The 230,686-nt window shown below is 40.1% G+C and carries 259 protein-coding genes, 3 tRNA genes and 6 pseudogenes (2 of these 268 running past the window's edge); 133 read left to right on the forward strand and 135 right to left on the reverse strand.

The genetic code is table 11. From position 1 onward, the window contains the following. Both cfbE and cfbA read right to left on the reverse strand, forming a co-directional pair. On the reverse strand, positions 1-132 hold the 5' end (the start) of the coding sequence (cfbE, locus tag L6E24_RS12150; RefSeq protein ID WP_257742240.1) for a coenzyme F430 synthase. Its footprint begins 1,083 nt before the window's first position; 132 of the gene's 1,215 nt are visible here — the first part of the coding sequence; its start codon is at positions 130-132; its stop codon lies off the left edge, out of view. A 5-nt stretch (positions 133-137) separates the two neighbouring features. Then, the gene (gene cfbA, locus L6E24_RS12155; protein WP_257742241.1) at positions 138-542 is read right to left on the reverse strand and encodes a sirohydrochlorin nickelochelatase; all 405 of its coding nucleotides are present in this window, start codon (positions 540-542) and stop codon (positions 138-140) included. A 326-nt stretch (positions 543-868) separates the two neighbouring features. Here cfbA and L6E24_RS12160 point away from each other — a divergent pair, with 326 nt between their 5' ends. From L6E24_RS12160 to L6E24_RS12170, 3 genes are read left to right on the forward strand one after another with little or no spacing between them, the layout of a single operon-like run. Next, positions 869-2,023 carry a methanogenesis marker 9 domain-containing protein gene (locus L6E24_RS12160; protein ID WP_257742242.1) on the forward strand — a complete coding sequence of 385 codons (1,155 nt, stop codon included), beginning with the start codon at positions 869-871 and terminating at the stop codon, positions 2,021-2,023. After that, positions 1,995-2,921 (forward strand): triphosphoribosyl-dephospho-CoA synthase, encoded by a 927-nt coding sequence (locus L6E24_RS12165; protein WP_257742243.1) that lies wholly within the window; start codon positions 1,995-1,997, stop codon positions 2,919-2,921. The genes L6E24_RS12160 and L6E24_RS12165 overlap by 29 nt, the downstream gene beginning before the upstream one ends. After that, positions 2,897-3,559: a DUF447 domain-containing protein gene (locus L6E24_RS12170; protein ID WP_257742244.1), complete on the forward strand. Its 663-nt coding sequence runs from the start codon at positions 2,897-2,899 to the stop codon at positions 3,557-3,559. Before L6E24_RS12165 ends, L6E24_RS12170 begins: the two co-directional genes overlap by 25 nt. 16 nt (positions 3,560-3,575) lie before the next feature. Here the strand turns inward: L6E24_RS12170 and L6E24_RS12175 are convergent, their stop codons facing one another. From L6E24_RS12175 to thiD, 5 genes are all read right to left on the reverse strand, one after another. Then, positions 3,576-3,965, reverse strand: a complete 390-nt coding sequence (locus L6E24_RS12175; protein WP_257742245.1) for a type IV pilin domain-containing protein — start codon at positions 3,963-3,965, stop codon at positions 3,576-3,578. 360 nt (positions 3,966-4,325) lie between these two features. Then, positions 4,326-4,766 (reverse strand): hypothetical protein, encoded by a 441-nt coding sequence (locus L6E24_RS12180; protein ID WP_257742246.1) that lies wholly within the window; start codon positions 4,764-4,766, stop codon positions 4,326-4,328. A 4-nt stretch (positions 4,767-4,770) separates the two neighbouring features. Continuing rightward, positions 4,771-5,049 (reverse strand): hypothetical protein, encoded by a 279-nt coding sequence (locus tag L6E24_RS12185; RefSeq protein WP_257742247.1) that lies wholly within the window; start codon positions 5,047-5,049, stop codon positions 4,771-4,773. Further along, a complete protein-coding gene (locus L6E24_RS12190) occupies positions 5,039-5,506 on the reverse strand; it encodes an Lrp/AsnC family transcriptional regulator (RefSeq protein WP_257742248.1) in 468 nt (155 codons plus the stop codon). The genes L6E24_RS12185 and L6E24_RS12190 overlap by 11 nt, the downstream gene beginning before the upstream one ends. 55 nt (positions 5,507-5,561) lie before the next feature. Then, complete coding sequence (gene thiD / locus L6E24_RS12195) at positions 5,562-6,371, reverse strand: bifunctional hydroxymethylpyrimidine kinase/phosphomethylpyrimidine kinase (RefSeq protein WP_257742249.1); 810 nt, start codon at positions 6,369-6,371, stop codon at positions 5,562-5,564. A gap of 64 nt (positions 6,372-6,435) precedes the next feature. Here thiD and L6E24_RS12200 point away from each other — a divergent pair, with 64 nt between their 5' ends. Continuing rightward, positions 6,436-7,761 carry an AIR synthase-related protein gene (locus L6E24_RS12200; RefSeq protein ID WP_257742250.1) on the forward strand — a complete coding sequence of 442 codons (1,326 nt, stop codon included), beginning with the start codon at positions 6,436-6,438 and terminating at the stop codon, positions 7,759-7,761. A 114-nt stretch (positions 7,762-7,875) separates the two neighbouring features. On the opposite strand, the gene L6E24_RS12205 is transcribed toward L6E24_RS12200, so the two are convergent. The 15 genes from L6E24_RS12205 to L6E24_RS12275 all read right to left on the reverse strand — a co-directional run bounded on the left by L6E24_RS12205 (position 7,876) and on the right by L6E24_RS12275 (position 21,933). Next, positions 7,876-8,565 carry a hypothetical protein gene (locus L6E24_RS12205; RefSeq protein ID WP_257742251.1) on the reverse strand — a complete coding sequence of 230 codons (690 nt, stop codon included), beginning with the start codon at positions 8,563-8,565 and terminating at the stop codon, positions 7,876-7,878. A gap of 111 nt (positions 8,566-8,676) precedes the next feature. Then, positions 8,677-9,375: a class I SAM-dependent methyltransferase gene (locus tag L6E24_RS12210; RefSeq protein WP_308219157.1), complete on the reverse strand. Its 699-nt coding sequence runs from the start codon at positions 9,373-9,375 to the stop codon at positions 8,677-8,679. Between the two features lie 5 nt (positions 9,376-9,380). Next, positions 9,381-10,379, reverse strand: coding sequence for a DNA polymerase III delta subunit-related protein (locus tag L6E24_RS12215; RefSeq protein WP_257742253.1), 999 nt, complete (start codon positions 10,377-10,379; stop codon positions 9,381-9,383). Then, a complete protein-coding gene (locus L6E24_RS12220; RefSeq protein WP_257742254.1) occupies positions 10,366-11,097 on the reverse strand; it encodes a 4-phosphopantoate--beta-alanine ligase in 732 nt (243 codons plus the stop codon). The genes L6E24_RS12215 and L6E24_RS12220 overlap by 14 nt, the downstream gene beginning before the upstream one ends. 33 nt (positions 11,098-11,130) lie before the next feature. Then, a complete protein-coding gene (locus L6E24_RS12225; protein ID WP_257742255.1) occupies positions 11,131-11,988 on the reverse strand; it encodes a pantoate kinase in 858 nt (285 codons plus the stop codon). A gap of 11 nt (positions 11,989-11,999) precedes the next feature. Continuing rightward, a complete protein-coding gene (gene coaBC / locus L6E24_RS12230) occupies positions 12,000-13,148 on the reverse strand; it encodes a bifunctional phosphopantothenoylcysteine decarboxylase/phosphopantothenate--cysteine ligase CoaBC (protein ID WP_257742256.1) in 1,149 nt (382 codons plus the stop codon). A gap of 115 nt (positions 13,149-13,263) precedes the next feature. Then, positions 13,264-14,142, reverse strand: coding sequence for a class I SAM-dependent methyltransferase (locus L6E24_RS12235; RefSeq protein WP_257742257.1), 879 nt, complete (start codon positions 14,140-14,142; stop codon positions 13,264-13,266). Between the two features lie 71 nt (positions 14,143-14,213). After that, the gene (locus tag L6E24_RS12240) at positions 14,214-15,269 is read right to left on the reverse strand and encodes a 60S ribosomal export protein NMD3 (protein WP_257742258.1); all 1,056 of its coding nucleotides are present in this window, start codon (positions 15,267-15,269) and stop codon (positions 14,214-14,216) included. Next, a complete protein-coding gene (locus tag L6E24_RS12245; RefSeq protein WP_257742259.1) occupies positions 15,266-15,547 on the reverse strand; it encodes a DUF424 domain-containing protein in 282 nt (93 codons plus the stop codon). The genes L6E24_RS12240 and L6E24_RS12245 overlap by 4 nt, the downstream gene beginning before the upstream one ends. Before the next feature lie 229 nt (positions 15,548-15,776). Then, a complete protein-coding gene (locus L6E24_RS12250; protein WP_257742260.1) occupies positions 15,777-16,610 on the reverse strand; it encodes a TatD family hydrolase in 834 nt (277 codons plus the stop codon). Between the two features lie 218 nt (positions 16,611-16,828). After that, entirely contained in the window at positions 16,829-17,155 is a 327-nt protein-coding gene (locus L6E24_RS12255) for a dihydroneopterin aldolase family protein (protein ID WP_257742261.1), read from the reverse strand. A gap of 212 nt (positions 17,156-17,367) precedes the next feature. Further along, complete coding sequence (locus L6E24_RS12260) at positions 17,368-17,979, reverse strand: ATP-binding protein (protein ID WP_257742262.1); 612 nt, start codon at positions 17,977-17,979, stop codon at positions 17,368-17,370. A gap of 133 nt (positions 17,980-18,112) precedes the next feature. Beyond that, positions 18,113-18,661 (reverse strand): hypothetical protein, encoded by a 549-nt coding sequence (locus tag L6E24_RS12265; protein ID WP_257742263.1) that lies wholly within the window; start codon positions 18,659-18,661, stop codon positions 18,113-18,115. Positions 18,662-18,786: 125 nt separating this feature from the next. Then, entirely contained in the window at positions 18,787-20,907 is a 2,121-nt protein-coding gene (locus tag L6E24_RS12270) for a minichromosome maintenance protein MCM (RefSeq protein WP_257742264.1), read from the reverse strand. Between the two features lie 48 nt (positions 20,908-20,955). Next, positions 20,956-21,933: a replication factor C small subunit gene (locus L6E24_RS12275; protein ID WP_257742265.1), complete on the reverse strand. Its 978-nt coding sequence runs from the start codon at positions 21,931-21,933 to the stop codon at positions 20,956-20,958. 208 nt (positions 21,934-22,141) lie between these two features. Between L6E24_RS12275 and L6E24_RS12280 the strand changes: the two genes are divergently transcribed. Further along, positions 22,142-22,900, forward strand: a complete 759-nt coding sequence (locus L6E24_RS12280) for a hypothetical protein (protein ID WP_257742266.1) — start codon at positions 22,142-22,144, stop codon at positions 22,898-22,900. A 279-nt stretch (positions 22,901-23,179) separates the two neighbouring features. Here the strand turns inward: L6E24_RS12280 and L6E24_RS12285 are convergent, their stop codons facing one another. Next, a complete protein-coding gene (locus L6E24_RS12285) occupies positions 23,180-23,734 on the reverse strand; it encodes a TATA-box-binding protein (RefSeq protein WP_257742267.1) in 555 nt (184 codons plus the stop codon). A 399-nt stretch (positions 23,735-24,133) separates the two neighbouring features. Here L6E24_RS12285 and L6E24_RS12290 point away from each other — a divergent pair, with 399 nt between their 5' ends. Beyond that, complete coding sequence (locus tag L6E24_RS12290) at positions 24,134-26,011, forward strand: AMP-binding protein (protein WP_257744025.1); 1,878 nt, start codon at positions 24,134-24,136, stop codon at positions 26,009-26,011. A gap of 31 nt (positions 26,012-26,042) precedes the next feature. On the opposite strand, the gene L6E24_RS12295 is transcribed toward L6E24_RS12290, so the two are convergent. After that, entirely contained in the window at positions 26,043-27,443 is a 1,401-nt protein-coding gene (locus tag L6E24_RS12295; RefSeq protein ID WP_257742268.1) for a response regulator, read from the reverse strand. Positions 27,444-27,701: 258 nt separating this feature from the next. Here L6E24_RS12295 and L6E24_RS12300 point away from each other — a divergent pair, with 258 nt between their 5' ends. The 3 genes from L6E24_RS12300 (at position 27,702) to L6E24_RS12310 (ending at position 30,001) form a co-directional block, all read left to right on the forward strand. Beyond that, entirely contained in the window at positions 27,702-29,573 is a 1,872-nt protein-coding gene (locus tag L6E24_RS12300) for an AMP-binding protein (protein ID WP_257742269.1), read from the forward strand. A 184-nt stretch (positions 29,574-29,757) separates the two neighbouring features. Next, positions 29,758-29,842, forward strand: a tRNA-Leu gene (locus tag L6E24_RS12305). 74 nt (positions 29,843-29,916) lie between these two features. Then, positions 29,917-30,001: transfer RNA gene (locus tag L6E24_RS12310), tRNA-Leu, on the forward strand. A 192-nt stretch (positions 30,002-30,193) separates the two neighbouring features. Here L6E24_RS12310 and L6E24_RS12315 read toward each other — a convergent pair. Beyond that, on the reverse strand, positions 30,194-30,439 hold the full coding sequence (locus L6E24_RS12315) for a hypothetical protein (RefSeq protein WP_257742270.1): 246 nt from the start codon (positions 30,437-30,439) through the stop codon (positions 30,194-30,196). A 667-nt stretch (positions 30,440-31,106) separates the two neighbouring features. Here L6E24_RS12315 and L6E24_RS12320 point away from each other — a divergent pair. The 5 genes from L6E24_RS12320 to L6E24_RS12340 all read left to right on the forward strand — a co-directional run bounded on the left by L6E24_RS12320 (position 31,107) and on the right by L6E24_RS12340 (position 35,207). Further along, positions 31,107-31,559, forward strand: a complete 453-nt coding sequence (locus L6E24_RS12320; protein WP_257742271.1) for a cache domain-containing protein — start codon at positions 31,107-31,109, stop codon at positions 31,557-31,559. Positions 31,560-31,844: 285 nt separating this feature from the next. Continuing rightward, entirely contained in the window at positions 31,845-32,315 is a 471-nt protein-coding gene (locus tag L6E24_RS12325; protein ID WP_257742272.1) for a hypothetical protein, read from the forward strand. Positions 32,316-32,722: 407 nt separating this feature from the next. Then, positions 32,723-33,469 carry a hypothetical protein gene (locus tag L6E24_RS12330; RefSeq protein ID WP_257742273.1) on the forward strand — a complete coding sequence of 249 codons (747 nt, stop codon included), beginning with the start codon at positions 32,723-32,725 and terminating at the stop codon, positions 33,467-33,469. A gap of 140 nt (positions 33,470-33,609) precedes the next feature. Beyond that, positions 33,610-34,221 (forward strand): HD domain-containing protein, encoded by a 612-nt coding sequence (locus tag L6E24_RS12335; RefSeq protein ID WP_257742274.1) that lies wholly within the window; start codon positions 33,610-33,612, stop codon positions 34,219-34,221. 164 nt (positions 34,222-34,385) lie between these two features. Continuing rightward, on the forward strand, positions 34,386-35,207 hold the full coding sequence (locus tag L6E24_RS12340; protein ID WP_257742275.1) for a DUF4097 family beta strand repeat-containing protein: 822 nt from the start codon (positions 34,386-34,388) through the stop codon (positions 35,205-35,207). A gap of 1,056 nt (positions 35,208-36,263) precedes the next feature. Here the strand turns inward: L6E24_RS12340 and L6E24_RS12345 are convergent. Next, positions 36,264-36,416: a hypothetical protein gene (locus L6E24_RS12345; RefSeq protein WP_257742276.1), complete on the reverse strand. Its 153-nt coding sequence runs from the start codon at positions 36,414-36,416 to the stop codon at positions 36,264-36,266. 395 nt (positions 36,417-36,811) lie between these two features. Then, a complete protein-coding gene (gene hcp / locus L6E24_RS12350) occupies positions 36,812-38,434 on the reverse strand; it encodes a hydroxylamine reductase (RefSeq protein WP_257742277.1) in 1,623 nt (540 codons plus the stop codon). A gap of 87 nt (positions 38,435-38,521) precedes the next feature. On the opposite strand from hcp, the gene L6E24_RS12355 reads away from it, so the two are divergent. The 4 genes from L6E24_RS12355 to L6E24_RS12370 all read left to right on the forward strand — a co-directional run bounded on the left by L6E24_RS12355 (position 38,522) and on the right by L6E24_RS12370 (position 41,666). Beyond that, on the forward strand, positions 38,522-38,881 hold the full coding sequence (locus tag L6E24_RS12355) for a winged helix-turn-helix transcriptional regulator (protein WP_257742278.1): 360 nt from the start codon (positions 38,522-38,524) through the stop codon (positions 38,879-38,881). Positions 38,882-38,936: 55 nt separating this feature from the next. Beyond that, positions 38,937-39,524, forward strand: coding sequence for a 5-formyltetrahydrofolate cyclo-ligase (locus tag L6E24_RS12360; RefSeq protein WP_257742279.1), 588 nt, complete (start codon positions 38,937-38,939; stop codon positions 39,522-39,524). Positions 39,525-39,536: 12 nt separating this feature from the next. Next, the gene (gene fhcD, locus L6E24_RS12365; RefSeq protein WP_257742280.1) at positions 39,537-40,436 is read left to right on the forward strand and encodes a formylmethanofuran--tetrahydromethanopterin N-formyltransferase; all 900 of its coding nucleotides are present in this window, start codon (positions 39,537-39,539) and stop codon (positions 40,434-40,436) included. A 177-nt stretch (positions 40,437-40,613) separates the two neighbouring features. Then, positions 40,614-41,666, forward strand: a complete 1,053-nt coding sequence (locus L6E24_RS12370; RefSeq protein WP_257742281.1) for a tetratricopeptide repeat protein — start codon at positions 40,614-40,616, stop codon at positions 41,664-41,666. Between the two features lie 61 nt (positions 41,667-41,727). Here L6E24_RS12370 and L6E24_RS12375 read toward each other — a convergent pair whose 3' ends face one another. Continuing rightward, positions 41,728-42,246, reverse strand: a complete 519-nt coding sequence (locus tag L6E24_RS12375) for a hypothetical protein (protein WP_257742282.1) — start codon at positions 42,244-42,246, stop codon at positions 41,728-41,730. 104 nt (positions 42,247-42,350) lie between these two features. Beyond that, positions 42,351-43,388: an AI-2E family transporter gene (locus tag L6E24_RS12380; RefSeq protein WP_257742283.1), complete on the reverse strand. Its 1,038-nt coding sequence runs from the start codon at positions 43,386-43,388 to the stop codon at positions 42,351-42,353. Between the two features lie 453 nt (positions 43,389-43,841). Here L6E24_RS12380 and ehaB point away from each other — a divergent pair, with 453 nt between their 5' ends. The 15 genes from ehaB to L6E24_RS12455 all read left to right on the forward strand — a co-directional run bounded on the left by ehaB (position 43,842) and on the right by L6E24_RS12455 (position 50,797). After that, a complete protein-coding gene (gene ehaB / locus L6E24_RS12385; protein WP_257744026.1) occupies positions 43,842-44,327 on the forward strand; it encodes a [NiFe]-hydrogenase-3-type subunit EhaB in 486 nt (161 codons plus the stop codon). After that, entirely contained in the window at positions 44,324-44,563 is a 240-nt protein-coding gene (locus L6E24_RS12390) for an EhaC family protein (protein WP_004076157.1), read from the forward strand. Before ehaB ends, L6E24_RS12390 begins: the two co-directional genes overlap by 4 nt. Beyond that, positions 44,560-44,802, forward strand: coding sequence for an EhaD family protein (locus tag L6E24_RS12395; protein WP_257742284.1), 243 nt, complete (start codon positions 44,560-44,562; stop codon positions 44,800-44,802). Before L6E24_RS12390 ends, L6E24_RS12395 begins: the two co-directional genes overlap by 4 nt. Next, positions 44,789-45,031: an EhaE family protein gene (locus tag L6E24_RS12400; RefSeq protein WP_257742285.1), complete on the forward strand. Its 243-nt coding sequence runs from the start codon at positions 44,789-44,791 to the stop codon at positions 45,029-45,031. Before L6E24_RS12395 ends, L6E24_RS12400 begins: the two co-directional genes overlap by 14 nt. Then, a complete protein-coding gene (locus tag L6E24_RS12405) occupies positions 45,025-45,480 on the forward strand; it encodes an EhaF family protein (RefSeq protein ID WP_257742286.1) in 456 nt (151 codons plus the stop codon). The genes L6E24_RS12400 and L6E24_RS12405 overlap by 7 nt, the downstream gene beginning before the upstream one ends. Continuing rightward, the gene (locus L6E24_RS12410; protein WP_257744027.1) at positions 45,480-46,079 is read left to right on the forward strand and encodes an EhaG family protein; all 600 of its coding nucleotides are present in this window, start codon (positions 45,480-45,482) and stop codon (positions 46,077-46,079) included. The genes L6E24_RS12405 and L6E24_RS12410 overlap by 1 nt, the downstream gene beginning before the upstream one ends. Continuing rightward, positions 46,072-46,740 (forward strand): hypothetical protein, encoded by a 669-nt coding sequence (locus L6E24_RS12415; RefSeq protein ID WP_257742287.1) that lies wholly within the window; start codon positions 46,072-46,074, stop codon positions 46,738-46,740. Before L6E24_RS12410 ends, L6E24_RS12415 begins: the two co-directional genes overlap by 8 nt. Positions 46,741-46,746: 6 nt before the next feature. Beyond that, positions 46,747-46,950, forward strand: a complete 204-nt coding sequence (locus tag L6E24_RS12420; RefSeq protein WP_257742288.1) for a hypothetical protein — start codon at positions 46,747-46,749, stop codon at positions 46,948-46,950. Positions 46,951-46,953: 3 nt separating this feature from the next. Continuing rightward, positions 46,954-47,796: a respiratory chain complex I subunit 1 family protein gene (locus L6E24_RS12425; RefSeq protein WP_257742289.1), complete on the forward strand. Its 843-nt coding sequence runs from the start codon at positions 46,954-46,956 to the stop codon at positions 47,794-47,796. Continuing rightward, positions 47,793-48,041 (forward strand): hypothetical protein, encoded by a 249-nt coding sequence (locus L6E24_RS12430; protein WP_257742290.1) that lies wholly within the window; start codon positions 47,793-47,795, stop codon positions 48,039-48,041. The genes L6E24_RS12425 and L6E24_RS12430 overlap by 4 nt, the downstream gene beginning before the upstream one ends. Then, complete coding sequence (locus L6E24_RS12435; RefSeq protein ID WP_257742291.1) at positions 48,038-48,424, forward strand: EhaM family protein; 387 nt, start codon at positions 48,038-48,040, stop codon at positions 48,422-48,424. Before L6E24_RS12430 ends, L6E24_RS12435 begins: the two co-directional genes overlap by 4 nt. After that, positions 48,421-48,879: an NADH-quinone oxidoreductase subunit B family protein gene (locus L6E24_RS12440; RefSeq protein WP_257742292.1), complete on the forward strand. Its 459-nt coding sequence runs from the start codon at positions 48,421-48,423 to the stop codon at positions 48,877-48,879. The genes L6E24_RS12435 and L6E24_RS12440 overlap by 4 nt, the downstream gene beginning before the upstream one ends. Continuing rightward, a complete protein-coding gene (locus L6E24_RS12445) occupies positions 48,876-49,961 on the forward strand; it encodes a hydrogenase large subunit (RefSeq protein WP_257742293.1) in 1,086 nt (361 codons plus the stop codon). Before L6E24_RS12440 ends, L6E24_RS12445 begins: the two co-directional genes overlap by 4 nt. A gap of 5 nt (positions 49,962-49,966) precedes the next feature. Continuing rightward, a complete protein-coding gene (locus L6E24_RS12450) occupies positions 49,967-50,566 on the forward strand; it encodes a 4Fe-4S binding protein (RefSeq protein ID WP_257742294.1) in 600 nt (199 codons plus the stop codon). A gap of 78 nt (positions 50,567-50,644) precedes the next feature. Further along, a complete protein-coding gene (locus L6E24_RS12455) occupies positions 50,645-50,797 on the forward strand; it encodes a DNA helicase PriA (protein WP_257742295.1) in 153 nt (50 codons plus the stop codon). Between the two features lie 84 nt (positions 50,798-50,881). On the opposite strand, the gene L6E24_RS12460 is transcribed toward L6E24_RS12455, so the two are convergent. Next, positions 50,882-51,271, reverse strand: coding sequence for a DUF1922 domain-containing protein (locus L6E24_RS12460; RefSeq protein ID WP_257742296.1), 390 nt, complete (start codon positions 51,269-51,271; stop codon positions 50,882-50,884). A gap of 101 nt (positions 51,272-51,372) precedes the next feature. On the opposite strand from L6E24_RS12460, the gene L6E24_RS12465 reads away from it, so the two are divergent. Continuing rightward, positions 51,373-52,149, forward strand: a complete 777-nt coding sequence (locus tag L6E24_RS12465; protein ID WP_257742297.1) for a coenzyme F420-0:L-glutamate ligase — start codon at positions 51,373-51,375, stop codon at positions 52,147-52,149. 264 nt (positions 52,150-52,413) lie between these two features. Here L6E24_RS12465 and L6E24_RS12470 read toward each other — a convergent pair whose 3' ends face one another. Beyond that, positions 52,414-52,575, reverse strand: a complete 162-nt coding sequence (locus L6E24_RS12470; RefSeq protein WP_257742298.1) for a preprotein translocase subunit Sec61beta — start codon at positions 52,573-52,575, stop codon at positions 52,414-52,416. Between the two features lie 53 nt (positions 52,576-52,628). On the opposite strand from L6E24_RS12470, the gene L6E24_RS12475 reads away from it, so the two are divergent. The 6 genes from L6E24_RS12475 (at position 52,629) to L6E24_RS12500 (ending at position 59,076) form a co-directional block, all read left to right on the forward strand. Continuing rightward, positions 52,629-53,657 (forward strand): amidohydrolase family protein, encoded by a 1,029-nt coding sequence (locus L6E24_RS12475; RefSeq protein ID WP_257742299.1) that lies wholly within the window; start codon positions 52,629-52,631, stop codon positions 53,655-53,657. Between the two features lie 37 nt (positions 53,658-53,694). Next, positions 53,695-54,123 carry a universal stress protein gene (locus L6E24_RS12480; protein ID WP_257742300.1) on the forward strand — a complete coding sequence of 143 codons (429 nt, stop codon included), beginning with the start codon at positions 53,695-53,697 and terminating at the stop codon, positions 54,121-54,123. 23 nt (positions 54,124-54,146) lie between these two features. Further along, positions 54,147-54,968 carry a CBS domain-containing protein gene (locus L6E24_RS12485; RefSeq protein ID WP_257742301.1) on the forward strand — a complete coding sequence of 274 codons (822 nt, stop codon included), beginning with the start codon at positions 54,147-54,149 and terminating at the stop codon, positions 54,966-54,968. A gap of 203 nt (positions 54,969-55,171) precedes the next feature. Continuing rightward, the gene (gene psmB / locus L6E24_RS12490) at positions 55,172-55,768 is read left to right on the forward strand and encodes an archaeal proteasome endopeptidase complex subunit beta (RefSeq protein WP_373021043.1); all 597 of its coding nucleotides are present in this window, start codon (positions 55,172-55,174) and stop codon (positions 55,766-55,768) included. A 46-nt stretch (positions 55,769-55,814) separates the two neighbouring features. Continuing rightward, entirely contained in the window at positions 55,815-57,707 is a 1,893-nt protein-coding gene (locus L6E24_RS12495; RefSeq protein ID WP_257742303.1) for a beta-CASP ribonuclease aCPSF1, read from the forward strand. Between the two features lie 274 nt (positions 57,708-57,981). Beyond that, positions 57,982-59,076 (forward strand): MFS transporter, encoded by a 1,095-nt coding sequence (locus L6E24_RS12500; RefSeq protein WP_257742304.1) that lies wholly within the window; start codon positions 57,982-57,984, stop codon positions 59,074-59,076. Positions 59,077-59,086: 10 nt separating this feature from the next. Here L6E24_RS12500 and L6E24_RS12505 read toward each other — a convergent pair whose 3' ends face one another. From L6E24_RS12505 to L6E24_RS12540, 8 genes are all read right to left on the reverse strand, one after another. Further along, on the reverse strand, positions 59,087-59,320 hold the full coding sequence (locus L6E24_RS12505) for a Fic family protein (RefSeq protein ID WP_257742305.1): 234 nt from the start codon (positions 59,318-59,320) through the stop codon (positions 59,087-59,089). Then, on the reverse strand, positions 59,289-59,732 hold the full coding sequence (locus L6E24_RS12510; protein WP_308219158.1) for an ATP-binding protein: 444 nt from the start codon (positions 59,730-59,732) through the stop codon (positions 59,289-59,291). The genes L6E24_RS12505 and L6E24_RS12510 overlap by 32 nt, the downstream gene beginning before the upstream one ends. Beyond that, complete coding sequence (locus L6E24_RS12515) at positions 59,728-60,372, reverse strand: PKD domain-containing protein (protein WP_257742306.1); 645 nt, start codon at positions 60,370-60,372, stop codon at positions 59,728-59,730. The genes L6E24_RS12510 and L6E24_RS12515 overlap by 5 nt, the downstream gene beginning before the upstream one ends. Continuing rightward, positions 60,369-61,400 (reverse strand): YIP1 family protein, encoded by a 1,032-nt coding sequence (locus L6E24_RS12520; RefSeq protein WP_257742307.1) that lies wholly within the window; start codon positions 61,398-61,400, stop codon positions 60,369-60,371. Before L6E24_RS12520 ends, L6E24_RS12515 begins: the two co-directional genes overlap by 4 nt. Positions 61,401-61,559: 159 nt before the next feature. Next, positions 61,560-63,791, reverse strand: coding sequence for an efflux RND transporter permease subunit (locus L6E24_RS12525; RefSeq protein WP_257742308.1), 2,232 nt, complete (start codon positions 63,789-63,791; stop codon positions 61,560-61,562). A 176-nt stretch (positions 63,792-63,967) separates the two neighbouring features. Then, positions 63,968-64,780, reverse strand: a complete 813-nt coding sequence (locus tag L6E24_RS12530) for a pyrroline-5-carboxylate reductase family protein (RefSeq protein ID WP_257742309.1) — start codon at positions 64,778-64,780, stop codon at positions 63,968-63,970. A gap of 102 nt (positions 64,781-64,882) precedes the next feature. Further along, positions 64,883-64,990, reverse strand: a complete 108-nt coding sequence (locus tag L6E24_RS12535) for a DUF1294 domain-containing protein (RefSeq protein ID WP_257742310.1) — start codon at positions 64,988-64,990, stop codon at positions 64,883-64,885. A 614-nt stretch (positions 64,991-65,604) separates the two neighbouring features. Beyond that, positions 65,605-67,422 carry a PAS domain-containing sensor histidine kinase gene (locus L6E24_RS12540; RefSeq protein WP_257742311.1) on the reverse strand — a complete coding sequence of 606 codons (1,818 nt, stop codon included), beginning with the start codon at positions 67,420-67,422 and terminating at the stop codon, positions 65,605-65,607. Positions 67,423-67,829: 407 nt separating this feature from the next. On the opposite strand from L6E24_RS12540, the gene L6E24_RS12545 reads away from it, so the two are divergent. Then, entirely contained in the window at positions 67,830-68,465 is a 636-nt protein-coding gene (locus L6E24_RS12545; RefSeq protein WP_257742312.1) for a zinc ribbon domain-containing protein, read from the forward strand. 14 nt (positions 68,466-68,479) lie between these two features. After that, a complete protein-coding gene (locus tag L6E24_RS12550; protein ID WP_257742313.1) occupies positions 68,480-69,472 on the forward strand; it encodes a hypothetical protein in 993 nt (330 codons plus the stop codon). Between the two features lie 95 nt (positions 69,473-69,567). Here the strand turns inward: L6E24_RS12550 and L6E24_RS12555 are convergent, their stop codons facing one another. From L6E24_RS12555 to L6E24_RS12565, 3 genes are all read right to left on the reverse strand, one after another. After that, positions 69,568-70,086 carry a hypothetical protein gene (locus L6E24_RS12555; RefSeq protein ID WP_257742314.1) on the reverse strand — a complete coding sequence of 173 codons (519 nt, stop codon included), beginning with the start codon at positions 70,084-70,086 and terminating at the stop codon, positions 69,568-69,570. Between the two features lie 171 nt (positions 70,087-70,257). Further along, positions 70,258-70,947 (reverse strand): metal-dependent hydrolase, encoded by a 690-nt coding sequence (locus L6E24_RS12560; protein ID WP_257742315.1) that lies wholly within the window; start codon positions 70,945-70,947, stop codon positions 70,258-70,260. 83 nt (positions 70,948-71,030) lie between these two features. Further along, the gene (locus L6E24_RS12565; protein WP_257742316.1) at positions 71,031-71,645 is read right to left on the reverse strand and encodes a class I SAM-dependent methyltransferase; all 615 of its coding nucleotides are present in this window, start codon (positions 71,643-71,645) and stop codon (positions 71,031-71,033) included. Positions 71,646-71,919: 274 nt separating this feature from the next. On the opposite strand from L6E24_RS12565, the gene L6E24_RS12570 reads away from it, so the two are divergent. Together L6E24_RS12570 and L6E24_RS12575 are read left to right on the forward strand one after the other, a co-directional pair. Continuing rightward, positions 71,920-72,960, forward strand: coding sequence for an AI-2E family transporter (locus L6E24_RS12570; RefSeq protein WP_257742317.1), 1,041 nt, complete (start codon positions 71,920-71,922; stop codon positions 72,958-72,960). 147 nt (positions 72,961-73,107) lie between these two features. Then, entirely contained in the window at positions 73,108-73,755 is a 648-nt protein-coding gene (locus tag L6E24_RS12575; RefSeq protein WP_257742318.1) for a hypothetical protein, read from the forward strand. A gap of 95 nt (positions 73,756-73,850) precedes the next feature. Here L6E24_RS12575 and L6E24_RS12580 read toward each other — a convergent pair. Continuing rightward, positions 73,851-73,932, reverse strand: a tRNA-Leu gene (locus L6E24_RS12580). Positions 73,933-74,224: 292 nt separating this feature from the next. On the opposite strand from L6E24_RS12580, the gene L6E24_RS12585 reads away from it, so the two are divergent. From L6E24_RS12585 to L6E24_RS12600, 4 genes are read left to right on the forward strand one after another with little or no spacing between them, the layout of a single operon-like run. Next, complete coding sequence (locus L6E24_RS12585; protein ID WP_257742319.1) at positions 74,225-75,211, forward strand: AAA family ATPase; 987 nt, start codon at positions 74,225-74,227, stop codon at positions 75,209-75,211. A 42-nt stretch (positions 75,212-75,253) separates the two neighbouring features. Next, positions 75,254-76,189, forward strand: a complete 936-nt coding sequence (locus L6E24_RS12590) for a DUF58 domain-containing protein (RefSeq protein WP_257742320.1) — start codon at positions 75,254-75,256, stop codon at positions 76,187-76,189. Between the two features lie 3 nt (positions 76,190-76,192). Next, positions 76,193-77,143 (forward strand): vWA domain-containing protein, encoded by a 951-nt coding sequence (locus L6E24_RS12595; RefSeq protein WP_257742321.1) that lies wholly within the window; start codon positions 76,193-76,195, stop codon positions 77,141-77,143. Next, entirely contained in the window at positions 77,140-78,900 is a 1,761-nt protein-coding gene (locus L6E24_RS12600) for a hypothetical protein (protein WP_257742322.1), read from the forward strand. The genes L6E24_RS12595 and L6E24_RS12600 overlap by 4 nt, the downstream gene beginning before the upstream one ends. A 93-nt stretch (positions 78,901-78,993) precedes the next feature. On the opposite strand, the gene L6E24_RS12605 is transcribed toward L6E24_RS12600, so the two are convergent. The 5 genes from L6E24_RS12605 to encB form a co-directional block, all read right to left on the reverse strand. Further along, a complete protein-coding gene (locus L6E24_RS12605; protein ID WP_257742323.1) occupies positions 78,994-79,491 on the reverse strand; it encodes a hypothetical protein in 498 nt (165 codons plus the stop codon). A 187-nt stretch (positions 79,492-79,678) separates the two neighbouring features. Then, on the reverse strand, positions 79,679-80,725 hold the full coding sequence (locus L6E24_RS12610; RefSeq protein ID WP_257742324.1) for a M42 family metallopeptidase: 1,047 nt from the start codon (positions 80,723-80,725) through the stop codon (positions 79,679-79,681). Positions 80,726-80,869: 144 nt separating this feature from the next. Beyond that, complete coding sequence (locus L6E24_RS12615) at positions 80,870-81,970, reverse strand: pyridoxal phosphate-dependent aminotransferase (RefSeq protein ID WP_257742325.1); 1,101 nt, start codon at positions 81,968-81,970, stop codon at positions 80,870-80,872. Between the two features lie 165 nt (positions 81,971-82,135). After that, on the reverse strand, positions 82,136-82,738 hold the full coding sequence (gene hxlB / locus L6E24_RS12620; protein ID WP_257742326.1) for a 6-phospho-3-hexuloisomerase: 603 nt from the start codon (positions 82,736-82,738) through the stop codon (positions 82,136-82,138). Positions 82,739-82,885: 147 nt separating this feature from the next. Next, positions 82,886-83,191, reverse strand: coding sequence for an encapsulin nanocompartment ferritin-likeEncB family encapsulin nanocompartment ferritin-like cargo protein cargo protein (gene encB, locus L6E24_RS12625; protein WP_257742327.1), 306 nt, complete (start codon positions 83,189-83,191; stop codon positions 82,886-82,888). Positions 83,192-83,427: 236 nt separating this feature from the next. Between encB and L6E24_RS12630 the strand changes: the two genes are divergently transcribed. Further along, on the forward strand, positions 83,428-83,865 hold the full coding sequence (locus L6E24_RS12630) for a hypothetical protein (RefSeq protein WP_257742328.1): 438 nt from the start codon (positions 83,428-83,430) through the stop codon (positions 83,863-83,865). A 95-nt stretch (positions 83,866-83,960) separates the two neighbouring features. Here L6E24_RS12630 and L6E24_RS12635 read toward each other — a convergent pair whose 3' ends face one another. Continuing rightward, positions 83,961-84,569, reverse strand: a complete 609-nt coding sequence (locus L6E24_RS12635; protein WP_257742329.1) for a phosphoribosylanthranilate isomerase — start codon at positions 84,567-84,569, stop codon at positions 83,961-83,963. A gap of 87 nt (positions 84,570-84,656) precedes the next feature. Here L6E24_RS12635 and L6E24_RS12640 point away from each other — a divergent pair, with 87 nt between their 5' ends. Further along, complete coding sequence (locus L6E24_RS12640) at positions 84,657-85,427, forward strand: exodeoxyribonuclease III (protein WP_257742330.1); 771 nt, start codon at positions 84,657-84,659, stop codon at positions 85,425-85,427. 61 nt (positions 85,428-85,488) lie between these two features. Here the strand turns inward: L6E24_RS12640 and L6E24_RS12645 are convergent, their stop codons facing one another. Beyond that, positions 85,489-86,406, reverse strand: coding sequence for a beta/alpha barrel domain-containing protein (locus L6E24_RS12645; protein WP_257742331.1), 918 nt, complete (start codon positions 86,404-86,406; stop codon positions 85,489-85,491). Between the two features lie 326 nt (positions 86,407-86,732). Here L6E24_RS12645 and L6E24_RS12650 point away from each other — a divergent pair, with 326 nt between their 5' ends. Both L6E24_RS12650 and L6E24_RS12655 read left to right on the forward strand, forming a co-directional pair. After that, on the forward strand, positions 86,733-87,794 hold the full coding sequence (locus tag L6E24_RS12650; protein ID WP_257744029.1) for an RNA-guided endonuclease TnpB family protein: 1,062 nt from the start codon (positions 86,733-86,735) through the stop codon (positions 87,792-87,794). A gap of 219 nt (positions 87,795-88,013) precedes the next feature. Continuing rightward, on the forward strand, positions 88,014-88,532 hold the full coding sequence (locus L6E24_RS12655) for a hypothetical protein (RefSeq protein WP_257742332.1): 519 nt from the start codon (positions 88,014-88,016) through the stop codon (positions 88,530-88,532). Positions 88,533-88,569: 37 nt separating this feature from the next. On the opposite strand, the gene L6E24_RS12660 is transcribed toward L6E24_RS12655, so the two are convergent. Next, positions 88,570-89,220, reverse strand: coding sequence for a hypothetical protein (locus L6E24_RS12660; RefSeq protein ID WP_257742333.1), 651 nt, complete (start codon positions 89,218-89,220; stop codon positions 88,570-88,572). A gap of 253 nt (positions 89,221-89,473) precedes the next feature. Between L6E24_RS12660 and L6E24_RS12665 the strand changes: the two genes are divergently transcribed. The 8 genes from L6E24_RS12665 to L6E24_RS12700 are packed head-to-tail and all read left to right on the forward strand — an operon-like array spanning position 89,474 to position 96,546. After that, a complete protein-coding gene (locus L6E24_RS12665; RefSeq protein WP_257742334.1) occupies positions 89,474-89,740 on the forward strand; it encodes a DUF8044 family membrane protein in 267 nt (88 codons plus the stop codon). After that, a complete protein-coding gene (locus L6E24_RS12670; RefSeq protein WP_257744067.1) occupies positions 89,737-91,929 on the forward strand; it encodes a hypothetical protein in 2,193 nt (730 codons plus the stop codon). Before L6E24_RS12665 ends, L6E24_RS12670 begins: the two co-directional genes overlap by 4 nt. Continuing rightward, positions 91,926-92,786 (forward strand): DUF4350 domain-containing protein, encoded by an 861-nt coding sequence (locus L6E24_RS12675; RefSeq protein ID WP_257742335.1) that lies wholly within the window; start codon positions 91,926-91,928, stop codon positions 92,784-92,786. Before L6E24_RS12670 ends, L6E24_RS12675 begins: the two co-directional genes overlap by 4 nt. Then, positions 92,783-93,757 carry an AAA family ATPase gene (locus tag L6E24_RS12680; RefSeq protein ID WP_257742336.1) on the forward strand — a complete coding sequence of 325 codons (975 nt, stop codon included), beginning with the start codon at positions 92,783-92,785 and terminating at the stop codon, positions 93,755-93,757. Before L6E24_RS12675 ends, L6E24_RS12680 begins: the two co-directional genes overlap by 4 nt. A 2-nt stretch (positions 93,758-93,759) precedes the next feature. Next, the gene (locus tag L6E24_RS12685) at positions 93,760-94,980 is read left to right on the forward strand and encodes a DUF58 domain-containing protein (protein ID WP_257742337.1); all 1,221 of its coding nucleotides are present in this window, start codon (positions 93,760-93,762) and stop codon (positions 94,978-94,980) included. Next, the gene (locus tag L6E24_RS12690; RefSeq protein WP_257742338.1) at positions 94,977-95,456 is read left to right on the forward strand and encodes a hypothetical protein; all 480 of its coding nucleotides are present in this window, start codon (positions 94,977-94,979) and stop codon (positions 95,454-95,456) included. The genes L6E24_RS12685 and L6E24_RS12690 overlap by 4 nt, the downstream gene beginning before the upstream one ends. Before the next feature lie 2 nt (positions 95,457-95,458). Next, a complete protein-coding gene (locus L6E24_RS12695) occupies positions 95,459-96,346 on the forward strand; it encodes a DUF7982 domain-containing protein (protein WP_257742339.1) in 888 nt (295 codons plus the stop codon). Positions 96,347-96,372: 26 nt separating this feature from the next. Further along, entirely contained in the window at positions 96,373-96,546 is a 174-nt protein-coding gene (locus tag L6E24_RS12700) for a type II toxin-antitoxin system HicB family antitoxin (RefSeq protein WP_257742340.1), read from the forward strand. Between the two features lie 8 nt (positions 96,547-96,554). Here the strand turns inward: L6E24_RS12700 and L6E24_RS12705 are convergent, their stop codons facing one another. Next, entirely contained in the window at positions 96,555-97,547 is a 993-nt protein-coding gene (locus L6E24_RS12705) for a DUF1616 domain-containing protein (RefSeq protein WP_257742341.1), read from the reverse strand. A 368-nt stretch (positions 97,548-97,915) separates the two neighbouring features. Between L6E24_RS12705 and wecB (L6E24_RS12710) the strand changes: the two genes are divergently transcribed. The 5 genes from wecB (L6E24_RS12710) (at position 97,916) to L6E24_RS12730 (ending at position 101,782) form a co-directional block, all read left to right on the forward strand. Then, a complete protein-coding gene (wecB, locus tag L6E24_RS12710) occupies positions 97,916-99,034 on the forward strand; it encodes a non-hydrolyzing UDP-N-acetylglucosamine 2-epimerase (protein ID WP_257742342.1) in 1,119 nt (372 codons plus the stop codon). Between the two features lie 111 nt (positions 99,035-99,145). Beyond that, positions 99,146-99,394: a type II toxin-antitoxin system HicB family antitoxin gene (locus tag L6E24_RS12715; protein ID WP_257742343.1), complete on the forward strand. Its 249-nt coding sequence runs from the start codon at positions 99,146-99,148 to the stop codon at positions 99,392-99,394. Further along, complete coding sequence (locus L6E24_RS12720; RefSeq protein ID WP_257742344.1) at positions 99,387-99,623, forward strand: type II toxin-antitoxin system HicA family toxin; 237 nt, start codon at positions 99,387-99,389, stop codon at positions 99,621-99,623. The genes L6E24_RS12715 and L6E24_RS12720 overlap by 8 nt, the downstream gene beginning before the upstream one ends. A 132-nt stretch (positions 99,624-99,755) precedes the next feature. Next, complete coding sequence (locus L6E24_RS12725; RefSeq protein WP_257742345.1) at positions 99,756-101,288, forward strand: ATP-binding protein; 1,533 nt, start codon at positions 99,756-99,758, stop codon at positions 101,286-101,288. A 110-nt stretch (positions 101,289-101,398) separates the two neighbouring features. After that, complete coding sequence (locus L6E24_RS12730; RefSeq protein ID WP_257742346.1) at positions 101,399-101,782, forward strand: hypothetical protein; 384 nt, start codon at positions 101,399-101,401, stop codon at positions 101,780-101,782. A gap of 47 nt (positions 101,783-101,829) precedes the next feature. Here L6E24_RS12730 and L6E24_RS12735 read toward each other — a convergent pair whose 3' ends face one another. From L6E24_RS12735 to L6E24_RS12750, 4 genes are all read right to left on the reverse strand, one after another. Further along, on the reverse strand, positions 101,830-103,056 hold the full coding sequence (locus tag L6E24_RS12735; protein ID WP_257742347.1) for an RNA-binding domain-containing protein: 1,227 nt from the start codon (positions 103,054-103,056) through the stop codon (positions 101,830-101,832). Positions 103,057-103,132: 76 nt separating this feature from the next. Further along, positions 103,133-103,693, reverse strand: a complete 561-nt coding sequence (locus L6E24_RS12740; protein ID WP_257742348.1) for an acylphosphatase — start codon at positions 103,691-103,693, stop codon at positions 103,133-103,135. Between the two features lie 174 nt (positions 103,694-103,867). Then, positions 103,868-104,704: a nucleotidyltransferase domain-containing protein gene (locus L6E24_RS12745; RefSeq protein WP_257742349.1), complete on the reverse strand. Its 837-nt coding sequence runs from the start codon at positions 104,702-104,704 to the stop codon at positions 103,868-103,870. Between the two features lie 76 nt (positions 104,705-104,780). Further along, positions 104,781-105,950: an RNA/DNA-binding domain-containing protein gene (locus tag L6E24_RS12750; protein WP_257742350.1), complete on the reverse strand. Its 1,170-nt coding sequence runs from the start codon at positions 105,948-105,950 to the stop codon at positions 104,781-104,783. A gap of 312 nt (positions 105,951-106,262) precedes the next feature. Between L6E24_RS12750 and L6E24_RS12755 the strand changes: the two genes are divergently transcribed. Next, positions 106,263-106,499, forward strand: coding sequence for a type II toxin-antitoxin system HicB family antitoxin (locus L6E24_RS12755; protein WP_257742351.1), 237 nt, complete (start codon positions 106,263-106,265; stop codon positions 106,497-106,499). After that, positions 106,496-106,729: a type II toxin-antitoxin system HicA family toxin gene (locus tag L6E24_RS12760; protein WP_257742352.1), complete on the forward strand. Its 234-nt coding sequence runs from the start codon at positions 106,496-106,498 to the stop codon at positions 106,727-106,729. The genes L6E24_RS12755 and L6E24_RS12760 overlap by 4 nt, the downstream gene beginning before the upstream one ends. 189 nt (positions 106,730-106,918) lie before the next feature. On the opposite strand, the gene L6E24_RS14855 is transcribed toward L6E24_RS12760, so the two are convergent. Both L6E24_RS14855 and L6E24_RS14860 read right to left on the reverse strand, forming a co-directional pair. Then, positions 106,919-107,320: a DUF4143 domain-containing protein gene (locus tag L6E24_RS14855; protein ID WP_505481590.1), complete on the reverse strand. Its 402-nt coding sequence runs from the start codon at positions 107,318-107,320 to the stop codon at positions 106,919-106,921. Next, positions 107,321-107,572, reverse strand: a pseudogene (locus L6E24_RS14860) (DUF8612 domain-containing protein); the annotation flags it as partial. Between the two features lie 311 nt (positions 107,573-107,883). On the opposite strand from L6E24_RS14860, the gene L6E24_RS12770 reads away from it, so the two are divergent. Then, a complete protein-coding gene (locus L6E24_RS12770; RefSeq protein ID WP_257742354.1) occupies positions 107,884-108,945 on the forward strand; it encodes an RNA-guided endonuclease TnpB family protein in 1,062 nt (353 codons plus the stop codon). 85 nt (positions 108,946-109,030) lie between these two features. Here L6E24_RS12770 and L6E24_RS12775 read toward each other — a convergent pair whose 3' ends face one another. Further along, entirely contained in the window at positions 109,031-109,279 is a 249-nt protein-coding gene (locus L6E24_RS12775) for an AAA family ATPase (RefSeq protein WP_257742355.1), read from the reverse strand. An 82-nt stretch (positions 109,280-109,361) separates the two neighbouring features. Here L6E24_RS12775 and L6E24_RS12780 point away from each other — a divergent pair, with 82 nt between their 5' ends. Continuing rightward, positions 109,362-111,095, forward strand: coding sequence for an IS1634 family transposase (locus L6E24_RS12780; protein WP_257742356.1), 1,734 nt, complete (start codon positions 109,362-109,364; stop codon positions 111,093-111,095). A gap of 166 nt (positions 111,096-111,261) precedes the next feature. Here L6E24_RS12780 and L6E24_RS12785 read toward each other — a convergent pair whose 3' ends face one another. Then, positions 111,262-111,531 carry an AAA family ATPase gene (locus tag L6E24_RS12785; protein ID WP_257742357.1) on the reverse strand — a complete coding sequence of 90 codons (270 nt, stop codon included), beginning with the start codon at positions 111,529-111,531 and terminating at the stop codon, positions 111,262-111,264. A gap of 220 nt (positions 111,532-111,751) precedes the next feature. Between L6E24_RS12785 and L6E24_RS12790 the strand changes: the two genes are divergently transcribed. The 7 genes from L6E24_RS12790 to L6E24_RS12820 all read left to right on the forward strand — a co-directional run bounded on the left by L6E24_RS12790 (position 111,752) and on the right by L6E24_RS12820 (position 116,051). After that, the gene (locus L6E24_RS12790) at positions 111,752-113,533 is read left to right on the forward strand and encodes an IS66 family transposase (RefSeq protein WP_257741680.1); all 1,782 of its coding nucleotides are present in this window, start codon (positions 111,752-111,754) and stop codon (positions 113,531-113,533) included. A gap of 148 nt (positions 113,534-113,681) precedes the next feature. Further along, the gene (locus L6E24_RS12795; RefSeq protein WP_257742358.1) at positions 113,682-114,167 is read left to right on the forward strand and encodes a DUF6398 domain-containing protein; all 486 of its coding nucleotides are present in this window, start codon (positions 113,682-113,684) and stop codon (positions 114,165-114,167) included. Position 114,168: 1 nt separating this feature from the next. Beyond that, the gene (locus L6E24_RS12800) at positions 114,169-114,576 is read left to right on the forward strand and encodes a HEPN domain-containing protein (protein ID WP_257742359.1); all 408 of its coding nucleotides are present in this window, start codon (positions 114,169-114,171) and stop codon (positions 114,574-114,576) included. Further along, the gene (locus L6E24_RS12805) at positions 114,528-114,863 is read left to right on the forward strand and encodes a nucleotidyltransferase domain-containing protein (protein ID WP_257742360.1); all 336 of its coding nucleotides are present in this window, start codon (positions 114,528-114,530) and stop codon (positions 114,861-114,863) included. Before L6E24_RS12800 ends, L6E24_RS12805 begins: the two co-directional genes overlap by 49 nt. A gap of 221 nt (positions 114,864-115,084) precedes the next feature. Next, on the forward strand, positions 115,085-115,306 hold the full coding sequence (locus L6E24_RS12810) for a hypothetical protein (protein WP_257742361.1): 222 nt from the start codon (positions 115,085-115,087) through the stop codon (positions 115,304-115,306). 164 nt (positions 115,307-115,470) lie between these two features. Next, positions 115,471-115,746 (forward strand): hypothetical protein, encoded by a 276-nt coding sequence (locus L6E24_RS12815; RefSeq protein ID WP_257742362.1) that lies wholly within the window; start codon positions 115,471-115,473, stop codon positions 115,744-115,746. 101 nt (positions 115,747-115,847) lie between these two features. Beyond that, positions 115,848-116,051: a type II toxin-antitoxin system HicB family antitoxin gene (locus tag L6E24_RS12820; RefSeq protein ID WP_257742363.1), complete on the forward strand. Its 204-nt coding sequence runs from the start codon at positions 115,848-115,850 to the stop codon at positions 116,049-116,051. A 168-nt stretch (positions 116,052-116,219) separates the two neighbouring features. Here the strand turns inward: L6E24_RS12820 and L6E24_RS12830 are convergent, their stop codons facing one another. After that, positions 116,220-116,495: a hypothetical protein gene (locus tag L6E24_RS12830; RefSeq protein ID WP_257744068.1), complete on the reverse strand. Its 276-nt coding sequence runs from the start codon at positions 116,493-116,495 to the stop codon at positions 116,220-116,222. Between the two features lie 384 nt (positions 116,496-116,879). Here L6E24_RS12830 and L6E24_RS12835 point away from each other — a divergent pair, with 384 nt between their 5' ends. Further along, the gene (locus L6E24_RS12835; RefSeq protein WP_257742364.1) at positions 116,880-117,137 is read left to right on the forward strand and encodes a hypothetical protein; all 258 of its coding nucleotides are present in this window, start codon (positions 116,880-116,882) and stop codon (positions 117,135-117,137) included. A 50-nt stretch (positions 117,138-117,187) separates the two neighbouring features. On the opposite strand, the gene L6E24_RS12840 is transcribed toward L6E24_RS12835, so the two are convergent. Both L6E24_RS12840 and L6E24_RS12845 read right to left on the reverse strand, forming a co-directional pair. Then, positions 117,188-117,598: a type II toxin-antitoxin system VapC family toxin gene (locus L6E24_RS12840; protein ID WP_257742365.1), complete on the reverse strand. Its 411-nt coding sequence runs from the start codon at positions 117,596-117,598 to the stop codon at positions 117,188-117,190. After that, positions 117,599-117,895: an antitoxin VapB family protein gene (locus tag L6E24_RS12845; protein ID WP_308219123.1), complete on the reverse strand. Its 297-nt coding sequence runs from the start codon at positions 117,893-117,895 to the stop codon at positions 117,599-117,601. Positions 117,896-118,271: 376 nt separating this feature from the next. Here L6E24_RS12845 and L6E24_RS12850 point away from each other — a divergent pair, with 376 nt between their 5' ends. The 3 genes from L6E24_RS12850 to L6E24_RS12860 all read left to right on the forward strand — a co-directional run bounded on the left by L6E24_RS12850 (position 118,272) and on the right by L6E24_RS12860 (position 121,091). Next, positions 118,272-119,267: an RNA-guided endonuclease TnpB family protein gene (locus tag L6E24_RS12850; RefSeq protein ID WP_257742366.1), complete on the forward strand. Its 996-nt coding sequence runs from the start codon at positions 118,272-118,274 to the stop codon at positions 119,265-119,267. Between the two features lie 202 nt (positions 119,268-119,469). Next, complete coding sequence (locus L6E24_RS12855) at positions 119,470-120,729, forward strand: IS110 family RNA-guided transposase (RefSeq protein WP_257742367.1); 1,260 nt, start codon at positions 119,470-119,472, stop codon at positions 120,727-120,729. A gap of 239 nt (positions 120,730-120,968) precedes the next feature. Further along, positions 120,969-121,091, forward strand: coding sequence for a zinc ribbon domain-containing protein (locus L6E24_RS12860; protein ID WP_257742368.1), 123 nt, complete (start codon positions 120,969-120,971; stop codon positions 121,089-121,091). A 1,149-nt stretch (positions 121,092-122,240) separates the two neighbouring features. Here the strand turns inward: L6E24_RS12860 and L6E24_RS12865 are convergent. Next, positions 122,241-122,441, reverse strand: a complete 201-nt coding sequence (locus L6E24_RS12865) for a hypothetical protein (protein ID WP_257742369.1) — start codon at positions 122,439-122,441, stop codon at positions 122,241-122,243. Positions 122,442-122,961: 520 nt separating this feature from the next. Here L6E24_RS12865 and L6E24_RS12870 point away from each other — a divergent pair. Continuing rightward, positions 122,962-123,114 carry a hypothetical protein gene (locus L6E24_RS12870; protein WP_257742370.1) on the forward strand — a complete coding sequence of 51 codons (153 nt, stop codon included), beginning with the start codon at positions 122,962-122,964 and terminating at the stop codon, positions 123,112-123,114. Here the strand turns inward: L6E24_RS12870 and L6E24_RS12875 are convergent. From L6E24_RS12875 to L6E24_RS12890, 4 genes are all read right to left on the reverse strand, one after another. Next, a complete protein-coding gene (locus tag L6E24_RS12875) occupies positions 123,111-123,527 on the reverse strand; it encodes a type II toxin-antitoxin system death-on-curing family toxin (protein ID WP_257742371.1) in 417 nt (138 codons plus the stop codon). The two genes, L6E24_RS12870 and L6E24_RS12875, sit on opposite strands and share 4 nt — an antisense overlap. A 205-nt stretch (positions 123,528-123,732) precedes the next feature. Next, the gene (locus L6E24_RS12880; RefSeq protein ID WP_257744031.1) at positions 123,733-123,942 is read right to left on the reverse strand and encodes an antitoxin VapB family protein; all 210 of its coding nucleotides are present in this window, start codon (positions 123,940-123,942) and stop codon (positions 123,733-123,735) included. A gap of 159 nt (positions 123,943-124,101) precedes the next feature. Beyond that, positions 124,102-124,272 carry an antitoxin VapB family protein gene (locus L6E24_RS12885; RefSeq protein WP_257742372.1) on the reverse strand — a complete coding sequence of 57 codons (171 nt, stop codon included), beginning with the start codon at positions 124,270-124,272 and terminating at the stop codon, positions 124,102-124,104. Between the two features lie 206 nt (positions 124,273-124,478). After that, on the reverse strand, positions 124,479-125,108 hold the full coding sequence (locus L6E24_RS12890; RefSeq protein WP_257742373.1) for a hypothetical protein: 630 nt from the start codon (positions 125,106-125,108) through the stop codon (positions 124,479-124,481). A 416-nt stretch (positions 125,109-125,524) separates the two neighbouring features. Here L6E24_RS12890 and L6E24_RS12895 point away from each other — a divergent pair, with 416 nt between their 5' ends. The 3 genes from L6E24_RS12895 to L6E24_RS12905 all read left to right on the forward strand — a co-directional run bounded on the left by L6E24_RS12895 (position 125,525) and on the right by L6E24_RS12905 (position 129,534). Next, positions 125,525-127,306: an IS66 family transposase gene (locus tag L6E24_RS12895; protein WP_257741680.1), complete on the forward strand. Its 1,782-nt coding sequence runs from the start codon at positions 125,525-125,527 to the stop codon at positions 127,304-127,306. Positions 127,307-127,395: 89 nt separating this feature from the next. Beyond that, the gene (locus L6E24_RS12900) at positions 127,396-127,518 is read left to right on the forward strand and encodes a zinc ribbon domain-containing protein (protein WP_257742374.1); all 123 of its coding nucleotides are present in this window, start codon (positions 127,396-127,398) and stop codon (positions 127,516-127,518) included. Positions 127,519-128,298: 780 nt separating this feature from the next. Further along, on the forward strand, positions 128,299-129,534 hold the full coding sequence (locus L6E24_RS12905; protein WP_257742375.1) for an ISL3 family transposase: 1,236 nt from the start codon (positions 128,299-128,301) through the stop codon (positions 129,532-129,534). A 281-nt stretch (positions 129,535-129,815) separates the two neighbouring features. On the opposite strand, the gene L6E24_RS12910 is transcribed toward L6E24_RS12905, so the two are convergent. Continuing rightward, the gene (locus tag L6E24_RS12910; RefSeq protein ID WP_257742376.1) at positions 129,816-129,965 is read right to left on the reverse strand and encodes a hypothetical protein; all 150 of its coding nucleotides are present in this window, start codon (positions 129,963-129,965) and stop codon (positions 129,816-129,818) included. Between the two features lie 173 nt (positions 129,966-130,138). On the opposite strand from L6E24_RS12910, the gene L6E24_RS12915 reads away from it, so the two are divergent. The 7 genes from L6E24_RS12915 to L6E24_RS12945 all read left to right on the forward strand — a co-directional run bounded on the left by L6E24_RS12915 (position 130,139) and on the right by L6E24_RS12945 (position 138,266). After that, positions 130,139-131,065, forward strand: coding sequence for a glycosyltransferase family 2 protein (locus tag L6E24_RS12915; protein ID WP_257742377.1), 927 nt, complete (start codon positions 130,139-130,141; stop codon positions 131,063-131,065). A gap of 51 nt (positions 131,066-131,116) precedes the next feature. Next, the gene (locus L6E24_RS12920; RefSeq protein WP_257742378.1) at positions 131,117-132,001 is read left to right on the forward strand and encodes a dTDP-4-dehydrorhamnose reductase family protein; all 885 of its coding nucleotides are present in this window, start codon (positions 131,117-131,119) and stop codon (positions 131,999-132,001) included. A gap of 9 nt (positions 132,002-132,010) precedes the next feature. Beyond that, entirely contained in the window at positions 132,011-133,069 is a 1,059-nt protein-coding gene (locus L6E24_RS12925) for a polysaccharide biosynthesis protein (RefSeq protein ID WP_257742379.1), read from the forward strand. Continuing rightward, a complete protein-coding gene (gene wecB, locus L6E24_RS12930; RefSeq protein WP_257742380.1) occupies positions 133,066-134,157 on the forward strand; it encodes a non-hydrolyzing UDP-N-acetylglucosamine 2-epimerase in 1,092 nt (363 codons plus the stop codon). Before L6E24_RS12925 ends, wecB (L6E24_RS12930) begins: the two co-directional genes overlap by 4 nt. Positions 134,158-134,176: 19 nt before the next feature. Then, a complete protein-coding gene (locus L6E24_RS12935) occupies positions 134,177-135,367 on the forward strand; it encodes a glycosyltransferase family 4 protein (RefSeq protein WP_257742381.1) in 1,191 nt (396 codons plus the stop codon). Positions 135,368-135,380: 13 nt separating this feature from the next. Beyond that, entirely contained in the window at positions 135,381-136,526 is a 1,146-nt protein-coding gene (locus tag L6E24_RS12940; protein WP_257742382.1) for a glycosyltransferase family 4 protein, read from the forward strand. 168 nt (positions 136,527-136,694) lie between these two features. Next, positions 136,695-138,266 (forward strand): hypothetical protein, encoded by a 1,572-nt coding sequence (locus L6E24_RS12945; protein WP_257742383.1) that lies wholly within the window; start codon positions 136,695-136,697, stop codon positions 138,264-138,266. Here L6E24_RS12945 and L6E24_RS12950 read toward each other — a convergent pair. From L6E24_RS12950 to L6E24_RS12960, 3 genes are all read right to left on the reverse strand, one after another. Continuing rightward, positions 138,237-139,166 carry a glycosyltransferase family 2 protein gene (locus tag L6E24_RS12950; protein WP_257742384.1) on the reverse strand — a complete coding sequence of 310 codons (930 nt, stop codon included), beginning with the start codon at positions 139,164-139,166 and terminating at the stop codon, positions 138,237-138,239. The two genes, L6E24_RS12945 and L6E24_RS12950, sit on opposite strands and share 30 nt — an antisense overlap. A gap of 307 nt (positions 139,167-139,473) precedes the next feature. Beyond that, positions 139,474-139,599: a hypothetical protein gene (locus tag L6E24_RS12955; RefSeq protein WP_257742385.1), complete on the reverse strand. Its 126-nt coding sequence runs from the start codon at positions 139,597-139,599 to the stop codon at positions 139,474-139,476. Positions 139,600-139,891: 292 nt separating this feature from the next. Continuing rightward, positions 139,892-140,140: an ATP-binding protein gene (locus L6E24_RS12960; protein ID WP_308219124.1), complete on the reverse strand. Its 249-nt coding sequence runs from the start codon at positions 140,138-140,140 to the stop codon at positions 139,892-139,894. A gap of 36 nt (positions 140,141-140,176) precedes the next feature. On the opposite strand from L6E24_RS12960, the gene L6E24_RS12965 reads away from it, so the two are divergent. Further along, entirely contained in the window at positions 140,177-141,622 is a 1,446-nt protein-coding gene (locus L6E24_RS12965; protein ID WP_257742386.1) for an IS701 family transposase, read from the forward strand. A 185-nt stretch (positions 141,623-141,807) separates the two neighbouring features. On the opposite strand, the gene L6E24_RS12970 is transcribed toward L6E24_RS12965, so the two are convergent. The 10 genes and pseudogenes from L6E24_RS12970 to L6E24_RS13010 all read right to left on the reverse strand — a co-directional run. After that, positions 141,808-142,179, reverse strand: coding sequence for an ATP-binding protein (locus L6E24_RS12970; protein ID WP_257742387.1), 372 nt, complete (start codon positions 142,177-142,179; stop codon positions 141,808-141,810). Then, positions 142,133-142,432: an ATP-binding protein gene (locus tag L6E24_RS12975; RefSeq protein WP_257742388.1), complete on the reverse strand. Its 300-nt coding sequence runs from the start codon at positions 142,430-142,432 to the stop codon at positions 142,133-142,135. The genes L6E24_RS12970 and L6E24_RS12975 overlap by 47 nt, the downstream gene beginning before the upstream one ends. A 398-nt stretch (positions 142,433-142,830) precedes the next feature. Further along, the gene (locus L6E24_RS12980) at positions 142,831-143,364 is read right to left on the reverse strand and encodes an acyltransferase (protein WP_257742389.1); all 534 of its coding nucleotides are present in this window, start codon (positions 143,362-143,364) and stop codon (positions 142,831-142,833) included. A 30-nt stretch (positions 143,365-143,394) separates the two neighbouring features. Next, a complete protein-coding gene (locus L6E24_RS14865) occupies positions 143,395-143,550 on the reverse strand; it encodes a helix-turn-helix domain-containing protein (protein ID WP_505481581.1) in 156 nt (51 codons plus the stop codon). Between the two features lie 70 nt (positions 143,551-143,620). Then, a pseudogene (locus tag L6E24_RS12985) lies at positions 143,621-143,788 on the reverse strand (ISAzo13-like element transposase-related protein); the annotation flags it as partial. Positions 143,789-143,824: 36 nt separating this feature from the next. Then, positions 143,825-145,000, reverse strand: a pseudogene (locus L6E24_RS12990) (IS1634 family transposase); the annotation flags it as partial. A 186-nt stretch (positions 145,001-145,186) separates the two neighbouring features. Then, complete coding sequence (locus L6E24_RS12995) at positions 145,187-146,110, reverse strand: hypothetical protein (RefSeq protein WP_257742390.1); 924 nt, start codon at positions 146,108-146,110, stop codon at positions 145,187-145,189. 389 nt (positions 146,111-146,499) lie between these two features. Continuing rightward, the gene (locus L6E24_RS13000) at positions 146,500-147,666 is read right to left on the reverse strand and encodes a transposase (RefSeq protein ID WP_257741974.1); all 1,167 of its coding nucleotides are present in this window, start codon (positions 147,664-147,666) and stop codon (positions 146,500-146,502) included. A 173-nt stretch (positions 147,667-147,839) separates the two neighbouring features. Beyond that, on the reverse strand, positions 147,840-148,367 hold the full coding sequence (locus tag L6E24_RS13005; protein WP_257742391.1) for a hypothetical protein: 528 nt from the start codon (positions 148,365-148,367) through the stop codon (positions 147,840-147,842). A gap of 100 nt (positions 148,368-148,467) precedes the next feature. After that, a pseudogene (locus L6E24_RS13010) lies at positions 148,468-149,001 on the reverse strand (DUF4277 domain-containing protein); the annotation flags it as partial. Between the two features lie 96 nt (positions 149,002-149,097). On the opposite strand from L6E24_RS13010, the pseudogene L6E24_RS13015 reads away from it, so the two are divergent. After that, positions 149,098-150,375 (forward strand): annotated as a pseudogene (locus L6E24_RS13015) (IS1634 family transposase); the annotation flags it as partial. Here L6E24_RS13015 and L6E24_RS13020 read toward each other — a convergent pair. Further along, positions 150,370-150,675 (reverse strand): hypothetical protein, encoded by a 306-nt coding sequence (locus L6E24_RS13020; RefSeq protein ID WP_257742392.1) that lies wholly within the window; start codon positions 150,673-150,675, stop codon positions 150,370-150,372. The pseudogene L6E24_RS13015 and the gene L6E24_RS13020 overlap by 6 nt on opposite strands. A 167-nt stretch (positions 150,676-150,842) precedes the next feature. Here L6E24_RS13020 and L6E24_RS13025 point away from each other — a divergent pair, with 167 nt between their 5' ends. After that, positions 150,843-152,072 (forward strand): glycosyltransferase family 4 protein, encoded by a 1,230-nt coding sequence (locus tag L6E24_RS13025; RefSeq protein WP_257742393.1) that lies wholly within the window; start codon positions 150,843-150,845, stop codon positions 152,070-152,072. 76 nt (positions 152,073-152,148) lie between these two features. Here L6E24_RS13025 and L6E24_RS13030 read toward each other — a convergent pair whose 3' ends face one another. From L6E24_RS13030 to L6E24_RS13055, 8 genes are all read right to left on the reverse strand, one after another. Beyond that, entirely contained in the window at positions 152,149-153,618 is a 1,470-nt protein-coding gene (locus L6E24_RS13030) for a hypothetical protein (RefSeq protein WP_257742394.1), read from the reverse strand. Positions 153,619-153,720: 102 nt separating this feature from the next. Next, positions 153,721-153,915 (reverse strand): ISAzo13-like element transposase-related protein, encoded by a 195-nt coding sequence (locus L6E24_RS14780; RefSeq protein ID WP_373021271.1) that lies wholly within the window; start codon positions 153,913-153,915, stop codon positions 153,721-153,723. Between the two features lie 861 nt (positions 153,916-154,776). Beyond that, positions 154,777-156,177 (reverse strand): glycosyltransferase family 2 protein, encoded by a 1,401-nt coding sequence (locus L6E24_RS13035; protein ID WP_257742395.1) that lies wholly within the window; start codon positions 156,175-156,177, stop codon positions 154,777-154,779. A 93-nt stretch (positions 156,178-156,270) separates the two neighbouring features. Further along, positions 156,271-157,275, reverse strand: coding sequence for an N-acetylneuraminate synthase family protein (locus tag L6E24_RS13040; protein WP_257742396.1), 1,005 nt, complete (start codon positions 157,273-157,275; stop codon positions 156,271-156,273). A gap of 4 nt (positions 157,276-157,279) precedes the next feature. After that, positions 157,280-157,987, reverse strand: coding sequence for a cytidylyltransferase domain-containing protein (locus L6E24_RS13045; RefSeq protein WP_257742397.1), 708 nt, complete (start codon positions 157,985-157,987; stop codon positions 157,280-157,282). An 85-nt stretch (positions 157,988-158,072) separates the two neighbouring features. Further along, the gene (locus L6E24_RS13050) at positions 158,073-159,494 is read right to left on the reverse strand and encodes a surface carbohydrate biosynthesis protein (protein WP_257742398.1); all 1,422 of its coding nucleotides are present in this window, start codon (positions 159,492-159,494) and stop codon (positions 158,073-158,075) included. After that, complete coding sequence (locus L6E24_RS14785) at positions 159,488-159,712, reverse strand: hypothetical protein (RefSeq protein WP_373021059.1); 225 nt, start codon at positions 159,710-159,712, stop codon at positions 159,488-159,490. The genes L6E24_RS13050 and L6E24_RS14785 overlap by 7 nt, the downstream gene beginning before the upstream one ends. Positions 159,713-159,765: 53 nt before the next feature. Further along, entirely contained in the window at positions 159,766-160,050 is a 285-nt protein-coding gene (locus tag L6E24_RS13055; protein WP_257742399.1) for a hypothetical protein, read from the reverse strand. Positions 160,051-160,459: 409 nt separating this feature from the next. Between L6E24_RS13055 and istA the strand changes: the two genes are divergently transcribed. The 5 genes from istA to ltrA (L6E24_RS13080) all read left to right on the forward strand — a co-directional run bounded on the left by istA (position 160,460) and on the right by ltrA (L6E24_RS13080) (position 168,783). Next, positions 160,460-162,022, forward strand: coding sequence for an IS21 family transposase (gene istA, locus L6E24_RS13060; protein WP_257742400.1), 1,563 nt, complete (start codon positions 160,460-160,462; stop codon positions 162,020-162,022). Further along, on the forward strand, positions 162,022-162,786 hold the full coding sequence (gene istB / locus L6E24_RS13065; protein ID WP_257742401.1) for an IS21-like element helper ATPase IstB: 765 nt from the start codon (positions 162,022-162,024) through the stop codon (positions 162,784-162,786). The genes istA and istB overlap by 1 nt, the downstream gene beginning before the upstream one ends. 600 nt (positions 162,787-163,386) lie before the next feature. Continuing rightward, the gene (ltrA, locus tag L6E24_RS13070) at positions 163,387-164,886 is read left to right on the forward strand and encodes a group II intron reverse transcriptase/maturase (protein WP_257741984.1); all 1,500 of its coding nucleotides are present in this window, start codon (positions 163,387-163,389) and stop codon (positions 164,884-164,886) included. A 957-nt stretch (positions 164,887-165,843) separates the two neighbouring features. Continuing rightward, positions 165,844-167,136: an IS701 family transposase gene (locus L6E24_RS13075; RefSeq protein WP_257744035.1), complete on the forward strand. Its 1,293-nt coding sequence runs from the start codon at positions 165,844-165,846 to the stop codon at positions 167,134-167,136. Between the two features lie 195 nt (positions 167,137-167,331). Next, positions 167,332-168,783: a group II intron reverse transcriptase/maturase gene (ltrA, locus tag L6E24_RS13080; RefSeq protein WP_257742402.1), complete on the forward strand. Its 1,452-nt coding sequence runs from the start codon at positions 167,332-167,334 to the stop codon at positions 168,781-168,783. Positions 168,784-169,134: 351 nt separating this feature from the next. Here ltrA (L6E24_RS13080) and L6E24_RS13085 read toward each other — a convergent pair whose 3' ends face one another. The 22 genes from L6E24_RS13085 to gmd all read right to left on the reverse strand — a co-directional run bounded on the left by L6E24_RS13085 (position 169,135) and on the right by gmd (position 192,945). After that, a complete protein-coding gene (locus L6E24_RS13085; RefSeq protein WP_257742403.1) occupies positions 169,135-170,172 on the reverse strand; it encodes a UDP-N-acetylglucosamine 4,6-dehydratase family protein in 1,038 nt (345 codons plus the stop codon). 5 nt (positions 170,173-170,177) lie between these two features. Beyond that, positions 170,178-171,302, reverse strand: a complete 1,125-nt coding sequence (locus L6E24_RS13090; RefSeq protein ID WP_257742404.1) for a DegT/DnrJ/EryC1/StrS family aminotransferase — start codon at positions 171,300-171,302, stop codon at positions 170,178-170,180. Continuing rightward, complete coding sequence (locus L6E24_RS13095) at positions 171,299-171,727, reverse strand: acyltransferase (protein WP_257742405.1); 429 nt, start codon at positions 171,725-171,727, stop codon at positions 171,299-171,301. Before L6E24_RS13095 ends, L6E24_RS13090 begins: the two co-directional genes overlap by 4 nt. 49 nt (positions 171,728-171,776) lie before the next feature. Continuing rightward, positions 171,777-172,940, reverse strand: coding sequence for a UDP-N-acetylglucosamine 2-epimerase (gene neuC, locus L6E24_RS13100; RefSeq protein WP_257742406.1), 1,164 nt, complete (start codon positions 172,938-172,940; stop codon positions 171,777-171,779). A 130-nt stretch (positions 172,941-173,070) separates the two neighbouring features. Further along, entirely contained in the window at positions 173,071-174,180 is a 1,110-nt protein-coding gene (locus tag L6E24_RS13105) for an N-acetyl sugar amidotransferase (protein ID WP_257742407.1), read from the reverse strand. A 64-nt stretch (positions 174,181-174,244) separates the two neighbouring features. Further along, on the reverse strand, positions 174,245-175,282 hold the full coding sequence (neuB, locus tag L6E24_RS13110; RefSeq protein ID WP_257742408.1) for an N-acetylneuraminate synthase: 1,038 nt from the start codon (positions 175,280-175,282) through the stop codon (positions 174,245-174,247). Between the two features lie 72 nt (positions 175,283-175,354). Further along, positions 175,355-176,053: an acylneuraminate cytidylyltransferase family protein gene (locus L6E24_RS13115; protein ID WP_257742409.1), complete on the reverse strand. Its 699-nt coding sequence runs from the start codon at positions 176,051-176,053 to the stop codon at positions 175,355-175,357. Positions 176,054-176,112: 59 nt separating this feature from the next. Beyond that, positions 176,113-176,403, reverse strand: a complete 291-nt coding sequence (locus L6E24_RS13120) for a P-loop NTPase family protein (protein ID WP_257742410.1) — start codon at positions 176,401-176,403, stop codon at positions 176,113-176,115. Positions 176,404-176,687: 284 nt separating this feature from the next. Continuing rightward, a complete protein-coding gene (locus L6E24_RS13125) occupies positions 176,688-178,124 on the reverse strand; it encodes a hypothetical protein (RefSeq protein ID WP_257742411.1) in 1,437 nt (478 codons plus the stop codon). A 186-nt stretch (positions 178,125-178,310) separates the two neighbouring features. Then, complete coding sequence (locus L6E24_RS13130) at positions 178,311-179,666, reverse strand: radical SAM/SPASM domain-containing protein (protein ID WP_257742412.1); 1,356 nt, start codon at positions 179,664-179,666, stop codon at positions 178,311-178,313. A gap of 58 nt (positions 179,667-179,724) precedes the next feature. Next, positions 179,725-180,522 carry a 3-deoxy-8-phosphooctulonate synthase gene (gene kdsA, locus L6E24_RS13135; protein WP_257742413.1) on the reverse strand — a complete coding sequence of 266 codons (798 nt, stop codon included), beginning with the start codon at positions 180,520-180,522 and terminating at the stop codon, positions 179,725-179,727. Next, on the reverse strand, positions 180,515-181,561 hold the full coding sequence (locus L6E24_RS13140) for an HAD hydrolase family protein (protein ID WP_257742414.1): 1,047 nt from the start codon (positions 181,559-181,561) through the stop codon (positions 180,515-180,517). Before L6E24_RS13140 ends, kdsA begins: the two co-directional genes overlap by 8 nt. A 34-nt stretch (positions 181,562-181,595) precedes the next feature. Beyond that, on the reverse strand, positions 181,596-182,330 hold the full coding sequence (gene kdsB, locus L6E24_RS13145) for a 3-deoxy-manno-octulosonate cytidylyltransferase (RefSeq protein WP_257742415.1): 735 nt from the start codon (positions 182,328-182,330) through the stop codon (positions 181,596-181,598). Next, the gene (locus L6E24_RS13150; RefSeq protein WP_257742416.1) at positions 182,327-183,316 is read right to left on the reverse strand and encodes a KpsF/GutQ family sugar-phosphate isomerase; all 990 of its coding nucleotides are present in this window, start codon (positions 183,314-183,316) and stop codon (positions 182,327-182,329) included. Before L6E24_RS13150 ends, kdsB begins: the two co-directional genes overlap by 4 nt. Before the next feature lie 5 nt (positions 183,317-183,321). After that, positions 183,322-184,722, reverse strand: coding sequence for a hypothetical protein (locus L6E24_RS13155; protein WP_257742417.1), 1,401 nt, complete (start codon positions 184,720-184,722; stop codon positions 183,322-183,324). 185 nt (positions 184,723-184,907) lie between these two features. Further along, positions 184,908-186,689, reverse strand: a complete 1,782-nt coding sequence (locus L6E24_RS13160; RefSeq protein WP_308219160.1) for an ABC transporter ATP-binding protein — start codon at positions 186,687-186,689, stop codon at positions 184,908-184,910. 221 nt (positions 186,690-186,910) lie between these two features. Continuing rightward, entirely contained in the window at positions 186,911-187,291 is a 381-nt protein-coding gene (locus L6E24_RS14825; protein ID WP_308219126.1) for a sugar phosphate nucleotidyltransferase, read from the reverse strand. An 82-nt stretch (positions 187,292-187,373) separates the two neighbouring features. Further along, positions 187,374-188,657 (reverse strand): nucleotide sugar dehydrogenase, encoded by a 1,284-nt coding sequence (locus tag L6E24_RS13170; RefSeq protein ID WP_257744037.1) that lies wholly within the window; start codon positions 188,655-188,657, stop codon positions 187,374-187,376. Positions 188,658-188,770: 113 nt separating this feature from the next. Beyond that, on the reverse strand, positions 188,771-189,733 hold the full coding sequence (locus L6E24_RS13175) for an SDR family oxidoreductase (RefSeq protein WP_257742418.1): 963 nt from the start codon (positions 189,731-189,733) through the stop codon (positions 188,771-188,773). A gap of 15 nt (positions 189,734-189,748) precedes the next feature. Continuing rightward, positions 189,749-190,684: a GDP-L-fucose synthase family protein gene (locus L6E24_RS13180; RefSeq protein WP_257742419.1), complete on the reverse strand. Its 936-nt coding sequence runs from the start codon at positions 190,682-190,684 to the stop codon at positions 189,749-189,751. A gap of 96 nt (positions 190,685-190,780) precedes the next feature. Continuing rightward, entirely contained in the window at positions 190,781-191,917 is a 1,137-nt protein-coding gene (locus L6E24_RS13185) for a glycosyltransferase family protein (protein WP_257742420.1), read from the reverse strand. Further along, positions 191,899-192,945, reverse strand: a complete 1,047-nt coding sequence (gmd, locus tag L6E24_RS13190) for a GDP-mannose 4,6-dehydratase (RefSeq protein ID WP_257742421.1) — start codon at positions 192,943-192,945, stop codon at positions 191,899-191,901. The genes L6E24_RS13185 and gmd overlap by 19 nt, the downstream gene beginning before the upstream one ends. Before the next feature lie 467 nt (positions 192,946-193,412). On the opposite strand from gmd, the gene L6E24_RS13195 reads away from it, so the two are divergent. The 5 genes from L6E24_RS13195 to L6E24_RS13215 all read left to right on the forward strand — a co-directional run bounded on the left by L6E24_RS13195 (position 193,413) and on the right by L6E24_RS13215 (position 196,596). Beyond that, positions 193,413-193,781 (forward strand): acylphosphatase, encoded by a 369-nt coding sequence (locus L6E24_RS13195; RefSeq protein WP_257742422.1) that lies wholly within the window; start codon positions 193,413-193,415, stop codon positions 193,779-193,781. 260 nt (positions 193,782-194,041) lie between these two features. Next, positions 194,042-194,545, forward strand: a complete 504-nt coding sequence (locus L6E24_RS13200; protein ID WP_257742423.1) for a hypothetical protein — start codon at positions 194,042-194,044, stop codon at positions 194,543-194,545. Positions 194,546-194,715: 170 nt separating this feature from the next. Further along, positions 194,716-194,853, forward strand: a complete 138-nt coding sequence (locus tag L6E24_RS13205; protein WP_257742424.1) for a hypothetical protein — start codon at positions 194,716-194,718, stop codon at positions 194,851-194,853. A gap of 12 nt (positions 194,854-194,865) precedes the next feature. Continuing rightward, positions 194,866-195,096 (forward strand): hypothetical protein, encoded by a 231-nt coding sequence (locus tag L6E24_RS13210; protein WP_257742425.1) that lies wholly within the window; start codon positions 194,866-194,868, stop codon positions 195,094-195,096. Between the two features lie 3 nt (positions 195,097-195,099). Continuing rightward, on the forward strand, positions 195,100-196,596 hold the full coding sequence (locus L6E24_RS13215; RefSeq protein WP_257742426.1) for a cysteine peptidase family C39 domain-containing protein: 1,497 nt from the start codon (positions 195,100-195,102) through the stop codon (positions 196,594-196,596). A 13-nt stretch (positions 196,597-196,609) separates the two neighbouring features. On the opposite strand, the pseudogene L6E24_RS14715 reads toward L6E24_RS13215, so the two are convergent. Continuing rightward, positions 196,610-197,179, reverse strand: a pseudogene (locus L6E24_RS14715) (acyltransferase). Between the two features lie 320 nt (positions 197,180-197,499). On the opposite strand from L6E24_RS14715, the gene L6E24_RS13230 reads away from it, so the two are divergent. The 3 genes from L6E24_RS13230 to L6E24_RS13240 all read left to right on the forward strand — a co-directional run bounded on the left by L6E24_RS13230 (position 197,500) and on the right by L6E24_RS13240 (position 199,941). Beyond that, a complete protein-coding gene (locus tag L6E24_RS13230; protein ID WP_257744035.1) occupies positions 197,500-198,792 on the forward strand; it encodes an IS701 family transposase in 1,293 nt (430 codons plus the stop codon). A 433-nt stretch (positions 198,793-199,225) separates the two neighbouring features. Further along, positions 199,226-199,588 (forward strand): hypothetical protein, encoded by a 363-nt coding sequence (locus L6E24_RS13235; RefSeq protein WP_257742428.1) that lies wholly within the window; start codon positions 199,226-199,228, stop codon positions 199,586-199,588. A gap of 2 nt (positions 199,589-199,590) precedes the next feature. Then, positions 199,591-199,941, forward strand: a complete 351-nt coding sequence (locus tag L6E24_RS13240) for a type II toxin-antitoxin system PemK/MazF family toxin (RefSeq protein ID WP_257742429.1) — start codon at positions 199,591-199,593, stop codon at positions 199,939-199,941. A gap of 79 nt (positions 199,942-200,020) precedes the next feature. On the opposite strand, the gene L6E24_RS13245 is transcribed toward L6E24_RS13240, so the two are convergent. Both L6E24_RS13245 and L6E24_RS13250 read right to left on the reverse strand, forming a co-directional pair. Then, a complete protein-coding gene (locus L6E24_RS13245; RefSeq protein WP_308219128.1) occupies positions 200,021-200,149 on the reverse strand; it encodes an LbetaH domain-containing protein in 129 nt (42 codons plus the stop codon). 80 nt (positions 200,150-200,229) lie between these two features. Next, a complete protein-coding gene (locus L6E24_RS13250) occupies positions 200,230-200,472 on the reverse strand; it encodes an LbetaH domain-containing protein (protein ID WP_257742430.1) in 243 nt (80 codons plus the stop codon). 355 nt (positions 200,473-200,827) lie between these two features. On the opposite strand from L6E24_RS13250, the gene L6E24_RS13255 reads away from it, so the two are divergent. From L6E24_RS13255 to L6E24_RS13295, 9 genes are all read left to right on the forward strand, one after another. Beyond that, positions 200,828-201,013, forward strand: a complete 186-nt coding sequence (locus tag L6E24_RS13255) for a hypothetical protein (RefSeq protein ID WP_257742431.1) — start codon at positions 200,828-200,830, stop codon at positions 201,011-201,013. 61 nt (positions 201,014-201,074) lie between these two features. Beyond that, complete coding sequence (locus tag L6E24_RS13260) at positions 201,075-201,230, forward strand: hypothetical protein (RefSeq protein ID WP_257742432.1); 156 nt, start codon at positions 201,075-201,077, stop codon at positions 201,228-201,230. A gap of 62 nt (positions 201,231-201,292) precedes the next feature. Further along, positions 201,293-201,454, forward strand: a complete 162-nt coding sequence (locus tag L6E24_RS13265) for a hypothetical protein (protein WP_257742433.1) — start codon at positions 201,293-201,295, stop codon at positions 201,452-201,454. Positions 201,455-201,533: 79 nt separating this feature from the next. Next, positions 201,534-202,199: an AlbA family DNA-binding domain-containing protein gene (locus L6E24_RS13270; RefSeq protein WP_257742434.1), complete on the forward strand. Its 666-nt coding sequence runs from the start codon at positions 201,534-201,536 to the stop codon at positions 202,197-202,199. Further along, positions 202,196-202,429, forward strand: a complete 234-nt coding sequence (locus L6E24_RS13275) for a hypothetical protein (RefSeq protein WP_257742435.1) — start codon at positions 202,196-202,198, stop codon at positions 202,427-202,429. Before L6E24_RS13270 ends, L6E24_RS13275 begins: the two co-directional genes overlap by 4 nt. Further along, a complete protein-coding gene (locus L6E24_RS13280; RefSeq protein WP_257742436.1) occupies positions 202,407-202,925 on the forward strand; it encodes an ATP-binding protein in 519 nt (172 codons plus the stop codon). The genes L6E24_RS13275 and L6E24_RS13280 overlap by 23 nt, the downstream gene beginning before the upstream one ends. Positions 202,926-203,036: 111 nt before the next feature. After that, complete coding sequence (locus L6E24_RS13285) at positions 203,037-203,240, forward strand: antitoxin VapB family protein (protein WP_257742437.1); 204 nt, start codon at positions 203,037-203,039, stop codon at positions 203,238-203,240. Beyond that, entirely contained in the window at positions 203,241-203,636 is a 396-nt protein-coding gene (locus L6E24_RS13290; protein WP_257742438.1) for a type II toxin-antitoxin system VapC family toxin, read from the forward strand. Positions 203,637-204,032: 396 nt separating this feature from the next. Further along, complete coding sequence (locus L6E24_RS13295; RefSeq protein WP_257742439.1) at positions 204,033-204,374, forward strand: transcriptional regulator; 342 nt, start codon at positions 204,033-204,035, stop codon at positions 204,372-204,374. Between the two features lie 132 nt (positions 204,375-204,506). Here the strand turns inward: L6E24_RS13295 and L6E24_RS13300 are convergent, their stop codons facing one another. Further along, entirely contained in the window at positions 204,507-204,710 is a 204-nt protein-coding gene (locus L6E24_RS13300) for a type II toxin-antitoxin system HicA family toxin (RefSeq protein WP_308219161.1), read from the reverse strand. A 67-nt stretch (positions 204,711-204,777) separates the two neighbouring features. Further along, a complete protein-coding gene (locus L6E24_RS13310) occupies positions 204,778-205,827 on the reverse strand; it encodes a Fic family protein (RefSeq protein ID WP_257742441.1) in 1,050 nt (349 codons plus the stop codon). Positions 205,828-205,967: 140 nt separating this feature from the next. Between L6E24_RS13310 and tnpA the strand changes: the two genes are divergently transcribed. Then, the gene (gene tnpA / locus L6E24_RS13315) at positions 205,968-206,324 is read left to right on the forward strand and encodes an IS200/IS605 family transposase (RefSeq protein WP_257744039.1); all 357 of its coding nucleotides are present in this window, start codon (positions 205,968-205,970) and stop codon (positions 206,322-206,324) included. Positions 206,325-206,784: 460 nt separating this feature from the next. Here tnpA and L6E24_RS13320 read toward each other — a convergent pair whose 3' ends face one another. After that, positions 206,785-207,942: a transposase gene (locus L6E24_RS13320; protein WP_257742442.1), complete on the reverse strand. Its 1,158-nt coding sequence runs from the start codon at positions 207,940-207,942 to the stop codon at positions 206,785-206,787. Between the two features lie 260 nt (positions 207,943-208,202). On the opposite strand from L6E24_RS13320, the gene L6E24_RS13325 reads away from it, so the two are divergent. Further along, positions 208,203-209,090, forward strand: coding sequence for an RNA-guided endonuclease InsQ/TnpB family protein (locus L6E24_RS13325; protein WP_257742443.1), 888 nt, complete (start codon positions 208,203-208,205; stop codon positions 209,088-209,090). Here the strand turns inward: L6E24_RS13325 and L6E24_RS13330 are convergent. The 6 genes from L6E24_RS13330 to L6E24_RS13355 form a co-directional block, all read right to left on the reverse strand. Beyond that, complete coding sequence (locus tag L6E24_RS13330; RefSeq protein WP_257742444.1) at positions 209,087-209,566, reverse strand: DUF4062 domain-containing protein; 480 nt, start codon at positions 209,564-209,566, stop codon at positions 209,087-209,089. The two genes, L6E24_RS13325 and L6E24_RS13330, sit on opposite strands and share 4 nt — an antisense overlap. A 295-nt stretch (positions 209,567-209,861) precedes the next feature. Then, positions 209,862-210,071: a hypothetical protein gene (locus L6E24_RS13335; protein ID WP_257742445.1), complete on the reverse strand. Its 210-nt coding sequence runs from the start codon at positions 210,069-210,071 to the stop codon at positions 209,862-209,864. 207 nt (positions 210,072-210,278) lie between these two features. After that, positions 210,279-210,497, reverse strand: coding sequence for a hypothetical protein (locus tag L6E24_RS13340; protein WP_257742446.1), 219 nt, complete (start codon positions 210,495-210,497; stop codon positions 210,279-210,281). A 287-nt stretch (positions 210,498-210,784) separates the two neighbouring features. Next, a complete protein-coding gene (locus tag L6E24_RS13345) occupies positions 210,785-210,910 on the reverse strand; it encodes a type II toxin-antitoxin system HicA family toxin (RefSeq protein ID WP_257742447.1) in 126 nt (41 codons plus the stop codon). Between the two features lie 17 nt (positions 210,911-210,927). Continuing rightward, positions 210,928-211,131, reverse strand: a complete 204-nt coding sequence (locus L6E24_RS13350) for a type II toxin-antitoxin system HicB family antitoxin (RefSeq protein ID WP_257744040.1) — start codon at positions 211,129-211,131, stop codon at positions 210,928-210,930. 304 nt (positions 211,132-211,435) lie between these two features. Beyond that, the gene (locus L6E24_RS13355) at positions 211,436-211,963 is read right to left on the reverse strand and encodes a DapH/DapD/GlmU-related protein (RefSeq protein WP_308219129.1); all 528 of its coding nucleotides are present in this window, start codon (positions 211,961-211,963) and stop codon (positions 211,436-211,438) included. Positions 211,964-212,019: 56 nt separating this feature from the next. Between L6E24_RS13355 and L6E24_RS13360 the strand changes: the two genes are divergently transcribed. Then, positions 212,020-213,348: an acylphosphatase gene (locus L6E24_RS13360; protein ID WP_257742448.1), complete on the forward strand. Its 1,329-nt coding sequence runs from the start codon at positions 212,020-212,022 to the stop codon at positions 213,346-213,348. A 157-nt stretch (positions 213,349-213,505) separates the two neighbouring features. Continuing rightward, a complete protein-coding gene (locus L6E24_RS13365; protein ID WP_257742449.1) occupies positions 213,506-213,643 on the forward strand; it encodes a hypothetical protein in 138 nt (45 codons plus the stop codon). Positions 213,644-213,721: 78 nt separating this feature from the next. Here L6E24_RS13365 and L6E24_RS13370 read toward each other — a convergent pair whose 3' ends face one another. Further along, the gene (locus L6E24_RS13370; protein WP_308219130.1) at positions 213,722-213,898 is read right to left on the reverse strand and encodes a type II toxin-antitoxin system HicA family toxin; all 177 of its coding nucleotides are present in this window, start codon (positions 213,896-213,898) and stop codon (positions 213,722-213,724) included. 380 nt (positions 213,899-214,278) lie between these two features. Here L6E24_RS13370 and L6E24_RS13375 point away from each other — a divergent pair, with 380 nt between their 5' ends. The 3 genes from L6E24_RS13375 (at position 214,279) to L6E24_RS13385 (ending at position 216,976) form a co-directional block, all read left to right on the forward strand. Continuing rightward, complete coding sequence (locus L6E24_RS13375) at positions 214,279-215,454, forward strand: ATP-binding protein (protein ID WP_257742450.1); 1,176 nt, start codon at positions 214,279-214,281, stop codon at positions 215,452-215,454. Between the two features lie 1,013 nt (positions 215,455-216,467). After that, positions 216,468-216,734, forward strand: coding sequence for an AbrB/MazE/SpoVT family DNA-binding domain-containing protein (locus tag L6E24_RS13380; RefSeq protein ID WP_257742451.1), 267 nt, complete (start codon positions 216,468-216,470; stop codon positions 216,732-216,734). Next, positions 216,728-216,976 carry a type II toxin-antitoxin system RelE family toxin gene (locus tag L6E24_RS13385; protein WP_257742452.1) on the forward strand — a complete coding sequence of 83 codons (249 nt, stop codon included), beginning with the start codon at positions 216,728-216,730 and terminating at the stop codon, positions 216,974-216,976. The genes L6E24_RS13380 and L6E24_RS13385 overlap by 7 nt, the downstream gene beginning before the upstream one ends. A 344-nt stretch (positions 216,977-217,320) precedes the next feature. Here L6E24_RS13385 and L6E24_RS13390 read toward each other — a convergent pair whose 3' ends face one another. Then, complete coding sequence (locus L6E24_RS13390) at positions 217,321-217,530, reverse strand: hypothetical protein (protein ID WP_257742453.1); 210 nt, start codon at positions 217,528-217,530, stop codon at positions 217,321-217,323. A gap of 49 nt (positions 217,531-217,579) precedes the next feature. Next, complete coding sequence (locus tag L6E24_RS13395; RefSeq protein ID WP_257742454.1) at positions 217,580-217,861, reverse strand: hypothetical protein; 282 nt, start codon at positions 217,859-217,861, stop codon at positions 217,580-217,582. A gap of 492 nt (positions 217,862-218,353) precedes the next feature. Between L6E24_RS13395 and L6E24_RS13400 the strand changes: the two genes are divergently transcribed. From L6E24_RS13400 to L6E24_RS14795, 4 genes are read left to right on the forward strand one after another with little or no spacing between them, the layout of a single operon-like run. Next, on the forward strand, positions 218,354-218,695 hold the full coding sequence (locus L6E24_RS13400) for a transcriptional regulator (RefSeq protein WP_048145428.1): 342 nt from the start codon (positions 218,354-218,356) through the stop codon (positions 218,693-218,695). 11 nt (positions 218,696-218,706) lie between these two features. Further along, positions 218,707-219,216, forward strand: a complete 510-nt coding sequence (locus L6E24_RS13405; RefSeq protein WP_257742455.1) for a hypothetical protein — start codon at positions 218,707-218,709, stop codon at positions 219,214-219,216. 10 nt (positions 219,217-219,226) lie between these two features. Next, positions 219,227-219,391: a type II toxin-antitoxin system PemK/MazF family toxin gene (locus L6E24_RS13410; RefSeq protein WP_257742456.1), complete on the forward strand. Its 165-nt coding sequence runs from the start codon at positions 219,227-219,229 to the stop codon at positions 219,389-219,391. A gap of 41 nt (positions 219,392-219,432) precedes the next feature. Then, positions 219,433-219,552: a hypothetical protein gene (locus L6E24_RS14795; protein ID WP_373021272.1), complete on the forward strand. Its 120-nt coding sequence runs from the start codon at positions 219,433-219,435 to the stop codon at positions 219,550-219,552. A 166-nt stretch (positions 219,553-219,718) separates the two neighbouring features. Here L6E24_RS14795 and L6E24_RS13420 read toward each other — a convergent pair whose 3' ends face one another. The 3 genes from L6E24_RS13420 to L6E24_RS14800 are packed head-to-tail and all read right to left on the reverse strand — an operon-like array spanning position 219,719 to position 220,096. Continuing rightward, entirely contained in the window at positions 219,719-219,865 is a 147-nt protein-coding gene (locus L6E24_RS13420) for a type II toxin-antitoxin system HicA family toxin (RefSeq protein ID WP_257742458.1), read from the reverse strand. Continuing rightward, the gene (locus tag L6E24_RS13425; protein ID WP_257742459.1) at positions 219,862-220,002 is read right to left on the reverse strand and encodes a type II toxin-antitoxin system HicB family antitoxin; all 141 of its coding nucleotides are present in this window, start codon (positions 220,000-220,002) and stop codon (positions 219,862-219,864) included. Before L6E24_RS13425 ends, L6E24_RS13420 begins: the two co-directional genes overlap by 4 nt. Then, positions 219,938-220,096, reverse strand: a complete 159-nt coding sequence (locus L6E24_RS14800) for a type II toxin-antitoxin system HicB family antitoxin (protein WP_373021066.1) — start codon at positions 220,094-220,096, stop codon at positions 219,938-219,940. The genes L6E24_RS13425 and L6E24_RS14800 overlap by 65 nt, the downstream gene beginning before the upstream one ends. A gap of 348 nt (positions 220,097-220,444) precedes the next feature. On the opposite strand from L6E24_RS14800, the gene L6E24_RS13430 reads away from it, so the two are divergent. The 3 genes from L6E24_RS13430 (at position 220,445) to L6E24_RS13440 (ending at position 221,621) form a co-directional block, all read left to right on the forward strand. Continuing rightward, positions 220,445-220,840, forward strand: coding sequence for an acylphosphatase (locus tag L6E24_RS13430; protein WP_257742460.1), 396 nt, complete (start codon positions 220,445-220,447; stop codon positions 220,838-220,840). A gap of 397 nt (positions 220,841-221,237) precedes the next feature. Beyond that, positions 221,238-221,432 (forward strand): hypothetical protein, encoded by a 195-nt coding sequence (locus tag L6E24_RS13435; protein WP_257742461.1) that lies wholly within the window; start codon positions 221,238-221,240, stop codon positions 221,430-221,432. A gap of 51 nt (positions 221,433-221,483) precedes the next feature. Further along, positions 221,484-221,621 carry a HepT-like ribonuclease domain-containing protein gene (locus L6E24_RS13440; RefSeq protein WP_257744042.1) on the forward strand — a complete coding sequence of 46 codons (138 nt, stop codon included), beginning with the start codon at positions 221,484-221,486 and terminating at the stop codon, positions 221,619-221,621. Here L6E24_RS13440 and L6E24_RS13445 read toward each other — a convergent pair whose 3' ends face one another. From L6E24_RS13445 to L6E24_RS13455, 3 genes are all read right to left on the reverse strand, one after another. Beyond that, positions 221,622-223,253: a nucleotide sugar dehydrogenase gene (locus tag L6E24_RS13445; protein ID WP_257742462.1), complete on the reverse strand. Its 1,632-nt coding sequence runs from the start codon at positions 223,251-223,253 to the stop codon at positions 221,622-221,624. Positions 223,254-223,345: 92 nt separating this feature from the next. After that, complete coding sequence (locus tag L6E24_RS13450; protein ID WP_257742463.1) at positions 223,346-224,434, reverse strand: DegT/DnrJ/EryC1/StrS family aminotransferase; 1,089 nt, start codon at positions 224,432-224,434, stop codon at positions 223,346-223,348. Further along, on the reverse strand, positions 224,431-225,027 hold the full coding sequence (locus L6E24_RS13455) for a DapH/DapD/GlmU-related protein (RefSeq protein WP_257742464.1): 597 nt from the start codon (positions 225,025-225,027) through the stop codon (positions 224,431-224,433). The genes L6E24_RS13450 and L6E24_RS13455 overlap by 4 nt, the downstream gene beginning before the upstream one ends. Positions 225,028-225,517: 490 nt before the next feature. Between L6E24_RS13455 and L6E24_RS13460 the strand changes: the two genes are divergently transcribed. Both L6E24_RS13460 and L6E24_RS13465 read left to right on the forward strand, forming a co-directional pair. Continuing rightward, on the forward strand, positions 225,518-228,559 hold the full coding sequence (locus L6E24_RS13460) for a DEAD/DEAH box helicase (RefSeq protein ID WP_257742465.1): 3,042 nt from the start codon (positions 225,518-225,520) through the stop codon (positions 228,557-228,559). After that, entirely contained in the window at positions 228,556-229,470 is a 915-nt protein-coding gene (locus tag L6E24_RS13465; protein WP_257742466.1) for an SWIM zinc finger family protein, read from the forward strand. The genes L6E24_RS13460 and L6E24_RS13465 overlap by 4 nt, the downstream gene beginning before the upstream one ends. 27 nt (positions 229,471-229,497) lie before the next feature. Here L6E24_RS13465 and L6E24_RS13470 read toward each other — a convergent pair whose 3' ends face one another. Then, positions 229,498-230,481: an NAD-dependent epimerase/dehydratase family protein gene (locus tag L6E24_RS13470; protein WP_257742467.1), complete on the reverse strand. Its 984-nt coding sequence runs from the start codon at positions 230,479-230,481 to the stop codon at positions 229,498-229,500. Between the two features lie 140 nt (positions 230,482-230,621). Between L6E24_RS13470 and L6E24_RS13475 the strand changes: the two genes are divergently transcribed. Beyond that, a protein-coding gene (locus L6E24_RS13475) for a hypothetical protein (protein WP_257742468.1) crosses the window boundary here: on the forward strand, positions 230,622-230,686 show its start. The gene runs 736 nt beyond the window's last position; 65 of the gene's 801 nt are visible here — the first part of the coding sequence; it begins with the start codon at positions 230,622-230,624; the stop codon falls past the right edge of the window.

Here is a 230,686-nt window from a genome sequence, read left to right on the forward strand (position 1 = left end):
AAGTGCATCATCCTCTGATATTCCGGATTTATGCCTGTATACATCGACTGCATCAGTTTTGTGGCCCGAAGAAATGAGATGGCGGGAGATCTCCTCTCCGCCGTGAATGGTGTCGAGCACCAGTATATTCATGTTAATTACAGGTAATTGTCCAGTGCGAGGTTTGCACTCTCGATCATGAGATCTGCAAGCATTGGGTTGTCTCCGATAGGCTGGGCAAAGACAAGCGGAACGTCTCCTGCATCTGTTGTGAAAGTGCCCTTGTGGCCTCCTTCCTCAAGTCCGAGAATGCCTGGTATATCTTTGTCAATGTGAATGCCTCTTGCAAGGAAGAGCGGTACAACAATGAGTGTGTCGATCTCTTCTTTCTTAAATTCGTCAAGCATCTCCTGAATTGTAGGGGAGCTGTTCTCCATAAATGCGGATTTTACGATATATCCGTCTTCTTTGCCGGAGATTATTGCTGCTGTGCTCTCAATTAACTGTTTATTGTATGGCTTTTTGCTGCCATGGCCAACTAGTAAGAAACCTTTCTTAACCATATGCTACTATGTACCACGATTTTATTAAAAATAATTACCGATTCTGTTTTGAAGGTCTGTTCTGAAGAACGAAACTGCGGATCATTTTGAAGTTGTTGTTACAGAAATTATTCCGTAATCTCTTTTTATGGCTGTTGTTCTGGTGTTTCAATGGATTATCCGGGATTTATGATCTGAGATTATATGTCATATCTGCTGCTCCAAATGCTCAACTGCTGCTTAACTTTTTTCAGTTCATGTTGTTTCTGTTTATGTGATCTTTTTTCTGTTGTTTTTTGTTATCTATACAAAGAGATTAGAAATACTATGACAAAAGTTAAAGGATAATGATGGATCCATATGACCGGTATGAGCTGATGGTAAATGAGAGGGTTGTGAAGACACCTGTCGCACTCTCCTCCATGGCCGGCATAGTCGATGCAGATTACTGCATTGAGAGAAAAGAGCATGTTGGCATGGCATTCATCGGCGGATATTCAATTGATGAACCGACAATAAATGCAGGTGCAGTTCTTCTGAAGGAAGGCAGGAAGGAGTTTATATATGACGATCCTGTTGCAGAACTTAAGGCGCAGACTGATAAACTAAAAGGTTCCGGCATAATTCCGGGTGTAAACCTACGCGGTTCTGCACCGGAATCTTTTGTACATATTGCTTCTGCACTGGGTACGGATGTAATATATGAGATAGATGCACACTGCCGGCAGGAAGCCATGATCAGTGCCTCTTCCGGTGAATACCTTCTGAATCATACAGATCAGTTATGCGATACAATACGGGCGCTGAAAAGTCTCGGAGTTACGGTGTCTGTAAAGATGAGAGCCGGGGTGAATCCTGATGATTCAGAGCTTGCAAAGCTTATCTGGAAGGCTGGTGCTGATATTATCCATGTGGATCTGATGGACTTCGGCATTGCAAAGCTGAAGCAGATAAGGAACAGCTGCCCGTTAATGATAATTGCCAATAATTCAGTCAATGACTTTTCAGTGGCAAAGGATCTCTTCCAGCATGGTGCTGATCTCATCTCACTTGCGAGGCATGCGGATACTGAGACGTTGAAAAATCTGGATAATGCCATTGCAAAGTATGCTGATGAGACCGGCTGGTACAATGCACCCAAGCAGCTGTGCCGCGGCGGGGATATCAGAAGTCTGACATTCTGCTGTATGCCGGTAAAACAGTGTCCGCTTATCCCGGCACTGAAGAGGATTGGTATGACTCCCAAGGAGTATCACGACCTCAAACTTTCGCTTGTGAAAAACACTCCTCTTGAGGATGGGGATACTACATGCTTTGGCAGCCTTGCATGGTGCTGTAAGAGTTCAACGCCCTGTATGTTCAGGGATATCTCACTTAAAAAAGCGGGCATAAATCTATTTGAGTATATGGGCTACAAACACAGACTCTCTGAGAAGATTATGAAGGAGATTTTCAGTGAGGGGGAATCTGAGGATGACAGTAAGACGGACGGGAAGCTCTGACCGGAGCAGTACACTTGCCGGCATGGCGCAGACTGCAATGATGCTTGAGGTCTGTGCCGAGGTTAAGCCGGGGAATGTTGACCGGAAACATGACTATGATGATACCTGGCTTGAGCATTTTTTAGCATCTGCTATATTTGCCGGGCCGGTATTTGATGAGGCTGAGGACTGTGAGTCGGAGAAGGGCATTGGTGAGCTGATCTATGATGCTGTAAAGGCCACCAGTTCACATTCCGGCGGCAATACCCATTTTGGTGCATTTATACTCTTAATTCCGATGATAAATGGAAGAGGTATTGCAGGCGCAGCTGAATGTGTTCAGGAGACAACGGTTGATGATGCAGTCTTCTTCTATAAGGCGTTCGGGCTTACATCTGTCCGGATGAATGAGTCGGATGATGAGATCGATGTCAATGATCCTGAATCCCTCCGGCAGCTTCGTGAGAAGGGCATGACGCTCTATGATGTCATGGAGTACTCTTCTGCCTGTGATATGGTTGCCGGTGAGTGGACATCCGGGTTTAAACTTACGAGGAAGGCGGCAGACCTGATTAAGGAGTTTGGTCATGGACGTGCTGCAATCGGGCCGGCATTTCTTGAGCTGCTGGCAACCGAAAATGACACCTTTGTTGCCAAGAAGCATGGGGACGGGGTTGCCGATCAGACAAGGGAGATGGCGGCTAAGGTGCTGTCGGGCATCAGAGCCGGAACTGTATCCGGAGGCTGTGGCAGTGCGGGTGAAGATACATCCGAAAATGATCTGTTAAGTCCTGAGGACTTTGATATATACTGCCTTGATAAAGGTATCAATCCGGGTTCTATTGCTGATATAACCATTGCCGGAATTTTTGTGGCTCTTATGGAGGGGTGGAGATGGGACTGCTCTGCGGCGGAATAAACGAGATAATTGCAACGACAGTTTCACGCAGGGGGCCATCTGCACAGAAGTCCGGTGCTGACCTGCCGGAGCGTGAGTTCAATGCTGCGCCCATAGGGATTATCAACCGCGATAATCCGGAAAAACCTGAAAAACCTGAAAGTCTGAAGATGGTGCTCTTTCATGGCACGCATACGTCTGAGAACATCGCCCGTGAAGGTGTTGTCGTGGCAAACTTCATCTATGACCCGGTCATCTATGTAAAAACCGCTTTTGGGGATATTGATGACTCTTTTTTTACGGGAGGTAAATGCAGATATAGATCTCTTCACAGCGTTGAAGAGAAAGATACAGATTTCTGCTATCTCAAAAATGCCGAGGCCTGGATACTCTTCTCAGCAGAGGTTGAGCGTGACACCGGTGAGGCACTGATTGTAAACCTTACACCAATAAGGGAACAGAGAGGAAGCATCCGGATACATCCTGTAAACCGCGGTTTTTCCGGCATAATTGAGGCAACGGTTCATGCAACGAGATACATTATGAACAGGGACCCACATCTCTTAGACCTCATAAACCACCATGCATCACTTGTCAGGAAATGCGGCGGCAGAAGAGAACTTGAAGCTCTTGAGTATTTGATGGGTTATATTGATTGAGTTCAAAAAAAAAGTTTTAGGTTGATTTTCCAACAATTTGAGATGTTCCATCTTCAAATGTCCCTACTACGTTTATTTCTCCCCAAGACTTAGGTATTCCTGAATCTTTGCTGAAACCAATTGTTATTCCACCACCCTCTTTTAGGAGTGAAGAACTTGTGGATGTACTAGCTATTAAACTTTGAAGTTTGCTAACATCACTACCTGAAAATACTGTAAATACTACTGTTCCGTCAGAATCAGTACTTGATGTAATCTGCACATCCTTCTGTGCACCGCTCTCTAAATCTCCGGCGAGGCCGAAGACGAATACTGCAATTACTGCCGCCAGAATGACGGTAATTGCGACCATGAGGATAACACCGATAACCGGTGATACTGCCTCTTCATCTTTAATAAATCTCATAATGTTCACCTCACATCCCGCCACGGAAAAATCCGGGCAGAACAATTTCTGAAAATGCCTGATATAACTGCCCGGACATAACTCCGGACAAAAATGTCAGACATCTCCAGCAAACCTGCATGAATCACCGACCCAATGCCTGTTTTAACAAGTAGTTATCATGTTACTTAACATATATATGTTTTGTCAGATTTGCGCCATTATATGAAGAATGGAAATATCCTTTCCTTTGGTAAAAGATCTTGGTAATATTGTGTGATTATGAAATAATATTTCAATTTATTTTATAAATAATTATAATTTTTAATATATTTTTTGTGTGTTTGTATTGGATTATGTCAGATACTGCATTAGATCCTGTCATTTTTGGTTAGGATATATCCTGATAGATCCATCCCCGCTCTCAATTCTGCCCGGAGCAAGAGCCGTTGCAAAACCGGTGATATATGCAATATTCAGTTTGGGATTTTTGATGGAGGATGACATAATATTTTTCTCATTCAGGCTTATCTCAATCACAAGATCCCTTCCATTACCCCTTGCCTCATACATAATTCCGGATGCGATGAGCAGACCCTCAATAACAGTCTCAGGGTTCATACTTGCACTCATGCGTTCATGAACACTTTTCCCGTCCCTCTCTCCAATATCAACAACTATCTCCTCAATCTTCTGAGCAACATCCTCGTCTGAATCCTCAATCAGCCGGTTTAAAACCTCTCCTGAGATATCATGCGGCTTTAAATCCCTTGATAACTTGATCAACTGCCAGTCCCGTGCAAATGAACCGGTTTTAACCATCTATCTAACCTCTCAGGATGGAATAGATCATTGTACAGATTCCTATGATCACAAGCAGGCGTGAGAATATCTCCGACCAGAAAATCCAGAATACGTCCTGTGTCAGAAGGGTTGTAATATCAGTCAGGATAATTCCTATCACAAGCATAAACAGGCCGTACATCAGAAGCAGAATGCTCTGCTGTTTGACAGCCTTATACGCATCATAGAGATAAATTATCAGCACTGCGCCCAGAATCAGAGTTATAAGGGCAAGTAGTTGGTTTAAAATTTCAATTTCCATGCAGATCATACTCCTCAATATTCCAGAACTGTTCTTTCACCTTCTTAACCGTTAAAATGGGTTTGACATCCCTTACACCCGGAAGTTCACTCAGCGGAATTAAAACATCTGCCTTAAGCTGTGCAATCTCATGCACCCTCACCTTTGCGAGAAAATCACTTGGTTCAAGCGTCTCATAAACTTCAAGCACATGGTCCATCCTGACCAGGAAATGCTCAACCTCCGGTTTGTCTATAGGGTTTACTGATATTGACAGAAATACAATTATGGAATGCCTGAAAAATTCCGGATTCACAACTATTGTAAATCTCTGAATTATTCCATTTGATTTTAATTTCTCTATTCTTTTAAAGACCGTTGACGGGGCAATACTGAGTTTTTTGCCGAGTTCAGCCATGGAGGTTCTTCCGTCCTTTGCAAGTTCACTCAGAATTGCATTATCTACTTTATCCAGCATTTAAATCCTTTTGTTTTAATTATTCTTTCAGAGTTTAAATATTATTGTTATCTATTCAGTATTCATCCACATTGGTGTGCAATGCTGGATTCACCACAAATCTCCCGGAATCTGACCTGAAAGGTTCAGATATAGCAGAATTTATAAAATTCTTGGCTGACCTGCATGCAGCGGGCAGCACCATGCCTTTAGCCATGTACGCCGCAATTGCAGAAGAGAGGCAGCAGCCTGTCCCGTGAAAGTCACCGGCCAGCCTTCCGGATGAGAACTCAGTAACTCTCTCCTTTTCCACCAGAATATCAGCTGACACATCTCCTTTCAGATGCCCGCCTTTAATCAGCACTGCCCCTGCGCCCATATCAAGGATCACCCTTCCGGCATGGACCATATCTTCCCTCCCTGCAATATCACCAATGCCTGAAAGAACGGCTGCCTCAGGAATATTTGGGGTTACAAGCGCAGATTTCGGAATGAGTACTTCCATAAGCGCCGCCACCGCATCTTCATCAATGAGCCGTGAACCGCTAGTTGATACCATAACCGGATCAATAATGAGAGGCACGCCTCCGGGAATATTCTCGGAGACAGCCTCTATAATTCTGCCATCGGGCAGCATTCCGGTTTTATACACCTTTATCCCGAAATCATCCCTCACAGCCTGTATCTGCATCCCGACAGCCTCTGCTGATAGATTCCATATGCCTCTGACCTCCCGGCTGTTCTGTGCCGTCACTGCTGTTACAACTGTGCAGCCCCACACCCCAAGTGATGAAAATGTTTTAAGGTCTGCCTGAATGCCTGCGCCTCCGCCGGAGTCCGACCCGGCAATAGAGCATGCGGCAGGAATTTTGCTATAATTTATCATATCCGGATACTCTCTGCTGTATTATCTGTGACTATTTATTATGTTATGCTGAAAAAACACTACTATGGACGTTGAGCATTTCGCCCGGAAAGAACTCGCAGAAGGGGCGGACGAGAATACAATAATAAACAATCTTTCAGCACATATTCTGAAATTCAAGTCATGCTCAGATGAATATGCCCGTAATTTTGCAAAAGCAGTAATTACCGAGGCAAAGAATTCTTCCGGACTAACAGGCGATCTCTTTGAATATTACCATTCAGGTGTCGGAATGGGTGAGTTCGGAGTCGGATCAAGGGGCGAAGGAGATTTCTTTGCCCACCGTCAATTGCCCAAAATTATCGGGAAATCGGGCGCGGAGGTCGGCGTTGATGAGATGGATGATGCAGGAGTTGTAACCGCCGGCGGAAAATATATTATCAATACAGTTGACGGTATGCACTCAAGGCTCTCCGATTTTCCATTCCTTGCGGGATTTCACGTAACAAGGGCAACACTGCGTGATGTTTATGTGATGGGCGCAAAGCCGGTTGCGATGATCTCTGACATCCATGTTGCAGATGACGGCGATGTTGCAAAGGTCTTTGACTACACAGCCGGAATTTCGGTTGTCAGTGATATGATGAATATCCCGCTCGTAAGCGGCTCAACACTCAGAATCGGCGGTGATATGGTGCTCGGTGACAGAATGACCGGGTGTGTCGGCGCTGTCGGCGTATCTGAGCATCTCACTGCCAGATCATCAACTGTTCCCGGTGACATTCTTCTCATGACTGAGGGCGCAGGGGGAGGCACAATTGCAACCGCTGCAATCTACTCCGGATTTCCGGAAGTCGTTGAGAAGACCATCAATCTCTCCTTCTTAAAGGCATGTGAGGCCCTTCTTAACAGTGAAGTATTGTCCCGCATCCATTCAATGACAGATGTCACAAACGGCGGCCTGAGGGGTGATGTATATGAGATGGCAGAGACCGCCCGGTGCAGAATTGTAATCGAGGAGAGCAATCTCAGGGACCTTGTCGATCCGACTGTCCTTAAGATGCTTGATGCCCTTGATATCGACTATCTCGGCGTATCCCTCGATGCTCTTTTGGTGGTTGCACCACCTGAGGCTGCCGATGAGATCATATCGGTTGTGCAGGCATCCGGGGTAAAGATGAGAAAGATCGGCTATGCGACTGAAGGCCCGTCAGACTCAAAGATAATTCTCAATGGTGAGATGAAGGATTTCGTGCCGGAGTTCCGGGAATCTGCATACACTCCCCTCAAGAAAGCCGTGGACAAAATTCCGGGTGATATAAACGATATGAAGAGGCGTGTTGAAAAGGCGGCAGATGAAGCCGTAGAGAAGAAGATGAGAATAATTGCAAAATTAAAAGAGCGTTACTGATTATAGTAATCTCTTTTAAAAAATTTAGTGTAAATCCTCCTGGTCTTTAGCCCGGAGGTAGTTCACTCTGCCGGCGGCACCTGTATTGATATTCCGTGATGACTTCTGTGCCTTTCAGCACATATCATCATCAAGCCCGCCTTCATAGGCACATACTCCGCAGCGTGGTGAGTTCACAACCGGAAGCTGCATGCCCTCATCGCACTCGTGTTCTTCATAGCATTCGTCACAGAAGAGATAACTGTCTGAACCCTCATACAGGCATTCAAGGCAGATTATTGTGGCCTCTTTGCCGCAGACTGAACATAATGCCTCAGGCATCTTATTCCTGGCAACAATTTCCACGTCATATCCTTTTTTTGTTCTGTAAGGCAGTTTTGAGATCACCTTAAAGTCCAGGTATGTCGTACTTCCGTAGTCGTAGATATGCTCTCCGGTCAGGCCATCACAGAATATCCCATCAACTCCTGTCTCCATGCTCTCTACAACATCTAAGAATGCCCCCTCAGGAAATGACTCGTAATCCCGACCTGCTATCTTAAATGAGGAGAGATGCCCGCAACATTCAAGCCAGACGGCCCTCAGTTTTTTATCTATATCTTTTAGGGTTGCTTTTCTGTCCACAAGAAGATATATCCAGTACTCCGGCATGCCTTCTCCTGTAAAGAGTACAAGCCAGGACTGAGGTTTTTTCTCCTCTGCCCTGTCAGCTTTCAGTGCTTTGATTATCTCAGTTTTTGCCTTTCTCTTAGTGGTATCGTTCTTTGAGACGAGACATCTTCCGGGGTAAGTCCGTGAAGCCATTGAAAAAAGTTAGAACTTTGGGATATATTATTTTATTGATGACCGTAATGAGATGGAGATTATTTCTAAGTGTGCAACTGTGAGGGGGCTATATAGAGGGGGACTGAAATGTTACTCTTTCACACCGGAGGCGCATATATTAAATGCCAGGTAGGGCATCTTCTCCTCAACAAAAGGTTCAAGTTTCTTTGTGAAGGAGTACATTTTTGGTTTTAAATCGACATGGGCAAAGGACTTTCTCTCAACTCTCACATCAGAAAATCCAATTTTGTCAAAGAGTGCTGTCAGTTCATCCTCGCGGTAGTAATGCTCACCGAAGTACGCCATACCAACCCTCTTAATCTTCAGTTTCTCACCGATTCTGTATGCAACCGGCACCATGGTGGTAAAGACATTCTTTCCAAGTGTGCATATAGAGATTGAACCTCCGGGCTTCAGGATTCGGAATGACTCCTCAAGCATATCCTCCGGATTCTGAAGATATGAAAAAGCAAGCAGGCTTGTAACTGCATCAAAACTTTCATCCTTAAATGGCAGAACTTCTGCATTTCCGGTCATGAAATCAGCACTGCATTTCTCAATTCCCTTAATGACCATTCCCCTGCTGATGTCAAGCCCTACTGCCTCACCGCCAAGGGCAATATACCTCCTCATAAACAGTCCCGTTCCGCAGCCGAGGTCCAGGAGTTTTTTCCCTTTTGGGATATTGGGCATTACATTCTCGCATATATGGTTGTAATATATCTGGCCCTGTGACTGGTCGTAGTGTTTGTCATAGACAGTTGCCACGCTGTCGTAATGTTCGGACACCTTCTTCAATTGAAAACCTCTGATATGATATTTGATATGAGTGCGTTTATCTGGAGATATTCATTACCGGCTTCTGTCAGTCTGTAATCTGCATCTCCAAGCATCAGCGCAATTCGCGGGTCATTATATTCTCTTCTGGCAGTTGCCGATATCTCGTTTATGACCTCTCTGGCTGAGAGGCCGTATTCGATCATTATCATCTCTGCTGTCTCTTTTGATTTTGCAAAATCTGCTGCCTGTATTGATTTAAAAAGTGCGGCTGAAACCGATGAAATCTCGGATTTTGAGAGATCTATGATGTCTGCTTCATCTTTTTTTGTTGCCATTATCTGAAGGTATGTCACTGCTTTGCGGCAGTCTCCCTTTGAGAACTCTGCAATAAGGTCAAGGTCGTCATCCGGAATTTCATCCCCTGAGATCTCTTCTTTCTTCATTATATCCTTCATTATCCCAATAATTGTTTCATTGGGGAGGGGTTTGAAGAATAGCGGCAGGCAGCGGGAGTATATTGCCGGAATTATTGTGGATGAGCGTCTTGTCAGCAGAATGAATCTGCATGTGCGGCTGTACTTCTCCATAATTCTTCTGAGTGCCGCCTGTGCGGCAAAGGGGAGCATGTCGGCCTCTTCAAATGCAAGTATCTTAAAATCAGCTTCAAAAGGTCTCATGGAGGCATACCACTTGACGATATGCTTGAAATTATTTATCAGACTCTCTTCCTTCTTATACAGGTGTGAAAATCTCTCTTCATTTTCAAGCCAGGTTTTTCCCTGCGTGAAGAGAATTCCAGCCTGGATTATGCTCAGGTTCTCGTCCGCATAGTCTCCGTAGATCTCCTTTGCAAGGGACTGCACTGCGCATGTCTTGCCTGTGCCGTGCGGGCCGAAGAGCAGCATATGGGGTATGTTTTTACTCCTGCCAAATCCTCCGATGTGGCTGATTATCTCTTCCTGGCCGTATATATCTTCAAATTTTTCGGGCCGGTATTTCTCAATCCAGAGCATTGGACAGATTCTCCACTATATCTTTTACCGCAGACTCCAAAAAAGATCTGCTGTTATAGTCTGATATGAGCTGTTCAGCCTCATCTTTCTTCAGGTTTGTGCAGAATTCTGTCATATTTGCAAGTGCCCTTGACAGTTCATCAACTATTGGCAGGGAAGAGGTCTTTGCAGTCCTTGAGAGTGGGTTTAAGTCAATTGCTATAACCGTCTTTCCCATATTCACGAGTGCTTCACATCTGTCCCCGTCTTCAAGGGGAACCAGTATGAGATCACAGCTGTAAATTCCGTCCCTGAGGCATAATGCCCTGTCATGTGAGAGGGGCAAAAGCCTCTCAGACTCTCCTTTTAATACATCAGCTCCGGCATCTTCGAGAAGTTCTGTTATCATCCGGACTCTCTTTTCAGTTCTGTGAAAGAGGTTTACCTCGACTGCTGCACCGGATGCTCTCTGAAGTTTTGCTATCTCTTCTGCTGCAAGGGCAGCTGTGTTGCCGTTGACCGATATCACCGGATTTTTGGCATTGAGAAAGAGTGCAGCAGCTGTTTTTTCCGCAAGCAGTGCTGACTGTGTTGTTCTTTCACCGATGAGGTAGTCAAAAGCCTCCCCTCTTCCGTGTGCGCCGACACCTTCCATTGCAACTATGCCCTTAAGTGCGGCATCTGCTATTCTTTCCCTTCTAATTAGTGACTTATATCTCGGATGATCTTTGGGTATCATTACTAATCTCTTCCGTATTTTAAGTTCCGTTAATTATTTGGACTGCAAAAGGGAATAACCTGATTCTGATATCTTCATGACATAGACACTGCCGAACCGGGAGAGGATCTTCTTTGCCGGATTTCCGTATGCGAACACCCCGTTGCCAAGCATGGTCATCGATGCCGGCACTGATTCTTCTTCACATGCCCTGATAATTTTCTCTGCATCCTCTGTCATAAGTCCGGATTCAAAGGCAAATTTTTTGGACATCCGGAAAAATTCCTCAATTCCTCCCGGACATCCGGACGGGAACGCCTTCCTGGTATCTTCAAGGATCTTCGTGTTTTTTACAATCTCTTCTGTTGGAATGGGGCTTAAGCTCACAGCGGCGATCTCTTCATCTGCATCAAACTTCCTGATGATCTCACCGTTTAGTCCGGGCGTTTTCCTGCATATGTATCCCCCGCCCGTTGCTGCCGGAACATCACCGAGGCCGGATGATGAGTACACCTCTGCCTCATAGGCGAGGGCTTCTCTCTTTTCTGTTGAATATCCGCATTCAAAGCAGTCGTCTGCTGCTGTAACCGCTGACAGCAGGGCAGCTGCACTAAGGCCGAATCCTGAACCCAGCGGCAGCCTGCATTCTGTCTGAACGCGGGCTGTGACATTCATCCTTCTGAGGGCATATGCTATCGGTGGGGACCCGCTTATTTTCGTGAGGATTTTATTGTCATCTCCTCTTCTGATGATCTCAACAGCTGTCTTATCAGAGTATGAGACAGTAGTGGTTACGCCTTCGGTGATGACTATGCCCCCTCCGATACTGCCTTTATCGCCGTTTGTGCAGGTTTTCGGGCAGAAATAGCCAGATATGTGCCCCGGAGAGAAGGCTTTTGAGATCTTTGTCATATCTGTTCTCCTTAAGGCTGCAGGGCTGCCTTCCACAACTCCTTTGCTATCTCTTCTTTTTGCCCTTCAGTTTCTGTTATGCCGCTTTCTGTTACGAATCTGTACCTGCCGGATAAACTTCCCATCACATCCGGAGTATTGACTGCTACCATGAAGATGCCTTTTTTAACCATCTCCTTTGCCTTATCTTCTTCGTCCCTGCCGAGTTTGAAGGCGATAATCTTCGCATCCGGATTTTTGCCCTTAAGTGCCAGCATTCCGTCAAGAAGCTTTGGTTTTGGGAGCAGTGTTATGGTTACTCCTTCACCTGAAGGGATTTTTCCACTGTAAATTTCCGGTGCGAAATCCGAGATGGCAGCGGCGCTTATGTAGTAGTCCGGAAATTCATCGTCTGCATAATTCAGGACTGCCTCTCTCATGGAGTCGGAGTCTGATGTCTTGATGTTATTGATGAGCGGGATTGCAGTGTTTTTATGGACAATAGTCACATCTGCGCCAAGCCTGTATGCCTCAAGGGCTATCTCCCTTCCCATTGCACCGCTTGAACCCGTTGTTAAGACTCTGACATCATCGAGTGGTTCTGTACATGCACCTGAGGTTATGAGCACTCTCTTTCCGGCTAAGGGCTTTTCTCCGCATGCCCTCTCAGACTCCAGGACAATGTCATCGTTTGATGCCTGCTTGGCCTTGTTCTCTTCCAGTTTTGGTTCTACAAAGGATATGCCCCAGCTCTTCAGTTTCTCTATTGACTCCTTCACTGCCGGATGCCTGTACATGCTCTCATGCATTGCCGGGACAATCACAACCGGCATGCCTCTGCCAATGGCTGTTGTTGCAAATGTCGTAACCGGAGTGTCGTCTATACCGCCGGCTATCTTGCAGATCGTATTGGCGGTTGCAGGTGCTATGAGCAGAATATCTCCGCTTCCGCCGATGCCGCAGTATTTCACATGCTCTATCAGTCCGGTGATCTCAGTTATTGCCGGATGATCACATGCGTATGTCACTGCATCGGGGTGGATTATTCCGCATGCGGCCCTGCTCATTACAGCCCTGACTTCTGCACCTTTTCGTCTCAGTGCCCTTGCAAGTTTTATATCCTCAACCGCAGCAATGCTTCCGGTGATTCCAAGAATTACTGTTTTTCCCTTCAGTGTCATTATGTCTCATCTCTTCTGGGGTTTTTCAGCCGTTTTTCTGGTATTTATGGAGTTTTTACCCTGCCGGCAGTTTTGGTAGTAAAGCAGATTTAACTGTTGTATTATTGTCCGGTTATTATATTATCGTTACGTCCTGAACTATATGCCATCGTCCGGGGGAATACTTCTTAACCTTTATTTCCTTTATTTCGCATTCATATCCGGCATTGTTCAGAACTTCCCTTATTCTGTCCCCGACAGAATCTATGCTGTGCAGGTGCAGTATGCTGCCTCTTTTAATGTGTGGTATAAGGTCTTTGAGCATATTTACTGAGTCAAAATGACCCATCAGTACCCTGTCGTAGGTTCCCCTGAGAAGGTCCCTGCAATCGCCCAAATCTGCGGTTATGTTATTTTTAAGGCCGTTTGCTGTTATATTTTTATTCAGGAATTGGTATGAGTCCGGGTTTAGCTCCATTGCGTGAACCATACCGCCGGCTTTTCCGGCAGGGATGGTAAAATAGCCGATTCCGGCGAACATATCGGCGATACGCTCTTCTCTTCCGGAATTTTTAACGAGGGTTTCGATTCTCATCTTCTCATCCCGGTTGCCCATTGCAAACATCACCTTTGAAGGGTCAATAAAAAATATATGCCCGGCTTCCCTGTGGCAGGTTTCACTGCACTCACCATATAAAACTTCGGTATCCGGGATTCTCTTCTCACTGTTAAATCCCTTCAGGAGGAGGATGCCTTTTGGATTTTTCCAACCTATGATCTCAGAGATCTCAGATTCTGTGGGCCTGCTTCCATGGATTACCGCAATGTCACCAATCATCTGGTATCCGGGGCCGCTGTACCTCTTACGCTCTTTTATCTCTGTATCTGAGGAATATCCGTCCTTAACAGGCACATATGCAGTATCACCTCTGACATAGGGCCGTCTGCTCCTGTCTGCCCATTCCCAGCCGGAAATCCGGGTCAGTTCTGAGGTCTTAACGGTTCTGCATCTCATATCTGATCTTCTGTTATCTCCTGCTTCATTGCCGGAATATTTCCGGGCGGCACACCATTTTCTTCACTATCTTATCCGACTGGGACAAGGTTGTCGTTTTCAGGGTCTCGGAGAACTCTGATCTCTGAACCTTCTCTTATATACAGCCACTTTGGTATCAGCACCTCGCGGCTTTCATAATTTTTCGGGTCTAAAATTCCGGCTGTGTTGCCTTCGGTATATGTAACAAGGGCGTTTTCAATTACCCTGATATTTCCGACTGATCTCTCTACGTCATCCTCCCGCAGGGATTTTAACATGCCGTCCTCAAAATCAAAGACTTTCAGAAGTCCGGACTCGATATACCTTACTTCGAGGTATTTTCCTTTGGAGTAGAGTATCTCACCCTTCTGGTATCTTGGAAGCTTTATTAAGTAGGTTATCCTGTACAGCGGCCTTCCGTCCTTCTCGCCTATCAGTTTCGGGTGTTTTGTTATTTTTCCGCCAAGCCTTTTTTTGATCTCTCTTGATATGCTCTCGCCGAGATTGTGGCTGCTTATGACAATATCGATCCCGTCTTTTGTATTCTTGGTCTCAGTGATGAATGAGAGCCTTTCTCCGGCATTCTGGACACTGTCCTCAATTTCGGTTGCTATCTCTTCTGAAACTGCACGTTCATGATCATCGGGCCTTCTGCCTTCTGCCCTTACCTGAATGACTCCGGCATAGTATCCGCCGGATAATCTGCTGCACCTGTCGCACTGCTCTTTGATCCATACGATGAGTGTTCTGCATTCATCTTCCACATGCCTGCCGTAGAGTTCTCCTGATATCATTATCTTTACTGAGGTTCTGTTCGGGCTTGGTTCAAAGTGGGAGAGCTGTATGTTGTAGTCATACATATCCTCATGCAGGTGAACTGCGGAGAGGGCGATCTCTGCAATGAGGTCTTCCATTTCCACCTTGCAGTCTGTCCATATTGCTCCGTTTTTCATTGAACCGCATGTGGGGCATTGTGTGCACTGCACTCTTGGGTCACAGACTAACCATTCTGTTTCGGCGATTCTGCATTCCGGACAAAGGCCCTTTTTTGTAGGTTTTCCGCATTTTGGGCAGATGTTCTGTTTGATGTCAATATTTTCGGTCATAGGATCTGTGCGTGTGGTATGTCTTGTATGTATATGCAGTAGTCTTCGTCAGCCAGTCCGCATCTGACTGCAACTGCTATTACTCTCTTTCCGATGAGGTTGGCATTTGTTGCCTTCTTTAGTGCCTCTTCAAACTCTTCTTCAGTGACTTTTTCATTCCCGTAAAAATTTTCACTGACCTCAATCTCTATTTTCTCATCTGATAATGTTGTATTCAATAATTCACAGTCGCATGCAGCAAGGATCTCTTCGCATCCCGGCGATCTGTGTATCTTCATGTACATATCATTAGTATCTGTCTGTAGTATTGAATAAAGGAAATGATGGTGCAGTCCGGGATGTCCTGTTATTGTTTTTTTTCGGATTGAAGTTCCGGTACTGTATGCTTGTGGTGTATTGTCTCTCTGTTGTCAGTGCATTTTTGTAGATTACTGCTGCAAATGCTCTGTTTTTCCGGAAAAATAGGTTTTAATGTTATTTTATTTGTTATATGTCTGGTTTGGTATTTCAGCCTAAGTTAATCTCAACGCCGTAGATCTTCTCTGGATTGTCTTTATGAATTTTATATGCCTGTTCTTCTGTTATTTTTCCGGATTCGATGAGCTTTCGTGTAAAACGCGGGACTGACTTAGGACCGATTACAGAGCCGGGCCGGCTGTTTTCGTCCATGTAGTCGCTCTCCATGGTAAAGAGCCGCCCCTGCCGGGCAAGGTCGGGTATTGCCTCATGTTTTGCGATTAGTGAGGGTGTGAGAGGTGTCTCCGGGATTCCGAAATGCTTTACAATTCTGTGGATGTCCATCCCGGATTTTTGTGCCATTGTTACGACATCTTCACACGGGCCGGTCTCGGCATGGATCTGAAGCGCGCAGTCTGCATCATGCGCAAGGGCTATTGCATGTGCAAGCACTCTGTTGGAGGCATCCCATACATCCGGAGTTACTTCGTAGTGCGGCCTTCCGCTCTTTAAGGCCACTGCTTCACCGTTTCTTACATATTCTGCCGCAACAGTAAGTCCGGCAGACATCACATCTGCTGCTTCTTCAACGGTCATTCCGGCGGCCGTTAGTTTGCCTATCTCTGCCGGGTGGACTCCGAGAATCGGGAATGTCTTCACTCCGTTCTCTGTTATCTCATCTGCAAGTTGTATTGTCTTTTCAAATACAGGTCTGAAGTCCTCTCCTGACTGCGGGGTAATTCCAAAAGACCAGGATGGCTTTGTAACAAGGAATATGTGCGTGCCGCCTGATCTCTTGAATTCCAGTGCTGCTTTTATTCCTTTTCCATTGACCGGATCTATGTGCATGTGGTCATCGGTTATGGGTATATCTTTCAGAATCATTGTGGTGGAAAAATTATGCTGGATGGTTGTCTGCCGGTGTAATGGTCTGTTCTGTCAGCCGGCAGTCTCTTCTGTTGTTTCTGGTAAATCCGGATGTATGAGTCCGGATCTGTTAATGCCTGTTCAGATGAATCCTTTTCAGATCAGTTCAATTCAGTTCAGATCAGTTTAATTCAGTTTAATTCAGTTTAATTCAGTTTAATTCAGTTTAATTCAGTTCAGATCAGTTCAATGATTGTCATCATCGGGTAGTCTTCCTCTACCTTTAGCTGTGCATGGCATGTTGCATTCCCTACTTTTGTCCTGATTTTTACATCAAACATCTTTCCGGATAGTTCACTGTAGCCGAATGCGTTTAAGACCATCTGTGAGGTGTCTATTTTTACTGTGATCTCATCAACATAGGGCTGAAGTCCTACTGCACCTTCAATTGCCTTCTCAACGCTTCCGGCAGTCTGCGGGGAGATTGGTGTGCCTACCCACTGGTGGTAGAGTGCTCCGAGTTTGATTCCGGCTTCAAATGCTGCTTTTGCTTTTTTCTCCATAATCATATTTTGCAGTTTATCAGCATTAAATAGTAACGGGATAATCGGGTTGTTGCGGATCGTCATGGATCATAATCAGACCATAATTGGATCATATCTGACCCTAATCGGATCATTTTTGCAATGATCTAATCCTAATTGGATCATTTTTGCAATGATCTAATCCTAATCGGATCATTTTTGCAATGATTAGGTTAGAATATAATTTCACTTCAGGAATTGAGTCTGTAGGTTGTTGTTCTCCCTTTTCCGGCCTGTTTTAGAATTTTCATTGATTCAAGTTCGATGAGTTCTCTCTTTGTTGTTCCGCTTGAAACAGAATTCAGTTCCCGATATATCTTATTTGAGATCTCCCCGTTGTTGATAACATACTCAACTGCTCTTATCTGGCGTTCATTGAGATTTTTCTCCATTATAATGTCTTGAATTGAAAGTCTAGTGTTTATTAGGGGTTTGACATTGTCTGTAACTTCAGCATCGCCGGTTTCAACTGTTTCTGTTGTTTTGGCATTCTTCCGGAAATAGACCGAAAAACCATCCATCTCCTCTTTAAATTCCGGCTCAGGCAGTCCTGCCTCCAGAAATTCTTTTGATATTCTTTCTATGCCGCTACCCCAGAATTCTATGAAATTTGCCCTGCACATCATATTTACAATGAGTGGGTTACAGGGGACAGACGAATGTGGGCTGTGCAAATCCTTGATTGTGATCCTCTTTGGCGGTCCCATCGGATTGTAAAACCAGATGTGATCATCAAAGATCTTGATCTGTGTCTGCCTGTTGGACTTAAAATAATCCTGGTGAACAACAGCATTCAGCAGCACCTTACGTATAGAATTAAGCGGATAGTTTCAGACATCCTTTCTTCTGAATGAGTCTCCCGGAAATTCGTACCTGACCTCTATATAATTCCGGATTGCTTCTTCTGATTCTTCAATCTGTCTGAAGAGATTTCCATCAATGAATCAGGTCTGATGCCTTAACAGGCCGGTCCTCATACGTCATGCAGTAGTACCTAAGATCCATATCCCTCGCTACAGTTTCCCATAAGAAATCCGGAGCTGAAAGCCTCAGGTTCAGCGGCAGCCTGCATGAGCGTATCTTAAAGCATTTTGATATGTCCCTATATATAGTCCCTGAAAAGTATTCCTCACCCTCCGGAGGCATCATGATATAGACATGACTGCTGGTTACAACAATCATTCCCCTCATTGAACATGCACAGGCCGTATATATGTCATTTATGGAAAATGACCCGCCACGGGGGTGATTGTGCATAAAGACAGTGCCAAAGAGCCTCATAATCTCCCTGTGGCTGAACTGTATCTTCCACCGGCTTCCCTTCAGGCTGAATAAATGCTCAGAATTCCGATCAAATACAAAAGCATGCTCAAGATAATTGTCCCGGATTTTTACTGCATAGTTCATAACTGTGGCAGCATTCTTTTTTTCCGGGTCAGTTGTGTTGATAACGGCTGTGGTACCTCCGGCTTTGTTCTCACACATTAAAAATAATTTTTTCTATTACAAATTAAATTTAATTGGTGTGGTGGAGGCTATAAATAATAAACATCGTTTTGGAAAAGTATGTGTATAAAAAAGAAAATTCCGGGTTTAACCCTTCTTGTTTCTCAGATCAGCTTAATGATGCCATGCCTCGGCTCCATCGCCTCTCCGCTTCTTAAGAGGTCATCAATCCTCTTTCTTATATCATCCTTATTGTGGCCCTTCTGCTGAAGTATCTCCTGCACCTCTTCAATGCGGGTATATCCATTGTCATCCGCATTGTTTCTGATAGTCTCCTTGATCTCCCGGATAATATCACGACGCTGTTTTGGAATGCCTGTGACAAGCTTGTCAATATCAAAACTTCCGGTATCGGGGTCATATGCAACATCCCTTAAGCAGCGGTCAACAATCCTGATAACCCTCTCAGCATCCTCCGTCTCAATCTTTTTGGAGAGCCTTATCCTTGCACTGGCTTCAGAAAGCCTCACAAGCGCTTCAAGCTGCCTTGCAGTGACAGGCACAGGCTTGTTGTCATCCGCAAATCCTCTCAGGTTGAGATAGTAATCAATCAGCTTCTCCTTGGCTTCCTTTGAGAGCAGAGGGAAGCAGTTTCTCTTGGAATACGCGATATATTTCCTGAAGAGGATTGGATCAATATCCGGAGTTACAGGTGCAAGTGCCCTTTCGATATACTCCGCATCTATACCCTCAATCGCCTCTTTTTTGGTATGCTCAATAAGCTCTCCAACTTCGTGGGCTTTGAGTATATGCTCACCGATTGCACGGTCAAGCGTGTTGTTCGGCTTATCCTTCATAACAAATATGAGATCAAAACGTGATAGCAGGGATGGCGGCATATTGATCTGCTCTGCCATAGGTGCAAATTCATCAAACCGTCCCATCTTCGGGTTTGCCGCACCAAGCAGTGCACACCGGGATCTTAAGGTCGCCGTAATTCCTGCCTTGGCTATGGAGATGGACTGCTGTTCCATCGCCTCGTGCAGAGCGCTTCTGTCCTCCTTCGCCATCTTATCCATCTCATCCACTGCGGCTATACCCATATCCGCAAGGACGAGTGCACCTGCTTCAAGTGTCCACCTGCCGTCACCAAATTCGTCCTTAACCGCTGTTGCAGTAAGTCCGGCAGAGGTGGAGGACTTTCCGCTCGTATAAATCCCCCTTGGCGAGAGCCTTATCACATAACGGAGCATCTGGGACTTGGCAATACCCGGATCTCCGACAAGGAGCATATGAATATCGCCACGAAGATGGCTCCCGTCCGGAAGTTCCTTCATGATTCCACCAAAGAGAATGAGTGATATTGCCTCCTTCACCTCATCATTGCCGTAAATTGATGGCGCAATTGAATGTGAAAACTTATAATAGAGATCCGGGTCACGGCTCAGCTCCATTATATGCTCTTCGTCCTCCTCAGAGATTGCCACCTCCTCAAATTCCTTCTCACTCATCTCAAGGGAATTTGCCTCAAGGTAGATGTCAAAGAGAGAACTCTTGTTTCCGTGTGTTACACGCTGAATTGACCTTAATATCCCGTTGATGACTATACGGTCACCCGGCGCTGCTATTGCAACGAGATCATCTGTGATGTCAACATCAATCGTCTCAGGCTGCTCACCGCCCCTGAGGCCCTCAGGCGACTCCTGCATCCTGACCTTCTGAACATCCAGAAATTTGGAGAGGGACGGGACAAGCTCCATCTTTGTCGCCCGCTCGCACTGTTCACACGGCCTGTACGGCTCCTGAAACTTTCCATAGCCCTGCCTGTAGGGGGGTGTCATAGTTCCGCAGGTAAGGCACCTGAACACCGCAGATGTCAGCCTAGGTCTGACCTCGGTTACCTTTCTGACAATTCCCTCAATTGAGATGAATGTGTTGATGTGGTGCGCCCTTATTTCCCTGGCTGCTATTTTTTTAGGCAGGCCGATAAACCGGATATTAACCTCGTCTGCCTTCTCTTCCTCGTCCTTTGTAAAGATCAGATTGTTATTCTTTATCGCGTCCCTGACATCGCCTATTACCTTGCCTGGGTTTTTCAGGATCTCATCTGCAAGTGAAAGACCCTTCTTGCCCCACTTCTCAAGCTTCCGGTAGTCAATTACAACCGATCTCTTATGCGGGAATTCTCTGGCAATCTCACTCAGTTCTGCCTTATAGTGCTTCTTTAAAAATCGGGTCCAGTCTCCCACCCTGTCAGTAACATTTGCACTATTCTCTTCTGCCAAAAATCTCCTCCCTTACTATTATTATGCTGTATTATCTCTGTTTAAAGTTCAGTTTCCGGCGCATTTTCGTGCACTTATTACCGACCTTGCAATGAGGGCTTCCATCTGAATACCAGGATCTGATCCCTCACTTATTCTGAAATCAGTCTCACCAAGATGTGAGATCATCTCAAGCTTAAGTTCACGGCCTATTGATTTGTGGCCGACAATGGTTCTGTATAACTGATTTATCAGTTCGTTTGGTGCAATGCCCCTCTTTATTGTGAGTTCATCCAGCTTATGCTCTGCACCATCAAAGTCGGCTTCGATGATAATCTCTAAAAGCTCCAGAATCTCATCCGGTTTTGCAGTCGAGGTGATCTCAAAGATCATCTCCTCTTTTATCTCCGGATCTATTATCGCTGCACCCTGAAGCGCATTTATGGCCTTTCTCATATCTCCGGCTGACACATAAATTATCGCGCTTATCGCATCTTCTGAGAGTGTCAGACCCTCATGCTCGGCGATCTTCATCAGTTCTTCGGTTATTGCTTCCCGGTCGAGCGGCCTGAAACGGTATATTGCACACCGGGACTGTATCGGGTCAATTATCTTGGATGAATAGTTACATGAGAGAATAAAGCGGCATGTCCTCGCATAATTCTCCATTGTCCTTCTGAGGGCCGCCTGTGCATCGTTTGTCAGTGCGTCCGCCTCGTCAAGGAAGAGTATCTTAAACTCCGCGCCTCCCATCGGTGCTGTCCTTGCAAACTGCTTGATCTGATTTCTGACAACATCAATCCCCCTCTCATCCGAAGCATTCATCTCCCTGAAATTGACATTCCAGTGCTCCCCGTAGAACTCCTTTGCAAGTGCCACAGCAGATGTGGTCTTGCCTATCCCTGCTGTCCCGGTAAAGAGGAGGTGGGGCAGGCTTTTTGTTTTCACGTAGGATTTCAGGCGTGATATTATCTCTTTCTGGCCAACGACATCGTCAAGTTTTTTGGGCCTGTATTTCTCTATCCAGATTGTATTTGAATCATCCATGCGTCAGACTTCCGTATTTGGTTTATATTATCTTCGACTGTGTGCCGTGCTCTGAATTTCTGCTCTGTTGTAAGAATTATTTGTCCCCGGAGAACTAATTATTATTCAGTAAATATTTTGTCAGTATGTGACTTTAAGTAATTCACCCGGAATGATGAGCCGGAATATTGCGTGCATACTGACTAAAACTTATAATGGATGCCTGATTATGCCAAAACCGCCAGAATATATGTTTGCATGCGAATTTGAACGGATATCTCCGGGCAAGAAAGATCTGCATCTCCCTTCCGGAAAAATTTTGTCAGAGGATGTATTCATATCCGGCGCACTGACAGAGCGGTCTCTGAATAAGATGCAGAAGAGGGTTTTTATGAGGGTTGCGGATGCAACCGGCGTTTTCATTGTGAGCGCACCGGAAAAATCCCCGGTGGCGGAGAGTCTGCTCTCCCTGAAGGTTCCGTCATTCGTATCAGTCTATGGCAGGCTCTCATCCGGATATTATGAGGGCCGTCTGCACCCGCTCATCATACCATATGCTGCTAAGGAGATATCTTCTGAAGTCAGGGACAGTCTGGTGACAGAGACCGCAAAGAGAACGGTGCAGAGAATTAAGGGGTCAGGGCGGCCGGCATCAGATATAATTCCGGTTTTAAATTCTGCAAAACTGATGCTTGGCACTGTCAGGGAGAGGGCCGGTTCTGATACTGTATTACCTTTTGTCAGCAGTGCTGATGGTGCATCCACGCAGGCGCAGGCTATTGGCGCAGATGATGCCTCACTGAGGGATGAGGTGATAATTCCGATAATAAAGGCCGGAAGCGGGAAGAAGGGAATTATAATGGATGAACTCTTTAATAAGTGCAGAGCGGCAAATATTCCGGATGACAGGGCCAGATCCATTCTTAAAGAGATGCTTACAGAGGGTGACTGCTATATGCCGCCCGGCGGTTATCTGAAATTACTCTGATATTTATGAGGGGGCAGATGTGACACTGATTATGCAGAATAATTTCAGAAGGATGTATCTCTCCTGTCAATGAAATGGTGGCGATTTGCCCCTTTATGATTATAAATTGTGCAATGTGCAGTTAAATATTGCACTGTGCAGTTTTTTACTGTTTTCCCGGTGTTTGTCTGCCGGAATTCTGATAATAAGTACAATTCCCGGAATTGTGATAAAATGTACAATTGTCCTGCTCCTGCGCAGGCAGTTGTTATAAGAAAATTATTGGTTTGATCTTCTTCATTACATTATACTGTCAAGTTTTGATTCAAGAACATCAAGGCCGCTTTTTATATCCTCCATATTCTTTCCGCCGGTCAGGATTATCTTTCCGGATGAGAAGATAAGCGCGACAATCTTTGGTTTTTCTATTCTGTAAACCAGTCCCGGGAACTGTTCAGGTTCATACTCAATATTTTCAAGATTAAGCGTAACAACGATTCTGTTGAGGTTTACCGGCTTTCCCATGTCATATGAGCACACAATGTTTGTAACCTTGACATTGGGCACGTCAAATGTATCCACTCCGTTCTCTTTCAGCGATTTTATGATGATGTCAAGCCCTTTTCCAAGGTCTTCATTATTCCTTATCCCTGTCAGAACAACTTTTCCGGAGGAGAACAAAAGAGCCGCAATCTTAGGCACAGTTATCCTTAATACAGCCCCTGGAAATCTCTTTGTATTAAGCTCACAATTTTCAATGTTTTCTGAAATTGACTGCAAATCCATCTCTTTTGCGATTTCTCCGGATGCAACAATATTTTCAATCTTAAGTGAGTCGTAACTCTTCTCAGCCATTGCTTACTCAATTGCAGGCATCAGACCATAATATTAATTGTTTTGACCCGGAAGAAGATGGCAGGTCCTGCCTCCCGGAAAGTATGCTATGTGTGGTTATGTTCTGCCTGTAATTGTCTGTTGATAGTATTTTTGGCTCATATATGCCTCTGAAATTCCAAAGCTTCATATTGGCCCGTCCTTACGGTTCAAACTGGAGATTATGTGGTTTTATGTATGTTTTGTGGTTATGTACATCTGTTGTGATGTTGTTATGTGTGCCCGGTCAGTTTTTCCGGTTGTTGCTGCGGCAGACTTTTTCCTGTATTTCTGGTATCTGTCACCCGGAATTTTACCTTGGAATGGTGGATGTACATACATAAACAAACATTAAATTACATTGTTGCAGACATTTATGGTATGGATTACAATGACGAGAAGTTTTATACTCCGCAGGAGGTTGCGGACCGTTTAAAGGTTGAGGCGCGGACTGTTCATGCCTGGCTGAGGGATGGCACTATGAAAGGTATGAAGGTCGGACGGCTCTGGAGAATATCGGAGAGTGAGGTTGTCAGGGCAAAGTCCGGCGAAAAAGCTCCGGAATCACAGAGCTACTCCCGCAAAAACAGAAAAATTTCCGGCATCCACAATATGATGGATTATGATGAAACAAAGAAGAATTATAACATTGAAGTTCCTGAATATTTCAATTTTGGATATGATGTCGTTGATCACTGGGCTGAGACTGACAGAAACAAACTTGCAATGATCTGGGTGGATCAGGACGGTCATGAGAAGAAATATTCTTTCAGAGATATGAAGAACCTCTCTAACCAGGCTGCAAATATCTTTCTTAAATATAATGTCAATAAAGGGGACCGCGTTCTTATCATGCTTCCGAGGATTCCGGAATGGTGGATATTTGTCACAGCAATCATCAAACTTGGTGCTGTTGTATGCCCATGCCCTGTTCTTCTTACACCAAAGGATCTGAAGTACAGGATAAATGCCGGAAAGTTCAGTATGGTCATAACTGACCTTGAGAATGCGCCTAAGGTGAATGAGATCTGCGACAAATGCCCGACACTCAGGTCAAGATTTCTGGCAGACGGTGAACTTGAGGGCTGGGCAAGCTTTCCGTTTGAACTCTTATATCCTGCACCGGTCTCTCATAAATCCGTCAGCATGCCTGCTGATTTCAGAACCAGATCTGACGATCCAATGCTTATCTATTTCACATCCGGAACTACTGGTGAACCTAAGATGGTTCTTCATGACAATGGTTATCCGCTTGGTCATAAGGTTACGGCAGAGCTGTGGCATGACCTTACACCAAATGATGTTCATTTTACATCTTCAGACACCGGATGGGCAAAATGTGCCTGGGGTAAGATATTCGGGCAGTGGATCGCCGGAGCATGCCTGCTGATCATTGATGTTAGGGGTAAGTTTGAGGCGACAAAGCTGCTCCCGGTTATTGAGAAGTATGAAGTTACGAGTTTCTGCTGCCCGCCAACGATATACAGAATGCTCATACTTGCAGATCTATCCAAATTCGATCTCTCAGAACTCCGCCACTGCACCAGTGCAGGTGAACCGTTAAATCCGGAAGTCATCAGGGTCTGGCAGGAGGGAACGGGTCTCACTATACATGAAGGATACGGGCAGACCGAGACATGCTGCGCCATTGCATCTTTTGCATGTATGGAGAATAAGCCGGGATCTATGGGAAAACCCTCTCCGGGGTGGAATATTGAGCTGCATGATGACGATGGAAAGCTGGTTGGAAATTATGAGGAGGGCAGGATTGCCATATCGTTAAATCCAAAGCCGGTGGGGCTTTTGGTTGAGTATCTTGACAATGATGAGGCAAATGCCGAGTCTTTTGTTGACGGGTTTTATTATACCGGAGATAAGGCATACCGGGATGATGACGGCTATCTCTGGTTTGTCGGGAGAAATGATGATGTCATTAAGAGTTCCGGCTACAGGATCGGGCCGTTTGAGGTCGAGTCGGCCCTCCTTGAACATCCGGCAGTGAAGGAGTCTGCTGTTGTCGGTTCTCCTGACCGTATCAGAGGTCTGGTTGTCAAGGCCTTTGTTGTGTTAAATGAAGGTTTTGAACCCGGAGATGAACTTGTAAGGGATATTCAGAAGTTTGTCAAGAGGATAACTGCGCCGTATAAATATCCGCGTCTGATTGATTTTGTTGAGGAGCTTCCAAAGACTCTCTCCGGTAAGATTAAGAGAAATGAACTGAGAGACGGTGAAGTTAAGAAATTCAGAAAAGCGGAGTAGCTGACAATTCTGTTAACCCCTGCAAATTTTTTTATTTCTTTCTTTTTTCGTCCCATTCCCGCGTTTTATTGCCCATATGTCTCATTGTATTCATTGCGTCCTCATATCTGACGGTCTGGAGCTGAATTGCAGAGAGTGTCTCTGATGCCTCTGATGCACTGTCCATAATCTGTGATATTTTAAGGCCGGTTTCACCCCTGGCAATATTGATGATATTTAATATCGGGTTGTTTATCTGATCGAGAAGAGCTGTTATCTTTGATATGCTCTCTTCTATCTCTGTAATATTCCTGTCAATCTCTTCAGAATAGGTCAGTATTGCATTACTTTTTGTTGCGTCCCGGAGATATACTATGAGGTTTGTTACCGTGCCGGATTTTACAACCGGATATATGATGATCTCTATAAGGAGGAATCCTGTTCTGGTATTTATCCGTCGTCTTCCGGAGTAGGTATTGCCTGTCCTGATGGTTTCTATGTATTCGTCCGGATTTATTATTGATTTTATTCCTGAAATTTCATATACCTGCATTCCCTGCTGGATTTTGCCTGTATTTAAATAATCGGCAAATTCATCGAATTTCCGGTTGGTGTACAGTACTTTCAGGTTTCTTGTCAGTACAAATACGTTCTCGTCTATTGTGTTTAGTATTTCAGGGATTATCTCTGTTCTGCTCTCTTTTTCCGGCAGATATTTTTTTCTGTCTGAGATCTCTATGAACTGGTGGATCTTATCGTTTCTCCGGTCATAATAAAATCCTGTAAGCAGGAGTGCTTTTTTTATCCCTCTTGAGGTTTTTATTCTGATCTCCTGTGGATATGTCAGGTCTTTTTCAATTCCGGAATTTTCATCTCTGCTGTTTTCCTGTATGAATATCTCCTGTGCCGGAGTTCCTTTCAGGTCTTCAGGTTTTGTTCCGATTATCAGCGCTGCTTTTTTGCTGATTTCTGAGATTCTGCCTTCACTGTCCAGAAAGATTACAGGTGATGTGAAATATCTTATTATCTCTGTTATTCCTTCTGTTCTGATTTTTTTTGGTGTTTCTACTGAATTTTTTATCTTGTTCTTGTATATTGCCATCTCGATATTGCTGAATAGTTCCTTTTCCCTGTATGGCTTTATTAAAAATCCTGCGGGGTTTATTGCGATGGCTCTGTTTACGATCTCTTCGTCTGAATTTCCGGTGAGGAATATTACCGGTATGTCATAAAGGCCCATGATCTTTTCTGCGGCTTCTATTCCATCCATATCTCCTTTCAGCCTTATATCCATCAGGATGAGATCAGGTTCTGTCTTTCTGGAGAGGTCTATTGCATCAATTCCGTTTGTTGCAATTCCCGGCACTTCATATCCCATTTTTTTCAGGGTTGCCTTTATCTCCATTGCAATTATTATTTCGTCTTCAACAACCAGTATTTTATTTTTTCCCAATTAATTTATCCTCCGGCGTATTTTACTGGTTTTCCCCTTTTGTTTATTACATGTCCTGTTATGCTGGTGCAGATAATAGAAAATTGTTTTTTATTGTTTTTATTTTGGTTTGTCTGGTTTATATGATATTGCACTGATTTATTTTTTCCCGCTGCCGCCCGTATCTATACTCGGACGTACTTGTGTTGGCCATTTGTATCTGTCGTGGTGTTTGTTGGAGAGAATATCTTTATATTTTGCACCACCATATATTCAGGAATGGTGCGTTTTTCTGTGACTATGGATGATGATCTGGTGAAGAAGATCGATGATGTCTCAGATCTCCAGAGTGTCTCGCGTTCTGAATGGATTGCTCAGGCGTGCGGCAGGGAGGCTGACATGTCGGTTATTCCCGGCGGCGGTCAGAGTCTGTATGATCTTTTACATCTCCGTTCCCAGATTCCGGTTGAAGAGCCGAATATGACTGATTATGAGGAGTTATGCAGTAATTTCTCTATTGATGTTCCGGAGTTTTTCAATTTTGGTTTTGATGTTATTGATGCCTGGGCAAAGATTGACAGGAACAAGAAAGCGATGATCTGGGTCAATCAGAGCGGTTATGAGAAGATTTTCACATTCCGGGATCTTATGAGCCGTTCCAATGAGGCGGCGAATATGCTTCTTAAGTATGGCATTAAGAAGGGTGATCGGGTTGCGATAATGCTTCCTCGTGTGCCTGAATGGTGGTTCTTTGCTGTTGCATGTATTAAACTGGGTGCTGTATTTGTGCCGTGCCCGACTATGCTCACAACAAAGGATCTTGTCTATCGGATCAATGCAGCCGGCATCAGGATGATGATCACAGATATGGAGAATGTTCCAAAGATTGATGATATCTGCCGTGAGTGTCCGTGCCTTCATTCAAGGCTTGTTGTTGACGGGAGAAAGGAAGGCTGGGTGAGTTATCTTGTTGAGCTTGATTATCCTGCGCCTGTTTCCGGTAAGCTTGTTGTGACCGGTCTTGAGAAGACGAGGTCGTCTGATCCGATGGTGATTTATTTTACATCCGGAACTACGGGTGAGGCCAAGATGGTGCTGCATGATCAGGCTCTTCCGCTGGGTCATATAACAACCGGTGCATACTGGCTTGATCTGAAGAAGAATGATGTTCATCTGACACTTTCTGATACCGGATGGGCGAAGTCTTCCTGGGGCAAGTTCTTCGGGCCGTGGATTCAGGGGGCATGCAGTGTTGTCTATGATATCCGTGGTAAGTTTAACGCAACCGAAATTCTGCCTATTCTGGAGAAGTATGAGGTTTCAACATTCTGCTGCCCGCCGACTATTTACCGTATGCTGATTATGGCTGATCTCGATAAGTTTGATCTGACACCGCTGCGCCATTGTGTCAGTGCGGGTGAGCCTCTCAATCCTGAGGTTATAAGGGTCTGGAAGGAAGGAACCGGCCTTGATATCTATGAGGGCTACGGGCAGACTGAACTTACGCTCTGTATCGGGACATTCCCTTGTATGAAGACCAAGCCTGGTTCAATGGGCAGGCCGTCTCCGGGATGGAATATCGTGCTTCATGATGAGAATGGTAAGGCTGTTAAAACCGGAGATGTCGGAAGAATTGCTGTACATATCAATCCGAAGCCTGTTGGTATGTTTATGGAGTACTTTGGCAATACTGAAGCCAATGAGGTATCTTTTTCAGGTGATTATTATTATACCGGTGATAAGGCCTGTATGGATGCGGACGGTTATTTCTGGTTTGTCGGCCGGGATGATGACGTAATTAAGAGTTCAGGTTACAGGATCGGGCCTTTTGAAGTTGAATCTGCTATTATGGAGCATCCGTCTGTGAAGGAGGTTGCTGTTGTGGGTTCACCTGATCCTATCAGGGGTCTGGTTGTCAAGGCTTTTGTTATACTGAAGGATGGTTATGAACCAACTGAGGTGCTTATTAAAGAGATTCAGAAGCATGTCAAGATGACGACTGCACCATATAAGTATCCGCGTATGATTGAGTTTGTTGAGGACCTTCCAAAGACGATCTCAGGCAAGATTAAGAGGAATGAACTCCGTGATATGGAGTATAAAAGGCATGTTCAGGAGAGTAGTTTCCGGAAACCTGCCGGAAAGGACTAACTTCTCTTTTATTATTTTTGTATTTTTACGCTCTTTGCGCCCTTTATATCTGTTGTAATTTTCACTTCCTTTATGCCTTTTATTTTATGGTTTTTTGTGATATTTTCGGGCGAATTAGGGTTTTACATAAAATTCAAAAACCAAGGTTTAATTAACTTAAGCTACAACTTATGTAGGTAATTGTGCGAGAGTTGCCAAGCCTGGTCAAAGGCGCCAGGTTCAGGGCCTGGTCTTGTAGAAGTTCGCAGGTTCGAATCCTGCCTCTCGCACTGGTGTCCAAATATTAATTATTAGTCCCTCAGGCTCAGAGACACTTTAATTATTGAGTCTTAGTTATTTGTTTGCGAGGATTGCCAAGCCTGGTCAAAGGCGCAAGGTTGAGGGCCTTGTCTCGTAGGAGTTCGCAGGTTCGAATCCTGCTCCTCGCACTTTTCATTCAGGTTTAAATCAAATAATCTGTTTTAATAACACTAAAATTAACTCCATATTATGCTTAAACTGGTCCCCATTTTGGAAAAACAGTATTTTTCACTTAATCAAAACTGAATACTCCGGAATGTCTATTCAGAGAGGATTATTCTCAGACATTTTATGAATTATCCTTTTGAAGAAGAATTCCCTCAGCTAATCAAAGCGGCGGTGGCGGTTCTTAAAGCTCCGGATATCAATAAAGTGCTGGTAACAATAAAGGTAGTTGGCATGTAGCATCCCGGATAGCAGACATAGGCATTGGTAAACCCTTCAAAATCCGGGAGGGTTACAGGTTTGGGATTGGAGACAAAAATATATGCCATACCAGACCCCTGAAGTACCGCCATACCCTCCACCCTTCCCTGAATCTGTCTGCCTTCTGGATCACAGGCCATATCTATAATGACCTGTTCACTGATCCGATTGAGTTTTTCTTAAGGAGCTTCATCTCCCTGATTCAGGGAAGAATTACTTCCATCTCTTTGATCCACACCTAAGCTGCCTCCTGAAGATTGACAGGGTCAGGGCTTCTGTCAGACTCTATCACTCCACACGGGGTGGCATCCTCCATAAGCCGGATAGAATCAGTAAAAAGGTTACGGGACGAGGCCTCACAGGTGTACATGCTCAGAAGTGAAATTTTCAGATTAATAAATTACCTCATAAAACCCTCTGTATTTTGGGAAAACCTGTGCATCTCCCCTGATTGTGCCTCCACCCGGATCGGTGTGAGGGGATCGGGAATCACCGGATCCCTGCCGGCAGTCTTTGCTTTGGTAATGTCATGCATCCGGTAAGAAGATTCGATACTGAACCGATGAACCCGATATACTGCTGAGAAACATTGCAATGATAGCGCGGGGATGGCCGATACAGGAGGAAATGGTTCCTGAGAGAACGGAATTGTCGCTACAATCCTCCGTTGCACTCATAAATAAACATCTTTATCGGGGGGAAAACGCAACCAAAAATATGCGCAAAGCGTCAATTTCATTTATTTTTATGCTTGTTCTTGGTCTGTTTCTTTTAACAGCTGGCTGTACACAGGAACAGCCTGATATCGTGACTCCACCGCAGGAAAATACCAATAACATTCCGCAGGACACCTACACCTCCAATGAAACACTTGTCGCCTTCGTTGACAGTGCAGCTGCCTATGTGAAAACAAACGGCAAAGAGAAAGCACTTGCAGAATTTAACAACCCAAATGGTTCGTTTATAGATGGCGAACTCTATATCTACGCCTATACCTTCAACGGTACAACCCTTGCCCATCCGGTCAGTCCGGAGAAGGTCGGATTATACCGTCTGGATGAGGGAGACACAGGTACGTTCCTCAGGGGATACATCGAATCGGTGAAAAACGGAAGCGGTTTTTACCAGCTCAATTATGTCAATCCCACACACGACAATACGCTCGAATCAAAACTGGTGTATGGTGTGAAAATTGATGATGACTGGTGGCTGGGTTCCGGAATATACACCGGCCCGGCAGAACCGTCACCAGTGAAGTAACTTTTTCTTCCCGCAGATCATACCGGCACCCGCCCCGGACGCATTGTCTGATTCCGGGACGGAATACCAACCGGGACATCCAATTTTTACTTTGGTGGGAGGCTGCGTTCTGATAATAACACGGACTATTCTCATACACCACGCAAATTCCGGGTGGCCGGCCGCAACGGAAGAAATTGTTTATTTCCTTCCGGAATATACCCGGATGCTATGAAACTGAAAATCATCCTGTGTGCGGGTATACTTTACTGATCTGCGGGTGTACAACCACCCCTCAGGAGAACAATGGAACCTGCCGCACGGTTCAGCCTCTCCCCCGGGGACATTCTTTCTCATCTTCTCATTACGGTTTGGGGGCGGCTGGAGCTATGCCTCAGAATCATAGATATATTAGTGTCAGTGAGAAGAAGACATCGGTGTACGACGAGGAGACAAAGCCGGTTTCCTCTCTGGAGGAAATCAATCTCCTTCTGTACCGGCGGGAAAACTATAAACGGGCAGGTTAATTTCACAGCAATGAACCCGGGTTTCTCCTTCTACGCGGTCTCCGGAGTAGCGAAAACTCAGGCAGAACCGACAACCGTTTCGACCCCGGCGGAGACGGCCCCACCTGCAACACCGTTACCAACTTCAGGGCAGACCACGGCCGTACCGACCTCTCAACCGGCACCCGGCATCCCGCTTTCGACGATCGCGATTGGTGGCGTGTTCGTTCTGGCACTGATAGGCATCGGGTATCTGGTCGGGCGCTGGTAGATTCAGTGATAACGGCACTGTTTGGGGACGGTGATTAGAAGAGACACCAGACACCTCACCCTTTTTTGATGAGATGCCCCACCAATGAAACGCATAGGAGGGGCGTAAGGGGTGGCGGATGTGAAAAACCTCCAACGGATTTTGTCCGGCAATCAAACTCTTTTCCGGGTTACCTTCTGCATGGACATATACCTATGTCCGGAAATAATTGCAAAGATTTAGGTATTTAAACTCCAATATTTAGATACTCTCTGGGTTTCCTACAGACAATCCAAAAAACGGGCACTTTTTGAACGCCGTCTCCGGCACGTTTACGGCTGGTGTCATAAATGGCATAATTCGATGATACGCTCCCTACACAGTACTTTTGAATACTCAGCGACAATCCCCAACAAAGAACGTGCATCATGGAAATAGATACTTTATTCTACTTCAATCAGGTTGTTCTCTTATCAATCCTTTTTAGCATATACTATGTAAGCGGCCAACTGGTCCGCCGGAAAGGAATTAAGGTAAATTACACACGAAAGATCAATCATTTTGCGATATTCTTCCTGCCGATTATTCTGGCCCTGCTGGTTGTCTATGATCAGTCACCAGTAACACGGGCGCTTGGACTGGTCATTGCCATCTGCGTATTATTTATCTTTATTCAGCCGATAAGGGAGCGGAGCGAAATTATCCGGATCATGTTCCTGTCCTTTGACCGGCCTGAGGACCGGCCCCACACGCTGCGCTGGCTGATAACACAATATCTCGCGGCTGCCATTGTAATCATCCTCCTGTTTATATATTTCACTTCGGTGAATCTGGGTGCGCTCGTTCTTATTCCTCTCCTTATAAACGGGCTGGGAGACGGGCTTGCCGAACCCGTCGGTGTGCGGTTTGGCCGGATAAAATATCATGCCCGTGCCCTCTTTTCCGATAAAATATATCAGCGTTCAATTGAGGGGAGCCTGTGTGTTTTTGTCGCAGGTATCCTGAGTATCATCGCATTGGGTTACGAGTTTACTCCTCCGCAATTCATCGCTGCACTCGTGACAATTCCGCTTGCCACAACACTTGCCGAGGCTTTTTCACCACATACGTGGGACTCACCATTTATCTTTGGAGTTGCCGGTGTACTGCTCATCGGTATCGTGAATCTGGTATAAGAATCAACAAGTATACACCCGTGCAGGAGATTTCAGATTATTTGCTCTTTTCAGGCCCGGATGGATCATTTTCCTGTGAGGTGGTGCCCTGCATATGGCCCGACCTCTTAATCTCCACCCGGCACCAACTTTTCTGCATCATGGACAGCACCGAGAATGAGACAATACTCGCCTATGTCGAGACGTTTTTTACCCAGTCAGGATCACACGGCCTTGACCACATCCTCCGCGTCACCCGCCTCTGTGAAGAGATCGGCCGGGCCGAAGGTGCGGATATGCAGATCCTCATACCGGCAGCACTCTTTCACGATGTCGCACGTCCGCTGGAGAAGAAAACCGGCATTCCGCACGAAGAGGAGGGAGCAAGAATAGCAGAGGAATACCTCCGGAAAAATAGCTTTGATTCAGAGCGTATTCCTGCAATCGTTCACGCGATACGCACTCACCGCTACAGCACCGGCCCAAAACCCGAAACTCCGGAGGCGAAGATCCTCTCTGATGCCGACAAACTCGATGCTATGGGAGCAGTCGGAATTGCACGGACTTTTATGCAGGCAGGCGAACACGGAGAGGGCATAGAAAGTGCCAATGACCACATACATGAAAAACTGCTGAAACTTAAGGATCTTATGTACACAGACAAAGCAGCAGAGATCGCAAAGCAAAGGCATGCCCTCCTGAAGCAGTTTACCGATGCCCTTGAGGACGAGACCACAAATGCCGCGATTATAGCGCGGGGAAATAAAGAATGAACTATAAGAAAAACAGCTCAGCCCCGGTATTATCCTGAGCTTTTGCAGTAATTATACACCTGTCCGGTATTAGCTATAGATAAAGAAAAGGCAGTTGCTGCTTTTCCGATGCCAAAATGTTTATGCATTTATATCACTGTCGATTGTACTAACGGAGAATCAGCATGAGAAAAATTATTACTTTATTACTGCTATTGGCAGTAGTGCTTACAACTGCCTTTTCCGGTTGTACAGCCACAGTACCGGAAAATGAAGTAACTGCACAGTTTAATGACGAATATGAGGCAGACAGCAATACAGTACTAAACGTTGATAATACAGACGGTGATATTTCAGTAAATAGTGGAGAAGTGGATAAAATTACACTGAAAGCTATTAAACGGACATATTACGGTGAAGATGAACTGAATAAAGTTAAAATTACTGCTACAGGAAGTGGCAATGAGATAACTGTCCGGACGACATATCCGGAAATGACTTCACCAATGGTTTCTGTAGATATGGAGATCACCGTACCTTCTGGTGTTACTGTAAACTCTGTTGAAGTGGTTAATGGAGATATCCGGATTTCCAACACAAAAGGAGATACATCGGCATCATGTTCCAACGGAGAGATAACAATGAACAATATCAATGGTTATGTATCGGCACAGGCAGATAATGGCGGGATTAATATCAGGAAAACAACGGGGATTAATGATCTGGAGATTGTAAATGGGGATATTGTCACTGACATTTTTGACATAAAGGACGATGTGACAATAAAAGGCGTCAATGGAGACATCACCGCATTCATAAATCCATCACTCAACGCTGCAATTGATATAGAAACGGCATATGGTATTGTTTCAGCAAATGACATCCAGTTAACACTCACCGGTTCTGAAGAAACGCATATAACTGGAGTGTTAGGTAACGGAGGGAATAAACTGACGATAGGAAATACAAACGGAGATGTGAATCTCAAGAAACTTTCGGTGAATTGATAATTCCTATTTCTTTTACTTCTTTTTTATAAATTAAAAGTCACAGACTTATCTCCGGTATGAACTAATGCCCCACCAGACATACAGACTTTTAATATGTGATACTCTTTTAGACTTAATTATCTACCTGCTTTGAATCATGCTTTGTCAATCCACCGCGTATAAGGTATTTTTTCAAAGCCGAAGAGAACTAAACCCATAGAGATTACACTGCAAAAAAGCCAGACCATCCTGCATTCATATCATCCCACCAGCAATTCCGCCATTCCACCTGAACATACCAAAATTCCGGACATCAGAAACAGCACAAAAAAACTCATTGTTAAGCAGGACATATATACCGGCCATAACGCATTATTACATGAATTATAAGATTAGCGTAAAACCCCTTGGTCTTTAGCCAAGGGGATGTAAGCGATACATTCAAATAATAATCGGGATAATGACCATGGATATCATTACGATAACCAAGTATCTGATATATTACACCCTTGGGACAAGGGGAAGGGCCTGTGGACTTGTGGAGGTTACTCCGAGGTATGAAGCAGGAAGCATCCGGGTCTTTAGCCCGGAGGTAGTTCACGTGTATATGTCCTGATTCTGATGGAAAGAACAGCTACAGATGCAAAAGCAGATCTCTGTTATACGGCCTTAGCCATCCATCTGCACTTAGCCCCGCAGCCAGGACAGGACATCTCAGCAGTGAAGACAATAAAACTGCTGCACTCACAGAAATCAACAAAATCACTACAGTTTCCAAAAATAACGGCAACAAAACCCGCGGCACGGACCATGTTAGCGGCATCACAGCAGTTTTGCAGCAGAATTCTGCAAAGAGGAAAAACACCTATGATTGGGAATTTTCCGGAAAAATCCAATTTCCGGCAGCAAAAAACCCTGAAAATACCTGTTTGCACCAAATGCCGGATAACGCAGAAGGCACAGATGATAAATCAGGTCGGAATACAGAGAAGAATGAAAAAAATGTGCTTATATGTTTTCTTATTCTGCTGCTAACTAACATAAATATCAATTTGTACACGTTTTTTATGGAATTCAAATGATTATTACAGAGATAACATTTGCAAAAATCTTTGCACAACACGCTGCTAACGTGCTGTATGCTGCAAACAGTAAAGCAAGAAGTCTCTCTTGTGAAAGTGGAGGATTTTTTTGCTGCTGCATTGGTTGCGTATCTAAAATCTCCATATTTCATTTTATCCGGTTAATTCCTCAACTGCCAGCAATGGCGGTTGCAGTCCGGTCAATGTGATAGCTTTTCAAAGTAGCAAAATCCGGGAGTTTCGCAACTATGCATATGACTATGCTTTGTCATTTTTCACTCTGATTAAATTATCACGGGTGATGAATCAAAAATACAACAAAAAGAGGCTAAAATAATGTGTTGGTATATTATATTCTCAGATAAGTCCAGTTCTGGGTTGGGGGATTTAGTATTATTTTTCCTGAAATTACCTGTTAGATTATAATATTGTTTATTATAGCTTATATATTTCTATTTATCTATGTCTCAAATCAAGTTGAATTGTGTAATTCCAAATTATTTTCCTGGGGCAGTTCTTCACAATATCCATACGCGAATTTCAGGGCATCATGATCTTCATATCTTCCTCAACCGTGGTGTTCGCCCGGATGCCGAAGTTTTCAACAAGCACATTCAGGACTGCCGGAGACACAAATGCCGGAAGTTTTGGCCCAAGTGTGATGTCCTTTACACCGAGGTGCAGGAGTGAGAGCAGAACAAGCACAGCTTTCTGTTCATACCAGGCAATATTGTATGATACCGGAAGTCCGTTTAAGTCAGTTCCAAAGGCATCAGCAAGAGCCTTTGCAATTACCACAAGTGAGTAGCAGTCATTGCACTGTCCTGCATCAATGACCCTCGGAATTCCGCCTATGTCACCGAGATCAAGGTTATTATACCTGTACTTCGCACATCCGGCAGTGAGAATTACTGCATCCTGTGGCAGTGCTTTTGCAAATTCAGTATAATATTCCCTCTCTTTCTGCCTGCCGTCACAGCCGGCCATAACAATAAATCTCTTAATCTGCCCCTGCTTAACGGCATCAATCACTGCATCAGCAATTGAAAGGACTGCATGGTGTGCACATCCGGTAATGAGTTCATCAGTGTAACCTTCACCCTTAACGGTGATGTCATCCGGAGAACTGCACTTCTTTGCATGCTCAATCAGGTCAGAAAAGTCCTTGTTGCCTTCAGAGTCCTCAGTGATGTGTTTCACGCCGGAAAAACCGGTTGGGCCTGTGGTGTAAACCCTGTTAATATAAGATTCAGCCGGTGGCACAAGGCAGTTTGTTGTAACAAGCACAGGGCCGTTGAAACTCTCAAACTCCTGTCTCTGGTGCGGCCATGATCCGCCGTAATTTCCAATGAGGTTGCTGTACTTCTTCAGGCCTGGATATGCATGTGCGGGAAGCATCTCCCCGTGGGTATAGACATCAACACCTGAATTTTCGGTCTGGACTAACAGCTGCTCAAGGTCTTTTAGGTCATGTCCTGTAATAAGAATGCCCGGTTTGCTTCCGGAAGATGTTGAAACGGTTGTTATCTCCGGGTTTCCATATGCTGTGGTGTTTGCCCTGTCAAGACCCTCTAACACCTTAACTCCAATCTCACCGCATTTAAGCACCCATCCGACCATCTCATCAATACTGAGATCAGCAGCTGTTGACGCAAGTGCATCCTCCATGAAGTCTGTTACTTCCTTATCCTCAGATCCAAGGGCAACAACGTGGTAGTAATAGGCACCAACACCCTTTAAGCCGTAGATGAGAAGTTCGCGAAGTGATCTTACATCCTCGTTTTCCGTTGCTAAAACTCCGTTCTCAGAGCCCTTCTTTATTGCATCTTCGATATTTTCTGGTTTCCATACAGATATTTCATCGCTGCATCCCGTTTCCGGCAGAGAATCCCTGATCTCAACTGCCTTTGTTATAAGTGAATAGAGCCTCTCATTGTCAAAGTTGACATTCGTAAGTGCGGCAAAGAGTGACTCTGCAATCAGATTGCCTGCCTCTCTGCTCTCCTTACCGTCTTTCCGGGCCTCAATATTTCTGAGTGACAGCCCTTTTATGGCATATATCAGGCAGTCCTGGAGCGCTGCGGTTGACTCATCCTTGCCACATACTCCCTTAACTGTACATCCGCATCCTTTTGCGGCCTCTTCACACTGGTAACAGAACATAGTTTTGTCTCTCCTTTGTATATTTATGATACAAAATATCATTTTGATACTAAATTATAAATACCAATGAGTTTCTGAAACTATACTATGCATAAGGACTGCACAGTGTACAAAACTGCCCTGTACCTGACGAAGAAATGGGCTTTACTGATAATATTTGAACTCTACAAAGGGGAGAACTATACCCGGAGGTTTTCAGAGCTGAAAAGTTCACTTAACGGAATAACCTCAAAAGTCCTCTCACAGCGACTTAAAGAACTTGAAGAGGAAGGTCTTGTCGGCAGAAGGGTCGATGCCGGAAGTTTCCCTGTTAAGAGTGAATACTATCTTACAGAGAGTGGTGTCGGGCTTATAGATGTGATAAAACATCTCAAAGTGTGGGCGCTTAAGTACAAAATTGACAACATAGACTGTGGCAACCAGAACTGCAAAGACTGTATCCTGTAAAAAATTCCGGCAATCAACTATACCAATAAATAATAATACTCAAAAATTAATCCCTATGCCTCAGGAATATTCTGACCTACGCGAAGCTAAGAACAAAGTCCGCGACATTATGCGAAACAGGCGCGATTCACTCACGCCTGAGGAAAAAAAGGTTAAAGGTGAAGCAATATGCAGCCATTTCTTTACACTTGTAAAACCGGGCCAGACCGTCATGGGCTTCTCATCAAAGGACATTGAGGTTGATACAACCCCGCTTCTTCAGAGACTTCTTGATGAGGGATATGACCTTGTTGTCCCTATCATTGTAAAGGAAGATTACAGCCTCAGGCTCTCATACTTAAAGGATCTCTCACACCTCGTGCCAAGCACATTCAATGTCCCTGAACCAATAGGAAACGAGATCCCTGTACCTGAGGGAGCAGTTGATGTGGTAATCCTCCCAATGCTTGGGTTTGACAGGCGTGGCGGCAGGCTTGGATACGGCTCAGGCTACTATGACAGATTCCTTGAGAAAAATCCGGATGTCACAAAGATTGCACTTGCATTTGCCTGCCAGGAAGCAGAAGAACTGCCGCTTGAAGATAATGATGTCTTTATGGACTATATCGTAACCGAAGACGGCGTAATCAAAACCGGAAACTGAGGAGGAAATACCATGCAGATAGAAGGCACTGAAATTGTTGATACCTATGCGGAGGCATTTCCTATATGGCTCTCACGGATTATCATAACAGCAGATTCACTGAAGCTTGCAATGGTGGCTGCAACTGAGGCCACCGGATTTGCAACCTCAACGATAATGTGCCCGTGTGAGGCAGGAATTGAGAGATACTATTCACCATCTGAAACACCGGACGGGAGGCCCGGTGTATCTATATTCATCTGTACTGCCAGAAAGAGTATGAAGGAGAATGTCTCTGCCAGAATCTCACAGTGTGTGCTTACAGCCGCAACCGCATCCGCATTTGACGGATTTCCGGATGCCAGAACAAGGTACCACATTAAGATGCACTACTTCGGCGACTCATATGAGAGCCGCTGCATAGTCGGAGGCAGAAAATGCTGGAAGATTCCGGTGATGGAAGGCGATTACATCGGAGAGGAGTCATTCGGTGCAGTAAAAGGTATTGCAGGCGGAAATTTCCTGATAATGGGTCGTGATAAGCAGTCTGCACTCTCGGCCGCACAGGCTGCAATTGAGGCAATTAAAAACCGTGAAGGTATTATAACCGGATTTCCGGGCGGGATTGTTGCAAGCGGGTCAAAGGTTGCAAGCAAAAATTACAGATTCCCTATGTCTGCAAGTACAAACCACAGGTTCTGCCCGACTCTGAAGGATAAAATAGAAGATTCCCTCGTCCCTGACGGTGTGAATTCAATATATGAGATTGTGATAAACGGCACTGATGCCAAAGTTATCGAAGATGCCACAAGGGACGGCATTTTGGCGGCAGTGAAGGAAGATGGGGTTCTCTTCATAGATGCCGGCAATTATGACGGCAAACTCGGCACTCATAACTTTTACCTCCATGAGATCCTGAAGGATTCAGTCTGAAGATATAACTGTATCATATCCGGAAATATCCTCTAAAGAAGTCATTCCGGAATCATTATTGATTTATGGGGTATGCCCTGTCAGTCCTTACAGGATCATGACCGACACCGGATACCCTGAAAGCTGAAATTATCATCACTGTTTGGTATAAATACAAACAGATGAATAAATAATTCTGTGAATATTACAATTAACCAGGCTCTCTTTTGCCTTCTGATAATTTTTATGCTGTCTGCAACTCCTGTTTCAGCTTCTCCGTCATCTGAGAATTTAATTGATGCCGGATATATTGCACTGGAGAGTGGAGACAACAGAATGGCAGAGGATCTGTTTACACGTGCCCTTGCCCTTAGCTCAGGAGATAACTCCCCGACTGCATGGGCAGGTCTTGGAAAAGCATTATGGAATGATTCGTCAGCTTCAAATGAAGCCTCCTATACTGCCTTTAACAGATCACTGGAGTGTGTTAATGTCAGTTCAGAAGACTGGAATGCTGTAGTCATGGTATTTTTTAATGATCCGGTTGAGGATTTTGAACTATCATATTCTGCCGGACTGAAGGCTGTAGAGGCAGACCCGGAAGATGATGTCGCATGGAACTATTTTGGTTGTGTTATTGACAGACTTGCCCATAACAACAGTGATGCAGATTTAAATGAACCGTTTGATGCGTTTAAAAAGGCCATGACTTTAAATCCGACACCACTGTACTCCTGCAATACAGCTTATTATGCAATTATTACCGGAAATTACAGTTATGCTGTTGAAGTAACAGACCAGGCCGTTAAATATTACAATCCGGATAACTGGTGGGAGGGAGACCTTCTCTTTTTTAAAGCCTTTGCACTTGCAGAGATGGGAGAATCAGAAGAGGCCCTTAAAAATATTGAACTTAGCAGAAAATTCTATAGTTCAGATGAATCATTTGAATGGAATGAATATTACAATACAACTGACGGAATGGTCAGTGCAGTTGCCTTAAACAACCTTGGAAGATTTGATGAATCAGCAGAGATACTCAGCCGTATTGACACTGACAAATTAGACGATAACTTAGAGGGTCTGTTATTCACTCCGGAGCGTTATATGGACTTATATGGTGTTGCATTGTCCGGCCTTGGAAGGACAGATGACGCTGCCATTGCATTTGAAAAATCACTGGAATACAATAGTGATTATATTCCTGCAATGGAGCACCTGAATACTCAGAATCAGAATAGATCTCCATGAGATCCTGATGGATTATTTTTATATTAATCATCCGGATTTATTAATTTTTCCGGATAAAAACTCACTTTTTTCTCATAGCTTCAAGAAGCATACCTGTTTTCTGTGACCCAAGAAGAATTTGCTTTCCGTCTGCAAATGTAAGCATAACGCCCTCATTGCCCTTCATGATGTATGCCTTTATGCCTCTCCTGAACCGTATCCCCCAGCCGCCGTATTCCATTATTGGCCGGAATTTTACCTCTTCTGCGGCAGAAATTTCAGAGAGGGCAATCTCCTTCCATTTTATATGGATTGGATAAAACCTGAATCTGAGACAGTTGTCATTCACATTTATCTCTAACTTCAGGACAATGAAAAATGCCGGAAATAAAATTCCGAATATTACGGCAATCAGTATAACAATATAATCCGGCGCAGGATTGTTCCCAAACGGAATTTTGGCAATAATCTGTATGTAAAAGGAATACCATGATGTGAGCAGCAGGATGCCAACAATAAATATATTCAGAGTCCGGTTAAATCTCTGCACTTCATAGTATTCTCCATTCCATTCTGTTTTCAGGCATTTATCCATCATCATATCATAGTTTTCCTGGTTTTTGTTAACCTGTCCGGTTCTTTTATTCAGTATCAGAAAATCCGGCTCTCATATATGGGACCCCTGCAACCATCCGGAAGAATCAGTCAGCTTCTCCTGAATATCTCCGGGATAAATCTGTTTTTCTTTATCTTCTCACTCTCCACCAGAATTTTTGCAGCTGTCATCATAAGCGCCAGCAGCAGGGGGCCAAGCACAAGCCCGGACATGCCAAAGACATAAATCCCTCCGAAAAAGCCAATCCACATCACAGCAGGATGGACAAGAGCCCGCCTCCCCATCAGAACGGGCCTTAACACCAGATCCGGAAAAGCGCATACAACCGGATAGCCAATTCCTGCAATAAGCAGTGCCCCGACATAATCCCCCACTGAAACTGAATAAAATGCAAATACTGCCATCATAAGAGACGGGCCTATGACCGGAATCAGCTGAAATATTGCGGCAATGACGGAGAGTTCAAGGACATTGTCAAACCCAAGCAGGTAAAAGAAAGGAAGCGCAAGGGCAAAGGTCACCACTGATGTGACAAACTGGACAATATATACAGCGTACAGTGTTTCTTTACCCTTTTTTTCAAGAATATTAACAATCTCAAGTGATTTTTCCGGAATTATACTCTTCAGTCCTTTCCAGACCGTTTTTCCGTTAAGAAAAAATAAATAGAGGAGAACAGAAAAGAGCATCAGTTTTATTCCGGAAATTATTGCAGTGCCTGCCATCGAGTCAATGATTTCACCTGCTATGCCATCCTCCCCAAAGAGCAGATCGGTCAGAATATTGTTGGTTGCCGGGACAGACTGTATAGAATCATGATTGTCAAACCAGAGTATAATTCCGTTAAAAATTTCACCGGCATAATCTGATATCCCGTATATTATCAGGAACAGGATGCCTGTAAGACCGGTAAACAGAAATATGACTGATAATGCCATTACAAGCGATGCAAATCTCTCAGAAATCCGGCGGCACAGAATCTCCTTTCCGGGCATTAATACTATGGCAATTGTTGCGGCAAATATGAATGCATCTATGACAGGTGAGAATGCAATAATTGCAGATATGAGAATTATGCAGGAGAAGATCAGGACTGCTGATGCAGATCTGTCATGATAGAGATCCATAATCACTCTGGAAAAATAATTGTCTGCATTGGTATTAACTGATCTGATCAAAAAAAGCGCAAAAGAATAATTATTTCTCTTATGTGCAATAATACTTCAAATCAGTATAAATGAATTTACAAACCGGATAAATAAAAATTAAATCGTTAATTTGTGTCTGACCCTTCAGAAAATATTGACTTTAATGTTTTATATCAGAAAAATAAGAAAAACTATTAATGATCTTTATTATTAATTCTAAGTAGAGGGCAGGTGGCAGAGTATAAATGCCGGTTATTCTCCGGAAATTCCGGATTATAACTCATACGCTGCTCTTATCCGGATAAATAAGCGCTAAACTTTTCATTTCATGTGGCTTTTGCCGTTTATTACGGTGAAGATATGTCCATAATGTCAGGTCAAAAGATTTATCGTGCAAACAACATCAAAGAATATCAGAGAGTCTGGTTTGACATGCTAAACGGAATAACTAATATTATTGCTGCGGCAGTTGTGGCATGGCTTATTTTTGTCACAACCGATGTTATATTCGGCCTTCCGAAGAAAGGCGGAGTTAGCGGTGCTGAGGCAATAGGCAGGTCAGTTGAGGAGGAAGGGGGGAATTTAAACGGAGGCTATATGATTGGAAATATAGTCTGCTCTCCTGATGCATCTGCCGGAACACTTCTTGCTGCGTGTGGTGTCTATGTCTATGGCATATATGGCGGACTGGCGGCAGTTGTGCTGGTTTTTATTGGCAACAGAATATGCCATGATAAAGGCTATGCAGGAACCACAGGAGCCATAATTGCATCCTTTGTGATCTGGGGATTTTCCTTTTATGGTATATCTCCGGAGGAGTTCATTGCAGGCATGGTGCTTGCCATTGTAACAATTCAGGGCCTTTCACATAAATATTCAAGCCGGCTTCTTGGAAAACTCTGGAGGTTTAAAAGTTGATTGAACTGTGGATCTGTGGTCTGGTTGCAGTTTATGCGGCGATACGTATCGCTTTTGTAAAAAATAACCTCTTAAAACTGCCGTTCCTGAATGTCATAGGTTTTGCTGTTGCAGGTTCGCTTGTGCTGATCTTAAAGGATCCGCTCTCGCTTGCTGCCGCCGCTGCCTTTTTCATAGGAACAACGCTTGAGTCAAACGCAATAGCCAGCAGGATTGCCGGAGGAAAAAAAGAATGATTGACGATATATCCATTCTATTATTCGGTTTTCTGGCGATTGCCGGCACTGTAATGGCAGCATTTTCAAGGGAGCAGTTTGAGAAGCTGATCTCAGTTGGCATCATAGCCGCCGGAATTATGCCCTTCATAATTGCAGGTGGTTATACTGACGTTGCGATTGCAGTCTCGCTTATTGCTCCGATAACAACGATATTTATTCTTATGGTCTGCAGGAGTGATGCTGATGATAGCGCCTGAATTTGCACTTGGCTGCATTATTCTGGTAATTGGTGTTATTGCTGCGGCTGATCCAAAGCCGAAGACACCACTTATCCGGCTGATAAATGTTGAAATTCCCGCATGGGGTCTTCTGCTGATAATGCTCTCATTTAACGAGACTCTCGCGCTGATGACCTTTATCGCTGTAACGGCAATAGCCACATTTGTTCTTGTGAGGGTGCTTGAGAGGAGTGATGGAAGATGGTAGTCCGTAAGATCTCAGATTATCTCCAGAAGGTAGAGAATATTGCGAATATCTACGGGCTTATCGTTGCGGTTGTATTCATAGCTGCATTATGCCTTCAGGTAACTTCTCCCCTGCAATATGAGTCAGAACAGCTCTATCCAAAGGATATTGTGGCTGACAGCCCGTTAAATCCGTATGAGAGGGGCGGAATTCCTTTCGGAGATACCGTAGTCAAAGCCCAGTATCCCTCAAATGCACCATATCTTGGTTATGTGACTGCATACTTAACTCCGCTTTCGGCTTTTATGGCAGCCTCAAGTTTCTATCTCGGAACGACTATAGTCTCGCATCCGGGAGGAATAATTGATGAGATCCTCTATAATACCAGAGGGCTTGATACGGTTGTTGAGACATCCATTCTCTTTGTTGCATTTGCAATAGCGGCATTTCTGTACAGGAGGAAGGAATGATGGATCAGACCTATTTCCTCGGAATAACTGTCATATTTGCTGCATCAGCGATAGTTTTTATTGCGCTATTTAAAGAGAAGAATGATCTCCACCGTCTTATATTAACAGATCTTGCCGAGATTGTTGCCCTTGCACTTATCGCAATGGTTGCAACAGATCTTGCCGAGGCACTGATTCTTCCCGGTCTTGTAGTCGGCATATCTGAACTGCTGGCCATCTCTGAGATCTATCTTGTGAGGGAAGGACTGACAAAGCCGGTGAAACGGAAGTTCCGGCTCGAAATAATGGATTCTGCACCTGCAATAATGGCACTTGTGCTTGTTGCCTATGGAATAGTCCTCTCCGGATTTTCAGGTGGTGCGGTTGCTGCAACCGGTGCGGTCTTCTTCTTTATGTGTAAGGGAAGTATGGAGCGGTTTGAGATACTTGAGATTGTGAGCGGTTATGCCTGGGCATTCTGGATTGTAGCTTTCTTCATATTCATGATTCTGCCGCAGTACTGGTTCTTTGCAGTCATGCTTGCCGGAGGTGCAATTCTTGTGAAGGTTATGGCAAAGATGTCGCTTATTGGAACGATGGGAGGTGAGGAGAATGTTTGATCTTCAGTCAGGAGCTGTCGGCGGTGAAGAACTGTTTTATCTGCCGTTTGGCGATATTGTGAATTACTTCACTCCATATACAGCCGTTCTCTTCATACTGGCACTGATATTCACGCTCTTCTGCATATTCAGCAGACCTGAGAAACAGCTTGATGTGGTCTTTGGTGATGATGCTGTATATGCAAAGGAGGTTGGGCCTGCCGAACTGAAGTTCCGGAGATTTATGGCAGTTGCCTGTGGTGTTGCCACCATGGGGGCTGTCCTGAGCGGTGACATCTTCAACTACACTCTCTTTGTCTCAATGATTGGTATCTGCATAATAGGCATAGTTGCGGCAGTCAAGAACAGGCATGTTTTAAATGCCGCCTTTAATTACGGCATTGTTGCGATGGTTGCAACAGTTCCGTTATTCGGAAGTGCGGCAATTACGCTTGCGTCAGCAGGAACACTCAGCATATGGGAGCTTTCAGGTGCAATGGTATCTATGCCCCTGATTGCAAAGGTGATGCTTCTGGTCGGAGTTACAGGCGAGGGTATAGCACCGTTTTACGCTGCAAAGGCTGAGCTTTTCAGGGCACCGGGTGCTCCCTATGTAATAATGATTCATGTGAGTTCGCTCCTGATATTCCTCAGGGTGGTTGAGATTTTGTTAACGGTGTGATGGAATATGAAAAAAAGTACAGTCAAACTGGTAGCCGTCCTCTCTCTTCTGGTCTGCATTGGAGCAGAAGTTATGTTAAGGGCTGGTATTGCAGATTTCCTGACGGCAGCAGTGCTTATGACTATTGCCTTTCCGCCATTCGTGCTCTTTACAGGACTCTGGTGGAAAGCAGGAGAAGGAGAGAGGGATATTCCTTTTATCGGGTACTGAAATATGATAGAATATCTGATATTAGCAACAATACTGGGGCTTTTGTTTCTTGGAATACACCGGAAGGTTATTGCAAGGGTGCAGGGCAGGCCCGGCCCTCCGATATGGCAGGAGATACTGCACACTCTCAAATTTTCATTTAAGAAGACCTGGATTCCAAAGACAGGCAGTGAACTGTTGTTCACCGGAATTGTGCTTGTGGCAATCGGTATATGGACGGCAGCACTGTTTATAGTGATTGCGGGGCAGAGCATTCTGCTCTTATTCGGCATATATATGGTTCACAAGATGGTTGAGCATGGTGTAGGACTGTCTCCGGGATCGCCGTACTCCAAGTTCGGCGGTGTCAGGTCAGTCATATCCGCATCATCTGAGATTCCGCTCTTTGGTGCGGTTGCGATGATCTATTTCTTCACCGGATCTCTGATGATCTCAGATCTCATTGCATTTCAGGCGGAACACGGGCCTCTTCTTCTGATAGTGCCTCCGGCAGCACTTGGTCTGTATGTGGTCATACTCTCCAAGATGCCGTACGGGCCGTTTTCTATAGTGCAGGGAAAGGAGATTGTGAGCGGATATAAGACTGAGCACTTCGGTGTATGGAGGGCAGCTCTTGATGTCGGTGAGGGCCTTAAGACGTTTGTCCTTTTATTCGCATTTGTTGTAATCTTCTTCGGGCAGCTGCCCATACTGCTGACACTGCTCGTGATGCTTATTGTCCTTGTGTCACTATCATTTGTCTCTGCGACAACACCGCTTTTGTCACCCTATGACTGTGTAACTGTTCAGATACTGATAATCGTCTTTATGATTGTATTTGCTGCGGTGCTGGGGGTATTGTTATGACTCTTATAAAAGCCGGAATTACATCCGGATGTATAGTCTTTGCACTTATTGCGGCATATCAGGCATACCTGAATCCGTCAGTTGCGGTTCAGGCCGGAGTTCTGATCGTAATGCTGATTGTAATTCCGGTTCTTGTAATTTTCGGAAGTAAGGATCTCCTGAAGAGAGGTGAGATGGCGGCTTTGTGGCTGCTCATATTTGTCTTTGCAGGATATGGTGTCTTAAAGGCAGGAGGTCTTATATGACCGGATATGTATATGAGAAGAGCCTTCGCAATATGAAATTACGGATTGTGAGAGCGCCTTTGCAGAACCTGGCTATTAAGGAGATCTCAGACGGTCTTGATATGAATATCCAGAAATTCAGGGCCATGCTTATCGAGAATTTTGATATGTCATACCTTGAAAACATGCCGGCAAGGTACGATGTCTGGAAAGGTGATGAGGTGCCGGAGTTTCCGGATCGTCTGCTCTTTACAGGATTTCTGACAAAATATATGCCAATAATTACGGAAGATGAGATGGACCTTTTATTGACTGATATATCCGGTAAAATGTCAGGCGGAATGAGTGAGAAAGAGGCGGTAATATACGGCCGTGAGAAGATCAGGGAGCTGATCCTTAAATGAGTATTATTCAGAATTTAAAGAATAATGTACGGTCGAGATCCATTCATGTCAGTTTTGTGAATGTCGGGTCATGCAATGGCTGTGATATTGAAATTTTAGCCTGCCTTGCACCGCGTTATGATATTGAGCAGTATGGTATCTATGTCCACAACAATCCAAGGGAAGCAGATGTACTGCTGATTACAGGAGCATTTGTTGAGCAGTGGGATGACAAGCTCTTAAATCTCTGGAATAAGATCCCTGACCCCAAGGTTGCTGTAACGATTGGAAACTGCCCTGTATCGGGCTGTGTCTTTAACAGAAGGGGCAGTTATGTCAATCCTCCGGTATCAAAGCACATCCCTGTAGCAGCAGAGATTCCGGGGTGCCCGCCAAGGCCCACTGAGATAATCAGCACGATTCTGAGCGTGGCCCCGCTTATTTTTAAGGATTATGAGGAGATGGATAAAAAATGAGAAAGAAGGTTGATGTATCACTCCCCATAGGGCCTGTTCATCCTATATTTAAAGAGCCGGCAAGAATCCGGTGCGAAACCGCCGGAGAGAAGGTTATCTCTGCCGAAATTGATCTCGGCTATGTCAAGAAGGGTATTGAAAATATCATGAAGGGCAGGCCCTGGCAGGAGGTTATGTTTTTAGCCGAGAGAATCTGCGGCATCTGCTCGGTTATTCATAACATGGTATTCATAGAGACGGTTGAGAAGATCAGTGAGATTGATGTGCCGCAGAGGGCTTTGTACCTCAGGGTCATTGTGAATGAACTGGACAGAATTCAGTCGCATATGCTTGCCAACTATTCATACTGCTACACCATTGAGCATGAGACCCTTGCCATGTATCTCTTAAACCTGAGGGAGACTGCAATGGATCTCATCGAGCTTATCACCGGGGCAAGGATCACCTGTGCCTATATGATTCCGGGTGGTGTCAGGTATGATCTCGATGATGAAAAGATGGCTGTTCTAAGAGCTGGTCTTGATAAGCTTGAGAAGGATCTGACACGGTTTGATGGGATGTTTGAGGGTGGCAGCCTTATAGGACTCAGGAGCCGGCAGATTGGGCTGATGTCTGAAGAGGAGGGCAGAATCTCACATGCAGTCGGCCCGACTGCACGTGCAAGCGGCATTGTCCTTGATGAGAGGATGAATCATCCGACTTATCAGAAACTTGGTTTTGAACCGGTAATCCGGTATGAATGCGACAATTATGCACGGATAAAGGTTCGTTTTCAGGAGATCTTTCAGAGCATTGGTCTTGTCCGGAAATGCCTGGATGATATGCCTGAAGGAAAGATACGCGGCGGAGGGATTGTTAAGGCCGGAAAGGGTTCATGGGCTGGTGAGGCTCCGAGGGGTGAGCTTACGTATAACATAGAGACCGATGAATACGGCAGGATTGTTGATATTGGCATACGGACTCCTTCTATTATGAATATTGAGGCATGTATTCATTATATGCTCAAAGGTGTCAATTCAGCGGCTGATGTGACCTCGACCTATATCAGTTCAGATCCCTGTATAGCCTGCAATGAGAGGTAGCATAGATGTCATCATCTGTCATATGGTACATAAAAGAGTTTTTAAGGGCTGAGTGGATTAAAAATTTCTTTACTGTAAAGACTGCACCACTGGTTACTCCTGAACATTTCAGGGATTATCCAACCCTTACCGGCAATGAATGCACGCACTGTTTAAGATGCATGATGATCTGCCCGTCTCCGGGTGCAATTGAGGTGCTGAAGAACAGTGAGGATAAGTGGGAGCCGGTAATATACAAAGGACACTGCCTCAGATGCGGATTGTGTGTGGAGGTCTGCCCTGACAAAGTAATCACATCCGGAGATATACTTGAGAGACAGGAGAGGGAGAAGACGATGTTTCTTGCAGATTATCACCTCACCGTTGACCATGCAAAGTGTATGCGCTGCGGAAACTGCTCAGTCGCCTGTCCGATTAACAAGGAGATTGATCCTTCACTTGCATTCGGCGCAAGCCTTGGATCAGATGAGGTTATTATGAGGGTTAAAGACGGAAAACTTACGATTCTTCACCCGGAGAAATGCACCGGTTGCAAGACCTGTGAGAAGACCTGCCCGAATGATTCCATCAAAGTTGCAAGGGTTGTGGAAGGATTCCAGGATTAAAGATCTGTTGACGGTGGGATTGTTTCCCGGAAAAATTCTGCCAATATATTTAATTATTTTGGTGTTCAACAGTCTCTTATGCCAAAGCATAAGTGCGGGTTTGATGAAAAGATTCGCTGTAAAAAGTGCGGCAGGAATCTGGAGGACAATGGCAAAGGGGGCCTTTACTGTCCTTATTGCGGAAGAACTGTTACCATCATATGCCCCGGATGCGGAAGGCCGTGGCTTTAAATTGAATTTTCTCTGATAATCTGTATCCGGCAATATCAAAGATTGTTTCTGGCTGGTTTAAGGAATGACAGGAGTTCTGGCTGTTCACGGTGGGTTGGCTCTTATCCATTCTGTATAATCTTCTCTCAGAATTTTCACCTCATCCTGAGATAACTCCTTTTTATTTCTGCTGTGCAGGTAAGCCTCAAGCTCTTTTACTATAGCCTCGGCCTGCGGGAATGTCTTAACGTCAAGATAGACCGGGCAGGTTCTGATATCCATGGTATATCCGCACTCCGTGCATAGCTTCCACTTCTGGTAGCGATCTGCGTACGAAAAAGCCTGGCATCCGGGGCACCTGACAATCAGGTACATTGTACCTGAATATTCCCTGATAACTGATATAAGTTGTCCTCCGGAGGTTGCACTTTGTTGTCCTCCGGTTATTATGGTCATAATCCGGTTATCATCCGGTATTGCTGCCTGTCCGGGCATATACCTAATTCATGAAATTCTGTGTGGGTTATGCCGCAGTGCCCTGCTGATTTGGCAAAAATTATCTTATAAGAGCTTAAATTAGATATTGCTGATATAACATGAGTGTAGAAGTAATTCCGGTTGAAAAACTCCCGATATTTCATAACGGTGATGATCTCGCTGAAAGTATTGCGTCAGGGTTTGAGTTTTCAGATGGTGATATCATCTGTATAGCATCATCTGTATATTCAAAGACGAAAGGGTATATCCGCCAGCTTGATGAGATAATTCCGGGTGAGAAGGCAGCAGAGATAGCCGGCGTATGCGGCGAGGACCCACGCTTTATTCAGGCAGTTTTAGACACCACAGAAGATCTCATACTTGACCGGCCTTTTGTTCTCTCACAGGTCAGATGCGGGCATGTCGGTGTCAGGGCCGGTGTTGACAACAGCAATGTTGAGGACGGAACTATTATTTACCTTCCGCCTGAGCCGATGGAGTCAGCAGAGGAGATGAGGGTGAGGTTTAAGGAGATTACTGGTAAGGATGTCAGGGTAATTATCACTGATACCTGTGGGCGGTCTTTCAGGCGTGGGCAGACCGGCGTTGCAATCGGATGGGCAGGGATGACTGCTATTCATGACTTCAGAGGCGACTGCGATCTCTTTGGCAGGGTTTTAGAGATAACAGAAGAGGCTGTTGTTGATGAGATTGCTGCCTTTGCAAACTTCATAATGGGAGAGTCTGACAGGGGGGTTCCTGCTGTTGTGTTCCGGAACTGTGGGTCATGGAAGGGTCATGATGAACTGTACTTCAGACCTGAAGAGGACATCACCAGAAGGGCACTGAAGAGATCTTATATGACTAAAGAGGATAGCCACAACGGGAAGGCGTAAATAGATCCAATTGTCAACTACCCCTGAGCTAAAGACACAGGGGTTTCCTGCTATGTTCTTATGAAAGAGAAATCGTTCAGACAGATAATAATGAATCAGACATATAAAGATAGATCTGAATCTGTAATTAAAATATATTATTTTTGATTTTCCTGACAGTTTTTGCCGGGAAAATTATTTTTTTCTGCCTTATAATCCGGCTGAAAAATTATTCCGCTGTTTAAGATCTCCGGTTCTGAATTCCGGAGTTAAACATTTTGCTCCTTAAAACAGGTGATTCAGCACTGCGATAATTATTCCGGCTGCTGCTGCTGTGATAAGAACTGCTTTTGGAGGAATGTGGACTGCCCTTCTGTCCTCACTGTCATAATATGTGACAAGACCTGCGGATGAGATCAGGTTGCCGCCTTTTTTCTTTGCTGCCATATTATTATTATATCTGTCATTCAGGATATATAAAGTAAGGCAGGTCGGCATTTATGGAAGATGAATATACAGTTTCCGGAATTGTCTTTGCAGGCAGGGATCTTGAGGCAGTAAAGGCAGAAATAGTAGTTAAATCCGGAATTATAACCTCGGTTGAGGAGAGGGAGAATGTCGATGAGAGATGGATACTGCCGTCATTCTTCAATGCCCATACACATATCGCCGACACAGTCGCGATGGACTACCCGGTATCAGGCAGCCTCTCAGAGCTTGTTGCACCTCCAAACGGTATTAAGCACAGGCTTCTTTCAGAATCAGACCCTGAATATATCATCTCTGCCATGAGGGCAACTATAGGATATATGAAATCTTCGGCAACGGCCGGATTTCTTGACTTTCGGGAAGGGGGTATTTCCGGTGTGAAACTCCTTAAATCCGCCCTTGCCGGGGGGAATATTGACGGCAGAATCCTGGGGCGGAATGGTGGTGAGGATATAGCTGACGGTATTGGTGTGTCCAGTATAAAGGAGGGGGTTTTGGCTGTTGAGGCTGCAAAGAGGTCTAAAAATTCCGGTAAATTTGTGGCATTCCATGCCGGGGAGAAGGATGCCCGTGATGTTGACGGTGCTATTGATCTAAATCCTGACCTCCTTGTCCACTGCACCCATGCAACCGATTCCCAGCTTAAACGTTGTGCTGATGAAGGCATACCCATTGCAGTCTGTCCACGATCAAACTGGTGCCTTGGTGTCGCATCCGGAAAAAACAACCCGCCCATACATAAAATGCTGGATTTCGGCTGCAAAGTTCTCTTGGGGACGGATAATGTGATGTTTGTTCAGCCTGATATATTCTCTGAGATGTCGTTTTTATCCTTTGTATATGGGGTGAATGCCGCTGATATTTACAGAATGGCAGTTGATGGATCATCCCTCTTTGGCGGGCCGTATTACATCCGGAAAAGTGCTCCGGCGAGGTTTTATGTGGTTAATTCTGCGCGTTTTAACACCGGATTTTCAAAAAATCCTCTAAAAACCGTTGTTACAAGGATAAATTCATCTCATCTGGATAAAGACTATTAATCTGGTTTTTTAAAGATCAATTATCAGAGGCCAGAATATGTTTAAGACTATTCTTACTGCCGTTGATGGCTCTGAGGTGGGTAACAAATCCCTTCAGGCGGCTATTGATGAGGCAAAATTAAGAAAGGCCGGATTACATGCTATTTATGTAGTTGAGACCGGGGGGTTTTCATCCATTCCGACAGACAGCACAATGGAGATTATCTACAGCCGTATGGAATCCGAGGGTCAGAAAGCGCTGAAAGATGGAGCAAAACTGGCTGAAGAGCACGGAATAGAGTTGACTACCAAAACTTCCCAGGGTCATGCCGGAGAAGAGATATTGAAGTACGCTGCTGAGATCGGTGCAGATCTTATTGTCATGGGTTCTCATGGCAAGAGTGAGGTTGAGCGCCTGCTTCTTGGAAGTGTAACAGATTATGTGATTAAACACAGCAATGTCTCTACTATGGTGGTGAGATTATAGAACAGAGGTATGTAAAAGACTACATGACTGAGGATGTAGTCTCAGTTGAAACACCGGGTAACAGGGATGATGTCTTAAGGATTCTGAAGAGAACCGGAATAAGCGGCGTTCCTGTAACTAAGGAAGGCAAACTTGTCGGGATTATCACAAGAAAGGATCTCCTCAGAAAGGCTGACGAGACACAGTTAAGCCTTCTGATGACATCAGATCCACTGACAGTTCCGCCGGATACCACCATTGAAGAGGCAGCTGAAATTATGATAAAACGTAATTTCAGAAGGCTTCCTGTTGTTGAAGATGGCAGACTTCTTGGAATTTTGAGTGTGGCTGACCTTGTCAGTGCTGTTTCACAGACAAAGAATTCCGAAGAGATCCGCCTGAAATATACAAGGCCGACATTTGCACTATGGGAGGATACACCTCTGCCACTTGTCGGAAGAATCATGGAGATATCCGGTTACGATGCTGTACCTATCCTTAATCAGGATTCTATGCTCACCGGAATTATATCGGAGAGGGATCTCATCAAGCAGGCTCTCATTGAAGACAGTGTTGAGGTCTCAGATCTCTCAAACGGCACTGATGACGATGAGTGGACATGGGAAAGTATAAGAGATATGCATACCATTTCTTTTGGCATATCCAAAGTGCAGCTCCCGTTAAAGCCTGTTAAAGAGGCAATGATTAAGGATGTTGTGGCAGTTCCTCAGAATGCTGAGATCAGTGACTGTGCTTTAAAGATGAAGCGGTCAAGGGTTGATCAGCTTCCTGTGACAAACGGAGACAAGAAGATGGTCTCCATGCTCTTTGACAGGGATGTCATCAGGGCACTGCTTGAAAAATAGATTTTTGAAGTTGTATCTGCCGGAAATCCGGAATAATTCCGGCAAAATAAATTTCCGGCTAATCTCATTATAAGGGATATTACAACAACATTTAAGGATAATAAAGACGTTTCTATATCTGAAGCGTTTTTGTTTAGGTTTCAAACCCTTCAATATTATAAATTACGGAGCGGGTTCTAGTGCAAGAGGTCTCCAAAGAAATTATGAAAGGAACTACCACTGTCGGGTTATTATTCGATGGCGGTATAGTTTTGGCAACGGAGAGAAGAGCCACGATGGGCAATATGATCGCGAGCAAGAAGGCCAAGAAGGTCTATCAGATCTCTGATCGTATTGGTATGACTATAGCCGGCGGTGTAGGCGATGCCCAGCAGCTTGCACGTCTTATGCAGGTTGAGTGCAGCCTCTTCAATATCAGAAGAGGCAGGCCTATAGCCGTTGGTGCGGCTGCCACACTCCTCAGCAATGTCTTAAACCAGAACAGGATGTACCCATATTATGTCCAGCTGCTCGTTGGCGGCATTGACAGAAATGGTCCGTCCATCTATTCGGTTGACGCTCTTGGTGGAGCATCTCCTGAAGACAGGATTGTGGCTACAGGGTCAGGCTCACCGTTTGCCTATGGTGTCCTTGAGGACAGGTTTGAAGACGGTATGTCAGAGAAGGAATGCCTTGATCTGGCCATCCGTGCCCTTAGATCAGCAATGAGAAGGGATTCAGCCTCAGGAGAGGACATCAGTATAGTTGTTATTACCGAAGACAAATATGAAGAATTAATGGAATCGGGTATTAAAGGCTAATATTTGAAAAATAACCAGATTTCTTCTTTTTTTTAGGACGTTTTTAATGTTAATAGAGGACAGATTAAAGGATCTAAAGGCTAAAATAGATGCAAAGGTTCCTGCCGGAATTAAGGTTTCGGAGGTAGAGTTTGAGGGGCCTGAACTTGTTATCTACACTGATGATCCAAAAAAGTTCGCTGATGAAGCGGATCTCATAAAAATACTGGCGCGTGAACTCAGAAAGAGGATCGTTGTCAGGCCGAATATTCTGGAAGATCCTGAAATTGCGGCGGATAAAGTAAATAAAGTTGTGCCTGATGGTGCCGGAATAACTGACCTCTTTTTTGATCCGGATACCGGAGAGGTTTTAATAGAGGCTGAAAAGCCGGGGGTAGTGATTGGTAAGAACGGCGCTACCTTAAGGGATATTACAAAGGAGATTGGCTGGACACCTAAAGTAGTCAGGACTCCGCCGATTGAAAGTATAACAGTAAAACAGACGAGACAGTACTTACGTGCTGTAAAGGATGAGAGAAAGGAGTTTTTAAGGACAATTGGCCGCAGAATCCACAGGGATATCACAAGCAAGGACAAATGGCTCCGTGTGACCACGCTTGGGTGCTGCCGTGAGGTAGGAAGAGCGGCATTTCTGCTGTCAACTCCGGAGAGCAAGATTTTAATCGACTGCGGTGAAAAACCGGGTAACAGTGACGGTTATCCTTATCTCTATGTCCCGGAGATTTACCCGCTCAATTCACTTGATGCGGTTGTAATTACACATGCCCATCTTGACCACTGTGCACTTGTCCCCCTTCTGTATAAATATGGATATGAAGGGCCTGTGTACAGCACTCCTGCGACAAGGGATCTGGCGGTTATGCTTCAGCTAGATTACCTTGATGTGGTATCCAATGAGACGAACAAGGCTCCCTACACCTCAAAAGAGGTTCAGCAGTACCTGAAGCATTCGATTACGCTCAATTACGGCAGTGTGACTGATATCGCACCTGATGTAAAGCTGACCTATCATAATGCAGGGCACATTCTCGGATCTGCTATTGCGCATTTCCATGTCGGTGACGGGCTGTACAATATTGCCTTTACCGGTGACTTCAACTATGCAAAAAGCAGGCTTTTCGGGCCGGCAACCTCGCAGTTCCCACGTCTTGAAGCTGTTTTCATGGAGAGCACATATGGCGGTTCAAATGATATGCAGCCGTCAAGAAAGGATGCTGAGGAGAAGCTCTATGAGGCCGTCAATGATACTGTCAACCGCGGCGGAAAGGTTATCATTCCGGCTTTTGCAGTGGGCAGATCTCAGGAGGTCATGCTCGCCCTTGAGGAGGGTATGAGGCTTGAGAAGATTCCGAAGGTGAAGGTCTATCTTGACGGAATGATCAAGGAGGCTACCGCTATTCATACGACATATCCGGAATATCTTAATCCTGACCTGAGAAAGCTGATCTTCCAGGACGGTATGAATCCATTCCTGGCAGACTGCTTTGAACAGGTGGATTCGTCCTCAAAACGTGGAGATATAATCGGAAGCAGTGACCCCTGTGTTATCATAACGACAAGTGGTATGCTAAACGGCGGCCCTGTTATGGAGTATCTCCACGGTCTTGCGCAGTATGATAAGAATATGCTCATCTTTGTCGGATATCAGGCAGACGGTACGGTTGGCCGCAGAATCCAGAAGGGCTGGAAGGAGATACCTATGGGCAGGCGTGAATCGATAAATATAGCTCTGGAGATAAGGACGGTTGACGGTTTCTCCGGTCATTCGGACAGAAAGCAGCTGATGGCTTATGTGAACCACTTAAACCCGCGGCCTGAGAAAATATTTACTATTCACGGTGATGAGAAGAGTGCAATTGATCTTGCAAGCTCTATTTACAAGCGGTATAAGATCGAGACCCACGCACCGAGAAATCTTGAGACCTACAGGATGGTCTGAGATAATAATATTTATATTATAATTTTTTGTTTGATTTCTGGTGTTCTCACCCGGAATTTTTTATTTTTTATTTTCATGTTTTTTTGTTCTCTTTTATCCGGTGTTGTTATGATGTTGTGGGGTCTGGTAAGATATAATATTCTCATACTTCAGCAGTCTGTAAAATTAGTATGGGTGGATTTAATTAATTGTCCGGCAATAATTAACTGTTAAATCCTGTCCGGAGTTTTCATATCCCTGACTTTTCCGGAAACCGGATTTTGGTGCTCTGTTTATGAAGGAGAGAATATCAATACTTCTGGGAATGGTTGCCGTAATGGCACTTTCAAACGCTGTTGTTCCTGTTCTGCCGTTTTTTGCAGATGAATCCCCCGGGATTCAGGGCGCAATATTTTCTGCCTATTTCTTCGGGGCATTTCTGACAGTTTTTCCTGCCGGAACTTTATCTGACCGTATTGGCAAAATTCCGCTGATAAGGGCCGGTCTGATTATGACGATAATTTCAGGTCTCCTTATTTATTTTGTCCCTGTGGCTCTTCCTGTGGTTATATTCCGGTTTATTGAGGGTATTGGTGCAGGGATGTTTGTCGTATGTGCCATGTCATGGGTCAATGAACAGGAGGATCACAAGAAGCTTGCCGGATATATCATTGCGGCTCTTAATCTTGGTCTTCTGAGTGGCCTCGTCTTTGCCGGTGCGCTTGATCCATACTTTGGTGCAACAGGCGGTGTGGCGGTTTTTACGGTTTTAACTGTTATTCCACTGCTTATTCATCTGTATGCAAGGGAGGATGTCACTGAGAGCACTGCCCCGCCTGCGGATATCATGGCCATTCTTGCGGATTACAAATGGCTGTATCTGTCGGCTCTCATTCTTGTTGGTGCAACGGGTGTTGTTACAGCCCTTTATCCGGAGTTTACCGATGAAGCACCCCTTATGCTCAGCTTTCAGATCGGGATTATGAACTTCTCAACTATTGTTTCATCGGTGATTGCACCAAAGCTTGATCTAAAGCCTGTGCCTGTGATCAGAGCCGGCTCGGTTATGATGGGTTTTCTGGTTATAGCCGGATATTTCGTACCGGAAGTCTCTCTTATTGCGATATTTTCTGTATTTTCAATGATTGGTCTGATTGCAGGGTTTATTATGGTTGGACAGATGGAGTTTCTTGCAGAGACCGGATACAGGCAGGGGACGGTTATTGGTCTGCTTACGGTCTCATCATATGCAGGAATGACTTTTCTGCCGTTCTTCGCCGGAATTATAGCTGAGTACAGTTATCTTGTATCGTTTGTGATTGTAGGACTTCTGGCTTTTATGATGTCACTGTTAATCGGGCGGTGCAGGTGCACACTGACGGTAAAATAGATCTCTTTAGCTATTTTTCCGGAGTTTGTCTGTCCAGTTTCTCTTTTCCCTCTTTTGTGAGCCTGTACTGCTGAATTCTGCTTTTGGGTTTTTCCGGCACTGTATATTCGATATATTTATCGGCCAGCATCTGGCGGATAACTCTGTTGATCTGGCCTGTTACAGTTTTCTTTCCCAGTCTTTTTGATATCAGTGATTTTGACATTGGACCATCATAAAGCATTCTGAGTATATGATCTTCCATTAATTCCGGTTGCGGCTCTGTTTTGACTCTGCCCCGACTCTGCCCTGACTCTGCCCTGACTCTGCCCCGACTCAGATTTTTGTTCACCTGAGAGAACCGGACGTCTGAATGTAACTGTAACCCACGACCCGGATACTTCAATATCAGGTTCTGCAACTCCATAATCTCTGCACATCCAGCGTATTCTTCGGATTCCGCTCCCTATCTGCTCTACAAGGTTCATCCGCTGGAATATTCCAAACAGAAGCGGATTTCGGGGTACACTTTTGACACCAAGATCTTCCTCACGCATTCCGGCGGGAAGACCTCCGGGTGTGACGATCTCAACTCTGTCCTGGAAAATATATATCTGGATATTTTTATGTGAGTCTGTCTGTGGAAGTTCCTTAAACAGACGGTGTCCGGGATTAATCCTTCACAATCCCTATTTTTCTGAAGATCTCTTTTATGAGCCCTATATAATCTGTAGATAATGTCTGAAGCTTATTCAGTTCACCTGAAATTCCGGGAAGCTCAATCACGTGGGACGCTGCTGGTGTAGGTTCAGGTGTCGGTGTTGGAATTTGTGTTGGCACCGGCGTTGGTGCGGCAGTGGGTAATGGTGTTGGCGCTGCTGTTGGTTCCGGAGTCAGTTCATATATCTTCTTTAAGTTAAATCCGCCCTCTTCCAGATAAACCTGCTTGGTGATAAAATAAGGAATGCCAGAACTGTCTGTTACAGTGAGTTTGACCTCTATTGAATAAGCCTCGTCTTCTGCCTCGTCTTCTGTGAATACTTTTATGGGATTTTCCTCAGTTGATCCCCACCAGTCATCCTCGCCAAATTCCCAGTTGTAGCCCTTAATCGCTCCTGAACTCATATCATAGAAACGGACCTCATAGACAATCCCGCTGTACTTTGCATAATCAGGATAGCTCAGCCACTCTGAGGTATCAACTCTGTATATGTCCCAGTCAAAATTTGGATCAGCATCTGCACTTGCGGGAACCACAAGGAATAAAAGCATCAGTGCTGCCAGAAGGCAGACTGATAATATTCTGTTTATTTTCATATGAATGCCACCTCTCCGGAGAATATAATATAATAAATTACCAGGGCCATTATCACCGCAGGAATGATGGCACAGACTGCCGATTTTGCAGAGTCGCATCCATGCCCTTCACTGTATCCTGTAAACTGCAGAAAAATCATCCATATCGGCGCTATCAGCAGACCAAATACCGGTATTAAACCGACTGTTCCAAAGGGCGTTGCTGAATAAAATGTCGTCACATATGACTCATCGGCCAGTAAGTCAGTGCCGAGTATTTTAGAGAATACAAATACAAGCAGGCCGTATATCAGCAGCAGGATCAGCATCAGAACAAAAAATTCGATGATTAGCAGGAGATTATCTCCGGCAGGCATGCTCTTCAGTGCAGCATAAACTGATCCATCGGGAGCAATACTTCCTCCGATAAATATAAGCACAATAATGTTAATTACAGCAGAGAGTCCAAGCATTACAAGTGCAAATATAAAGGCATCGCTGAATGAATCTGTCGAGGCCCTGTAAAATGTGTCAGCAGGATGCAGAAGAAATCCTTTAATCTTCTCCGGAAATGAGACTCCTGTATCATGCCTGTATTTTGAATCTATATCTTCAGGTCTGGCATTTCCATAAGTCTCATCTGAATATTTTCCTGTGGCTGCCTTCTTACTCTCCTTCTTCTCTGCCATCTTCTGTGCATTGTGCATAACCTCCACAAATTTCTCCGGCATTCCCTCAAGTGTGGCTTTGACTGCGTAGAATATCTCATCTCTCTCTTTCTTCTCCATAAATGAGATATGTACTATATCAGATATGCCGTTAGAGAAGAGAATTTCAAGTTCAACTCCCGGATGGCCGTAGGGATCTTCATATAACTTATAGCCCAGAATATTGTCCGGATAATATGAAAAGGGCGAAATTCCGGTTGAATCCTGTGGCACAAAAGCTATTCTCATATTTGTGACGCTGACCTGGTACAGCCTTGAGTTCAGTGCACCTGTCGCCTGGATAAGGGTTTCCTCACGCCTGCCATAGTCCTTATAGTCCAAAATATCACCTATGTTATAAATTTATACTTTAAAGGAGAAAAATTTATCATTAATTTTTTGGATGAATTTTCTTATGTAACTGAATTTATCTTTATGAACTGAAAATTATTCTGTTATGATCTTCCGGAAAAAAAGTATCTGATATTGGATGTAATAATCTTATAGTATTTCATCGTCTGTATATGGCTTCTCAAATCTGCCCATTATTGAAAGAACGGCAGGCATAACCACAATTGCTCCTATCAGGGAGAATCCAACCGTAATTACAGTGACCATCCCGAAATTTTTGATGATATTAAAGCCTGAGAGCAGGAGGGCTGAAAATCCAAATACTGTTGTCATTCCGGAGACTGTAATTGCACTGCCAATCTTTTGTACACCTATGCGTATAGCCTCAAGTTTTTCCTTTCCGTTCTTTCTCTCTTCCGTATATCTCTCCATTATCAGTATGGTATATTCCGAGGCGATTCCTATCGTCATTGAGCCTAACACTGCCGTCATCGGGGTGTAGTCGATGCCAAGTCCGTACATGATTGCACCATTCCACCCGACAATCATAATGATTGGAATTATCGGGGTGATGGCTGTTACTCTGCGGTATATGAATATAAGCCAGACAAATATCAGGAAGAATCCGAGATATGTCATCTGTGCCTTGCCGTCATTTATTGATTTTATGAGGGATACACTCATCTCCGTAGATCCGGTAAGTACCGCATCAATGCCCGGCGGAGGGTAATTCCATGTTAGATCCCGTTTGACATTGTTGATGAGGGACTCTGCTATGTCAGGTTCGAGATCCAGCATACTGAACTGGAGTACTGTCGTCATATGACCGTTGATATACGGCTCTTTCTCAGATTCAGGAATTGAGCTGACAATTTCAATGATCTCAGCCTCACTTTCCGGAATTGTGCCGCCATTGTACTTCTTCACCAGGGTTGCAATACTTGTAACCCCTGTTATCTCATTTCTTGAACTGATCTCATACTCCCCAAAATCATCAATCCATTCTATCACATCGGGATTTAATACATCATCACCTCTCACCATGGCGGTGAGTGTATCTGTTGATCCCATCGTCCTTGTGACCTTCTTCATATCAACAACAGCCGGCATATCCGGAGGGACAAAGGTCTGTTCATCAAAACTTATCGGCACTTCATTATCAAGCTGAATGCCGAGAATTGCGATAAATCCAAGTATCAGGAGAATATATAACGGGCTTTTTGCAATATTATGGGACAGGTTTCCGAGGAAACTGTCATACTGCTCCATTTTTTTATCTGATGAACTTTTCTTCTTCTCTTTTGGTTTGTATCCTATCAGAATTCCAAATGTCGGAACCATTACGAGGGCAGCCAGATAACAGCATATAACTCCGATAAGGCAGGTCAGGCCAAAGTCAACGACCATCGGAATTGGGGATACATACATCGCAATAAATCCAAGTGACGTTGCAATCATTGCGTACAGAATAGACGGACCTGAATTCTCTATGGTTGTTCTGACACCCTTCTCCACCGGAGCACCATGTTTGATCTCGTCATCAAGCCGGGAATGGAACTGGATTGCGTAATCTATACCAATTCCTATCAGCACCGGAAATGCGGCTATCACCACCATACTGATTGGAATGTCTGCAAGTCCCATCACACCAAAAGTGCTTATCAGTCCTGTGAATACCACACCTACCGGCAAAAACCTGTAGCTTACATGAGCAAAGAGGATTCCCACAGCAACAACCATCAGCAGCATGGCCGCAAATATCAGGGTCCCGGTTGACTTGCCCATCTCTTCGCCCATCTGCTGGCTGAATGCCGGGCTGCCGCTGACTGTAACTGTCATGTCAGGTGGCATATCAGATATTGTTATCAGGGTTTTGAGATTATTGAGGAGTGCTTCTTCTTTATCATCCGAAATTCCGGTGTCGAGATTTACAACGGCTATTGTCATTGTATTTGACGGAAGGTACTTCTCAAGAAGCTCTGCCGGAAGCATATTCTTTATCCGGTCAGTTTCTGCTGTTGAAGAGGGCAGTTCTCCATTATTTACTGCCTTAATCATATCGGTTATTCCGGCGACAGTTCTCGCCCCGTCTTCATTTGCCGTCTGATCCTGAAGACTTTCCATGTATTGCAGGTTTTTGGGGTCAAGGACATCATCTGATTCATAGATCAGCATTATTGCCGATGAGCTGAACATCTCCTTGTAATTTTCAAGGGTTACACCTCTTGGCGTATCCTTATCAATATATGTGTCATCTCCGGTTTTCATATAAATAAGCGACATGCCGTATGCCGCTATTAAAAACCAGATTATGACTGCAACTGCCACTATTTTTGGCCGTGCTGTTATGAAGTCTGCTAATATTTTAAAGGGTGATTTCAAATGTATTTCACCTGTAATTTATCATCTAAATATCTTATTTTAATGACTGATATATAATTTGTTGCGAAAAAAACAACATACTTCATCTCTGTGGGGGCTGTTATCCGGATTTTCTTTTCAGCTGTAAAACAGGATGTGGTTAATCCTGTCAGCCGGAAGATGGACTGATAATTTTTTCACCGGAATTTATCTGAGACAAGTTTATGTTTTCTGTCTGTCTCTTTTAACATGGCAGTGAATAATTCTCCGGCATTCTCCCTGATAACTCTCATGCCCTCCCCGGTAATGCCGCCTTCTGTTGCAACGTCAGCAATCAGACTTTCAAATGTGCTGTAGTCATGCTCAATGAGTTTTGCAGTCCCGATAAATGTTTCTCTTACGACCATATCCGCAGTATTCTGATCGATCCCGTAATGTCTTACAGCAGCACCGGAAAATTCCTTCATAATTCCGGCAATGAACGCAGGTGATGAACTTGCAATGTCTGAGTAGGCAGATATCTCTGCTTCCGGTACGGTTACCGGCTTTGAGATTGCTTCAAAAAGTCTGATTATCTTCTGTCTGTCCTTATCATCAGGCAGTGCGTCAAATGAGAGCACTGATATGCCGCATAATCTGTGTGATGTGACTGACGGAATAACCCTCACTATCGGAGCTGTCTTACCGGTCCATTCAGTTATCTTTCCGGTTGTGACATCTGAGATTACTGATACGAGAATTTTTTCGTCTGTTATAAGATCTTTTATCTCCGTAATTACTTCTTCTGTGTCATCCGGAAGTACGCACAGAAATATTATCCCTGATTTTTCTGCTGTTATCCGGTTTGATGCTGCTCTGTTTATGCCGGTCTCTTCTGCGAGCCTCAGCAGTTTTTCTTCACTTCTGTTTGATGCGGTTATCTCTTCTGGTTTCAGAATGCCGCTCCTGATAAAACTCCGGATGAGCATGCTACCCATGCTTCCGGTTCCGATTATTCCGATCTCTGCCATTGCATATTATTTGGGATTAATCTGTAAAAACTGGTCTGAAATTTCGGTTGCGCAGACTGCATTATATCTCTGCATCAAATTTGTGCATTATATCTGTGCCTGTCAGGCACATCCGGCAATAATTACTGCAAATATTGTCAGGTGTACCAGAAGAAAAACAGGCACAAGGTAAAATTTCTTCTTATGTGTTTTGTGCCTGAATATCTTCATCGCTGCATATGCACCAAACGGGCCGGGAAAGGCAGATGTCGGATCCTCCTATATACCATATAAAGAACTACGGCCACAGCATATGCACCAAACGGGCCGGGAAAGGCAGATGTCGGGAGAAGACTCTCTTTTGTTCTCCATGCCGTGAAAACTTATATTTTTCATCCATCATCTGTGAGCTATTTCTCATGAGTGACTTCTTTAGTAGATCTTAATTTCTGCCAGTCATACAGATCTTCAGATACTATCTTCTGCAAACAGCAATAAACCACTGAATAATATCGTACGTTCAAAAGAAAAACAGGTTGCGGGGGGAATCAACCTGCAATCTTAGATTGATTCTTATTATAGAAAAATAATTCTATTTAATTTCGGAGGTTTTTAATATTTTATATCTTTGTATGCCTATAAGCAGATAATTATATGCAGGATTCTTCATCTTCCCTGCGTAGCAATACTCTCTTATATGTGCGGTGAGTTCCTGTAATCTCCGGAATAATTACATATTTATCTGATTAAATCTACTGCCTGAGTGGTATTTTATCCGGATTATAATCATATGCATAAAAATTGGGGGTAGTTTATCCGTATTTGTCTGGAGTCTCTTTGGTATTTTAGGTCCTGAATTTATCATTTGGGATAGTTATCTCAAAACAGGCTCCTTTCCCGTAAATGCCTGTTTCGTGAATTTCAATATCTGTTATCGAGAGAATTTCCCGGATGAGAAACAGCCCGAATCCGGTGTTTTTACCGATACCTCTCTGAAATATCCTCTCTTTCTCCTTTTTGGGCACCCCTGTGCCACTGTCCCTCCAGTAAACTTTTGCACTGGATTGATTGATCTCACAGGTTAAGGATATCTCTGGTGAATCCCCGGCATAACGGATAGAATTGTCCATTAGGTTGTAAAATACCTTTTCAAGCATGGAATCTGCAAAGATCTCAAGATCTCCGCATCCGTTCTTCACCGGTATTTTTTTGTTCCGGAGTTTTCTTATAATCTCGGATATATTCTGCCATTTTGGTTCACTTATGCCCAGTTCTTCATAATGTCCGGTGAACTCAATCTGGTTCTGAATAATCTCAGCAGCCGAGTCCATTTTATTTAGATATGTGTCTGCATTTTTATCCTCTGATCCATTGGCAATTTCAATATAGCCTCTCAGCACTGTTATCTGGTTTAATATGTCATGCCTTGTGATTGCCGAAAGGATCTTCAGTTTCCTGTTTGAAAGGGTTAATGCTCTCTGTATCTCAGTTATCTCATAAAGCTGCTGAATCATCTCTTCTTCCGTCAATGTCAGCTTTTCATTCAGTTCACACAGGATCTCATTTTTATTATTCAGTTCAACTTCGGCTTTTTTCCTCTCTGTGAAATCCTGAACATTTACAGTAATACCTGTAATATTTTCATTTTCATCGTGATTTGGTGAGGCATCATATCGCAGGTAGAGTTCTTTGCCCCATATTGAGGAGTAATATTCTTCATATGATATTAATTTGTCTTCTCTGAGGCATTCTCTGAGTTTTTCAGCGGATTGTCCAAGCTGTGGATGATTATATATATTTATCCTCTTTTTTGTCTCTTCAGAAGAGGGAGAACCATAAATTTTCACAGCGGCATGATTCATATCAATAATATTTCCGTCCCTGTCAATCAGAAGAATCCCTGTAGGGCTGTTATTTACAAGTTCTCTGTATCTGATCTCGCTCTCCTTTAACCTGTTCTCCGCAGCTTTCAGCACTGACAAATCCTGAAAGATCTCAAGGATATAATTTCTGCCGCCCAGATTTACCAGTTCTGCATTCTTTAAAACCGGATTCCTGTATCCTCCTTTGCATTTTACAGCAGTTTCCATACCATCAAAACATTTCTGCTTCTTCTCCCATATGGGGCATTCCTTTGATTGTTTTCCCTTCGGGCAGATTATATCGCAGAGTTCTCCTGTCAGTTCTTCAGAAGAGTAGCCTGTGATTTCACATGTTTTGTCATTGACACTGAAGATTCTGTAGTCATCACCGATTATGACCATTCCGCAGGGGACATTATTAAAGATGGTTTCAAGGATATTTTTGGAATTTTGCAGATCTTCTTTTTTTTCTTTAAGATCTGTAATCTCCGTGGCTCTGTATCTGATGCAGTCTTCAGATTTTCTGCATGCATTTGTTCTGAGCCAGATCTCTGAGCTGTCTTTTTTCCGGAATAATACATCCGCTCTCTTTTTATCAGGAGAATTGTCATATTTGAAGTTAAAAAAATTCTCAATGCCGGAAATCCGGGTAATAAAATATGAGATATTTTTATCTGACAGTTCTTCAGGCCTGTAACCTGTTAATTTACAGAATGATTCGGAGACTGAGATTATATTTCCTGTATTGCCTGCAAAAAGAGTGCCTTCACCATAAATCTCAGAATCATCTCTTGATTTCATTTATTTCTCCGCTGAATTTCCAGGATTCAAATTAATGAACTCTCTGATCTAATAACTTATTCTCTGTTTCAGTAATAATAATGATCTGTTTATTTATCCTTATTGTTTTTTGTGGATAAATGAAGGTCATAGGATATTTAAATCCCGGAGTTAAGATTGACGCTGCAATAATTATCATTACATCTGTAATCTCTGATTATTTCTCTGATCTTCGGATTTGGCAGACAATAACGGTTCTGACTCGCAGGAGGTAACATGAGTGAGCGCGGCGTAGTTTACCCGGATCACTGTTGTCATCTTTGGATGCATGGGAAAGAAATAAATTATCTCTGAAATTGCCCAAACCATTAAATTAAATGGTGTTCATAGGAATTTTACCTTAAATTGGTTGGGAAGGTTGATTTGTTATGGCATTTTGTGAACATTGCGGTGCAGAGATTAGCGAAGGTGCTAAATTCTGTAAAAACTGTGGGATGAAGGTTGAGTCAGGTGTTTCAGGTATTGCTAATGATAATTCCGGAGCTGTTACTCCGTCATCTCCGGAAAGAGTAGAGAAAGTCATTTATGTGGCAGAAACTCCAAAGGCGTATGAATCTGTACCTCAGAAGGTGTATGAAGCGCCTCCTGTGGTTAATGCACCTCCACAGGCTGCAGGGGTTTCTCCTGGTGGAGACCTCAGAAATCCGCTGATTGCAGCTGTCGCTTCTTTTTTCTTCCCCGGACTTGGTCAGACTTATGCGGGTGAGCAGAAGAGAGGTCTGCTCTTCATTGCCGGAACTCTGGTTATTGGGTACTTTTTAGGAATGTTTATGATAATTCCTATGCTCTGGGCTACCTATGATGCCTATAAGCTCTCAAAGATGATTAATTCCGGTGAGAAAGAGTTTATTGCTCCTTCAGTTATGAATTATGTCATATTCTTTGCATTATGGATTGTTATGGTAATTCTTCTGGGCGCTCTGGATCTTCTTCTCTATGGTAACAGGTACTACTATTCAGATTATGATTTTACCAATCCTATGGCATCACAACCGCAGTTTTAATGGGTATGATGGCTATGAACTTTTTTAATTTTTTTGGGGCGTGTAATCTCAGAACTTTAGGAGGGCTTATTATTCCGTCTCTTCTGGTGATTATGCTCTTCCTGTCCGGAATTTCTGCGGGATGCTTTGGAATGGTAAGCAATCCTCCGCCTCTGTTTACACAGGATCAGGCTCAGGATACTGAATTTTCAGGGTACTATTATTTAGGAGGAGCAGGGCCGGATATAGGTGGTATTATCTTTTATCCGGATGGTAAGTGGGAAGTCGTTGAGGGCGAAGAGGTAGTCTTTTACGGGAGATATCTTGTCCGGTCAGGAATTATCTATATGACTGAGGGTGATCTTAAGCCTCAGGCGGTTGATAATGAGGCCAGTTTTGAGGTACTGGATGACGGAGAGACAATCACTGATGCAGACGGCTATTACTGGTATCTTGACAGAACCCGTTCGGTTTCAGGTGCCGGCAGTTCTTCAGGCGAAACCGGTTCTGAGGTCATTACAACTGCGCCCACTCCGGTTTCAACGGTAATTATGCCGGCCGTGGAGGTTACTCTGGCTGATTCTTCCGGAATTCAGGCTGAGACTGATATTTCCGGAGATGAGGATGTTATGGTTATAATCCTGCCGGATTCCGGAACGGATGATCTTACATTCACGCTGACATCTTCGGAAGATGTAGCTGCCGGCAAGCTGAAGTTAAATCTTGAAGTTGATTCAACAGAAAGAATCACTTTTTCTCAGGGCGAGAAGCCTGATGAACCTGAGCCCCTTCAGATTCTCCGGGCCACCTTCTTTGCCTATAATACAGGTGATGTAAGTTCCGGATTTAAACCTCTTACTCTTGGGGATGTATATGCCTCAGGTATGCCGTATAAGACGAGATCTATTACCGTTAATGAAGCCACTGCTGATAATATTGGTGCTGAGCTTCCGCAGGATTCTGCGTCCGGATGGCTCGACATCACAGAACCTTACAGTTATGGCGTAATAGTTGCTGATGCTACCTGAAAGTCATGACCATGAAGCTGAGTTCTTCATGGGTAATTTCTTTTTTTATCCGGATGATACAGCTCGTGCATCTCTGAGAACTTAAATCTCAGTTATCAGGGATTTTTCAGGCAGAATGTTAAATTCTCCCTTTCAATAAGGTATTCACCTTTCACGGGAGTGACTCCGGAATCTGCTGAAACCGCTTCTATTGATATTGTGATCTTCTCATCTCCGGAATTATCCGTATTTCCTGTATTGGAATCTCTCTCAGTATAACTCCACCATAATGTCTCTTCACCGGTGATTGTGTTATTTCCAAGATTTATGACTCTGTAATCCGGCTTATTCCAGAGGAGAAATGCTCCTTCTGAAGCATGCCAGTGGTATTGTATGTCACCGGCATCTCCTGAATAATGTGGTGTAATATCAATTCCCACAATGGACGACATTATCGGTGACCAGCAGGTGTTTTCCGAAGAGATCTCTATTTTTTCCACATATTCTTCGGCATTCTCCCTTCCAGTACATCCGGCAGATAACAGAAGCAATATCACTCCGGCTAAGAGCAGAAGAGAGATGGCTGTTCTTCTCCGGCATTTTTCTGTCATCTCAGGCTTTCTATTTTTAGGCATGTTGTATCCCGGAATTTGTCCTGAAAGGATATAATTATGATCCGGTTTTCTGATCATCTGCGGGTTAGTCTGATCCGGTTTTGTAACTGTATGCAGCTAATTATGATCATCTCTGAGTTTGGTGGCTGCGGCATTCTCTTCTTAATGCCGGAAAGCGTACCCCGGCATCCATTATTTCCGGATAACTTCTTCTGTCTTATCTCCTGCCAGTACAAGAAATATTCCGGCTGCAAATAACGTAACTGCGGCGTAGAATATCCCGTCCGGATTATAGACTAAAATGCTGCCAGATCCGGCAGCCAATATTATGGTTATGATCATAAATCCGGTAAAGGCCATATATCCTGTGGTTTTCAGCCGGAATCTGTATCTCTCCCCTGCAAATGCCCTCAGGTAGCCTGCTGAGAGCAGAAGAAGAAGGGACAGAATAAAAAATGTCCATTCTGTGACTGACGATAGTTCCTTAATAATCATCTGCATGAAGTATGCTGCCGGTTCATAACTCCCCTTTGAGAAATTTCCAAGTAAGGGCCACAGCCAGTCCTGAAGGTTATAAAACATTGAGTCTGCCAGCTGATGGAGCAGCATGCCGGCAGAGATATAGAGAACTGTTCTGTCTGAGTATATTCTGCAGATGACAAGGCCTGCGATGAACATCAGGAAGAAGAAGGTCAGGGTATGGAAGAAAATTCTGCCATGCCCTATCTCTTCTGCAAGGAATATATGGCCCATCGGTTTGTCTGCCAGATCAGGCAGTATGCTGCCTAACGTGCAGAATATGATAGCTTTTTTCTCTTTGAATATGCAGGCACATATAAGGCCGAGCAGTATTCCGGAGAAGATATGATATATTATCAGCATGTGTATGAATTGTCAGAATAATGTCTGCACCGGAGATATTATGATTTTCCGGTTATGGTGATATACCTGAGTGAAATTCCGGTTCACCTTTTTCTGAAGATAAGGCCGCACCAGTTGGTAATAATCAGCCCTGCCGGAAGTCTGATATCCTTCTCAAATGAAAACCCTGCGTCTTCAAATGACTTACGGATAACTGTGCGTCTGTACCTGTAAATTATCCTCTCCGTCTCTTCACCTTTGATCTCCATATGGGAAGTGTACTTCTCCTCTCCCTCCTGATAGATTATCAGGAAATATCCGCCTTCTTTCAGGTTTTCTGCCAGTCTGAAGATTACCTTTTCAAAGTCTTCAGGCGGAATGTGAATCAGTGATCCGGATGAGAATATGCCGTCATATTTGCCTGTTATTCCCGGATTGTCTGTAAAATCAGCTTCAATGAATCTGCATTCCGGAACTTTCTCCCTGGCAGTCTCAATAGATCTCCGGCTGAAATCAATGCCTGTGACTTTTGCACCTGATCCGGCAAACATTGCCGCTTCATGCCCCAGTCCGCATCCTAAGTCCAGAATTTCAGGATTGTCCGGGAGAATTTTCATAAATTCCTCTGTTACGGGCAGCAGTATGTCTCCTGCCTCCCAGTTGCTGTACTCTTTCTCTGCAACATAGTCGTAAAACCGTATGATCTCTTCTTTATCCACAGTTTAGTTATTGACTGTCCTGTAATAACCAGTTTTTGTGGTACTCTCCGGGCATGAAAGGGGAATAGTAATATATTCTCTCAAATAGAGTATAAACCAAACCTGCCGGAATCCGGAATAAGTGTATCAGTTCTTTTTCCGGTTTTTAACTGGATAGACTAAATTATCTGAGATTTATAATTTCCGGTTATTGGCAGTTACCAACAATTAAAATAAACTGCACCGAGGGGTTCAGTTATTTCATAATCTCTACAAAATCTCCGGAAATGTCATTATGTCTGAAAACACTCAAAATTCTGCCCTGTTATACACCCTTCTCTCAGTGGCGCTGGTCTTTATCATTCTTCTCGCAATGAAAGAAGCTGCATATATTGTAAATATGGTACTGATCTCACTCATCCTTATTCTTCTTGGTGTGCCCCTGCTTCAGGCCCTGAAGAGAAGGGGTTTTAGTGATGTCTCATCGGTAGTCCTGATAATTGCATTATATCTTCTGATTATTGCCGGATTTATATTCCTGATTTATCAGTCTTTTGAGATGCTTCTGGTAAATATGCCCAAATATGAGGGTCTGTTTCAGGAGAGACTCTCCGGTCTTATAGCTCTTCTTGGAAGTTTTGGTGTTGATGCTGATCTGCTTCTGTCATATATTAAACCTGACTGGGATGCAATCTCCCGGATTATGATAGGGGTTGTATCCGGCGGTTCACAGCTTGCTATGAATGCCTTTTTTATCGTTGTCATAACAACTTTCGGGCTTTTGGATGTCCCTAAGATGCCAGCAAGGATCAACAGAATCTATGGTGAAAATTCCGGAAAAATTGAGAGTGTAAAGAGTATTATCCACAATATGATCACCTGGCTTGTTGTAAAGACCAAGACAAATGTTGTTTTGGGGGTCTCTTTTGGTGGAATGCTCTATGCCCTTGGAATTGATCTTGCGATATTCTGGGGCGTGATGACCGTTCTTCTCAGTTACATTCCATATATCGGGCTGATGATTGTGGCCATCCCTGCAATTTTTCTCGCATGGCTTCAGCTTGGATTATGGGGTGTTGTGATAGTCGCTGCCGGCATCTGCGTCATAAATGCAGTCGTTGAAAATTTTGTATTCTCAAAATTTGCTGCTGACAGTTTCAATATGCCCGGACTGATTGTAATCCTGACCCTTGTACTGTGGTCATGGGTGCTTGGCCCTATCGGCCTTCTGCTCTCAGTGCCGTTTACGGTCATATTAATTGCACTTCTGGAGGCCAATAAAGATACAAAATGGATTGTTACCCTTATGGGCGTAGATAAGGAGAAATTTGAGTGATTATAATTATATGTTAAATATTCTGGTGAATAATTCTCACCTGAAAGGTAATTATTTTGGTTTCTGAAGTACTGTCTGTGATGAATGTGGCTCTCATATATTCGGATTTGTGCTATATTTATATCCTGTAAGTTAAGAAAGAGAACTATGAAATTTATTGTCTTTCTGGCCGCACTGGTTCTGCTTTTTTCAGCCGGATGCGTGAGTATGGATACTATTGAGGATAATACGCCTGCAACAGAGGCGCCTACCCCGGTTAAGATTACCATGCCGACAGCCACACCGACACCGCAGGTGACTGAGGCACCGCAGCCTGTTGATCAGTTCCCGGACGCTATGGAGTTAAAGGAGAAATATTCTTATGGTGATGAGGAGGATGGCCGGGTAATGTCTGTATATAATGCATTTACAGATGAGTCATACTGGTACCATTCAACAGCACACGGGTATGACTGGGAGTTTGAGCCAAAAGAGGGCAATCAGTTTCTCTTTGTAGAACTGTGGGTTAAGCACAACGGAACAAAGAGGGAGCTTGGTGCGCCTCCGGCTGGAAATCTCATTGTCTGGTTTGAAGGAGTCCCGTACTCATCAACTGAGGAGAGAGAGGATGCAGTTGAGAGGGTTACAAAGCCTGAGATTCTTGATGATGACTATGTTGGTGGTATATTGGGAAGATATGCTAAAAGTGAGGGATTCCTGATATATGAGGTTCCGGAAGAACTGCGTACTGACAGGGCATATCTTCAGGCAAATCTTGGCAATGTGTATGGAAATCCGGTCTGGAAGCTTTATTGATAGCACAGATCAGACAAAGAGTTATATCCGGAATCCCGGATAAAAATCTGTTTTTCCCGAATCAGCTGAATTAAAAAGCAACTTAAAAGAAGATATGCGAGAGACAGGAGTCGAACCTGCGAACTACTAAAGACTGGACCCTAAATCCAGCGCCTTTGACCACTCGGCAACTCTCGCTGATAAATGCACTTTTGTATCACAAAAATACTCATAATAATTGTCAATGATAGCTAAAATAGCTGTTGCTTAAACCTCTGAAAAATCCGGCTCTCCTGATAAATTATTATCCCAAGTCTGATCTGTGGTTTGACTATGCCTCCTGTCAGGCAGAATTTCATTCAGCCGGAAGTTGCCCATAAATATCTATAATTTAACCTCCTGCATCCGGATCATTTATATAATTTTTCTTTAAATAAGTGAGTTTGCAGATTTGACTTTCAGTCATTACTGATTTTTAGGAGATACCAATATGGACGCTGAAATTGAAGAGCTGAACCGTAGAGCCGCAGAATATTCTGATCTTCTCAACAATGTGAAAAGAGAGGTGAAAAGAGTCATTGTCGGGCAGGACGGTGTTGTTGAAAGGCTTCTTATTGCCCTCTCAGCAGGCGGGCATGTGCTTTTGGAAGGTGTGCCCGGCATTGCAAAGACGCTCACCATAAAGACGTTATCGGAGTGCATTGATGCCGATTTTTCAAGGATTCAGTTCACACCCGATCTGCTGCCCTCAGATATTGTCGGGACAAGAATTTACAATCACCATGACGGTAAGTTCAGCACCGTAAAAGGGCCGGTATTTGCCAGTTTCATACTTGCAGATGAGATTAACCGTGCGCCACCGAAGGTTCAGTCTGCTCTCCTTGAAGCCATGCAGGAGTATCAGGTTACTATTCAGGGCAATACATTCCCGCTTAATAGCCCTTTTTTTGTTCTCGCAACCGAAAATCCGCTTGAGTCTGAAGGGACATACCCTCTTCCGGAGGCGCAGGTTGACAGGTTCATGTTCAAGGTTATGATGACCTATCCGTCACTCTCCGATGAGGTTGTTATTCTTGACAGGTTTACCGAAGGTTTTGCCTCAAAGCCTGAGAGGGTAATTCCGGCTGAGAAGGTCATTGAGATCCAGAAGTTTGTAAAGGAGATATATGCTGAGTCTGAGATAAAGAAGTACTGTGCCACTCTTGTTGACGCTACCAGAAATCCTGACAAATACGGGCTTAACGCCGGAAATTATATCTCATGTGGTGCATCCCCCAGGGCATCCATCTACCTTGTAATGGGCGCAAAGGCGTATGCTCTGCTGAAAGGGCGGGGTTATGTCACTCCCCAGGATGTAAAGTCAATAGCCGCTGATGTGCTGAGGCACAGAATTATTCTGACATATGAGGCCGAAGCCGAAGGTGTCACAACTGATGCCCTGATTGAGAAGATTCTTCAGTCTGTACCTGTGCCATGAATATTTCTGTGATTGTCTGTTTGCAGGGGAGGTCTGGGATGTATGAATGTTAGATTTTCAGGGCGGAAGAGAGAGGCCGTATCAGAGGGCGCGGCCCAAAAGAGGGATGTCAGGGATCTGATAAAGAAGATCTCAGATGTGGAGATATATACAAAAATATATGTGGAGGGTCTTCAGTCCGGCCAGCACAGATCCGTGTTTAAGGGCCAGGGTATTGAATTCACCGATATCAGGGAGTATGTAGCCGGAGATGATGTCCGGGCTATTGACTGGAATGTCACTGCAAGGCTCAATCATCCGTATATCAAGGAGTTCACTGAGGAGAGAGATCAGACCTTCTACCTTGTGCCTGACTACTCAGGTTCAGGGAGTTTTGGATCAGTTGTCCCGAAATTTGATCGTATGATTGAGATCTCAGCCTCTATTGGATTTGCGGCGATAAAAAACAATGACAGGGTGGGCCTCTGCATATTCACCGACAGGGTGGAGAAGTTCATTCCGGCAGGGCGGGGGCGAAAACATCTCATACGGATTCTTAATACAATGATTAATTTTTCCCCGGAATCTAAGGCGACTGATATATCTCCGGTTATATCCTTTTTATCAAAAGCGGTTAAGAGAAGAAGCTCGGTAATTCTTATATCTGACTTTTATGCAGAAGGCTATCAGAAACCGCTTAAGATAATGAACGGCCGCCATGAGGTTATCGCCATAAGGCTCACAGATCCAAGGGAGTCTGAGCTCCCTGATGTCGGTCTTATTGAACTGGAAGATCCTGAAACCGGCGAGCAGATACTCATTGACACTTCAGACGAATCTGTGCGGCAGAGGTTTGAGGAATCGGTCAGGGAAGCGGATGAGAAGGTTCTGGACTCTTTTAAAAAGTGCAGAATCGGTTGCGTGGACCTTAAAACGACCGACGGGTATGATATGGTCTTAAAGAAATTTTTCTCAGGTGAAATTAAGAGGAGGGTGTGATATATGGCAGGTTTTTACAGCCCGGAATGGTTACTTGGCCTTCTGATTCTTCCGGTATGCTGGTATTATATTGAGAGTTCGGCGAAGAAGAGAAAGCAGGAGGCTATGGTCTTTTCAAGGGTGAGTTTTTTAAAGAGCACTCTTGGAGATGTATCTAAGTCAAAGAAACCAAAAATTCTTGTAATTCTGATCCTTGCAGCAATAGGCTGCATATTTATAGGGCTTGCTGATCCGCATATCCCGCTTGAGCAGACTAAGGAGGGCGTAAGCGTTGTCCTTGTGATGGACAATTCCGGAAGTATGCAGGCGACTGATTATTCCCCGAACCGGCTTGAAGCCTCCAAAAATGCGGCTGAAAAGCTGATTAATAATCTCGATCCAAAGGACTACGCCGGCATTGTGGTCTTTGAATCCGGAGCATCGACTGCGAGTTACCTGACACCGGATAAGGATAAGGTGACTGATAATCTGCATGATATTATGGCAAAGGATGGCGCCACTGCGATAGGTGACGGCCTTGCACTTGGCATAAATATGGCAGACTCGATTCCGAACCGGAAAAAGGTTGTAATTCTCTTATCTGACGGTGTAAATAACGCCGGTGTAATATCCCCGCAGGAGGCTGAAGCTTATGCAAAAGAGAGCAATATTCAGGTTTTTACAATTGGAATGGGATCTAATCAGCCGGTTGTCTTAGGATATGACTGGTTTGGCAATCCGCAGTATGCCGAACTTGATGAGGCAACATTACAGGAGATTGCTGATTCAACCGGCGGAAAATATTTCAAATCAGTGGATGACCGGACACTTTCGGATATATATTCCAGCCTGAATTCAGAGATTAAGCGGGAGAAGGAGGATACAGGCATAGCCTTTGTATTCTATATCGCTTCGATGATTCTCCTCTTGGGAGAGGTTTACATGAGATACGGAAGGGGGCGTATCATCCAGTGAAAACCGATATTCAGAGATTCGGAGTATGGAACAGATCTGAAAAATCCGGAAATTTCAGGGAACCGGACAATACCCGGAAGTGCAGGAGATATGGATATTTTGTATTCCTGCTCCTACTCTCCCTTTTAGCTGCGCCCGTACTTGCGGATGACATAACTTTTCAGACTGACCGGAAGGATTACTATTTCAGTACAGGAACTGAGGCTGAGATAGCTATAGGGTACCACAATGATCTTGGAAATGCTGTATCCGGTCAGCTCTCGTATAAGATTACTGAAGGTGTATCATCCGGAGGTTTTTCATATTCCAGTTCAAATACACAGAGCACTCCGATGACTGTTCCTGCCGGTTCAGGTGATTTTACGCTGAATGGGTTGTATTCAGACAGTAAAAAGGATATTGATGTTGATTTATCTTTTCAGTATTCTGACGGCAGTGATTCAAAAGTTGTAACTCTTGGAACCCTCACTGTTCACTTCACTGACGATACGTCCGGAAAGAACCAGGAGAATCCTCAGACAAGTACTGAATCGCAGTCTTCTTCTTCAAACCAGCAGAGTTCATCTGCCTCTCAGCAGATGGCAAGTCAGATGCAACAGCAGCAGAACCTGATTAACCAGATGATGGGCAGTCAGGCACAGCAGCCGTCCTCCGCTCAGCAGGCATTGCAGAATTCACAGCAGTCCTATAACTCAGAATCCTTAAAGCGGCAGATGGAGAAGATGGCTGAGGAGAATGCTGAAGAGAAGAGTGCTCTCTCTGAGGCTATTTCCGGGGATGAACTGCTCGGCAGTACTGAAGAGAAATTATCTGAAGAGGGTTATGAGATGACCTCTGAATCAGTAAACCCGCAGAGTATGAGTGACGGCTCGTTTACACGTGAATATAAGAATTCTGCCGGAGATTTGGTTACACTTTCGGGTGAGATGAGTGATGGTGAAGTTAAGTCTGTTCTGGAAAGTTTTGACCCGGAAGAACAGGAAAATCTTATACCTGAGAGCCTTCTGAATAATGAGACCTACAGGAGTTATTGTGGTACACTGCAAAAGGAAGGCTTTGCTTCAATATCAGCCGCGGTTAATTACACGAAGGATGAAGCTTCATTTGAACAGGTATTTGCTTCTTTTGGGGATGTAAATGATGTGGATGATCCGGACAGTCTGAAAGGTCTGAATGATCCGGATGGTTCAGCAGATGGAAATGCCGGAAATTATCCAAAGATTACGGCAAAACTGAGTCCTGATCTTGAGGTGGTCAATGAGGTTGAGCTTATCCGTGATGATGACTATTCATGGCTGTTTCCGGTTTTGATTATACTTATTATTGCAGTTCTGGCTGTTTCCGGATGGTTTGCCTACAAGAAGTACTTCTCCGGAAATAGTGGTGATGCCGGGGATGAAAACGTTATGGCAGATGTTGGGAAGGCTTCTTTTGATTGCCGGAAATATGCCTTAAATTTGCTTGATGAAGCTGAATCTGCTTTTGCGGAGGGTGATTATGTCCCTGCATACGGAAAGGCCGGGCAGGCCCTGAGGGTATATCTCTCACACCACTGTTATGACGGCAGCGAGGTTACAAATGAGGAGCTTTTTGAGATAATTGGTCGCATCGGCAGTTATTCCGGTGATGTCAGTCATGTCAGGAATCTGCTTGACGGCTGCTCGGCAGTTGAGTTTGCAAAGGGCAGTGCTGATGAGCAGCAGTTTGATGAGTTCGTCCGTTATATCCGGAATATTATTGCAGAGAATAAGGTATGATGACTGCACCTGATATATGACTGCCTCTGATTTCTTTTTATTTTTTTGTTTAAAAAATGTTTGAGTTTGCCGGAATTTCCGGACTGCTTTATCTTACTTTGTCATCGGGATTATCTCTTTATGTGGAATAAGGCTGTCATAGATGACATATGATCCAATTGATCCGTCATATGTGACTGTCACTTTAATTCTGTCCTGGGTTTTCTGGCCTCCGTCAAATGTTACTGTATCTCCTACTCTGTCAGCACTAAGCTCCTTTGTCTCATGGCCGCCTTCAGCATAGTAGCAGTCCACCATAATGCTGTTCACAAAGTTCTGGCCCATACCTCCCCTGAACTCCACAGAGATTGTGCCATAGACTGCGTCTTTATCAACACCCACTCCCACCTGATATTTATCCTCCGGCAGATTGGTCGGTCCCGGAATCAGATCCGAATTCATTGTTGGTTCTGCTGTCATAGTCGCTGCAGCTGCCGTAGTCTGAGCCGTTGCTGCCGGTGTTGCACTGCTGCTGTCTGTGCCTGTGCATCCGGCACAGAGAGCAATCCCGACTGCTATAAGTATTACCGGAATGGCTGTCCATTTTTTCATAGTAATCTGTTAATTGTCCTGATGGTATTTAACTTTTGACCGGAATTACCGGTAGATTCGGGAGTGTTCTCCTCCGGAGAAATTATCCGGATAAATATGCTGTGAAAAAAAGGGTTTGATTTTTCTGTCTGTTATCTGATTTCTGTTCTGTTTTTGTGTGGTAATTGTCCCACAGTTATCCTTTCGTTCAGTCCCAGGTGAGGTCAGGTTTTGTCTTAAGGGCTTTTACAAGCAGCTCTACTGAAGCTTCAACGTCCTTCATATCAACGACCTCAACTGGTGAGTGGATGTACCTTGCCGGAACTGAGAACGGAATGCTTGGTATCCCGTCCCTGACCAGGTGGATAATGGTTGCATCGGTGTTTCCGCCGTCTCCGACTTCAAGCTGGTACGGAATTTCGTTCTCCTCAGCTGTCTTTCTAAGCCAGTCTGATACTCTCCAGTCTGCCATAAGTCCTCTGCCGGAGGCACTTGCGAGAACAAGGACAGGACCTTTGCCCATCTCCACAGTTGCATCCTTCGTTGTCATGCCCGGATGATCACCCGGTATTGTTACATCCGTTGCAATGGCGCAGTCCGGTTTAAGTGCAAATGCACTGACCTTTGCACCTTTAAGGCCAAGCTCCTCCTGTACTGTAAAGACACCATAGATGGTATGTGGTGAATTACTCTTTTTAAGGGTCTCAATGAGAACTGCAACTCCAACCCTGTTGTCCATTGCCTTTCCGGTGACACGGCTGCCTGCAAGGTCTGTAAATTCACGGTCAGTCGTAACCGGAGATCCGATCTCAATGCCAAGTTCATTTACCTCTTCTTCACTGACAGCACCGACATCGATGAACATATTCTCTATTTTGATCTCCTTTTTCCGGTCCTCAGGACTCATCTTATGTGGTGGTTTTGCCCCGATTACACCAGTTACAGGGCCTTTGCTGCCGTGAATAATTACTCTTTGTGTGTACAGGACAGGGTTGAACCATCCTCCGACATGGACAAACTTTATAAATCCTTTTTCATCAATATGCTGAACCATCAGGCCGATCTCATCCATATGGGATGCTACCATGAATTTAAAGTCATCGCCCGGTTTTACTGCAATGAGATTGCCCATCTTGTCGGTGTAGATGTCATCTACATGACCGGCAAGTTCTTCCTTAATAATATCCCTGATATTTCCCTCATAGCTGGATACACCGTGTGCATCTGAAAGCTTCTTTAATAAATCTTTTATCATATTATTTGCCTCTGATGTATTTTTTGATTATTTTTATAAAAATATTGTTGATGTTTGTGAATTTAATTTCAGACCATTTTATACTGGACTGTGTAGTTTTTGATGTATCATAAGTATGAGGACATATGTCCCAAATGTAAAATCTCAGATTATCTTTTCCATTCTGAGCAGTGCCTCTTTTATATTCTCTTCTGAGGAGGCATAGCTGAATCGTGCATAATTCTTTGAATTTTCACCGAAAGCGTCGCCCGGAATTGCGATAACACCTGCGTCAATGATCTTTTTAAATGTTTCATCTTCCATCGGGACGAAGAGATAGAATGCGCCGCCTGGTTTCTTAAAGTCAAAGCCAAGTTCTGTCAGTCCGTCATAGAGGAGGTTTCTTCTGGCTTCATATTCATCCCTCATCTGCCATACACAGTCCATACTTCCCCTGTAGCCTGCAATTGCGGCATACTGGGAGACTGAGGTTGCGCAGGTCTGGCAGTACTGATGCACCTTGATACTCTGCTCAATGAAATCCTCACTTCCGGCGATGAATCCAAGTCTCCATCCTGTCATTGAGAAGGTCTTGCTTGCCGCATTTATTGTTACTACATTATCCCCGAACGCTGCGGCACTGACATGCTTTTTGCCGTCATAAATGAAATGCTCATATACCTCATCTGATATGACGGTTACATCTTTGTCATCCGCATATTCGACCACTGCCCTGATGGTATCAACGCTTTCAACTGTTCCGGTCGGATTTCCGGGTGAATTGAGCACAATTACCTTTGCATCATCGATCATAGGCTTTAAGGCTTCAGGGTCTATCTCTAAGTCTTCTGTCAGTGCAAAAGGTTCAGGAATTCCTCCGGCAAGGACCGCACATTCCCTGTATGATACAAAACCGGGGTCCGGGAATAATACTCTGTCACCATCATCAACAAGGGTCTGCATTGCAATATGCAGGCCCTCACCTGCACCTGCGGTGACAATAATCTGATCTGCACTGTATGAGAGGTTATTCTCTCTCTTAAACTTCTCAGAGATAGCCTCTCTTAACTCCGGCACACCGTAATTGAAGGTATATCCTGTGAGGTTATTCTCAATTGCCTCAATACCTGCTTTCTTTATATGGTCCGGAGTTGGAAAATCCGGCTGTCCGATCCCAAGATTTACGGAATCCGCTTTTGCCTTCTGGAAGAATTTTCTTATGCCGGACATCTCAATTCCGGTCACCCGTCTGGAATATTCTGTCATATTTTCACCATTTCCTCTATTTTATGGTTTGATTTAAACGATAGTAATCCTTTCCGGCGGGCATCTCTTCACAGGATTGTTGTATCCGGATTCCGGGGTAAACTGCTGCCGGATTTAAGCCAAAAATATTATGTCTGTCTGAGAGATCAGATCACTTCTGGTTCTTTACTCGATATTTGCGTGCCGGCATTTAAGGTCAGACTCTTCGCACTCCATAATTTCCATCACTGCGGAGATTATTGAGTCGGCAAATACCATTGACCCTGTCTCAAAGAGTGTGCCAAGCGGTGCAAAGGATTTGTGATCGCCCATCATCTGCCTGATCTCATACTCTGCTGATTCGTCTTCCACTTTATCCCTGTGGCTCTCAATGACTACTGTACAGTCAGCAATCTTTCCGATTCTTGAGTCCTTTTTGGATGTGACGAGACAGATTCTGCCGTTAAGTGCCTTTGCGGTCTCACAGAGTTCTGCAATTGTTTTTGTCTCTCCTGACCCTGAGAAGGCGACTACTGTATCTCCGTCCTTCATCGCCGGAGTTATGGTCTCACCTATAACATATGACTTCAGTCCGAGATGCATAAGCCTCATTGCGAAGGATTTTGCAACAAGGCCCGATCTTCCGGCCCCCATTACATAGATGCTCCTTGAATTCTGAATTTCCTTTATAAACTGTGATACCTCCTTATCTGAGAGAGAGTCTGCCATCTCTTTCAGTTTGGATGCCATGAGGCGTATCATGTCCTGCACATTTTCACATTCTGTCATAAAAACCATCCCTATTTATGGTAATCAATTGTGATTATGATGCCGATTGTACTGATAAATATGTGGGCTGTCTGCTCCGGTATTTCTGGTCTGTTGTATTTTTCCGGAGAAATGCCGGGTTGCTGCCCTGATAAAAAAAGGTCTGGTTTATTTTTTCTGTTTTTCTATCTCTTCCTCAACTTCTTCGTAACCCTCGTCATAGAACTTCTGCTCGTCAGGTGCGAGGTGGTGAAGCAGTCTCAGGAACTCACCTGCATGGACTCTCTCTTCATCTGCAATATCTGTTAACACTTCTTTTGCAAGTTCGTTGTCTGTGGACTCTGCAAGCTGCATATAGAGCTGAATTGCTTCATATTCTGCTGAGACCATGAAGCGTACAGCCCTGATTAATTCCTCATCTGTCAGTTTTCTGTCGCTTGCAAGACCTGAGAATGGTGATCCGAATTCCGGCATATTTTTTATACTCCTTATAATTTTAATTACATTGCCTGATTGAATCTTTTTATATTTCAATATTCCGGAATATTTCATTTTTCCCCTGATATTCGGTAATATCCGGAGATTTTGGTTTTTTTGGTCATTCTGTTGCTTAAGTCCTGAGATTATTCTGATATTGTGTCGAACTGTTCATCTGAGAGGAGAATACTCAGTTTTTTAATTTCTGAAAGTCATAAATTACCGTGATTATTGTGAAGAGAAAAAATATTGCAGATCTGCCCGGCGATACGACAGAGGATAAGTTCTCTTCAATGGGCATTATAAAAGGGGAGAAGTATGATGTTCTTGATCTCCGGAAGAAGGGCAGAATGTTTTCAGTTGAGGTTATTCTTTATTTTGAGCCGGAACTTGCAGTGAATTCCACTTATGAAAAGGATCTCACTGATTTTGCAGACGAACCTGTTGAAGGCAGGCCATTTGTTCCGGTTGATTTTTTCCTGAAATTCGGGGAGGAGAATGATCCCTCATTCAAAGGGCGGCTAAAGGAGTTCCCTCTTGAGATTAAAGTGGTGGATGTCGGGATGATCAAAGATCCGGATGGAAAGGATTCATATTATATCAGGGGCGTTATGCCTTTCCTTGATGAGTTTGATGTGGATGTGGAGCCAAAGTCCGGCCCTGCATTCTGATATAACTTCTTTTTCAGGGACCAGTTTCCATATATTTATCCGGAATGCAAAATTATTCCGTCTGGGCTGGATGATGTTTTTTTCATCCGGAAATATCACAGCTTTTTTCTTTTCAGCACCGGAAGTTTGCCGGCAGCCTTCAGAAAATCAAGGATCAGGAAGCGGTCTTTTATGCCCGGACTTTCCTCTACTCCTGAGCAGACATCAACTGCATAGGGGCTTAACTTCCTTATTGCATCGCTGACATTCTCCGGATTAAGCCCGCCTGCAAGGATTACCGGAACTTTTGAATGCCTGATAACTTCTTCTGCAAAATTCCGGTTAAATTCCTTTCCTTCGCCCCGGCTTGAGTCTATGATGAGTGCATTGCAGTTTTTTGGGAGGTCTTCTGGATTGTGGACATTGTCAGATACAACCCGGATAATCTTTCCTCTGTATGAATCCGGAATCCTGACATCTGCTGAGACCTGTATTGCAGACGGGTTCACCTCTGCAATCTCTCTCATCTCTTCTTCTGATTCTGTATGGGTCACAATTACGGTAGAGACAAACGGCCCTAAGGCCGAAAAGATCTCCTTTGCTTTATCTGGTGTGACATTTCTCTTTGATTCCTCTGAGATTACAACCCCCACTGCATCTGCGCCCGATGTTTCTGCAAATACTGCATCGTTTTTATTGGTTATTCCGCAAATCTTAACTCTCATGGGATATTTCCTGTTTATTAGTATTTTTTCTGACCAATAAAGATTATTTGATCTGCCCTGTTATCTAATATCGGGAGGTTTGTCACTTTGAGAAAAAGGCTTGTTTCGTGGAATGTAAACGGTATTCGTGCCGTGCATAAGAAGGGTTTTCTGGATTTTGTAAGGGGTTATAACCCCGACATACTCTGTATTCAGGAGACAAGGGCGCATGAGGATCAGCTGCCTTCAGAACTCAGGCATCCGGATGGTTATTTCTCCTGCTTTTCGTCAGCAGAGAAGAGAGGTTACAGCGGGGTTGCGCTCTATACAAAGGATGAACCTGAATCTGTCAGATTCGGATTCGGCACTGATAAATTTGATACTGAAGGGCGGATTATCATTGCTGATTATCCGGATTTCTCGCTCTTTGACATATATTTCCCAAACGGAAAATCGTCTGCTGAGAGGCTTGAATTCAAGCTTGACTTCTACAGCGAGTGCCTGAGGCAGGCAGAGAAACTTCTTGCAGATGGCAGAAATGTCATCATCTGCGGAGATGTCAATACTGCGCATAAGGAGATCGATCTCGCACGGCCAAAGGCGAACGGGAAGGTGTCGGGTTTTCTTCCGGTGGAGAGGGCATGGATTGATAAACTTCTTGATGCCGGTTTTGTTGATTCGTTCCGGATGTTTACAAAGGAGGGCGGTTATTACTCGTGGTATGACTTAAAGAGCCATGCAAGGGAGAGAAATGTCGGCTGGCGGATAGATTATTTCTTTGTCAGTGAAGAGTTAGCGGAGTCTGTTGTAAGCGCTGAGATTCTTGCGCACATTTATGGTTCTGATCACTGCCCGGTAACACTTGAGATTGAGTTGTGAACCGGATTTCTGACCTTTAAAAAAGATTTTTGGGTTAGTGGTTCAGTTGGCTGTCCGTTTTTTATTCCCCGTTGTAGATCTTCAGGGCTGCTTCAGCATCTGCATTGTCAATCGTTATTGCAGAGATTGCATTGCACATTCTTACAGCTTCATCCAGTGATTTCTGGTGGATGTTTCTTCCGGTTGCATTGCCGGATGCTCCGCCGGTGTGGATCTGGTCGTATAACTGTTTCAGGAAATCCTCTGCTGAGACACTTGATCCGCCTGCGCATACCACCTTTGTTCTTCCGGCTGCTACAGTTGCCTCCTTTAAGATTTCAGCAGCGGTGAATCCTTCCTTTTTGGGTGAATTTACCTTTACAAAGTCAGCGCCGATTGTTGCTGCAACTCCGGCTGCGCCTGCGATTAAGTGCGGATCCTTCTCGTCTGCAACTGCCTTGCCTCTGGGGTATATCCAGAGAACGACGATAAGGCCGTGGATGTGTGCTTCAAAGATGATGTTTGCCGCTTCTGCGAGCATCTTCTCTTCGTATTCACTGCCGAGATAGATGGTATAGCCGACTGCTGCAATATCAAGGCCTGAAATTTCCCTGAATTTTGCGACCTGTGCAACTGTGTACAGCTGCGGGCTGTAAGGATCCTTCTGCGCAGTCTTTACAAGGTTTGTCTTTGAATTAAGTTTTACCAGGTATGGGACATCACTGTAGTCTCTGCCGTACCTTGCAATAAGGCCCAGCTGTGTTGCAAAGACTCCGATTTTGCCCTGTGAGGCAATCCTGAAGAGGTGTTCGGGGTCAGCATCGTCTGCGTGAATATCCTCACCATAAAAGTCGCTGTTTAAGTGCTCTACCTTCTGGTCGCCTGCAAAGAGCATGAGTTTTCCGCTCGCGTGGGTGATCATCTCATAGTTTTTGATGTAAGTTGCTTTTGCGCTCTCCGGCACGTCTGCCGGAACTTCGATATCGTATGTAAAAGACATACATATTCGTGTATTTAATAAATAAAAAACCTTGCTAATAATAAAAAGAACCTGCCGGAAATGTTCTGTTCCAACCGGATATTTTTCCGGTTATCGGGTGAGTCAGTCTTTTTATAATATGAGCGTAAAACCCCTTGGTCTTTAGCCAAGGGGATGTAAGCGATATTTACATACAAAACTGACATGATACATAAGAAGATATTTACTATGGTTTTTTCGTTTGTAGATCATAATGGCACAAAATATATATTGTGGTAAAACACAATTGCACGTGCATGTTGAGGGCCTACAGATACCGAATGTATCCTAACAAAGAACAGGAGAAAATGTTCTTTCAACATTTCGGCGCATGTAGGTTCATCTACAATTGGGGTTTGGGAAATAAACTCCGGACATACAAATCCAATGGTGAATCGATATCAAGATTTGTATTGAATAAAATGTTACCTGATTTGAAATCAGAACATACCTGGTTAAATGACATTAATTCACAGTCTTTACAAGGTGCAATATTAAATCTTGAAAATGCATTTACTCGGTTTTTCCGGGAAAAGAAAGGCTTTCCTAATTTTAAATCCCGGAAAAATCCAGTGCAGTCGTTCTCTGTTCCGCAAGGATATAAGGTGGATTTTGAAATTCAAAAAATCCGGTTGCCTAAAATCGGATGGGTCAAAATAAAATTACACCGAAGATATAACGGAATTGAGAAAACTGCAACGGTATCTGTCACACCAACCGGAAAATTTTTCATTAGTATTTTGATAGACGATGGACAAAAACAAACTCCAACGCAACATTTTAGCGAAAATACAACAGTTGGTGTTGATCTCGGTATCAAAGATTTTGCAATATTATCCAATGGGGAAATGATTGACAATCCGAGAAATTTAAAAAAATCTATTTCCCAAATGAAAGTATTACAAAGACGGCTAAGCAGAAAACAAAAAGGCTCTAAAAATAGAAATAAAGCAAAAAAAGCAGTAGCAAAACTCCACGAAAAAATCCACAATCAACGCAATGATTTCCAGCACAAACTCTCTTTTAGATTAGTATGCGAGAACCAAGCAATTGCAGTGGAAACATTGAATGTTGAAGGGATGTTAAAAAACCATAAATTAGCTCAGCATATCGCTGATGCCTCATGGAGTTCATTTGTTACTAAATTAGAATATAAAGCACAACGGCAAGGTAAAACAGTCTTACGGATAGGGCAGTTTGAACCATCTACAAAAATATGTAGTGAATGTGGTTATTATAATCAGGATTTAACATTAGCGAATAGAGATTGGATTTGTCCAGACTGTGGGATACACCATGATCGAGATATTAATGCCGCAATAAACATCAGGAAATTTGCCCTTGATAGACAAAATCTAATTGGAATTTAATAATTATACACCTTCGGGACGAGGGGAAGGGCCTGTGGACTCACGAATAATAGTTCGGAGAATGAAGCAGGAAGCCTCTGGGTCTTTAGCCCAGAGGTAGTTCACTTTCTGAAAGGTTAGAGTGTAACTGATCAATACAAAACCGGGAAGAATACCACCCAAACTATTTTTTAGTCCGGCGGATTATATACTGTTAATATATCAATGGCAGGTGATAAGATGAAGATGAAAATAAATTTTCTGGTGCTGACAGTTGCATTAGCATTGCTGGTAACAGGTGTAAGCGCATTTGATTCGCACGATCTGGATATAGATGTTCAGGCGGACGGCAGTGCAGTTATTAATTATGACTATTCCCTCTCGTGGGGTGAGTCGATAGCCTTTGCATTATTTCCAAATAAAGAGGGTCTTTTAGAGGGTGGGCTTACCGATGCATTTGGAGATGACGCTGAAGTGCTTGATCTCACTTCAGAAGAGGTCTCGTTTAAGATTCCGGGTTTTGCAAAGGTCACATACGGAAATGACACAACATATAAGACCCCGTCACTTCCCTATGACCAGGTGGGGAGCTATACAAAGAAATTCTCAGGCAACAATGCTATAATTGGTGCATATATTCCTGAATCTGACAGTCTTGTTCCTGACAAAACAACAATTACATTCCCTGACGGGTTTACAGAGACATACAATAAGCCGTATCCGGACGAAAAACTTCCTTCTGTAACTCATACGGTCTGAATATCCTTTTTTTCCGGAAAAAAAGTATTGGCTGAATCTAATCAGCTGAAGTGTGCTTCATTGACTCTTTTGTGCCATATTCAAGATAGCCAATCTCGGATTTGATTGCACCGTTTCCGTAGATTGTAATCTTCATCATCTTTCCTTCATATCCCGGGTATTTTTCTTCAATTGACTTTGAATCAAATACAGGCCCCATCTGTTCAAATGAGTTGTCCTTTAAGAGATATGGCATAGCATCTTCCGGAGGGAGGATCAGGTTTCTGAAGTAGTATTTGTTCTGTTCATAGTCCACTTTGGTGATAATTCCCTTTGATTCACCTTTTTTGTCAGACAGAATTGTTCCGGCGGGCCAGATTGGTCTGTACTCAGCAGGGGTTATGTTCTCACAGACTACAACCGGAAGATAAGGGTTGCTCTCTGATGAATTGGATAATTCGCCTGTGGGTGTTTCTTCTGCTCCGGAAAGTCCGTCAGATTCCGGATTTTCTGATTCACTGCTTTCAGTCTCATTGTCTGCTGAAGAATTATCAGAGTTCTCTTCTGTTGCGTCTGTTTTATCCTCAGTTGCTGCCGGTTCCAGGACTTCAGCAGGAATTTCTGTCTGAACCTCCTCTGCCGGAGTGGCCTGCGGAGTTTGGTTATCTCCGTTTTCCATTGCCTGTGACTGGAGGCATCCGGCAGACATGATTATGGCTGCGGATAATAAAAGTGCAAGAATAAGTAATGTATTTCTTTTTTGCATGAAAATATTTTAATTTGTAGATTTAAATCTCTTCTCAATAGTGCACTTAATTCCGGTTCTTATGGTTTTTGTTGAATTCCTGTTTTATTCCGTTTGTGGTGGTTATTTATCCGTTAAACTCTTTATATTTCTGTAATGCCGGCAAAGACACAAGACAAAATGGCTTTAAACATACAAATACAAATATTAATTATTGATGTGGGGCGATAAGAAGAAACTGACTCTTTTGGTTCTGTCTGTCTGGCTGGCCATAGTGGTAATTTTTATGGCCCTCGCAAATATACTGAATGTTGAGATCCTTTTTGTGCTCTGGCTGATTGGCATTCTTGTTATTATTGAACTGATTGACTCACCGTATCTGAGCACGTCATATATCAAAAATCTGAAGATTGTTATCTCGGCAGGGGTTGGAGTGTTTGGGCTGATTGTTGCGTTTAAGGTTCTGGAGATAATAAGCAGATGAAGAGGTATTTCTCTGCACTTCTGCTTGCCGTGCTTGCTCTCGTTTTCATATCTGTTCTGTTAAGTACTGTTGACTCTGCTGAACTCTTCACCCCAAAGGATATTCCCGGAACAGATATGCATAATAATCCGGATGCACTGAGACAGATTTCAAGGGAGGAGTCTGCAAATGTCTTTGACATGATGCAGGATTTTATTGATCTCTCCGACTCCATCGTCATAAATCTTAAGATTAAAAATCTTGATGATGCAATGGAGGACTTAGAGGAGTATGCACGTCTTGCCTCAAGGTATGACAATCTTATAATCAATCTTGATATGGATGACTCTGAGATCGAGGAGTTTCGGCGTAATAATAAGGATCAGCTTGAAGCCTTAAAGGAGACTGTGCAGGATTCAGAACTGCTGGAGGATTTAAAGACACTTCAGATCCAGTACCGGGAGTCCGGTGATTCCAGTAAGTTATATTCTGTCACTTATGAGATTGAGGCTTTAAAGAAGAAGATGGGCATTAATACAGCAAGGCTTGAAAACAGCACTAAAAAGCTGACTGAGTCTTCAAAGAAGTATGAAGTTGAAACATCCCGTCTTGAGGAGAGTTCAAAAACTATTCATGAGATTGGCAGTGATGATGAACCTGTTTCCGATCTGCCATCTCCTGAGTTAACACCAACACCTACTCCTACTCCCAGGCAGACTGCAACTCCTACGGCAACTCCTACTGCGATTCGTACTCTGGCTCCCGGTGAGAGTGCAACTCCTACGGCAACTCCTACTGCGATTCGTACTCTGGCTCCCGGTGAGAGTGCAACTCCTACGGCAACTCCTACTGCGATTCGTACTCTGGCTCCCGGTGAGAGTGCAACTCCTACGGCAACTCCTACTGCGATTCGTACTCTGGCTCCCGGTGAGAGTGCAACTCCTACGGCAACTCCTACTGCGATTCGTACTCTGGCTCCCGGTGAGAGTGCAACTCCTACGCCAATTCCTACTGCGATTCGTACTCTGGCACCCGGTGAGAGTGCAACTCCTACGCCAACTCCTACCGCAATACCTACAGCAACTCCAACGCCGGCACAACTGCCCCGTCAGGAGTCAGTTACTATTGAACTGTCATCTGAAATCGTATATTACGGAGACATGCTCAATATATCCGGAGATGTGGAGCGGGTATCAGATAACAAGGTAATTGAGATCTTCATAGACAGTAAGAAGGCCGGCAGTACAGGCGTTACAGCCGGCGGAAGATATCTCTATGGGTATCTGATAAATAAGATTAAGGCCGGAAAGCATACGGTCTATTCAAAGACAGGGATCTCATATTCCGATGTCCTGGAATTTGAAGTCAAAAGCATTCCGAACAGACTTAACTTTGATATTTCTGATTCCAAAGATGAATCCGGAGATAAGAACAGATATGTCTGCACCGGAAATTTAACTGCCGGAGGTAAACCTATAGCCGGAGCAGCTATCAGTATCCTCTCAGGAGACACTAAAGTTGCAGAGGCGGTCACAGAGGACGATGGTGAATTCAGCGCCAACCTTACCCTTAAAGAAGGAGACAATGAAATAAAAGTTGTCTTTGATGATCCCTCCTATCCGGTTGAAAAGACCACAAGTCCGGAGGTAAATGTCCATGTCCCCGGTACATTTTCAGTGGAAGTTATTCTGGTTGCCCTTTTATTCTCTGTAATTTTAGGCTATGCAGGATATTATATCCTCAACCGCAGAAAAAAGCTCCCAAAAATGCCCAGGATAGCAATGTCAAAACTGCGCAGGGAGACTGCTTCAGAGGAGAATGGAGTGGAAGGCGAACCGGAGAGTCCTGATGTTGTAAAGCCGGTGTCTGTGAATGATTCCGGCATCAAAAAGCATTACATGGATCTGCTTTCAGATGGCGGATACTCTGCGGGATATCACTTCATTCTTACAATACTCTTTGAGGCACTTGCTGAGAAAAATACGATTACCTACAAAAAGTCGATGACAGTAAATGAATTTTTAAGGAGACTTCCGGAAGGTCATGACAGTGAAATAACTTCCTTTGTCAGACTGTATGAGAAACTGGTATATCAGGGCATATATGGTAAAGGAGATGAATGGTCAGTTTACCATCTCTTTGAGGAAATTTCCGGCAATCACAGTCTTGATGATTATCTGATGAAGTATGCAGGAGATGAGTGGTTATGAAAGCATGGCATATTGTATTTTTCGGTCTTTTAATTGTAGCTCTCTTAATTGTCGATATCCATTTTTCAGGCAATGACAATGACTTCAGCCGGTACAACTACAACTGGAACGGGACATCGCAGTTTTATGACGATGCAGGTTCTGAGATTATAACTGATTACTCATCATTATACGGCAGGAAGAACAGCACCCTCCTGATGATAGAGCCGGACGGCAGATTCACATCGTCTGAGATAACTGCCCTTATGAGATTTATAAGGGATGGGAATAAGATCTTTATATCGGACGAACCGGGAAATTCCAATACTCTGCTTGGCATCCTTGGAACCGGAATAAGTGTTACTCCTGCAAATCTGTCCAGTGTTGATATGGAGTATAATAACAAACGTTTCATCATCTGCTACCCTTATAAAGAAGACAGGGTTACAGCCGGAGTTGAAAGTGTGGCGCTGAACAGTCCGTCGGTTGCATACGGGGGAGTGAGCCTGATGAGATCGTCTTTTCTCTCCTGGATTGATACAAACGGAAACGGGAAGGCAGAAGCTTCAGAACCTCTTGGTAAGAGATCAGTGATGGTGCGGGATGAAGCCGGACAGGTTTATCTGTTGTCTGATTCCAGTCTTTTTATCAACCGGATGTATGGATACAAGAGACTGAGAGATAATGACAGATTTATTCAGAATATTATGGGTCTGTCAGATAATCTGCTTGTTGAGTACAGGCACTCTGCCGCAGCATCTGCTGACGGCCTCTCCGGAATACTGAGCGGACTAAAAAACACAGATTTTATAAAAATATCTGTCATAATTATTGTGGCACTGCTCACCATATTTGCCCTTGTAAGGAGAGAGAAATGAATAAAGAATCAATAGAAGAAGGAATAAAAGATCTTGCATCTGTCTGCGATCAGATCCGGGACATCACAGGTTCATATATTGTAGGCAACCAGAACCTTGTTGAGACTATACTTATCGGAGTTTTAAGCGATGGCCATGTCTTAATTGAGGGTGTGCCGGGCACAGCCAAAACAACGATTGTAAAACTCGTCTCCATCATGCTTGGATGTGAGAGCAGAAGGCTTCAGTGTGCGGTTGATACCCAGCCGTCAGATATTATCGGTATCAGGATCTGGAACCAGAGGGAGAATGAGTTCGAGTTTAAGAGAGGGCCTGTATTTACCAATATTCTGCTCATTGATGAGATAAACCGCCTTCCGCCACGGAGTCAGAGTGCATTTATTGAGGCGATGAGTGAGAGGCAGGTCACTGTTGACGGCCGCGGTGTAAAGCTCAATAAACCCTTCTTTACAATTGCCACACAGAATCCCTTTGAACAGGAGGGAACATTCCCGCTCATTGAGGCGCAGAAGGACAGATTTATGTTCTCAATCAATTCAAAGTATCTTAATGCGGATGACGAACTTGAGATAATCTCACGTGAGCATAAAGGCTCTCTTAACTGGAGTTATATCTCAGAGAAAGTACAGCCACTATTATCTGCTGAAAAGATCGACAGGGGCACAAAAGCTGTAAGGGAGATCAATGTGGAACCGCCTGTTCTTGGATATATCCGTGACATTGTTATTGCCACCCGGAAACATGGGGATGTCAGGCTTGGTGCAAGTTCGAGAGGTTCAATTGCACTTCTAAGGGGTTCTAAAGCCCTTGCAGCGATAAACGGGCGGACATATGTCACTCCGGATGATGTCAAGGCAGTTGCCCACCGTGTACTTCAGCACAGAATTATTCTCAGATATGAATCTGAGATCAGCAGTATAACCACGGCTGATGTCGTTGATCAGATACTCGGAACTATAGAGGTGCCCTGAGTGTGAGAATTAAAAATCCCGGACTGACGGTTATACTGTCGGCAGTTATCTTAGCTGCGGCAGGTGTTTTCTTCCGGGATTTTAATTACACCATTGCCGGATTTTTTATTTCCGGAATTCTGCTCTTAAATTATCACTATATTCTCTTAAATCTGAAGAGGGCTGCATTGGCTGCTGAAATAAACCGCAGTCTTGATAAGAAGTTTGTCCGCCGCGGTGAGGTTGTGGAGATCTCTGCCAGTGTTACTGTTCCTGGAGATTATCCCTTTGATATAACAGCAGAGGATGTTATTCCGGCAGGAACTGAGATGTTTACGGGCAGTAATACCTGTGAGATAAAAGGTTCAGGCTCTGTCAGATATAATGTCACATGCCTTGCACACGGCAGCATCTCTCCGGCAGGGATAAGGCTTAATCTTGGCGGGTTTTTCTTTTCAGCCGGAATTTTAATTCCTGAAGGCGGGCGTGATGACATAACGGTATTTCCCTCGCTTAAATTTTCGGATGCCAAATCCCGTCTCTTTGGCGGGAAGGAGGTTGACAGAATTCTCCCCATTAAGGGTTCCGGTATCAGGGATTTCCGCGAATATACATACACCGATGATATGAGAAGCATTGACTGGAAGGTCTCTGCAAAGCAGGGCAAACTCTTTATCCGGGAATATACCGGAATTGAGGGTGAGGGTGATATGTTCATTGTGGACCTTCCTGATGTTGAGGAATATGGCCGGGATATTGAACCATTAAAAGGTGTTGTCGGCTCAGTTATCTCATCCGGAGATTACAGGGACAAAGTTCTGGTCAGAATTTCCGGCTGCAACCTTGTTGGCATACGCAGGATCAGGTCAGGTGCAGTTCCGGTTAAGAATATTCTAAATGATATCGGCCCGTCTGTTCGGGATGTCCATATGTACAGGTACAGGACAGGTAATATCCGGGGCGATCTGACTGATAGGTATTCTGAAGTTAAATCTGCATTTTCCGGGTATGAGAGGGCATATTCTTTTGAGGAGGAGATCTTTGCTATCTTTGAGAAAAATAATCCGGGGGGGATTAAGATAATGACCGGAGGGACTGGTGATCTGAGCCATATCGGGGTTATTGCAAAGGCTGCATCTAAGAGAGGTATAAAAACTCATTGCTGCATTCCGAAAGATGTTGGGTTTGAGGAGAATCTCAGGAATCTCAGGCAGTTTAAATTCGATATTCTGGAGGCATTATGAATATTATATCAAGGGATTATGCTGATCACGGGATTATCGGGATTTCTGTACTTATCTTTGTGTTGTCTGCATATCTTTCAGAAAATCTGATATATCCTCTGCTGACACTGGCGGTTTTTGCAGGTCTGGTATTTTATATGCGGAGTAAGTATTATTCCGGCATTGTCTGTCCTTTTTTTGTGATTCTTGCCGGGCAGCCTTTTGTATTCTCACTTGCAGAGTCAGGTATGCTCTATGGTTTTTTTATGGAATTTGCCCTCGGATTATATTATATTTTTATGAATGTAGGAAAGAGAAGGGATATTATAGTTTTTTCAGCCGGAATTTTTCTCTTTCTTGCAGTTGGGTATCTGATGGCCGGGTTTTTGAATATTTATCTCTTTACGGTATTTGCCGGAGGGGTGTTGTCTGCAATATTTGCTGCCGGGATTTTTACTGAGCATAATGCCGGAAAGAAAATTAAGAGGAGTGATTAATTATGGGTTTGACTGGTGATATTTCCGGTATGTTTAATCAGGTTATGGGTGATATTAAGAAGAAATCCGGCAGAAGAAAGGATTTTCTTTCAGGCTGGTTTTCGTCTTCCGGCGGGCTTAATTCATACTTTTACGCGGCGGTTGTTCTTGTAGTTTCATCCCTTGTAATGCTCGTTTTGGGGCTTTTAACAGACAGGGGCGATATGACCTCGTCTATGATGATTGTACTCTCCGTTGTTTTGTTCCTTTCAGGTGTTGTCTTTGCGACCTTTACGAAGGATGAAGGGATTGTGCCAGGTATGGCGGCTATGCTGTATCCGGATGCTTCGGTTAATCTGTCCAGGATTTTTGCTGATCTGAGGGTGCATGGTGATGCACATTTTATCCCGTCTGAAGATGGTTTTGTCCAGTTCAGTCCGGTTGCTGCCTTTAAGGGATATCCTGAGGGCGGTTCTGATGTATTCAGGGTTTCTGGTGAGTCTGCCGGAATTTCTGTCAGGCCGGCCTGCTCTTCACTGTATGAGGCACTGTGTGATGATTATGGCTTTGTAATTCCGGATGAGCTGACACCTGATGTCTATTCTGAGATTTTAGGGAATGTTTTTGTGGACCATCTGAGGATTGCCGGAAAGGTTACTGCAAAGCAGGCAGGGGATGACTATGAGATTACTGTTGAGGATTTTATGCTTAAGGATGCCTGCCGGACGATTCGTGAGGAGTCTCCTAAATGCTGCACAGCCTCGCCATGTCCGGTATGCAGTCTTTTTGCCTGTGTGCTCTGCAAGGGGTTAGGGAAACCCGTTGTTATACTGCATATTACTCAGGAGAAGAATTCGTTGAAAGTTGTTCTGGGCGCTGTAAATAATGGTGAGGGTGTGGGGGAATTCTGAAAATTTCGTAGTCTTTGGTGTTGAATATGGATTATGATATTTTAGTTTATGAAGAAGACGGAGTATTTGTTGCAAGGTGCAAAAAACCAGAGGTTGCCAGTTGTGGTGATACACGAAAAGAGGCCCTTGAGAATATCAGGGAGGCAATTGATCTCTATCTGATAAATGCCTGTGAATTGGATATTACGAGTGAAAATTAACCGGATATTTATCCGGTTTTTATTGGTTCTCTCACATCAACCCATAGGTGCAGATCCCTGTAGCTCTCGTTAATCCTCTCAAACTTTGTGACTGAACTGTCTGGGTATGAGTCTGCAAAGAGGAGGAACTCTATTTTGTTGACGTCCGGATCTTTAACGCTGAAGGTGTAGTCAAATTCTTCTGTGGTGTTGTCTGCGACTGTTATCTCTTTTCGGCCCAGAAGCTCCATTGTGTTTATCTTTGATGTGTTGGTTATCTCATTGAATGTCTGGTTTACTGCGAAGAGTTCAACAAAATAATTTATATCCCTGTATTCGTGGTTTCCGACTCCTATGGTAATATTCTGATCAGTATTGGCATAGAATTTGGTCGGGTAATCGGCGGCCATACCTTCTTCACCAAGTATATAGAATTCTGTGAACTTCTCGCCTTCTTTGGGAACAACTATTACAAAGATGGTCGTTCCTATTGCAGCGATAATTGATATTATCAGGACTATTGAGAGTATCCTGTCCAGTTTTGTGCTTTCTTTTGGGAAGAGTTCTCCTTTTGCCTCTTCTATCATTGGCTTTAGGGGGACACGGTACTGCTCTTCATCCGGGATTATGGACCTTCTGTACTGGGCAATTACAAGCATCGCGGTTGTAAAGATCACAAGTGAAGTTACAATCGGGTCAAGTCTGATACCCCAGGGAGTGTAGTTCAGGCCCAGTCCGATAAGTGGTACAACTGCAATTGACAGTCCGAATGAGAGTGCAGTTCTCTCTATGCCGTCTATGTCTTTGTTGCCCGGAAATAGTGCTGCAATTAGTGCATATCCGGGTATGAATAATACTACCGGGAGTGCAAATACAACTCTTAAGGGAGTCTGGTTGAGAATCGGCGTGTAGATGAATATTACTGCAAGTATCAGCCAGATGAATATGACAATTATGTCTTTGAATATTCTCTCCGGTGAGAAGGCTGTTATTATGTTGTCAAGTTTTTCGTCTTCGTTCATTGTTGGTATTTTTCCCTTATTCTATGGATGCAATTCTTTGATTATCTAGAATTTCTGTTTGATATTGGCACATTTATTTTATATTATAGTGCTTTTTATTTAAATTGCTGATTACACTATTTGAATGCTAATTATATGTTGTCCGGAATATATCATATAGTTATCATAATTTACCCAAATCGTCATGTGATTGTCTGAGTTATATACATTTTTGACAATATTTTGATGTAACATCGAAGGCAAATTGAATTGGTTCATTATTGTTCCACATGGAACATTTTTGTTCCAATAGTTTTGCACGGTTTAAGCTGGATATTATTCCAGAATTCCGGATTGGATTTTTATATTTTTCAGTCGAAAAGTTATCAATGATCTGTATTATTCTTGGCACAAGACCGGAGATTATTAAGATGTCTCCGATTATAAGGGAATGTGAGAAGAGGGGACTTGATTATTTTGTCATACATTCGGGCCAGCATTACTCGTTTGAGATGGATAAGGCCTTTTTTGAGGACTTGAATCTGCCTGAGCCGAAGTATAACCTTGATGTTGGCTCCGGGACACAGGGAGGGCAGACTGCAAAGATTCTCACCGGTATTGAAGGTGTTTTAATGGATGAGCGGCCTGATGTGGTTCTTGTTCAGGGTGATACAAATACGGTAATGGCAGGTGCACTTGCTGCATCAAAGCTTCATATTAAAGTCGGGCATGTTGAGGCCGGACTTCGGAGTTTTGATCGTAAAATGCCTGAGGAGATTAACCGGGTTGTTGCTGACCATATCTCAGACTATCTCTTTGCCCCTACGGGTGAGTCGGAGAAGAACCTGCTTGCAGAAGGAATTCCGGATGAGAAGGTCTTCGTTGCCGGAAATACGGTTGTTGATGCTGTGTACCAGAATCGTGAGATTTCGAATGAGAAATCTGAAATTATGAATACTCTTGGTCTTAAGTCCGGAAAATATCTGCTTGTAACTGCACACCGTGCAGAGAATGTGGATGACAGGGATCGGTTGTCTGGTATAATTAATGGCATAAATGCTGTATCTGAACAATACTCCCTGCCGGTGATTTTTCCTATGCACCCACGGACTGAGAAGATGATGAAGGAGTTTGGAATCAGTCCGGGTGGGATAAGGATAATTAAGCCTGCCGGATATCTTGACTTTCTTCAGCTTGAGGCACATGCCAGGCTTATTCTGACTGATTCCGGTGGTCTTCAGGAGGAGTCATGCATTCTTGGTGTGCCCTGTGTGACACTCAGGGATAATACCGAGAGGCCGGAGACTGTTGACTGCGGGGGGAATGTGCTGGCCGGAACTGATAGTAAGCGAATAGTTGAGGCTGCTGAAGAAATGATTAATTTTGTGGATTGCAGGGAGACGGATGATTCAGCTAAGCCTGAAAGTCCGGATAATAAACTATGGCAGAATCCTTTTGGTGATGGAAAGACTTCTGAGAGGATTATTGATATCTGTCTTAAGGACTGAAATTTTTCTTTTTTTTGCCGGAAATTGCTTTATTTCTGCTTAGGGTATGCTAAAACAACGACCAGTAACACACATAAATATATATCATATTAACCAGGATAGTCTATTCAGATGAAATTTAATGTTGTTATTCAAAAGGATGAAGAAGGAGGATATATTGCCGAATGTCCTGATCTCCCTGGCTGCATTACTGAAGGAGACACTCCGGATGAAGCCATTGAAAATCTTAATGAGGCGATTATCGGCTGTCTCAAATCAAGGTTAAAATGTGCAATAAAAAAAGTCAAAGTTAAAGAGAGTGACAAAATAGTTAATATATCTCTGGATATATCTAATAATTCCAATAGTATTCATGCCTAAACTACCAAGAGCGTCAGGGGATAAGCACATACAGACTCTGAAAAAAGCCGGTTGGAAAATTAATCATATAGAAGGCAGCCACTACATACTTATAAAAGAGGGTAACAGCTCTCATCTTTCAGTTCCGGTTCATACCGGTAAAACAATGGGACCAGGACTTCTTAAAAGAATAATCAAAATGGCCGGAATGACAAATGAAGAATATTGTAACCTCTTTAAAAGCAGATGATAACTTACACTTTGATTCGTACTGATTTTTTTTCTGTTCATTTTTGACCGTTTTATCCGGAGATTTTTTTTGCTTCAGATTTCTGACTGGTGAACCCGGAGTTTCATATGTGGAAAAATAATTATATCTATAATGATTATAACTATAATCATTGTGGCTTTTTACGGCAGAGAAAAAGAACTAAAACTTCTGCAGAAATTATATGATAAACTTCCCGGCATGGTTGTCATTAATGGCAGAAGGAGGGTTGGCAAGACTTCACTCATCAGGGAATTTATTAACGATAAGAAATCCCTGTATTTCTTTGTTGACAACAATAAGACAATTGACATTCTTATTCAGGATTTTTATCACCAGATCAGGGATACTCTTGATCTTCCTGTCTATGTAAAAATTAACTCGCCGGAGGACCTTCTTGATTTTCTTTTTTCTTATGGTGAGGACCTGATTGTTGTCTTTGATGAATTCCAGAGATTTTATGATATTTATCCTGCTTTTATAACGCAATTGCAGAATAAATGGGATATGGATGGTGAATCGTCCAGACTGTATATTATCGCCTCCGGATCTTCAGTTGGTATGATGAATAAGATATTTATTGACGGAGGTGCCCCGCTTTTTAAGCGTGCAGATAACATTCTGACCATTAAGCCTTTTACTCCTAAAGAGATCTGGAATTATCTGGATGATATCGGGATAATTAAAAGAGAAGAGAAGTTAAAGCTGTATCTTCTCTTTGGCGGGATGATATATTATTACAGACTGGCTGAAAAATATGGCTGCACTGATTTTGATTCGGCACTTAAAAATCTTGTATTTGATGAATTCGGGCCACTCAAAAATGAGGTTAAGGATGTTCTCGTTGAAGAGTTCGGCCGTCTTCACCCGACATATTATGAGATTATATCTTCCCTTGCCAGGGGCAGATCAACACAGAAAGAGATTGCTGATATGACGCATATAGCACCCGGTTCTCTTACTGTCTATCTGCATAATCTGATAAATCTCTTAGGCATTGTTGAGTACAGAATTCCGTCTACTGATGATCCAAACCGTTCTAAAAAAGGCAGATATGTACTGAAAGATAATTTTTTCAGGTTTTATGCATATTTCATATATCCAAACCTGAGCATATTTATGAGGGATGGGGATGAAGGCACCATAGAAAGCCTTGTACACAGGGAATGGCAGTCCTATTCCGGACTTTTGTTTGAAGATCTTGCCAGAACACTACTCTTAAACCGCTTCTCCGGGCAGTATGAGAAGATGGGTGGCTGGTGGAACAGAAGAGGAGATGAGATTGATTTTATTGCACTTGATAAATCAAATATACCGGTTGCGTTAGAAGTAAAAAGCAGGGATATGACGGCAGAAGATGCAATGTCAGTCCTTAAAAGGCTTGATAATAAGATAAGCCTGATTTCCGGATTCTTTGGTTCTGCCGGTGATTTTCTATCTCTGGAAAAGTCCGGAAATGTCGTTTCCGGAGATTTGGTGGCAAACGTTTCCGGAGATTTCACCCCCGGAATTTCAGAGGCCGGAATAAAAAGAGGGTATATATCCGGAATTGTGGCAAATGGTATGGGTGAGGCTGACAGGGCATTACTTGAAGATGATGGGTATTTGTTTTACGACATCTTTGAAATGATTGATAAATATGGCTGATATAAACAACGGTTCAACTGAACAGTGTGACCCGATTGCCTGAATTGCGGAATTTTCTGATCATATTTCCTGACCACAAAGAAATTGAATCTGCCGGATAAAAATAAGATATGAATTTTCCGGGTCAAGACAGTGATGATATTTGTGATAATGAAGATTACCCTTCAGTAAAAAACTGGTCGTATATTGTTGTGGAAGGCTACTGTATGCTCAATCTCCGGTACTCGTCCTGTAAGGACCCGCACATGTACAGGCTTAAGGATGACTTATCTTTGGAAGATGATGATTTATTGGATTCTTTTGAAGAAGTCCCGAATAATGATTATGACCCTGATGCAGTGCCTGACCCTTACCCTGATGGCTGCCCGAAAAGAGTATCTCCTGACTGCATCAGATGCCCCCACTTTGGATGGTGCAGTCCGGACGATGACATTACTGAAAAGATAGATACTGTGATTTCTCATTATATTGAAGAAGAAATTCCGAATGAATGAGAGATTAATCCAATATCATAAATCCGTGGAGATTTGGATAGTGGTTGTTACTCTTTTTTCCTGTATAATATTGTCTTTAAGTAATCCTCGGTGTTCTCAAAGAGAGGCTTAGTTCCGTTTATCTTTTTCATAAGCGGGATTACCTTTGTCCTGATACCCATACCACGGTAGTCTACATAGCCGTAATCTCTTAAAACTTCCACAATTATGGTATTTCGTGGGGACCTCTGACCTGCAATCATCTTCTCTATTGTCATTGAATTGGGGAGGCTTCCGGGGCTTATCAGTTCAAACCTGTCTGAATATATCCCAACCTCAATTTCTACAAAGCGTGTCCAGTCACGGTGTGCCAGTGCATTGATTACCACTTCACGCACTGCATCATACGGCCAGAGCCATTGTTTTGTCCTCCGGAAATTTTCATCAATTCCGGGTTCTTCTTTTGATATGAATGGTTTTATGGCTTCTGTAAACCTTTCAATCAGTCCACGGTCAAGGAGTGTTTTTCCGGAGTCATCAAAATCAAACCTGCCGACAAGAGGGCCATCAAGAATATCATCCATCAGTGCATCATATTCCTTATCTCTCCCTTTAAAGGCAAAGACCCTAATCCCTGCCTGTTTAAGATATTTTCTTGGTGTTTTACCAAATAGAACAAGGCCTGCAATTGTGCAGTATGTGCTGCCGGATGCTTCAGTCAGAAATCCAAGGCCCAGGAGTCTTGAATGCCATTCTTCTTCTGTCTGTGGAATATCAGGATCATGGATAATCTCTTTTAGGTAGTTCACGATACGGACCTTATCAAGGCAGGACATATCAGTGCCGGGTACAGGCATTGTCTCCGTATGAAGTATTCCTCCAAGTTCAAACAGACGCATCTGCTGCTCTCTTGTTGCAGGACGTGACGTTGAGCCGACACGGATGAATATCTTCTCATTCCCACCTTCACGGACAACATAAGGCTTTGAAATTCCGGGGGGAAACGTAATGACTGCCACTCTTTTGCCATTGACTGTGATTTCCTCGTAGTAGGGAAGGATTACCGGGTGGACTCTCCGGCTTATTACATTCATAACCCACTCTTCGGTATCTCCTCTTTTAAGCCCGGAAATACTGCCGTCGTCCTCAACTCCGAGAATTACATGGCCGCCCTGAAAATTTGCCATGGCTGCTATCTCTTTTGCAAGTGATTCCGGCCTTACATCATCACGCTTAAATTCCACTCCGGAATTTTCTCCGTTTTTTATTATCTCCAGAAGTTCTCCAGACAGCATGATTATCTTTTGTTGGCGTTATGTTGTCTTATTATTATGGGATTTATTTTGTTGTGCAAAAACTATTCATCTTCTTTTATGCTCTCTTATCCGGCTGATCTGATGTTAAATCTGATTCTTCTTCAATGAGATGCTTATACCAAAGCCATGCTGAGTCCATCTTTTCATCCATAATGGCAATTTTGTTAAAGCCCTCATATAGTTCATAACAGAAATCTTCACGGATCAGCTCAAAATATGAGTGATTTCCTTCTGACTCCTCCCATTTCTGAGTTATTTCTTCGACGTAAACTGGTCTTTTTCTGACTATTATATCCTCAAAAAACTTTTTTAGGTCTGATTCTTTTCCTTCAGCTACGACTTCAACGGCATGTGGGTAGCTGTTGTTACCCGGAATTTTGTTATGTCGTTTTTCTGGCTTATTTTCCGCATTCTCATCATAGTGTGAAGACTTGGTTTTAGACTGCTTCTTAATTCCTGATTCCGGATCACCTTTTTCAGGTACGCACCCGTCCGGATGAAAATCAATGTATTTTACATAGCCGTGTATGTTATTTTGGTAAGCTGCATCATCCACGATATTTCTGTAACCGACATCACACACCCTGCCGGTTATCTTTGCAGTGGCCTTCTTCATAATTGATAATCAGCATTCCGGGTGATAATTCTGTTCGTTGAAAGGTAATGTTGCCAGGACAGGTAAATGCACTGGAACATAAACTGCCTCTTATGAGAAGAAGAGATATTTTGGAGTAGATTAGGAATAATTTTGGGCGTTTTGAGGTAATTGGGAGTTATACGCGGCAAAAACCTATATGACTCCCCGGCATTTAAGCAGGAATTCATCTGCCATTTTGTATGCTTCTTCCGGAGGTCTTTTTGGGAGGGGTGAGTTTTCCAGTGCACTGTCAAGTTCTTTCCAGAGTTTTGATATTAATGATTCTGCTTCTTCTGCGGAGTGAAGCAGTTCTTTTTCACTGCCGGATTTTTTTATGGCTATCAGGTCGTCTACAACCGAAAATCTGAAATGACTGTTTAGTGTGGTGATGTCAGGTTCTATTTTTCCCATTTCAAGGGCATATATTCCGGCCATCTGGCTCCTTAAGACGTAGAGATATTTCTTTACAGTAGAGTTTGCTTTGCCATTTCCCGGAGTTCTGAATGTTATATCCGGATTTAGGTGTGTTTTACCCGGATTGTGCATTTCATATGTCTTTCCTTCTCCTGAATTTCTGAGGATGTATTTCTCATAATTGTGCACTGCAAGGCCATGATAGGGTTCATATATCTTTTTGCTCAGAGATTTTTCTGCAATTCTCCTTAGTTCCTTAAATTCAGGCCCTTCTGTCAGGGGTTTTGCAAAGATGTGCTCAAGGACGTTTGAATTGTTCTTTAGGAGGAGAAAAAGCTCTTTTTTTATGTCAAATGAGACAAAATCAAATTCACCGTCCATCTTTTCGATTACATCACGCTCTTCTTTGAGCCTGCAGATGTCTTTTAGGCTTAGGATATGGCAGCCCCTGATGTCATAATCCGAGTCTTTTGATGGAAAGCCATAGAGGTGTGCACCGGAAAGAGTATAGAATATCGGTTTTCTTCCGGCGAGTTCCTCTTTAATTCTGTCGATCATATATTGCGGTACATTCATGATTGTTTCACCTGCAAATGTTGTAATAAATGTTTTATCCGGAATACTCCTGCCTTTTTTGGGCAATTAAGGGATATTATCTCTCCCGGCTGTACTTCCTGTGGATAATCACTTTAAAGAGGCCGCCCTCACGGTCATCAGTGAAATCTATGTCAGGCCATTCTTCAACTGCACGTTTTATCCCGGAGCCAAGACCCCTGTAAGGTAAAAGCCCTTTCGCAGCAAATGATGTCAGAACCGGATTTCTGATATTGGAATTTCCGGTTTTAATCTTTGCAACAGTGAGGTTTTTGGGCAGATTTCCGGGGCTGATGATCTCAATTCTGTTGTCAAATATAAATATCCTGACCGGAGCACTGATGAAGTAATCCCTGTGAATAAGTGCATTTACCAGGAGTTCTTCAAATACAATCTCCGGGACTTCAGGTATTCCGGGTGCATTAATACCTCTTCCGGCCTGGATTTTATGCAGGTTCCGCATGATAAACGATAATGCCTTTTCAAATATCTCAGGAAGTGTCCCTGAGAAGTCTTCCATATCATGATAACTGCTGATATGGACATCATTTCCGGGATAGCACACTCCTTTAACTATGAATTCCGGTTTAATCCATTCGGGATTTTCTGCGAATAGCAAAACCCCTGCAAGGTTTAGTTTCCCGGAATCTGTTGCAAGGTTCATATTCTGGAGAATTCTGAGCAGATCGTCATCAGATTCAGGATACTGGATGCCATATTTTTTTTCAAGAAACATCCTGAGACGCAGTCTGTCAATTCTGTCAGTTCCTGCTTTGGTTGGAAGTTCATCTGCATGAAACTGATCGGCACTCTGAAAGAGTCTGCATAGTTCTTCTTTTGTATTCACACGCCTTTTATCTGCCCCGGTCTTTATCCAGATGACTCCGTTTTTATCAAAGTAAGGTTTATCTATGCCTTTTGGGACCGTAAGGACTATTACAATCCTGTCCTTTTCCATACGGACATTCTCTGTCCTGACATTAAGCGGGCTTTTTACATGATATGAAGCTGAATTGCTTATCAACTGATTTAATCTTCCAACATCCTTTAGGGTCAGTCCGGGTACTGTTCCGTCATCTGCAACACCAATAAATATCGTTCCCCCTTCACTGTTGGCAAAGGCTGCCATCTCTGCTGCAAGGGCATCTGCATTGGTTATATCCTGCTTAAACTGTCTATGGCTGTCTTCGCCTGCAGATATTGCAGTGATTGATTCCTCAGGTGTCATTATTTCCCCGGTTTATTGATCTGCTTTTATTGTTGCTATTTTAAGTCTCAGATCTCTGAGAATATATCCGTTTGTTACAATATTGTATTTTGGTTATGAAATTTTTTTGCTGTATTTTAGCCGGAGCTATTGTCCGGTGTTTAGATCTCACGACAGGATATTTGTCCTTTATATTTGTTGCATTTGCCCCATTATATTTATTTTGTGCCATATCTGTGATTGTATCTATTTTGTTGCTCCAAATATGGTTATTACTTACAGAAATCTCATTGTCGGTTCAGTTAAATAGTATAATTACGTAACAGAGTTTATATGAAAAAAATGCGTCTTACAGTTTCAATCTGGGAAGAAGATGGTGTTTATGTTTCAAAGTGTCAGGAACTGGAAGTTGCAAGCTGTGGGGATTCTCCTCAGGAAGCACTTGACAATATCAGAGAAGCAATAGAATTATATCTGGTTAATGCCCGTGAGCTTGGAATTATTGAAGATATAGAGCCTGCGCTAACTTCAGAATATAAATTTACTTCATTGATTGAGGTTGAAGGATGAGCAGACTTCCTCTGTTGTCATCCGAATCTGTGATTAAAAAATTAAATAAAGCTGGTTTTGAAGCAGCACCCTGTCGTGGTAAAGGGAGTCACATTGCACTGTATAAAACTGATGAGTGTGGAAAAAAGCTTCTTGTCATAGTTCCGCAGAGAAATCCAATTCCCCGGGGCACTCTCCTGTCAATTCTAAAGCAGGCTTCTCTGACAAAAGATGAATTTGTCAGTTTATAATTATATTGTCCTTGGTTCTTGGATAATATGGTAGGTCAGGGTGTTAATTTGCCCGGTTTTTTTCTGTTGGAAAACAATCAGGCAATGACCTCTTTGATATACTAAAATGCAGACTTAAAACAAATATGTTCATGTATTCAGAACTGGTAAAGCACTGTTGCTTATATTGTATCCTGCCGGAAATCCGGGCTAAATTTTGCAGAACCATTTCCATAACGGATAGTATTCTATTTTTATACCGTCTGCTTCTGTGGTATTCTGGTAGTCTTCAGTCAGAATCAGTCCGCTTTTTAGGTTAAATTCTGTGCATGCCTTAACAATTGATCTCTCTTCGCGGGATTTTGTTTTATCATTTTTGGGGTCCCAGCAGACCTGAATAATTTTTGATATATCCATTCCTTCTTTTATCAGGAAGTCAGCTTCAAATCCGCCTTTGTCCTTCCAGTAATAAATATCATGACCTCTCCTTTTAAGCTCAATATATACTGCATTTTCTGCAATTTTTTCAATTTCAGATGAGAAACTGAATGAAACTTCATTTCTAAGCCCGGTATCTATCGCATATGTTTTTTTATTCTGCTTATACTGCACTTTTAATCTGTATGAGAATAACGGCAGTTGTAGAATCATTAGTGAGTCTAACAGGTATCCTGTATATTTTTCAGCCGTTTCTACAGTTACACCTGTATTTTTGGAAATGCTGTTGTATGAGTATTCTGATGTTGTATTGGTAAGCATGAAATACGATATTCTTTCAGTTATGCTGTGATCTGCGCCAAACCTGGAGGCTATATCTCTTGCAATGATATCATTGTAATGAGAGGTTAGAATCATTTTGTGGAGATATTCCTCTGTTCCTGCTGATTCAGGGAATACTCCTTCTTTGAGGTATTTATTGAGGTGATAAAGGAGTCATTCTCTGTTGTTTAGAAGGTAGTCCTGATCTAATCCTTTAAGGCCGGATATTTTAAAAATTTAGCGTAAATCCCCTTGGTCTTTAGCCAAGGGGATGTAAGCGACATCATCTTTGTTCTCATATATATATTTCGTAATTGTAGTTTTACCAGAAAATATATGGGGGGTTGAAATCAAACCAGATATATATGTTGAGAGCCTACAAATACCGAATCTATCCTAACAAAGAACAGGAGAAAATGTTCTTTCAGCATTTTGGTGCCTGTAGGTTCATCTACAATTGGGGTTTGGAAAATAAAATCCGAACTTATGAAACAGATGGAAAATCAATATCGAGATTTGCATTACAAAAAATGCTACCTGATTTGAAATCAGAGCATGCATGGATGAAAGATGTCAATTCACAATCAATACAGAGTGCATTGTTAAATCTTGAGAATGCATTTACTCGTTTCTTCCGGGAAAAGAAAGGATTTCCAAAATTCAAATCCCGGAAAGATCCAGTGCAGTCATTTTCAGTCCCGCAACATTACAATGTGAATTTTGATGCCCAAAAAATTAAATTACCTAAAATTGGATGGGTTAAAACAAAATTACACAGGAAATATGAGGGAGTTGAAAAAACTGCAACAGTGTCAGTCACATCAACGGGCAAATTTTTCATTAGTATTTTGGTAGATGATGGACAGGAACAACCTCCTGTACAACATTTTGATGCAGATACAACTGTGGGTATTGATGTAGGTATCAAAGATTTTGCAACACTCTCCAATGGTGAAAAGATTGAGAATCCCCGATATTTGAAGCAGTCACTTCTCCGACTGAAAGTGTTACAAAAACGATTGAGTAGAAAACAAAAAGGTTCTAACAACAGAAATAAAGCAAAAAATGCAGTAGCAAAAATTCATGAAAAAATTCACAATCAAAGAAGCGATTTCCAGCACAAACTCTCTTTTAGATTAGTATGCGAGAACCAAGCAATTGCACTGGAAACTTTGAATGTTAAAGGGATGCTAAAAAATCATAAATTGGCACAACATATTGCTGATGCATCATGGAGTTCATTTGTTACTCAATTGGAATATAAGGCACAAAAACAAGGTAAAACTATCTTACAGATAGGACAATTTGAAGCATCTACAAAAATCTGTAGTGAATGTGGGTATTACAACCGTGATTTGACTTTATCTGATAGAGATTGGATTTGTCCAGACTGTGGGATACATCATGACCGGGATATTAATGCCGCAATAAATATCAAGAAGTTTGCTTTAGATAGACAGAATCTAATTGGAATATAATATCTTTGCACCCTTGGAACAAGGGGAAGGGCCTGTGGACTTACGAACAATGGTTTGGGGTATGAAGCAGGAAGCCTCTGGGTCTTTAGCCCAGAGGTAGTTCACGATATTCCGGAAATGATAATGGGAAAACTTCAGATGTAATGTGTCTTCCGGATAATACCCTCCCGGTTTCCTGTGAGAGAAGACTTGCAGATGAACCGGAGAGAAATATCTGTCTGAACTTTTTAGTATCATACAGCATCCTTATCCAGTTTTCAAAGCCTTTCTTCTGCTGAATTTCATCAAGGAATATGTGTGATATTTCAGGGTTTATTTTGTATATTTCGCACATTGCGAACCCTTGACGATGTGAGACAGAATTAATCATAATTGTGACAAGCAATATTTTACATCAGTAATTAAAATATAATGTAATGGCTCACAAGAGTTATAAAAGCAAAAAAGTATTGAAAGACCTCCTCAAAGGGGCAGTTAAAAAGGAGAAAAGTGGCGATAAGAGAACTCCATTACCCGCAATAATTGTTGCCTGCTTCCTTGATCGGCTAAATTTTGTCGAATTTCTAAATGAACATCTAACATGGGATTCTCAACAATGGCGAGTATCTCCTGGCAATTTGGCAAAAGCTATTGTATTGGTTCCTTTCCTCAATAATGGTCCAAGAATAGCCATTCAGGCTATTAATGAGCAATTTGAACCATTGGACATGTCACTTCTTTTCAATGATGAGGTGAAATCGGAATGGTTGACAAGAGATGCTTTTGCAACTATGCTTGACCGATTTTATGATGCAGGATGTGAATTTCTTTTCACAAACATTGCTTTAAAGACGTATTCTGCCTTTAATATTCCATTTAATGCAGTTTTTCATGGAGATACAACATCAATATCATTGTATGGTGAATATGAAACAGATGAAGAAGATGAAAGTCTTCCTAAAATTTGCCGTGGGGTGAGTAAGGATGGTAAGAGAAATCTCAAGCAGATAATGGTTGGATTGATAACTGACAGATTAGGTATTCCATTACGGGCAACTGTGAGAGATGGTAGTCAAAATGATGCAAAATGGAATCATACAGTTATTGATTCACTCAAAGAACTCTTGAATAATTCAAAAGATAAATTGACGTATATCGCAGATTCAAAACTTGCAACAGGTCCAAACATAAAAAAACTGATGGAAGCTAATTCTTTATTTGTTACGAGATGCCCTGCGAGTTTTGAAAAAAAGATAGCACAAAAAGTTACCAATGAGGCATATACAAGTAGTGATTGGAAAGATATTGGAGCATATCGCGAATCTAAAAAAGGTGAACTTACAACATATGAAGCGCAGGAGTTTCAAAAAGAGATCTGCGGTAAAGTTTGCAGGTTGCTGGTATTAAGGAGCGGCGATAGACAAAAGAAAGTCAACAAAGTCCTGGAAAAGAAAAAAGATGAAGCCAAATCCACAATTCGTGAATCAATCATCAAAAAGTTTTCCTGCGAGGCTGACGCAAAAAAAGAGATTGAACTGCTTAATAGTAAGCTAAAGAAGGGTCTCTGGACTGTGGATTTCACATTAAAAACAGAAGAGGTTGTCGTTGAAAAGCGTGCCCGTGGTAGGCCTCCTAAAGATGCCCCTCCCCCAAAAAAAGAGGTTCAGTGGTTGATTGAGATGGATAAAATGACAATTGTAAAAGATAAATATGAAGCTCTTGTCAGGAAAACAGAGTCATTTGTCCTTTTTACAAATGTTACTTACGAGCAGGCATCCACTGTGGAAATACTTCGCCTTTACAAAGGACAAAAAACTGTGGAAGATAATTTTTCAGTCTTAAAAAAGCCTGCAATGGTTGATACACTATTTTTAAAGCTGCCTCGTAGAATTACGGCATTGGTTACTATCCTCTCCTTTGCTCTGCTTGTGCAGGTAATTATTCGTGTACTTGTCAGAAGAAATCTGGATACTATGGAAGAAAAACCCGGTCTTGATTACAATGGAAAACCACTTGAAAGGGTAGGTTTGAAAAAAATAATGCATTTCCTTGGATATTATACAGTCATTACCAGACCAGATGGAATTGATTATGAATGTAAAACTGATGTTCATGAACCCCATATTGTAACCTGGCTTAAGTTGCTGGAGATTGACTCATTGGAAATATAATACTCAAATATTAATGTTCAATATAAGATCATCGGAGCAGGTCATAGTGGTAACTAAAGTGATACATATATTTTAGTCAATATGTGGGCACAAATAGAAATTAATTCTATTTACTGAGAGGAAACAAAAGTGAATATTGTGAAACATTCAGTCAAAAATTGACATTTCATAAAGATAAAGATTCATTCACTAATGGGGGTCTCGCAATATGAGATATTTCTTTTAGGATTTCATCAAAAGAGGCTGCATTTATTGTCGGATCGTCAAAATTGATGAATATTATGTTCTTTGGGTCAGTCCCTGTTTTGATCAGGTAATCTGCTGTCTGATAGAGTACTGTTGTCTTGCCGGACCGCCTTATGCCTATAATGTCTTTTATATGTGGTGTTTTCAGTGTCTTAATTATTGAATCTGTAATATCACGGTGTATTCCCAATAGTTGATCCGGGATTTTTTTTCAGCCCACCAGGGATTCCATCTGCGTACAGCCTCTTCGATCATAATTATTATTTCCGGGCATTATTTATATTGTTATGTATCTGACTATGGAATTATCCATTTTTCATAGTCTATTGAAGAGTATCATATCCATAATGTGAGGTAATGTGATAATGGATAATAATTTGTACTTATAAATTCAAAATATAGAATACATTATGTCAAATGGTATCTTCAAAGAATTAGAATCCGTAATAACTCCTGATCGGATAGATAATTCTCCGGATAAAGACATAATATATTTGCTCATCTCAGCCTTTGAGGAACTATCTGCAAAATACGATAAATTATATGAAGAGCATCTTCAACTCAGAGATGATTACAATCATCTAATTGGTGAACAGGGTAGGCCGGAAGCCGCAAAAAAAGGAAAAAGAAAAGGGGGTTCTGGCAATAAAAATCATTCTACTGAGGAGGAACGCTCAAAAAAAGAGAAATCAGATCAAAATAATCCAAATAAAGGCAGAGGAAAACGTAATCATAAAATCGAAATCCATGAAGAAAAGATCTGGTACTCTGACAAAAATAAACTTCCGAAAGATGCAGTTTTTAAAGGCTTTTCTGAATTAATCATACAGGACATTGAAATTCGTCCGAGAAATACAAAGTTTTTACTTGAAAAATATTATTCCCCTTCAGAAGGAAGATATCTCTTAACTGATCGACCTCAAGGATATGGTGGAGAATTTGGTCCTGGAATAAAGGCACTTATTATTGAATGCAAAGCAATTTGTGGAATGAGTGAAAATGGAATTAGAGCCTTTTTAAATAACCATGGTATCTTTATAGCCCAATCTACAATCTCAAGGAAATTAACTGAAAAGAATGAGGTTTTAGATAAAGAATCGGAAGATATACTAAAAGAAGGAATAAAGTCCTCCGATTACCTCCAGACAGATACAACTGGAGCTAATGTAAATGGCACTCAATATAATACACATATCTTTTCAAACCATAATTTCACAGCATTTAGAACTTCTCCAAAAAAGGATAGAATTAGCATAGTTAAGCACATTATGGAAGTTTTAGAACCCAAGTACCTATTCAATGAGTTTGCCTTTGAACATTTATCCAATCTTAGAACCGCAAAAAAATGGATCAAAAAACTTAGAGAAAATATTTACAACTCTTGCTTTAGTGAATTTGAATTAGAAAATAGTTTGGTTGAGTTATTTGGTCAAGAAGGATTTAAAACGCTTAAAAAGCGAGTTACTGAGGCTGGATTGATTGCTTATTACAGATCACAGAAAGATTACCCAGTTCCAAAAATTCTTCTTACAGATGATGCACCCCAATACGACAATATCACTGAAGAACACCAGTTATGTTGGGTTCATGAAGCCAGACACTATAAAAAATTAAAACCTAAAACTGCTGTAATGAGAAAAGTCCATGAAGATTTCATGGATCGGTTTTGGGCATTTTACAGAGAGATGAGAGCATATAAAGACAATCCATCTCCAGAGTGGGCATTAAAAATTAGAAAGGACTTTGATGAGTTATTTAACAGCGAGACTGAATATAAAGAGTTGAACCTAAGAATTGAGAAGACACACCGGAATAAAGACTTCTTACTCACATTCTTAGATCACCCTCACGTCCCTCTTCATAATAATGATGCTGAGCTTGGAGCACGAGCACAGGTCAGACATCGTGATATAAGCTTATTTACAAGAAATGAGAAAGGAACAAATGTTGTAGACAGAAATTTAACAATTGTTAAAACTGCTAAGAAGTTGGACATAAATCCCTTTGATCATATAGCCGGTTTGATCATAAATGGTCATAGACAAAAATCACTTGCTGAGATAATAGCATGCAAAAACCAGAAAGCAACCTTGGATGATCTTAAAATAGAGGGTAAAAATTCAGTTGCTACAAAAGAGGACCTTTCAAATGTACCGGTAGGTCAACACAGATACATTTCATCCAACTTATAAAAATTCATTTTTAACCTATTTCTCCGATTTTGGATATGATACATTGAAGAGTATAATTGGTTATAATCATATGGTATTGTGTATTTTATGTTCAGGTTGATTTCGGAAACATTTTATTTTTTTGTTGTATTGATATTGTACAGATAACATGGTAAAGGATAAGGAAGCAATAAAGGAGAAGACGGAACTGCTCATTGAGATGGCAGCCGGATTCTGCGATGAATGTCTGGATGAGGAGTACAAAGAACTCTGTGAGAAGCTGATCCGTAAGATGTCAAGAAAGAGGACTGTTCCTTTTATGACCGGAAGAATGGATATATGGGCTGCATCAATTGTGTATGCACTTGGGAGCATTAACTTTCTCTTTGATAAAAATACACAGCCGTATGCAACTGCGGATAACATCTGCGATTATTTCGGGTCAAAGAAGAGCACAACGTCACAGAAGTCAAAGATAATCCGTGATATGTTTAAGATGTCTTACTTTGATGATGAGTTTTCCACTGAAAGAATGCGTGAAAAAAATCCGTTTAACAGCTTTGTGATGATAGATGGTATGGTTGTTCCAAAGAGTATGCTTTCGCCTGAGCTCCGGGAACGGATTGAAGTTATTGAAGAGCTAAAGAGGAAGTAACATGAACAATAATCTCCATGAAGCCTTTAAGTGGCTAAAACAGGCTGAAAGGGATCTTAAAAGTGCAGGGAACAGTGTCAGCACATCTGATTTCAACTGGGCATGTTTTCAGGCACAACAAAGTGCAGAAAAGGCTTTAAAATCTGTTCTTTATGCAAGAGGGTACAGAAAAATTCTGACCCATTCAGTATTTGATCTCATTAAAAAGACCGGAAAATCGGATGAATCTTTTTTAAATCTCAGAAAAGAAGCCAGGGTTCTTGATGGTTATTACATGAGTACCAGATATCCCGATAGTATAGTCAGTGATTTAACACCGTCAGAATATTTTGAGGAGGAGGATGCAGAAGAATGTATCAGATGTGCAGAATTAATATTGAGGAAAGCGAAGGAAGTTTTGAAAGCCTGAAACTGGAAATAAAGAGACTTGCAGGAAAAATTCGCTTAAGGTGGAATGTTGAGAGAATAATACTTTACGGCTCTGTTGCACGGGGCGATTATAATGAAGCAAGTGATGTCGATCTCATTGTAGTTGCAGATTTTAAGGAGCGTTTCCATAAGAGGCCCGGAGAGATTATGGAGATGACTGAACTTCCGGTTGAGGCTATATGCTATACAAAAGAAGAGTTTGAAGATATGCTAAAGAGACAGAACCCTTTTGTCTGTACAGTCATTGATGAAGGCATTCTTATCTGAGTCGCCCGTAAAAATGTCCACATCATGACCATTATCTCCGTGTTGATATATAGCAGACAGGACCTGTAATTTAGCCATGAAAGTTATAATCTCTCACAGGTTGTTGTAATATTAATGCTAAAGGCTGAGGCAATTTCCGGGAATGACATTTAACATACCAAGACTGAAGTTATTGCAATTATTGGGAATAGTTATTTCCACCGGAGTCAAAATTAATAATTATGGCCGGAAAAAAGAAAACTGCCTCAACACCCCTGCTTGATTCCCTTGACCTGTCTGGGAGGAGCACTGTACTTTATAATATAATCCGTGAATATCCTGACATCAGAGCTTATGCTGAGGAGATTGCAGAAGGTCTGTTATGTGATGTTGATATTCAGGCTGTGACACAATGCCTGATCGTCATAAAAAGAAGCCAAATAAGGCCTTCAATCCAGAGTTAATTTAAATAACATGACTTCGCCACTGTAGTTCTGTCACAGCCTGTATTGATGATATTGCAGAGTCTCTTGCAGATGAACTTGACCGCCTGAATGTTGAAGAGGTCTGGGACAGTTCCGGGAGAACACGTGATGGTTATGTTGATCCCGGTGATAGGGCATATGAGATGCTTGAGGAGATAACTGACGAATATGTAATGGAGATGAATAAGTATATGAAGAGGGGTATGCCGGACCAGTCTCGTGATTACTGTGCCGGAATTCTTTATGGTCTCTATAAATTTGAAAAAGATTACCATTCGGATGTTCTTGAGGAGACTCCTGATTTCTGTCATGAGAAGTTTTCATGGATTAGAAAAGAGTGGGAGAAAAAGATTGCTGATGAGAGGCAGATTAAACTTCTGGCAGAAATTTTAGGGGAGAAGGGAATGGCAGAATGGTGAGATGAACATAATCTTTCACATGAAATATTAGACAGGTAGGGATTACGGCAGATATTTGATTTTATGATAATTTATAAGTTCCCGGAATTATAATTACCATCATGAATCTTTGTGTCATTCTTGAGCCAGGCGATGAAGGAGGATATACTGTTTATGTGCCATCTCTGCCAGGCTGCATAAGTGAGGGAGATACAAGAGAAGAGGCACTTAAAAATATCAGGGAGGCCATTGCATTATATCTCGAACCTGTTCCTGATGATATGTTATTGAATGATAATGCAGAACAGGTAGAGATCGCTGTGTAAATCAGGGAATTATCATTCCATTCAGGCATTAGATAATTGTAGGTGCATTGCCCCTTGATTTTTAAATTTTGCGGTATTTCCAATGGATAAAGTACCTTCAGTTAATTATGACAGACTAATTGTTGCTCTTCAGAGATATGGTTTTGTTGTTGTCAGACAAAGAGGCAGTCACATCCGTCTTCCGTTATCGTTTCCGGTTTTGGCTACGTTTGTATTTCTGGTCTGTTTTTTTGTTTTAGTTTTGTCAATGGAAGATTCTTCATATAGATTTACAGGTAATGCTTCACTAAACTGCTTTTCCGGTGATATTTTATACATTTCATAAATATCATTTATTTCATCATCCGGCAGTATTTTACATATCTCATCGTCCGGGACAGTTTTGCATACTATTCCGGCTGAATCTGTCTTTGCAGTCCTGCTGCATTCACATTTTGCCAACATTTTCTCACATTCTCCTCTACCGGACGGTTCATGGCTTTAAACCTGGTGTTTTCTGGTTTTGACTCTGATGATTTCCGCGATTTGCGGTAGGAAAGGAAGGCGTCAGGATTGACTCTGCCTGTCCGCCTGTCCTTCTGATTTGGTTTGCCCTGAGTGTATTAAGAAGTATTTCCGCGTGGGGTGAAAGTAAAAAATCTATTATTCGGGTTTTAAATCTTTTAAATCGCTATTAAAACAGGGTTTCATTTATAGTCTCTTTTCCGGCAGGTTCTGCCTGCTGTGAATGCCCGGAAGGGTATTCCTGATGGCCGGGCTGTTGTATTGGCTGTTGGCTATTAGCTGTTGCATTAGCGAAAAGCCCTGAGGTCAGGGCGTGTTCTCGAAGTGATACTTTCACAGGGTTTCACAAGGGCCGGCAGGGATTCACAGGGTTTTGAAGGGGTTGCCGGAAAAGTGGAAAAAGGGGTGCCTGGCCCATCCCTTCCGGGACATATCGCATGGGGGTGGGTTTTAGGTGAGGGGTCTTTTTCTCCGCTTCTACTACCTGACATCCAATTTTTACAGAGTTTTTCAGCAGGACATATGGAAACCAGATACAGCACTTCAGTGCATATATGTGGCATCACAGACATGAAATCATAATTTTCGGATGTGATTCGTCCAAAAAAATGATTGGATTGGTGTCTGTACTGTTAATGATTAATAATCTCAAGTGTGGGCACTCTTGAAAAATCTTTAGTATTATTTGTCAGAACCTTTGCACCGTGATAAAGGGCAATGGCTGCAATCAGTTTGTCAAATTTACCAATCGGAGTTCCTTTCTTTTCAAGCCTTGCTGATAGTTCCCCATATGCCTGATAATAATCATTATTTAATTCAAAGACAGGGATTACACTCAGAATATCATTTATTTTCTTTATAGAATTATCAATGTCGTCAGATTTGTATGCACCATTGTAGAGTTCAAAGACATTAATAAAAGTTGTACCAAAGGCTTCCCCACTGCTTATAATGCTTTCAAGGTTAGCAAGGCTTTTTTTATGTCTTGAATTATTCTGGCTTCTCATTAGATCAACCAGAAAAGTGCTGTCAATTACGATCATTTAATTCTCTTCGATATCTTCAATCATTTTATCAGCTTCCTTATCAGAAAGTGAACTTTCAAATTCATCGAAGGCTTTTCGCAATTCTTCAGGGGTTCTTATTTTTGGAAGAACTCTTAAAATTACATCTGAAAAGCTTTCAGCATCATTAACTTTCCATTTCTTCAGTCTATCATACGCTTCTTCTGAAAGACTCACTGTTTTTGATGTCATAGGTACATATAATGTAATATCTCTAAAATAGTTTTTCCTTAACGGCCTGATAACATAAACAGATACAGAAGTGATGCTGCTCATTTCCTTCTGTGAACTGGTGTGTATGGGGCGGTTTTCAGCGGAAGTTACCTTAATTCCTTTGTCATTAGCTACTTTGTAGTGCTCGACAGGACTTACGCAATATTGCCAATTAGGAAATCCGGCAATGAGGATGAAGATAAAACCCTGATGTGCAACGGTAATTGCACCGGTAATTTGCGTGTGGATTTTGTGTTTGAACTTTGTTTGTTAACTTTTTTGTGAGCTTTGTTTGTGGGTTTTGTGCCTGAATTGTGGATTGTGGATTGGTTTATAAGGTTAGCGTAAAACCCCTTGGTCTTTAGCCAAGGGGATGTAAGCGACAATATAGTGTTTATAACACAAAGCATTTAATGTGTTAGGTTTAATTATTATATGCATGTTAATTGCTTACAAATTTAGAATGTATCCAGATAAATCTCAAATTGAAAAATTTGAACAACATTTTGGTGCTTGTAGATTTGTATATAATTTTGCACTTGAAATGAAGATAAAATCTTATGAAACTGATGGAAAATCAGTATCGAGATTTACTTTAAATAAAATGCTTCCTGAATTAAAACAAGAAAATGAATGGTTAAAGGAAGTTAATTCACAGTCTCTTCAGGGAGCTACATTACATCTGGATAACGCATTTACTAAATTTTTCAGGGAGAAAAAAGGATTTCCTAAATTCAAATCACGAAAAAATCCAGTTCAATCATTTTCTGTTCCTCAAGCATATTCTGTTGATTTTGACCGGAATTATGTTAAGTTGCCTAAAATTGGATATGTTAAAACGACACTTCATAGACGGTTTAACGGAGATTTAAAGACTGCAACTGTTTCCCGGAATAGCGCAGGTAAATATTTCATAAGTATTCTTGTTGATGATGAGTTAGAGTATCCATTACCTGGAGCATTTGATGCCAGTAATACAATTGGTCTTGATGTAGGTATAAAGGACTTTGTTGTTACATCTGAAGGTAATAAGTATGACAATCCAAAGTTCCTGAAAAATTCAGAAAAACGGTTAAAAACTCTTCAGAGAAGATTTAGCCGAAAAAAGAAAGGTTCTTCAAATTTCAAAAAAGCAAAATTACAGTTAGCAAAACAACATGAAAAAGTAAGTAATCAGCGTAATGATTTCCAGCATAAAATTTCTTTTCAAATCATTAGCGAGAACCAAGCAATTGCTGTTGAAACATTAAAAGTTGAGAATTTACTTAAAAATCATAAATTAGCAAAAAGTATCTCTGATGCCGGGTGGTCCGCCTTTTTTGAAAAATTAAAATATAAAGCGGAGCGGTATGGTAAGACTATACTACAGATAGGACAGTTTGAACCATCTACAAAAACCACAATGTATTCTGTGAATAGCAGGCACAAAAAATGAAAGCTCTCTAATGCTCACCTTTTTTATTAATGACCACTTTTATACTCGTTGGGGCAGGAAGATTGTTTCTAATTTGGAGCTTTTAGCCCGTCCAAAAACTAATCAGTGGTCTGCAATCGGAAGCACAAATGTGACTTTGATCACGAATAGTAAATTGCTTTAATGCAAATCCACTGCCCCATTTTAAAGGAGGTGTTAGTATATGGCAAAGGATATACAGAAATCTTGTGGTCTTGACATACACAAAGATTTTTCCATAGCTACTGTCCTTGAAAGAGGTAAAGATGGTAAGATACAAAAACGATTTGAAAGAGACGATGACGGAATTTTAGCTCTAAAAAATTTCGTTTTAGAACAGAAGTGTGAAGTTGTTGCATGTGAGTCAACTAACGATTTCTGGATGCCTATTTATGACTGTTTATTTGACAAAGTGACAGTAATTGTAGGGAATGCTCGTGATATTAAGGCTTTGAATCATAAAAAAACTGATAAAATTGATTCTGAGCATATTGCTATATTGGCCTTAAATGGAATGATTAATCCTTCAAGAGTTTTTCCTAAAAGTTTACGTGACATCAGATCGCTTGTTAGATTCAGGCATAGGGTGGTTGAAACCAGATCGATCATTAAGAATATTGTTCACAGTATTCTTAGTTCAGAGCTTTTCCAGCTTAGAAATTCATTGTCGGACATTTTTGGCAAAACTGGAAAAACTGTACTTAGAGGAATCACCGAAGGGCGTTCTATCGATAACATTATTGAGAGATTTCCTGAACGCATGAAAAAAAGAGAAAATGAATTCAGGGAAATTTTAAAAAAACAGATTTCTTATGATGCTGTTCTGAAATTAAAATTATGCTTAAATATAATGTCAGAAATCGATAATTCAATTAAATTTATCGAAAATAGGATTTTTAACTGGGCATATACTAATCGAAAACGTGAAATGGAACTCCTGATGTCAGTACCAGGTATTGGTGAAATTAGCGCAGTAACCCTTATTGCTGAAATCGGTGACTTTAATGATTTTCCAACTCCTTCAAAATTAGCATCATGGCTTGGAATTGTACCTAATGTTTACCAGTCAGCAAACAAATATTACAGTTCCACTATCACAAAACGCGGCTCAAAATATGCAAGATGGATTCTTATTCAGGTTGCACATGTTGTAGCTGCCAGAACTAAGAAAAATAAGTTAAGGGCGTTCTTTAACAGAAAAAAACCTGTTATCGGTTATAATAAGGCTATTGTTGCATTAGCACATAAAATTGTAAGGACAATCTGGAGTCTTATAGTTAATGGAAATTGTTACCAGGATGAGTATAATTTCAGCAAAGAAGAATTTAAACCCAGTTATTCAGTTGAACTGGAAGAAATCTCCATTGATGAATGTCTCTCAATCTTTGTACAAGCAAAATCTGCCTTAACTAAAAAAGATCCTGATAAATTTAATCTTACTTAGCCTTAGAACCAGGATAACGGAGCATAACATAGCGTAGCTTGCTGTTAACTCATTAAATTTTGAAATATTTTCATGCTCAGTCATAAAACTTGATTAATATATTCCAAATTTACCCAAAAAACAGGTAGAGATCTCGAATCTCATACTAAAATTTCAGATATTTTGATGGGAATATTATTACTTCCTATTGGGGGCTTTCATAGTAAATTTGTAGTAATTGTGGATATTACAATTCTGAAATGACTTTGTCGGTAAGAGACTGGGTTTGTCCTGATTGTGGAATGCATCATGACAGAGATATAAATGCTGCAATAAATATCAAGAAATTTGCTCTTGATAGACAGAATCTAATTGGAATATAATCTCCTTACACCCCTGGGACGGGGGGAAGGGCCTGTGGACTTGTGGAGGTTACTCCGAGGTATGAAGCAGGAAGCCTCTGGGTCTTTAGCCCAGAGGTAGTTCACTTTATGCTGGAGGGCTGCGGGGGGGTTTGCCCGCACCGCCCGGCGAAGCCTGCGAAGCAGGCGGAGCTGGCGGTGTGGTGTGAGTGTTGCGAAAATTGTGAAAATTGCGAATATTGCGAAAATTGAGGGAGTGCGTGCCGGGGCACCTGGGTTGCATCATCTGGACTATTCTCTCCGTTATTGCGCATAATGGCTTTGAGGTCTGGTTACTGTTACTATATGTTACGGTGTATTGCTTTGTGTTTTTTCATGTTTTTCATTTTTCTTCGTGTTGCTTTTTTTGTGGGTTGTTGAGTTTTGTCGCTGCTGTGGCGCTGTTGTAGCGCTGCCGGGTTGTGCCATTATTTTGGTTTATCGTGGTTGTGTTGTATTTGTATCAGTGGGTTTATTGCTCTGTTTTTGGTGTATTGTGGCTTTATCTTTGTTTTTTTATTGTTGTGATTTTGGTGTATTATGGTTGTAAACTGGTTGTTTTATTGGTGCGTTTTTGGGGAATTATGGTTGTAGCATGGTTGTGTTGTATTTGTATCAGTGGGTTCATTCATCTGGTGGTGTCTGAATAAATCAGTGGAGGTGGAACAGGGAGCAGGAAGCACAGAGCAGAAATACAGGAGCAACCGGAATACCTTTTATTGGTTATTGTGGTTTTTGCGACTTTTGTGATGATTCCTGTGAGTTGCTCTCACGATATGGTTATATGCTTTCTGAAGATTCTCAGCCCTGATTTCCTCATTTTTTTCGTTGGAATATATTGAAAAGTGCATGAAAGCACTTTCCATTTCTATTAATACTTCAACTGGTTTTTGCCCAAGGTAAGCGAGGCAATCCGCATATACAACTAAAAAGTAATTGTTTACAAGATAGTTATAATCTTCAGATGAAATCATGCATGATCTACAAATAATGATTATTTGCCCTTAGTGACTGTAACGAAATAAGTAATTAATTGAGTTTTAAAATAAATTTCAAACCTCCACGATAGTGTATATTGTGCCCATATAATTATTATTTCTATATTGGAATATATCTGTTATTTTTGAACACTCACTTAGAGATAAGTTTGTCCATTTTTTTGCCGGAATTTATAGACGTTAGCTTAAATACACTACCTCCTTTCGCCATTATGGCATTATCAGAACGTTTGTACTCCAGTTTTTTACCTGTTTTTTCCTGAATGAAATTGTCTATTTCTTCAATAGTTCTAAAATTACTTACAGGCGTCTCATATTTTTTTTCAAAGAACAATGACTTCATCTTTAATGACACCTTACTTTAGTATCTGAAATTATTGCCTTACATTCACTTAATATTTACCGACGAACACATTTTAGGCTGCTTAAAATAAGTATGATTCACCTCCGGTTTTATGGATATGTTATCAATCAACCTTCTATAGTATCCATAATGGCAGAATGAACACATCCGAGCACAGAATAGGTGCCTGGGCCACCTCTTTTTGTGACCTGTCGCATGGGGTGGGTTTTAGGTAAGGAGCCTTTTTCTCTCCTGTAATCAGCTATTCACCATTAATGTTTAACAGAACTTTTCACAAGAGCAAAAAATAGAATATGTCCTGTTTTGTCAGTAGAATATCACAAATTGTATATTCTGTAGCAATTGGACAGTAAATCCGTTTAGGATAGCCGATTATATGATCCTGAACAATAATTCCGGCAGTATTGCATAAGTCCTGCTTTGATGGTTAAATTAATATCGGTCCTTTGCATATAATATTATAAGTGAAAAGAGGATGGGTGAGCCGACTATGAATAAAGTAATTAATAAATCAGAATATAACATTTCGCGGGGCAAAAGAACTGTAAAGCCGGATGAAGGGCTAAACAAATTTGAGAGAGAGGCCCTGCAGAAGACTTTAAGACGTCATAAAGTTTCATTCAGGGAACTTGCAAAACACTAAATATTTTTCCCGGGTTCTTCCTTAACGTTATTTTTAAGCCATTCCTCTACATCATCAACTGAAAGTTCATATCCACATTTTTTTATGTCATATGTTGCAACATTTATTGTAAAATCCTTAATTTCTTCCTCCGAAGCCGAAATTAACAGGTTTTTTGTGGCCAACACATTTTCAGCAACCGCAACTGCTGTTCTTTTGTTTCCCTGAAAAAAAGGATGTTCTGTAGCAATTTTATAATATAGCCAGGCTGCATGTTCAAAGAGATTATTTTTCCAGTTCCATTCATTGACGATATAGTCCAGTGTTCCCTGATCCCGGATTTTGCCTTCCATCCCAATATCTTCAGGGAGATCACTACTTAGAATGATCTGTGACTGAATATCAATCAATTTTTGTGCAGTTGGTTCAATCATAAGTATATCGCTTATTTTATTCCTATAGCATCTTCAGTAATCAGAATTATAGTTATTGTCAATGATGGTCTAAGAGTTTCCATTCTTTAACAAATCATCAGGAAAGTTCCGGGCCTCCTTTTGTCTGGTATTATTCCGGCTTCTGATTAGATCGATTAAAAAAGTACTGTCAAGGACGATCATTCAGTCATTACTCCTCTATTAATTAGTCTTCTTCAACGCTTTTGGCCATAATGTCGGCATCTTCGTCAGAGAGATGACCTATTCTGTCAAGAGCTTCCTGTAATTCTTCCGGAGTTCTGATCCTTGGAATGGTTCTAAGAATAACACTTGAAAAGCTCTCTTCCTCACTTTTTTTCCATTTATTTAATCTCTCATATGCTTCTTCTGAAAGGCTCACTGTTTTGGATGCCATATCATAATATAGTTCATGGGGGTTGATAAATATTATTGCATTGCTGAAATTATTCATATATTTTATATCCCGGTAGGAGATGGCAAATATTAAATCCGTGAGGGACGCTGAATCAAAAATGATCATTCAATGTCCTTCTTTAGTTTTTCCGCTTCTTCCTCAGATATTCAAAGACCTTCTTTTTCTAAATTCCTCAAGAATTTTAGAGATGTCGCGATGTTTTGGGAGAACTCTGAGTATTATACCTGAAAAATTTTCATAATCTGTATTTTTCCATGTCAATAATCTCTCATACGCTTCTTCTGAAAGACTCACTGTTTTTGATGCCATAGTTTACATATAATGTACTATCTCTGAAATAGTTTTTTCCTTAACGGCCGGACACCACAGTCATGCACAGATGAGGTAACCAGACCCACCCATTTTTGGGACATATCACATGAGGGTGGGTTCAAGGTTGGATCATCCTCTCTCCCGTAAACAGTTACTCACTCTGCAACATTGAATTTGTAATAATTTCTCATAAGTCCATTACACTATTCAATGTAGTCGATTTTATTTTCCGGAGGGTTCTCTTTCAGATATTTTTCTCCATACCAGCATATTAAATAAAGGCCGCCAATGTAGATTACTGCAAAAAACAGTAACAGAGTTGTATTCAGCTCAATTTCATATTGTACATTAAGGTAGGCACCATAACAGAAAGAAAGAAGAGCAATTATGACCTGAGCTGCTATTAATGAGAAGATAAAGGATAATATTCTTTCCCTGTGCTGTTCAACAATTTCGTGTCTTTTTCCCGGAGGAAACAGTTTCTTAAAAGAAACCTGATCTTTGGAAGGGTTTCCATGAATTCTGATTACAAGCAGCGTACCCATTGTCGTAGCTACAACTGTGAATGCAATGAATGCATCAAGCGTAATCTGCAAAGAATTCAGTATTAAGATGTACGATGACATCAAAGGAACGGAAACTAAAAAATAAACCTTTAATATCTTCTTTTTCCTTTGTTTTTCATTATTTGTTTCGTAATTATGATATACCCCTATAAAAGAAATTTGCTCTGATAACCAGGGAAGAACATAAAATATTGTCAGACAGAAAAATATTACAAGCAATAAGGATATTGTTGGAGGATATAAAAAACCGGATAGTTCATCCATCATAACTACTTATTCTGAATTACCTGACTCTTTTTGCTTATATATACATTAAAAAGTACAAATGCATACATAAATCCAAGACCTATGAGCAATGAATTTGACAGCATTGCAATTATACTTGCAGAGCCTAAAAACAATTGTAATCCAGCTGTAATTATATTTGATAATACCATAGCAATCAGAATTTACAGATATATATTGTATTTTCTATTATTAATTCTTTGCTTGTTCTTCAAATATTTTCTCCCGGTGATTGATATTATTGGATTATTATGGGTAAAACCCAACCCTTTGAATTTGAAGATCCATCCTATACCTTTGAGTCCCATCTGAAGCTATTTAGTATCATATCCATAATGTGAGGTAATGTGATAATGGATAATAATTTGTACTTATAAATTCAAAATATAGAATACATTATGTCAAATGGTATCTTCAAAGAATTAGAATCCGTAATAACTCCTGATCGGATAGATAATTCTCCGGATAAAGACATAATATATTTGCTCATCTCAGCCTTTGAGGAACTATCTGCAAAATACGATAAATTATATGAAGAGCATCTTCAACTCAGAGATGATTACAATCATCTAATTGGTGAACAGGGTAGGCCGGAAGCCGCAAAAAAAGGAAAAAGAAAAGGGGGTTCTGGCAATAAAAATCATTCTACTGAGGAGGAACGCTCAAAAAAAGAGAAATCAGATCAAAATAATCCAAATAAAGGCAGAGGAAAACGTAATCATAAAATCGAAATCCATGAAGAAAAGATCTGGTACTCTGACAAAAATAAACTTCCGAAAGATGCAGTTTTTAAAGGCTTTTCTGAATTAATCATACAGGACATTGAAATTCGTCCGAGAAATACAAAGTTTTTACTTGAAAAATATTATTCCCCTTCAGAAGGAAGATATCTCTTAACTGATCGACCTCAAGGATATGGTGGAGAATTTGGTCCTGGAATAAAGGCACTTATTATTGAATGCAAAGCAATTTGTGGAATGAGTGAAAATGGAATTAGAGCCTTTTTAAATAACCATGGTATCTTTATAGCCCAATCTACAATCTCAAGGAAATTAACTGAAAAGAATGAGGTTTTAGATAAAGAATCGGAAGATATACTAAAAGAAGGAATAAAGTCCTCCGATTACCTCCAGACAGATACAACTGGAGCTAATGTAAATGGCACTCAATATAATACACATATCTTTTCAAACCATAATTTCACAGCATTTAGAACTTCTCCAAAAAAGGATAGAATTAGCATAGTTAAGCACATTATGGAAGTTTTAGAACCCAAGTACCTATTCAATGAGTTTGCCTTTGAACATTTATCCAATCTTAGAACCGCAAAAAAATGGATCAAAAAACTTAGAGAAAATATTTACAACTCTTGCTTTAGTGAATTTGAATTAGAAAATAGTTTGGTTGAGTTATTTGGTCAAGAAGGATTTAAAACGCTTAAAAAGCGAGTTACTGAGGCTGGATTGATTGCTTATTACAGATCACAGAAAGATTACCCAGTTCCAAAAATTCTTCTTACAGATGATGCACCCCAATACGACAATATCACTGAAGAACACCAGTTATGTTGGGTTCATGAAGCCAGACACTATAAAAAATTAAAACCTAAAACTGCTGTAATGAGAAAAGTCCATGAAGATTTCATGGATCGGTTTTGGGCATTTTACAGAGAGATGAGAGCATATAAAGACAATCCATCTCCAGAGTGGGCATTAAAAATTAGAAAGGACTTTGATGAGTTATTTAACAGCGAGACTGAATATAAAGAGTTGAACCTAAGAATTGAGAAGACACACCGGAATAAAGACTTCTTACTCACATTCTTAGATCACCCTCACGTCCCTCTTCATAATAATGATGCTGAGCTTGGAGCACGAGCACAGGTCAGACATCGTGATATAAGCTTATTTACAAGAAATGAGAAAGGAACAAATGTTGTAGACAGAAATTTAACAATTGTTAAAACTGCTAAGAAGTTGGACATAAATCCCTTTGATCATATAGCCGGTTTGATCATAAATGGTCATAGACAAAAATCACTTGCTGAGATAATAGCATGCAAAAACCAGAAAGCAACCTTGGATGATCTTAAAATAGAGGGTAAAAATTCAGTTGCTACAAAAGAGGACCTTTCAAATGTACCGGTAGGTCAACACAGATACATTTCATCCAACTTATAAAAATTCATTTTTAACCTATTTCTCCGATTTTGGATATGATACAAAAATTTTCATAATCTGTATTTTTCCATGTCAATAATCTCTCATATATGACTTTGTCAGTAAGGGACTGGGTATGTCCTGACTGTGGGGTGCATCATGACCGGGATATTAGTGCTGCAATAAATATCAGGAAATTTGCTCTTGATAGACAGAATCTAATTGGAATATAATATCTTTACACCCCTAAAACGGGGGAAGGGCCTGTGGACTCGTGGATATTGCTCCGGGGTATGAAGCAGGAAGCCTCTCTGGTCTTTAGCCCAGAGGTAGTTCACTGCATATTGTGGGTATTGCGTTTGCCGGGTATTGCATGTGCTGGCTATTGCGCATAATGGCTTTTGAGGTCTGGTTACAATATGTTACTGAGTATTGCTTCGTGTTTGGATTTTGTTTGGATTTTGTTTGGATTGTGCTTGGGTTGTGCCGTTGGTGCAGTTTATAGGATAGAACCGCCGGGGTTACCCGCACCGTCCGGTGGAGCCTGCGAAGCAGGCGGAGCTGGCGGTGTGGTGTGGGTGGTGTGAGTGTTGCGAAAATTGCGAAAATTGCGAAAATTGCAAAAATTGATGGAGTGCGTGCCGGGGCACCTGGGTTGCATCATCTGGACTATTCTCTCCGTTATTGCGAATAATGGTTTTTGAGTTCCAGTTACAATATGTTACAGGGTGTTGCTTTGTGTTTTTTCATATTTTTCATGTTTTTCATTTTTCTTCGTGTTGCTTTTTTTGGGTTGTTGAGTTTTGTCGCTGTTGTAGCGCTGTTGTAGCGCTGTTGTAGCGCTGTTGTAGCGCTGTTGTAGCGCTGTTGTAGCGCTGTTGTAGCGCTGTTGTAGCGCTGTTTGGTTTTTTAGGCTCTTCGCTAAATCCTGTGGGTGATTATAAATTCAATTGTGATGTATTAAATAATATATTTGAGTTAAATACCTCAAAAATTACAGGTAAATAGATTCTATGTTCCCACATAATGACTCATCAAATCAATACTTTCTCTTTGAACAGGCACTTGGAATAACTTCACCTTGGCACATTAAATCTCTTGATTTCAGCTCAAATCTTCAACAAATAGACATATCTGTTGATTTTAATACTGGTGCAAAATTCAACTGTCCAATATGTGGTGCATCACTCTGCAAAGTACATGACACCACTAAAAAGACTTGGCGGCACCTTGATTTTTTTCAGCATAAAGCTTATTTGCACTGTCGAGTACCTCGTGTATGCTGTGAAACCTGTGGAGTTCATGTTGCAGATGTTCCGTGGGCAAGAAAAGGTAGTGGATTCACCTTATTATTTGAATCAATGGTTCTATATCTCATCCAGCGTATGCCTGTGGCTCAAGTGGCAGAATATATTGGAGAGCATGACACGAGATTATGGCGAATTGTGGAATACTACGTTGTAAAAGCTCTTAATAAGGAAGATCTTTCGTCAGTTTCAAGCATTGGTATTGATGAAACTTCTGTAAAGAAAGGGCACAATTATGTAACGCTTGTTGTTGATTATGAAACAAAACGGGTAATCTATGTTTGTGACGGTAAAGACTCATCAACACTAACTTCATTCCGTAATGAACTCCTCGCTCATGGTGGAAATCCTGATTTAATTCACTCTGGTTGCTGCGATATGTCTCCTGCATTTCTCAAGGGTTTTCGAGAATCGTTTCCTGACTGTAATGTCACTTTGGATAAATTTCACGTGATAAAAATCATAAGCGATGCAGTTGATCAGATAAGACGCGGGGAATCAAAAAAGCAACCAATTCTAAAGAAAACAAAATACTTGTGGTTAAAAGATCCTAATGATTTAAAGCCAGAACAGAGAATAGAGCTAAATAATCTCCTTTGTGTTAATCTCAAAACCGCTGAAGCATACAAACTAAAGCGTAGATTCCAAGAATTATGGAACCAAGATAACCCTGAAAATACACTTGATTCTTTAAATAAATGGGTTGTCCTGGCAAATGAATCCAAACTTAAACCCATGATTAGGGTCGCTAAAACAATTAAAAAACATGAGGGAGGTATTTTGAATATTGTCAAATCAGGCATGACAAATGCCATTCTTGAAGGGACAAATAGTCTTATCCAAACATTCAAACGAGCAGCCAGAGGATATCGTAATAGTAAGACTCTAATTAAGATGATTTATCTCAGATTGGGGGATCTCAACTTTGGATTACCCACATAAAACAGCGAGGAGCCGTTTTTTACTACTTTGGGGTATCATAATTTATCATGGTTGTGTTGTATTTGTATCAGTGGGTTCATTCATCTGGTGGTGTCTGAATAAATCAGTGGAGGTGGAACAGGGAGCAGGAAGCACAGAGCAGAATACAGGAACAACCGGAATACCTTTTATTGGTTATTGTGGTTTTTGCGACTTTTGCGATGATTCCTGTGAGTTGTGACAACTCCACTGATTTATTCAGACAGCATCCGGGTGGATGAATCCACTGATACAACTATGATTCAGCTATGACTATGGCTATGGTGCAGCCATGACACAATTTCAATCTCAATCTCAGTATTGGTACCAATTTCAGTACCGGTATCAATCTCAATCCCAATCTTAACCTCAACTTTAATATCAAAAGCATTTTTAATTCTTAGGTAGAACATAACTGGTAATAGTCTGGCATATAGTATTGATTGGCATAATCGGGTTACAATGCCATGATGTGACCGGAGGGTGGTATTATAATATTTGGTTGGGATAAGTCAGGAAAAGGGGGTGTCTGGGGCAGTTGTCTGGCAATCTGACAGGATTAGAAGGGAAGAATTCATGCTTAGATGTGAAAAATTCATGCATCTGTGCAATTATCCCCTGCCTCAATGAAGAGCTTGTCATAGGTAGCCTTATCCTGAAAACCCTGCCGGAAGTTGACAGGGTAATCATAGTAGATGATGGTTCAACCGACAGAACGGCAGAGGTTGCAGAACTTGCAGGTGCCGAAGTCATAAGATACGAAGAGAACCAAGGCAAAGCCTATGCACTAAAGAAGGGCATTGAGGCAGCAGTTAATAAAGGCTGCACAGCAGCAGTTCTCCTTGACGGCGATGGCCAGCACCACACAACCGATATTGCAAGGGTGCTGGCTCCGGTTATCACCGGTGGAGCTGATCTAGTTATTGGTTCCCGCTTCATAAATCTGGACGGCGATGAGAACAATAACAAGGTGCCAAAATACCGGCGCCTTGGTCAGGTAACTCTTGACTATGCAACGAATCTGACTTGTGACAAAGAAGTCAGACAAAACTCAAACTTCAAAAGCACTGATTCCCAGTCCGGCTTCCGTGCCCTTGGTCCCAATGCCCTTGCAAACATGGATTTCATGTCAAACGGCTACAACATTGAGTCTGACATGATTACCCACATGCTTGGAAAGGGCCTTAAGATCTGTGAGGTGCCCATCTCAGTCAGATATGATGTTCCAAACAAGCACAAGAAAAACCCGATAACGCATGGTTTTGGTGTTCTGGGAAGTATTGTAGGCAAAATTGGTTACAGCCGGCCCCTGTTAGTTTTTGGAATTCCCGGCCTCCTGCTCTTTGTAATAGGCCTTGTAAGCGGCATCTTCGTAATATCCGAATACTATCACTTCGAGATATTTCACTACCTGATGCTCTTCATCAGCTTCAACTGCATTGTCATAGGTATGCTTCTGATAACTTCCGGGTTAATACTAAACTCCTTAACCCTCATGATGAAAAAGGGTTAATCTATTAAATTTAATTAATTTCTAAGAATATATGGTGTTTGAGGACTTTTGATGGTTGGGATTAATAATAAAATTATGGTGCTGGGTGCCAATGGCATGCTGGGACATAAATTAATACAGGTTCTTTCCAGGGATTTTGAAGTAGTTGGGACAATCAGGAAAGGTTTAGATAAATATTTAGAATATCCTTTTTTTAAGGATGTTAAACTAATAGATGGGATAACAGCAGACAGATTCAATACTGTTTCAGAAGCAATTCAAAAAGAAAATCCTGATTTTGTTATTAATTGCATTGGAATAGTAAAACAGTTACCTGAAGCTCAGGATGCAATTCAGTCAATATCAATAAATGCCCTATTTCCACACCAATTGGCTAGTATTTGTCAAAATATTGATGCAAAACTAATTCATTATAGTACAGATTGTGTATTTTCCGGGAGTAAAGGCAGTTATAAGGAGAATGACTTTCCGGATGCAAATGACCTCTATGGCAGAACTAAATTCCTCGGAGAAGTTAATTATCAAAATAGTCTTACACTAAGAACTTCAATTATTGGAAGAGAATTAAATGATGGGCATAGTCTTGTGGAATGGTTTATTTCTCAAAATGGTAGGTCCGTTAAAGGCTTTAAAAAAGCGATATTCAGTGGTTTAACAACTCTTGAGCATGGGAACATATTATGCAGAATAATCAATGAATTCCCGGATTTAACTGGAGTCTGGAATCTGGCTTCAGAACCAATTAGTAAATTTGATCTTTTAGATACAATAAATAAATATTATGATTTGGATATCACCATTGAGTCAGATGATAGTTTAGTTATCGACAGAAGTCTTGATGGGTTGGGTTTTAGAAATAAAACCGGAATAATTGTTCCCAATTGGGAAGATATGATTTCAGAAATGTATTTGGATGAAAGAAATTATAATATATGAGGTTTTTAAATGCTTAGCAATAAAACAATATTAGTTACAGGCGGTACCGGTTCTTTAGGTAAAGTATTAATTCGCAGATTGTTATCCGGTGAGATGGGTAATCCAAAAAAAATAATTGTTTTTTCACGCGATGAAGCAAAACAGCATGAAATGCGTGTAGACTACTTAAAAAAATATTCCGCAACAGATGAGATAATATATAACAATTTTAAGCGCCTTCTGGATTTCAGAATTGGTGATGTCCGTAATTTCCATAGTGTAAGTCAGGTTCTGAAAAATGTTGATGTTGTATTTAATACGGCTGCTTTAAAGCAGGTTCCTTCATGCGAATACTTCCCATTTGAGGCAGTTCAGACAAACATTGAAGGACCTCAGAATATTATCCGTGCTATATGTGAAAATGATCTCCCGGTTGAAACAGTAGTGGGAATTTCTACTGATAAGGCATGCAAGCCAGTAAATGTAATGGGAATGACAAAGGCAATTCAGGAAAGAATTTTCATTCGTGCAAATCTTGATACAGAAAATACAAGATTCATCTGTGTGAGGTATGGAAATGTTTTGGCATCCAGAGGCTCTGTGATTCCGCTGTTTCATGAATTGATCAGAAATGGAGGGCCAGTTACAATTACAACACCTGATATGACCAGGTTTTTGTTAAGTCTTGACAACGCCGTTGATGTGATTTTTGCTGCTTTAAGAGAAGGAAAAAGAGGAGAAACATATATTCCGCGTGTGCCATCTGCAAAAATTACTGATCTTGCTGATGTACTTATAGGTGACAGGCCAATAAAAACAGAAATTACTGGTGTCCGGCCTGGTGAAAAAATTCATGAAATTTTAGTTTCAGAGGAAGAAGCTCACAGAACGATTAAGAGAGGAGATTACTATGTAATTCTTCCTATTCTTCCGGAAATACAGGATGAAGCTATCAAAACCGAAGTGCTTGGTAATGAATATAGTTCTGCTGACAATGTGATGACTCAGGAAGAGACCAGAATTCTGCTTAATTCATACAATCTTCTTCTTGAAGATAATTCTACTCATGAAGGAGAGCTGATTCGTTGAAGGTTGTCACAGTTCTTGGGACACGCCCTGAAATAATTCGTTTGAGCCGAATTATTGAAAAGCTTGATCTGATCTGTGAGCATGTATTAGTTCACACCGGGCAGAATTATGATAAAAATCTGAATGATATTTTTTTTGATGAATTAAAAGTCCGTTCTCCTGATTACTATCTTGGAATCCAGGGTAAAACATCCGGTGAACAAATTGGTAAAATTATTGAGAAATGTGAAAAGATTTTTATTGAGGAAAAACCGGATAAACTTCTTATTTTGGGTGATACAAACAGCAGTTTATCCGCAATTGTTGCTAAAAGGTTAGGTATTCCTGTTTATCATATGGAAGCAGGAAACAGATGCTATGATGACAGGGTTCCTGAAGAAGTAAACCGGAGAATTATTGATCACAGCAGTGATGTTTTAATGCCATATACTGAAAGAAGCCGTGCCAACCTGCTGCATGAGGGAATTCAGGGTGAAAGAATTCTCGTAACCGGTAATCCAATCAAAGAAGTAATTAATTATTATCAGTCTTCAATCGATTCATCTGATATTTTGAATAAGCTTGGTATTAAAAAGGATGATTATTTTCTTGTAACTATGCACCGTGCAGAAAATGTAGATTCAGAATCACGCCTTAAATCACTGACTCAGGCACTCCAGAAATTAAGCGATAAATATGGAATGAATGTTGTATGTAGTACACATCCACGGACTAAAGATCGCATGGAAAAGTATGGTTTGTCGTTTGATAATGATAGAATCCGGTTTTTAGAACCATTTGGTTTTTTTGATTTCGTCAATCTTGAAAAAAATGCTTTCTGTGTGATCAGTGACAGTGGAACTGTTCAGGAGGAGTGCTGTATCTTGGGAGTACCAAATGTTACAATCAGGGATGTAACAGAAAGACCTGAAACAATAGAATGCGGTAGCAATATTCTTGCAGGTGCCGATCCCGAGACTATTGAACAGTGTGTACGCTGTGTGATGGAGCGGGAATCAGAATGGATAATTCCGCCTGAATACCTAAAAGAAAATGTTAGTGACACAGTCATAAGGATTTTATCTGGTTATAATCACCGGACAGCATAATATTTTTAAGTGACATAATATGAAAATCCTATTAGTTCAGGAAACAGACTGGCTTGAACGATATCCCCATACACAGCACCATCTGATGGAAAGGTTATCGCTTAAAGGACATTCTATTAAAGTTATTGATTATGCTTTTGACTGGAAAAAGGATGAAGATGAAAAAATCTTCCAGAGTAAACAGGAATTTCATAATGTAAAAAAGATATATGGTGGTGCAGTAGTTGATGTAATTCGTCCTTCTGCACTGAGGATCTCTGTTCTGGAATATCCTTATCTGATGTTTTCACATAATTGTGAAATAAAAAAGCAGATCAAAGAGTTTAAACCGGATATAATTATTGGGTTTGGCATTCTTAATGCATATGTTGCATCCGGGCTTGCTAAAAAGTATAATATTCCATTTATTTACTACTGGATTGATGCTCTTGATACTTTAATTCCGGAAAAGACATTCCAGACTTTAGGAAGAATAATTGAACAAAAAACAATCAATAATTCCAGGAAATATTTTGTCACAAACGAAAAGCTCAAAGATCATATTATTGCTCTTGGAGCGGAGGAAGATAAGATTGACATCTTTAGTTCCGGCATTGACTTTAATGTGTTCAATGATAAAATTGATGGTTCAGCTATCCGTAAGAAATATGGCATAAAAGACAATGAAATAGTTCTGTTCTTTATGGGCTGGATTTATCATTTTTCAGGGCTAAAAGAGATAGCAGAAGAACTAGGCAAAGAGAAAGAATCGGGTAAGTATTCAAACATAAAACTGCTGGTTGTTGGTGAAGGTGATGCATACCCGGATCTTCAAAAACTGAGAGACCAATATCATCTTGAAGATCAGCTCTTCCTTACAGGAAGACAGCCCTACGAAAAGATTCCGGAGTATATTGCTTCATCTGACATTTGTATTCTTCCGGCCTACACTGATGAACCAACTATGAAGGACATTGTTCCTATTAAGATTCTAGAATACATGGCAATGGGCAAACCAGTTATTACAACAAAACTCCCCGGATTAATCAAAGAGTTTGGAAATGACAATGGTATTATTTATGCTAATTCACCAGAGGAAACCATGATAACTGCACAAGATATTCTATCCAAGGTTAATTGTCATGAATACGGAGTGAAAGCGAGAACATTTGTTGAGAAATATGATTGGATTTCAATTAGTAATCAATTTGAACAGACTTTAAAAATTTAATACAGGTGATAGAGTGAATATTCTGCAGGTTTGTCCATTTTTCAATCCAAAAAGAGGGGGATCAGTAACTATATTGTATGATCTCTCAAGGGAACTTGCTAAAAAGGGTCACCAGGTTACAATAATTACTACTGATTTTGATTTTGATCCTGACTATGCAAAATCCCTTAAGGATGTCCAGGTAATTAAATTCAATTGCTTAGCAAATATCAAAGAGTTCTATTATTCCCCAAGTATGAGGACATGGTTGAAGAATAACTTACAGCAATTTGACATAATTCATCTCCATAATTTCCGTTCTTATCAAAATAATTTAGTTTGTCATTATGCAATTAAATATAATATCCCATATGTTCTTCAGCCTCATGGCTCGCTTCCTAGAATAATAGAGAAGCAGGGACTTAAAAGGATATATGACCATCTTTGGGGTAATAATATTTTGGAAAATTCTTCTAAAATCATTGCCGTCTCTAATACAGAAGCAGATCAATTTAGAGACATTGGTAGATCTAATGAAAATATCATAGTAATTCCGAATGGGCTTAATATCAATTCATTCAATGATCTTCCCCCAATAGGACAATTTAAAAAAGAATATAACATCAAAGAAAAGCATGTAGTATTATATGTTGGACGAATTCACAAACTTAAAGGGATTGGTTTTCTAATCCGTACATTTAGTTCTTTTGTCAGAGAATGGGGCGATGATATTGTTCTGATTATTGCCGGGGCTGATGATGGATATACCGTTACTCTTGAGGATCTTGTGAAGCAACTTGATCTTATGAACAAGGTGAGATTTATAGGTCATATCTCTTTAGTAGGGGCATTATATCAGGATGCGGATGTTTTGGTTTACCCTTCAACCTATGAGATTTTTGGTCTTGTTCCATTTGAAGCATTGCTGTGTGGTACACCTGTTATTGTTACTGATGATTGTGGGTGCGGTGAACTCATTAAAGAAGCAGAGTGTGGGTATACTGTTCATTGTGGGGATGTTGATGACTTAAGTGAAACCCTCAGATATACCATTGAACACCCAGATATAGACAGAGAAATGGTTAACGCAGGAAGGCATTATATTGAAGAACACCTTGTCTGGGAGAAGATTGTAAAGCATGTGGAGGCGATGTATGAGGAATGCATTTTCCACATTTGAAGAACCTCGATTTATTGGTTGATAGGCAAGGTTTGTACATTCTGTCTTACCTGCTATAAGTATTATTCATTCAAGAATAAAGTTAGTATCTCTAATGAGCGACATATAATGACCTATCTCAATATTATAAATGATAATTCTGTTAGTTTAGGAGGATCTGGCGCTAATATGGACTTATATCGTTCAAAAATATCACGGAAACTCTTCATTAAGTTATTCATAATTATAATTTCACTTAGCGTCCTAATGAGAGCATATTATATGCTAAGATATAATTTTTTAGTTTTAGATAACGATGCAATCGGGATAACAAAGACTATTGCATCTATCGAGTTATCGGGCAGAATTCATCCAGATATTGGATACATATACAGTAATGGTTTTGGTTATCAATTATATTCCCTAACAGCATCTTTACTATCAAACATCCCGGTACTCAATTATCAACTTTGTGTACGCCCCCTATTAGGAACAGTAACTCCCATTGTAAGTTTCCTGTTTTTCTCCACCTATTTAAAAGAGAGGAGAATTGTATTAGTATCGATATTGCTATTGTTAGTATCACCAATAATTCTATTTGAGACTACAAGAGCTTCGCACATGTTTATGGACATTTCCTTTCTGTTATTATCATTCTATCTGTTAAAGAAATATTTAGATTGTAATAATAAACAATGGCTGCTATTATTAATTCCCGTTTTAATTTGCTTAGGAATTACAAATATTTTTATGGCTTTGATAATTAACATTGGACTTGCAGTGACTATTCTCGTGAAGAACTATTCTGAAAAATATTTTCCATCAAAAATTACTGATATAAAGGGTGAAAAAAGTGACCACAATAATATATTTTTAATTTTTATTATGTTTATAATCCTTTCATTTGTATCAATTTACACGCACCCAGTAATGTTCAGTATGTCCATGCATGTCCTTGATACAATTATTTCTATAGGTTCATCACTCTCATCAATATCAACTCCTGTGGCATATACATATGTTACAAGCGCATGGAAATCACCATTATTATACTGGACCGTAATTGTAATTTATAATATTACAATATTGCCACTTTCACTCATTTCATTTACGTATTTACTATATAATATTTTTATAAAAAAAAATCCAATTTCAACTGAAAAAATTAGCATGATTGCAGTATTTGGAATTATGGGTCTTTTAGTTGTTGTTTCAATTATAATAGATTTTATCGGTGCTGGAGGAATTGGATCGAATCTTCAACTAAGGATAACGACATTAATCATACCCTTCTCAATAGTAATTATAGGTTTTCACAGCCAATTAGATCCAGTTTCTTTGATCCATAAAATATTCTATAACAATAGTGTTATTTTCATATTTTTGTTATTTATTATTGGATCAATGCTTTACATCACTGCAGATCCTCTTGTTTCAAATTCTTGGAGATATACAAACAGTAACGAAATAAATTCTATGTACTGGTTAGAAAATCAATTGGATGAACAAATGACAGTCTGGGAAGGTGATAATATTGTTACTGGATCAAGATATGCAATGGCATATGATTTATTTATGCCATTCTCATCTGATAGAAAACTTATCTTTGTACCTGCATCAATGGAACCAAAATATTATTTGATTTCTAAAATAACTTCAGATCACTATGCTGATTCTGAGATTTCCATAGCATCTTTAAAGTATTTTGACTTGATTTTTGAAAATGGGGACTCAAAATATTTTACTATATTTAAAAAATAATCTTTTTATGTACTTTATACCAAGATTAATCGGTTTAGACTTACTGTATTTGAATGAATGTAATATTTGTTTGAATCCAGATATAAAATATCCATTTATTAAGTAAACTCCTCCTCCATTGAAATAAACTGAAGAATATGCATTATTTATGAAGTAATCATCTTTATCTGAATTTATTAAAGAACACTTATTTTTATTCAAAATTTTAAGATGTTCATCAAGGTAATTTATAGATAGTGCGCTGCTTTTAGCTTCAGGATAAATTCTTGCACAAGCTAATGTTTTAGGAATGTAATCAATTATCCCCACAAAAGATAATCTTATCCAGTAATCAAGATCCATACCCAAATTCAATATTTCATCAAAATTTCCTATTTTTTCAACGATTTCCTTTCTTAAGAAAACAGTCGGTTGTGGAATATAAAAACAACACCCATATAAATCATCCAGAATAATTGGCTCTCGGACAACCTTTTCAATTTGATTTGACATTTTATCTATGTGGATAATATCTCCAAATATCATATCAACTATAGGATTATTATTGAAATAATCTGCAATAACACCAAAGGTTCCTGGTAAATAAATATCATCGCTATTAAGGTAAGCAATTATATCTCCAGTTGCTTTTGAAAGACCTTTATTTATAGCATGTGTTTGTCCCTTATCCGGTTCTGAAACCCAATAAGATATTTTATCCTCATACTTCCGGATAATATCGATGCTATTATCGGTGCTCCCCCCATCAATAATAATATATTCAATATTTGGATAATCCTGATCTATTACAGAAAGTATAGTTTCTTCAATAAACTCCCCCTGATTATAGCTTGGGGTAATTATTGATATTTTTGGTAATTGACTACTAATATTACCCTTGAGATCATTTTCAGCTATCATAGTAACTTCTCATACAAATTCTATGTGTCAATTTAATTTACCCATTTAGCTAGTTATTAGTACACTACCACTAAGGTAATCGTCCAATTTCTTTTTAAAATCCTTCATTGCCAAAACTACGATATTTTTGTGAAGAATGGAAGGAAATGTGGGCAGTGTAGATATACACTGCGCTCGATAAATCCTTTTCAGCAGTAAATCAAATATTTTAATGAAATAATGAAGTAACGTTAATATTTCCAAAAGAGAACTGGCAGTAGTGTACATTTTTTTAGCTATTTGGGTAATTTATATTTCAAATCTTTACTTATTCTTTGTTTATTTTAGCAGGAACTCCTTCTACAACGAAATAAGGAGGTACATCCTTTGTTACAACTGTTCCAGCGGTGATAATTTTGAATAATTGTTCTCCTAAACTTAATCCTCCTAACATATACTGAACCCTATCCTCTAAGCAGAGCAAATATAAGTTAAATTGTGTAGCTCACCTTGAAATTCATATTTATCTAAGACATATAGTTAACTTATTTTTAATTTTTATTAGGATAAACCCTGTTTTTATTCAAAAACTTATGATAAGTCTACATCTAATTTAGATATATATATGCATGCTTTCTAAATATATTTTATGTAAAGAGACTGCATATGTCAATGACGGTTTTACATTCCCCAGTACCGTCGGTTTATTATTCCTCACCCCTCTTAAAACGTTCTCTAATTTCGTGTCAAAAATGTGGAAACCCTTCTCCTTTTGTTTTTGACTGATCAACCCACAATTTATGACTCTTTCTGTCTTTCATACGGTAATTTTCACCTCGAATATTCACAACCGTGCAATGGTGAAGAATACGATCAAGAAGTGCAGCGGCTATCACATGGTCCTGAAATATTTCACCCCATTCAGCAAACGTTTTGTTTGAGGTGAATATTGTTGTTCCTCTTTCACTTGAGTTAGTAAAATTAAGCGAAGTCAAACAGTTTGATCAATATATTTATATAACATAACTGTTTTGTATGTTGACTTTTCAACAAGGGGAAATCCTATTTCCGCACGAGATATTCAACATTGTGATGTTGATATCGGTAATTTTCTGAAGAAAAATGGATACGCAAAAGAATTAGTAAATGGTAATCGAAGTGTTTTCCATCATTTTTCAAGTTATTCAGAAGGTATAATCACCTTACCTCGTGGTTCCAACATGAGTAAAATGTCTGAAAATCTCTTAGAATGTGGATCTCCACGTGTTCTGAGCCATTTCATCTCAAAATCCCCATGGTTGGCTGAAAATATTATGAGATTAAATCGCATTAATACTGTCAAACTTCTTGGACCTGGTGGTTCTCTGATAATTGATGAATCCGGCCAACAGAAATACGGGACACATGCGGTAGCTACCTCAAAGCAGTATCTTGGAACAGTTGGACGAACCTGCAATGCACAGGTTGAGGTTTTTGGTTCTTACTGTGTTGGCAAGACCTCAGCTATAATTGATTTTCAAGTCTTTTTTACAGAGCGTTGGGCAAACAATACCAAGAAAAGCCTTAATTGTGGAGTTCCACTTGAACTGCTCGAACATAGAACAAAACCAGATTTAGCATTAGACATCGTTGACCGGGCAATTTCTGATGAGATACCTTTCACTTACGTTCAGGCCGATGCATTGTACGGAAATGATTCAAAATTTCTTGGTGCTCTTGAAGAACGTGGTTTGACATTTATTTGCGATATTGCAAGTGATACTCAGGTTTATATTACCGAACCAGAACTGGAATTGCCAAAAAGAAAAGGAAATGTGGGGAGATTTCCTTCAAAACTTAAAGTGAAGAACACTTCACCAACTAAAGTTAAATGGTTGTCAGAAATCCAAAAAAACTGGAAAACTGTCGATATAAGATTGACTGACAGAGGCATAAAAAGTGTCGAATGTGCAGAGCTAATTGTGTGGCGTCGGCATAATGATCTGCCCGCTGAAAAACCAGTAAAACTCATTATGATTCGTGATCCAGAAGAAGATTTCTTGAGATTTTCAGTTTCCAATAATCTGGAGTTTGACTTGGACTATCTTGTTAAAGCACAAGCGAAGCGCTACTGGATTGAAAGAAATTTTGAAGATGTGAAAGGTTTGTGTGACCTGGATAGCTTCAGAGGGAGGAGTTGGACATCCTTAAATCATCACATTGCCCTTTGTGTAACTGCTCATCTGTTTTTGTTGCATTTGAAGGAATATTTCCGGAAAAAATCGAAGATACTCTCACTAAATCAGACTGTGGCAATTGTGAGATTGCGTAAACCACTAAGAGTTTTTACAGAACAGGAACTTGCTGATTTGATAAATAGAACCAATTTCATACGTGCAAAAATGAGGGATCGGAGAATCATGAAGTTTATTCAGAAGCGCTATGAAAAAGAGAATATCTGGTCAACCAATATCTTAGAGTTCCGAACAAAAGGCTAAATTTTGGTCAACGCATCATCATAGTTGAGCCTTTGCTTACCGTGAGGTTTAGAACTTAGATTAATATTGAATAATTATATTTTAACTAATTGAATATAATATTCGTAAAATAATGGTGTGGTTGCCCAAAACTGAATTTGTGACTGAAACTTGAGTTCCTAATATCGTAAATGTGACAATTTTCACTAAAAAAGTATGCGCACTTTTTCAGTTTTACCAACACAAGTTTCATATCTTCTTGAAATCAACTGGAAGAAACAGTAAGCCGCATCTGCATCAAATGGCAGATATCCAATTTCATCAATGATCAGAACACATGGTCGTGTTAGCTTTTTCAGATAGCGGTTTAACTGACCAATATGATGAGCTTCTTTTAGACGTTCAATCAGTACTGAAGCATTCAGAAATATTACAGGAATTCTCTGCTCTATTGCAGCTACCCCAAGACCAATAGCAAGGTGAGTTTTCCCAACACCAGGAAGACCAAGGAAGACAACATTCTCACCAATATCAACAAATCTTAGCGTAGCAAGATCCCGTATTACAGTCTTTGTCAATGGAGGGCTGAAACGTAAAGTCAAAATCATTTATTTTTTTGATGAGCGGAAAACCTGCATTCTTGGTACGTGTTCTTATTGTTGATGATACCTTTTCCTTCCATTCCTGCTCAATTAAATATCCAATGGTTTCAAGGGGACTCAGATTCTCCTTCATAGCACTTTCAAAAGTTGGTTCAGGAAGAGCATCCATCGTCATTAGTTTCAATTGGATTAGCTGTTGATGAACCTGTTCAAGAAGAAGTGTAGTCATAAGTCATCACCCCTCTAAAAAGAGCATCATAATCCGCAGTACTGCGTATTTCTGTCAATGCCGGGTTTAAGATCTACTACCTTGCCAGAGTAACGTTCATCAAAATAGTGAGGGAATAAATCTGAGTTTAATACCATCAAAGGTAATATTTACTTAATTATATGCAGATCCTTCGGTTAAAATAATAGAATTCCTTTGAAGTTACTGTCGAAAGTCAGATGGATAGACAACCTCACTCTATTCTGGGCATGATATCTATAAATACATATATTCGGACATATATGTGTTTGTTGATTTGGAATTAGAACTCAGAACAAAATTTAAAAAGAATATGGGCAGTTCTGGGAGGGATTTTGGGTGTCATAAATCCAACCCTATTTTTATACTATAGATTTAAATCAATGAAATTTGTTTTCATATTTTAACCTCTCATAATGATCTATATCGCGATACTTAAATACTTTAGCTGGATGACCTCCTGCAATTCCATATTTAGGTATATTGGATACAACAACGCTCCCAGCCTGAATTATTGCACCTTCACCAATATTCACTCCACTCAATATAGTTACATTCATGCCCAACCATACATTATCATTAATAATAATGTCTTTTTTTATTTTTGTATGATCATAGGGGATCGCACTACCATGATTATAGTTATGATTATCTGTGATCATAATGCACCCCATACCTGAATGAAAATAATTTCCAATATAAACATTTCCAATCCCATAAATTTTCATCCCATTAAAATTTACATTATTTCCAAGGTATGTATTTTTAGTTACTATTGAATATCCATTTACTTTTAGTGATTTTCCATATGAATTGCAAGTTTTTTTCACTGATGTCGTATATCTATTCGATTTATAGCATTTTATAGCAAATAAGATTTTGTGATAAATCTTTTTTATTGTTTCAGGAACCATCAACATATATATTTTGATGCTTCCTGTAATTTAAACATTTCGAGACTGGCAGTGACAAAGATTGTACTCCTTAGCTCTTTTCAGTGTATTTACCACTGTTGTTCGTGAGCAGTTACAGGATTTTGCAATCTCCGTTTTCTTTAATCCAAGACTTTCCAGTCTTAGAATTTCCTTGTAGTTTTTCATACAAAACGCTCCTTTTTGGCATCTAATCGACACCAAATGACTATTTTGCACAGGCTAAGTAGCCGTAATTTTATAAGTCGTCCACGACATAGTGACATTCATCCTTTGGAGCAATAGTATAATTCCATTCACCATGAAATTGATTCGGGAGAAGGAACAATTCGTTCATCTCTTCTTTTGATACTTTCCTTCCAAGAGGATATGAATTGTTATCAACACAACATTGAACAGTCAATCCCTTAGATCTCATGTTTCGTTGATCCTGAATCCTAAATCATAGATTCCCAGAAATTCGCTCAAATATTCCTCCGTCTGTTCCAAGAAGACTCAATATTTTCTTTTGTAAATCGGTCAATTTACTCATTAAAAACACATTTTTCCCTTCTATGTCCACTATTGTTAGAGTTATATCTTCAAATATCTTTAACATCCTTTCAGCACGTGGCTTTTTTGTACTTTTCTTGGGGTTGTACTCATATACTCCTGCGAGATCTTTTCCGCTTTTTTCGAGAGAATCATGAACTTTCATCTCAATCGATACCAGTACTCTTAGGCCAAGTGATGCAAATTTGATCAGACCATCAATATGATCATCCCGCGTTAGAAACATAGGATCGATTGATGTTGGGTGATTTTTCAGACGGTGGAATTTATCTTCAATAATGTACTGATTTCTGTACGCCAGTACAACTTTTTCAAGAGGAAAACTGCTTTCAGGTTTATTTGTCGCATAAACACGCCACCCCATAGTTTTGTGTGCGTCATCATACGCCTGTTCATTTAAATTTACTCGGCAATTTATTGTCCTTTTAATAATTTCACGTTCAGGATTATTTTTATATTTCCTCTTAGTAATCCTCTCCTCCTTCTCCTCAAAACCAATTTCTAGGATGCCGGCAAGGGAGTGACTGTTAAGAATATTATTTCCTTTTTCTATGGCTTCATCTATTGTTTTTGGTGGTTTTCTGCCCTTTCCTCTTAAATTCATCTGTTGAATTTCATCGGTTGCTTTTGCGATGCGCCTCTCCAACGCCTTTTTTTGAGTTTCAGCATAGGTGAAGGAACGGACATAGATTCTTCTCTCCTCCCATTGAAATTCAATATTATCTTCAACTGAACTTTGGGAACTCCATTCTTCAAATCCTTCACCAATAGGGCGTATTTCACCATCAGAATATTCTCTGCTAACTTCAGTGAGCTGACATTCAGATTCATTGAACTCCTCTATTTTTTCTATCAGAAGCGTATTTGGCATTATTTTTTTGGGGAGCGGTGTGAGGTAAAAATCACTGTTTTGGACAATTTCTCTCCGTATCGACATCGCACTCATTTTAGAATCGCCAACGTACAGAAGTCCAGATTTATTAAGCGACTTACGAACTTTTTGGATTATTGGAGTATAGGTGGGATCATCAGCGCGATTCCCAGGTAAAGTTGAAATGGTTACAGGGCACAGTCGGATTTTTCAGTTACGGTGAAAAAATCTGGAAGATTTTCCAGTGGAAATATGCCTTTTTTTAGTAGAATTGTTCCAAACCTTAAAAAAATAAATCTCAAATATATCATTTGACACGAATAATATGTTGAGGTACAAAGTTACCACTATTTAATTTGCATTTTTTCCAAATGCCTTCCTCTATTTGAACGATATGGCTCTAAATTTGTTTATGATCTCAATAAACGTGATTGGAGGCTTATCTAACATATTGGCTCTCTTTAAGGCACTTATTTTTAGTTGCTGAACAATCCCTTCATCAGTCCTTTGCTTCTTCTTATGGTTGGTTTTAAGGCTGGTTGAATAATAATTTTCAACTGCATTATTTGTAGCCGGTGCACCCAAAACTGAATGGAAAGCCGTCAAAGGCTTGATATCCCTTGTAATCTGCTCCAATCTTTTCCTTAATTTATTCGCAAGTTTATCATTAACTCTTTCATCAGTGTCAATATCATTGTCAACGAATTTTGTAAGCTCTTCAAGATTATCCAATGTTTGGTCGTAAGAATTCATTGGGAGAGTTTCTTTTTGTCTTCTGCGAGATTTTTCTTTATTATGAAGAAACTCTCTGAATTCCTGAAATTTTTCCTTTTTCCACTCTCTATGCCCAGGTAAACCAAGTTCTTCTCTTGATTCCTGTTCTTTGATCAAATTCTCAAGGAAAAGTAGCTCTTCATTACGGTCATAGAAGATGTTTAAAAATTTATATTTTATATATTCTTGATATAATGTACAATTTTTAGGAAATACGGATACAACCAACTTATTTTGATGAAATAAACACTTCTGATGGATATGATTATCTCCAAATACCTCATCAAATATTGCAGGATATCTTCTATCTAAATCTGTGACAATGAACACACATTTATTTTCAAAAGATATGCTGGATAAAAAGGCAATAATTGTTTCATTATCCTTTGAATCAACCAATTCTTCTAAAATTGGTCTTTTTGATTTACCATCTAAGATAGTTAAGCGATATTTCTGCGTTCTTTCTCTTTTAGGATGTTGTTCATCATAGTGGATAATTAGAATATCATCCTCAAAATTGATTGGTGGCAATTCAATTTCTGCGTTCTTTCTCTTTTAGGATGTTGTTCATCATAGTGGATAATTACAGTACTTTAAACTTAGACGATCATTAATATGTTTAAACCTACAATATTAAATTCAAAATACTCTCTTAAATTACCTAAATCGCAGTATTGGCCCTAAATTCTCCGTTTTTTTGCACCGAGGTCACAAGGCACGTTTTGTAAACCTATTTTGATTAACATCACTCATCCCCATTTAGGCCTCATTACATTCTTCCATTTCTCATCGAGATCAATCTGAAAAGAGTATCTTTGAATTGAAATTGTGTTGTTTCCAGTGAAAAAGTTACAAAATTATAGATAGCTACCGCTAAATCGGTCGCAGCTGCATATTCCGTTCATTGAGATGTCAGAATGTCAGCTTATAGCAATTTCATCAATCCTTAATATACGAAAATGAGTCATACTTTCTTCAAATATGATGGCAAGATAATGATTTAAGGGGAATTTGTCCCTGTATATTACTTTTGGTCCTCTCTGAATCTTTGCAAATCGCTTCCATTTTGTTAAAACCCAAAAATTCTGAATTATGCATGCAATTAGATAATAAAAAAATCTCACCACATGATCCTTGGTGGATGTTCTTACTTTGAATTTATTATTAATGACATATGTTGATTCAATGGCAAATCTATGCCTGTATCGCTCACTAATTGATTGTGGGGAAGTATTAATTTTGTACACAACAAAAGCACGATGAAGAGCACCTTTTTTACCCTTTTTACCTTTCATGTAAATGACACGATCAACAATTTTCACCTTACATTTTAGCTTATTCTTCGATTTGGCGTTTATAACATATTCAAATGATTTTGATTTCTTTCCCTTCAGCTGCCTTTTGAGTTCATCACTGTTCTTCTTAACAGGCACTATGTGAGGAATTTCAGATTCCTTAAGGTAACTGAAGATTTCAGCAGAGTAAAACTCACGGTCAAGCATCAGAGATTTGATCTTGAATCCATATCCATAAATTAAATCAACACAATTCTTTATTGCGGTGAGGTTAGTGGAATCTCTAAACAAAGGAATAACCTGAAGTATAAGGTGCTTATCCATATTTACAACCGAGAATGTCAGGTATCCAACAAAATAATTTGTCGATGCCTTTCTTTTTCCACCTACAATTGGAGATTTAGGATTTTTTTTATCCTTTTTCCCATAATATGGAATTAGCGTTATATCAATTGCAAAATCATACTTCTGACCTTTCTTAAGGATTCCTTTTCCCGCTTTTAAAAGCATTTTTGGAGTATTTAGTGTCAATTCCTCCATATTAAGGCCATGAAGTTTTTTTAGACAAGTCGTATGGGACGGTAGTCCTTCCGTCATTTTTGCAAAACCGGATATTGAGTTATTAGAACATGCCGTAGCGATAGCTCCCCGAATCAACGTTAGACTATCATAGTTTCTGCCACCTGTTAAGGTTACATTCCCCTCAACAAGAGCGCATATCGGTTCAAGGTTTCCAAGCTTATTTTCTTTATTAAGCTCTGATTTGCCTATATTTTGACAATTATTTGCCATATGAGGGGTTTTTGAGAGTATATAAACCCCACCATAAATCAGGCGTACGTCAAAAAAATAAGGTAAATTCGGGCTAAATTCTAAAAGAATTTGGCGATATTGGGGTAAACGCGCAGTATTACGCGCAGTAGTCCATGTGGTTTGTCATTAAAATAGAGAAGTACTTAACTTTCTCAAGTTGGGCAGAAATACTCTGAGCAAAAAATGGGGTTTTTCAGGAAATGTTTAAAGTACTGAATTAGAATATCATCCTCAAAATTGATTGGTGGCAATTCAATTTCTGAGAGCTTTTCCTTGGCCAAATCTTTAAAAAAGTCTTTCCCACGCGGAATAATAAACTCTGAAATCTTAGCAATTCCTTCGTAAGAAACATTCTGATCAAGACATTGGAGTGTGAATGAACCATAAAAGTCTTTAACTTCAGAGAGTAAGTTTATCCAGGAAGATTTTGATTCTTCTACGTTTAAATTACAGTTTGAGCACTTATACTTTCCAATTCTAAGACTGCCCAAATTTTTCCTCGAATAGCTATTATGACCATTATGAACCATCTGATGGCCACATTTTTCACATTTTGGTGGATTTATTCTTCGAATTACAGAATTATGATCAAATACGTAATCATTGGAAAGATCTCCAAATATTTTAAAGATGGACCCAACATAATTGTCATCATATAACTTATCTTGAATTTGTACCATGTTGCTCTAAAATAGTATTGGTTGTACAAATATGAATATATTTCATTTTTAGGTTCAAAATAGCTGTACTTATCCTATCACTGATTTTTCAGACTGTGCCGGTTACAGGCAAACCAAGAGGATCTATTGTTGCAAGAGCAATTTTAACCTGAGGAAGGTCCTGCCTGTCTTTTGATCTTCCAAACTGAATCAGACTGTCTTCTGTCACTAAACAATTTGAATTGACAGTTGTGCAGTCAATTCGCACGGTGGGATTCTCAAGATCGTAAACACGCAGACTCTCCTGATTTAGTCGTGATTCAATCTGTTCCCAAATCTCATTATTAGATAATTTTTCAAGTATGATGGCTAATCTATCATCCGTAAAATCAAGCTCTCGGACTTCCATTCCCAGAAATCGGCTCAATGTATGGATATGTTTGCCTGCCCATTTTTGAACATGACTTAATCTGTGATCAGCCTGACTAAGTAAATGAGTGATCCAAACAGCACATGTCTCACCAATCGGAAGCCCACTCCAATTTCCGTGAGTTGGACAAGCGTCATTCACAATTTTTGGGAGATTCATTGTTTGCAATGTGTTAAGCAGAACGGGAATGTTATCTACTCGTTCATTAGTCACTAACTTAGTCATTATACCTCTTATTTTGCTTTGATATCAAAAATAACTCGCTATGTTGGATTTCTGATTATAATTCGATCATTTGCTTTTTGAAATGGGCGAAAGGGCAGTATTGCATACTATTTAATCCTTGAAGACAGCACGCCACTATACCGTTTTGAGAAGTGGGGATTCCTGCACAAACATCCCTATGGCAAAGACATCACCTCACAACGCAGTAGTGAACTGTTTGCCAGCATTACTGAGGAGGATAAACTAAAGTTCTTCAACCTTCAGGGGAAAAGAAGGCTTGATAATGAATTTTGGGCATATGACACAACAACTCTGTCAAGCTACTCAGAATCCCTCAAGCAGGTACAGTATGGCCGCAACAAGGAGCACGACAAATTACCTCAACTGAATCTTGCTCTCGTCTTTGGACAAGAGTCAAATCTTCCCTTCTACTACAGAAAACTCGCAGGCAATATTCCTGATTCAAAGACCATTAGCCGCCTGCTTGAAGAACTGAATATTCTTGGTTACTCGAAGGTCAAGCTGGTCCTGGATCGGGGATTTTATAGTGAAGTCAATATTAACAACATGTTTAAGAGTCATCCGAAGTTCCTTGCTGGTGTTAGTATGTCTTTGACCTTTATCCGGGAAGAGCTGGATGGAATCTACGACAATTTTAGAAGCTTTGAACGTTACAGTGAGAACTACGAACTGTATTATCAAACCGTTCGAACCACCTGGAATTATACACAGAAACGTCCGTACAAAGGAGATACTCTTCAGGAATCACGTCGTCTTTATATTCACTATTTCTACAACATCGACCGGGCAGCCGAAGATGAGAAAAACTTCGACCGTAAGCTGATCGCACTAAAACAGGAACTGGAATCAGGAGAACGTGTTCCCGGACACGCGAAACTTTACCAGCGGTACTTCATTACCAAAACAACACCGAAGCGTGGAACAAAGGCACAGATTATTGATGAAAATGTCAGCAAAGCCAAGCGATATTTTGGCTTTTTTGCTCTAATCTCAAATGAAAAGATGGATGCAGTAACTGCTCTTGAACTTTATCGCAACAAAGATGTAGTTGAAAAAGCATTCGGCAACCTCAAAGAACGCCTGAACATGCGGCGTACTCTTGTTTCATCAGAGCAAAGTCTTGATGGAAAATTGTTTGTGCAGTTTGTGGCACTGATTTATTTGTCTTACCTCAAAAAGCAGATGCAGGATAAGGATCTTTTCAAGAAATACACATTGCCGGGTATGCTGGACAAACTGGATGTCATTGAGTGTTTTGAACAACCGAGGAAATCTCTAAGGAGGGGTGAGATACTCGATAAACAGGTGCAGCTCTACCATGACCTGGGGGTGGTGCCACCCACATCGTTATGAAGGACGGGAATCCAGGTTGCAAGGATTTGATGCCAGTACTCGGAGAACTCCTCTTTTAGCAGAGGAATCATTTCTTTGAATTCCTCCTCCAAAAGGAGGGCATTTCCATAATCCTTCACGGTACGGACTTTTTGCGTGGACAAATTCAGGCTGTGAAAGAACTACAATGACGAAGTCATCCCATTTAAATGTGTCTTGGGCTGGGGGCCATATTGGGCTTCTTTTTGTAACGATCAAGCATTGTGTCACAGCCTGAATTAGGTGTTTTCTCCTTCCTTGCAATAAATCCATGATCTTCATTCAAACGCCCAAGATATTTGGTGACTTTCTTGGGACCTTTCTTATCCTTATCATACCTGGTTGTTGAACGGTAAACATATGGGTTGCCCTTGATGTATTTGGGCTACTAAGCAACAGCCTCTCAAGGGTAAGTTAAATATCATATGTATATATAAATATGTTATTACATGAAAATTCTTCATATTGTAGCAGGAGATTTAACCGGAGGAGCATCAAGGGGAGCATATTGGCTGCACTTAGGGCTTAAGGAACTTGGTATAGACTCTAAAATAATTACAAATAGCAAAGAGACATTTGGCGACAAAAATGTAATCTCTGTAACAGAAAATAAGAAATCAAAACTTATCGATATGATAAGAAGTCAGCTTGATATGTTTCCCACAGTCTTTTATCAAAACCGTAAAAAAGTTATTTTTAGCACAGGATTTGTGGGGTTTGACTTTACCAAAACAAGAGAGTATAAAGAAGCAGACATCATCCATTTGCATTGGATAAATAATGGATTTATCAATATGAGACATCTTTCTAAAATATCTAAACCTGTCATCTGGACAATGCGTGATATGTGGCCTATGACCGGTGGATGCCACTGCTCTATGGAGTGTGAGAAATACCAATTTGGATGTGGTGGATGCACGCAATTAGGTAGTTCATATGGGTATGATTTGTCAAAGATAGTTCTGAACAGAAAAATAAAATATCTCCCAAAAAACATCAAAATGGTGGGTATAAGTAATTGGCTAAGTGAAACTGCCAAAAAAAGTCTTGTAATGAAAAATTTTGATGTTAAAACTATTCATAACAATATCAATACGAAAGATTTTTACCCAATAGATAAGAAAAGTGCTAAAGAGATTCTCGGGCTCCCCATAGATAAAAAGATTATTTTAACTGGTGCTCAAAACGTTAATGACATTTGGAAGGGGTTTGATAAATTTCTGGAAGCCACAAAATGGCTTGATAAAGACAATTGTTATCTTTGCTTTTTTGGGAGACTTGGTACAGGAATCATTGACAACTTGGGTTTTCAGTATATGAATTTTGGTTTTTTGCATGATACTATTTCTTTGCGGCTTCTTTATTCAGCTGCTGATGTATTTGTCGCCCCCTCTCTTATGGATGCATTTGGAAAAACTTTAGCAGAGTCTATGGCATGTGGGACTCCGGTTGTCTGTTTTAATGCTACAGGGCCAAAAGATATTGTTGATCATCAGTTAAACGGATATAAGGCTACACCCTTTGATAGTCATGATCTTGCTAATGGGATAAACTGGGTTCTCGATTCACCTGAATATACAACAATTTCTCAGAATACAAGAGAAAAGGTTTTGGGATGTTTTGATAGTAAAGTTGTTGCAAGACAGTATATTGAGCTTTACAAATGTATTCTTAAGTAGGACTAACTGGCCATATTGTCCCCATATAGGTTTGAAACTTCCATGGGGCACCTGACCAGTTACTTAAAGTTAAGAATTAGCGAAAGGTGTGTTTTAAGTCATATAAATATAGGTTGTATTTCTCATCAATATATTTTAAGTAAAAGTTTGTTATTGGATAACCCGAAGATAATTCTAAAAGAGTTTGACCCACAAGGCAACCTTCTTTTCCATGCCATTTAGTATTATATGAATTAGAATATAGTTTCATTGAATTATCTTTACGATCTTTATCAAACAATAATAAATCATGAATATTATTTTTATTTTGATTTGTTAAATCTGGAAAAGGAAGAATTAATCCATTTTTCAGATAACCATAATAATCTGAGGTAACACTTTTTCCAAATTCTTTATAATAACAAGGGATACCTGATAATGTTGCTTCTAAGTGAATACTTGAATTGCTAGCAATCATTAAATCAATTTTATTAAAAAAATTTTGAAGGTTATATTTTTGAGAATCTTCAACCGTAACATTCTTTAGTTCATCACACATTTTTTGGATATTGAAAGTTGATTGACTAGGGTGGTTTCTTATAATAATATGAATGTTATTGTGTCTCAATATTTTTTCACAAAAACTAATAGCGCAATTAATATCATCTGATCTAGTGATAGCTATTCCGAATATAATTATTGAATGATTTTCATTATCATTTTCTTCTTGGTAATGGAAATTCTTGTGGCTCAGATTATTACTATCTTTTCGACAAAAAACCCGACTAATCCTAGGTTTTTGTGAACCAGTTAAAAAAACTTTAATATTTTTTTGGTTTCTTCCTACTCCCGTTTGTTTGTAAATATCAAAAGCAATCTTTCCATCTAAGAAAGCATAGTTAAACTCAAGAGGTGGAAAACGATTTGAAACAGATGCATGTTGCAAATAAACAGTTTTAAAATTTAATGATTTTGACATATATAATAGTGATCTATTACTAAAACTATGATCATTGGACATTATAATCAATTGAGGATTATAATCATTCAACATTCTATAAAAATAGTTGCAATAAAAAAAGCACTGCATATATCCAATACCTCCAAGAACAAGCCCTTTTCGATTTGAATTAAGATTTTTTAGCCAATAAGGTAATACCTTGAGAATAATGAATACAATACCCCAACAGACATCCTTATTATTTAAGCGAATTATATTGCTTTGAGCAGGTACCATATTCATGATTTTAATATTATCTGTAAATAGTATTTTTTCATTGTATGGCATATAATTAAAAACATTTTTGAGACATTCGAATTGATTATAAGTTCCTGCAAAAAAGAGATATTTAAGTCCATAATCATATTTAATTTCTTTAGATGAAATATACCAATATTTTTTTAGAAAAAGTACTGTAGCAAGCAAAGAATTTAAAAAAGAAATTATCACTTGGAGAAAATTAGGATTCACATTTGTATTAAAGTTTAAAGATTGTTTGCCAAACAAATAATTAATATCATCTAAATTAACTCTATAAAATACCATAAATTTACTAATAATATTCATTTTTACTCCTTTATGAGATTAAAAATCTCGATTCTGTTTCTTCAATATTAACGATTGTAATATAAGATATAAGGTTCCATAAATTTATAAATCAACCATAGGTTAGTGAAGTTCATCCTTTAGGGCAATAATACAATTCCACTCACCATGATAATTATTGGGGAGAAGAAACAATTCATCCTTCCCCTCTTTTGATACTTTTCTTCCAAGAGGATATGAATTATTATCAACAGAACATTTAATGGTTAATACTGTAGATATTCTTGCGTTATCTATTAAATTTACTATTACCTGTATATGTCAATGCCATTTTAGTGTTGAACAGTAGTTCCAAAATTTTTGAACAGTTTTTCCGGTGGGATAGAACACCTTTTGAATTGATACATTTCACCCATCAGGTATAATTCTCAGAGGCTAACTCCGGTAACCACCCTATCACATCGGCCGCATCTCATCCTGCAAACCGTTTAACTTCATCTCATCTTCCAAGGAGAACATTTGGAGGCCAAATCTGGAGGAATTCTTCTGTCTGGAAGTAATTCTTATGTTCATATTTTGCCTTTAAGGAGATACTTTTACGAGCAGAGATGCTTCATCAACTGGTATGGATTACACACTGCCTGACATAATATTCAGGTTACTCTGTATCGCGGATGTAAACTGTTCAGGTTCTGCCGAATGGGTGTTCATTTTGGACGGACTCACAGTCCAGTTTCGCCGGACACGGTGCCCATTTTTGGTGGACTTACTGTTCAGATCTATCCGGAATATACAATTACCTCCATACTGATCAATGATCTGTCTCTCCAATTTTTAGAGATTGCTGTAAATAAGTGATCCTCAATATTATACTATTTGCTTATTCCAGGTGGGAGATAGCAGATTGACAACATAAGATGTCAATGACAGTTTTACATTCCCGAATACTAAAATGACAAAAACTATATTCCTTTTTTTCTAAGTTAAAGCTCAAAATACCTCCCTATTGAGTCTCATCGACTTTTCAGACAGTGCCACTGGAATGGATAGCCCACATTACCATCAGATTGAACTAAAAAAATCACAAAAAGTAAGCCATGCCAAGTATTTCTTATAAAGCACCCCTGTATTATCTCTAAATAGCAAATAGCTGGATAAAATAGTTTTGATAACATTAATTTAGCCACCGAATTCATTAGCATTAATTAGATGTTTATCTACTAATTCAAAAATAGCCAAATCAAACTCTGAAAAAACACCAAATGCAGTTAATTGATCTGCTATGACATGACCAACTTTACCAGATACCATCCGATTATTCTTATGAAAGTTTTCCATAGTAGACAAAACCAAACCTCCTACTCCTTTGTATAGTGCATCACGTTCATAACGTGTAAATTTTTCTTGATTAAGGATAGGAATGAGACCACTGCCTGTATGTTGATAATATATCGAACTATCTGGTCGAACACTCAATAATGAGTCTGCTTGGAAAATTAACATTGTATTAATTGCATCCTCAAGATAATGAGTACTCATAAATGGATAATCTATTGATAATTGCATAATTATTCCATTGGATTTAATGAAATTATTACATTGAATTATAATATCTTGAATCGTCTGATTGAGAGAGACATTAATTCTCGCATATTCAGGTGGTCTTGATATAAAGTGAAGTTTTTTAAATTTATCTGAAATATTTAGGACATATTCTTGGATTTCCTTATCTTCTGTAGATACAACGATATAATGAATCTTATTAGAATTAGATGCGATTTCAACCATTTCTTCAAGAATTGTCTTTCCATTTGCCTTTACGTAGAGTGGCCATATAATATCCCCAATAGTTTTTTTCCTGATAGGTATGATAGCAATAGTTGTAATATCAAGATAGTCAGAAGTGTCGATAAGCGAGCTATTAATTTTTCGACGTGTTTCAAGAATTTTTTTTTCGTTATTCGTCAGATTATTATCATGTTGACGATAATAAAATAAAGGCTCATTGATATTTGTAACCCCATATTTTTTAATAAATCTGATCCAGAGTTCATACCCATCCTGACAGGTAAAGGAGTCATTATACCCTCCCAACTCATTTAAATGACTGAGACGAATCATCGTGCATGCTCCATGAGCAGGTAGATCAAAAAGGCTGACATCTTTATTAAAATTATGTCTTCTTTCTTCACCAATAATAATTCCCTCAGAATTAACATAATAGTAATCTGGAAATACTAAACCAAATTCATCATGCTTTTCTAATATTTTGCTCATTTTATCAAGAGCCATTGGATCAAGAAAATCATCAGCGTCCAAACGCATAATATAACGCCCGTTAGCCGCTCGAATCGCAATATTATTAGAATAATTCAATCCATTATTCATCTGATAAATAATTTGAATCTTCGGATGATCTCTATATTCTTCAATAATTTGTCGACTATGGTCAGTTGAACCATCATCAATTATTAATAATTCAAAATCCTGAAAAGTTTGATTGAGAACACTCAGTATGGCCTGTCTGATGTAATGCCCATAATTATAATTTGTTATATATACTGTCACCAATGGTTTCATGGTAATTCTCCAACTTTCTTTATATTTACTTTTAATAATTATTAAATAACATTTCTATAATATTTATTGGACATACATTTTTATTATGACTATTTATTCAATAATACTCCATGAAAGTTTTTCATGTCTTTTAATGTTTTTTTTCGCTTTTTTTCCAATAAGTTGATCATAATACCTTGCATCAATACCATGATTAGGTCTTAATACTGTCAGATTATCTTGGGATAACAATGCTCCTTTATTTATATCCTTAGATGGGTATACAGCACGTCTGAATGATACATCATGTCCATTATCCAATTCTATCTGCAATGGTCGTTTTACACATTTCCCCTGAAATTCTTTGATTATTTTTATCTCATTAATTAATGAATTTACCTCTGAGGGAACTAACGATACTGCATGGTCTCGAAATTCTTTGCCTTCTCTGCTATCAGTAAAGTGAAACTCCAATATTTCAGCTCCCATCACTGCTGCATATCTCAAGGCATCAATACCCTCAGTATGATCGGAATATCCAACTGTGGCTTTGGTTATTTCTTTTAATTTAGACATGACATTAAGATGAGCATCACCATTTGCTATTGGATACATAGCAGTACATTGTAGCACTCCAAGCATCTCTTTGTTATTGTAATTGGGATTGATCGAGCGAATGTAACGAACAGCATCAATAACTTCTTGTTCTGTAGAAATTCCAGTCGAAAGAATGATAGGCTTTCCTATTTGTGCAATTAATTTGAGAAGGGGATACGCAGTTATATCTCCGCTCCCTATTTTGTAGAGATCCAGATACTCATCAATCCATGAAATTGAGTCATAATCCCAAACAGAAGATAAATACCCAATCCCAGCATCTTTTACCAACGAGGCTAAAAATAAGTGTTCTTTTTTCGTCAGTTGAAATCTCTTAAAATGTAAATTTCTATCGGGACTTTCTATACTCGATACGAGTGATTCTCCACTATATATTTGAAATTTGATATAATCCACATCTGTTTGAATGGCTAACTCGGTTAAATGTTTTGCATACTCAAAATCACCCTCATGATTACCTCCAATCTCTGCTATTAACAAAGGACCATGTTTACCTTTCATCAGATTATACATATCCTAAATCCCTCGCTATAGTATATATCTGCTGAAGATGATATATCCGGTGGTCTTCAGAGAATTTACTAATTATTTGTTTTATTTTGTATAAGTCTTCGGGTGTATCAAGTGCCAATTGTAATTTTGCTGCTTCAGGAACTGAAGTGTTATAATAATATTTATGTTCACAACTAAATATGTCATAAAACAATAATGTTACATGTTCCATGTATTTATCTTCTTCACAAATCTCATCAAGCTTCGCTTTGTAATAATCGATGTTAACTATTTCCACACTCATACCCGTTGGAAATGTCTGATCTTTTTTATTAGTGAGAAATAAATAATGGTTCTGATTCAACTCGGTTAACAGAGCAGTTATTGCTTCAGTATTTACAAATACATTGTCGCCATTAATACGTATTGCATAGTCCCAACCTTTTTGGGCTGCTGCTTTATAAAATCTTATTGCAACATTGTTAAGAGAACCACGATAGCAATCAATCCCTTCTTTATCAGCGAAATTTTCTATTCCATCATCTTCTTTTTCGATCGATGTTGCAATAATAATTGAGCTTTTATCAAAAATCGTCATTAGCCTTTCTAAAATGTATTTGAGGATTGGTTTGCCATCAATTTCTAATAGTGCTTTCCCGGGTAGCCTTGTTGATGATTGTCGACAAATTATTACTACTCCAACATCCACTCTTTTATCCATATAATTACTCCCAATAGTTATTGACTCGGCATCATATAATCTGCAACATATTCCATATTAATCTTTCTTTATCTCTAAACATTAATCAATTTGAGTTCCATATTTCAAACAGATCCTCGTCTATTTTTTTTACCCTAATTGATCCAAAACGCCCTGAAACTAATTGAAACTTACCTATACAGTCTTCTATTTCCTCTAATTTAAGGCCAATAAATTTCTGTTTGTTATAGTTCATTCTTTGTTTATTAGTGAACATTTTCTTTTTTAAAGTATTAACAATTGTACTTATTAAAGTTAAAAACTGTATTGGAGAATCAGTTCCATCAGATTGTAGTGCATTATTAGTCATAGATAAAACCATACTTTTATTTATATCAATTAATTCACTAACAATACGTTCGCATGCATACATACCATCCAGCGAATCCAAGTGCCTATCAGCAATTGTTTTTTTATCAGATTCAATCAGATTAGCCTGTGTAATATTATTTTTTCTAAGGACTTTATCTAGTTTATCAACCAAATCTGCTATTGAATCAACTTTAATACTTAGATCATTAGGTACATACATATCAAACTTAGTCGATTCAATTGGACAAAAAGCAAATGTTGGGGTAGTATTCATAACATATGATTCTATACCCGTAGTACAGCGATTGTGTATCATTGCATCCGCAGCAAATATCCAAGGGATGACACTCCCCTCATGTATTACACAAACATTTGATTGATCACTCATAAGATTACGCCAAACTTCGTGATTTTCTGATGGGTGTGGACGTATTATTACAGTATGAGCCGGAAATGCCTTACTTAAACTTTGAATCATTTTAATAAACTGTTGGAATGTTTCTTTTTCCAATGATAAATTCTCTTTCCATATGGTTTCCATCTCATTTCCGTATTTCTCAAGTTTTTCCTTTAACTGTGCTTCACCATAAGAGGTACCCAAATAGTGATTATATCCAAAATTAGTATTAATAAGAATAAATTGACCATACCTTTTTTTAATGTTATTAGCATCATCCGCAAATATTGGTATAAATTCAGGTCTTAAAATATCAATTCGTGGACTCCCCGTCTGTGTGATTTTATCACTGACATTAGGTAACATAGACTTAATTATTTCTGTATCTATATTACCCCATGTAAACACTCTTTCTAATATATCAAAAGTTTCATCTTTTAAAATTCGATCAATAAACAATTGGCTATCCGAACGATAAATACTAAATTCTTCATCTTGTACAACGATTTTATGACCTTTCTCAAATATTTTTTGAAAACGTGCCATTTTTCCATAATTGGGATCCTTATCTAAAAAAATTCCGATTGGCATATCTAAGATATGTGATTCAACCTGAGTATTTTTTCCAATCACAACTTTAAATCCAGCCTCAGCCGCAAAGCAAGATAATAAAAGCTTTGGATAAAGTTCCCTTACTTTTGTTTCTAATGAAATATATAGCCAATTGTAGTCAGCATTTAATTCTTGATTCACTAACATTTTAACAACACATTATAGAGTTTAGAAGCATCCATATTTTCTTGAGATACCATATTTTCATGTAACTCAAGAAAATTCTGGACACAAGGGTGCTTACTATCTGTCGTTCCGAATACTTTACCAACAATTTCTTTTTTATTAGGTTTGTATATTTCCTCTATCTCCAAAGTACCTATTAGTTTATTACCAAATGAGGCTGTTGCATGGTTATTTTTCAATAGACTATGAGGTAAATTAGTTCAATAAATGAGCGAGTAATACTCTGTTTCAGCTAAAGTACTTCAAATAATTGATACAATTGTCCATAGTTTTTCATTCGTGCAACAGCCTCAAATGTTAAATTTAAAATATCCTTTGACTCTATTCTCTTTGTACAGTCAATTGGAACATCAAATACTACAGGTAAGGGAAAAATTTCCCCAGTTGGCAATCTCATGTTGGAGGAAACCTCTTCAAGTGTTTTCTTATCCATAAATTTTGTAAGAGGTGAAAAGGCACCTATTGATAGTTTTTCAACTTCAAGATATTTTCTTTGATTTATTTCTATAGATGTCATAACGCAAATTTAGGCATTTCATTTAAGGCAAATTTGATAGCAATTCTGTCTTCAGTTTCATAATTTCAAAGTCAGTGTTTGATTGAGTCTCGTGAAATTTGAGAGTGACTCTAATACATAATCTATTGATTTATTGATTCAATTATTAATTATTTCGCATTTGTCAGTATCTCGAGTCTGTCTGTATATTACGCCCAACTTTGAACAGTACGTCCGCAGATACTGATCATTAAGTCCGTTCAGACTGATCACTCATTCCGCCAATATTGAACAACCCAGATACCTCTTTTCAAAGATCCACTTCACTTCATCAGGCTCCTCTTGCGAGTCGCCTTCCTCAGTTCCACAGGATAGTTTATGGATAATTTGAGAATTACCCACGTAGAGTATTCATCTGGTGTCAAAAGAGATGCCAGGAATTGATTTACCTATGGTAAACTACAAAGAAATCCTTAGACTGAACAGTCTTGGGATAAAGAATACGCAGATCGCAAGTTCGTGTAACTGCTCACGAACAACAGTGATCAATGCTTTGAAACGAGCTGAAGAATGCAACCTTTACTGGGAAAATGCCAGGAATCTGAGTGATGAGGAGTTATCAAAAAGAATCATATCTGGCAATAAATCCAGTGTAACATACCAGATGCCGGATTATGAGTATGTCCACCACGAACTCTCTAAAAAAGGAGTTACTTTAGGACTGCTCTGGCTTGAATACTGTGACCAGTGCCGTGAATCAGGCCTGATCCCATATAAACACACCCAGTTCTACAAATACTATCGTGATTTTGTCCATAAGACCAAAGCTACCATGCATCTGGAGCACAAACCCGGAGAGATCATGGAGGTTGACTGGGCTGGCCAGAAAGTTTCGATAACCGACACTGACACAGGTGAAACTGTAAAAGTCTCAATCTTCGTTTCTGTACTCCCATACAGTGGCTATGCCTATGTAGAAGGTTTCCTTTCACAAAATCAGGAGAACTGGACAAAAGCCCATGTAAATTCTTACAGATATTTTGGTGGGGTTACAAAAATTCTTGTCCCTGACAACCTGAAAACCGGTGTGATCAAGAACAGTAACCATGAAACGATTATCAACAGAAGTTACCTTGAGCTTGCAGAGCATTATGAAACAGCAATTATCCCGGCAAGACCGTACTCTCCAAAAGACAAAGCTACAGTTGAAAAATCAGTGAATATCGTATCTACATGGATACTTGCTGCACTTAGAAATCAGGATTTCCTTTCACTGCGTGAGTTAAATGAGGCAATCCATGAAAAATTAGATGACTTCAACAAGAAGGAATTCCAGAAGAGAGAAGGATCCAGAGCATCCTGTTTTGAAGAAGAAAAGGAATATCTTCTGCCTCTGCCGGAAAAACCATATGAAGCTGCCATATGGAAAACTGCCACAGTACAGTACAACTACCATGTAACTGTTGAGAACAGGAACTACTCATGCCCTTATGAATTCATCAGGCATAAGGTGGATGTTCGTCTCACAGGTAACATGGTGGAGATCTTTTACAAGGGTAAACGTATTGCTACACATCCGAGAATATATGGTATTAAATCCCGTTACAGCACTATTGAGGAGCATATGCCTCCCAATCATCAGAAATATGTTAAATGGGACGGAGATCGTTTCCAGAAATGGGCAAGAAGCATTGGCCCGGAAACTTACAAAGTTGTGAATTCATTTCTTACAAGCTGCAGAGTGGAAGAACAGGGCTATAAATCCTGCATGACTCTGCTCAATCTGGAAGACAAATATTCTCCAAAAGGCCTTGAGGAAGCATGTAAACGTGCTTTAACAATCACTGAAAGGCCAAGTCTGAAGAGTATTCAGGTAATTCTCAGATCAAAGAAGAACAAGTTGCTTATAGATGAGTCTGAAGACGATGCAGTCCCGTCTTCACAATATGCCTTCATAAGAGGTCCTGATTACTACAGAGAGGGTGATGACTAATGCTGCATGAAGAAACAATCAGCAAGCTTTATGAGATGAGGCTTAGCAACATGGCTCAGAATTTCCGTAATCAGATGGAAGACAATTCTTATGCCAGTATGTCATTTGAAGACCGTTTTGGTATCCTTGTCGATTTAGAATGGCATAGACGAAAGGATAACAGACTTACTCAGCTCATCAGGAAGGCTGAATATGTTTATCCTCAAGCCTGTATTGAGGACATCAACTACTCGCCAAGCCGTCATCTTGATAAAGGACAGATTACAAGACTGTCGTCTTGTAGTTACATTCGTGAAAGGAATAATGTTATCATACTCGGAGCTACAGGGACAGGTAAAAGTTATCTTGCCTGTGCACTTGGCATGGCTGCAAATCGAAGTTCATATCCGGTTAAATACATCAGGCTCCCGGAATTATTCGCAGAACTTGCTATTGCCAGGAGTGAGGGTAATTACAGGGAAATCATCAAAGGATACAAAAAAATGAAGCTTTTGATCCTGGATGAATGGCTTTTAACCAAAATCAGTGAGACAGAAGCCATAGACCTTTTAGAGATTATGGAAGCACGCTACATGAAAGCATCTACGATAGTTTGTTCTCAGTTTGAGGTTGGCGGGTGGTACCAAAAGATAAGCAACGCAACAATTGCAGATGCTATCTGTGACAGGATTGTGCATAATACCTATACCATCACTCTCAAAGGTGATTCTATGCGTAAAATCAATGGCAGAAATGAAGTTGATAGCACATCTATTGACCCCTAAATAACCTCTTTTTTTATATTCTACATGTCCTCTGGATCAAGGTGTTCAAATTTTGCGGAAGGACTGTTCAGTCTTAGCGGGTGCGACAAGAAAAGCTGTAACATAGATTGCGTAAAGCTATCCATTTCGTTTGGGATATCTCTACCGCAGCATGCATTTCTGATAACGGAATTGTGTGAAGCCTGTGGGACAACGTGGAGAAAATCAGGAGTCTAACCTGATCAATCTGCCAGAGAAAGGATGCCATGGAGAAGCAAACGCTGAATCATCGTATGGGTCGTAAACTGAGACAGGCGTATTTAGACTGACACGCCCGAACCAAAATGGTATGGAATCAGGTTATGTTGGAAACGCTGACAATATAACAAACGAACAGATGGTTCCCGGCCTAAAGATGGCTCCTAAAGCATCTATATTATCTATGTTATGGAACTTGGTAATCCGTATATACTCCCAATTTGGGTATGGAAGTCGTGAGACCGACAAATGGTATAGACGGAACAGGATGTCCTAAAAAGCTAAGGCCTGCCGTAACGGGCAGGATAGGGGTTGTTGCCTCGACCTGAAAGGGTGCTGACGTGGGACAGGTATTCCTAAGCAATGAAGGAAGGTAAACTTATGAAAGTATGTCATTCAACGACGCATAATTGCGAGAAACATACTGACAGGGATCTTGCCCGGCAATGGAACTCCATTGACTGGGACAAAACAAGAGACACTGTTAACCGGCTACAGATCCGGATTGCAAAGGCAACAAAAGAAGAAAATTGGAATTTGGTGAAACGTCTTTCTTACCTGTTAACTCATTCAAGATCAGCAAAATTGCTGGCTGTACGAATTGTTACACAGAACAAAGGTAAGCGTACACCCGGCATAGACGGAGAAATCTGGAACTCAGCATCTGCAAAGATGCAGGCAGTTCTGAGCCTCACAGACAAAAATTACTGTGCAAAACCATTACGACGTATTTATATCCCTAAACCTGGTAAGAAAACAAAGCGACCAATCTCAATTCCATCCATGTATGATCGGGCAATGCAGGCTCTCTATGGATTGGCCCTACAACCAATCGCAGAAACAACAGCAGACCCACGTTCATTTGGATTTAGACTTTTCAGATCAGCACAGGATGCATCAGAATATGCATTTACGTGCTTAGGAAGAAAGACATCATCCATATGGATTCTGGAAGGAGACATCCGGGGATGCTTTGATAATATTAACCATGTGTGGCTTAAGGAACACATACCTATGGATCAATCAATCCTTACACAGTTCCTAAAATCGGGATTTGTCTTTGATAATGTTCTCTTTCCGACAGATAAAGGTACTCCACAAGGAGGCCTTGTGTCTCCAATTCTTGCGAATATGACACTCGATGGAATTGAACATATTCTTGATGAACAATTCCAAAATATGAAAGTTCACTTTATTCGCTATGCAGATGACTTTCTGGTCACTGCACCTACAGAGGAAATCGCAAAAGAAGCAAAGGAGATAATAAAAGAATTCCTCGCAATAAGAGGCCTGGAATTATCGGAAGAGAAAACGTTGATTACTCATATCAACAATGGCTTTGACTTTTTGGGGTACAATTTCCGGAAATATAAAGGAAAACTCCTCATTAAACCATCGGAGAAATCAATCAAGTCAATTACTGATAAAATTAGGACTAAAGTTAAAAAAGCCCGAGCATGGTCTCAGGAGGAATTGATAAAGGTATTAAATCCAACCATACGAGGTTGGGTAAATTATCATCGTCATAATGCAGCCAAGGAAACTTTCCAGAAATTAGATCACTATCTCTGGACAGTAACCTGGAAATGGGGTAAACGTCGACACACTAACAAAGGTCGCAAATGGGTAGCAAGTAAATATTGGCATGTGGAAGGCAAAAGAAAATGGGTTTTCAAAACAGAAGAGAATACGTTAATACAATTCTCGGAAGCTCCCATCCGTAGACATTCTTGCCCAAAGCTTAATGCTAATCCCTATCTTGACAGGAAATATTTCCTCGAAAGAAAGGAGAGAATGAGAAGACAAACGCCATGGATCCAAACTAAATTATCTTATTTTGCACTGCCGCCCGCTAACGGGTAATGGAATGCGTGAGCCGTATGCGGTGAAAGCTGCAAGTACTGGTTCTTGGAAGGGGGGGAGGTGGTAACACTTCCTCCCTATTCGACATCTACTGTTCAATGCTGGCGGACTTACTGTTCAGGGTCAGACGGAACTGGTGTCCAAATGAAACGGAATAGTGTGACAGGAAGTTGAAAGTCTGGATTGCGTAATGCTGCCCGATTTGTTCCGGGTATCTCTAATGAGACATGCGGCACAGTACCAGACACTGTGCGGTGTGAAGCTCTCATGACAACGTGGAAAACTCCGAAACCCTATTCGGACAATCTGCTAGAGAAATGGTATCATGGTGAAGGAAACTGAATCGTTGGTAGAGAGGTCGTTAATCATAACATGCGAAACAGGGTGAAACGCTTGACCAAAATGGTATTGCATCAGGTTATATCGGCCTATTCCACGGTATAGCGAACAAACAGATAATGCACGGTCTAAAGACGACACCTAAAATACCTATAATTATCCGGCTTTCAGAACCTGGTAAACCTGATGGGCTCCTTCATGTGAAGGTAGGAATCTGGTCCGTATGCCTAGCAGGCAGAGGAACCTGGCAAATAGCCAAAGCCATGTTGTAACGACGTGGATAGGGAATATTTCCCAACCCGAAAGGGTGCTGACTTGCCAGATGGTGTACCGAAGCGAGAAAGTATGAAATTTTGTAAATGTAGGTGAACCAGAGATGTATAATAACACGGAGCTTACACTTGAGTTAGTAAAATTAAGCGAAGTCAAACAGTTTGATCAATATATTTATATAACATAACTATTTTGTATGTTGACTTTTCAACAAGGGGAAATCCTATTTCCGCACGAGATATCCAACATTGTGATGTTGATATCATTAATTTTCTGAAGAAAAATGGATATGAAAAAGAGTTTTTAAATGGTAATCGGAGTGTATTTCACCATGCCCCAATTTACATGAATGGGCTAATCATTTTACCACGTGGTTCCAACATGAGTAAAATGTCTGAAAATCTTCTGGAATGTGGAACTGCACGTGATCTGAGTCATTTTATCTCAAAATCTCCATGGTCAGCTGAAAGGGTTATGAGACTAAATCGCATTAATGCTGTTAAACTTCTTGGACCTGGTGGTTCTTTGATAATTGATGAATCCGGCCAACAGAAATACGGGAAACATGCAGTAGCTACCTCAAAGCAGTACCTTGGAACAGTTGGACGAACCTGCAATGCACAGGTTGAGGTCTTTGGTTCCTACTGTGTTGGCCAAAACTCGGCCATTATTGATTTTCAGGTTTTCTTCACAGAGAGTTGGGTAAACAATACAGAAAGAAGTCTTAATTCTGGAACTCCACTTGAACTGCTCGAACATAGGACAAAACCAGACTTAGCATTAGATATCGTTGACCGGGCAATTTCTGATAAGATACCCTTCACTTACGTTCAGGCAGATGCATTGTACGGAAATGATTCAAAATTCCTTGGTGGTCTTGAAGAACGTGGTTTGACATTTATTTGCGACATAGCAAGTGATACGCAGGTTTATATTACCAAACCAGAGCTGGAATTACCAAAAAGAAAAGGAAATGTAGGGAGATTTCCTTCAAAACTTAAAGTGAAGAACACTTCACAAACTAAAGTTAAATGGTTGTCAGAAATCCAAAAAAACTGGAAAACTGTCGATATAAGATTGACTGACAGAGGTATAAAAAATGTCGAATGTGCGGAACTAATTGTATGGCGTCGGCATAATGATCTGCCCGTTGAAAAACCAGTAAAACTCATTATGATTCGCGATCTGAAAGAAGATTTCCTGAGATTTGCAGTTTCAAATAGTCTGGAATTTGACTTGGAATATCTTGTGAAGGCACAGGCAAAGCGCTACTGGATTGAAAGAAATTTTGAAGATGTAAAAGGTCTGTGTGACTTGGATAGCTTCAGAGGGAGAAGTTGGACATCCTTAAATCATCACATTGCTCTTTGTGTAACTGCTCATTTGTTTTTGTTGCATTTGAAGGAATATTTCCGGAAAAAATCGAAGATACTCTCACTAAATCAGATTGTGGCAATAGTAAGATTGCATAAACCACTAAAAGTTTTTACAACACAGGAACTTGCTGATTTGATAAATAGAACCAATTTGATACGTGCAAAAATGAGAGATCGAAGAATTATGAAGTTTATTCGGAAACGCTATGAAAAAGAGAATCACTGGTCAACTAATATTCTGGAGTTCCGAACAAAGGGCTAAATTTTAGTCAACGCATCATCAGAGTTGAGCCTTTGCTTACCGTGAGGTTTAGAACTTAGATTAATATTGGTCAATTATATTTCAGTCAATTGAATATAATTTTTGTAAAATAATGGTGTGGTTGCCCAAAACTGAATTTGTGACCGAAACTTGAGTTCCTAATATCGCAAATGTGGCGATTTTCACTAAAAAAGTATGCGCACTTTTGCAGTTTTACCAACACAAGTTACAGACTCAGAACTTGATAAATTGTGGCAATCTATTGATTGGGCACAAGTCGAGAAGACAGTTAGCAACCTTCAAACCCGAATCGCAAGAGCAGCGCTAAATAACAGATGGCATGAAGTCAATAAACTCATTCGTTTAATTACCCGGTCATATCATGCTAAATTATTAGCTGTAAGGCAGGTTACTACGAGTAAAGGGAAGAAAACCCCTGGAGTTGATGGAATTGTATGGATAAGTAATGCAGACAAGATGAGAGAAGTCCCCAGCCTTAATGCAAGGAGATATCGCACTCTGCCACTCAGAAGGATCAATATCCCAAAGAAGAATGGCAAGCTACGACCATTAAGTATTCCTACATTTAGAGACCGGGCAATGCAGGCACTATTTGCCTTCGCCCTGGCCCCTGTTGAATATGCTACCGGTGACCGCTCATCGTTTGGTTTCAGGAAATACCGAAGTACAAAAGATGCATGTCAACAAGCCTTCAACTGTTTGGGTAACAAAAACTCGGCACAATGGGTACTTGAAGCTGACATCAAATCATGTTTTGATATGATCTCCCATGATTGGCTACTCACTCACATTCCTATGAAAACAAGTATTCTAAAACAATTTCTGAAGGCTGGATTCATGGAAGGAGACCGATTGTTCCCGACAATCGCAGGAACACCGCAAGGTGGTGTGATCTCTCCAATACTGGCCAATATGGTGTTAAATGGGTTTGAGAACCTACTTGGAAAAAGATTCTGCTCCAACAAAAAGGGAACTATCAGCAAAAACTACAACAAGCATAAGGTCAATTTCATAAGATATGCTGACGATGTAGTAATCACCGCAGACTCTGAAGAAACTGCTGAAGAAATCAAAGAGATACTTTCCGGATTTCTAAGTGAGCGTGGTTTGCAGTTGTCCGAAGAAAAAACCCGAATCACCCACATCTCAGAAGGATTTACCTTTCTGGGCTGGGAATTCAGGAAGTTCAGGAACAAACTGTTAATAAAACCATCAAAGAAATCTATCAGGACATATACTGAAAAGGTTCATGATATTCTCAGAAAAGGCAAAAGCTGGACTCAGGATGCAATAATTGGAAGCATCAACCCAATTACAAGAGGATGGTCCAATTATCACAATCATGCAGTTGCCAGCAGAACATTTTCCAAATTAGATTATATTACCTTCAATATGCTGTATAGCTGGGCAAAGAGAAGACACCCAAATGAACCCCGTAAAGACACAGTCAATAAGTACTGGTGTCAAAAGGGTTCAAGAAAATGGGTGTTTGCTACTAAAATCCAAGAATTGATTCCACTCTCAAAAACAAAAATCCGGCGACACTATATGGTAAAACTGGATAAAAATCCATTCTTGGATTTTGAATATTTTGAAGAAAGGAGAAAGTACAAAGCATTCTGGTAATTCAGGCTGTGACACAATGCCTGATCGTTATGAAAACAAGCTCAATATGCCTTCCAATCCAAGGCATGCTTAAATAACATGACTTTGCAACTTTAGTTCTGTCACAGCCTGAATTATTTATTATTTTAGCCTGTCACCCATGTAGGGTAGAGGTATGCTCGAGCCGGATGATGCGAAAGTATCACGTCCGGTTCCGAGAAGGGGGGGAGTGGGTAACCACTTCCTCCTATTCGACTACAGTCTGTCCTATTAACCCTAATCTTATCAGGATAAATTCTTAATTTAATAGGCCTGACCAGTTACGTTTAATTATTCACCACATAATGATGCAAGATATATAGTTTGAAGAAATTAGAATGAGACATCAAATATATTGTCCAGATATTTATGAAGCTCATCATCATCTAAAAAGACTCCCTTATTCGAAGAATAATCCCTATTTTCTATCTTAGAAAAAGAACCTCTATCCACTGCTGTTTTTTCGGGATTTTGTGAAATATTATATTGTGGAAGGATCACATAAATCTCATCATTCTCATAAACATATCCTACTTCGTCTGTAGAAAATAGCTCTTCAGAGACTTTTTCTCCATCTCTCTTTCCAATAACTTCAATTTCAATAGCATCAGGATCATAATTTAATTTAGATGCGAAATGATCAATCATTATATCGGCGAGATCGCAGAGACGGACAGATTTCATTTTCTTAATAAATATCTCTCTTCCCATTGCAATCTCAGCAGAATGAAGAATGAAATCAACAGCTTCCGGAATAGTCATCATAAATCTTGTCATATCCGGATTTGTAACTGTAACAGGGCCACCCATTTTTATCTGTTCAAGAAAAATTGGAACAACTGAACCACGTGAATTCATTACATTACCAAATCTCACACATGATAGTTTTGTCCTTTTATTGCCACGGTAATGATTTGAAGAGATTACAAGTTTTTCTGCAAGCTGCTTAGTTGTTCCCATCACATTTAAAGGATTTACAGCTTTGTCAGTACTGATTAAAATAAATTTATCAACATTATGATTAAGAGCTGCCTGAATAACATTTTGGGTTCCAATGACATTTGTTTTAATAGCCTCAAAAGGATTATATTCACATATTGGAACATGCTTCATAGCCGCTGTATGAAAAACAATATCAACATCCTCCATTGCCATATCAAGGCGATCCACATTCCCAATATCTCCATATAATGGCCTTAATATTCTCTGTGAAGGATCAACTTTGGTTGATACATTGAATAGTGCAGTTTCATCATTATCAAATACTCTTATCACTTTTGGCTCAAGTTCTGATATTTTCCTTACAATCTCACTGCCAATACTCCCGGCTCCTCCGGTTACAAGAATAGTTTTATCCTTATAAAAATTCATATTGCTTAATCATCCCCGTAAAACTCTTTTATTGAAGAAATCACACGATCAATATCATCTCTTGAAATACCTGGATAAAAAGGAAGACTGATAATATTCTCTGATATTCTATCCGTCACCGGTAATTCACATTTATATTTGAGTTTTGACTGATAAAAATGTGTCTTATGAACCGGAGTAAAATATATCTTTGACATTATGCCTTTATCTTCAAGGAATTTTATCAGGGAATCACGTTCCTTTGCAATAACAGAGAATAACTGATAGACATGATAGTAATCATCAGGTAAATCAGGAATTTCTATTCCGGAGATCTGACTTAATCTATTAAGATAATATTCAGCATCTGATCTTCTCATACTGATAATTTTTTCTGCTTTTCTGAGTTGTGATAAACCAAGCGCAGCTGTAATATTTGACATCCGGAAATTGTAACCAAGCGTTACGTAATCCATTACAGCATTGGTGGAGAAGTAATCGGCAGTCTCAAGGCGCCCGTGAGAGCGGATAAGCTTCATCTTCTCGTAAAGATCACGGGAATCTGTAACAATAGCGCCTCCTTCTCCGGTGGTCAGAACTTTATTCTGGCAAAAGCTCAGCATTGCAGAGTCACCAAATGTTCCCACTTTTTTATCACCTATCGCAGCACCGAATGCCTCTGCTGCATCCTCAATTAAGATCAGATTGTTATCATCAGCTATTTCTCTTAATTCTCGAATAAGACATGGACATCCACCATAATGAACTGGCATTATGGCTTTGGTTTTTGGACTAATCTTCTCAACTACATCTTCAGGATCAAGTCCAAATGTTTTCTCCTCAATATCTGCAAAAATTGGTTTAGCTCCGACAAACTGCGGTGAATTAGCGGTTGAGATAAAAGTAAAAGAGGGAACAATTACTTCATCATCTTTGCCAATGCCGTGTGCAATAAGGGCAGCATGTGTTGCTGAGGTTCCGGAATTAAAGGTCAGACAGTACTTTGTACCTATGTAATCTGCTATTTCTTCCTCAAATTTTGAAACATTTTCACCCACAGCCCAGTTCATCCCGGAACGAATTGCATCACTTACTGATGTAACATCATCCTCATCCCAGTACATTTTAAAAAGAGGTATTTTCCAAGTCACTCTACATCCTCTGTTAATTTTTTAATTTCTTCTTTATTTAATAGGCGCTGTATTTTTGCTGGAACACCAAATGCCACAGCATTATCAGGTACATCGGAGTTTACAAAACTATGAGCACCAATAACAGAGTTTTCACCAACTGTTATCCCTGGCATAATAGTACTATGTGTTCCAATCCGGCAGTTCTTTTTTAGATGAACTTCTCCTTGTTTATTATCAATTGTTGATAAGGAATATATAGAACAATGTGATCCTATCTGAACGAAATCCCCGATATTGATGCCATATTTTGCATTAATATAAGTAAATGCTCCAATATCAGTCCCATACCCTAAGATTAAGTTATCTACATTCTGGACAACCCAGTTATATTTTGTTGGAATTCCATCTTTTATTTCCGGATGATTCCAGTTTTTAAATCTCATATAATATCCATAAGTATATTTTGAATACTGGTCATTATTCTTTTTTAGTTTAAGGATAGGTAATATTTTTCGAGAACAAATTTGGTTCAATGTTGAGTTCTTTAAGTACATTAGAAATAATGATACTTGTATTACCTTCACCATAGGGATTTAAACAATTATTAACTTTATTCATAAATTCCTCATCATAAAGACATTTTTCGATGGACTTAAGTATGTCTTCTTTAGAGTAATTTACATTTATTACATTTTCAGATGATTCTCGACCTTCCTGTCGATGACCAATATTTATTACGGGTATTTTAAAAGCTGAAGATTCTATAATACCACTACTTGAATTGCCGATCATTATATCTGCAATTTTCATGACATTGAGATAATCTTTATGGGGAAGGTTTTTAAAAATTTTAATCTTTTCTGGATATTTATAACTATACCCTTCAATGGCATTAATTATTTGTTTACTGCCCGGATCAACATTAGGATATATCAATACAATCTGAAAATTAAAATCTATTATTGAATCAAGTACAATATCTATTTCTTTAGCAGCAGATTCTGGCGATGTACTTATTGGATGAAGAACAAATAACATAATTCCTAAGTTATTATCAAGATCTAATTTTTCACATAAATCATCTTTACTCAGGAAATCTGTTGATTTAATTGTTTCAATAGATGGGGAACCTACCACAAATACATTTTCAGGTATTTCTCCTAATTTAATTATTCTTTCAGCGCTTTTTTCTGTTGCTGCAAAATGAATATGGCTGATTTTTGTAATAGCATGCCTTGTGTATTCATCAAATCCACCACGTAGTTTATCTCCACCATGTATATGGGCAAGAACTTTTCCGCTATATGATGCTGCAACTGCTGCAGCAAATATTTCATAACGATCGCCAAGAACCAGTACAATATCAGGTTTTAATATTTCAAAAACCTGAGAAAATCCAATAATTCCATGCCCAATGGAATGAGGCAAAACCTCTTTATTATCTCCTGCAATTACTACTGGAACTTTTGCATTAATTGTAAATCCATCTTGATAAATCAAATCTATTGTATTTCCATACTCGGGCAAAAGATGAGTTCCTGTGACGACCAACTGAAGAGATAAGTCTGTGTCCTGTTTAATTCTCTTAATTATAGGCTTTAGAAGTCCATATTCAGCCCTTGTACCTGTTACCACGCATATTTTTCTCTTAGCCATAATTCCCATCTAAATATTTTAAAAATCTTAATAATAATACAACACGATCGTAATTAAAATAATTTGACTACTAATCAAATTAAAAAAAATGGATTCTGATTAATCATATTATATTCGCCACACAGTTATATTAACCAATAGGGTTTTTTAATTTCCATTCTCCATCTGTTTTTTCAAAGATTTCTTTATTATATAGTGAATCCACAATATCCCAAAATTCTTTATGTGAATATCCTGTGAAATCCAAGAAATCCTGAAGTGCAAGACTATCCAGATTATGGTCATGTATTTTAACCAATTCTATAGCTTCTTCTCTACTAATAAAACCATATCTAATAAATCTGGAAGCATAATCTGTAGCAGTTGCATGACCAAATTTTGGGTATTTTAACCAAGGGTGTATCATATATGCTCTACTATCAACCTGATCAAAATTTTCTATGTGGTGTTCACGAATCCACTCATGAGTTAAATCCTTAAATCCTCTTTTTTTTGCAAAAAGATAATTGTTGTAACTATTCCAGTCAACAAAATAACTTAAATATATAGAATCCAAGTTTAATGCATCAATTTCCTTTTTTCCCGGAAAAACGCAAAGACTAAGATCTTTCATAGATATATTATCATCTATCAGCTCATCCCAGGATATTTCGGATGCAACACCATTATATATCTGCTCATTAGCAGAGTAGGATTCTTCTTTTTGATATCCACCATATTCATAGCTTATATTCTCACCATAGACAACCAGTGGAATGTTAAACTTAATTGCCATGTGTATTGGATATGTGTAAATTAGTCTGTCAATATACCATGTTGGTTTACCATATTTTTCAAAAGTTTTTCTCATCAATAATTTCTGAACTTTTATATTTGGCTTCAGGCTAATAATGTCACAGCCAAATTCTTCTGAAATATTTCTAATGTTATGTTTTCCCGCTTCTGTCATTGGGAAATTATCCTCTACAGTTACCAGTAGAGGATTCATGCCCATCAGTTCCTTCATGACATAGACCTGATAGTGACTGTCCTTACCACCACTTACAGCAATTATGCAATCATAACTGTCCCCATACTTACCCCTGTATTTGTCACATAAAGTTTTTAATTCTTTAAATCTGGAATTCCAATCAATTTCACTTTTTTTTTCATGATTTCTACATGCAAAACATACTCCTTCATCATCAAAACCAAGACCTGGTCTGGTGTCAGGCATAACACATTTTTTACAGTACTTCATAGCAAATAACTTCCTCCCTATGATATATAATATTTTGCACACTTGGGGTTGTAAATTTGTTTAATTAGCTATCTATTTGAAACCAATTAATCTGTTCATCTCTTCTTAATGATTTATTCATTTTCTTACCAATTATTAAATTAAAATACTTAGGAGGAATTCCGGTTCCAGGTCTTTTTGCTGTAACATCATCTTTCATTAATACAGAACCTTCATTAATATTCCTTCTGGCAACAAGACTTTTCCTTGCAACCTGAATATTATTCCTTTCAGCATCATTTGCTGCTTTTATTCCATTACCCATTGCAAGTTCAACATCTCTGACGGCTTCAACAATTGCCTTTAATTCATCCGGTTCAAGTGATGCTTTATGATCCGGACCGGGGAGATTCTTGTCAATGGTGAAATGCTTTTCAATCACTACTGCTCCAAGTGCTACAGCTGCAATTGGAATTGTTATTCCTTCGGTATGATCTGAGTATCCAACCGGAAGTTTGAATGCACACCTCATGGTTTCCATTGCAGAAAGGTTTACGCTTTCAATAGGTGCCGGATATGAAGTTGTGCAGTGAAGAAGAGTAATGTCTGTTGTTCCGGATGATTTTAAGGACTCAATTGCTTCTTCTACTTCGCCAAGTGTTGACATTCCGGTTGAAAGAATCACAGGTTTTTGCTTTTTTCCAATATGCTCAAGAAGAGGAATATTTGTAATCTCTCCGGATGGAATTTTAAAAAGAGGAACTCCTAATTTTTCCAGAAAATCTGCACTCTGATGATCAAAGGGTGTTGACAAAAAAGTTATTTCCTTTTCATCAGCATATTTTTTTAGTTCAGTAAAATCTTCATCGCTGAGTTCAAGGGCTTTGATCATCTCATATTGTGATTCTGAACTGCCTGTGTTCTCAATCTGATACTGGGCTTTTCCAGCAGTTTTACATACTACTTCTTCCGCTTTGAAAGTCTGAAACTTTACGGCATCAGCTCCGGAATCTTTTGCAGCATCAATTAATTTTTTTGCAAGGTTGATATCGCCGTTGTGGTTAACTCCGGCTTCTGCAATTACGTAACATTGACTTTTTAAGTTATTCTTTTGTGAGTACATATTTCCCCAAAATGTATTAATTTAATTTATAAATATATGATGAAATAATTCTATCTGAAGTTTTGTCTATTATTAACCATAAATGTCCTTATTTTCAATTATAATTTCTGCTAACTTTAAATCTAGGGCTTCATCAATATCTATACTGTCCTCTCTGCTCATTACATATGGTAATATATCTTTACAATAAAATGTCTTTTTATTTACTATTGTGCTCACTCTTGAAATATAAATTGCCCCATTTGGAATGTAAGTTTCCGGCAAATCCTGACTTCTCATAAATATGAATCTTTCATCCATTAACGGGACCAAATAGTCATTTTCAACTTTGAAATTCCATTGGGGAGGGTGTTCCGGATTTGTAACACTAACTAATGAACTTCCTTTACCTGAAAGGAAGGTTTCCAATGCCTCTTTAACGTGTATTTCATTTCTTAGAGGGGATGTTGGCTGCAAAAGGATAATTATATCATCAGGATTTAGTTTATATTCATTAATAAAATGAAGAACCGAGTCAATAGTAGTACTTGTGTCCTGTGCCAGCTCCGGTGGTCTTCTGAGAACTTCAGCATCTAAATCGTTAGACAATGACTCGATTTGCAAATCATCAGTTGATACGATTACCTTATCAAATATTGAAGATTTTAATGCTACCTCTATTGTATACTGTATTAGAGGTTTATCGGCAATTAATTGCAGGTTTTTGTTTGGTATTCTTTTGCTACCACCACGTGCTGGAATGAATGCGTAGATCTTGTCAATAGTTTTCATTTTAATCTAAATTTCCAATTTATTGTATTCATATGATGTGGCAATTATTTTAACCAATGTTAAAACTCAACAAGAGCATTATTATCAATATTTTTCTGTTTTGTATAGAGGTTATAGTATTCTCCTTTTTTCTTGAGCAATTCTTCATGAGTTCCAGTATCTGAGATGCTTCCTTTCTTAAGGACATGAATTACATCAGCATTCAGAACTGTTGAGAGACGGTGTGCAATTATAATTACTGTCATATCTTTTGAGAGACGGTCAACAGATTCCATTACCCTTTGCTCTGAAACGTTATCGAGTGCACTTGTAGCCTCATCAAGAAGAAGTATTTCGGGTTTTCTTAGCATAATTTTGCTATTGCAACCCTTTGTCTTTGACCTCCAGAAAGTTTCATGCCCTGATCACCAATAATGGTTTCATAGCCTTCAGGCATTGTTATAATAAAATTATGTGCATCAGCAAGTTTTGCTGCTTCAATTATATCCTCTTCTGAACATTCAAGACCAAATTTGGTATTATTTTTAATGGTATCATGATAAACAAATGTCTCTTGTCCAAAATAATGCTTTATTATTATCCTACGAAGGCAATCATATTGTTAATATTGGTTTTATTCTGTTCTTGATGTGTACTATTTAATGTCTTCCCAGTTATCTAATGCTTCACAGATTTCATTTGCAATTACTTCATTAATATGTGGTGTTTGATTAAAATATTTTGCATATTCTGCCTGAAGTTTATTAACAACCTTCTGCCGGTCAGTCATTATATCGTCTACATGTTTTTTTAGTTGGGCATAATCACTTGCGCCGAGAACAAGTCCTAGGTATCGTTTGATTTTTACTGGATCTCCAGCTTGATCACGTAAAGCTGTGTTATTATCATGTGCTTCTAATCCCCGTAAATCAAGTATTTCGATAACGGGAACACCCATTTTTACCATATCTAATGTCACCGCTGAAATAAAAACAACAGCAAAGGCACAATTTTTCGCGAGTGCAAAAGGATGGGCATTGGAATAGGCCCATGTTGATCCATAATTATCTAAACCAAATACTCGCTCAAATGTTCCATCACGCTTTTCTTTAGGATGTAATTTTACAATAATGGGTAGATTATATTCCATTGCAATTCGTTGAATCGCTTCAATAGCTTTAATTTTTCTATCTTTTGGATGATAATCTGTTGTGCCAGGTCTCGAAAAAAAAGAGATGTAACCTTTCTCAAAGGGGAGATCTCTATTAGATTCCTGCGATAGCAGAAAGTCAATCCATTTGATATCATGACGAGGTACGCCCAAAGAACGTATCGATCCCTCATTGAGGCCATATTTTGATTGAAAGTAGCTTTTTTGATAATTACTATTGGTATATACTACTACATTATCAACATGATTACAGCTTACACTTTGATTAGTGTTAATATCAGTAATATTTGTAATATTTTCAGGAGTAATGCCTTCAAAATCTATACCGTGGCTTATTGAAAATATTGGTTTGGAGGACAGTGTAGACATTAGTTGACTATTATATTCTTTTGTTGATTCATATATATCAAACATCAGAGCAGTTTTTCGGTCATTAAAATAGTTGAGGGAGAAAATGTAATCCTTATATAAATATTTAATCAAAAAATCTAAAAGTTTTTGGATGTTGTTTGCAAAGTCAAAGAATTGAATTTTGTGCAATAAAATTTTTAAAGGTAAAGATAAAATATAGTGCCGATGATTTAACTTCTTTGCCTCTTCAAAATTCTTTGAAGTAGACATTATACTAGCGTGAGAACAAAATACAATGCGATCAAATAATTTAGAAGCTATTTTAATCAGAGTACTATCTAGATCTAGTTCATCGACAGTACGACTTTTTGGCATATAAAATATAAATTCAGAGTCAGGTTTTTTTTGTTTGAGATGATAGATTACAGAAATCCAACTATCAATAATTGCAAGACTGGGAGAACAACAAAAAAAGAAACATTCATTGGATCTGTTATTTACTTGCTTTTCGAAGGAATCACTAATTATACTAGTACCTTCATACTTTTGTTTATCATTTAAATGGTTCATAATATATGCTCGGGCATAACATGTGTGGCATTTTATAGGTGGGGACACCTATATGTCCGCTGATGACTGATAATCCGTAATTATCAGTTACCTTAAGCAGGAAGGACTTATTTCCTACTTATATGTCACTGAAAAATCCAACTTTGACCATTGGAGAAACTCCTTGATTGGAAGAAAATATGTTGCTCACCACCCACCCATAATTCCACAACATCTTGTACAGGCACAAAAACAATATTTATTTTTCTTCAAAATCTCGCGGAAAATATTTGCATCATTCCCATTAAAAATATCATTTATATCCTTTTCAAGCATATTCCCAATGACATAATTGTAGCACCTTGTATGGAAAACAACATCACCATTTGTTTTAATTGAAACCTGATTATACGGGAAAAAGCATTTATCTAAACCCTCTAAAGGTTGACCAGATAAATTATAATAATTACTCAGTTCAATTGGTTCAGTGTATGGAGGTCTAAAACGTATAGAACTAATATAATTCAATTTTATTCTCTTAATTTTTTTTATTTGTTGAGACAATACATAAAAATCTATATCGGTTGCTATACTTTCCTCACCAATTGATGACTGAGTCTGTTTCAACCTATAATCTTCAACTGTTGAGTTGTGATTATCTGCCATTTTCTTGCTAACAAAATACAAATGCTGAAATCTAACCTCTACATTTAGTTTTTCATTTTCTATCCCTTTTATAAGATCATATAAACCACCATAATTTAAATTGGATATACAACAGTTTATAACAACTTTCATATTCGGTTGAATTTCATGTAATCGTTTAATACCATTAATTGCCTTTCGATATATTCCTTTTCGTCCCCTAATCTTATCATGAATGTGTTCTGTTCCATCAATACTTACCATCACATAATCAACATTATTTTCTATCAATTCTTTGGCTTTCCTTTCCAACAATATTCCATTTGTGATTACAGCAACAGAATGGCCTTTTGAACTAATTAAGCCCACAATTTTTCCAATATCTCTATGAATTAATGGTTCTACCATCCCTAAAGAAAATTTCATTTTATTTTCTTTTAAAAGGGGAGACTCAAGTAACTTTTCTATGGTAGAAATCGGAATTTCATTTTCTGTATCAACTCGAAGTTTATCAATACCCTTTTTACTGGCTGTTCCGATATCACACATCACACAGTTAGCATTGCATATATTTGTTGCATAAATTCTTACCAGTTCCAAATGTGGTATTATCTGTATGTTATTCTCTTCTATCCAACCCAATTCAACAATACTATAGAATTTATTATAATAATCATTCAATATGATAATTGATACATCATTTTTCATATCAAAAACATTTTCAAGGGTTATGGTGAAATCATAATCCAATATCTTTCTATCAAGTGAATTAGATTCGCTTTCAAATTGGGATACATAATTGCAAATAAATATATTTTTATCTGTAATCAGCTCTAAGAGTGCATAATAATATTCAAGACTCTTATTATCAAAACCCCAAATAACTATGTTTTTTTTATCTGTTTTAGGTATAATCATGTCTTTTCACCACAGTTTTTATTCTGTAAATATCATAATTCATGGCCGAATAGTTATTTTAGATTTGTTCTTCCCATCTTTTTATCTCATGAATAAATGTTTCAAATTCATTAAGTGGAATCATATTGGGCCCGTCTGATAAAGCAGTAGATGGATCAGGATGCACTTCAAAGAAAAGCCCAGAAACACCAAGAGCAAGTGCCATTTTTGTAAAAGGCATAGCATATGTTCGATTACCCCCTGTAGTCGATGATGTTGAAGCAGGAGTTTGAAGAGAATGAGTTATGTCCATAATTACAGGGTAATTAAAATCTAATAGATCCACGATATTTCTTGGATCTACAACAAGGTTGTCGGATCCAAATATATTTCCGCGCTCGGTTAATAGTACTTTATCGTTGTCATTAGCAATAATTTTCTCAATAGGGAATTGCATAGCCTTTGCCGATAGAAATTGAGCTTTTTTAATATTCACAATTTTACCAGTTTTTGCAGCCTCTACAAGTAGATCTGTTTGTCTGCATAAGAAGGCAGGGATTTGAATAATATCACAGACCTCAGCAACACGTGATGCCTGCCATGCTTCATGAATATCTGTGAGAATCGGTAGACCTATAATATTCTTTACATTGCCTAATATACGCAATCCCTCATCCAGTCCGGGACCGCGATAGGATGAAAGAGATGTCCTATTGGCTTTATCAAATGATGCCTTGAAGATAATAGGTATATTATACTTAACTGCAAGTTCTTTTAGACGCATTGCAGTGTTCAATACTAAATCTTCACTCTCAATAACACATGGACCAGCAATAATAAACCGTTCCGAAGTGATTTTTTTATAAAGATCAATCATAATTAATTTTTCCTCGTATCAGGTTAACAATCCCTATCGCAATATTATCCCTATTAACAATTGGATAGATATTTTTTCCTGTTTTTCCTGCTGTATCGATGACTTTTTGTATTGTATCATTTGGGGAAAATACAATTGGGAAACTATTCATGATATCTGCAGCATTCAATTTATATATCTTTTGTTTTTTGTATTGTAAATATTGATGAATATCATCATCAGCAACAATACCCAGAAGTTCAGATTCATTATTAATAATCAAAACTAAACCCTTGTGCCCCTCCGATTTTTTTTTTAATACCTGCGTAATATCATCTTTAGAATCAACATGGGGGAATATTGTCTGCATGATGTCCACTACTGTCTGTAGCTTTGATGGCTCCAACCACTGTGCTTCGGCATCCAGTTGTAGTTTTGTTTTTTTTATGTCCGATCGAATTAATTTTTTTAATGAGTATTCTTTCTTGGAGTATTCTTCAGAAAAGTTATTATTATTCTCTCTGGAAGGTTCAACTCGCTGATTCTGTAAGAATTCATTGGCGATCTCTGCAACCACACCTTTTCCACCCGAAGCTTTGCAGATGTAATCGACCTTTGATTTTATTGATTTGGCGGCATCAGCTGGGGCTATTGAAAATCCACAAGCCTGAAGTAGTTCAAGGTCGTTCAAATCATCTCCCATATAGATTACTTCTGAAAGTAATATATCATAGTCAGAACAGATCTCTTTAGCACATGCTAGTTTATCACTTATATTCTGATGAATTCCAGTAATACCCAGTTCATTACATCGAATTGATAAAGATTCAGATTTTCGACCAGAGATTACAAAAACATAAAACCCAGCTCTAATAATCTCTTTAATCGCAAGACCATCTTTTACATTGAACTTTTTATATGTCTCGCCACCTGATCCATAGTATAGCGAACCATCTGTTAATACGCCATCACAATCAAGAAAGATTGCCCGGATATGTTGTAATTTAGATGAATTATTTGTAATAGTCATGTTTGAAAAACTGCCCTCAAAGAGTGTCATAATTATAAAATTATTTGTAAGTAATATTCCTTAATTATAAATTCTCATCATTTTCATATAGTTTTTTTGCTTTTGCAAGATCTTTATATGTATTTATTTCAAAAATGTTATCTTTAGTAGTGGTCACTATAATCTTATAACCATTTTCTAAAGCCCTTAACTGCTCAAGGCTTTCACATTTTTCAAGATCCGTAACAGACATTTTCGAATATTTTAAAAGGAAATCTCTTTGAAAAGCATATAAGCCGAGATGGCAGTAAACTGGAGCGTTTCCTTTTTTTCTATAATATGGAATTGAAGCCCGTGAAAAATATAAAGCCTCACTATTTTTATTAAGAAGTACTTTAACAACATTCGGGTTATTAAAATCATCATTTTTCAATTGGCAGGCAACAGTTGTCATCTCAGGGTTTGTTTTATCTAAGTAAGGTTTTAATAAGGCGCAAAGCAAATCTTTTGTGATAAAGGGCTGATCTCCCTGGATATTAGCAATAACATCAACATCACTATACAATTCAGCTACTTCAGCAACTCGATCAGTCCCCGAAATATGATCTGACCGTGTCATTATTGCCAGTCCATTAAAAGAGATGACACAGTCAATAATTCGCTGATCATCGGTAGCAACGATTACTTTATCGAAATAATTTGAAGCCAGGGCCGCTTCATAAACCCATTGAATCATTGGTTTCTTTTGGATTGTTTCAAGTGGTTTTCCTGGCAGTCTGGTGGACTCATACCGAGCAGGAATCACAGCAATTATTTTCATTGAAATACTCCCAAGTGCTTATGAATATCAATAATGCGGATCATTCCAACACAAAAGTTATTCTGATCAATGACAGGAAAAACAGAAAAAGATACACTTAAATTATTTTGTAACTTAAGAACATCGTAACATAACATATCGTCATATACAATTGTTGGATCTGATGTCATCATATCCTGACTAGTTAATGTCGTGAGCTGATCCGGTTTCGTTTTTTTGAGGATTCTTCTGATATCTCCATCAGTAATGATACCAATTAAAAAGCCCTGATCATCAACTACATTTACTGCGCCAGTGCTTTTTTTGTTCATACCCTCAATAACACTAATCCAGTCATCTTCGAGGGTTACCAATGGGTTATTGTTCCCACCATGCATAATATCTCTAACTTTTAAGGTAAGTCTTTTACCAAGGCTACCCGCAGGGTGGTTAAGTGCAAATGTGTGGGGTGTGACCTTTTTTAATGTCATGAGGATCACAGCAATCGCATCACCGATTGCAAGAGAGACTGTGGTGCTTGTAGTGGGTACCAAATTATATTGGTCAGCTTCCTTTTCAAAGAAATAGTTAAGACATGCATTGGATTTTTGTGAAAGTATTGAGTTTTTGTTTCCTACAATCGCTATTACTGGAACATTTCTATGATTGAGGTATGGTAAAAATTTTATAATTTCTTCAGTTTCTCCGCTATTACTGATAATTATAGCAACATCATCCTTTGTTGCTATACCAAAGTCTCCATGTAAGGCTTCTGAGGGATGGAGATAGATAGAAACACAACCTATACTGTTAAGTGTGGCAGATATTTTTTTGGCAATAATACCTGATTTTCCAATCCCTATGAGAACAAACTTTCCCTTACAACAATCCAGTATATTAATTGTAGCTCTTATTTGAGAAGTGTCAATATATTCTGCAACATTTTTTATTGCGTTACTTTCCTCATACAACACACTTTTGAAAGTTTCAACAAAATCTTCGTTCATTTTGATTAAACACCTCTATCTATTTTATTTTTCCTGAAAAACTCATCAATCATATAAACATCCTCCACATCTTTATCTCTCTGATGGTTGTTTTTCCTCTCTCTAATTATTTTTATGTTCGCAAATTTCAAACCCCTGAATAAAAAATGATTTTTATTATTGGTAATTATCTCATCATCTGAAATAGGTAATGATGGATTGTTATATTCATGATAGCCTTTATGAACGATATCAACATTCTCTGATAGAGATCTCGATTTTTCATCAAAGAGTTTCTCTCGAATTGTGCTATGTAAAATAAAATCAATATCTGTTGCTTCTCTTATACCAACTATTTCAAGTGGTCCACTACCCACAATGCAACAATCGTTTTTGGAAATTCCGTAATGTTTTAAAACATTTTCATATTCACACAACCAATTAAATAATTCCTTGCGGTAATGTGTTGCTTTTCTTAGATTAAGATGTGCAAGATTGTTCTGTGATAAAAAAATACTGGTGATGTGTTGTGTATGTTCGCTGTTATCTGAAGTATGTAAAGTTATGAATTTTTCCTTCTCGATTATCGAATTCCAATTATCTCTAATTTTTTCTTTTTGTTTAATTACCTGAAGACACATGTCCCGCTGATTCATTTGTATGTATTCGGGTTCGTCAATATAGAAAAAAATTAATCTTAAATCCGTGTTATATTCTTTTAAAAGATTAATTTTATTAGTTATCTTTTTGGGTATATCAACTCCAAACTCCTGAGAATAAATATCGTATACAAGTTCATCAAAGTTAGAATTATTAATCTTAAAATCTTTTACGTAAATAATCTTATAGCTTTTCGTAATTATTTCCTGTATATCGTCCCAATATTCTTTTAGTGGTGCCCACAGTATACAGGCAAAAACATTTTCTTTTTTAATTTTGCAGAATGTTTCTACAATGATGTTAATCTCCTCTTGTTCAAAATCATTTTCCAGAAACCATTTATAATCCCACTTGCGACCTAGACGGGGTTCATAGAGAACAATTGGCTCAATATTAAAATATATGCAGCAACTTGCACGATGAGCTCCATCCAGAATGATACCATTTTGGGATGAAACAGGTATAAAATACTCTTTTTGGAAACCACTTTTCTTAAATGATTCAATCATCAACAGAAAATCATCGAGATATCTGTCAATCCCTTCCTTGGAATGGGATTGATAAGGTTTTCCATCAATGTATTGATAGATGTATTGTTTGCCACCGGTTCTTTTTAAGATGTGGTTGATATATAATTTGTTAAAAAAGTCATTATCTTGTCTACTTTCTAAAGCCTGTATATATAGATATTTAACAATAATATCCAACCTTTCAGGAACGAGTAAATCCTTAGGGTTAATTTTTTTTACATTGTTATGTGTACTCATTTTTTGCCTCAGAATCAATAGAAATCAATCAAATCTCCTTAATTATATTAATGCATATCGTCATCTCATTCAAATCCCGCTCTCCAAGATCTTTCCTCTACTCATCCATAGATCGTATCTGCCCGCCGTATCGTCAAGAGCCGGGGGCAATAATCCTATTATTGATAATTTGGTCATATTAACTATTAATTATGTTGCTTTTGCTTTGTGTAGAGGTTGTAGTATTCTCCCTTTGCCTCGAGTAATTCTTTATGTGTTCCGCTTTCTGATATCTTTCCTTTCTTAAGGACATGAATCACATCAGCATTCTGCACTGTTGATAAGCGGTGTGCAATAATAATTACTGTCATATCTTTTGAAAGGCGGTCAACAGATTCCATTACTCTCTGCTCGGATACATTGTCAAGTGCACTTGTAGCCTCATCCAGCAGAAGTATTTCGGGTTTCCTTAACATAATTCTTGCGATTGCAACCCTCTGTCTCTGTCCGCCGGAAAGCTTCATACCCTGATCGCCGATAATGGTCTCATAACCATCAGGTGTTGCCATAATGAATTCATGGGCATCAGCAAGTTTTGCTGCTTCAGTTATATCTTCATCTGAGCATTCAAGACCAAACCTGATATTTTCTTTAATGGTATCATGATAAACAAATGTCTCCTGTCCGAGATAACCAAGTGTTCTTAAGTAATCTGATTTGCTGAAATCATAGATATTTACTCCGTCAACAAGTACACCTCCTGAAGTTGGCTTATAGAGTAATGCAAGGAGATTTGCAATAGTTGTCTTCCCGGCTCCGGAGTTTCCGACAATTGCAACTTTTGAGTTTTTCTTTATTTCAAAGGATAAGTTTTGGATTGTATTGTTCAGGCCTTCTTTATACCTGAAATTTACATCTCTGAATGTAATTGCCTGATTAAATATGAATCTCTTCTTTTCCCGCTTTTTATCTGCAACCTTCTCGGAACTTAATTCTGAATCCTCATAATCTTTAAGAAGATCATATACAGATTCTATTGCCGGCAACTGCTGCATAATGGCACCATATTGAGTCTGACATCCGTTTAATGCCGGAATCATTCTGTAAAGGGCAAGGAGATAAGTTCCGAATATTCCAATGTACGGCAGAAAATTCCCGTCTGTAAAAATATAAAGCCCTATTGCCCCCAGAGCTATTATCATGAATAAAATGAAATTATTTATAATTCCGGGAATTCTCCGGATAAACACAACTTTGGTGTAACTTTTAAGTAACTTTTCTACAGCAACATCATATTTCTTTGCCCAGAATTTTATTGAATCTGTAATGAATATAGATTTAATTCCGGATATAAATTCATTGTATATCACAGATTTGACTTTTGAAACATCATTTAGTATTCTTCCATGGTTGTATATCCTTGTAAAAATTATTTTTTTGATGAAAAATACAAACATAACTCCAAAAATAAGTATAAATATACTTATTTCAAATGACAGGATAAATATAAATAATAGATAGAAGGTACAAAGCAATAGATTCTGAATAAAAATTATAAAATTATTTACTGCACTTCCAGTTTGATTTACTGCTATCTGCCCAATGTATAATAAATCTCCCTGTTTATGTCCGGCAAAATATTCATATGGCTGACTCTTTAATATTTTGAATACTAAGTGATCTGTTGTATTCCTGACTGATGCAAATGTCAGGCTAGCAAAATATGCAATAATAATCTCAAATCCTGTCATAAATAGTGTGGTCACTGCAAGCAGAATTCCTGATGCTATAAAAGGATTAACATCCAAAGGGAATATTAACTGGAATATTGTATCGAATATTGACAAGTTACTGTTTACATCAAGTCCATAATTAACGATTGGATAAATGAGTGCTACTCTGAATACATCCAATGCACTAAAGGCCATCAGACTAATTAGATAGACAGCCATCAGTTTTTTATGCGGCCTGAAAAAATAGAAAAGCATCTGAAATGAGTTTTTAAGATCGGCCACTAAATTTGCACACTCCTAAAATATATTCTATAATTAATTCCATCTCCAAAATCTTTCAAGATTTTGTAATTATTTAGATAAATCATACTTGTTCTTTTCCTTTAATTTAATTGATATAATTTAAATGTTTGTTCTCTAGGATTCTGTCTATAAGGTGGCTCCTGATAAATCCTCTACATCCTGAATTAGTGTTTTCATCTTTTATTTTTATTAACCTCTTTTAAATAATTGAGCAGATGGGTTTTATCTGTAAGTTGTTTCTCTTTCCACCATATTTGTTCTTTTGATGTAGTTATAAATGTCTTGTGTAAATGCGTAATGTTTGGTTGTACCAATATTTGATGGTGCATCTTAAGTTCGGGAGAATCATCAAAATAGTCCTCAATCGGACGTTTGCTCCTGCCGGTGATTAAGATTAAGTCCTCAATTCCGGAGTTAATTGCCTCTTCAACAACATAGTGAATAATCGGTCTGTCAATAAGAGGGAGCATCTCTTTTGGCATAGCCTTTGTTGCCGGCAGAAATCTTGTTCCAAGACCTGCAACAGGTATTACTGCCTTTTTAACTTCACTCAATATTCACCCTCCCGAATATGACAATTTCCAAAGTAAATTTAATTTTCATAATTACTCCCCAATCCCTTAAAATTTACAAAAATTAGACTCTATTATATCTGACGTTATTCATTTCCTGACAGTTACTCTTAAAAAGACCACGTACATCTATAAATGATGATTCTGAATTCATTAGCTCATTATAATCTTCTACTTTAAGATTATTGAACTCCTCATGAATAACAGTAAGAATTATGCAGTCCGCTTTGAAATTGTTAATTATATCATTCTTCTTTGTGCTGATATCAGTTTCGTTTGAGGTATTAAATAAGGAACCATCAACCGGAACAGCACCAAAATGTTCAATCTCTGAATTTTTTAGTAAGGGATCATAGCCATAAACATCAACACCCCATTCCTTAAGTTCCTGAATCATGTATTCAACAGGACTCTCTCTGGTGTCAGCGACATTTTCTTTGTATGTAAGGCCCATGATAAGAACTTTGGCACCTTTTATGACTTTTCCGGCTTCAATCATACCCTTTATGGCCATTTCTGCCACGTGCTTTGGCATGTAGTCGTTGATTGCACGACCTGCCAGTATTACCTGAGGATGGTATCCAAGTGCCTTGGCTTTGTAAACAAGATAATAAGGATCAACCGGGATGCAGTGTCCGCCAACAAGACCTGGTCTGTACTGGTGGAAGTTCCACTTGGTTGATGCCGCATCAATGACTGCTTTTGTGTCAATATCCATCCTGCTGAAAATTAAAGAAAGTTCATTCATCAGGGCAATGTTTAGATCACGCTGGATATTTTCTATGACCTTTGCAGCCTCGGCGGTTTTGATGTTTTGAGCTTTGTAAACCGTTGTAATTAAGCCATATATATCTGCAAGAGTTTCTGTTGTCTCTTCATCCATTCCGGAGATAATTTTTGTTATTTTATCCAGAGTGTGTTCGTCATCACCGGGGTTGATTCTTTCAGGAGAATAACCTACTTTGAAATCCACTCCGCATATCATACCGGATTCTTTTTCAAGAGTTGGAATTACTATTTCTTCTGTTGCACCCGGATACACTGTAGACTCAAGCACAACAATAGCACCGTGTTTTAGGTTCTGGCCAACGGTGGTGGCTGCGGATTTAACATATGATAGATCAGGCTCTTTGGATTTTAGAACCGGAGTTGGAACACATATTGCAATCATATCAGCTTCCTTTATCATTGCGGAATCTGATGTAACAATAAGTGATGTTTTGGTTGAATCAGCTATCTCCTTTGCTTTTGCTTCAACAATTTCATAGCCGATTGTCCTGATCTTTCCGGTAAAAGCTTCTGCAAGTGGAAGGCCCACATATCCAAGACCTACCACGCAGACTGTCATATCTTCAGTTGATTTTGAACTTTCTACCTTTGAATCAGACTTTTTTGTCACATTTTGTATTGATGATTTTTCAGTTGATGCTGATTTTGGATCTTTATCTGTTGGTTTTGACGTTACTGGTTCTGGTACCATTCTATTGTCTCCCTAAGCCCATCATTAAGACTGTATTCTGGTTTGTAGTTGAATGCTTTATTTGCTTTGGAAATGTCTGCAAGTGAATCCCTTACATCCCCGACTCTTGGCTCTTCATATATTGGCTCTGTATCGAAATTTAATATTTCCATTATGTTTTTGGCAAGGTTATTGAGTGATATTCTTTCACCACATGCAATATTGTAAAATCCGGTTGCATCAGACTCCATTGCCTTGACATTTGCCTGGATTACATTTTTGACATACGTAAAGTCACGGGTCTGTTCACCGTCTCCGTAGATGATGGGCGCTTCCTTATTCAGAACTTTCTTAATAAAGTTTGGAATTACTGCTGCATACTGTGAATTAGGGTCCTGCTTTGGGCCGAAGACATTGAAGTAACGGAGTGCAACAGTGTCAAGACCGTAGAGGTCTGTAAAGATTCTGCAGTAAGTCTCACCTGCAAGTTTCTGAAGAGCATATGGTGAGAGGGGGGAAGGGCACATAGTCTCTACCTTTGGCAGTGTTGGCGTATTTCCGTAAACCGAGGATGAAGATGCAAATACTACTTTTCTGACACCGCAGTCACGGGCAGCAATAAGAACATTTAATGTACCTTCAATATTGACATTGCTGGTCCTTGCCGGATCTGCAACTGATCTTGGAACTGAAGGTATGGCTCCCTGGTGGAAGATTCCGTCTGCATCTTCAAACTCTTTTTTTAGGAGATCCAGATCTGTTATGCTTCCTTTTACAAAATTTACTGAATTTCCCAGATCTTCAGCAGTTCCTGAATCGCCGGTTTTATTCTCAACAAGGTCTTTGATATTGATATATCTCCCCGTTGCCCCGTCATCAATTATTGTGACATCATGATCTTTCGCCAGGTATTCCGAAAGATTTGAACCGATAAAACCCATTCCGCCGGTGACAATATATTTCATAATTATTCAGCGTAATCAGTAATTGGATTGATACCACTCAATGGTTTTCTTCAGGCCGGCATCAAAAGTTGTCTGAGCAACAAAGCCAAATTCGTCCTTTGCACGGCTGACATCAAGGCATCTCTTTGGCTGGCCGTCAGGCTTTGTGGTGTCCCAGACGATTTCACCGTTGAATTCTGAAATGTCAGAAGTTTTTGTTACGAGGTCGCGGATGGTAATTTCCATGCCGGAACCTAAGTTAACCGGGTCAGGTTTGTTGTATTTTTCTGCTGCAAGGACAATTCCACGTGCAGCATCATCAACATATAAGAACTCACGGGATGCACTTCCTGTGCCCCAGACTTCAACTGAATCAGAATCGTTCCTTATTGCGTCAGTGAACTTCTTGATGAGGGCCGGAATGACGTGTGAGCTTTCGGGATTGAAGTTGTCACCGGGGCCGTAGAGGTTTACCGGGAGAAGGTATATTGCATTGAAATCATACTGCTGCCTGTATGCCTGTGCCTGGACAAGCATCATCTTCTTTGCAAGGCCATAGGGTGCATTTGTCTCTTCCGGATAACCATTCCAGATGTCGTCCTCCCTGAACGGGACCGGGGTGAACTTGGGGTAAGCACATATTGTACCGACTGCAACAAACTTCTCAACTCCGGCCTGCCGGGCAGCTTCCATGAGCTGAATGCCCATTATTGCGTTGTCATAGAATAAAACACCGGGATTGTTCTGGTTGTAGCCAATACCGCCAACATTTGCTGCAAGGTGAATTACAATGTCAATACCTTCAACAGCCTTTACGCAGTTCTCCCAGACTTTGAGGTCGCATTCACTGCTTCGCGGAATAATAATGTCGTCCGGATTTGCTCCTTTGGATACCAGTTCCTTTACAACATTCTTTCCAAGAAAGCCGTTTCCCCCGGTTAAAAGAATTTTTTTGCCAGTAAAATATGTCATATTATGCCCTTATGTATGTTTTAATAATTCTGATAATTACCAGATATATAATATCGTATTCAGGTTTTCACTGATCCCGGATCAGGGATTTTCAGTTTAAATTTTCATTAACGATCTAATCCCATTATGATCCAATCTCATCAGTTTCCTGATCTCATCAACAACCTGAATCGTCCCATCGTTTACGTAATTATAATCTTTATTCTGAACTGTTAATCTACTTTTTGATTTACGTCTTAACCTACTTCCTGATTTAAAGTCCAAAATCCAGTCTCCGGCATACAAATCCTCAATGGAAATCTCCTCTCCAAAACCGTTCTTTGAAACCTCATTGATAACCCATTCATCCTCTGCAAAGCCGTCTCTTCTAAGGACCAGTGTATAAACTCCGTTTGATACAGCTTCAGAAATTGTGCTGTAACCGGTTTTTGTTACAACAAGGTCGCACATTGCAATCCAGTTCTGCGATTCTGTCTCCGACTTTGGGATTTTAACTGAATTTGAGATATTCAGCCCGGAGTTAAACGGGAGCAGAATTTTTACTCCCGGAATATCAAACAGTAACTCAGGGATATTATCCTCAATGTTTAACAGGTTTAAAAAAATCACAAATTCATCTGAAATCCCGGCCTTAAACTTTAAATCTTCAGTAACCTTCCGGGTAATTAAGGAAATCTCTTTTTTATTCTCAAATACATCCATCGGTTCATTAAATGGAAGTACAAGCGCAGAATCTGCACATGCATAAGCATCCTTTATACGGATGACATCAGGATCATCATCTCCAAAAAGACCTGAAAAGACAATATGCCAGGTAAAGTTGGAGACTGCAACAGAAGGTATCTCTGCTTTGGCCGAAGCAGTAAATGCCTGCGGAACAATGTCCGAGATCACCAGGTCCACACCCTCATCCGTTAAAAATGCCGTTTCTGTGGAGATAAATTCCGGCCATGATCTCATCCAGTCTTTAAAAAGACTGTATGTCCCGGTTTTATCAACCTCAAGCGTCCCCGGTTCCAGAATAACACCTACGTCATTATTCTGACTGACAACCCTGATATTATATCCATCAAGTGAATTAAAAAAGAATTCGGGAGATTTACTGGTTTTAATGATGAATTCAGCATCCTTAAAATACTCAGTTATACCCCTGATTACTGCAACACAGCGTGTGGCATGCCCCATGCCATAGTCACTGACATAATAGCAGATCTTCAGTCGCCTTTCCACCATTTGTCAGGGAATTTCTTCTGAATTATCTCGTCACCCTCACCGACAACCTCAAGTCCGGCCTCCCTCATATCGGCATCAACCATGATTTTTACCAGGTCTGAGAATGTTATCTGAGGTTTCCATCCAAGTTCCCTCTGTGATTTTTCAGAGTTGCCAATTAAAACCTCAACCTCTGTAGGGCGGAAATACTTTGGATCAATCTTTACGTAATCTTCCATATCCTTTCCAACATATGAGAAAGCTTTCTCCAGAAACTCCTTTACTGAATGCGTCTCACCGGTTGCAATAACAAAGTCATCAGATTTATCGTGCTGAAGAATTCTCCACATTCCCTCTACATATTCCGGTGCAAAACCCCAGTCCCTTCTTGCATCAAGATTACCCATATAGAGGTACTTCTGCTTTCCGGCAATGATAGATGCTATACCACGTGTAACTTTTCTTGTAACAAATGTCTCTCCACGTCTTGGTGATTCATGGTTGAATAAAATACCATTTGAGGCAAAGAGGTTGTAGCCTTCACGGTAATTCCTGACCATCCAGTATGCGTAAAGTTTTGCACAGGCATACGGACTTCTTGGAATAAATTCTGTATTTTCATCCTGTGGAGGATTTGCCGCACCAAACATCTCACTGCTTGACGCCTGGTAAAACTTAATTACGTTATTGTTCTTCCTGATTGACTCTAAGATCCTCGTTGAACCAAGACCGGTTACATTTCCGGTATATTCCGGAGTATCAAAACTGACCCTCACATGGCTCTGGGCGCCGAGATGATAGACTTCATCAGGTTTTTCATTGTAGATTATATTGGATATCTGTTCACAGTCTGCAAGATCCCCGTAGTGCAGAAACATCTTTGCCTGCGGGTCATGCGGATCAGAATAGATATGATCAATCCTTCCGGTGTTAAAAGATGAAGCTCTTCTGACAATTCCATGCACTTCATAACCTTTACTGAGAAGCAGTTCGGCAAGATAAGATCCATCCTGTCCGGTTATCCCCGTGATTAATGCTTTTTTTCCCATAAAACTTATAGAGGTTTGATCTGCATTGCAAATAATATGTTTGTATTCAGGTTTTCCGGAGCACAAATTATGCACTGAAAAGCAACTAACTATGCTGCTAAATTGAAACCAGTGAAGGCACCTTTTTTCATCACCGGACCTTTGATGCTGCCGTGTGGAGGATACGGGCCACTAATTAAGGTAAGAAGAACTGATAAGTACAGCATTTGACATTATGAAGACTTCATTTACAATCATTGTAATCACCCTATTCCTGGTTATCGCCCAAATGTCCGGATGAGAAATTGTCACTTTTTGTAACGTCACTATAGATTATTGTCCAAGACCTTAGTATATGTCAGTTACCTATTGTAACTTCATTAAATTCCTCCTTGTCGAAAGATCCAGTATCTTCAATATTGCAAATCAGGAAATAGTGTCAATGAAATAACAAAATATTAATAATGTCAATTCTTATTTAAATAATTATGAAGCGGATTCAAATCATTGTCAGTTGCAATGTTCAGAATGCTGAATTCCGTGAGTATATTTTAAAAGAGGCTTTTGACAGAGACATTACAGGGTATGTAAAAAATCTTGGAGATGCCAGGGTTGAAATTATTGCCGAAGGGAAGGAAGAAGAACTCCGGACATTTTTTTCTCAGACAAAGATAACATGTAATTCTTCTGCTGTAGATTCAGAATATGTCAATACAAAAATAGAAAAGGTTCTTTACCGGTTCAGGTTTGAAACACTTTCATCATATGTTGTAACAAATGACATTACATTCATTAATGAAAGTTCTGATTGCATCAGCGTAATTAATATGATCTTGGTGAATATAAGCCATTTCTGAAGATAACTGATTCTAATGGAGAATATCTGGAATTTTCAGGGGCAGAGGAAGCCGGAAAAAATGATCATTCAGAACATCTTATAAATATATACCTTGCTGAAGGCAGAGAAATAAAACCGGATTATAGGCGGACTATTACAATTGAAAATTATTCTCCGTCCTCAGATAATAATGCCCATTCAAAGTACGAAAATTCAAAGTACGTTCTGTTTAATTTTGATCTGGTTAAAGAGGTCAACACCTATGTTATAATTGAAGCTGTGGAGCATTTTGATTTCGATGATTATTTAGATGCAGTTGATCAGAAACGTGATCTGCTCGGAAAATCTGATTTTAAAGCTCTTTGTGAAAAGACAAATTTTGTCAGCCATAGATGTGGGGGGCGCGCATATTTCTTATTTGAGGGAGATGGTTCAGAATACACATTAAGAATTACTCGTCATCATAAAGTCCATAAGAGATTATTGGGGTGGATTTGTACTGGTTTATTTTTGGGAATTACTTCAGTAGTTATAATTCCCTTGGGTTTGTTTTACTCATATAATAATGGATTTCTGGAAAATTCAGGTCTTTTTATTACTTATCCTGTATTTGTGATATCAACTTTGGTTATAATCAAAGGGTGGCTCTTCCTCAAGGACGTTGATAGTTCTCTTGAAAAATTTAATTGGGGATATGTTTTTCTTGTTGCAATTCTGGTTGTAGAATTAATTGCGATATTCATATTTTCTATTCTTAAACATGGAGCATCCCCTCTGTTTTAAGATTCATAATAACAGAATGTATTCATTCCAATTGCTACCTCTGAAATTAAGATATTCCGGATAATTCTCAATTTTAAAACCACAGCATTATCCAGCAGTATTCTGTATATTACAAAATGCCAGCGCACAATATAAACGCATAAATAATATTGTGTCCTATTAGGTTACTTATGGCTCACCGTGGAAGGGCAACACTTCTGCCGATCAAAGCTTCATATGCAAAAGCTATTCGAGGGAAGAAAGAATCCAAAGATAAAGATAAGGAGATCAGGAAAGGTCTCGCAGACGGAAGCAAAATTAAAATTTAGGATTCGTGAATTATGGCAGTGATATCTTCTCCTGATAAATTGAATTCTGAACGTAAAAGTAACTCTCCTGCCAAATGCGCATGGATTGAAGTTATGCTGGAACCTGAATTTAATATCTACGATAAACGGGATTTAAATAAGGAGCAATTGTTTGATGAATTAAGTCAGGACTGTTGGAATATATTTGAAAGTATGGTGGAATGGCAGACTAATGCAATTCGTTATTCACTTCCAACTGATTGAATTATGGACAGATATGACAAATCCTTTGTAATAGATGCTGAAACTACTTTAAAGAGAATCTCAGATACATCATATGGTGGCAAATTAATAAGATCTCTAATTATACATTCAGTTAACTGTAAAGAGTGGGAAGCTGAAAAAAATTTATTCAGACAAAAGTTAGTTGAACCTGAATCCGGCTTTTCAGACAAAATTGATTTGGCAGCTACAAGATGGTACGTGGAAATTTCGGATTTAAACAATGATCAAAAATGCCATCATAGACATAATGGTCATATTGATTTTCGACCGATTTCACCAACAATTAGTGATGCTTTTCTTCCAATTCCACAGAAAAAGAATTTCTTTGTAACATGTCAAAAAATGTATAAATCTGATGACTTTAATTATCCATTAATCAGGACAGTCCCCTATACAGTTCCGGATTCAAAATTATCTATGTGTGCTCCTGCGAGCATGTGGATTATTTTATCCACATTGTCCAATGAACTGGGTAAGCAGCACCTATCTCTTTATGAAATAATTGATAGTCTTCCAAAAAAGAGCGGTAATAAACCCATAGAAGCACGTGATTTTAATTGGCTTATTGAGAAACTTGGATATTCGCATTATTATTACTATGGCGTATCTAAGAGTATTTTGTATGATGAAATAGAACAGAAACTTAGTAGTGATGAATGTATAAAAGAATGTTGTCTTAGACATCTTTATGATAATATCTGGCGTGAAAATAAAAACAATAATGTAATGGATTCACATGTGTTATATTCCTACATTGAATCTGAAATACCAGTTTATCTTGTTTTTAATTATAAAGATCTATTGAAGATTGATAATTATCCCGGTGAAAAAGCTGAAAAAGATAATTATAATGAAATATATCATGTGATCGTTGCAATAGGATATACATTAACAGATAACGGAGAAATAGACAACTTTATAGTACATGATGTAAATGCATCCCCATTTATGACAATTCCACGTACAACCATAGATGAATGTCTCTTAGAAGCAGTTGTTTTACTCCCTGAAGATACATATCATTACAATTTTGCCAAATTTTCATTTACTCGTGCTATAGAAACTATCTCAAAATTTGATGACAAAATTAAAGAAATAGTGTCGACTGGAAAGGTTATTCATAGGCCTTATTTGATGAGATCACAGAGGGTTAAATTCTGGTTTACTGACCGGGATAAATATTGTGATAAAGTTACAAAAATATTCTCTAAGGCAGATCTGCCAAAATATGTCTGGGTTTTTGAGGTTAGCAATCCTGAATTAAAAAAATCTGATAAATCCATAGGAATTATTATTTTTGATGCTGGTATTTCTAATAAAAACGCAGGCCCTATATTGATTTCACTGCCAAAATTTATGCTGTGGTACGAAGAAGGGAAAAGAAAAATGGAAGAATATAAGAAACCAATTTATGATTCATTACTCATATTTCGTTCAAACGTAAATGAAAGTAAAGGGCAAAATTCCAATGTTTTTTAATTTCCGATCTATGTTACCCAAGCATCTCCTTAAACCGTGCCGGTGCACCGACAGCCAGCATTCCTGCCGGCACATTCTTTGTCACAACCGCTCCGGCGGCAACAAGAGCACCCTCACCTATAACAACTCCGGGAAGAATAGTTGCATTGGCGCCGATTGAGGCGCCTTTTTTTATCACCGGACCTTTGATGCCGCCGCGTGGAGGGTACGGGTCATTAGTAAGTACTGCATTTGGGCCGATGAAGACGTTATCCTCAATTACCACGTTAGTGGGGATATAGACAAGACTCTGAAGTGAGACATTGTTCCCGATAATGCAGTTGCCCTCAATGATTACAGAACTGCCGACAGAGACATTGTCTCCGATAGTTGTCTTCTCCCTAATCATCACCGAATGTCCGGATTAAAAATTGTCACCTATTGTAACATCACTGTAGATGATTGTCCCCGGCCTTAACACAAAATTGTTGCCAATTGTAACTCCGGTGAAATCCTCTTTGCCGGATTTTCTGAGATTCTCCAGATTCTCCCTTGAGGGAAAACCCAAAGTCACATCCTTAAAGATGTGTCCACCATCACCCATTTTGTTTATACCATATGTATCAGGATTTACTGTTTTTCATTTTATCGCCGAACCATGAAATAATCAGCCGGATTACTATAAAATATTCGCAGTTTATTTATACTTGAGTTAGTAAAATTAAGCGAAGTCAAACAGTTTGATCAATATATTTATATAACATAACTATTTTGTATGTTGACTTTTCAACAAGGGGAAATCCTATTTCCGCACGAGATATCCAACATTGTGATGTTGATATCATTAATTTTCTGAAGAAAAATGGATATGAAAAAGAGTTTTTAAATGGTAATCGGAGTGTATTTCACCATGCCCCAATTTACATGAATGGGCTAATCATTTTACCACGTGGTTCCAACATGAGTAAAATGTCTGAAAATCTTCTGGAATGTGGAACTGCACGTGATCTGAGTCATTTTATCTCAAAATCTCCATGGTCAGCTGAAAGGGTTATGAGACTAAATCGCATTAATGCTGTTAAACTTCTTGGACCTGGTGGTTCTTTGATAATTGATGAATCCGGCCAACAGAAATACGGGAAACATGCAGTAGCTACCTCAAAGCAGTACCTTGGAACAGTTGGACGAACCTGCAATGCACAGGTTGAGGTCTTTGGTTCCTACTGTGTTGGCCAAAACTCGGCCATTATTGATTTTCAGGTTTTCTTCACAGAGAGTTGGGTAAACAATACAGAAAGAAGTCTTAATTCTGGAACTCCACTTGAACTGCTCGAACATAGGACAAAACCAGACTTAGCATTAGATATCGTTGACCGGGCAATTTCTGATAAGATACCCTTCACTTACGTTCAGGCAGATGCATTGTACGGAAATGATTCAAAATTCCTTGGTGGTCTTGAAGAACGTGGTTTGACATTTATTTGCGACATAGCAAGTGATACGCAGGTTTATATTACCAAACCAGAGCTGGAATTACCAAAAAGAAAAGGAAATGTAGGGAGATTTCCTTCAAAACTTAAAGTGAAGAACACTTCACAAACTAAAGTTAAATGGTTGTCAGAAATCCAAAAAAACTGGAAAACTGTCGATATAAGATTGACTGACAGAGGTATAAAAAATGTCGAATGTGCGGAACTAATTGTATGGCGTCGGCATAATGATCTGCCCGTTGAAAAACCAGTAAAACTCATTATGATTCGCGATCTGAAAGAAGATTTCCTGAGATTTGCAGTTTCAAATAGTCTGGAATTTGACTTGGAATATCTTGTGAAGGCACAGGCAAAGCGCTACTGGATTGAAAGAAATTTTGAAGATGTAAAAGGTCTGTGTGACTTGGATAGCTTCAGAGGGAGAAGTTGGACATCCTTAAATCATCACATTGCTCTTTGTGTAACTGCTCATTTGTTTTTGTTGCATTTGAAGGAATATTTCCGGAAAAAATCGAAGATACTCTCACTAAATCAGATTGTGGCAATAGTAAGATTGCATAAACCACTAAAAGTTTTTACAACACAGGAACTTGCTGATTTGATAAATAGAACCAATTTGATACGTGCAAAAATGAGAGATCGAAGAATTATGAAGTTTATTCGGAAACGCTATGAAAAAGAGAATCACTGGTCAACTAATATTCTGGAGTTCCGAACAAAGGGCTAAATTTTAGTCAACGCATCATCAGAGTTGAGCCTTTGCTTACCGTGAGGTTTAGAACTTAGATTAATATTGGTCAATTATATTTCAGTCAATTGAATATAATTTTTGTAAAATAATGGTGTGGTTGCCCAAAACTGAATTTGTGACCGAAACTTGAGTTCCTAATATCGCAAATGTGGCGATTTTCACTAAAAAAGTATGCGCACTTTTGCAGTTTTACCAACACAAGTTATATTTACTGATTGCATATCGCTGTTTTTGATCAGAATATCTGAGCGGTTAACAAACAATCACATCAGAACAAAGAACAGGAACACTTAGTGAACCTGATAATTTACAATATCCAGACAACCTCAGAGAACACAATTCTAGATCTGCCTAAGAGAGATAATTAAAGTGCTATAAGATAGATATTGTTATCCGGCAGGGGTAGACTATGGAAGCAATAAGACGTATTGTAAAAATATCGGATAATCATGAGATAACAATAAAGGTACCTGATTATATCCCTAAAAATGAACACATAGAAGTAATTATGCTCCTTAAAGACGAATCTGAGCTTTTTAATGAATCAGACAACACCATCCTCATCCCTGAACAACTGAATTCGAAGCAGGCCATTAAAGATCAGGATTCAAAGAACAGTGGTAAAAATGCTGTTAGCAATAGTAGTTCTGAAACTTATAAGCAAAAAATAAAGAGAATGAGGGAGGCTATGAATGATAAACTCTTTCTCGAAGACATTGCTGAGGTATCAGAGGATTATAAATACGTTGATCAGGAAGGTTGGGAAGAGTAGAGATGGGATATAGATGGTCTGTATATCTCGTATATCTTGATCCGGTTATTGGCTCAGAACAGGGAAAAACAAGGCCTGCTCTGGTCATAAGTGATGAGGAGATTAACAGAATTCTGCCTGTAATAACCATCCTGCCGGTTACATCGTTAAAACCCGGAAGAAAAGTTTACCCAAATGAAGTATTTATCTCAAAAGGAACAGGGGGTCTAAAAAAAGACTCACTCATTCTTTGTCATCAGATTAGAGCCATCGATAAACGACGTATTATTCGCAAACTGGGCAATATTGGAGATTTTAAGCTTAAAGATGAAATTCTCAATGCACTATCATTCCAACTGGGATTTTTAAAATAATTTTCCCTGAAAATTTAGGTTATTACAATGAACTGGCTGACTTTTAATGACAGGGATTCCCTCCCACTCGCTCTCTTCTCTATATCCTTAAGATCCATGCCGGTGCACCGACAGCCAAAACCCCGTCCGGCACATCCTTTGTCACAACCGCTCCGGCAGCGACAAGTGCACCCTCACCGGCCACAACTCCGGGAAGAAACGTTTGCATTGGCACCAATTGAGGCGCCTTTTTTTATCACCGGACCTTTGATACTGCCGTGGATGGCACCGTGCGGAGGGTACGAGCCATTAAATAAGTACAGCATTCGGGCCGATGAAGACGTTGTCCTCAATTACTACATCAGTCGGGATGTACACAAGGCTTTGAAGTGAGACATTACTGCCAATTTGGCAGTTGCCTTCAATAATTACTGAACTGCCGACAGAGACACTGGCCCCGATTGTTGTCTTCTCCTGAATCATCACTAAAACGTCCGGATGATATGTCGTTACTAATTGTAACTCCATTGTGGGTGACATTATCGGTGACATTTTAGAGCCTTAAGGCATACAGATCACCTATTGTAACCCATATAATATCTCCCTGCCGGAAGTCCTAGTATCTTCAATATTGCAAATCAGGAAATGATGATAAAATCAGGCACAGTCTGATCTTTCAGTGATGCTTAAAGCTGACTGTTCATCTCTGTTTTTACATGCCATTTTTCAACCTGAATCGTCTTTTAAAACTCTACAGCATTCCCTCAGGCATCTCCTTAAGGCCTGTGTCAGTGCACCGTACGGCCAACACATTACCTGTTACAACACACCGTTTGCTGCCTCAGTCGTCTGAAAAGATACATTTATTCATATTGGTGAGATATATTCCTGTCCGCAGGTTTATCATATGTCATCAGTAAAAGATAAAATGACAGAAATTATTCATTCACAGCCTGATGATTCATCATATGATGAGATATTACGTGAATTAATATTTGAACGAATAATTGAAAGAGGTCTTGATGATTCCAGGTCCGGAAAAGTAATCTCAGATGAAGAGATGAAAGAACGGATATTATCATGGCAGGGATAAAACGGACATAAATAAGTATCTGCTTAAACCCAGATATAAAGAGCCATAACCGGGAAATAATATGAACAGTAACAAACCTGAGATAAATAGTCCTGACACCTATAAACTTAAAATTGAAAACATGAAGATGTCTATGCAGGATAAGCTTTTTCTCGAAGACATTGCTGAGGTATCAGAGGATTATAAATACGTTGATCTGGAAGGTTGGGAAGAATAACTGTGAGATGAAGCATCCACAAAGTATTACAGCAGGCAAACAACAGACCAAAGTGAGCAGCGATGACTAAACCAATTGAACTGGGACTAATCCTAAAAGGAGAGGATGCACAAAGATTCCATAGATATATGGAAAATCCGGAATATTCAAAAGATGGAAAAGATATGATCCGCCGTGCAGCAAAGTTAGCTGAAAAGAAGCGTGCCAATACAATAGCTGACTAAATTCATAAACAGGACAAACATTATATCGCTATTTCATATATGACAGACTGATTAAGGAGAATTAAAAATATGAGAGTTCATGAATCTGAAATGGTCGAATTCAAAAAATCCCTCTCCAAGACAGAAACCTGCTCTTAAAGCAGTCTGCGGCTTTCTGAATTATCACGGAGGGATAATATCTTTCGGAAGGGCCAATGACGGAACAATAACCGGAGTTGAACCAACAGATCATACACTGCGTAAACTCTCCCAGCAGATATCCTCAAGGATAAAACCGGAAATTACCCCGGACATCCGTGTCATTAAAGAAGATGAAAAATCCATCATCGTTGTCACAGTTCCGGAGGGAAACAACAAACCATATTTCCTTGATGGTATTGCATATGTCCGTTCCGGAACTGAAAATAAAGTCATTCCACCGGACGAACTAAAACGGATAATTTTAAACAGCTATTCTCTCCCCTGGGATGAACAGGCATGCCACGGTGCTACAGTTAATGACATCGACCAGGATGCAGTCAGAACATTTCTAAAAAAGGCCAATGAAGAGAGGCGCTGTAACATCAATCCGGAATTACCATTGGAAATTTCGCTTGATAAACTCGGAATAATCAATAATGGCATACCGACCAATGCAGCAGTGCTCTTCTTTGGAAAAGAACCACAACGCTTCATCATTCAGTCCGAGAGTCACGTTGTGCCCGTTTCAAAGGTGAGGAAATCTCCGGCACATACATCAGTATGAGTGTCTTACAGGGCCGGCTTGACCAGATAATAGAAGATACCAATCAGTTCATCATTAAAACCATTAACAAATCTGCACAGATAATCCCTGGTAAAATGCAGAGAGAAGAACACTGGGAATACCCCCTTATAGCACTGCGTGAGGCTGTCATCAATGCCATCTGCCATCGCGATTATCAGGTGTCCGGAAATGTTCAGGTCAGAATATTTGACTCAAGACTTCAGATCTGAAAATCCCGGCCTCCTCCCGGACGGGATAACAATCGCCATCCTTAAAATGGAGCATGCTTCACGCCCCCGTAACAAAAAAATTGCATGGCTGCTGTTCCTTTCAGGGTACATTGAACAGTGGGGTTCAGGTACTTTAAATATGCTGAATGCCTGCAGAACGGAAGGTTCACCTGAACCGGAATTTAAGGAGGCCGGTGACGATTTTGTAGTCACATTTGATAAATCTCCTGCGCTTAATCTGCTAAAAAACCCTGAATTTTTAAATGAAAGGCAAAACAAATCAATACAGTACCTAATGGATCACGCTGCAATAAATTCTAAAGATTACAGTGATCTGTATGAATGTACCAGCCGGACAGCACGCCGTGATCTGTCTGAACTTGTCCGGTTAGGTATTGTAACAGCTATTAAAAAAGGAAAACAGGTTGAGTATTCTCTTCATGACTCTTTGCGGACATTGCGGACAAACGCGGACAAACACGGACATGGCGTATAATCTGTAATTCTGCTGTGACATATTGGCGATTTAGAAACAGGATTCTTCTCAAGATTTAAAGCACCCGGAGAAGAGTCAGTATTATATTTCATGTGAGGTAATCTGTAAATCATGGCATCCAAAAGTATCAGTATCTCTGATGAGGCATATGAACGCCTTAATGCATTAAAACAGAATGGTGAAAGCTTCACCGATGTAATAATCAGAGTCACTCCCAGGAAGAGAAAACTCTCTGAAATCCTAAAAGACCTGGAACCTATCGATGAAAAAGCCGCAGAGGAGATGAAAAAGGCAATAGAAGAAAGCAGTGATTAAATGATAATTCTTGACACTACTTTCCTTATAGACCTGTTATCAGAAAAAAAGGGAGCCATCAGATTTTTAGAGGAGATAGAGGATAAAGATGAATTAATCACAACAACATTTGTAAATATCCTCGAACTCCATAAAGGAGCATTCAGATCAAGACAGACAATAAATGAACTTGATAAAATTGATAAATTCCTGGAAAAGTTTGATTACCTCGACTTTACGGATGAAATATTCATCATATTTGGAAAATTATCTGCATATCTTAAGAGTAATGGGAGACCAATTGGACAGTTTGACGAACTGATTGCAAGCATTGCACTATACAATGACGCAGCGGTTGTAACAAATAACAAAAAAGATTTTTCCAGAGTACCCAACCTGAAAATAATCAATCACTAAACAACTTTGGACACAATCCGGTTTTTCAGTGATGCCTGGAGAATTCCCCATCACTATTTTTCAGACTGTTTTGAAAACCGGAATCATTCTTCCACACCCTCTTTAGGCGACTCCTTAAGATATGTGCCAGTGCATCGACAATGAGCATTCCCACTGGAGCATCATTTGTTACAACCTTCGCCAATCACAATTCCGGGCAGAACTGTTACACTGGTACCAATAGTAGCGTTCTTTTGACAGAATGTTTAGTATTGCTGTGGGGATGCTACCGCGTGGAGAACAGGAGTCATTAGTAAGTACTGCATTTGGCTATATGGGACATTATCTTCAGATATAATCACCAGCAAATTCTTTATTGTCTCATACTACAACATATACTTAAAGTTGAAAGTCAACATGCCGGACAATTTTATATCCGTTGTGGAAGAATCCGAAGACTTAAACAGCAGCCTCATCTCAAAGATATGCCTGGAGATTATGTGGGTACTCTCTGAACTTGGCGAAGATGGAGCCACAGCACGGCAACTTAAGGCCGGACTGAACCTGAGCGACGGCGCAACATATACAAACCTGAAAAAACTTGCAGGAATGGGTTATCTCCGCTGCGAAAAAGTGATTTTCGAAGGAGAAGAACTGGAACTTTATGCTATAACCCCAAAAGGACTGACTGAATGGCAGCGTATCCAAAACTGGCTCTGCAAACTCCTGGAATGTGAAGGTGACACCTGTAAGCGATAGAAGCAAAGCAATTGCCTGCCTTCGTGAAGCAGATTTTCAGATGGACAAAGACATGTTATCACTAAAATAGCAAGTATTTCCGGGATATAGAATCTTAACATATGTTCCGGATGTTAACCACTAATTACCTCTTCAAAGGAGTTCACAGAACTCTTCAGTTGTCAGACCGGTCTTAGACAGAATAGACTGAAGAGTTTTTGGTGCAAGGATTTTACCTGAATGGACAGTTACAATTACATCGTTTTCCCGGTTGTGAAAATAGTGATGCCTCTCTCTGATACCTACAGGCTCAAAACCAGCTTTTTTGAGAGCCTTAATGACCTTTTCCCCGGAAATTCGTAAAAAGCTTCATATTCCGGCTTTTGCAGTATTCATTGAAACAGTTACTTCAACCGGAACTGGCTTACACTTCGCTTTCAGTTTCCCGAACTTTTCTGCCCTTTTTTGTAAGCCGGTATTTCTGCAGACGACTCTGTGGTTTATCAGGGATAGTCATCTCAATAAGTCCTGATTCAATTGCAGGCCGGATATATCTTATCCGAATATTTTCCTCACTTTTAAGTCCCATTCTCTCCTGAATTTCCTGCCGGGTCATCTTAGCATCTAATATCATCAAAAGTCTCCTGACTTCCCCTGTGACTTCCCCTGTGACTTCCCCTGTGATTTCATAAGGTGGCAGACCTGCTTTATCACTTTTTAACGGTCTGTAGATTACTACTTCAAATCCATCTGTCATTAGAAAATCAGGTTCTTTAAGGTTAACTTTCCGGCATTGCTCAATCATATCGCCTGTGCCTGTGCCCATACGTTCTATATACCTTGTAAGGTACATTGGTTCTGCCAGAAGTGGGTTATTTGGGACAGAACCATGAGCTTCCTTCAGTTTTTCAATTGTCAGAGATGGGGGCAGCCTCCCTGGATTCCAGACAACCAGGCGGTCTGAAAAGAGCATAACCTGTACACTGCCATTGCCTGTATAATCCCTGTGTGCAACAGCATTGACTATCGCTTCAGCAACAACTTCTTTTGGGATTTCGTATTTAACAGGTGCCTGAGGACCGTATTCCCGCGTCCCTACAGATAAATCCAGTTTACTCAGCACAAAATCAACTGCCTGATCTACTATCTCAAAAACTGTGCCTTTGTACACCTGATATGAAGGGATTGGTTTGGAAACCCTGGTTCCATGGAAATGAGCACATTTAATTTCAGAAGACAAAAGGAAGCGCTGAGGGTTCCTGCCAAAAAGAAGAACCGAAGCGTTTGTCAGAAATCCATCGTCAAGAAGATTAAGGTGTTCTAACAAATCTGAAAAGTTTTCATCTTCCTTTAAAGGGAAATTCCGGATAGCCCTTGCAGATTTTATAAACCATCTCATCCTCTCCGGGTCAAGATCTTCAAACGAAGCTTTTAGACATGGTGAAGTGTCAAAAGGCCCTGATCTTACGATCATGGCAGCAGAAAGCCCACGACTTTAGCCGTGGGATGAATGCGTCTATATCACGACAATAAATATATATTCTTGCCCCCTAGGTAATAATACTGTTGGCAAAAAAAGAACGTTAGACTCATGCGAATACCTGCGTATATAATATTGGGTGCCATATTATTTGGTGTCCTAAATATAGACGAAATGTCCTACAACCTGATGTTGCAGTAAGGTTGAAAGAGTTATTGTATGAAAAAGCATCTGATATTGGTGTGGTAATTGAGGTCATGGAGATTATGCCGGACCACCTACATTTATTTGTTAAAACAAAACCAACTGCAAGTCCACATTGGGTTATCCAGCAATTTAAAGGTTATACTTCAAGAATTTTAAGACAGGAGTTTAGCACATTGAGAACCCGTCTTCCAACATTATGGACCAGAAGTTATTATTGTGAGAGTTGTGGTCATATTTCAGACGAAATTGTAAAAAAATACATCGAAGATCAAAAAAAGAACTAATCATGATTTTGACATATAAAATCCGCCACAATCAGGACTTCACTGAAGAACTAAAAAAAGCCTTTAAAGTAGCGGAGTTTGCAGTCAGGAATCCAAAATGCAGGTCTTCTAAAGCAGTTAAACATATTCAGTACTTTAAATTAAGTGCTCGATTAATATTTAAAATTGATGAATATTGTTTTAAAAATGTCTTACTGTATGCCCCTAAATTGAATATTATATCCAAATGTCCTGCATTTCAAATTTGAGGGATAAAAATGTATTTTGTAAACCGATTTTGGTTAACACCATTTTATCCCACTTGAACCACAACACACTGCTTCATATTTCATGAATAAATGTCTGAATAAATGAGTTTGAATCGAAATTATACCGTTTCCAGTAAAGATATTGTAAAATTTAAAATAGCTACCGCTAAACCTGGCCATCTGCATACTCAATTCATGAAGATGTCTGAATATCAGCTTATGGCAATTTCATTAAGGCTCAATAAATGGAAATGCTCCCAAGCCTCTTTAATTAAGATAGTGATAAAATGGTGCAAGGGAAATCGATCTCTATAAATTACCTTTGGTCCCCTCTGAAGTTTTGCAAATCTCTTCCATTTGATTGAAACCCAATGGTTCTGTATTATAAAAGAGATTAAAAAATAATAAAACCTAACTACCGGATCCTTAGTGGATGTCCTTGCACCACTTTTATTAGCAAGGACATATGTGGACTCAATGGCAAATCTGTGTTTATACAATCTTCTAATCGATTTTGGAGATTTACATACCTTATAAACTACAAATGCTCGATGAAGTACACCATTTTTGCCTTTCTTTCCCATTTGATAGACAATACAGTCAACTATTTCTATCTCCAATGGGAACTTTGATTTTGAATTTAGGGTGTGTTTAAAGGATTTTGATTTTTTACCTTTTAGATTCTTTTTGAGTTCCTCACCATGTTGCTTCACCGGCATGAGGTGTGGGACATCTGATTCTTTTAGGTAGCTAAAGATTTTACCTGTGTAGAACTCCCTGTCTAACATTAAACATTTTATTTTCAGACCTAAACTCCGAATTAACTCAACACATGTTTTTATTCCATCAAAATTATTATCATTATCTTTCCAGGGAATAACAAGAAGGGTGAGGTGCTTATCCTGGTCCACAATCGATAAAGTCATGTAAGCAAAGAACTTGGTTGTCGATGCTTTCTTCTTGTTGCGTATAATATTAGGATCTTCTTCTTCGTCTTTAACCCCATAATATGGCTTGAGGGTTTTATCAATAGCAAAATTGTAAGCCCTGCCTTCTATAATTATGCCTTCCCCTGCCAATAAAAGTATTTTAGAGGAATCTGATTCTAATTTCTCCATGTCAATATTATGTAAATATTTCAGACAGGTTGTATGGGATGGCAAACCATCTGTCATTTTTACAAGTCCTGAAATCGAATTTTTAGAACATGCCGCTGCTATTGTTCCTCTTACAATTGTTTTTGAATCATAATATCTGCCATCTGGAAAGGAGATATGATCCTCAATAATATCACAGATCAATTCAAGTTTTCCAAGCTTCAGTCCTGTATCTGACTGGATTTTGCTGTTTTTTTGACCAAATATTGCCACAAGGATGATGTTTTGGAGGCAATATATATCTATTGATTGGCAATTGGTACATCAAAAAAACAAGATCATATTGAACATTTGTCTGATTCAGATTGTGCAAACATTCCACGGCACGCAGCAGAGGTTTTGACACAATATAATATTGAGAAGTACTTAACTATTTGAGTTTAGGCAGAAAACTCCGGGGTCTTATGTGATGAAATTTGCGGAATCTTTAAAGTACTGATATTGGACTTAAATCAGCAATATCTAACCAAATATTGCGGAAATATGGTAGCCAGAAAAAGATTAAACGAGTACATAATGTAAATTTAGTTATTCCAAATCAATCAATCAGAGTCGATAAAGATAATCGGATTATCACAATAGTTCCATTAAAATTAACATTGAATTATCAATTCCCTGATTTTGAGAAGATAAATCAAATTGAAATTGATAAAGAGTTTGCTTATATATCATGTACCGTCAAAGAAGAGTCCGGGATGATACCCTCTGCATTTATAGGGGTTGATCGGAACACTACGGGCCATATTGTTGTATTGGCAAATCCAGATACTGGAAAAATTGAAAAGCTTGGTAAAAAAGCACTTCATATCCACAATAAATATTCTGCAATTCGTAAACGACTTCAAAGACAGGGAAAATTCAGACAATTGAAGAAGATAAAGGATAGAGAATCCCGAATCATCAGAGATTTAAATCATAAAATTAGTCGCTGGATTGTTAATATTGCTAAAGAACAAAATGCAGGTCTTGTATTTGAAGATTTAAAAGGAATTCGTAACTCCCGGAAACAGAGTAAATCGTTTAAATACGCCTTGAACAGTTGGTCATTTTATCAACTACAGTTATTTGTAGAATATAAGGCTAAGCTGCTTGGCGTTCCGGTGTATTATATAGATCCTGCATATACATCTCAAAACTGTTCAATTTGTGGTAAAATAGGAATTCGTAACGGAAAAGAGTTTAAGTGTCCACATTGTGGCCACGTTGATCATGCTGATGTAAATGCTGCATTCAACATAGCAAATCGTCAAAAAAGCATGGTTGATCGTGTACAGAAAGAGATGTACACGATGGGAGCACTGATACCCCACGACGCAATGTTTGAAGAATGTCAAACAACGTCAGAACCCCACGTGCTTTAGCCGTGGGAGTATGTCAGTAACTGCTTTTCTATAAGATATTCAACAAGTGCAGAGTATACTCCGGAAAGGAGTTCTGCTGATGTATCAAATCTTTTCCGTGTAATTTCTTTCTGTACTCTTCCAACAAGAAGCTGCATTTTCATATCCCTGGAAGAATCATCTGAGCCTCTGACATAAATCAGACGATATTTGTTAAGTTTTGTGGCAAGGTTAAATTCCTTTTCTGTCGGTGATAAACCGTCATCATCTATAGAGCCATAATTATACCCAAAAAGACCAACATAAACATCACATTGCTTAACTTCCTCCAGATATAGTTCATCAGGTCTGCGGCTTACAGCCGGAAGATCTTCAAACAGAAAAACTTCAAAAAATCTTCGCATCAGAGCATCACCCTGCAGGTAATCCCTTAGTCTTGCTCTTTCTTCAGCGAATTCTTTCTGAACACTACTTATGAATATTCGGATTGGAATCATTTTAAAACTCAGGTCCAGAGATTATTGTCATTATTTTATTTTATAAGTCATTATATCTTATAATTTCTGTAAATTATTCAGATTCCGCACCAAAAAAAGTAAACACAACCTCATATTAAGAGAAGATAATTGTTATAACTGCCCCGGCAGTGACAAGTGAACTTCACTATCATCTTTGACCGGAGATGTAAGCTACCGGGCTTTAGTGAACTAAGCCATGCTTTCGAGAGTGACGTTTCCTGCGAGTGTATTAAAAATAGTCATGTTACAAATTGTAATTTCATTACAACCTGAATCATTCATTGTCTGATTCATTACGTTTTTTAATAATCCCTTCTACAACTTTATCAAAATCTGTTTCAAGCCATTTTTTCCGTTCTTTTGTATAATCGCCACTGCCATGTGAATAACTCTGAATAAACCTTACAGCGTCTTTCGGGCCCAGATTTTTTACCAGAATTTCAAATCCTGTTATTCTGATCTCATTTAGTGTTTTCGTCTCCATATATTTCCTCCATAAGCCATTTTAATGGATTATTTACCTTAATGGATACATTTTTTTCCTGCTTTTTTAAATGTTTGATCAGCAGATCATCGGTAGTCAGAAATAATGCTCCAATACTTTCTGCTACAGCTACGTGAAGGGCATCAAATGTGTCAATGCCATTATTGTGAAGAATACGGGCACGCTTAATTATTTTTTTATTTATTACTACTTTTTCCTCAGCAGGAATAAGGAAATTCCTGATGGCCTCAATTTTCTCCTCATCCGGAATATTTCGTAGTCAATGACTTCACTCCCGATTAATTTCCAGTCTGCCATACATCTGTTCAGTATTGCAGTTACTGCTTCTGCCTCCATACTGATCCTGTATGATGTCTGATCATCAAAAGGTCTGCAAAGACAGCATACGTCAAGATATATTTTCATGTACCTGCCCAAATAATAACAGATCACACTATTATTGTATGATATATATTCTTATCTGTAAAGAGTCACTGTCTGAAAATCCGGGTGAGCCGATTATTCTAAGCTTTTTGTCCATATTCATCTCTTTATCCTGGCAGTCAGAAGTAATATCCAGTCCCATTTAACGATACATTGACTCTTCAACATTATTACAATGATTCTTCTCTAAATTATCAGAGCAAATCCATGAATTCATCAGGAGTTAAACCAGCTTCCCTTATGATTGCTCTAAGCGTACCACGTGAAATTTAATTGTGATTTGGAATTGTCAGAGGTCTTTTTTCCGGATGCCGAAGATGAATATGACTTCCTTTCTGGCCATAAACATAATATCCCTCTTTAGAAAAAGCCTTTATAACCTGGTTGCCTGACAAAACCGGAACTTTAGAACTTATACATTTACTGCAACAAAAGCTTCAGTCATACCATTCTCCGGTCTTAAAGGGATTCCTTCTTCTGCAAGGGATTTAAGATGGAGTTCTATGGCTTCTGTTATATTCTCTTTTGCCTCTTTTTCTGTCCTGCCCTGTGATATACATCCGGGAAGGGAAGGGACAGTTGCAGTATAGTCTAATGCGAAACTTTCCGGAAAAATCCGGAAAGTCTGCTTAAGACTATGTAGTGCGGTTAGAGTGCACGCTTTAGAATAATCTTCATTTCATTCCGATTATTCCAAAACGTAAAGTTCTGCACTATAAACCAACCGTCTTCATCTTTTTCGAGAAGAATTTTAAACTGAATCATTTTTCCAGGTCCTAAAATGCCTATGTAATAACTAATGTCTTACAGAAATAATATATTTTTCATGCCTGATCTCATAACCCCGGCAACTGCCATAATCTCCCCGATGAAAGGGTTTTGAAAACCGGAATCATCTCCTGGACCCCTCAGGTAACTCCTTAAACCGTGCCGGTGCACTGAATGCCAAAACGACTTCCGGAAACATCTTTTGTCACAACAGCACCGGCAGCGACAAGTGCACCCTCACCGACCACAACTCCGGGGAGGATGGTTGCATTGGCACCGATGGAGGAACCTTTCTTTATCACCGGACCTTTTATTCCTCCGCGTGGAGGGTACGGGTCATTGATAAGTACTGCATTCGGGCCGATGAAGACATTGTCCTCAATTACTACGTCAGTCGGGATATAGACAAGGCTCTGAAGTGAGACATTATTCCCGATTGTACAGTTGCCTTCAATGATAACTGAACTGCCGACAGAGACATTGTCACCGATTGTTGTCTTCTCCCGAATCATTACTGAATGTCCGGATGAGAAGTTGTCACCAATTGTAACATCACTGTAGATAATTGTCCCCGGCCTTAAGACAAAATTGTTGCCAATTGTAACACCTGTGAAATCTTCTTTGCCGGAGGTTTTGGAGCATATAATATTGTATATCAGGAAATAATAATGAAATAACAAGACATTAATAATGTCAGTTCTTATTAAAATAATAATGAAATAACAAGACATTAATAATGTCAGTTCTTATTAAAATAATAATGAAGCGGATTCAAATCATTGTCAGTGGCAATATTCCGAATGCTGAATTCCGCGAGTATATTTTAAAAGAGGCTTTTAACAGAGACATTACAGGATATGTACAAAATCCTGGAAGTGGGAAGGTTGAAATTATTGCCGAAGGGAAGGAAGAAGAACTCCGGGCATTTATTTCCCAGATAAATATAACAAGTCCACCCATTTATATAACTGAATGTAATATCACATGGCAGGACACAAAAGGGGAATTTAATGAATTTGAAATCCTGAAAGGAGAACTTAATGAAGAAGTCCATGAAAGAGGAGAATTTACCAGGATAGCTTTACAAAATGAATCTGCAACTTTAGATTTAATTCGTTCCTCAGTCATGGATTCTGAATACGTCAGAACAAGAATAGAAAGAGTTCGTTATCTATTTAGATTTGAGACACTTTCATCATATATTGCAATAAGTGAGATAACATTTGCCAATAAAGGCAATGAATATATCGGAGTGATAAAATATGACCTCGGAGAATATAAGCCATTTCTTAAGATAACTGATTCAAATGGTGAATGTCTGGAATTTGCAAAAGCTAGGGAAGCAGGTAAGAATGGCAATTCAGATTATCTCATAAATATATATCTCCCATATAATCGTGAGTTAAAACCAAAATACAGGCGTACCCTTACATTTGAGAATTTTTCTCCTTATTCATGTAATGATGAAAGTCAAAAATATGAAAATGCAAATTATCTCAGATTTCATTTTGAGATGCCCGATGAAATTAATTCCTATGTTGTAATTGAAGCTGCGGAGCATTTTGATTTCGATGATTATTTAGAAGTAATTGATCAGGATGGAGAAGTAATTGAAGATAATGTAATGTCTCTTGCTGAAGAGATCAGATTTGTCAGCAGTAGAAGTGGAAAAAGGGCTTATTTTTCATTTAAAGGAGATGGATCAAAACGGATTTTAAGAATTACTCATCGGCACGATGTTCACAAAAGGTTGCTGAACTGGATAAGAGTAGGTTTAGTATTGGGTGTATTATCGGCAGTTTTTATACCGATTGGATTAATTTACTCTTTTGGTAATGGTTTCCTGAATAATTCAGGCCTTTTTATTACTTACCCGGTATTTGTTATTACAACTTTAGTCATTATCAAAGGTTGGCTTTTCCTTAAAGATCTTGATAGTGAACTTGAAAATTTAAATTTCTATTATATTCTTCTTGTAACTATCCTCGTTCTTGAATTAATAGGAATTTTTATGTTCTCTGTTCTATTACAAGGTATGTGTCCGTTGTTTGGCAATTGCAATTGAACGATTAATTCATCTATGCTGATAATGAAGTAGGTTTTAACAGTCTGGATGATTTGCCGGAGTTAAGTTATATAACCACCCACCTTTTAAATTCTTACTGCGGGTAAACATGGAGATACTAAATAATTAAATAATATTATGTCACACAAGTATGATTATGACTCATCGTGGTAAGGCAGCTCTTCTTTCAGTTAAAGCACCCTATGCAGAGATTATTCAGGGGAAAAAAGAATCTAAACTTGTAAAAAAAGAGATTGAGATCGGCCTTAAAAAGAAGAGTATTATGAAGATTTAAAATATATTTCCTCCACACTTAACATCAGTTCTTTTCGTTCTAAGTCCACATAATTCATCCGGTTTTTCTACAGTTCACTCAGAGCAAATCCATGAATTCATCAGGAGTTAAACCAGCTTCCCTTATGATTGCTCTAAGGGTACCACATGAAATTTCATTATGATTTGGAATTGTCAGAGGTCTTTTTTCCGGATGCCGAAGATGAATATGACTTCCTTTCTGGTCATGAATATAACATCCCACTTTAGAAGGCACAGTCTGATATTTCAGTGTTGCTTAAGGAATATCATTAATGAATGCTTTTCAGAGAGTTTTGTAACCGGAATCATTCTCCCTATCCTGGCATCTCCTTAAGATCTACTGCCGGTGCACCTAAGATCCCGGACATTCCTGCCGGCACATCTTTTGTCACAACCGCACCGGCAGTGACACAGGAATAACATCACCCTTCAGCAACATGTGTGATGTTAGTTAGAAGATTATATTTTCACCAGCTTTTCCTACTGTTCTCTCTTTCTAATCATCCATGAATCGTCCGGGTGATAAATTATTTATGCTCCCGGGTGCTACATTCAATAATCGCTGGGACAAATCCGTATTGCAATTCCGGATTTGTCCAAAATCAGAGGGGAATTATGATCAAAAGAGAAGCCGAAGAGAAGTTAAAGGAACTTGCAGCCGGATTTCCGGCAGTAAGCGTCACAGGACCAAGACAATCCGGAAAGACAACTCTTGTCAGGTCTGTTTTTCCGGAAAAACCCTATGTATTACTTGAAGATTTAGACATTAGATCATATGCAAAGGAAGACCCCAGAAGTTTTCTCGCGCAGTATACAGATACAGGAGCAGTAATAGATGAAATTCAGCATGTACCTGAATTATTCTCCTACCTGCAGGGAATTCTTGACAGCTCAAAAGAACCGGGAAGGTTCATTCTTACCGGCTCACAGAATTTCATGCTGTCAGAGAAGATATCACAGTCCCTTGCAGGAAGGGTTGGAATCCTAAAACTTCTTCCGCTGTCGATTTCGGAGATAAAAAATGCCGGCCTGGCGAAAAAGTCATATGAGGATTATCTGTTCACAGGATTTTACCCCCGAATCTATGATAATGATATTAATGCGGCAGATTACTACTCATCATATGTCCAGACATATATTGAAAGGGATCTCAGGCAGCTGAAGCAGATTAAGGATCTTTTTCTGTTTCAGGACTTTCTGAAGATGTGCGCAAACAGAAACGGTCAGGTTGTAAACTTCTCCTCACTTGCAAATGACTGTGGTATCACAGACAAAACAGCAAAGGAATGGCTCTCTCTACTTCAGGCATCGTTTACAGTATTTTTAACAAGGTCTCATCACAAAAATTACAACAAAAGGCTTACAAAAATGCCAAAACTCTACTTTACAGATCCCGGCCTGGCATCAAACCTTGCAGGAATACAAAGTCCCGAACAGTTAAATTACCATCCGCTAAAAGGGGGCCTCTTTGAGTCGATGATAGCAGGTGAACTGTTAAAGTTCAGATTCAACAGATCAAGGGAGAACAATCTTTACTACTGGAGGGATAAATCCGGTCATGAGATAGACTGCATCATAGATACAGGACAAAATAATCCGGTTCCCGTTGAGATAAAGGCAGGCAGGACAATAAGTACAGATTACTTTAAAAATATTTTATACTGGAATAATCTCTCAGGAAACCCTCCGGAAAGGTCCTTTGTTGTCTATGGCGGCGACAAATCTCAGAACAGAAAAGCGGGGAGAGTAATATCCTATGATGATATTGGTGAGCTGAGCGGATATCTGTAATCAGAGATCTTAACAAAGAAAGGTATTTTTAGGGAGAAATGGGCTGATCAGCTTTTGCACGATTTTCATATTCATTAAGGAATTTTGCCTTTATGGCATAATTATCTGTTAATCTGAAAAGGTCCCGTGTTTTTGGCATTAAGTCCAATATTCGTCATCAGAAGTTATAGATGATAAAGCGAATCAATGGTATGGTTGACCATACTACATATCTCAGGACCTGCAACTCCCAGTTCACCAATTACTAAAGATGATAATACTGTCGCAATCTTATCAGGCCTAACTACGGATGAAGTCTTCAGACCACTCATATTAAATTCCGGATGTGATTCATCCAGAATAACAACGCACGGAGGAGCTGCTCCTCCCGGAATACGTGACGATATAAATGCCAGGACAACATCATACCTTCCTTCATGCAGGACAGGAGCCGGACATAACTTTGGATGCTGTTAAATCTGTAAAAGGGAAAGGAACCAGAACAATAGTTCCCTTCATTTATACACAACCTTCAGATAAAAAAACAGAGTAGAGATCAGGTTCACCTTCCAGAAATCCCTTAAGTGACTTTTCTGATAGAGTCATCAGTCCAATAGTTTCCCTGTCGTTAATCAGCATATCAAGCTTATCAGAAATCTGGAGAATCTGGTCTTTAATTTCTCTAATTTATCTTTCCATATTTATCTCTTTATTCTGGCAGTCAGAGGTCATATCCAGTCTCCATCAATTATTATATCTTTAAGACTTTGGCACTTTTATAATTAATTCTGTGCCAATTTTCAAACGAAAAGGAAAATCTTTTGTTCAGAATGAATGCTCACTTCTGCTCCGGCATCTTAACAGAGAACATAATATCCCTCTGCCTGAGTCTCCCCTGTTGTTATTTTCTTATTTCCGGGTGTGAAATACCTTTTAACATTTCTAAGACTCTTATTCTGATCCTAAACAACAAATTTCAATGCTATATACCATAATTATATAAGATTCATCTTACATAGGTGAGTAAGATCACAATGGATATAGCAATAACCAAAATGAGTTCCAAAGGACAGATTGTTATTCCATCAGAGATGAGGAAAACAATTCAGAAGGATGAAAAATTTATAATAATAAAACATGAAGAGCAGTTCATCTTAAAAAAGGTGAGTGATCTGGACAGTAATTTTGAAGCTGATCTAGAATTTGCAAAAAAAACTGAGGAAGCATTTAATCAGTACAGTAACGGGACATTCATTAAGAAGAATAAGCAGGAATTTATTGACGGACTCGATGAATGGTGACTGTATATTATGATCCATTCTTCGAAAAAACAATCCGGAAGATAAACGATCAAAAGGTAAAAACGAAAGTAAAAAAACAGATTATAAAAATCCTGGAAAACCCGGAAATTGGCAAACCTATGAAATACAACCGGAAAGGTACAAGAGAATTATATATTCCCCCTTTCAGGCTATCATATTATTATGACTATGAAACCGAAACCATAGTTTTCCTGACAATATACCATAAAGATAATCAGTAGTTCCAAAGTTAACTGCTCCGGACACAATCGGCACAGCCTGATATTTTGGTGGTGCTTAAAGCTGACTGTTCATCGGTGTTTCAGACCGTTTCCAACCAGAATTATTTCCCCCTTGCTCCCTTATCTATCTCCTTAAGACCTTTTTCCGGTGCACCAACAGCCAGACATTCCTGCCTGTACATCTTTTGTCACAACAGCAGCGACAGGTGCACCCCCCACCATCATCCTTGATCAAAGATGTAAGTTACCGGGTTGATAAACTATGTAATGCTTTCGAGAGTGACATTTCCTGCGAGTGCAATTAAAAATAGTCATATTATAAATTGTAATTACCACAATCTAAATCATTCATTATCTGATTCACTACGTTTTTTAATAATTCTCCATACAACGTTATCAAAATCTTTTTCCAGCCATTTTTTCCGGTCTTTTGTATAATTACCACTGCCATGTGAATAACTCTGAATAAACCTTACAGCGTCTTTTGGACCCAGGTTTTTTACCAGGACTTCAAACCCAATTATTCTGATCTCATTTAATGTCTTATTTACCATGTATATCCTCCATATGCAATATTAACCAATTCTCAAAATTATGCTCCATTTAATGATCTTTATGGATATTTGGTGATTTAATCAGCTTTTTCTTTCCAAACTCTTCCATTTCTTCTTTGCTCATATAATACCCTGAATCCATAAGGAGATAATTTCCATATTGATCCAATATATAAATCATTAAAACTATTCCTGGACCAATAACTCCAATACCAGCTAAAATTCCCATAGCTTTGGTTGAAAGAAATGAAACAAGGGTTAAAACAAATATTGCCAAAACTGTAAAGATTACAAATTTCCTTAGGCTATAAACTCCATTGAATATAGACATGTTATTCACCCTTAATACGCAATTATATTCACTTCGGGAGATAAATAAGTAGTGCCTAAGAAGCACATTCAGACTTTTCAGTGATGTTTAAAGGAGACTTTTCATCATATTTTCCAGACTGTTTCCAACCGGAAATATTCCCTTATATCTATCCGGCATCTTAAACCCTACCGATGCACCTACTGCAAACATTCCTGCCGGAAACATTTTTTGTCACAACAGCACCGGCAGCGACAAGTGCACCCTCACCGGCCACAACTCCGGGAAGAAACGTTTGCATTGGCACCGATTGAGACGCCTTTCTTTATCACCGGATCTTTGACATCGCTTTTGATACTGCCTTTACTGCTGCCGTGGATGCCACAGTGCGGAGGATACGGGCCATTAATAAATACTGCATTTGGTCCGATGACGACATTATCTTCAGATATAATCACCAGCAAATTCTTTATTGTCTCATACTACAACATATACTTAAAGTTGAAAGTCAACATGCCAGATAATCTTATTTCCGTTGTGGAAGAATCAGAGGGCTTAAACAGCAGCCTCATCTCAAAGATACGCCTGGAAATTCTGTGGGCACTCTCTGAACTTGGCGAAGATGGAGCCACAGCACGGCAACTTAAGGCCGGACTGAATCTGAGCGACGGCGCAACCTATACAAACCTGAAAAAACTTGCAGGAATGGGTTATCTCCGCTGCGAAAAAGTGATTTTCGAAGGAGAAGAACTGGAACTTTATGCTATAACCCCAAAAGGACTGACTGAATGGCAGCGTGTCCGCAACTGGCTCTGCAAACTCCTGGAATGTGAAGGTGACACCTGTGAGCGATAGAAGCAAAGCAATTGCCTGGCTTTCGTGAAGCAGATTTTCAGATGGAAAAAAACCTGTTTGAACACCGGCTCATCGCTCAAAAGATCATCTACCTATTGAAACTGAAGGGAATCACATTTAAGTACCCTTTTCACCTCTACGTCAGAGGGCCCTACTCACCAGCCTTTGCGTGGGATTACTACCATTATGCTGATGAATTTTACCGGTGCAAAACAGAGGACATACTATCACCTGACGAAGTGGATTACATTGCTGAACTTACCGGCCTCTTTAATAAAAACCCCGCCCTGCTTGAGATCGGGGCGACTTACAGCCATCTGGCCTTCGAGATGCACAACCCACCGCAACAGGCATACAGGACAGTCAGGAGAATGAAATCTTTCTATTCCAACGAACTGATTATCAAAGGTATCAACAGAGCAAAGCAGTACCTCTTTATCCCCACCGAAGATGAGAAGAAAGCACTCGAAACCGAGCTGAATAAATGGCAGCTGGCTGGAATTCAGTCAATGAGGCATTAAAATGCAAAGAATGAGAGGAGATATCTGGTTTGTAGACCTCACCGACGCACGGGGGCACGAACAGGGCGGGCTACGACCTGCCATAGTGCTTGCCGTTGCACATGGGAGCATAACCATTGTAGTCCCAATCACAACAACTCAGGCAGCATTTTCATTCCCATACAGCCATGGCTAGAAAAAAGTTCACAAAACGGGCTTTCCTGCAATAGTGCAGCACTGATCTTTCAGATTGTTGCCCTCTCTAAAAACCGTTTTGTCAGAAATACCGGAAGATGTTCAGTTGAGGATATGGACGCGATAAACATTCTTTTAAAAGATCTGCTCTCTCTAAAATAACTGATATTTCCGGAATATAGAATATTTATACCAGTTTCAGATGTAAATACTGACATACACCCCGGATGTAAATTTCCAATTACCTCTTCAAAGGAGTTCACGGAACTCTTCAGTTGTAAGTCCGGCCTGATAAATAATGGACTGAAGAGTTTTTGGTGCAGGAATTTCACCTGAGTGGACAAAGGACAGTTACAATTACATCGTTTTCCCGGTTATGAAAATAGTGATGCCTCCCTCTGACACCCACAGGCTCAAAATCAGCTTTTTTGAGTGCCTTAACGACCTTTTCCCCGGAAATTCGTGGAAGTTTCATATTCCGGCTTTTGCAGTATTCATTGTGACAGTTACTTCAACCGGAACTGGCTTACCGAGTTTTTTTGCAACTTCAATATAACCGGCAATGGCCTTCTCTATATTTGCCAGGGCCTGCGTCCCAATCTGACCCCTCACTGATACATCCGGGCAGAGATGGTACTGTTACAGTATAACCTCCATCTTCATTCTTTTCCATCATTACTGTGTATCGAAGGTGATTGTATGACATATGAAATTCTTCTATGCAGATAATTATTTTATAGTTATATAGGTTTTCTCAAGGACCTTAAAATAATCTCCGGCTATTGAATCTCTGGGTAATGTCTGAAAATCCGGAGATGTCCGGTTATTCATTATGTCTACTGCTTATCCATTTCATTTAATCCGGAAAATTAGTTTTCTGCTTACGCACCACTAAAAAATCCGGCTGAACCGTCAGCGGAACTGTCGGAATTTTCAGTGATGATTAATAATGGTCAGTCAACACTGTTTTTTCAGACAGCGTCCTTATGTGGATGATTATATTTGGGCAGAAAACAGCAGCTATAATAAGTTATTTATGTTTTCAGTTCATATTATGCAGTTAATGAAGAGGGTTCAGGTCATCGCTGACGGGTATGTCCAGAGGGTGGGTTATAGGGATTTTGTCCAGAAGGAAACTTTCTGCCGGGATATTACAGGATATGTTAAAAACCTCGATGATGGCAAAGTTGAAATTGTCGCTGAAGGAAGTGAAGAGGAACTTCAGGCTTTTGTTTCACGAATCAATATAACAAAATATCCAATTAATGTTACTGAATGCAATGTTTCATGGCAGGAAGCAAAAGAAGAATTTAAAAAATTTGAGATTAAAAGAGGCGATCGGGAGGAAGAAACTTTTGAGAGACTGGATTACGCCGGGAAAATCAAAGAGATCAGGAAGGAACTTGTCTCTATAAAAGATGCACTGGCAAGAGCGGGTATTAAAGTCTGAATTATGATTGCCGGTATCTGAAAAACAGTTATATCCTGAGTTTATTCTCATGCGCATGCAGTTCTGCGTTTCCTGGGTTGATGTGGCCCTTTTTTTCCTATAAATCCGGAAAATTCCTTCTTTAATTCTGAGACAACAGACCCTGAGGCTATCATTCCTGTTCTTATAACCTCTGAAACTGCCTTTATTTTCTCTTCATCGATTAAAGGGTTTTGCAACCGGAATCATCTTTTGGCACCCGCCGGACAGCACGCTGCGACCTGCCCGGACCTGTTCAGTTGGGCAAAAACTATTGGAAAAGGCAACTGGAGTATTCTCTTCATTAATCTTTGTGGACAGATGTGGAGATGAAACAAATCTGTAATTACTGCATTAAGGCTGATGAAGATATCATCTTTTGATTACCGTGCCGGCAGGAATGTACACAGGACTCCGGAGTGAGATATTATTTACTATTCCACAGTCTCCTTCAATGGTTATGGAAATGTCAACTGATACATTGTTTCATACAGCCATTGAGGCACTTGTTGACATAGCTATAATTATTGAAACAAGCATGAGTGAAAGTCAGAAGGTCAGAGATTATGAATAATTTGCTGCTTTATTTGATGGTGGATTTATTGGTCCTGATGAATATAATGCCATCCGAAGACTAAATGGTTTTAGAAATGCGGTTGTTCATGCATATGACTCTCTGATACTTGATGAAATATATGATAATTATGAATCAATCATCAATGATATTGGACAAATAACTCAGCTTTTCTGTGAAAAATTATGATTATGATTTCATTTCCGGAGATTTGGATATGTGCTGTCCGGATAAAATTAACCTGTGAACATTCTTATCACCACGCCCAATGCCTTTGTAGATGAAACCTGCCTCAATCCACATATCCGGATCAATAACATTCCGGCCGTCAACAATTACAGGGCACTTCACTCCTACTCTTTTGGCAACTTCCTCCGGTTTTAAAGTTAAATATTCCTTGTGTCCGGCAAGAACAGCGATGACATCAGCACCGGCAATGACTCCATCAAAGTCCTGTGAGATGGTGTCACCTTCGTCAAGTCCGGGATAACTGAGAACATGGGGGTCATGAATGCTGATGTCTGCGCCGGCATCTTTGCAGAGCCTGTAGTATATCTCTGCCGGAGTATCCCTTGCGTCATCTGAATTGGCAAGGAAGGCCCATCCGAGCAGGGCAATTTTGATTTCGTTTTCCGGCCCCTCTAAAACTTTTCCGGCACGCCTTAGTGCCGATTTTGTCAGGGTAAACATATGATGGGGCATGAAGTCATTTATCTGCCGGGCAAGAACATACAGTGATTCCTTTCCTTCAGGGAAGTCAAGAGGTTCGGGAGACATGCGGGAATCTTTTGTTCCTGCATTGAGTCCTAATTCCGTGTTGACAATTTTAACTCCACGCTCCAGGTGATAGGTGTCCTTCGTTAAACAATGGCCGCCGACACCGGCACCGGGCCAGAGCATTGCTCTTGTGATGCCTTCTCCCTTCAGGGAGTTAACACCTCTCCGGACATCATAGAAGTTTATTCCCATGGCCTCGCAGTAGAGTGCAAGCTGGTTAGCAGCTGCGATCTGGAGATCTCTGAAGGTGTTCTCGGCAGTCTTTGTGACCTCGGCAGCCGTTGCACTCATAGGAATCAGCTCTCCTTTGGTGAGCACAGGGCCGTAGAGTTCCATCGCGCGCTTTGTGCTCGGTGAATCCATACCGTCCGGAAGTGCTCCGTCTGCGCCATAGCTCTTAATCCCGCCGACAATTCTGTCATGCTCGCGGATATTCCTCAGAAGTCTTCCAACCATAACCCTTTCAGGTGCATGTGCAAGACAGAAGTCAACCCCTGCAACAAGTCCGGACTCTTCCTCAAGGATCTCCCTTGCCATTCCTTCAGTTGTTCCGGGTGTAATGGTTGACTCCAAAACCACAAGAGTTCCGGGAGTCAGATACCTGCCGGCATTTCTAAGGCCCATTATTAATGGAGTAAAATCCGGGATGAGATCCTCTCTGCTCTTAAATGGTGTCTGTATTGCAAGGGTTATGGCATCACACTCAGAAAGCCTGGAAAAATCAGAAGTACATTCAAATTTCTTTCTGCCAACAGATTTTCCGGAAGATTTCCCATCTCCATCGGATTCTGCATTGCCTGTGACCTTTTTAATCAGTTCATCAAGCCCCGGCTCCTCACCCTTAAGCGGGCTTTCCCCCGCATTGAGCATATCGATTTTATATCCGGAAGTCTTTGAATCACGCTGAAATCCATAGACATAATCAAACTCCGGTGCATCTGCAAAGAGCACTGCCGCCGGAATTCCGACATAGCCCATACCGATTACCCCGATCTTTTTAATCGGCCCTCTGGCCTTCAGAAGACCTTTAATTTTGCTGCTCATAGATGGACTTTTCCTCTGTTGTATTTATTAAAACCGGCTTTTTGTATAATATTTTGCTTCAGTTCAGTGTTATACTATAATAATCCGGCATTTCATCCGGAAATTTCGTTGATAACCTTACAGATATACCTGCATTCTTCCTCACTCACACCCGGATGCACAGGAAGACTCAGAATCCTCTGGCTTAAATCCTCAGCCACAGGACATTTAGGATTTGGCATATTGACATAAACCGGCTGTCTGTGAACCGGAACAGGATAATGAACTGCTGAACCTATCTCTTTTTCTTCCAGATATTTCATAAATTCATCTCTTTTCATCGGGAATTTTTCTTCAACCAAAACTGCATACTGGTGATACACATGCAGGCAGTCAGGGTTATTCCGGGGTTTTGTAATTCCATCATGAACAATCTCTGAATTAAATATTTCAGCATTTCTCTGCCGGAGTCTATTCATAACTGAAAGCTTTGAAAACTGCACCCTGCCGATTGCTGCATCAATATTGGACATTCTCATATTATACCCTATTTCAGTATGTAAGTACTTCTCACTCTGTCCGTGATTGATGATTCTTCTTATCTTATCAGATAACAGAGAATCATTGCAGGTTATCATACCCCCTTCTCCGGTGGTCATATTTTTGGTTGGATAAAATGAGAAGCATCCGGCATCACCGAAAGAGCCGACTTTTCTGCCTTTATATTCTGCACCGTGAGCCTGTGCACAGTCCTCAATTAAGAGAAGATTATTATCTTTGCAGATCTCCATAACAGGCTTCAGATCAAAAGCCTGCCCGAAGAGATGAACTCCGATGACAGCTTTTGTCCGGTAAGATAAATTCTCCATAATCTCATCCGGACATATATTAAATGTCTGCTTATCTACATCCACACAGACGGGTTTTGCACCGCAGAGACTGACTGCCGAAGCAGTTGCAAAAAAGGTAAAAGAAGGTACAATCACCTCATCGCCTTTGGAGATTCCGAGTGCAAGAAGTGCCGCATGAAGTGCCGCAGTTCCGGAATTGATGCCAACTGCCTCTTTTGTACCTATAAATTCTGAAAATTCCTTCTCAAATTCAGATACTACAGACCCGCAGGCTATCATGCCTGATCTTATTACCCCGGCAAATGCTTCGATCTCCTCCTCCCCGATGAAGGGTTTTGCGACCGGAATCATCTCCTGGCCCCCTCAGGCATCTCCTTAAACCGTGCCGGTGCACCGACAGCCAGCATTCCTGCCGGCACATCCTTTGTCACAACCGCTCCGGCGGCGACAAGTGCACCCTCACCGACTACAACTCCGGGCAGAATCGTTGCATTGGCACCGATTGAGGCACCTTTTTTTATCACCGGACCTTTGATGCCTCCGCGTGGAGGATACGGGTCATTAGTAAGTACTGCATTCGGGCCGATGAAGACATCATCCTCAATTACCACATTTGTAGGTATGTACACAAGGCTCTGAAGTGAGACATTATTCCCGATTGTACAGTTGCCTTCAATGATAACCGAACTGCCGACAGATACATTGTTCCCGATTGTTGTCTTCTCCCGAATCATCACTGAATGTCCGGATGAAAAATTGTCATCGATTACAACATCACTGTAAATAACGGTCCCAGGTCGTAATGTGAAGTTGTCCCCGATGGTAACTCCGGTAAAATTCTCTTTGCCGATATTTTCCCTTGAGGGAAAGCCAAGGGTAACATTCTTAAAAATATTCCCTCCGTCTCCAAGTTTGTTTATGCCGTATGTGTCAGGTTTATCCATTAAATCTCCATATCCTAAAGGCTATGCAATTATTAATGTCTTACATAAGTATTAGATTTTTCATGCCTGATCTTAAAACCCGGTAGCTGTCTTAATCCTTCCTCCCAGATAAAAGTTTCTGCGACCGGAATATCTTTTGTCTCCGATATCAGGGGACGGTACAGGAAAAATCCGTGACGTGCCTCTTCAGAGATGAAATTTCTGTGCGGGCAGGTCGAAATCCCGGATCAATTCCGGCAATAAACAGATCATTAACAGAACCTGTTTTACGTATCTGTGATAAATAATATATCAATAAATTCCGGCCCTGCTTTAGATCTCTAACATTTCAGGTCATAATCGCAGAATCTCTCTTCAGAGTAAAATAATGGAAAATTTCCCATATATTCTTCACGCGCGTAAAAAAGTCATTATCCTGAAGAGCGCAGAACCTGATATTCAGTAATAGGCGGGCCTTTCATACATATTATCAGACTTCCGGAGAACCCTCATGGATACAACAGAAGATATTATCATAACAGAAATCAGACCAGAAATAATCCTGCACGCATTCTGGGACAGGGAGGAGGATTCCCTCATAATCTGGGGCGAGGACTTCACAAAGAGAGAATATAAACCAAAGAGAATGCGAAAGAAAAATGTCCCTCATCCATTCGCTGCGGGCATTGCAACCCTGATAATCTCCCTTGAAAAGTTATTCCCAAATACCATAGCATCTGTCACAACCGGAAGTTCATCAGTAATGCTTCCCGGAGATAACTCTGGCACACCCTCTTCATCCTCAGAAGAGATTCCGGAAGACTACAAAACATATGAATTCATAGTTCCCACGTTATCTGTAAAATCAAAAGATCTCTTCTTCCTCCTGAAATCTGTGAATCAGGATTCAGAAGTCTCTGCCGGTGATTCACTAAAATACTGGAGATTATGCCTCTTGTACATCTTATTCATCTCATCCGTAGGGCTTATAGTACCAAAAGTTCATTACGACTACCCAAATACCCTGAGTACCGGGTGGATGCCGGTTAAATTCGGCTATGCGATGAAGAATTACTACACCCTGCTTGAAAATTCAGTTCCAAAGGTTGCCTTTTTAAATGGTGAAGAACCCAAAGAAATCTTTGAATCATTCATCAGTTCTGTGATAAAAGCAGTGGTTGGTCAGTCATTCGGGCCAAAATCCGGCATCAACAGAAAGGAGAAGAGAGTCAGCCATAAAACCTCTGTGGACAGGCAGTTTATCGAATATCTGAAAGGTGAGAGGGATCAGTTCACATCCGAAGAATATAAGATCGGCAATTTTGCGCGCGTCATGAAGCCACATCTTGAACTGGCTGAATCAGAAGCGATTGAGTATGAGAATGAACTCATGAAGTCTCTGGAGGATGTATTCATACCGCTTATCAGGGTGAGCAATAATCCGGATAACATCTATTCAGACTGGCTGCTCACATTTGGTTTTCAGTCTGAAAGTGATTCTTCACAGATATATTCCACATATGACTTCTGGAGCGACCCTGCCATATCAGAATACTCAAAGGCCGGATATTTAAAATCTATTAACAAAGGTTCTGAGATATATCCGCTCTTAAAGGAGAGTGCGGATGATATGTACAGAGAGCCGGTCATTCTTCCGGCAGACGATGCCTTTGATCTGCTCCTGAATTACTCAGGTGAACTTGAAGAGAATGGTTTTATCATTGAAACCCCGTCATGGTGGAAGAAGCCTGCCAAAAAGGCCGGGCTGAAGGTTTCAGTTGAGACTGACGATGAGAACGACTTCTCAGCGTCATCAATAGCAGACTTCAACTGGGAGGTGGCCGTTGGCAGTACAAAACTGGACGCGGCAGAGTTTGAAGATCTCGTCATGCAGAAAATTCCGGTGATAAAATACCGGGGCAACTGGGTAAGGCTGAACGCAGATGAGATCAAATTACAGATCGAGCGTTTAAAAAAGAGATTTCCGGATGGCAAAATCAGCACCGCAGAGATGCTGCGCCTGGATGCAGAGGATGACACTGAGGTGTATGCAAGTGGCCGTGCAGGTGAGATGCTCGCTGCTATACGCGAACCGGGTACAATGCCACAGGTCATCCCGCCGGATACATTCACCGGCACACTTCGCCCGTATCAGGAGAGGGGACTTTGCTGGCTCTCTTACATGCTTGGATTTGGATTCGGGACATGCCTTGCTGATGATATGGGTCTTGGTAAAACAATACAGCTTATAGCATATCTGGCATCAGATCCGGACGGGACAAAAAGGACATTAATAATTGCGCCTATGTCAGTTCTTGGCAACTGGAAGAGGGAGATAAACCGTTTCCTGCCCGGAGCTGATGTGTACATACATCATGGTATTAGAAGGTGTAAGGGTGAGGATTTTGTTAGTGTCATACAGGAGCACAGAATAATCCTTACCACATATCAGCTGATACCCCGTGATGCTGAAGCCTTTGAAGCTATAGAGTGGGATTTAATCGTTCTTGATGAAGCCCAGAATATTAAAAATCACAGGACAAAACAGTCCAGAACTGTCCGGAAACTTAACGGCAGAAAGAAGGTTGCCCTTACCGGAACTCCGGTTGAAAACCGTCTCCAGGAGCTGTGGTCTATAATGGACTTTTTAAACCCCGGATTTTTGGGCAGTTATACGGATTTCAAAGCTATTTATGGTGACTCTAAGCTCAATGAAAATTCCGGTGAAGTACTGAGACGGCTGATACGTCCTTTCATGCTAAGAAGGCTTAAGTCTGATAAAACTATTATTCAGGACCTCCCTGACAAGATGGAGATGAAGGTATTCTGCCCGCTATCCGAAGAGCAGGCGGCACTGTACGCCGCATCCGTTGCAGAGATGCTTGGTGAAATTGAAGACTCTTCCGGCATAGAGAGAAAAGGGCGTGTTCTGCGCGCGCTTACGCGCCTCAAGCAGATCTGCAATCACCCTGCGCTCTTTCTTAAAGAGGGAAAGTTAAAGGAAGGTCAGTCCGGAAAACTTGACAGGCTTGTCGAGATGCTTGAGGAGGTGACTGAGAATGATGAGAAGGCTCTCATCTTCACGCAGTATGCAACATTTGCAACTCTCTTAAAGGACTATCTTATAGCTGAGACGAAGGTGCCGGTATATCTTATTCATGGTGGTGTAAGCCGGGGCCAGAGGGAAATTATGATTAACCGTTTCCAGGATGTTGTTGGTCCGGCAATATTTATTCTGTCCCTGAAGGCCGGAGGAACAGGTTTAAACCTCACCGCTGCCTCTCATGTCTTCCACATAGACCGCTGGTGGAATCCGGCGGTTGAATCACAGGCAACAGACCGCGCATACCGTATAGGTCAGGATAAAAATGTTCAGGTGCGTATGATGATCTCGTCCGGAACTTTAGAAGAGAAGATTGATGCAATGATTGAGAGAAAGAAGGATCTTGCGGATAAGGTCCTGACTTCCGGGGATAAGTGGCTTACTGATCTCTCCAATGATGAGATAAGGGATATAATAACTCTCAGAGTTGAGGAGGATGAATTGTTATGAGCTGGTACTACACCCCCTCAAAGCCGTATGGTGTTAAGGGCGGGCTTATTGCAAAGAGCAAAAGGGGCGACATTGGTACTTCCTGGTGGTCACAGGGGATTCAGAAAGGTTTTCTGCCTCATTCTTATGACAGTTATATATCGAGGGGTAAAAATTATGCCCGAAAGGGTCAGGTAATCTCAGTTAAGATTGATGAAGGCAAAATTACCGGGTATGTGCAGGGGAGTGACAGAACACCATACAAAGTTACTGTTGACTTTGATTATGCGGATGAAAATTCCGGTCATGAAAAGGCCCTTGTGGAGTATCTAAATGAAAATTATACTTTATTTTTAAGGATGCTATCCGGAGATCTGACTGAGAATTTTAACCGTGATATTAAGAAGAATACCGGGTTTACTCTTGTACCTGACAGCCGGTTTTCACTCAGTACATGGTGTTCATGTCCGGTGGGTTCTGATATATGCAAACATACCCTTGCTGTCTTATTCATACTGTCAGAACAGCTGGATGAGGATCCAATGATTCTCTTCACTCTTGCCGGGATGGATAAGGAGAGGGTTATCGGTGAGGTGAGAGATCTTCAGTACAGGGGGGAGATTGCTGATGAAGAGTCTGAATTTACTGAAAATCTGCCGTGCAGTGAAGGTACATTCTGGCATATGGGTGATAATCTTAAAAAAGCGGGATATTTTGATCCCGGAGATGAACCAGGTGTCTTAACTTCAGTATCTGAGAGTGTCTATAAGGCACTGATGGAGGATTCATCGCCTTATGACGGCACCGGACAGATCTTTGGGGATGTTGATAAGCTGAGGGGTAAGGCAATGAAGCGCGCTGCTCTTCTCCTTCGTTCATCTGAATACTATGATGAGCTGCTCAGCGGGCTGCCGCTTTTTGATGAAGACTGAAAATCCGGATTTCATCTGATTCATCCTCTAATATCTCTCATTATATTCTTTGAGCTTTAACAGGCCTTCTTTTATCTCTGTTTTTGCAGAGAATCCAAATCCGCCTTCTCCGTAAGGGGCTGCTGCTTTTTTTACACTGGCAAGTGACTTGTTTATATCGCCGGGCCGCCTCTCGTTAAAGTCAATATAAACCTCTCTGCGGTTTATTACCATCAGGGCTGAGGCCAGCTGCAGCAGATCGGTCTCTCTTCCGGTTGCGACATTATACACGCCGCCTGATGCACCTTTACCCTTTCTGAATCGGCCATCCTGCGATTTAAGCCCCATTGCTGAGAGATTTGCCTGCACCACATCGCCGACATAGATGAAGTCTCTCGTCTGGTGGCCATCGCCGTATATTGTGATTGGCTCTCCGGCTGAGATTTTATCTGAAAATATTGAGATTACCCCTGAGTATGGGGATTTTGGGTCCTGCCTTGGTCCATAGACATTGAAGTATCTGAGGGCAACTGCTGAAATGTTGTATAATGCAGAGAAGACTTCTGCATAATATTCGCCGGTAAGTTTCTGGACTGCATATGGTGTCATCGGTTTTGGCTTTTCATCTTCACCAAGCGGCATATTCGGGTTGTCTCCGTACACTGCTGCTGAGGATGCCATCACCACTTTTCTGACATCATTTTTCCGGGCGGCATTTAAGACATTGAGTGTGCCTGTGAGATTGACCTCGTTTGTCATATCCGGTTCTTCAACCGATCTCTGCACCGATGCAATGGCTGCCTGGTGAAATATGCCGTCAGCTCCTTTTACTGTCTCTTCCACCAGATCGGAATTGGTGATAGTGCCATTAATGAATGAGATATTTTTCTTATCGTCAAAGATCTCAATATTCTCCACCTTTCCGGATGAAAGGTCATCGATGATGATGATTTCAATGCTTTTGTCTGAGGAGAGGGCTTCTGCAATGTTTGAGCCGATGAAACCCGCTCCGCCGGTTATGACATACTTCATTGGTGAGTTATTGGTTCTTTTGATAAAAAAAGCGTGTGAAAAGGGGTTTATGTCTGTCAGATTGATTACGGATGATCAGTTCAATTAATAAACGTTTATATTTGTGTGTCTCTATATCTTATAATTTAATGGAGAATAAGATGAAATTTAAATTTAAGATGTCTGTCTTCTGCATTCTTGCACTTATGCTTGCAGGGGTGGCCTG

Origin of the sequence: Methanoplanus endosymbiosus (assembly GCF_024662215.1) — an archaeon.
GTDB classification, from domain to species: Archaea; Halobacteriota; Methanomicrobia; order Methanomicrobiales; family Methanomicrobiaceae; genus Methanoplanus; species Methanoplanus endosymbiosus.

Coding starts and splice junctions, on each gene's coding strand:
- cfbA (WP_257742241.1), bottom strand. CDS start 542: ATGGTTAAGAAAGGTTTCTTACTAGTTGGCCATGGCAGCAAAAAGCCA.
- L6E24_RS12160 (WP_257742242.1), top strand. CDS start 869: ATGATGGATCCATATGACCGGTATGAGCTGATGGTAAATGAGAGGGTT.
- L6E24_RS12165 (WP_257742243.1), top strand. CDS start 1,995: ATGACAGTAAGACGGACGGGAAGCTCTGACCGGAGCAGTACACTTGCC.
- L6E24_RS12170 (WP_257742244.1), top strand. CDS start 2,897: ATGGGACTGCTCTGCGGCGGAATAAACGAGATAATTGCAACGACAGTT.
- L6E24_RS12175 (WP_257742245.1), bottom strand. CDS start 3,965: ATGAGATTTATTAAAGATGAAGAGGCAGTATCACCGGTTATCGGTGTT.
- L6E24_RS12180 (WP_257742246.1), bottom strand. CDS start 4,766: ATGGTTAAAACCGGTTCATTTGCACGGGACTGGCAGTTGATCAAGTTA.
- L6E24_RS12185 (WP_257742247.1), bottom strand. CDS start 5,049: ATGGAAATTGAAATTTTAAACCAACTACTTGCCCTTATAACTCTGATT.
- L6E24_RS12190 (WP_257742248.1), bottom strand. CDS start 5,506: ATGCTGGATAAAGTAGATAATGCAATTCTGAGTGAACTTGCAAAGGAC.
- thiD (WP_257742249.1), bottom strand. CDS start 6,371: ATGATAAATTATAGCAAAATTCCTGCCGCATGCTCTATTGCCGGGTCG.
- L6E24_RS12200 (WP_257742250.1), top strand. CDS start 6,436: ATGGACGTTGAGCATTTCGCCCGGAAAGAACTCGCAGAAGGGGCGGAC.
- L6E24_RS12205 (WP_257742251.1), bottom strand. CDS start 8,565: ATGGCTTCACGGACTTACCCCGGAAGATGTCTCGTCTCAAAGAACGAT.
- L6E24_RS12215 (WP_257742253.1), bottom strand. CDS start 10,379: ATGCTCTGGATTGAGAAATACCGGCCCGAAAAATTTGAAGATATATAC.
- L6E24_RS12220 (WP_257742254.1), bottom strand. CDS start 11,097: ATGATACCCAAAGATCATCCGAGATATAAGTCACTAATTAGAAGGGAA.
- L6E24_RS12225 (WP_257742255.1), bottom strand. CDS start 11,988: ATGACAAAGATCTCAAAAGCCTTCTCTCCGGGGCACATATCTGGCTAT.
- coaBC (WP_257742256.1), bottom strand. CDS start 13,148: ATGACACTGAAGGGAAAAACAGTAATTCTTGGAATCACCGGAAGCATT.
- L6E24_RS12235 (WP_257742257.1), bottom strand. CDS start 14,142: ATGAGATGCAGAACCGTTAAGACCTCAGAACTGACCCGGATTTCCGGC.
- L6E24_RS12240 (WP_257742258.1), bottom strand. CDS start 15,269: ATGACCGAAAATATTGACATCAAACAGAACATCTGCCCAAAATGCGGA.
- L6E24_RS12245 (WP_257742259.1), bottom strand. CDS start 15,547: ATGAAGATACACAGATCGCCGGGATGCGAAGAGATCCTTGCTGCATGC.
- L6E24_RS12250 (WP_257742260.1), bottom strand. CDS start 16,610: ATGATTCTGAAAGATATACCCATAACCGATGACCACATGCACATAGAT.
- L6E24_RS12255 (WP_257742261.1), bottom strand. CDS start 17,155: ATGGAGAAAAAAGCAAAAGCAGCATTTGAAGCCGGAATCAAACTCGGA.
- L6E24_RS12265 (WP_257742263.1), bottom strand. CDS start 18,661: ATGTGTGAGAACAAAGCCGGAGGTACCACAGCCGTTATCAACACAACT.
- L6E24_RS12275 (WP_257742265.1), bottom strand. CDS start 21,933: ATGGATGATTCAAATACAATCTGGATAGAGAAATACAGGCCCAAAAAA.
- L6E24_RS12280 (WP_257742266.1), top strand. CDS start 22,142: ATGCCAAAACCGCCAGAATATATGTTTGCATGCGAATTTGAACGGATA.
- L6E24_RS12285 (WP_257742267.1), bottom strand. CDS start 23,734: ATGGCTGAGAAGAGTTACGACTCACTTAAGATTGAAAATATTGTTGCA.
- L6E24_RS12290 (WP_257744025.1), top strand. CDS start 24,134: ATGGATTACAATGACGAGAAGTTTTATACTCCGCAGGAGGTTGCGGAC.
- L6E24_RS12300 (WP_257742269.1), top strand. CDS start 27,702: ATGGTGCGTTTTTCTGTGACTATGGATGATGATCTGGTGAAGAAGATC.
- L6E24_RS12315 (WP_257742270.1), bottom strand. CDS start 30,439: ATGGCCTGTGATCCAGAAGGCAGACAGATTCAGGGAAGGGTGGAGGGT.
- L6E24_RS12325 (WP_257742272.1), top strand. CDS start 31,845: ATGGAACCTGCCGCACGGTTCAGCCTCTCCCCCGGGGACATTCTTTCT.
- L6E24_RS12330 (WP_257742273.1), top strand. CDS start 32,723: ATGGAAATAGATACTTTATTCTACTTCAATCAGGTTGTTCTCTTATCA.
- L6E24_RS12335 (WP_257742274.1), top strand. CDS start 33,610: ATGGACAGCACCGAGAATGAGACAATACTCGCCTATGTCGAGACGTTT.
- L6E24_RS12340 (WP_257742275.1), top strand. CDS start 34,386: ATGAGAAAAATTATTACTTTATTACTGCTATTGGCAGTAGTGCTTACA.
- L6E24_RS12345 (WP_257742276.1), bottom strand. CDS start 36,416: ATGGAGATTTTAGATACGCAACCAATGCAGCAGCAAAAAAATCCTCCA.
- hcp (WP_257742277.1), bottom strand. CDS start 38,434: ATGTTCTGTTACCAGTGTGAAGAGGCCGCAAAAGGATGCGGATGTACA.
- L6E24_RS12355 (WP_257742278.1), top strand. CDS start 38,522: ATGCATAAGGACTGCACAGTGTACAAAACTGCCCTGTACCTGACGAAG.
- L6E24_RS12360 (WP_257742279.1), top strand. CDS start 38,937: ATGCCTCAGGAATATTCTGACCTACGCGAAGCTAAGAACAAAGTCCGC.
- fhcD (WP_257742280.1), top strand. CDS start 39,537: ATGCAGATAGAAGGCACTGAAATTGTTGATACCTATGCGGAGGCATTT.
- L6E24_RS12375 (WP_257742282.1), bottom strand. CDS start 42,246: ATGATGATGGATAAATGCCTGAAAACAGAATGGAATGGAGAATACTAT.
- L6E24_RS12380 (WP_257742283.1), bottom strand. CDS start 43,388: ATGGATCTCTATCATGACAGATCTGCATCAGCAGTCCTGATCTTCTCC.
- ehaB (WP_257744026.1), top strand. CDS start 43,842: ATGCTAAACGGAATAACTAATATTATTGCTGCGGCAGTTGTGGCATGG.
- L6E24_RS12395 (WP_257742284.1), top strand. CDS start 44,560: ATGATTGACGATATATCCATTCTATTATTCGGTTTTCTGGCGATTGCC.
- L6E24_RS12400 (WP_257742285.1), top strand. CDS start 44,789: ATGATAGCGCCTGAATTTGCACTTGGCTGCATTATTCTGGTAATTGGT.
- L6E24_RS12405 (WP_257742286.1), top strand. CDS start 45,025: ATGGTAGTCCGTAAGATCTCAGATTATCTCCAGAAGGTAGAGAATATT.
- L6E24_RS12410 (WP_257744027.1), top strand. CDS start 45,480: ATGGATCAGACCTATTTCCTCGGAATAACTGTCATATTTGCTGCATCA.
- L6E24_RS12415 (WP_257742287.1), top strand. CDS start 46,072: ATGTTTGATCTTCAGTCAGGAGCTGTCGGCGGTGAAGAACTGTTTTAT.
- L6E24_RS12420 (WP_257742288.1), top strand. CDS start 46,747: ATGAAAAAAAGTACAGTCAAACTGGTAGCCGTCCTCTCTCTTCTGGTC.
- L6E24_RS12425 (WP_257742289.1), top strand. CDS start 46,954: ATGATAGAATATCTGATATTAGCAACAATACTGGGGCTTTTGTTTCTT.
- L6E24_RS12430 (WP_257742290.1), top strand. CDS start 47,793: ATGACTCTTATAAAAGCCGGAATTACATCCGGATGTATAGTCTTTGCA.
- L6E24_RS12435 (WP_257742291.1), top strand. CDS start 48,038: ATGACCGGATATGTATATGAGAAGAGCCTTCGCAATATGAAATTACGG.
- L6E24_RS12440 (WP_257742292.1), top strand. CDS start 48,421: ATGAGTATTATTCAGAATTTAAAGAATAATGTACGGTCGAGATCCATT.
- L6E24_RS12445 (WP_257742293.1), top strand. CDS start 48,876: ATGAGAAAGAAGGTTGATGTATCACTCCCCATAGGGCCTGTTCATCCT.
- L6E24_RS12450 (WP_257742294.1), top strand. CDS start 49,967: ATGTCATCATCTGTCATATGGTACATAAAAGAGTTTTTAAGGGCTGAG.
- L6E24_RS12455 (WP_257742295.1), top strand. CDS start 50,645: ATGCCAAAGCATAAGTGCGGGTTTGATGAAAAGATTCGCTGTAAAAAG.
- L6E24_RS12460 (WP_257742296.1), bottom strand. CDS start 51,271: ATGCCCGGACAGGCAGCAATACCGGATGATAACCGGATTATGACCATA.
- L6E24_RS12465 (WP_257742297.1), top strand. CDS start 51,373: ATGAGTGTAGAAGTAATTCCGGTTGAAAAACTCCCGATATTTCATAAC.
- L6E24_RS12470 (WP_257742298.1), bottom strand. CDS start 52,575: ATGGCAGCAAAGAAAAAAGGCGGCAACCTGATCTCATCCGCAGGTCTT.
- L6E24_RS12475 (WP_257742299.1), top strand. CDS start 52,629: ATGGAAGATGAATATACAGTTTCCGGAATTGTCTTTGCAGGCAGGGAT.
- L6E24_RS12480 (WP_257742300.1), top strand. CDS start 53,695: ATGTTTAAGACTATTCTTACTGCCGTTGATGGCTCTGAGGTGGGTAAC.
- L6E24_RS12485 (WP_257742301.1), top strand. CDS start 54,147: ATGACTGAGGATGTAGTCTCAGTTGAAACACCGGGTAACAGGGATGAT.
- psmB (WP_373021043.1), top strand. CDS start 55,172: ATGAAAGGAACTACCACTGTCGGGTTATTATTCGATGGCGGTATAGTT.
- L6E24_RS12495 (WP_257742303.1), top strand. CDS start 55,815: ATGTTAATAGAGGACAGATTAAAGGATCTAAAGGCTAAAATAGATGCA.
- L6E24_RS12500 (WP_257742304.1), top strand. CDS start 57,982: ATGAAGGAGAGAATATCAATACTTCTGGGAATGGTTGCCGTAATGGCA.
- L6E24_RS12505 (WP_257742305.1), bottom strand. CDS start 59,320: ATGGAAGATCATATACTCAGAATGCTTTATGATGGTCCAATGTCAAAA.
- L6E24_RS12515 (WP_257742306.1), bottom strand. CDS start 60,372: ATGAAAATAAACAGAATATTATCAGTCTGCCTTCTGGCAGCACTGATG.
- L6E24_RS12530 (WP_257742309.1), bottom strand. CDS start 64,780: ATGGCAGAGATCGGAATAATCGGAACCGGAAGCATGGGTAGCATGCTC.
- L6E24_RS12535 (WP_257742310.1), bottom strand. CDS start 64,990: ATGAAGATATTCAGGCACAAAACACATAAGAAGAAATTTTACCTTGTG.
- L6E24_RS12540 (WP_257742311.1), bottom strand. CDS start 67,422: ATGAAATCAAGAGATGATTCTGAGATTTATGGTGAAGGCACTCTTTTT.
- L6E24_RS12545 (WP_257742312.1), top strand. CDS start 67,830: ATGGCATTTTGTGAACATTGCGGTGCAGAGATTAGCGAAGGTGCTAAA.
- L6E24_RS12550 (WP_257742313.1), top strand. CDS start 68,480: ATGAACTTTTTTAATTTTTTTGGGGCGTGTAATCTCAGAACTTTAGGA.
- L6E24_RS12555 (WP_257742314.1), bottom strand. CDS start 70,086: ATGCCTAAAAATAGAAAGCCTGAGATGACAGAAAAATGCCGGAGAAGA.
- L6E24_RS12560 (WP_257742315.1), bottom strand. CDS start 70,947: ATGCTGATAATATATCATATCTTCTCCGGAATACTGCTCGGCCTTATA.
- L6E24_RS12570 (WP_257742317.1), top strand. CDS start 71,920: ATGTCTGAAAACACTCAAAATTCTGCCCTGTTATACACCCTTCTCTCA.
- L6E24_RS12575 (WP_257742318.1), top strand. CDS start 73,108: ATGAAATTTATTGTCTTTCTGGCCGCACTGGTTCTGCTTTTTTCAGCC.
- L6E24_RS12585 (WP_257742319.1), top strand. CDS start 74,225: ATGGACGCTGAAATTGAAGAGCTGAACCGTAGAGCCGCAGAATATTCT.
- L6E24_RS12590 (WP_257742320.1), top strand. CDS start 75,254: ATGAATGTTAGATTTTCAGGGCGGAAGAGAGAGGCCGTATCAGAGGGC.
- L6E24_RS12595 (WP_257742321.1), top strand. CDS start 76,193: ATGGCAGGTTTTTACAGCCCGGAATGGTTACTTGGCCTTCTGATTCTT.
- L6E24_RS12605 (WP_257742323.1), bottom strand. CDS start 79,491: ATGAAAAAATGGACAGCCATTCCGGTAATACTTATAGCAGTCGGGATT.
- L6E24_RS12610 (WP_257742324.1), bottom strand. CDS start 80,725: ATGATAAAAGATTTATTAAAGAAGCTTTCAGATGCACACGGTGTATCC.
- L6E24_RS12615 (WP_257742325.1), bottom strand. CDS start 81,970: ATGACAGAATATTCCAGACGGGTGACCGGAATTGAGATGTCCGGCATA.
- hxlB (WP_257742326.1), bottom strand. CDS start 82,738: ATGACAGAATGTGAAAATGTGCAGGACATGATACGCCTCATGGCATCC.
- encB (WP_257742327.1), bottom strand. CDS start 83,191: ATGCCGGAATTCGGATCACCATTCTCAGGTCTTGCAAGCGACAGAAAA.
- L6E24_RS12635 (WP_257742329.1), bottom strand. CDS start 84,569: ATGAGAGTTAAGATTTGCGGAATAACCAATAAAAACGATGCAGTATTT.
- L6E24_RS12645 (WP_257742331.1), bottom strand. CDS start 86,406: ATGTCTTTTACATACGATATCGAAGTTCCGGCAGACGTGCCGGAGAGC.
- L6E24_RS12650 (WP_257744029.1), top strand. CDS start 86,733: ATGTTCTTTCAACATTTCGGCGCATGTAGGTTCATCTACAATTGGGGT.
- L6E24_RS12655 (WP_257742332.1), top strand. CDS start 88,014: ATGAAGATGAAAATAAATTTTCTGGTGCTGACAGTTGCATTAGCATTG.
- L6E24_RS12660 (WP_257742333.1), bottom strand. CDS start 89,220: ATGTCTGCCGGATGCCTCCAGTCACAGGCAATGGAAAACGGAGATAAC.
- L6E24_RS12665 (WP_257742334.1), top strand. CDS start 89,474: ATGTGGGGCGATAAGAAGAAACTGACTCTTTTGGTTCTGTCTGTCTGG.
- L6E24_RS12670 (WP_257744067.1), top strand. CDS start 89,737: ATGAAGAGGTATTTCTCTGCACTTCTGCTTGCCGTGCTTGCTCTCGTT.
- L6E24_RS12675 (WP_257742335.1), top strand. CDS start 91,926: ATGAAAGCATGGCATATTGTATTTTTCGGTCTTTTAATTGTAGCTCTC.
- L6E24_RS12680 (WP_257742336.1), top strand. CDS start 92,783: ATGAATAAAGAATCAATAGAAGAAGGAATAAAAGATCTTGCATCTGTC.
- L6E24_RS12690 (WP_257742338.1), top strand. CDS start 94,977: ATGAATATTATATCAAGGGATTATGCTGATCACGGGATTATCGGGATT.
- L6E24_RS12695 (WP_257742339.1), top strand. CDS start 95,459: ATGGGTTTGACTGGTGATATTTCCGGTATGTTTAATCAGGTTATGGGT.
- L6E24_RS12700 (WP_257742340.1), top strand. CDS start 96,373: ATGGATTATGATATTTTAGTTTATGAAGAAGACGGAGTATTTGTTGCA.
- L6E24_RS12705 (WP_257742341.1), bottom strand. CDS start 97,547: ATGAACGAAGACGAAAAACTTGACAACATAATAACAGCCTTCTCACCG.
- wecB (WP_257742342.1), top strand. CDS start 97,916: ATGATCTGTATTATTCTTGGCACAAGACCGGAGATTATTAAGATGTCT.
- L6E24_RS12715 (WP_257742343.1), top strand. CDS start 99,146: ATGAAATTTAATGTTGTTATTCAAAAGGATGAAGAAGGAGGATATATT.
- L6E24_RS12720 (WP_257742344.1), top strand. CDS start 99,387: ATGCCTAAACTACCAAGAGCGTCAGGGGATAAGCACATACAGACTCTG.
- L6E24_RS12725 (WP_257742345.1), top strand. CDS start 99,756: ATGATTATAACTATAATCATTGTGGCTTTTTACGGCAGAGAAAAAGAA.
- L6E24_RS12730 (WP_257742346.1), top strand. CDS start 101,399: ATGAATTTTCCGGGTCAAGACAGTGATGATATTTGTGATAATGAAGAT.
- L6E24_RS12735 (WP_257742347.1), bottom strand. CDS start 103,056: ATGCTGTCTGGAGAACTTCTGGAGATAATAAAAAACGGAGAAAATTCC.
- L6E24_RS12740 (WP_257742348.1), bottom strand. CDS start 103,693: ATGAAGAAGGCCACTGCAAAGATAACCGGCAGGGTGTGTGATGTCGGT.
- L6E24_RS12745 (WP_257742349.1), bottom strand. CDS start 104,704: ATGAATGTACCGCAATATATGATCGACAGAATTAAAGAGGAACTCGCC.
- L6E24_RS12750 (WP_257742350.1), bottom strand. CDS start 105,950: ATGACACCTGAGGAATCAATCACTGCAATATCTGCAGGCGAAGACAGC.
- L6E24_RS12755 (WP_257742351.1), top strand. CDS start 106,263: ATGAAAAAAATGCGTCTTACAGTTTCAATCTGGGAAGAAGATGGTGTT.
- L6E24_RS12760 (WP_257742352.1), top strand. CDS start 106,496: ATGAGCAGACTTCCTCTGTTGTCATCCGAATCTGTGATTAAAAAATTA.
- L6E24_RS12770 (WP_257742354.1), top strand. CDS start 107,884: ATGTTCTTTCAGCATTTTGGTGCCTGTAGGTTCATCTACAATTGGGGT.
- L6E24_RS12775 (WP_257742355.1), bottom strand. CDS start 109,279: ATGTGCGAAATATACAAAATAAACCCTGAAATATCACACATATTCCTT.
- L6E24_RS12780 (WP_257742356.1), top strand. CDS start 109,362: ATGGCTCACAAGAGTTATAAAAGCAAAAAAGTATTGAAAGACCTCCTC.
- L6E24_RS12790 (WP_257741680.1), top strand. CDS start 111,752: ATGTCAAATGGTATCTTCAAAGAATTAGAATCCGTAATAACTCCTGAT.
- L6E24_RS12795 (WP_257742358.1), top strand. CDS start 113,682: ATGGTAAAGGATAAGGAAGCAATAAAGGAGAAGACGGAACTGCTCATT.
- L6E24_RS12800 (WP_257742359.1), top strand. CDS start 114,169: ATGAACAATAATCTCCATGAAGCCTTTAAGTGGCTAAAACAGGCTGAA.
- L6E24_RS12805 (WP_257742360.1), top strand. CDS start 114,528: ATGTGCAGAATTAATATTGAGGAAAGCGAAGGAAGTTTTGAAAGCCTG.
- L6E24_RS12810 (WP_257742361.1), top strand. CDS start 115,085: ATGGCCGGAAAAAAGAAAACTGCCTCAACACCCCTGCTTGATTCCCTT.
- L6E24_RS12815 (WP_257742362.1), top strand. CDS start 115,471: ATGCTTGAGGAGATAACTGACGAATATGTAATGGAGATGAATAAGTAT.
- L6E24_RS12820 (WP_257742363.1), top strand. CDS start 115,848: ATGAATCTTTGTGTCATTCTTGAGCCAGGCGATGAAGGAGGATATACT.
- L6E24_RS12830 (WP_257744068.1), bottom strand. CDS start 116,495: ATGTTGGCAAAATGTGAATGCAGCAGGACTGCAAAGACAGATTCAGCC.
- L6E24_RS12840 (WP_257742365.1), bottom strand. CDS start 117,598: ATGATCGTAATTGACAGCACTTTTCTGGTTGATCTAATGAGAAGCCAG.
- L6E24_RS12845 (WP_308219123.1), bottom strand. CDS start 117,895: ATGAGCAGCATCACTTCTGTATCTGTTTATGTTATCAGGCCGTTAAGG.
- L6E24_RS12850 (WP_257742366.1), top strand. CDS start 118,272: ATGTTAATTGCTTACAAATTTAGAATGTATCCAGATAAATCTCAAATT.
- L6E24_RS12855 (WP_257742367.1), top strand. CDS start 119,470: ATGGCAAAGGATATACAGAAATCTTGTGGTCTTGACATACACAAAGAT.
- L6E24_RS12860 (WP_257742368.1), top strand. CDS start 120,969: ATGACTTTGTCGGTAAGAGACTGGGTTTGTCCTGATTGTGGAATGCAT.
- L6E24_RS12870 (WP_257742370.1), top strand. CDS start 122,962: ATGAATAAAGTAATTAATAAATCAGAATATAACATTTCGCGGGGCAAA.
- L6E24_RS12875 (WP_257742371.1), bottom strand. CDS start 123,527: ATGATTGAACCAACTGCACAAAAATTGATTGATATTCAGTCACAGATC.
- L6E24_RS12880 (WP_257744031.1), bottom strand. CDS start 123,942: ATGGCATCCAAAACAGTGAGCCTTTCAGAAGAAGCATATGAGAGATTA.
- L6E24_RS12885 (WP_257742372.1), bottom strand. CDS start 124,272: ATGGCATCAAAAACAGTGAGTCTTTCAGAAGAAGCGTATGAGAGATTA.
- L6E24_RS12890 (WP_257742373.1), bottom strand. CDS start 125,108: ATGATGGATGAACTATCCGGTTTTTTATATCCTCCAACAATATCCTTA.
- L6E24_RS12895 (WP_257741680.1), top strand. CDS start 125,525: ATGTCAAATGGTATCTTCAAAGAATTAGAATCCGTAATAACTCCTGAT.
- L6E24_RS12900 (WP_257742374.1), top strand. CDS start 127,396: ATGACTTTGTCAGTAAGGGACTGGGTATGTCCTGACTGTGGGGTGCAT.
- L6E24_RS12905 (WP_257742375.1), top strand. CDS start 128,299: ATGTTCCCACATAATGACTCATCAAATCAATACTTTCTCTTTGAACAG.
- L6E24_RS12910 (WP_257742376.1), bottom strand. CDS start 129,965: ATGTTCTACCTAAGAATTAAAAATGCTTTTGATATTAAAGTTGAGGTT.
- L6E24_RS12920 (WP_257742378.1), top strand. CDS start 131,117: ATGGTTGGGATTAATAATAAAATTATGGTGCTGGGTGCCAATGGCATG.
- L6E24_RS12925 (WP_257742379.1), top strand. CDS start 132,011: ATGCTTAGCAATAAAACAATATTAGTTACAGGCGGTACCGGTTCTTTA.
- L6E24_RS12935 (WP_257742381.1), top strand. CDS start 134,177: ATGAAAATCCTATTAGTTCAGGAAACAGACTGGCTTGAACGATATCCC.
- L6E24_RS12945 (WP_257742383.1), top strand. CDS start 136,695: ATGGACTTATATCGTTCAAAAATATCACGGAAACTCTTCATTAAGTTA.
- L6E24_RS12950 (WP_257742384.1), bottom strand. CDS start 139,166: ATGATAGCTGAAAATGATCTCAAGGGTAATATTAGTAGTCAATTACCA.
- L6E24_RS12955 (WP_257742385.1), bottom strand. CDS start 139,599: ATGTTAGGAGGATTAAGTTTAGGAGAACAATTATTCAAAATTATCACC.
- L6E24_RS12975 (WP_257742388.1), bottom strand. CDS start 142,432: ATGACTACACTTCTTCTTGAACAGGTTCATCAACAGCTAATCCAATTG.
- L6E24_RS12980 (WP_257742389.1), bottom strand. CDS start 143,364: ATGGTTCCTGAAACAATAAAAAAGATTTATCACAAAATCTTATTTGCT.
- L6E24_RS14865 (WP_505481581.1), bottom strand. CDS start 143,550: ATGAAAAACTACAAGGAAATTCTAAGACTGGAAAGTCTTGGATTAAAG.
- L6E24_RS13000 (WP_257741974.1), bottom strand. CDS start 147,666: ATGGCAAATAATTGTCAAAATATAGGCAAATCAGAGCTTAATAAAGAA.
- L6E24_RS13005 (WP_257742391.1), bottom strand. CDS start 148,367: ATGGTACAAATTCAAGATAAGTTATATGATGACAATTATGTTGGGTCC.
- L6E24_RS13020 (WP_257742392.1), bottom strand. CDS start 150,675: ATGAAGATCATGGATTTATTGCAAGGAAGGAGAAAACACCTAATTCAG.
- L6E24_RS13025 (WP_257742393.1), top strand. CDS start 150,843: ATGAAAATTCTTCATATTGTAGCAGGAGATTTAACCGGAGGAGCATCA.
- L6E24_RS13030 (WP_257742394.1), bottom strand. CDS start 153,618: ATGAATATTATTAGTAAATTTATGGTATTTTATAGAGTTAATTTAGAT.
- L6E24_RS13035 (WP_257742395.1), bottom strand. CDS start 156,177: ATGAAACCATTGGTGACAGTATATATAACAAATTATAATTATGGGCAT.
- L6E24_RS13040 (WP_257742396.1), bottom strand. CDS start 157,275: ATGAAAGGTAAACATGGTCCTTTGTTAATAGCAGAGATTGGAGGTAAT.
- L6E24_RS13045 (WP_257742397.1), bottom strand. CDS start 157,987: ATGGATAAAAGAGTGGATGTTGGAGTAGTAATAATTTGTCGACAATCA.
- L6E24_RS13050 (WP_257742398.1), bottom strand. CDS start 159,494: ATGTTAGTGAATCAAGAATTAAATGCTGACTACAATTGGCTATATATT.
- L6E24_RS13055 (WP_257742399.1), bottom strand. CDS start 160,050: ATGACATCTATAGAAATAAATCAAAGAAAATATCTTGAAGTTGAAAAA.
- istA (WP_257742400.1), top strand. CDS start 160,460: ATGCCAGGAATTGATTTACCTATGGTAAACTACAAAGAAATCCTTAGA.
- istB (WP_257742401.1), top strand. CDS start 162,022: ATGCTGCATGAAGAAACAATCAGCAAGCTTTATGAGATGAGGCTTAGC.
- ltrA (WP_257741984.1), top strand. CDS start 163,387: ATGAAGGAAGGTAAACTTATGAAAGTATGTCATTCAACGACGCATAAT.
- L6E24_RS13075 (WP_257744035.1), top strand. CDS start 165,844: ATGAATGGGCTAATCATTTTACCACGTGGTTCCAACATGAGTAAAATG.
- ltrA (WP_257742402.1), top strand. CDS start 167,332: ATGCGCACTTTTGCAGTTTTACCAACACAAGTTACAGACTCAGAACTT.
- L6E24_RS13085 (WP_257742403.1), bottom strand. CDS start 170,172: ATGAATTTTTATAAGGATAAAACTATTCTTGTAACCGGAGGAGCCGGG.
- L6E24_RS13095 (WP_257742405.1), bottom strand. CDS start 171,727: ATGAGATTTAAAAACTGGAATCATCCGGAAATAAAAGATGGAATTCCA.
- neuC (WP_257742406.1), bottom strand. CDS start 172,940: ATGGCTAAGAGAAAAATATGCGTGGTAACAGGTACAAGGGCTGAATAT.
- L6E24_RS13105 (WP_257742407.1), bottom strand. CDS start 174,180: ATGAAGTACTGTAAAAAATGTGTTATGCCTGACACCAGACCAGGTCTT.
- neuB (WP_257742408.1), bottom strand. CDS start 175,282: ATGTACTCACAAAAGAATAACTTAAAAAGTCAATGTTACGTAATTGCA.
- L6E24_RS13115 (WP_257742409.1), bottom strand. CDS start 176,053: ATGAAAACTATTGACAAGATCTACGCATTCATTCCAGCACGTGGTGGT.
- L6E24_RS13120 (WP_257742410.1), bottom strand. CDS start 176,403: ATGCTAAGAAAACCCGAAATACTTCTTCTTGATGAGGCTACAAGTGCA.
- L6E24_RS13125 (WP_257742411.1), bottom strand. CDS start 178,124: ATGAACCATTTAAATGATAAACAAAAGTATGAAGGTACTAGTATAATT.
- L6E24_RS13130 (WP_257742412.1), bottom strand. CDS start 179,666: ATGATTATACCTAAAACAGATAAAAAAAACATAGTTATTTGGGGTTTT.
- kdsA (WP_257742413.1), bottom strand. CDS start 180,522: ATGATTGATCTTTATAAAAAAATCACTTCGGAACGGTTTATTATTGCT.
- L6E24_RS13140 (WP_257742414.1), bottom strand. CDS start 181,561: ATGACACTCTTTGAGGGCAGTTTTTCAAACATGACTATTACAAATAAT.
- kdsB (WP_257742415.1), bottom strand. CDS start 182,330: ATGAAAATAATTGCTGTGATTCCTGCTCGGTATGAGTCCACCAGACTG.
- L6E24_RS13150 (WP_257742416.1), bottom strand. CDS start 183,316: ATGAACGAAGATTTTGTTGAAACTTTCAAAAGTGTGTTGTATGAGGAA.
- L6E24_RS13155 (WP_257742417.1), bottom strand. CDS start 184,722: ATGAGTACACATAACAATGTAAAAAAAATTAACCCTAAGGATTTACTC.
- L6E24_RS13160 (WP_308219160.1), bottom strand. CDS start 186,689: ATGCTTTTCTATTTTTTCAGGCCGCATAAAAAACTGATGGCTGTCTAT.
- L6E24_RS13170 (WP_257744037.1), bottom strand. CDS start 188,657: ATGACAGTCTGCGTGGTAGGTCTTGGATATGTGGGCCTTCCACTTGCA.
- L6E24_RS13175 (WP_257742418.1), bottom strand. CDS start 189,733: ATGAAATATATTGTCACCGGCGGAATGGGTTTTATCGGTTCAAATCTT.
- L6E24_RS13180 (WP_257742419.1), bottom strand. CDS start 190,684: ATGACATATTTTACTGGCAAAAAAATTCTTTTAACCGGGGGAAACGGC.
- L6E24_RS13185 (WP_257742420.1), bottom strand. CDS start 191,917: ATGGTGGAAAGGCGACTGAAGATCTGCTATTATGTCAGTGACTATGGC.
- gmd (WP_257742421.1), bottom strand. CDS start 192,945: ATGGGAAAAAAAGCATTAATCACGGGGATAACCGGACAGGATGGATCT.
- L6E24_RS13195 (WP_257742422.1), top strand. CDS start 193,413: ATGAAGCGGATTCAAATCATTGTCAGTTGCAATGTTCAGAATGCTGAA.
- L6E24_RS13205 (WP_257742424.1), top strand. CDS start 194,716: ATGGCTCACCGTGGAAGGGCAACACTTCTGCCGATCAAAGCTTCATAT.
- L6E24_RS13210 (WP_257742425.1), top strand. CDS start 194,866: ATGGCAGTGATATCTTCTCCTGATAAATTGAATTCTGAACGTAAAAGT.
- L6E24_RS13215 (WP_257742426.1), top strand. CDS start 195,100: ATGGACAGATATGACAAATCCTTTGTAATAGATGCTGAAACTACTTTA.
- L6E24_RS13230 (WP_257744035.1), top strand. CDS start 197,500: ATGAATGGGCTAATCATTTTACCACGTGGTTCCAACATGAGTAAAATG.
- L6E24_RS13235 (WP_257742428.1), top strand. CDS start 199,226: ATGGAAGCAATAAGACGTATTGTAAAAATATCGGATAATCATGAGATA.
- L6E24_RS13240 (WP_257742429.1), top strand. CDS start 199,591: ATGGGATATAGATGGTCTGTATATCTCGTATATCTTGATCCGGTTATT.
- L6E24_RS13245 (WP_308219128.1), bottom strand. CDS start 200,149: ATGCAAACGTTTCTTCCCGGAGTTGTGGCCGGTGAGGGTGCACTTGTC.
- L6E24_RS13250 (WP_257742430.1), bottom strand. CDS start 200,472: ATGTCACCGATAATGTCACCCACAATGGAGTTACAATTAGTAACGACA.
- L6E24_RS13255 (WP_257742431.1), top strand. CDS start 200,828: ATGTCATCAGTAAAAGATAAAATGACAGAAATTATTCATTCACAGCCT.
- L6E24_RS13260 (WP_257742432.1), top strand. CDS start 201,075: ATGAACAGTAACAAACCTGAGATAAATAGTCCTGACACCTATAAACTT.
- L6E24_RS13265 (WP_257742433.1), top strand. CDS start 201,293: ATGACTAAACCAATTGAACTGGGACTAATCCTAAAAGGAGAGGATGCA.
- L6E24_RS13270 (WP_257742434.1), top strand. CDS start 201,534: ATGAATCTGAAATGGTCGAATTCAAAAAATCCCTCTCCAAGACAGAAA.
- L6E24_RS13275 (WP_257742435.1), top strand. CDS start 202,196: ATGAGTGTCTTACAGGGCCGGCTTGACCAGATAATAGAAGATACCAAT.
- L6E24_RS13285 (WP_257742437.1), top strand. CDS start 203,037: ATGGCATCCAAAAGTATCAGTATCTCTGATGAGGCATATGAACGCCTT.
- L6E24_RS13290 (WP_257742438.1), top strand. CDS start 203,241: ATGATAATTCTTGACACTACTTTCCTTATAGACCTGTTATCAGAAAAA.
- L6E24_RS13295 (WP_257742439.1), top strand. CDS start 204,033: ATGCCGGACAATTTTATATCCGTTGTGGAAGAATCCGAAGACTTAAAC.
- L6E24_RS13310 (WP_257742441.1), bottom strand. CDS start 205,827: ATGATCGTAAGATCAGGGCCTTTTGACACTTCACCATGTCTAAAAGCT.
- L6E24_RS13330 (WP_257742444.1), bottom strand. CDS start 209,566: ATGATTCCAATCCGAATATTCATAAGTAGTGTTCAGAAAGAATTCGCT.
- L6E24_RS13335 (WP_257742445.1), bottom strand. CDS start 210,071: ATGGAGACGAAAACACTAAATGAGATCAGAATAACAGGATTTGAAATT.
- L6E24_RS13340 (WP_257742446.1), bottom strand. CDS start 210,497: ATGAAAATATATCTTGACGTATGCTGTCTTTGCAGACCTTTTGATGAT.
- L6E24_RS13360 (WP_257742448.1), top strand. CDS start 212,020: ATGTCAGTTCTTATTAAAATAATAATGAAGCGGATTCAAATCATTGTC.
- L6E24_RS13365 (WP_257742449.1), top strand. CDS start 213,506: ATGACTCATCGTGGTAAGGCAGCTCTTCTTTCAGTTAAAGCACCCTAT.
- L6E24_RS13375 (WP_257742450.1), top strand. CDS start 214,279: ATGATCAAAAGAGAAGCCGAAGAGAAGTTAAAGGAACTTGCAGCCGGA.
- L6E24_RS13380 (WP_257742451.1), top strand. CDS start 216,468: ATGGATATAGCAATAACCAAAATGAGTTCCAAAGGACAGATTGTTATT.
- L6E24_RS13385 (WP_257742452.1), top strand. CDS start 216,728: ATGGTGACTGTATATTATGATCCATTCTTCGAAAAAACAATCCGGAAG.
- L6E24_RS13390 (WP_257742453.1), bottom strand. CDS start 217,530: ATGGTAAATAAGACATTAAATGAGATCAGAATAATTGGGTTTGAAGTC.
- L6E24_RS13395 (WP_257742454.1), bottom strand. CDS start 217,861: ATGTCTATATTCAATGGAGTTTATAGCCTAAGGAAATTTGTAATCTTT.
- L6E24_RS13400 (WP_048145428.1), top strand. CDS start 218,354: ATGCCAGATAATCTTATTTCCGTTGTGGAAGAATCAGAGGGCTTAAAC.
- L6E24_RS13410 (WP_257742456.1), top strand. CDS start 219,227: ATGAGAGGAGATATCTGGTTTGTAGACCTCACCGACGCACGGGGGCAC.
- L6E24_RS13420 (WP_257742458.1), bottom strand. CDS start 219,865: ATGAAACTTCCACGAATTTCCGGGGAAAAGGTCGTTAAGGCACTCAAA.
- L6E24_RS14800 (WP_373021066.1), bottom strand. CDS start 220,096: ATGTCATACAATCACCTTCGATACACAGTAATGATGGAAAAGAATGAA.
- L6E24_RS13430 (WP_257742460.1), top strand. CDS start 220,445: ATGCAGTTAATGAAGAGGGTTCAGGTCATCGCTGACGGGTATGTCCAG.
- L6E24_RS13445 (WP_257742462.1), bottom strand. CDS start 223,253: ATGAGCAGCAAAATTAAAGGTCTTCTGAAGGCCAGAGGGCCGATTAAA.
- L6E24_RS13450 (WP_257742463.1), bottom strand. CDS start 224,434: ATGATTCCGGTCGCAAAACCCTTCATCGGGGAGGAGGAGATCGAAGCA.
- L6E24_RS13455 (WP_257742464.1), bottom strand. CDS start 225,027: ATGGATAAACCTGACACATACGGCATAAACAAACTTGGAGACGGAGGG.
- L6E24_RS13460 (WP_257742465.1), top strand. CDS start 225,518: ATGGATACAACAGAAGATATTATCATAACAGAAATCAGACCAGAAATA.
- L6E24_RS13465 (WP_257742466.1), top strand. CDS start 228,556: ATGAGCTGGTACTACACCCCCTCAAAGCCGTATGGTGTTAAGGGCGGG.
- L6E24_RS13470 (WP_257742467.1), bottom strand. CDS start 230,481: ATGAAGTATGTCATAACCGGCGGAGCGGGTTTCATCGGCTCAAACATT.